The organism is Leucobacter tenebrionis (assembly GCF_019884725.1).
Taxonomy (GTDB): domain Bacteria; phylum Actinomycetota; class Actinomycetes; order Actinomycetales; family Microbacteriaceae; genus Leucobacter; species Leucobacter tenebrionis.
Genome location: NZ_CP082322.1, coordinates 3,086,132 through 3,315,748, shown reverse-complemented (window position 1 = coordinate 3,315,748; position 229,617 = coordinate 3,086,132). Strand labels below are relative to the sequence as shown.

Below are 229,617 nucleotides of genomic sequence, written 5' to 3'. Positions count from 1 at the left end.
CGCGAAGACGAGCGGGGGCTGGGAGGCGAGGTCCTCTGACGCCGTCTGCACGGCCGCGGGATCGGGCCAGGTGGGCTGCTGCTTCGCCTCGAGCGCGCGATACGCGTCGAGCTCCGCGAACGCGCGGGCAGCAGTATCGGTGTTCTGGCTCGTCATCTTCAGTCCCTTGTCAATAATTGGGTATGCTGGCGCAGCAGCGACCTCGCTGCAACCACCCCAGCTTACTAGCGACGAGCGGCGCTTCGCGCCCCTCAGCGGTTGCGTACGCTGGAGGCGTACACGTCGACGTACTGCTGGCCGCTGAGTCGCTGGATCTCGAGCATGATCTCGTCGGTGACGCTGCGCAGCACGAAGCGGTCGGCGCTCATGCCCGAGAAGCGGCTGAAGTCGAGGGGCTTGCCGATCACGGTGCCGATGCGGCGGATCTTCGGGAACTTGGCACCGATCGGCATCGCCTTCTCGGTGTCGATCATCACCGCGGGCACCACGAGCGCGCCCGATTCGAGCACGAGTCTAGCCACGCCCGTGCGGCCGCGGTACAGCCTCGCATCGGGGCTGCGCGTGCCCTCCGGGTAGATGCCGAGCACGTTGCCGCGATCCAGCACCGCGAGCCCCGTGTTGAGCGAGGCCTCGGATGCCTTGCCGCCCGAGCGGTCGATGGGGAGCTGCCCCACGCCCAGCATGAAGTTCTTCACCAGCCAGCCTTTGAGCCCCTTCCCCGTGAAGTAGTCGCTCTTCGCGAGGAAGTACACCCGCCGGTCGATCATGAGCGGCATGAAGAAGGAATCGATCACCGAGAGGTGGTTTCCCACAATAATTACGGGCCCGGAGGCCGGAATATTCTCGGCACCCTCCACCCACGGACGGTACAGAGTTTTCAGGAACGGCCCGATGATCAGGTGTTTAAAGATCCAATACAGCACTACCCGCAGCTTTCTCTCGACTTCGAACACAATAGCCGAGCCGGAGCCGCGCGTGGGTATGCATATAGGGTGAAATGCAAGCAGGTGCGGAACGACCGCACCGCAGAGACCGATGCATGAGTATCAAGGGAGCTGCCGTGAATCAGTCCGAGACGCCGATCCTCATCCCGCCGGTTCCGGATGACAACATCACCGATCTGCTCGAACAGCGCGTAGATGCGACGCCCGACCGCGCGATCTTCGCCGTGCCGCAGGGAGAGGGCTGGCGAGACATCACCGCTCGCGAGTTCCGAGCCGAGGTCGTCGCCCTCGCGAAGGGCTTCGTAGCCGCGGGCATCGAACCCGGCGACCGCATCGCCTTCATGTGCAAGACCAGCTACGAGTGGTCGCTCGTCGATTTCGCGATCCACTACTCCGGCGCGATCATGGTGCCGATCTACGAGACCTCGTCTCCGCTGCAGATCCACTGGATCCTCGAGGATTCGGGGGCTCGCGCGATGATGACCGCCACCACCGATCTCGCCGAGCGGTTCGAGGAGATCGCGAGCGAGACGCCGGGTGTGGATCTGCACTGGCGCTTCGACGAGGGCGCGCTCGAGGCGCTCCGGAAGAGCGGGCTCTCGGTCGAGGACGCCGAGATCGAGCGTCGCCGCAACCTCGCCGTCGGCGCGGACATCGCGACCCTGATCTACACCTCCGGCTCGACCGGTCGCCCCAAGGGCTGCGTTCTCACCCACTCGAACTTCGTGGACCTCTCGCGCAACTCGGCGGCCGCGCTCTCCGAGGTCGTGCAGCAGCCCGGCTCCTCGACGCTGCTCTTCGTCACCCTCGCGCACGTCTTCGCCCGGTTCATCTCGGTGCTCGCCGTGCACGCGGGCGTCAGGGTGGGCCACCAGGCGGACACCACCCAGCTGCTGCCGGCGCTCGGCTCGTTCAAGCCCTCCTTCCTCCTCGCCGTTCCGCGCGTCTTCGAGAAGGTCTACAACTCAGCCGAGCAGAAGACCGAGGCGGAGGGCAAGGGCAAGATCTTCCGGGCCGCGGCCAAGGTCGCGGTCGAGCACTCCGAAGCCCTCGACGCGGGCAAGGTCCCCTTCGTGCTGGGACTCAAGTTCAAGCTGTTCGACAAGCTCGTCTACGCCAAGCTGCGCGAACGGCTCGGCGGTCGCGTCAGTTATGCGATCTCGGGCTCGGCGCCGCTCAGCCACTACCTCGGCCACTTCTACCGCAGCCTCGGGGTCAAGATCCTCGAGGGCTACGGCCTGACCGAGACCACGGCCCCGGTCACCGTCAATCTGCCCGACAAGTTCAAGATCGGCACGGTCGGCCCGGCGCTTCCCGGGCACACGGTGCGCATCGCCGACGACGGCGAGATCGAGGTCAAGGGCATCGACGTCTTCAAGGAGTACTGGAACAACCCCGAGGCGACCCGGGCCGCGTTCACAGACGACGGCTTCTTCCGCACGGGCGACCTCGGTTCGCTCGACGCCGACGGCTACCTCTCGATCACCGGGCGCAAGAAGGAGATCATCGTCACCGCGGGCGGCAAGAACGTGGCGCCCGCGGCGCTCGAGGATCCGATCCGCTCGAACACCATCATCGGCCAGGTCGTGGTCGTCGGCGATCAGAAGCCGTTCATATCCGCGCTCGTCACCCTCGATCCCGAGATGCTTCCGGCCTGGCTGAACAACAACGGCGAGGACCCGAACATGACGCTGGAGGAGGCGGCCAGGCACCCCAAGGTGCTCGCCGAGGTGCAGAGCGCCATCGATCAGGGCAACCAGCACGTCTCGCGAGCCGAGTCGATCCGCAAGTTCGTGATCCTGCCCACGGAGTTCGTCGAGGCGAACGGGCACCTGACCCCGAAGATGAGCATCAAGCGCGACAACATCCTGCGCGACTTCGCGAGCGAGATCGCAAAGCTCTACGGTGACAACCCGCAGACCGAGGCGGTCAGCCTCGGCAAGTAGCATCCGCCCTAGAACCAGGCGGACTGTCGGATCTGACGCATCGCCTCGCCGCGCGCCTCGCGATCGAGACGGTTGATGTAGAGCTTGCCGTCGAGGTGGTCGCACTCGTGCTGCAGGGCCTGCGCGAGCAGTCCCTCCCCCGAGACGACGAGTTCGCGCCCGTCGAGGTCCATGCCCCGCACGGTCGCCCTCGGGTACCGCATGACCTCGAACCAGAGATCGGGAACCGAGAGGCACCCCTCGCCCGTCGGCACCGGGTCACCGTCGAGTTCGACGATCTCGGGGTTGAGCACGTAGCTGATCCTGCCGTCGATATTCAAGCTGAACGCGCGCTGCGTGTGACCGATCTGAGTGGCGGCGAGGCCCGCGCGCCCGTCCATGTCGACGGTCTCGCAGAGATCCGCGACGAGCTGCCTCACCCCGCTGTCGATCTCGGTGATGGGATCGCACACGGTGCGCAGCACGGGGTCGCCGAACAGTCGGATCTCTCGAATCGCCATAGTGATCCAGCTTAGCGGAATCGCCTTCGTCGGCCTGGAGCACGCCCACCGCTCGACAGGCGCGCGGGGCGGGCTCCAGGCCGACGATCGGTCGCCGCGCTAGCCGATCACGACGATGAGGTCGCCGGCTTCGAGGCCTCGGGTGCCGTTGAAGACGATGCGCTCGACGGTTCCCGCGACGGGAGCCGTGATGGCCGCCTCCATCTTCATCGCCTCGATGGTGGCGACGGGCTGCCCGACCTCGATGGTGTCGCCCGGCGCGACCTTGACGGTGACGGTGCCCGAGAACGGCGCGGCGACGTGACCGGGCACGGTGCGGTCGGCCTTCTCCGTCACGGGGGCGTCGACGGCCACGCTCTCGTCCTTGACGAACACCTGGCGCAGCTGCCCGTTCACACGCACCATGACGGTGCGGACGCCCTTGTCGTCCGCCTCACCGATCGCTTCGAGCCCGACGTAGAGACGCACCCCTCGAGCGAGGTCGATCGCGCGCTCCTCCCCGGCCTCGAGACCGTAGAGGTACTCGGGCGTATCGAGCACCGACAGGTCGCCGAACTGCTCGCGCGCGGCCTCGTACTGGCGCGTGGGCGCCGGGAACAGCAGCCGGTTGAGCGCCGACCGGCGCTCGTCGCTCGTGCCCGAGAGCAGCGCCTGATCCTCGTCGGTGATCGGCGCCGCCCCGATATCGACGCGGCGACCGGCGAGCACCTTGGAGCGGAACGGCTCGGGCCAGCCGCCGGGGATCTCCCCCAGCTCGCCGGCGAGGAAGCCCACCACGGAGTCGGGCACATCATAGTTGCCCGGGTTCTCCTCGAAGTCGCGGGGATCGGCGTCGACGGCGGCCAGATGCAGCGCCAGGTCGCCGACCACCTTGGAGGACGGGGTCACCTTCGGGATACGACCGAGGATGCGGTCGGCGGCCGCGTACATGTCCTCGATCTTCTCGAAGTTCTCGGCGAGCCCCAGGGCGATCGCCTGCTGGCGCAGGTTCGAGAGCTGCCCGCCGGGGATCTCGTGGGTGTACACGCGCCCGGTGGGCGAGGGCAGGCCCGACTCGAACGGCTTGTAGAGGCTGCGCACCGCGTCCCAGTAGGGCTCGAGCTCGAATACCGCCGCCGGGTCGAGGCCCGTGTCGCGCTCCGTGTTCGCGAGGGCTGCGACGAGGGCCGAGAGCGACGGCTGGCTCGTGGTGCCCGACATGGGCGCCGAAGCGGCGTCGACCGCGTCGACCCCCGCCTCGGAGGCCGCGAGCAGCGTGGCGAGCTGACCGCCCGGGGTGTCGTGCGTGTGCAGGTGCACGGGCAGGTCGAAGCGCTCGCGCAGCGCGGCGACGAGCTTCGCCGCCGCCGCGGGCCGCAGCAGGCCGGCCATGTCCTTGATGGCGAGCACGTGGGCGCCCGCGTCCACGATCTCGTCCGCCAGTCGCAGGTAGTAGTCGAGGGTGTACTTGTTCTCGGCGGGATCCAGCAGGTTGCCGGTGTAGGCCATCGCGACCTCGGCGACTGCGGTTCCGGTCTCGCGCACGGCGTCGATCGCCACGCGCATCTGGTTCACGTCGTTGAGGGCGTCGAAGATGCGGAACACGTCGACCCCGGTCTCGGCCGCCTCGCGCACGAACGCCTGGGCGACCTGCGCCGGGTAGGGGGTGTATCCCACGGTGTTCTGACCGCGGAGCAGCATCTGGATCGGCACGTTCGGCAGCGCTTCGCGCAGGGCCGCGAGCCGCTCCCACGGGTCTTCGCCCAGGAAGCGAAGCGCCACGTCGTAGGTGGCGCCGCCCCAGGCCTCAACCGACCACAGCTGCGGGGTGAGCCGCGCCACGTACGGCGCGATCCGCGCGAGGTCCTTGGTGCGCACGCGGGTCGCCAGCAGCGACTGATGGGCGTCGCGGAAGGTGGTCTCCGTGACCGCCAGCGCGGTCTGCTCGCGCAGACTCTTCGCGTATCCCTCGGGGCCGAGCTCGAGCAGCCGCTGCCGGTACCCGGCCGGCGCCGGAGCGGAGAGGTCTGCCGCGGGCAGCTTCGACGCGGGATCGAATGCGCCGGGGCGCGGTCCGTTCGGCTGGTTGACGGTCACGTTGGCGACGTGCTGCAGCAGGCGGGTCGCGCGGTCCTTGGGCTTGTTCATGTCGAGCAGCTCGGGGCGCTCCTCGATGAACGAGGTCGCGATATCGCCGGCCTGGAAAGCGGGGTCGGCGAGCACCGCCTGCAGGAACGGAATGTTCGTGGCGACGCCGCGGATCCGGAACTCCGCGAGCGCCCGGCGAGCGCGCACCACCGCGTCCTCGAAGCTGCGCCCGCGGCAGGTGAGCTTGGCGAGCATGGAGTCGAAGTGGGGGCTGATCTGAGCGCCCGCGTTGATGGTGCCGCCGTCGAGGCGCACGCCGCCGCCGCCCGGGGAACGGTACGCGGTGATGCGGCCGAGGTCGGGCCGGAAGCCGTTGGCCGGATCCTCCGTGGTGATGCGGCACTGCAGCGCCGCACCGCGCAGCTGGATGTCGTCCTGGAGCAGCTCGAGCTCGGCGAGGGTCTCCCCCGCCGCGATCCGCATCTGGGCGCGCACGAGATCGACGTCGGTCACCTCCTCGGTGACGGTGTGCTCGACCTGGATGCGCGGGTTCATCTCGATGAACACGTGCTTGCCTGCCCGCTCGCCCTCGGTGTCGAGCAGGAACTCGACCGTGCCCGCGTTCTCGTAGCCGATCGACTTCGCGAACGCGATCGCGTCGCGCGTCAGCTCGTCGCGGATCGCGGGATCCAGGTTCGGAGCCGGGGCGATCTCGACGACCTTCTGGTGGCGGCGCTGCACCGAGCAGTCGCGCTCGTACAGGTGGACCGTCTCGCCGTTCTTATCTGCCAGCACCTGCACCTCGATGTGGCGCGGGCGCAGCACGGCCTGCTCGATGAACATGGTCGGGTCGCCGAATGCGCTCTCGGCCTCCCGCATCGCCGACTCGAGCGCGTCGCGGAGATCCTCCTCGCGCTCCACGCGCCGCATGCCGCGCCCGCCGCCGCCCGCGACGGCCTTCGCGAACACCGGGAACCCGATCTCGCGAGCGCCCGCGATCAGCGCCTCGATGTCCGTGGACGGGGGCGTCGACTGCAGCACGGGCACGCCCGCGGCGATGGCGTGCTCCTTCGCCGCGACCTTGTTGCCCGCCATCTCCAGCGCCTGCCTGCCGGGTCCGATGAACCGGATCCCCGCCGCCTCGGCCGCGGCCGCCAGCCCGGGGTTCTCCGACAGGAATCCGTAACCCGGGTAGATCGCGTCGGCGCCCGACTCCTGCGCCACCCGCACGATCTCCTCGATATCGAGGTACGCGCGCACCGGATGCCCGACCTCGCCGATCAGATACGCTTCATCGGCCTTCAAACGGTGCAGCGAATTGCGATCCTCGTACGGAAACACTGCAACCGTGGAAGCGCCGAGCTCGTGAGCGGCGCGGAACGCGCGGATCGCGATCTCACCACGATTGGCAACCAGAACCTTTTTGAACATGCAGAAAATACCCCTCTGTATCAGTACGTTCGCCGGCTGCCCAGACCGATGGATCGTTCGATATCAAGATACACGCTCGCGCCCGCTCTGCCCTACTCGCGTGCTCGCGTCGCCCCGACGACTCCGACTCGAGGGTGAAAAACGGCCCGATCTTCTGTTCGCCTCACGCATACTCTGGTCGATCACAGAAGGGGATCGACTAAACTTGCCACGTGCATGTATTGAGTGTGAGTTCCCTCAAGGGTGGCGTCGGCAAGACCACCGTGACGCTCGGCCTCGCCTCGGCCGCTTTCTCCCGGGGCCTGCGCACGCTCGTCGTCGACTTCGACCCCCAGTCCGATGTGTCGACGGGCCTCGCGGTGAACCCCGACGGGTACGCGACCGTGGCCGATGTGCTCGAGAGCCCCAAGGAGAAGACGGTGCGCTCGGCCATCGCCCACAGCGGCTGGAACGAGTACCACGAGGGCGGGTCGATCGACCTGCTCGTGGGCAGCCCGTCGGCCATCAACTTCGACGGCCCCCACCCGTCGACGCGCGACATCTGGAAGCTGGAGGAGGCCCTCGCGGTCGTCGAGTCCGAGTACGATCTCGTGCTCATCGACTGCGCCCCCTCGCTGAACGCCCTCACGCGCACCGCGTGGGCCGCGAGCGATCGGGTGCTCGTCGTCGCCGAGCCCAGCCTCTTCGCCGTCGCCGCAACCGACCGCGCGCTGCGCGCGATCGAGGAGATCCGCCGCGGGGTGAGCCCCCGCCTGCAGCCCCTCGGCATCCTGATCAACCGCACGCAGCCGCAGTCGATGGAGCACCAGTTCCGCATCCGCGAGCTGCGCGAGATGTTCGGCCCCCTCGTGCTCAATCCCCAGCTGCCCGAGCGTCCCTCGCTGCAGCAGGCCCAGGGCGCGGCGAAGCCCGTGCACATGTGGCCGGGCGAGGCCTCGCAGGAGATGGCCGGCAACTTCGACCTGGTGCTGGATCGGGTGCTCCGCTCTGCCGGCATGGACGCGGCGCGCGAGACGAGGTCGAAGCCCGGGCGCACCGCGACCGTCGTCGAGGATTGAGTTCGCACGGCGCCCCGATGCCCTCGCACGAATGAAAGAGCCCGGCTCACGAGCCGGGCTCTTTCGTTCCTTACGCGCGAGAGGCGCGGGCCCTAGGAGATCTTCTTGCGAACCTGGCGGCGCGCTGCGAGTTCGTCGACGCTCTCAGCCTGCTCGCGGTGCTCGTCCATGTCGACGAGCGAGGTCTCGACCTCGCGCAGCACCTTGCCGACCGCGATGCCGAAGACGCCCTGCCCGCGGCTGACGAGGTCGATGACCTCGTCGTTCGAGGTGCACAGGTACACGCTGGCTCCGTCGCTCATGAGCGTGGTGCGCGACAGGTCGTGCACGCCCGCCTCGTGGAGTTGCGCGACAGCGGTGCGGATCTGCTGCAGGGAGATGCCCGTGTCGAGCAGTCGTTTCACGAGCTTGAGCACGAGGATGTCGCGGAAGCCGTAGAGGCGCTGCGATCCGGACCCCTTCGCCCCGCGCACCGTGGGCTCGACGAGGCCCGTGCGCGCCCAGTAGTCGAGCTGACGATAGGTGATGCCCGCAGCGCGGGCCGCCGTAGCGCCTTTGAACCCGCCCTCCTGATTGGGCTTCGGCAGCCCATCGTCGAAGAGGAGTTCGGGGTCGATCGTGAGGGGTTCCGCACCGCTGATGGGTGCCGAGGCCGCTCCCTCGGGCGCGGCCTCCGACGACGGAGAAGCCGTCTCGCCAGACGGCTGCTGAGTGTTCTCCATCGTCTTCCTTTCTTCACGGATCGAACGGCGCGGGCACCGAACTCCCATAACGGTACCCAGATGGCAGGCGGCGTGCAACGACCGCCGAAGGTCAATTTGGGAGTGTCGACCTCTACTAGAACTTGAAGGTTGAAATCACGCCGATCTCGGGCCGCTCAGGCGCTGCCGAAACGCCGGCGCAACACGCCGGAGCGCACCGTGTCGAGGTACCCGGCCAGCTCCAGCGAGTCCTCGGTGCCGAGCGGAGTGCCGCTCTTCACGCCGCGCGTCGACACCGCGCGCGCGATCAGCTCCGCCTCGCGCTCGGCGGACACCCGCAGCGACCGCAGATGGCGCGGGGTGATCCCCCGCTCCGCGAGCTTCAGCAGCGCGGACAGCTGCGCGACCGCGTCGTGGGGGAACACCTCGGCCGCCGGCAGCAGGCCCGCCGCGATCGCCTCGCCCAGGAACCGGGCGCTCGCACCCGTGGCACGACGCAGCTCCTCGCTGCTGAGCACGCGCTGGGGGGCCAGGATCATCGAGGCGCTCCGCGGGGACGCGCCCGGAATGATCGGGTCCCGGCCGGCGTCGATCTCGTCGAGCACCTCGGCGATCACCTTCAGCGGCAGGTAGTGATCGCGCTGCAGAGTGAGGATCAGACGCAGCCGCTCGATGTGCTGCTGGGAGAACTTGCGATAGCCCGATTTCGTGCGCTCGGGCGTTACGAGCCCCTGCTCCTCGAGGAAGCGCAGCTTCGAGGGCGTGAGATCGGAGAAATCGTCCTGCAGGCGGGCGAGCACCTGCCCGATGCTGAGAAGGCTGCCCGCCTGCGATGGGACCGACGCGGCGGCCGCCATATCAGGCGCCCTCGCCCAAATCGAAGCGCGAGGCGAAGAACGTGAAGCGGAACTTGCCGACCTGCACCTCTGCGCCGTCCTCGAGCGGCACCTCGCCGTCGATGCGCACGCCGTCGCAGAAGGTTCCGTTCAGCGAGCCCAGGTCCACGACCGAGAAGCGAGTCCCGTTGCGGTGGAACTCCGCGTGCCGACGAGACACCGTCACATCGTCGAGGAAGATATCGACCGCCGGGTGACGTCCGGCGACCGTGACGTCCTGGTCGAGCAGGAAGCGGGCGCCGAGATCCGGCCCGCGACGCACGACGAGCAGGGCCGCGCCCGACGGCAGCGCCTCGACGGCCTCGCGCTCGTCGATCGTGAGGTCGGTCGCCCGAGCGCGGATCATCGCCCCCAGATCCTCGCGGAACTGCTGGGTGGCGCGCGCCTCGGTGTGGTCGGCGCGACGGGCATGATTCTCAGTAGTCATGTCTCACCCATTTCTTGTTCTCGTAACGACGCCTGGTCGTTCGACCTGCTCCTACTACGCTATCGCAGCCCCGGGCGCCCGCGCACCCCGGCCGCCCCTATTCACTCGTGGGACTCAAGAAACTCATACACCTCGTTGTTGTCGACGCCCGGGAAGGTGCCCACGGGCAGTGCGGCGAGCAGGCTCGTGGGCGTCGCGGCCTCAGGCCACGCGGCGGCCTCCCACTTCCTGGTGAGCTCGCTGGAGGCGCGCCTGCAGCACCGCTCATCGGGGCAGAACGACTGCGAACGATGCTGGGTCTCACGCCCGCGGAACCACTTCACGTCCTCGAAGCGCACCCCCACGCTCACCGAGTACCAGCCCTCCTTCGCCTTCTCCACGCGGGAGGTGCACCAGTAGGTGCCGCCCGAAGCCATGTCGGTGTACTGGTACCAGGGGTTGAACCGGTCGGGCTGCCCGAAGATCGTGCGAGCGGTCCAGTTGCGGCAGACCGTCGCCCCCTCGAGGTTGCCGAGCGCGTCGGAGGGGAACCGCACCCCGTCATTCTCGTACGCCTTGATGAGGGTGCCCGACTCGTGCGCCTTCATGAAGTGCACCTGCAGGCCGAGCCGCTCAGTCGCCAGATTCGTGAAGCGGTGCGCCGCCATCTCGTACGAGACGCCGAACGCGTCGCGCAGATCCTCCATCGAGATCTGCCGCTGCCGCTTCGCCTCCGCCAGCAGCTCGACCGTCGCCTCCTCGGGCAGCAGCACCGCGCCCGCGAGATAGTTCGCCTCGACCCGCTGGCGCAGGAAGTCGCCGTAGCTGCGGGGCTCCTCATGCCCGCACACGACGCTCGCGAGGGCGCGCAGGATCGGGGCCCGAGCATCGCGCGAGGGAAGATTGTTGCTCAGATAGATGCGTCCGTTGCGACGATCGATCACGGATCTCGTCGAGTGCGGCATGTCCGAGACGTAGTGGAGACTGAAGCCGAGCTTCTCAGCGACGATGGAGATGGTCTGCTGCGACACGGGCCCTCCCCCGTACCCGACGCTGTCGAGCAGTTGCCTCGCCGCGCGCTCGAGGTCGGGGAAGTAGTTGCCGGCGACGCGCATCTGTGCGCGCAGCTCGGTGTTCGCCCGCCTGGCCTCCTCGGGAGTCGCGGCTCGCTCGCGGTTGAGCCGCTCCACCTCCTGGTGAAGACCGAGGATCGCTTTCAGCGTCTCGTCGCTCGTCGCCTTGGAGACGCGGATCGGCTGCAGCCCGAGCGACTGGAAGACCGCGCCGCGCTGAGCTCGCTCGACCGCGATCTCCAGCGCGGCTCGCTCGCTCGGCGCCTCGTCCACGAGGAGCTCGTCGACCGTCGAGCCGAGTTCGGCGGCGAGCGCGCGCAGCAGCGGCAGGCGGGGCTCCCGCTTGCCGTTCTCGATCGCCGAGAGCTGCGAGGGCGCCCGGTCGACCGCGGAGGCGAGCTGCTCGAGGGTAAGACCGAGTTGCATGCGGCGCTCGCGGATGCGGCGACCCAGCGTGAGGGCGTCGCCGCCCTCGTCGGATTCGGGCACGGCGGGATCGCGGGGCGTCCCCGCGCTGCGGAGCGAGGCAACACTGTCGAGAAGCGTCATGGCTCCATGGTGCCAGACGGATATTTTTCCGACAAGCAGAAAAATCCGGGATCTTCACACCCTGATTCACCGATCCGCCTCCCGATCCGCCCCTCAAGATGGAACTACGCCGCAAATCTCAGGCACCCGACGAACAGTGAAGGATCCGATCATGACCGCTACGCAGACGGCCCCTCAGCAGCAGTCCACCGCACCCTCCGCAGCCGGCCCGCGCATCGAGGTCACCGGCCGGCCGTTCGATCGCAGTGACGAGATCCTCACTCCCGAGGCACTGCAGTTCGTCACCGATCTGCATCACCGCTTCGCCAGCACCCGTCATGAGCGCCTCGCGGACCGCCAGCGCCGCCGCTACGAGATCGGCAACGGCCGCGATCCGAAGTTCCGCGAGGACACCCGAGCGATTCGCGAGGACCCGAGCTGGAGCGTCGCGGGGGCCGGCCCGGGACTGGAGGATCGCCGCGTCGAGATCACCGGTCCCACCGACCCGAAGATGACGATCAACGCCATGAACTCGGGAGCCCGCGTGTGGCTCGCCGATCAGGAGGACGCCACGAGCCCCACCTGGAGGAACGTCATCGGCGGGCAGCTGTCGCTCTACGACGCCATCCGAGGGCAGCTCGAGTTCACGAGCCCCGAGGGCAAGGAGTACCGCGTCACCGCCGAGCGCACCCCCACCATCGTGATGCGCCCGCGCGGCTGGCACCTCGTCGAGAAGCACATGCGCTTCGTGGATGCGCAGGGCCAGTCGGGGGCGGCCTCGGGCAGCCTCGTCGACTTCGGCCTCTACGCCTTCCACAACGCCCGTGAGCTCGTCGCCCGGGGGCGCGGCCCCTACTTCTACATCGCGAAGCTCGAATCGAGCGAGGAGGCGAAGCTCTGGGACGACATCTTCGCCTACACCGAGCAGGCGCTCGGGCTCGATCACGGTACGATCCGCGCGACCGTGCTCATCGAGACGCTGCCCGCGGCCTTCGAGATGGAGGAGATCCTGTACGTGATGCGGGATCACATCGCCGGCCTCAACGCCGGGCGGTGGGACTACATCTTCTCGATCATCAAGAACTACCGCGGCCGCGGCGCCCGCTTCGTGCTGCCGGACCGCAGCGAGGTCACCATGACCGTCCCGTTCATGCGCGCCTACACCGAGCTGCTCGTGAAGACCTGCCACAAGCGCGGCGCCCACGCGATCGGAGGCATGAGCGCGTTCATCCCAAACCGCCGCGATCCCGAGGTCACCCGTCGCGCCGAGGAGAAGGTGCGCGCCGACAAGCACCGCGAGGCGACCGACGGCTTCGACGGCACCTGGGTCGCCCACCCCGACCTGATCCCGGTCGCGCAGGCCGAGTTCGACGCGGTGCTCGGCGACCGCCCCAACCAGGTCGACCGCCAGCGGGACGACGTGGAGGTGACCGCGGCGCAGCTGCTCGACGTGCACATCGGCCGGGACATCACCGACGCGGGCGTGCGCGACAACGTCTCGATCGGCATCCGCTACATCGAGGCGTGGCTGCGCGGTCTCGGGGCCGTCGCGATCGACAACCTCATGGAGGACGCGGCCACCGCCGAGATCAGCCGCTCGCAGATCTGGCAGTGGATCCACCAGGACCAGTCGACGGCTGAGGGCACCCGCATCACCAAGGAGTGGGTGGCCGAGCTCGTGCGCGAGGCCGTCGCGGGCTTCGACCGCTTCGAGGGCGATCGCTACGACGACGCCGCGGGACTCTTCGCCGATGTGGCACTGGGCGACGACTTCCCCACGTTCCTCACCGTTCCGGCCTACAGCCGCTTCCTCGTCGACGCCTGATCGACCGGATGCGAGGAGGCCCCGGGCTATCGGCCCGGGGTCTCCTCGCGTTTCGCCGCCTGCTCGATGGCCGGGCCGAGTTCATCGATCACGAGCGTTTCGTCGTCGAGCTGACCGGTGCGATAGGCGGCGCGACCGACCATGTGCGCCGCCACCGGCGCCGTGAGCGACTGGAACACGAAGACCGGGATCAGCGCCAGCAGCGTGGCGACGGAGCGCTGGTCGAGGGCGATAGCCGCGATGATGAGCAGCAGGCCGAAGATCTGCGGCTTGGTCGCGGCGTGCAGCCGGCTGAGCGCGTCCGGGAACCGCAGCAGGCCGATGCCGGCCGCGACCGTGAGCGCCGCTGAGAGCAGCACGCACACCACGGCTGCGATGTCCATGACGCGCCCGAGCAGTTCGAGATCAGACATGGCCCGCCCCCTTCGACGACCTCGGGCCGTCCGACGACTCGGCCCTGCGCTTCACGTACCGCGCCACGACGATGGTCGCGAAGGTCGCCGTCGCCGCGATCACGGTCATGAGCGGAATCGTATCGGTGTGACCCCGCACCACCATGTCGGTGCCGACCGCCAGCATGAGGGTGGTCAGCAGCACGTCGGAGGCCACCATGCGGTCGAGGATCGTGGGGCCCCGGACGATGCGGATGATCGCCGCGAGTGCGGTGAAGGTGAGGCCGGCGCCCGCCGCGAGGATGAGGATGGACATCGTGGCACTCATCGGATCGCCTCCATCTCTTCCCGGGACCCGAGCGTCAGCACGAGCAACCGCTCGATACGACGGGCCTCGCGGCGCATCGCCGCGATCTCCTTCTGGGTGGGCGTGTTGAGCACGTGCAGGTAGAGCACAGAGCGGAAGCGATCGACCTCTGCCACCAGCGAGCCGGGGATCAGCGACGTCGTCAGCCCCACCATGGTGAGGATGAAGTCGGACCTCGTGCGCAGGCGAACCGCGATGATCGAGCACGGCGGCGGCGGACCCGGCCGCACCGCGAGCCAGGCCACCTGCCAGGACGCGAGCGCCAGATGCCACAGGAAGTACCCGAGGTATCGCAGGGCGTACCAGAGGTTGAAACGGCCGGCGAGCTCGACCGGCGGCAGGTAGAAGACGCGCATCACGACGATGGCGACCACCACGCCGCTCACCGCCGAGAGCAGCGAGACCTCCTGCCAGAGCATCATCCACAGCAGCACGAGCCCGAGCAGCAGGGGCAGCTCGTGGAGCCGCACGCCCCACTCGGCGCGGCGCGCGGCCCGGGGCGTCGAGAATCCGGTCTCGCTCATCGTCCCTCCCCGTCGGGTCGCGTGTCACCGCTCCCGCCGCCGAGCGCTCCGGGAGTGTCTCCGAGCACGAGCTCGACCATCTCTCCGGGCAGCGCCATGTCGCGCCCCGCCCGATCCGCGTAGGCGTACAGCGGGCCGGCGAAAACCGTGAGCGCGATGCTCACGGCGACCATGCCGCCGGTCGCGGCGAACATGAGTCGCGGGATGTCCTTCCGCTCCTGATTCGGCGTCGCGCCCGGCGCGTCCTGCAGGCGCTCGAGCAGCGCCTCCTCGCGCTCGAGCAGCAGCACGGCCTCGGTCGTCGGCGCCTTCATGCTTCGGGCCTCGGCCTCGGCGCGCTTCTTGGGGCGCCAGAAGGCGAGCACCCACGCGCGCGCCAGCGCGTAGAGCGTGAGGAGCGAGACGAGCGCGCCGATCCCCATCAGCCAGTAGGCCTCCGGCGTGCCGAGGTCTGCGGCGACGGTGAAGAGGCCGAGCTTGCCGATGAATCCCGAGAAGGGCGGGATGCCGCCCAGGTTGAGCATGGGGATGAAGAACAGCACCGCGATCACCGGCGCGGCGCGCAGCATGCCGCCGAGCCCCGCGAGCGAGGTCGTGCCGCCCTGCCGCTCGATCAGCCCGACGGCGAGGAACAGGGTCGTCTGCACGATGATGTGGTGCGCGATGTAGTAGATCGTCGCGGCGAAGCCGGCGGCGTTCGCCATGCCGATACCGAAGATCATGTAGCCGATGTGGCTGATGAGCGTGAACGAGAGCGTTCGTTTGATGTCGAGCTGCGACATCGCGCCCAGGATTCCCACGAGCAGCGTGAGCCCCGCCACCACCATCAGCACGGTGTCGACGCTCGATTGCGGGAAGAGCAGGGTCTGGCTCCGGATGATGGCGTACACACCCACCTTGGTGAGCAGGCCGGCGAACACCGCGGTGACAGGCGCGGGAGCCGTCGGATACGAGTCGGGCAGCCAGAAGGAGAGCGGGAAGACCGCCGCCTTGATCCCGAACGCGATGAGCAGTGCGAGATTGAGCAGCAACTGCATCTCGCTCGGCAGCTCGGCGATGCGCACCGTGAGCTGCGCCATGTTGACGGTGCCGGTGGCCCCGTAGATCAGTGCGATCGCGGCGAGGAACAGCACCGACGACACGAGCGACACGATCACGTAGGTGACACCGGCGCGAATGCGCTGCTGCGTGCCGCCGAGCGTGATGAGCACGTAGCTCGCGACCAGCAGGATCTCGAATCCCACGTACAGGTTGAAGAGGTCGCCCGCGATGAACGCGTTGAACACGCCGGCGCCGAGCACGAGGTAGGTCGGATAGTAGATCGAGACCGGCGTATCCTCGTCGCCGTCGGCGAGGCCCTGCCCGATCGAGAACACGAACACCCCGAGCAGCACGACCGCCGACACCACGAGCATCAGCGCCGAGACCCGGTCGACGACCAGCGCGATGCCGAAGGGAGCGGCCCAGCCGCCCACCTCCATGATGAGAGCGCCGTGCGCGTCCACGAGCCACATGAGCGTGCCGCTCAGCACGAGCACGGCTGTCAGCGCGAGCAGCGTGATGCCCTGCTGCAGCTTGCGGTGGCCGGGGACTGCGAGGGCGAAGGCCGCACTGGCGAGCGGCACGAGCACCACGAGGGGGACGAGCACGGTCATCGTCGGTCCTCCCTCTGCGGGTTCGATGCGGGATCGGGCGCGGGCGCCGACGCGGTGCCGGTCGCGGGCGCCCGATCGGCGCTCGACGAGCCGTCGTCCTCGTCGCCGTCATCGCCCTGCCCGCCGTCATCCGAGAACTCGGGCGTCTCGGCGAGATCCTCGTCCGTGACCTCCTCGGTGGTGAGCGCCTCGGTGGTCGCGAGCTCGATATCCGCCTCGTCGTCCTGCACGCGGTCGTCCATGTCATGGGCCAGACGCCACGAGCGGTAGATGAGCGCGAGCAGGAAGGCGCTCACACCGAACGTGATGACGATCGCGGTGAGGATGAAGGCCTGGGGCAGCGGATCGCTCATCTCTTCCGCCGGCCCGTCGCCGATAGGCGCGGTGCCGAAGGATCCGGACATCAGGAAGATGAGCAGGTTGGTGGCATTGCCCACCAGCAGGAACCCGAGCAGCAGGCGCGTGAGCGTGCGGTCGAGCATGAGGTACACGCCGCAGGCGTAGAGCACGACCATCACGGCGACCAGTACGAGCGGCATGGTCATCGCGAGCTCACCTCCTCTTCCTCGAACGCTGCCGAATCGGCCTCCTCGTGCTCGTCGATCTCGGCTCCGAGACTGCGGAGCACATCGAGGATCAGCCCGAACACCACCAGGTAGACGCCGATGTCGAAGAGCGTCGAGGTCACGAGCGGCACGGTGCCGAACGGCCCCAGATCGAGATCGATCCAGGCCGAGGCGAGGGCGGACTGGCCGAAGAACATCGGCAGCAGCGCCATCGAGACCGCGAGCGCGAGGCCCGTTCCGAGGATCCGCCCAGCGTCGAGCGGCACCGTCGCACCGAGTTCGTAGCGACCGCCCGCGAGATACCGGGCGACCAGCGCGAGGCCCGCGACGAGGCCGCCGGCGAACCCGCCGCCAGGGGCGTTGTGCCCCGCCAGCAGCAGATAGATCGAGAGGATGATGAGGCCGTGGAAAACCAGCCTGACTACGACCTCGAGCAGGATCGAGCGATGGGCCGGGTCGAGGTGGCGGCCCGCGAGCAGCCAGGCGATCCGGCGCGCCGGATGGTCGGGATCGGCCACGTGCATGAGGTGCGCCTGCGCCTGCGAGCGGGCGGCGCGGCGCGTGAGCTTGGGGCGCAGATCGGCGCGCGTGCGGAGGAAGACGAGCGAGGCGACTCCGGTCGCTGCCGCGAGGATCACCGACAGCTCCCCCATCGTGTCCCATCCGCGGATGTCGACGAGCATCACGTTCACGGAGTTGTAGCCGTGCCCACCGGCAGCCGCGAGCCCGGGGATCTGCAGGGAGATGGGATCGTCGATCCGGGATCCGAGCGCCACGATCGCGAGCGCGCCGAACACGAGACCGACCGAGAGGCCGATGGCCACGCGGACCCACCGCACCATGCGGCTGGGCGCCGAACCCATGCGCTGCGAAAGACGGCGGATCACCAATACGAATGCGATGAGCGTGACGGTCTCGACGAGCGCCTGCGTCAGCGCCAGGTCCGGTGCGCCGTGCATCGCGAAGATCGCGGCCATGCCGTAGCCGGTGACACCGACGAGCACCACGGACTGGAAACGGGTACGGGCGCGCAATGAGAAGATCGCGGCCGCGATCATGATGATCGCGATCGGCAGCTGCACGGGCGAGCTCGCGAACTCGAGTTCGGTCGGCCACTGCCCCGTGGCGAGCAGCGTGCCGCCGAGGGCGCCGACCAGCACGATGAGGATCACCGAGAGGTAGAAGGGAAGCGATCCTCGCTGCGTGATCGCGGTCAGGCGCACGGCGAGGGTGTCGAGCCAGTGCGTCACGACCCAGTAGGCGTGCGAGGCGGAGAACCGCTCGGGCAGCGCCGGGATCACGGTCGTGGTGCGAGAGAGCAGCACCGCGAGTCCGGCACCGAGCAGCAGCACCGCGGCGGATACCGCCAGCGGCAACGTGAAACCGTGCCACAGGGCGAGATGCTCGGGATGCTCGGATCCGTGCGGTACGGCGGCTTGCAGCAGCGGGTCGATCTGAGACGCGAGCAGCCCGCCGACGAGCGTCAGAAGCGCGAAAGCGCCGGGGGCGACGAAGAGGATCCGCGCAGGCCGGTGCACGATGGAGCACTCGCTGGTGTTCGCCTTGTCGGCGAAGGCGCCCCAGAGGAAGCGCCCCATGTAGGCGACGGTGAGCACGCTGCCCACGGCCATGACGGCGAACGCGACATAGGCCAGGGGCTCGGTCTCGCCGATGCGCAGCAGTTCGGTGAGCGCCGACTCCTTCGCCACGAATCCGATGAACGGCGGCGCGCCGGCCATCGACGCCGCTGCGGCAACCGTGAGCACTGTGAGCAGGGGCATCCGTCGTCCGAGCCCGCAGAGCTTGCGAAGATCGCGGGTACCCGTCGAGTGATCGATGATCCCCACGGCCAGGAACAGCGGCGCCTTCGAGAGAGCGTGGGCGAAGAGCAGGGCGAAGCCCGCGTAGGCGGCGCGGGGATCGCCGACGCCGAAGACCATGACGAGCATGCCGAGCTGACTGACCGTGCCGTGGGCCACGATCAGCTTGATGTCGAACTGCTTGAGAGCGCGGATGCCGCCGTTCAGCATCGTGATCGCGCCGAGGATCACGAGCGTCTCCCGGTATCCGGGCACCTCGCTGAAACCGGGCCCGATTCGGGCGATGAGGTAGATACCGGCTTTCACCATCGCCGCCGCATGCAGGTAGGCGCTCACCGGAGTGGGGGCCGCCATGGCGCCCGGAAGCCAGAAGTGGAAGGGGAAGATGGCCGACTTCGAGAGTGCCCCGACGAGCAGCAGATAGACCGCGACGGTCGCGACCGGGCCGCTGGGCGGATCGGCGACGATCTCGGACAGCAGGGAGGTCCCCGCCTGCTGAGCCAGCAGCACGAAGCCCACGAGCATCGCGAGGCCGCCGAGAGTCGTGACCATGAGCGCCTGCAGCGATGCGGCGTTGGCGGTGCGCAGCCTGGTGGCATGCCCGATCAGCAGGAAGGAGAACACCGTGGTGCCTTCCCAGAAGATGAAGAGCAGGTAGATGTCGTCGGCGAGCACGAGGCCCAGCATCGAGGTGGCGAAGCCCATGAATACGGCGGCGAACCTCGCGAGGCCCTGCTCGCCGTCCTCGAAGTAGTTCGCGCAGTAGAGCAGCACCAGGGCGCCGGCGCCGGTGACGAGGAGCGCGAAGAGCACTGAAACCGAGTCGAGGCGCAGGGTGACACTCAGGTCGAGCTGCGGCACCCACTGGATCGTCTCCACCAGCGGTTGGCCGGCGAACACCGGCTGCGCCATAGACAGGAGAACCGCGAATACGGCGGCGACGAGCACGGCGAGCGCGATGAAGGAGCGCCGTCCGAAACGCCGGACCACGGGATGGGCGAGGATTGCACTGAGAGCGAGGATGAGCAGTATGCTCGTCATCGCTCCCATAGGCGGCCTGCTTCCGTTGTGTCCGGTCGTCCTTCGACTTCAATCCTATCGGAAACCGGGCTACCGACCTGGGCGCCGTTCGAGCGCGGATACGAGGAAAGCCCTGATGCGCGCGCCGGCGGTGGCGGGGGCATCAGGGCTTTCCTGAATGGGTGTCCGGCGGTGTCCTACTCTCCCACGAGGTCCCCCTCGCAGTACCATTGGCGCTGTCAGTCTTAGCTTCCGGGTTCGGAATGTGTCCGGGCGTTTCCCTGACGCTATGGCCGCCGTAACTCTGTCAACATGTCGACACACCCCGAGTGTGTGGGGGTGTGGGCCGTCTGTTGGGAACCACAAAGTGGACGCGAATCATCGTTACATTTGCATGCTCACCCCCCTGGGGGGTGGGGTGTTTTCAAGTTGTTGGTGTATTAGTACCAGTCAGCTCCATGAGTTGCCTCACTTCCACATCTGGCCTATCAACCCAGTCATCTCCTGGGCACCTTCAGAACCGAAGTTCTCGGAGATCTCATCTTAAGGCCGGCTTCCCGCTTAGATGCTTTCAGCGGTTATCCATCCCGAACGTAGCCAACCAGCCATGCCCTTGGCAGAACAACTGGCACACCAGAGGTCCGTCCAACCCGGTCCTCTCGTACTAGGGTCAGATCCTTTCAAATCTCCAACGCGCGCAGAGGATAGGGACCGAACTGTCTCACGACGTTCTAAACCCAGCTCGCGTACCGCTTTAATGGGCGAACAGCCCAACCCTTGGGACCAACTCCAGCCCCAGGATGCGACGAGCCGACATCGAGGTGCCAAACCATGCCGTCGATATGGACTCTTGGGCAAGATCAGCCTGTTATCCCCGAGGTACCTTTTATCCGTTGAGCGACAGCGCTTCCACAAGCCACTGCCGGATCACTAGTCCCGACTGTCGTCGTCCCTGCTCGACCTGTCAGTCTCACAGTCAAGCTCCCTTGTGCACTTACACTCGCCACCTGATTGCCAACCAGGTTGAGGGAACCTTTGGGCGCCTCCGTTACTTTTTGGGAGGCAACCGCCCCAGTTAAACTACCCACCAGGCACTGTCCCAGAACCCGATCAGGGTCCGTAGTTAGATATCCAATATGACCAGAGTGGTATTTCAACAACGACTCCACGATAACTAGCGTCACCGCTTCATAGTCTCCCACCTATCCTACACAAGCCACACCGAACACCAATACCAAGCTGTAGTAAAGGTCACGGGGTCTTTCCGTCCTTCTGCGCGTAACGAGCATCTTTACTCGTACTGCAATTTCGCCGAGTTCACGGTGGAGACAGCTGGGAAGTCGTTACGCCATTCGTGCAGGTCGGAACTTACCCGACAAGGAATTTCGCTACCTTAGGATGGTTATAGTTACCACCGCCGTTTACTGGGGCTTAAATTCAAAGCTTCGACCCCGAAAGGTCTAACCTCTCCTCTTAACCTTCCAGCACCGGGCAGGCGTCAGTCCGTATACATCCACTTGCGTGTTGGCACGGACCTGTGTTTTTAGTAAACAGTCGCTTCCCACTGGTCTCTGCGGCCACCACACCCTTTCGGAGCAAGTCCTAATAAGCGGGTGGCCCCCCTTCTCCCGAAGTTACGGGGGCATTTTGCCGAGTTCCTTCACCATGATTTTCTCGATCTCCTGAGTATTCTCTACCTGACCACCTGAGTCGGTTTGGGGTACGGGCAACAGCAAACCTCACGTCGATGCTTTTCTCGGCAGCATAGGATCACCAGCTTCCCCATACGGGTCCGCATCACATCTCACCCACAGAACCCATCTCTTAAACAGGTTCGGGCTACATGTTTACACCGGGACAACCATCGCCCGGCACTGGCTACCTTCCTGCGTCACACCTCACGCTCACCACCCCAGCATCGGGTTCACAGCCGCCACCAGCACATCACCCGAAGGATCCATGCCGGTCTTGGTTTGTTTAGCACTACTGGTTAGGTCTTTGACGGTTTACCGCCGGTACGGGAATATCAACCCGTTGTCCATCGACTACGCCTGTCGGCCTCGCCTTAGGTCCCGACTTACCCAGGGCAGATTAGCTTGACCCTGGAACCCTTGGTCTTCCGGAGGACGGGTTTCTCACCCGTCTTTCGCTACTCATGCCTGCATTCTCACTCGTGTAGGCTCCACGACTGGATCACTCCGCCGCTTCACTGCCCACACGACGCTCTCCTACCCAACCGGACAACTGAACCACGAAGGCTTGTCTCAGTCCGATTGCCGCAACTTCGGTGGTGTGCTTGAGCCCCGTTACATTGTCGGCGCGGAATCACTTGACCAGTGAGCTATTACGCACTCTTTCAAGGGTGGCTGCTTCTAAGCCAACCTCCTGGTTGTCACAGCAACTCCACATCCTTTTCCACTTAGCACACGCTTAGGGACCTTAGTTGGCGATCTGGGTTGTTTCCCTCTCGACTATGAAGCTTATCCCCCACAGTCTCACTGCTGCGCTCTCACTTACCGGCATTCGGAGTTTAGCTGACGTCAGTAACCTTGTAGGGCCCATCGGCCATCCAGTAGCTCTACCTCCGGCAAGAAACACGCAACGCTGCACCTAAATGCATTTCGGAGAGAACCAGCTATCACGAAGTTTGATTGGCCTTTCACCCCTATCCACAGCTCATCCCCTCAGTTTTCAACCTAAGTGGGTTCGGCCCTCCACGCGCTCTTACACACGCTTCAGCCTGGCCATGGATAGATCACTTCGCTTCGGGTCTAGGACACGCGACTGAACCGCCCTATTCAGACTCGCTTTCGCTACGGCTTCCCCACACGGGTTAACCTCGCCACGTATCGCTAACTCGCAGGCTCATTCTTCAAAAGGCACGCCATCACAGAAACAAAGCCTGCTCTGACGGTTTGTAAGCAAACGGTTTCAGGTACTCTTTCACTCCCCTCCCGGGGTACTTTTCACCTTTCCCTCACGGTACTAGTCCGCTATCGGTCATCTGGGAGTATTTAGGCTTATCAGGTGGTCCTGACAGATTCACACGGGATTTCTCGGGCCCCGTGCTACTTGGGATACACACCACGCGGCGTACGCATTTCGGGTACGGGACTCTCACCCACTCCGGTCGCTCGTTCCAAAGCGTTCCCCTATACGTCCGCACTCACGTTTGAGACTCAGCAGCGTCTCACGGCATGTCCCGCAACCCCGGTGATGCAACCCCTGCCAGGTATCACACACCACCGGTTTAGCCTGATCCGGGTTCGCTCGCCACTACTACCGGAATCACTATTGTTTTCTCTTCCTGTGGGTACTGAGATGTTTCACTTCCCCACGTTCCCTCACCCCGCCCTATATATTCAGGCGGGAGTCACCAGGTACGCACGCGCCCTGGCGGGGTTTCCCCATTCGGAAATCCTCGAATCACAGCCCGTTTATCGGCTCCCCGAGGCTTATCGCAGATTACTACGTCCTTCTTCGGCTCCAGATGCCAAGGCATCCACCGTTTGCTCTTGATCACTTGAAATCACATAAGCATTAAATTCGAACACACACCCCACCACCCCGCAAAAGAGCGGCTTGGTCGGGTGCGCGACCAATGAAATTAAAGTAAATACACCACCATCAACCCCGCACTCACCGGCACCCCTTTCTCACCCGAAAGCAAAAAAGACGCACCCGCGAACCGCGGAAAAATTTGACGCTGGCGTAGATGCTCGCGTCCACTGTGTAGTTCTCAACGTACGGCCGATCCCACCATCACCGGCAACACGTCCGATGACCGCGGGTCAGAAAACCAAGTCCACCCACACCCCACAAAGAAGGTGTGTGCCGGCTGGGCTTCCAGGACCCAATAGCATGCACTCAAAGACACCCCGAACCACTCACCCATCCTTTCCAACACCACGCCCCGCAAAGGGCACAGTGCGTACTCGCACAGACGAACAGTCACGGCATGCCGTGTTGTTTTATGTTCCACCCTTGAGCAGCATGCGTCACGCGTTTGGTGACGTTCATGCTTTCTCTGCACACCCCGGAGGGTGTGAGTGCTCTTAGAAAGGAGGTGATCCAGCCGCACCTTCCGGTACGGCTACCTTGTTACGACTTAGTCCTAATCACCAGTCCCACCTTCGACAGCTCCCTCCCACAAGGGGTTAGGCCACCGGCTTCGGGTGTTACCGACTTTCATGACTTGACGGGCGGTGTGTACAAGGCCCGGGAACGTATTCACCGCAGCGTTGCTGATCTGCGATTACTAGCGACTCCGACTTCATGGGGTCGAGTTGCAGACCCCAATCCGAACTGAGACCGGCTTTTTGGGATTCGCTCCGCCTTACGACATCGCAGCCCTTTGTACCGGCCATTGTAGCATGCGTGAAGCCCAAGACATAAGGGGCATGATGATTTGACGTCATCCCCACCTTCCTCCGTGTTGACCACGGCAGTATCCCATGAGTTCCCACCATCACGTGCTGGCAACATAGGACGAGGGTTGCGCTCGTTGCCGGACTTAACCGAACATCTCACGACACGAGCTGACGACAACCATGCACCACCTGTACACCAGTGTCCAAAGAGTTGACCATTTCTGGCCCGTTCTGGTGTATGTCAAGCCTTGGTAAGGTTCTTCGCGTTGCATCGAATTAATCCGCATGCTCCGCCGCTTGTGCGGGCCCCCGTCAATTCCTTTGAGTTTTAGCCTTGCGGCCGTACTCCCCAGGCGGGGAACTTAATGCGTTAGCTACGACACAGAACCCGTGGAACAGGCCCTACATCTAGTTCCCAACGTTTACGGCATGGACTACCAGGGTATCTAATCCTGTTCGCTCCCCATGCTTTCGCTCCTCAGCGTCAGTTACGGCCCAGAGATCTGCCTTCGCCATCGGTGTTCCTCCTGATATCTGCGCATTCCACCGCTACACCAGGAATTCCAATCTCCCCTACCGCACTCTAGCCTGCCCGTACCCACCGCAGACCCGAAGTTGAGCCTCGGGCTTTCACGGCAGACGCGACAAGCCGCCTACGAGCTCTTTACGCCCAATAATTCCGGACAACGCTTGCACCCTACGTATTACCGCGGCTGCTGGCACGTAGTTAGCCGGTGCTTTTTCTCCAGGTACCGTCACCCAAAGGCTTCTTCCCTGACAAAAGAGGTTTACAACCCGAAGGCCGTCATCCCTCACGCGGCGTTGCTGCATCAGGCTTGCGCCCATTGTGCAATATTCCCCACTGCTGCCTCCCGTAGGAGTCTGGGCCGTGTCTCAGTCCCAGTGTGGCCGGTCACCCTCTCAGGCCGGCTACCCGTCGTCGCCATGGTGAGCCATTACCCCACCATCCAGCTGATAGGCCGCGAGTCCATCCCCAACCGATAAATCTTTCCCGCACCAGGCCATGCGACCAGTGCGCGTATCCAGTATTAGACACCGTTTCCAGCGCTTATCCCAGAGTCAGGGGCAGGTTACTCACGTGTTACTCACCCGTTCGCCACTCATCCACCCCCTGCAAGCAGGGAGCTTCAGCGTTCGACTTGCATGTGTTAAGCACGCCGCCAGCGTTCGTCCTGAGCCAGGATCAAACTCTCCGTAAAAAACAAATGCGAACACGACAACGGAATAAGCCGCCGCGCTCACGAGTCTGACCTGACAAAAAAGACCAAACATCAACTGACATTCAATCCATTGTCCAAAAAACATCACCAACACCAACCACAACAGTCAATGCCGGCAACAAAATAATTGGCATAAAACAATCAAGTGCACACTATTGAGTTCTCAAAGACCAGACACCACCCGTACCAACCCAACGGCCTTCCGAACAGCAACCTGTCCAACTTACCACCCGAACCTGCTCCACGCAAATCCGACTCGTTCAGACGAACGAGCATCAGAATCCCATCCTCATCGGGATGAGACCTCAGTGGTGAGATCGAGAGTCTCACTTTACACTCCCGAGCAGACTTCATCAAGTCCCTCGCGGGGTGATCCTCGTGAGATCCGATTCGCAACCGATCCGGGCCGCTTCCGCGTCCCGCTCCGTCGCGCTGACAAGGGAATACATTACGCCCAACCCCCACCCACCACAACAACCACACACACCCCGGGCGTGTCCCCGCACCAAACCGCCAAACCCACCCCCAAACAAACACCACCCCACACCAGCACTCAACAGCGCTGCAACACTCAAAACCCACCCCCTCCACACCTCCGGTCGCGTTCCCCGGGCGCGCCGCCCCGCCGCAAGACGCGGGCTTCAGGCGAGAGGACGCTCTCCCCTGCTTAGATGGAGGTCGTGACTGAGCAGACCTCGCCCCCCGTCCCTCCCTCCCCCGCCGATTTCGGCTTCACCGTGGAGCGCCGTCTCGAGCATGGCGGGGTACAGGGCAGCGACGGCCGCCCGCTCGGCCGAGCGGGCACGATCCGCACGCCCCACGGCGACATCCAGACCCCGGCGTTCATTCCCGTCGGAACGAAAGCCACGGTGAAAGCGGTGCTTCCCGAGACCGTGAAGCAGTTCGGCGGCCAGGCGGTACTCGCGAACGCGTACCACCTGTTCCTGCAGCCCGGGAGCGACATCGTGGACGAGGCGGGCGGCTTCGGCAAGTTCATGAACTGGCACGGCCCAACCTTCACCGACTCCGGCGGGTTCCAGGTGATGTCGCTCGGGGTCGGCTTCAAGAAAGTCATCTCGATGACCGAGGGAATGCACCAGAGCGACGACGTGATCGCGAAGAACAAGGAGCGGCTCGCGCACGTCGACGAGGACGGCGTGACCTTCAAGTCCTTCCTCAACGGCGACCGCCACCGCTTCACGCCCGAGGTGTCCATGCGGATCCAGCACCAGCTCGGCGCCGACATCATCTTCGCCTTCGACGAGTGCACGACGCTGCTCAACACTCGCGCGTATCAGGAGGATTCCGTGGATCGCACCGCTCGGTGGGCCGTGCGGTGCCTCGACGAGCACGCCCGCCAGACCGCCGAGCGGTCGCACCGCCCCTATCAGGCGCTGTTCGGCGTGGTGCAGGGCGCCCAGTACGAGGACCTCCGTCGCAAGGCGGCCCGGGGCCTCGCCGAGATGCGGGGCGCCGAAGCGCACGAGCAGGAGTTCGACGGGTTCGGAATCGGCGGCGCCCTCGAGAAGGCCGAGCTCGGCACCATCTGCGGCTGGGTGAGCGAGGAGCTCCCCGAGCACAAGCCGCGCCACCTGCTCGGGATCTCGGAGCCCGACGACCTCTTCGCCGGCATCGCGGCGGGGGCCGACACGTTCGACTGCGTCGCCCCATCGCGCCAGGCGCGCGGCGGCACGATGTACTCGAGCAGCGGACGGATCAACGCCAAGGCGGCCACGCAGCGGCGGCGCTTCGAACCGCTCGACCCCGAGTGCGACTGCTACACCTGCGAGAACTACACCGCGGCCTACCTCCACCATCTCTTCAAGTCGAAGGAGATGCTCGGCTCGACGCTCGCGACCATCCACAACGAACGATTCATCGTGCGTCTGGTCGAGCGGATCCGCCAGTCGATCATCGACGGCACCTTCGTCGAGCTGCGCGAGGAGATCCTGGGCCGCCAGTACGGCCTCGAATTCGCACGCGAGGCGGCATCCCGCTACGCCGGCTGACCCGAGCACGGCGGCGAGGCCGGCATACGCGAAACGCCCCGGGGAGCAGCGGCGGGACGTCGCAGGTCGAACGGAGACTAGGCTGAGCGCTCCTCGGCCGCCCGGACCGCTCGGATCACGCGCGTCGTCACCGGCAGCAGCACGACCTCGGCGAGCACCTTCACCACGTAGCCGAGCACGACGTACATCACGAAGTCGAGACCCGTGATGACCCCGGCGAACGCGATGGTGCAGAACAGCAGCGTGTCGATCAACTGCCCGGCGACGGTCGAGGCGATCAGGCGCGTCCGCAGGAATCGGCCCGAGGTGCGACGGCGCATGCGATCCAGCACCCACGCGTTCAGCAGCTGGCCGCCCAGGAACGCGACCAGGCTCGCCGCCACGATGCGCGGCACGAAACCGAGCACCGCCGAGAAGGCCTCCTGGTTCTCCCAGCCGTCGGCCGGGGGCGACACCTGCACCGCGAGAATGGTCAGCGAGGCCACAAGCGCGAGGGCGAACGCGGTGAAGATCGCTCGACGCGACGCCTTCAGCCCGTAGACCTCGGCGAGCACGTCACCCAGGATGTATGCGAGCGGGAAGAGGAACACCCCGCCGTCGAAGACGAGGGGAAGCGAGAACTCTCCGAGGGGGATCGCCCCGAACGCGATCGGCTTCACCGCGACCACGTTCGAGATCAGCAGGATGCCGACGAACACCGCCGAGATCGTCGCGTAGCGCCCTCCCGCCGCGGCCGCGCGGGCCCCGGGTGTCAGGTACTTCACCGGATCGTCGGATCCCTGTGCGGCGTTCATCTGCTGCGTCTCACTCATCGATCAGTCCCACCCCGAGCATGCCTCGGATCATGTCCATGTTCAATTTGGCCGCGACCCTCGCCCCGTTGCCCGCGGCGATGATCAGCTGCTGGGGACCCGGCGGCACGATGTCGCCGACGGCGTAGACGCCGCGCACGGAGGTCTCCCCCCGTTCGTCGACCGTCACCAGGCCCCAGTCGTCGCGATCGAGCTGCAGGTCGCCCATGAACTCCACGGGAGCGTGCCAGCGCGGGCGCACGAAACCGCCCACGCGAGGGATCACCTCGCCGTCGGCCATTCGTACGCCCGTCATCTCGGCTCGCTCGCCCACCACGTCGTCGATGGCCCTGCGCTCGACGCGAATGCCGATGGAGGCGAGCTGGGCCTCCTGCTCGGGGCGCACCGTGTCGGCGCCGTTCGTGAAGACGATGAGGTCGGAGCTGAAGCGGCTGATGAGCAGGGCGCGCGCGAACACGTCGCTCGTCTCGCCGATCAGCACGAGCGGCTTGTCGGTCTTCTCGAAGCCGTCGCACTCGACGCAGCTGTGCAGAGCGGTGCCGTAGTAGGCGCGGATCATGGGCAGCGCCGGCAGTTCTTCCGTGAGGCCCGCCGCGAGGAGCACCCTGCGCGCGATGTAATCGACGTCGGCGGCGCCGCGGATCCCGGTGCCCCGCACCCGGAAGCCGATGCCGTCGGGGAATCCGACGGCGATCGCCTCATCGGCCGAGAGCGGGATCACCTCGCGTGTCATCGCCTGCGAGAACACCGCGGTGGGGTAGGCCTCGAACTCCTCGCGGCCGAGGCGGCGCAGTTCGAGCGGAGACGCCCCGTCCCGAGTCAGGAACCCGTGCGACTGCAGCGTCGCGGAGTGCCGCGGTCGGTTCGAATCGAGGATCGCGATGCGCCGGTTCGCGCGCACCAGCTGCAGCCCGGCCGAGAGCCCGGCGGGGCCGCCGCCGACGATCGCGACGCCGACGCGCGGCGGCTGGTCGCCGTCGATCGGGGGCAACGGCTCCCGGTGATCCGCGGCTGACACGGCTACTCCCGGCCCGAGAGCTGCGCTGCGAGCCGACGCAGACGAGCGAGCGACTCGTCGCGGCCCAGCAGCTCGAACGATTCGAAGAGCGGCGGCGAGACGCGCCGCCCCGATGCAGCGACGCGCAGCGGCCCGAAGGCGAGGCGCGGCTTGAGCCCGAGGCCGTCGATGAGGGCCGCCTGCAGCGCTCCCTGGATGCGCTCGGTCTGCCAGTCCTCGGCCGGAACGGCCTCGAGCGCCTCGATGCTCGCCGAGAGCACCTGCGGCGCGTCGTCCTTCAGCGACTTCAGCGCGTCCTCCTCGTAGACGAGGGAGTCGGTCGACGTGAAGAGGAATCCCATGAGCCCGACGACGTCCGAGAGCACGGTGATCCGGCTCTGCACGAGGGGCACGGCCCGACGCACGATATCGAGCTGCTGCTCGTTCGGCTCCACCGGGAGCGCTCCGCCCGCGATGAGATAGGGCAGGATCCGCGACTCGAAGTCGTCCTCCGAGAGCAGGCGGATGTGGTCCGCATTGATCGCGTCGGCCTTCTTCTGGTCGAAGCGGGCCGGGTTCGGGTTGACGTCCGCCACGTCGAACGCCGCGACCATCTCGTCACGCGAGAACACATCGCGATCCGGCGCCAGCGACCACCCGAGCAGCGACAGGTAGTTGAGCAGCCCCTCGGGGATGAAGCCCCGCGAGCGGTGGTTGAGCAGATTCGACTCGGGATCGCGCTTCGAGAGCTTCTTGTTGCCCTCGCCCATCACGTAGGGCAGGTGGCCGAACTGCGGGATCGCCTGCTCGATGCCGAGCTCGACGAGCGCGCTGTGCAGCGCGATCTGGCGGGGCGTCGAAGACAGCAGGTCCTCGCCGCGCAGCACATGGGTGATGCCCATGAGCGCATCGTCGACCGGGTTCACGAGCGTGTAGAGCGGGGCTCCGTTGGGGCGCACGACGACGAAGTCGATGGTCGAGCCTGCCGGGAACGAGATGTCGCCGCGCACGAGGTCGGTGAACGAGAGATCGGTGTCGGGCACGCGGAAGCGCAGCGCGGGCTGACGCCCCTCGGCGCGGAAGGCCTCGCGCTGCTCGTCGGTGAGATCACGATCGTGGTTGTCGTAGCCGAGCTGCTTCGGGCGGCCCGCCGCCTCGTTGCGGGCGTCGATCTCATCGGCGGTGGAGTAGCTCTCGTAGAGGTAGCCGGCCTCGATGAGGCGCGCGATCACGTCCTGATAGATCTCACCGCGCTGCGACTGCCGGTAGGGGCCGTGGGGACCGCCGACGTCGATGCCCTCGTCCCAGTCGAGGCCGAGCCACCGCAGGGAATCGAGGATCTGCCCGTAGCTCTCCTCGCTGTCGCGTGCGGCATCGGTGTCCTCGATGCGGAAGACGAAGGTGCCGCCCGTGTGCCGGGCGTAGGCCCAGTTGAAGAGGGCGGTGCGCACCATGCCCACGTGCGGGGTACCCGTCGGGGACGGGCAGAAGCGCACGCGAACGTCGCTGCCGGTGGCGGTGGAGAACTGGGGAACGGTGCTCGTAGACATCGTGCTCCATTCTAATGCCAGGCCGCTCGGCTCGGGCCGCTCAGCGCCTCCCCCACAGCGTCGCCAGAGCACCCAGCACCAGGAACACCGCGCTGACGAGTGCGAGGAACGCGAAGTCGCCCAGCGCGAAGACGACGCCCGCCAGCACCCCGGCCACGGCGCCCGAGGCGCTCATGATGGTGTCGGATCTCCCCTGCCACTTCGGCCGCACGGTCGAGGGCGTCAGCTCGGTGAGCAGCGCGGCTCCCGCTACCGTCACGGCGCTCCACCCGAGGCCAAGTGTCGTGAGCGCGATCTGGACGAGGATCTGGGAGGGGCCCGCGATGTACGAGAGCACGACGGCGCAGGCGAGCAGCGCCCACCCGAGCCAGAGCACCCGCGGACGCCCGAACCTGCTCGCGAGAGTGCCGAACACCGGCGACAGCGCGTACATGCCCGCGATGTGCATGCTGATCGTGATGCCGACGAGCGCTGCGGTCCCCTCGTGGTGCATGATGTGCAGCGGTGTCATCGCCATCAGCGCGACCATGATCGCCTGCGCCATCGCGATCCCGACGATCACGAGCCACCTCGCCCGCGGGCTCCCCGCGCCGGTCGCGGCGCCGCGGTCCGTTCCAGCGGCGACGGCATCGCCCGCCTCCGCGGACTCGCCCGAACTCGACGCGGTGATCACCGGGGTGCTCGCGGTCTCCGGTGGCAGCAGCCGCGCCGCGAGCAAAGGGTCGGGTCGCAGCCCGAACCAGTTGACGAGCGCCGCGAGCACCTGGGCCGCCAGTGCGAAGAGGAAGACGCCGGCGAGTGGCAGGATGCCGAGCGCCCGCCCGACGGCCTCGCCGGGGGTGATCAGGTTCGGGCCGATGACCGCGCCGATCGTGATCGACCAGACCACGAACGAGAGATCGCGCGCGCGATCGTTCGGCAGCGCGAGGTCGGTCGCCGCGAACCGCGCCAGCAGCGACACCGCGCTGCTCACACCGACCAGCGCGACCCCCGCCGCGAACAGGGGCCAGGCGTGCACCGCTCCGGCGATGATCGCGATCAGCGCGCCGAGCGCTGCGATGCCGCTGCCCGTGACGAGCGCGGCACGGCGGCCGCGCCTCGCGGCGATGCGGGCGAGGGGGATCCCGGCGACGGCCGCCCCGGCGTTGAACAGGGCAGATGAGAGCCCCGAGATGGCCTCGTTGCCGCTGAGCTCGGCGAGCACCAGCGCACCGACCGACAGCGAGGCGCCCGTTCCGAAGCCCGAGAGCACGGTGCCTGCGGACAGCACGAGGACCGTGCGCCGCTGTACCAGGGAGCGCCGGTCCGGATCCAGCACCGCGTCCACCGACTCCCGTCCCCGCGCCGCGCGCTCCTCGGCTCGCGCGCCAGGCCCGGCCGTGCCGCTCACGCGACCGGCTCCAGCCCCCAGCACGATCCGTCGACGCCCGCGAGCAGCCGCTTGGCGAGACGCACCTGCGGGCTCTCGTTCGCCGTCGCCATCGAGACGAGCCCGATCGTGCGGTAGCGAGGCGGATCGAGCGGAAGGGCGACGGCGTCGTCGGGCAACGTGCGCGCCGCGGCGAGCGCGAGTCCCGGTACGAGCGCGACCGCGCCGCCCGCGGCCGCCATCGCGAGCATCGCGGGAACGTTGTCGGTCTCCTGGATGATGTCGGGCTCGAATCCGGCCTCCCCCGCCGCGCTGAGCAGGTGGCCCCGGCACTTCTCGCAGCCGGCGATCCAGTGGTCGGCCGAGAACTCGCCGAGCTTCACCGCGGCCTCGCCGCTCGCCCGGTCATCCGAGACGACGAGCCGCACCTCCTCGCGCCACAGCGGCAGAAAGGCGCTGCCCGCGGGCAGTTCGGCCGCCCCTTCGTAGTCGAAGATGAGCGCGCAGTCGACCTCGCCGTCGCGCAGCATCGCGGTCGCCGCCGGAGGCTCGGCTTCGCGGTACTGCAGCGCCACGTCGGGGGCGTCCACGGCGAGCCCGCGCATGAGCGCCGGCACGAGGGTCGCGCTCGCACTCGGGAAGCCCACCATGCGCAGCGTGCCCGCGCGCTCGCCGCGCAGGTCGTCGATCGCCGCGAGCGCCGCATCGATCTCGGCGACGACCGTGCGTCCGTGGTCGGCGAGGATCCGACCGGCGGGCGTCAGCCGGATCCCGCGTCCGCTGCGTTCGATCAGCGGCACGGCGAGCCGTGTCTCGACGCGCTTGATGCGCTGACTCACCGCGGGCTGGCTCAGCCCCAGGCTCACGGCGGCGGCGGTCAGGGAGCCAGTGGTCGCGAGGGCATGCAGAATGCGCAGCTCGGTGGAGTCGATCGAGCCGAGCGGATCGGCGGTTCGCTGGGTGCTCATGGCCTCGATTGTACGCCGGACATAACCGGAAGCGAAGCAAAATATAAGAATGATTCTGTTTCATTATGCATGGGGGTCTCCTAACCTGGCCTCATGAACACCGCCTCCGCAGCGCAGTCCCCGGCCGACTCCCGATCCGCCGCGCAGCCGGCACCCCTGCCCATCGCCGAGCTCGGCTTCTCAGCCCCGCCCGGCTACCTCTCGGCGTGCACGGCGGGCCTGCCGACGGCGGCAACCGCCGCGGCGATGCGCGGATTCATCGACGACTGGGCGGCCGGCCGCGCGGACGCCCGCGCGCTCGGCGGGCAGGCGGAGCGGTGCCGCGAGCACTACGCCCGTCTCGCCGGCGTCGCCGTCGACCGGGTCGCGCTCGGCTCGCAGGCCTCGCAGCTCGTCTCCGTGGTCGCGAGCTCGGTGCCCGACGGCGCCGAGGTGCTGTGCGCCGCCGGCGACTTCGCATCCCTGGCACATCCGCTCGAGCAGCTCGCCCATCGCGGCGTGCGCGTGCGATATGCGCCCGTCTCGCGACTCGCCGAGGAGCTGCGCACGGACACCGCACTCGTGGCCTTCTCGCTCGTGCAGTCGGCGACGGGCGAGGTCGCGGATGCCGAGGCGATCAGAGCCGCGGCGGAACAGGTCGGGGCGCGCACCCTCGTCGACCTCACCCAGTCGCTCGGCTGGCTGCCCGTGGGGGCGGATCCGTTCGACTTCACGGTCTGCCATGCCTACAAGTGGCTGTGCGCCCCGCGAGGCACCGCCTTCCTCACCGTGCGAGCCGGGCTCGACGAGCAGCTGGTGCCGCTGGCCGCCGGCTGGTACTCGGCCGACGACGTCTGGAGTTCGTGCTACACCGATCACATGCCGCTCGCGGCCGGAGCGGGGCGCTTCGACGTCTCCCCGGCGTGGCCGGCGCTCGGCGGCACCGAGGCCGCGCTCGGAGCCCTGGCGGCGCTCGATCCGCGCGCCGTGCACGCGCACGACCTCGAGCTCGCGAACGCGGCGCGCGAGGTGCTGGATCTGCCCGCGGGCGATTCGGCCATCGTGACCTGGGCCGACCCCGACGGCACCGCACTCGCAGCGCTGACCGCCGGCGGCATCACGGCTTCGGGTCGAGCCGGGAATGCGCGCATCGCGTTCCATCTCTGGAACACCGCCGACGACGTGGAACTGCTCGCGCGGGCGCTGGGCCGCTGATCTAGCCGGCCTCGGCGAACGCCGCGGCCTCTGCCTTGTCCTGCTCCGTCGCGACGAGCTGCCCGCAGGCGCCGTCGATCTCCTTGCCGCGGGTGTCGCGCAGGGTGGTCGGGATCCCCGCCGCGTTGAGACGGTCGACGAACTCGCGGGTGACCTCGCGCGTCGACGAGGTCCAGATGGAACCCGGCGTGGGGTTGAGCGGGATCGGGTTGACGTGCACCCAGCCCCTGCCCCGGGCGTTGAGCTTGTCGGCCAGCAGGTCGGCGCGCCAGGCGTGGTCGTTCATGTCCTTGATGAGCGCGTACTCGATCGACACGCGGCGGCCCGTCGTCTCGTAGTAGTGGTAGGCCGCGTCGAGCACCTCCTCGACCTTCCAACGGCTGTTCACCGGGATCAGATCGTCGCGCAGCTCGTCGTCCGGCGCGTGCAGCGAGAGCGCGAAGGTGATGGGGATGTCCTCGTCGGCCAGCTTGCGGATCGCCGGCGCCAGGCCGACCGTCGACACCGTGATGCCGCGCGCCGACATGCCGAGGCCCTCGGGCGACGGCGCGATCATGCGGTGCACCGCGTTCATCACGCGCTTGTAGTTGGCGAGCGGCTCGCCCATGCCCATGAACACGATGTTGTTGACCCGCTCGGGCTCGGCCCCGTTGCCCGCCTCGCGCATGCGACCCAGGCCGCCCTCGGCGATGACGCGGTTGGCCTGCACCACCTGATCGAGGATCTCGGCGGTCGACATGTTGCGCGTGAGCCCGGCCTGGCCCGTCGCGCAGAAGGGGCAGTTCATGCCGCAGCCGCACTGGCTCGACACGCAGAGCGTGATGCGGCCCGGGTAGCGCATGAGCACCGACTCGACGAGCGCGCCGTCGAAGAGGCGCCACAGGAACTTGATCGTCGCGCCGTCGTCGGTGACCAGACGCTTCACCTCGGTGAGCAGCGGCGGGAAGAAGGCCTCGGCGAGCTCCGCGCGGCGGTCCTTCGGCAGATCCGTCATCTGCTCGGGATCGGTGGTGCGGTGCTCGAAGTAGTGCTTCGAGAGCTGCTTCGCCCTGAACTTCGGCAGCCCCATCTCCACGACCTTCGCCTCGCGCTCCGCGAGCGTCATGTCGGCGAGGTGGGTGGCGGGCTGCTTGACGCGGGGCGACGCGAACTGCAGCGTCGGCCGGCCGTCGGGGCTGGTGAGCTGCTTCCAGCCCTCGGTCTTCGGCCTGACCTGCGGGCGCGCCCCGTCGCCGCGCGAGCGGGTCTTGATCAGCTTGCCCTCGGCGGGTGACGCGTCGTGGTTGAGTTTATTGGGATCCATCGCCCCCATTGTCTCATCCGCGTCTGGGTGAGGGATCCCGGAGGCGATCTCGGGCTCCGAGAGCCGGGCGACCCGCGCCGAGCCGCGGGCTCAGAACTCCTCGTAGACGGCGGGATCCTGGTCCTTGAGGCGGCCGTCCGGGCGCCCGAGGGCCGAGATCGCGTCGACCTCGTCGGCCGAGAGCACGACATCTGCCGCGGCGAGGTTCTCGCGCTGGCGCTCGGGGTCGGCGGACTTTGGCAGCGGCACCACACCGCGGGCGACGTGCCAGGCGAGGATGGCCTGGATCGGCGTGATCCCGTGCGCCCGCGCGATCTCGGCGATCACCGGCTGCTCGGCGAGGTCGTTGCCGCGGCCCACCGGGCTCCAGGCCTCCGTGATGATGCCGCGCTCGCGGTGGTACTCGACGGCGTCGAGCTGCGGGAAGTAGGGGTGCAGCTCGATCTGGTTCACGACCGGCAGCACCCCCGTCTCGCGCTCGAGCCGATCGAGGTGCTCGGGCAGGAAGTTGGAGACCCCGATCTGGCGCACGAGCCCGCGCTCGCGCGCTTCGATGAGGGCGCGCCACGCTCCGACGTACAGGTCGGTGAGCGGGTTGGGCCAGTGGATCAGGTAGAGATCGATCGCGTCGAGGCCCGAGCGATAGACGCTCTCCTCGATCGTGCACAGGGCGGCGTCGTACTCGTGGTGGCGGCCCGGAAGCTTGCTGGTGAAGACGATCGAGCCCCGATCCGCCCCGGAATCCCGCAGCCCCCGACCCACGGCTCCCTCGTTCTCGTAGCGGAACGCCGAGTCGAGCAGGCGATAGCCGCTCCGCACCGCCTCCGTCACGGCGGCGGCGCCCGACTTCCCGTTCAAACGGTAGGTGCCGAAGCCGATTGCGGGGAGGGTGAATCCGTTGTGGGCGCGCTGCTCGGTCATGCCTCCACCCTATTACCGGGACGGGCGCCCGCGGGAGGAGGGTGCGGCACACAACCCTGCCTCCCGCGCGCGCTCAGATCAGGCGGGAGCGGATGAGGAAGCGCTGCCCCTCGGGCGCCTCGAGCGAGAAGCCCGAGCCGCGGCCGGGTACCGCATCGACCGTGAGGTGGGTGTGGCTCCAGACAGCGAACTGCTCGCGCGACATCCAGAACTCGATCTCGCGCCGGTCCTCGCCGGGATGGATCGGCGGCAGCTCCAGGGTGCCGAGCAGCACATCCTGGCCGCCGGTCTTGAACTCGCCCCGCTGGTAGCACATGGGCGCGCTGCCGTCGCAGCACCCGCCCGACTGATGGAACATGAGCGGTCCGTGCATCTCCCACAGCAGGTCGATGAGCTCGATCGCCTTCGGGGTGAAGGCGAGGCGGCTCGCGGTCTCGCCCTCGACCTCCGGGCGCGCATCCACGCATCCGGGGATCTCGGACGAGGGCGAGGCGGGTGCCGAGGGATCCGCCCCCGGCGCCCCGCAGGCCTCCGGCTCAGAAGAAGCCATCTGCCGTCTCCTTGTAGCTGACCAGCATGTTCTTGGTCTGCTGGTAGTGGTCGAGCATCATGAGGTGGTTCTCGCGCCCGATGCCGCTCGATTTGTAGCCGCCGAACGCCGCGTGCGCCGGATAGCTGTGATAGTTGTTCACCCACACGCGGCCCGCCTGGATATCGCGGCCCGCGCGATACGCCGTGTTGCCGTTGCGACTCCACACGCCCGCGCCGAGACCGTAGAGCGTGTCGTTGGCGATGCGGATCGCGTCGTCGTAGTCGGTGAACGTCGTCGCCGAGACCACCGGCCCGAAGATCTCCTCCTGGAAGATGCGCATCGAGTTGTCGCCCCGGAAGATGGTCGGCTGGATGTAGTATCCGTCCGCGAACTCGCCGCCGACCTGCTCGACTCCACCGCCGGTGAGCAGCTGCGCTCCCTCCTGCCTGCCGATGTCGAGGTACGACTTGATCTTCTCGAACTGGTCGTTCGACGCCTGCGCGCCCAACATCGTGTCGGTGTCGAGGGGGTTGCCGCGCGTGATGCGCTCGGTGCGCTCCACGACGGCGTCGAGGAAGTCGCCCGCGATCGACTCCTGGATCAGCGCACGGGACGGACAGGTGCAGACCTCGCCCTGGTTGAGGGCGAACATCGTGAAGCCCTCCCGCGTCTTGTCCCAGTAGGCGTCGTCCTGCGCCATCACGTCCTCGAAGAACAGGTTCGGACTCTTGCCGCCGAGCTCCAGCGTCACCGGGATGATGTTCTCCGAGGCGTACTGCATGATGAGGCGGCCGGTCGTCGTCTCGCCCGTGAACGCGATCTTGCGGATGCGCGGGCTCGAGGCGAGCGGCTTGCCGGCCTCGGCGCCGAAGCCGTTGACGATGTTCACGACGCCCGGGGGCAGCAGGTCGCCGATGAGCTCGAACAGCACGAGGATCGACGCCGGGGTCTGCTCGGCGGGTTTGATGACGACGCAGTTGCCCGCTGCGAGCGCGGGCGCCAGCTTCCAGGTCGCCATGAGGATCGGGAAGTTCCACGGGATGATCTGACCGACCACGCCCAGGGGCTCGTGGAAGTGGTAGGCGACGAGATCCTCGCTGATCTGCGAGATGCCGCCCTCCTGCGCGCGGATCGCGCCCGCGAAGTACCGGAAGTGATCGATCGCGAGCGGGAGGTCGGCATTCAGCGTCTCGCGGACCGCCTTGCCGTTGTCCCAGGTCTCGGCGACGGCGAGCATCTCGAGGTTGGCCTCGATCCTGTCCGCGATCTTGTTGAGGATCACCGCCCGCTCGGCAGGGCTCGTCCTGTTCCAGGTCGGCGCTGCGGCGTGGGCCGCATCGAGCGCGAGCTCGATGTCCTCCGCAGTGCTGCGCGGGATCTCGCAGAAGGTCTTGCCCGTCGCCGGCGACGGGTTCTCGAAGTAGCGGTCCTGCTTCGGCGGCACCCACTCGCCGCCGATGTAGTTCTCGTATCGGCTCTTGAAGTGCACCAGCGAGTCGGGCTGGCCCGGGGAGGCGTACACGGTCATGATGGGTCTCCTCTGACGTCGTTGTCTGGATTCCGGGAGTCGAGGGACTCCCGGTGCTCGGAGACTACGCCCGGCACCGTTGCACGAACGTTGCATCGCGCGGCCGCCGAGCAGAGGGTGTCCAAGGATCTCCTGACCCGGGCTCCTGACCCGGCCCCTCCCCTCACCCGCCGTCGTCGAGCGCCTCGAGCCTTGCGACCACACGTGCGCGCTTCGGCGACAGCGGCGGCAGCACCTGCAGCAGGGTCTCCCACACCTCGGCGTCGTCGCCCGCCCAGTGCTGCGCGTACTCGAAGAGCGGATCCGCCCCCGCCGACTGCAGCATCGCCTCGCGGAGCGTGGCATCGACCTCGCTCCGCAGCCTCTCAGCCACCGGCGCGGTCGAGGCGGGAAGCACCGGCCCCTCGTAGGCGGCGAGCGCGAGACGGTGCGCCCCGCGCTCCAGCGCTTCGAGCATCTCGATCCCGTCGATGCGGATCCTCTGAGCCATGCGGTACGGGCGCGAGGAGAGACCGAGATCGATCCCAGCCTGCTCGCACCACTTGCGCAGACGGACCAGCTCCGCTCGCAGGGTCTGCTCGGAACCGGCGGTGCCGTAGACCTCCTCCGCCAGTGCCGCGGCCGTGAGCCCCTGCGGTGCCGCGGCGAGCGCGAGCAGGATCTCGGCGTGCCTGCCGGTGAGCGGGAGCGACGCGTCGCCGTGCTCGAGGATCGCGGGATCGCGGCCCAGCACGACGAGACGCGTCGTGGAAGACGAGCGGGGCGCAGGTCGGGCTCCGGCGCTCCGCCGTTCTTCGATGAGGTCCCTGAGCGACTCGAGTTTCAGTTCGGCCTCGACGGCTCCGAGCGTCGCCTCGACGAGGGGCAGGATGTGCCGCGAGGCGGCGCTGTCGCCTCCCGTCACGTCGATCACGCCGATGATCGCCCCGGTCTCGGGGTTGTGCACGGGCGCCGCGGTGCAGCTCCACTGGTGCACGGCCCGGTTGTAGTGCTCGGCGCCGAGCACCTGGATCGCGTGGTCGAGCGCGAGCGCACTCCCGGGGGCGCTCGTGCCGACGGACCCCTCCGACCAGTCCATGCCCGCCCGGAAGCCCATGTCCTCCGCCCGAGACCGGAGGCGGAAGTCTCCGTCGACCCAGAGCAGCCGGCCTGCGGCGTCCCCGACGGCGACGATGAAACCGGCGTCCTCGGCCGCGTCGAGCAGCAGGCGCTCGATGACCGGCAGCACGCGGCCGATCGGATGCACGCGGCGAAGCTCGGCGAGCTGATCCTCGCTCAGCGCCGGCCTGTCGGGCGGGCGATCGGGGTCGATGGTGCGACGCTGCGAACGCAACCACGACTCCAGCACCACCGGCCGCAGCGCGACCTGCTCGGCGAATCGCTCACGCGCTTCCCGATCGGCGGCGATCGCGGCGGAGCCCACGAACTGCTCGTGGGCGCGCTCGAGCTGTCGCCGGCGCTCGCTCGCCGATTCGCCGCGGCGCAGTGCCTGCCATCCGCTCGCCACCTCTGCCTCCTCTTCGCGGCTCGGTGCCCCGAGTGTACCCGAGGATGATCAGGGGTCGTCGCGAACCGGGGCTTCGCCGCTTTCCGCCCGCTGGGTACCGTTATCGAGATGACGCTCGGAGCCCAGAACCCGCCGAAGAGGGGCCGCACGCGTCATCTCGACGAAGACATGGAGTCGGCCGACGAGGCCTCGCGATAGAGCTCGAGCAGCGCATCGATGCCGCCGCGCTGCCAGGCCCGCCGCTGCAGCGCGGCCCCTCCCCCGTCGGCGAGCCGGCGCTCGAGGAAGCGCTGCACACGCTCGAGGTCGCCGGCGGCCTCGAGCGATTCGGCGACGTGGGAGAGGAGATCGGCGACCACCTCGGCGGCCGCCCGCGGAGCCCCGCTCTCGGGATCCACCAGTTCGGACCCGAGTCCGTTCCGCGCCGCGACCCAGTGCGCGCCCCGCAGCGCGTCGCGCTGATACTCGGGAACCGGGGCACCGGTCTCCCGCTCCTGTAGCGCGCGGTGCGCGAGCGCGCGGAAGATGAGGGCGAACGATACCGCGTCGCCGCTCTCGAGCTGGGCGTCGGCGGTGCGCAGCTCGATCGTGGGGAACTTCTCGGAGAGCCGGATCGACCAGTTCACGAGCGCCGTGTCGAGCAGCGCGCCCGCCCTCACGAGCTGCTGCACCACCTCGTCGTATCCTGCCGCATCGGCGAAGCTCGGCGGGTAGCCCGAGCTCGGCCACTGCTGCAGTTGCAGATACCGCCAGCTCGCATAGCCCGAGTCGCCCCCGAGCCAGATCGGCGAGTTGCTCGTCAGCGCGACGAGCACGGGCGACCACCGGGCGATGCGCGCGAAGACCTCGACGCCCGCGTCCCGCGAGGGGACCTCCACGTGCACGTGGGTGCCCGTCGAGTAATAGCGGTGCACCATGCCCCGCATCGTGCGATCGATCTCCCGGTACCGCTCGTTCTCCGTGACCCGGCCGGGAGCGTCGCCGCCCACCGGCGGCAGGCCGGTGCCCGCGAGCACGAGACCCCGATCCGTCGCGGCGCGCGAGGCAGCGGTGCGGAACTCCGCGAGCGAGTCGAACGCCTCCGCTGCGCGAGTGCACGGCGGCGTGGCGGTCTCAAGCTGGCTGTGGAAGTACTCGTGCTCGGCGCGCAGCCCGGGCAGCGCCGCGATCATGCCGTCGGCGCCGTCGCGAGGCAGGCCGGTCGTCGCGTCGAGCAGCAGATACTCTTCCTCGACGCCGAAGCGGGGCGGAGCGGGGGTGTCGGCTGCCATCTCAGCACCGTCCGTTCGATCTGGCTCTCGCAGCGCGGCAGGATCGCCGTCGCCCGTCGCGTCATGCTACACCGGCGCGAGCTCGTCACACCACGGTGTTACGCAGGATTCCGATCCCGTCGATCTCGACCTCGACCGTGTCTCCTGCTTCGAGGCGCCCGACTCCCGCGGGCGTGCCCGTGAGGATCACGTCCCCGGGCAGCAGCGTGAACGCCTGCGAGGCGTGCGCGACGATGCGCGCGAGCGAGAAGATGAGCTGCGACGTCCGCCCGTCCTGGCGCACCTCGCCGTTCACGCGGGTCACGACGCGGGCGTCGCCGAGGTCGGGGTCGGTCTCGATGACCGGCCCGAGCGGGCAGAAGGTGTCGAAGCCCTTGCCGCGGGTCCACTGCCCGTCCTTGATCTGCAGGTCGCGCGCGGTCACATCGTTCGCGCAGGTGAACCCGAAGACGTACTTCAGCGCGTCCTCCTCGGGAACATCCTTGGCGATGGCGCCGATCACCATCGCCAGCTCGCCCTCGTGCTCGACGCGATCCGAGATCGCGGGCCGCACGATGCGATCCCCCGGGCCGATCACCGAGGTGTTGGGCTTCAGGAACAGCAGCGGTTCCTCCGGCGCGTCGCCGCCGGTCTCGGATCGCATCTCCTCGATGTGCTCGGAGTAGTTCTTGCCGACGCAGACGACCTTCGAGCGCGGGATCACGGGCGCCAGCAGGCGTACGGCGTCGAGGCGCAGTCGGCGCCCGGTGGTGTCGAAACCGGAGACGAGCGGATCCGACGACAGCTCGACGATCTCGACGCCGCTGCCGTCTTCGGCCTCATCGAGAACCCCGTAGGAGATCTCGCCCTCTGCTTCGAAACGTACGACCTTCATGTGCCCCTCTTCGTCTTGGTGTCTGCTGGGATACGGGCGGACCGCCGTGGGCTCCGCCCGTCCCGCGACGTCAGCCGCCCGTCCGCTACTCCCCGGCGGTGACGATCCGATCCACCCAGCCGAAGCGATCCTCGACCGTGCCGAACTGGATACCGGTGAGCTCCTCGCGCAGCGACATGGTGATCTCGCCGGGCGCCCGATCGCCGAAGTCGACGAGCACGCCCTGCTCGCTCTTCAATTCGCGGATCGGCGTGATCACCGCGGCCGTGCCGCAGGCGAAGGCCTCCGTGATGGAGCCGTCGGCGGCGCCCTCGCGCCACTCGCTCACGGTCACCTGGCGCTCCTCGACGGTGAGTCCGCGGTCTTCGGCGAGCCGGATGAGGCTCTTGCGGGTGATGCCGTCGAGGATGTTGCCGTTGAGGGCGGGCGTGATGAGCTTGCCGTCGCGGTGCACGAGGAACAGATTCATGCCGCCGAGCTCGTCGATCGTGTCCTCCGTCGCCGAGTCGGTGAAGAGCACCTGGGCGCAGTCGTGCTGCGCCGCGATGCGCGTCGGCAGCAGCGACGAGGCGTAGTTGCCGCCGCACTTCGCCGCACCGGTGCCGCCGCGGCCGGCGCGCGCGAGGTCACCGGAGAGCCAGATCGACACCGGCTTCACGCCGCCCGTGAAGTAGGGGCCCGCCGGGCTGGCGATCACGAGGAAGCGGGCGCGCTCGGCGGCTCGCACCCCGAGGAAGCTCTCGTCGGCGATCATGAACGGACGCAGATAGAGGCTCTGGTCGGCGCCGCTCGGCACCCAGTCCGCGTCGGCCCGCACGAGCTCGTGGATCGACTGCACGAACAGCTCGACCGGCAGCTCGGGCAGCGCGAGCCTGGCCGCGCTCTCATTGAGGCGCTGGGCATTGGCCTCGGGGCGGAAGGTGACGATGTCCCCGTTCGGGTGGCGATACGCCTTGAGCCCCTCGAAGATCTCCTGGCCGTAGTGCAGCACCGACGACGCGGGGTCCATGGGAATCGGGCCGTAGGGCAGCACCTCGGCGTCGTGCCAGCCGCGCTCGCGGTCCCAGACGATCGAGACCATGTGGTCGGTGAAGCGCTTGCCGAAACCGGGGTCGGCGAGGACGGCCTCGCGCTCGGCGTCGGGGAGGCGGTTTGCCGGGGTGCGGGTGAAGGTGAGCTCGGTCATGGAGTTGCTTTCTGTCGCCAGGGGCGGCCGTGAGGGGTGTTCGTGTTGGGCCGTGCGGCGGTCTAGCGCGCCGGAAGCCGCTCGATGATCGCGCTGCCCACCTCTGCGGTGGTGCGCGCCGCGGCCGCGCCGGTGGCGGGGTCGATGCGGGATGCGAGATCGGCGCGCACGGCGTCGCGTACGCGGTCGCCGTCGGCCGCGAGGCCAAGGTGGTCGAGCATGAGAGCCGCGGAGAGGATCGCCGCGGTCGGATCCGCCTTCTGCTGCCCCGCGATGTCGGGCGCAGAACCGTGAACGGGTTCGAACATGCTCGGGAACGTGCCGTCGGGATTGATGTTGCCGCTGGCTGCGAGCCCGATGCCGCCGCCGATGGCGCCGGCCAGGTCTGTGAGGATGTCACCGAACAGGTTATCAGTGACGATGACGTCGAAGCGCGCCGGATCCTGCACCATGAAGATCGTCGCGGCGTCGACGTGCATGTAGTCGACGGCGATATCGGGGTACTCGGACGAGACGGCCTGCACGATGCGCTGCCAGGTGGCGCCGGCGTGCACGAGCACGTTCGTCTTGTGCACCCAGGTGAGCTTCTTGCGAGGCCGCTTGCTCGCCACCTCGAAGGCGTACCGCACGACGCGCTCGATGCCGAAGGCGGTGTTCACGGAGACCTCGGTGGCCACCTCGTGAGGGGTGTCGGCGCGCAGACGGCCGCCGTTGCCCGCGTAGGGGCCCTCGGTGCCCTCGCGCACCACGACGAAGTCGACGTCGCCCGGGTTCCTCAGCGTCGACTCGACCCCGGGGAACAGGGTGCAGGGCCGCACGTTGGCGTAGTGGTCGAAATCGAAGCGCAGCTTGAGCAGCAGGCCGCGCTCGATGTTGGCGTTCTTCAGGCGTGGATCCCCCGGAACCCCGCCAACCGCGCCGAAGAGGATCGCGTCGTGCTGCGCGATCTCGGCCTGCTCGGCCTCGGGCAGCGTCTCGCCCGTCGCCAGATAGCGCTCCGCGCCGAGCTTGAACTCCGTGCGGTCGAGCACCGCGTCGCCGCCGGCGAGCACGGCATCGAGCACACGATTGGCCTGCTCGATCACCTCGGGTCCGATACCGTCGCCGGGAAGGACGGCGAGCTTGATGGTGCGGGTCACTGAACGCTCCTCTTCGTGCCTGACAGAACGTGTCCAGCTTACTCGCGCCCGCGGACGTTTCGAGTCGCCCGACCCGAGGGCGGCTCGCACCCTCGACGCCGTCGCGCGGGCATCGCGCCGCCATCGCGCAGACCACCGAGAAACGACGAAAGCCCCACCCGAAGGTGAGGCTTTCGCTTCCGGTGACCCCAGCGGGATTCGAACCCGCGTTACCGCCGTGAGAGGGCGGCGTACTAGGCCGCTATACGATGGGGCCGGACGCTGTTGCAGCTCTTCCGGGGCTTCCCCCGCTGCGCTGGCAACTCATATATATTGGCACACCTTCGCGAGCTGGGGCAAATCCATCCGTGCACCCCGGGTGTGTCCCGCATGATTCCGCGGTTCTTCACCGCGCCTGTCCGCGCTCACGACCTGCTGTGCCGCATCGCCTTCTCGGCCGCGCGCCGCTTCAGACGCCTATCGACGACGAACGCCATGAAGATCCACCCGCCGAGCGCCGTGATCACCCACACGATGATGGGCGCCAGCACCCAGGTCTCGACGCCGCGGATCGTGATGCCGCCCTGGAAGAGCGTGGCGATCCACAGCGCCAGCAGCGTCGCCACGAGCCCCACCCCTCCGGCGAGCGGCGCCGCGTATCGCTGGGCGATGTTGAGCACGAACGGCCCCAGCACGGCGTGCGCGATCGTGAACACCCCGAGCGCCACCAGGAATCCCGCGATGCGCATCTCGAAGCCCGGGAGCGCGAAGTGGCATACGGTTATGGCGATCGCGGCCAGCACCAGTTGCGAGACGATCTGGAACAGCAGACGCATCATGGGCTCCTTCGCTCGGCGGGGCTCCGTACGGTGCCCCTGACCTCAGCGTATCGCAGCGGTGACGCGGTCAGACCTCTTCGCCCGGCTTGCGCCGGAACGCCTTCGCCGGCAGATCCGGCCCGTCCCACACCTGGATGATGCCCCAGACGACGGCCGCGATCGGTACCGCGAGCACGGCCCCGAGCACGCCGCTCAGCACGGTGCCGATGGTCAGGGCGAGCAGGATGACGAGCGAGTGCAGCTTCAGCGCGCGGCCCATCAACACGGGCTGCAGGAAGTTGCCCTCGAGCTGGTTCACCAGCACCACGACGCCCACGACGAGCACGGCACTGAGGGGTCCGTTGGCGACGAGAGCGACGAGAGCGGCGAGGATGCCGGCCAGCGTCGCGCCGACGATCGGGATGAATGCGAGCACGAAGACGAGCACGGCGAGCGGCAGTGCGAGGGGCACCTGCAGGATCAGCAGGCCGATCCCGATGCCTACCGCGTCGACGGCGGCGACCGACGCCGTGCCGCGCACGTAATGCCCGAGGGTCTGCACCGTCTTCTCGCCCGCGCGCTCCGCGCGAGCCAGCGCCTCGCCCTCGAAGGGGCGCAGCAGGAAGCGCCAGATCTGCGGCCCGTCCTTCAGGAAGAAGAAGAGCACGACCACCATCAGGATGAGGCCCGTGACGAAGTTCGTGACGATCCCGACCCCCGCGAGCGCCCCCGAGCCGAACTGCGAGCTCGTGAGGAACCCGGTGAGGAAGTCCGTGACGTTCTGCTGCCACTCCACCAGTTGATCGTGATCGGGGGCGAACGGGAGCGTGCGCACCCAGTCCATCACCTGATCGAAACCGGTCTGCGCCTGCGCCGACAGCTCGTCCCACTGATCGCGCACGGCCCACACGATGAGCCAGCCCACCCCGGTGAGCAGCAGCACGATCGTGAGCAACACGAGCACGGTCGCGAGCGCCGAGGGCACCCGATGGCCTCGCAGCCAGCCCATGACGGGCGCGAAGGTGCTCGCGAAGATGAGGGCGAGCAGGATCGGGATCACGACGGTGCTCAACGTGCTCATGCCGAACACGGCGCCCGCGGTGAGCACCAGCACGATGATGATCTGCAGCGAGCGCGTGGCGAGCAGCCCGAAGCCGTCGCCCCAGGCGCCGCCCGCCCGCATCAGGTGCCGCGTCTGCGCGATCGGCCCCTCGGGCGCGCCCGCGCCGCGCTCGAGCCTCGAGACGCGCTGTTCCAGCTCTCGCCGAGCTCGTCCACCGAACATGTCAGCCTCCCCCTGTCGTACTGCGTGCTGCGTTCTCGGTCGCCTACCGCTTGACGGCGCGCTCAGCGACGAACGCGCGCAATTCCGCCTCGTCGTCGGCCATCTCGGTGACGTGCTGCGGCAGCTCGAGCAGGTCGCCGAGGTGCTCGGGCATGCCGATCCGCTCCCCCGTGGCCTCGAGCACGATCTCCGGGAACTTCGCGGGCTTCGCCGTCTCGAGCACGAGCATCGGCACGCCGGCCTCGACGTGCTCGCGCGCCACCTTCACGCCGTCGGCCGTGTGCGGATCGATCAGCACGCCGCTCGCCTCGAACACCGATTTGATGGTGGCCACGCGATCCGCGTGGGTGCTCGTGCCGCTCTGGAAGCCGAACTCCGACTCGAAGCGCGCCTGCTCGGCGGTGAGGTCGATCCTGCCCGTCTCGGCCAGCTCCCGCCACGCCGCGGCGAGCCGCTCCGGGTCGCGCCCGAGCACCTCGAACACGAAGCGCTCGAGATTCGACGCCTTCGAGATGTCCATCGAGGGGCTCGAGGTCGCGTGGGTGTCGGCGGCGCCGCGAGGGGCGTACACGCCTGTCCTGAAGAACTCGTCGAGCACGTTGTTCTCGTTGGCCGCGAGCACGAGACGGCGGATCGGCACGCCCATCGTCTTCGCGAGGTAGCCCGAGAAGATGTTGCCGAAGTTGCCCGAGGGCACCGTGACCGAGATCTCGAATGCGGCGCGATCTTCGGCCGCGACGCCGTCGCTCGCGCGCAGCCACGCCCAGAAGTAGTAGACGGCCTGCGCGCTGACGCGGCCCAGGTTGACCGAGTTCACGGCGCCGAGGTCGTGGGCGCGCTTGAACTCGAGATCCTCGAACAGCGCCTTCATGAGGTTCTGGCAGTCGTCGAAGACACCCTCGACGGCGATGTTGTGGATGTTCTCGTCGGTGAGGGAGTACATCTGCGCGCGCTGGAAGTCGCTCATGCGGCCCTGCGGGGAGAGCATGAACACCGCGATGCCGTCCTTGCCGCGCAGGGCGTACTCGGCGGCCGAGCCGGTGTCGCCCGAGGTCGCCCCCACGATGTTGAGCGCGCGATCCGTCTTCGCGAGCACGTACTCGAGCGACTGCCCGAGGAACTGCATCGCCATGTCCTTGAACGCGAGCGTGGGCCCCTCCGAGAGCCCGACGAGCGAGATGCCGGGCTCGAGCTCGGTCACGGGGACGACCTCGGGGGCGACGAAGTTCTCGGCGCTGTAGGCGTCGCGGCACATGCGCGCGAGGTCGTCGCGCGGGAAGTCGGCGGCGAAGATGCCGAGCACCTCGGTGGCGAGCTCGGGATAGCTGAGGGATCGCCACGACTCGATCTGCTCGGCGCTCAGCCGCGGCACCGTCTCCGGCACGACCAGCCCCCCGTCTGTAGCGAGGCCCTCGAGCAGGATCTCACTGTAGGGTGCCGGCGCCATGCCGCCGCGGGTCGAGATGTACTTCACCGGTGCTCCTCGTTTCGTGATCGCGCCGTCGGGCTGTGCGCGCCGACTCCCCCATCCTATTCGGCGGACGGCTCGGGGAGGGGGATCCGGATCCCGATCCGCCTCGATGCACCGCGCCCTACCAGGAGACCGGCAGCGCCTTGCCCTCCTCGTAGCCCGCCGCCGACTGCAGCCCGACCCGGGCGCGCACGTGGAACTCGCGCAGCGAGTCGGCTCCGGCGTAGGTGAACGACGAGCGCACGCCCGACGTGATCATGTCGACGAGGTCCTCGACGCCGGGGCGCTGCGGGTCCAGGTAGATCTTCGACGACGAGATGCCCTCGGCGAAGAGCTCCTTGCGCGCCCGCTCGTAGGCGTCGAGCCCGCCGAATCGGCCCTGCACCGCCTTCGTCGAGGCCATGCCCCACGACTCCTTGTACTGGCGCCCGTCGGCGTCGGTGCGCAGCTCGCCCGGGGACTCGGCGGTGCCCGCGAACCAGGATCCGATCATCACCGACGCGGCGCCGGCGGCCAGCGCGAGGGCGACGTCGCGCGGGTAGCGCACCCCGCCGTCGGCCCAGACGTGCGCGCCGAGTTCGCGGGCCGCCTGAGCGGTCTCGAGCACGGCCGAGAACTGGGGGCGCCCCACGGCCGTCATCATGCGGGTGGTGCACATGGCGCCGGGCCCCACACCGACCTTGAGGATCGTGGCGCCCGCGCTCACGAGGTCGTTCACGCCATCGGCCGTGACGATGTTGCCCGCGACGATCGGCAGTCCGAGACCGAGGTCGGCGACCGTGCGGATCGCGCGGATCATCCCCTCCTGGTGCCCGTGGGCGGTGTCGATGACGAGCACGTCGGCCCCGGCCGCGGCGAGGGCGCGCGCCTTCGCCGCGACGTCTCCGTTGATGCCGACCGCGACCGCGACGGCGAGCCGGCCCTCGCGGTCGAGGGCCGGGCGGTAGATGGATCGACGCAGGGCGGATCGGGGCGAGAGCGTTCCGACGAGGACTCCCCCGCTCACGACGCAGACCGTCTCGGCGGGGTGCGGGTCGGCGGCATGCGGGTCAGCTCCGTCGGGATCGGCTCCGTGCGCGGCGGCGGCGCGCGACTCGCTCGCAGCGGTCACCGCATCGAAGGCTGAGCGCGGATCCGCCAGCTCGTCGGCGTCGAGGATCGCAGGCTCCCCGATGACGAGATCCCCGAGCAGCGCGTCGCCCGGCACCGAGGTCAGCCTGGCCGCGGAGAGCGCTCCGCGGATGCCCGAGGCCCGCACCGATTCGTCAGCATCGCGGTCGGCGACGACGACGGCCTGCTCCGCGGCGCGGGGGATCAGGCGCAGCGCTTCGTCCGCTGTGGCGTGCGGCGGCATCACGATCGGAGTGTCGAAGACGACCGGCTGTCGCTTGACCCAGCGGATCGCCCGCTCGGTTTCGGCGAGCGCGAGATCCTGGGGCAGCACCGCGAGCCCGCCGCGCCTCGCGAGCACCGCGGCGAGCCGCGGGCCGGTGACCGAGTTCATATTCGCGGCCACGAGCGGCAGCGTCGCCGGCGTGCCGTCGGTGGGAGTGAGATCCACTCCGAGTCGGCTGCCGACGCCGGAGTGCCGCGGCACGAGGAACACGTCCGAGTAGGTGAGGTCGACCGTGGGCATCGCGCCGATAAACTCCATGATCCCCACGCTACCCCCTCGGCCAGGGTCGCGTCCGCCATCCGTCAAGACACAGATGTCACATGCAGCGCATAGGATGGTCGGCGTGGGGGTCAGGAACGGCTCGCGCATGATCGATGCCGATGTGTTCACGAGCGGCCGTCTCGCAGCGGCGAGACACGTTCTTGAGAACGCGAAGATTTTGAAGGAGCAGAACCGGCTATGTCTGACACGAACGATCCCGGAAAGCCGACGCCGCCCGAGTCCCCGGTGCCGCCGGTTCCCCCGACGCCTCCGGCCCCGCCGACTCAGCCCGAGCCGCCCCGCTTCGACGAGGCCGATGCGCAGCCGACCACCGCGGCCCCGCAGGTCGACGGCGACCAGCAGCCCACCACCGCGCTCCCCCAGGCCGGCGGCGACCAGCAGCCGACGAGCGTGCTCCCCGGCTTCGACGGATCGCCCTACGACGGCGGTCAGCAGAACACGTTCCAGCAGAACGCCGACCAGCAGCCGACCACCGCGCTGCCGCAGTCGCAAGCACCCCAGTTCAACGCCGCGCCGCCGGCGCCGCCCGTGCCTCCCGTGCCGCCGCAGCAGGCGCCGGGCCAGGGCTACCCCGCGTACTCTGCAGCGCCGCGCGAGCCGAAGGGCCTCGCGATCACGGCCATGATCCTCGGCATCGTCGCCGTCGTCGGCGCGCTGATCTTCGGCTGGATCCCCTTCGTCGGCGGCATCATCACGATCCTCGTCGGCGCCGCGGCGGTCGTGCTGGGCATCATCGCGCTGCGGAAGAAGCAGTCGAAGGGCATGTCGCTCACCGGCCTCATCACCGGCGGTATCGGGGTGCTCATCGGCATCGGGATCGTCATCACCTGGGCCGCCGTCTTCTCGAGCGTCGGCTCCGAGCTCGACAGCTACAGCGATTCGCTCGATGAGCTGCAGTCGGAGATCGAGTCCCCGTCCACCGACTCGAGCGACACCGACTCGCTGACCGAGGATCTGGAGGCGAGCGCCGAGCCCACCACACCCGGCACGGAAGAGGCTCCCGCCGACACCACCGGCGACCGCTCCCCCGAGTTCTGCGCCGCCCTCGACCGGGTCGCCACGGTCGGCGGTGACATGACGAGCACCGATATCTCCCCCGAGATCATCGACGCCTACCGCCAGCTCGCCGAGGCCGACAGCCCCAACCAGGCTATCTACGAGAAGTTCTACCAGCTCGCCAACGATCCCGCGAGCGCCGTGAACGAGGACCTGAACGGACTCATGGAGGAGTACGTCGACGCGGCCATGGAAGATGCCATGGCCTGCATGTAACGACGAGCACTCCGGGCGGAAGCGCCCCACGACGGAATCCCGCGCGAGCCTTCTCGTGCGGGATTCCGTCGTTTCGGGCGCGGGTGCACTAACGTTTTCTCCAGGCGCACACATGACAGATTTGGGGGAAGCGCACATGTTCAAGGGTTTCAAGGAGTTCCTGCTGCGCGGGAACGTGATCGACCTCGCCGTCGCCGTGGTGATCGGGGCCGCGTTCAACACGGTCGTCGAGCGAGTCGTCGATTCCCTCATCAACCCCGTGATCGGCGTGGTGTTCAAGGCGGACTCGCTCGACACCGCCATGCAGGTCGCGCTTCCCGGCGGCGGCACGATCGCCTTCGGCGCCCTGCTCGGCGCGCTCATCAACTTCGTGATCGTCGCCGCCGTGGTCTACTTCGTATTCGTGGTACCCATGAACAAGTGGCGCAAGCCCGAACCCGAGGAGGAGCCGGAGACCTCGGCCGAGGCCGAGCTGCTCTCCGAGATCCGCGACCTGCTGCGCGCGGAGGCGGCGGCGAGCGGTCGGATCCCCGATATGAACCGTACCGAGCACCCGAACCAGGCGCCGCCGCACCGGCACTGAGCCCTGTTTCTCGGAACTGAGCTCTTCTGTCGAGCCTGAGCCGTGTATCGCCGATGATCGGCTCAGGCTCGACAGGACAGCTCGGGTTCGGCGGAATACCCCGGGGTCAGCGGCCCCGACTCGCGAGGAGCCCGCGTCCCTCTACCCCTCGCGCGCGTCGAGGCGCGCGAGGAACAGTGCCTCGGTCAGCAGCGATTTGCGGAACGACTCGATGTGCAGCGACTCGTTCGGGCTGTGGGCGCGGCCGTCGGGATCCTCGACGCCCGTGACCAGGATCTGAGCCGCCGGGAACTCCTCGATGAGCTCGGCGATGAACGGGATCGACCCGCCCACGCCCATGTCGACCGGCTCCCGCTCCCACGCGTCGGCCATGGCGCCGCGCACCTCGGCCACGGCCCAGCCGCTCGTGTCGACGAGGAACGCCTGGCCGAGGTCGCCGCTCTCGAACTCGATCCTCGCCCCGTACGGCGCATTCGCGCGCAGGTGGTTCTGGATCGCCTCGAACGCCGCTTCGGGATCCTGCCCGGGCGCGATACGGGCGCTGATGCGCACGCGCACGCTCGGGATCAGGGTATTCGAGGCGTTGGCGACATCGGGGGCGTCGATGCCGGTGATGGTGATCGCGGGCTGCGCCCAGACGCGGCTCAGGATCTCGCCGCGGCCGATCGGGCTCACGCCGTCGAGCAGGCCCGACTCCTCGCGAAGCCGCGCCTCGTCGTACTCGGGGGTGTCGATATCGGCGCTGGTGAGCCCCTCGACCGCGACGGATCCGTCCTCGTTCCAGAGGGTGTCGAGCAGACGCACGGTCGCGAGCATCGCATCCGGCACCGCGCCGCCGTGCATACCGGAGTGGAGCGCGTGGTCGAGCGTCTGCACCCGCATGTTGAAGGCGACCGCACCGCGCAGCGCGACCGTGAGCGCCGGGGTCTCGGTATCCCAGTTGCTCGAGTCGGCGACGATGATCGCGTCGGCCGCGAGCAGATCCCGGTTCTCGCGCAGGAAGTTGCCGAACGACTGCGACGCCCACTCCTCCTCGCCCTCGATGAAGAGCGCGATGCCGAGTTCGAGCTCGCGCCCCTCGGCCTCGGCGGCCGCGGCGAGCGCGCGGATCGCGCCGATGTGGGCCATCACCCCGGCCTTGTCGTCGGCCGCGCCGCGCCCGTAGAGGCGGCCGTTGCGCTCGGTCGGCTCGAAGGGCGGAGTGCTCCAGTCCTCGTCCCGACCGGGCGGCTGCACGTCGTGGTGGGCGTAGAGCAGCACCGTGGGTCGGCCGTTGCGGGGTTCCCGCCGCGCCACGACGGCCGGCTGGCCGAGCTCGGGATCGGCGCCGTCCGTGCCCTCGCCGCCGGCGACCGGCGCGCGGCGGATGTCGACCACGTCGAAGAGCCCGGTCTCCCGCAGCAGCCCGGCGATAGCCTCGGCGCTCGCGGCGACGTGCGTCGGATCGAACGCCGGCCACGACACCGACGGGATGCGCACGAGCCGCTGCAGATCCTCCATCGTGCTCGCGAACTGCTCCTCGACCGCCGCTCGCAGCGCCGCCTCGTCAGCCGCGCCGTCTGCCGCATGTCCGTGCCGCGCCGTCGCCTGTTCCGTCATGTCTGCCTCCACTTCGGTGTGCGGGGCCGATCGGGCCCCGCTTCGCCTGCCCGGGCGCCGGATGCGGCCCCGAACTCCGGATCCAGCCTATCGGCGACCCGGTTCGCGAACGCGGAGTCCCGAATTGCTGCCTCGAACCGGGAAGAACCAGCAATTCGGGACTCCGCGTTCGGGGAGGGGGGGACTCAGAAGAGGGTGGGCAGGGGATCCACGGCTGCCGCATCGCGCTCGCGGGCTGCGGGATCCGCCGATCCCGCAGCCCCGACCGGTTCAACGGCGAGCGCGAGCCGCTCCGACCCCGCCACGGCATCCTCGATGAGCCGGGCATCGCCCGGGCGCTCGGGATCGAGCCACTCGTCGTGCAGCTCACGGGCCAGGAGCAGCGGCATGCGCGGGTGGGTTCCCGCCGCCGCGCCCACGGCGTCGCGCGTGACGAGCGAATAGCTCATGAGCACGCCGCCCGGCTGCGGCACCGGAGTCACGATGGCGGCGATCCCGAACAGCTCATCGCCCGGCAGTCCGAACGGCACGCCGCGCTCCACGTACCAGTGCGCGGGCACGATCGCGCGCCGCTGGAACGGAGCGCGCCACTTGCGCAGCAGCGTGTCGTCGCGGGAGTTGAAGGCGCTGTAGGGCGCCGGCTCCGCGCCGTCGTGCAGCCACCACCAGCCGAGCTCGACCGCCCGCTCCCCGTACCCGCGATGGATGATCGGATTGAGGTTGCGCGCCAGTCGCCCCGTGATGCGGGCTCGGCCGCGATGCTCCCGCGCCCAGGCCTCGAGCAGCCGACGGCTGTCGGGCTCGTGCATCGGCGGCAGATCGAAGGTGAGCCCGAGGCCGCGGGGGCCGCCGCCGAATCCGTAGCTCGAGCACATGCCTCAACTGTAGCGGCGAGGCGCCCGACGAGAACGGCGGGCCCCGAGCCCCCTCAGCGCTCCTGGGCGGACTCGTCCATCACGAGCACGAGCTTGCCAGCCGTGCGGTTGGTCTCGCCGGCCTCGTGCGCCCGCGCGGCCTCGGCGAGCGGGAAGGTGCCGGCGATCGTTGCCCGCAGCGCACCGGACTCCGCGAGGTCGGCGATCGCCTGCATCCCACCGTGATCGGCCTCGACGAGGATCAGCTTCGCTCGCACGCCGAGGCGCTCGGCCTCCTCCCACAGGCCCGGCGCCGGAGCGGGCAGGGTCGAGATGAGCAGCCCGCCGGGTCGCAGCGTACGGAGCGAGCGCAGCTGGTAGTCGCCGCCGATCGTGTCGAGCGCGACGTCGACGTCGCGCACGGCCTCGGCGAAATCGACCTCGCGGTAGTCGATCGCCTCGTCGACGCCCAGCTTTCGGAGGAAGCCGTGCTTCGCCGCGCTCGCGGTGCCGATCACGTACGCCCCGCGGGCCTTCGCGATCTGGACGGCGAGGTGCCCCACACCGCCGGCCGCGGCGTGGATCAGCACCCGGTCGTCGGGGCCGAGCGCGGCGGTGTCGACGAGCGCCTGCCAGGCCGTGAGGGAGGCCAGCGGCAGAGCGCCGGCCTGCACGTGGTCGATCGACTCGGGCTTGCGCACGAAGGCGCGGGTGGGGCCGACCACGTACTCGGCGTGCGACCCGACGCCGTGCGGGTACGGCAGCATCCCGAACACCTCGTCGCCGGGTTCGAATAGCGTCGACCCGAGGCCCACGGCCTCCACGACTCCCGAGACGTCCCAGCCGAGCACGGACGGCTCCCGCACGAAGCCCGGGCCCGAGCGGTGCTTCCAGTCCGTCGGATTCACCCCGGCCGCGCGCACCCGCACGAGGATCTGGCCGACGCGCGGCTTCGGTCTGGGGAGGCGCACCTCGTGCAGCTCCTCGGGCCCGCCGAAGCGGTCCTGGCCGATGGCGAGCATGTCGGGCCGCTCGGCGACCGGTTCTCCGCGGGTATCACTCATAGCTCCCCACTCTGCCACCGTCAGGACTCGCGGGCAATGGGCGCGGGTTCGGGATCGAGTGCGGAGAGCAACGCGGGTGGGAACGCGTGCATCCGGCCCATCCCCGGCGCCGCTCCCCAGCCGGGGCTGCGAGGGGCGTCGAGATACGGATTTCGCACGCGGGATCGCGATCCCGCGTGCGAAACTCCTATCTCGACGGGGCTTCGGATCCTGCGCCCCGGCGTAGCATGAGGGCATGACGCTGCAGATCGAGACCCTGCTCGAACCCCAGGGCCCCGCCACCGCGATCGAACTCACCCAATCTCAGGTCGAGCAGCTCGGCGGTGGCAAGCGCGCCACCGTGCTCGTGACCATCGGCGGCCGCACCTCCCGCCTGCGCCTCGCGTCCATGGGCGGGAAGTACCTCATCGGCCTGTCGAAGGCCGCGCGCGCCGAGCTGGGCGTCGAGATCGGCGAAGTCGTCACGGCCGCGATCGCGCTCGACACGGCAGCGCGCACGGTCGAGGTGCCCGACGACCTCGCCGCCGCCCTCGACGCCGAGCCCGGGCTGCGGGCGGCGTTCGACGCGCTCGCACCCTCCCGGCGAAAGGAGCACGCGCGGTCCGTCGCCGACGCGAAGCGCCCTGAGACCCGGGAGCGCCGCATCGCAGGCGTGATCGAGCAACTGCGCGCCGCGGGCTCCTCATCTCTGCCTGGCCGCGGCTAGCAGAGGTTCAGCGCGCCGGGTCGGATCCCTGCGCCGGGTCAGGCTCGCCGACCGGGCCGGATTCGCTCTCGGCGGACAGATCCTGGTCCCGCCCCGGAACCTCCCCCTGATCTTGACCCGGATCCGGGTCCGGATCCTGCCCCGCTTTCTCCCGCTCCTCGCGCTCGGCCTCGCGCGCGGCGCGCAGCTCCCGCGTGGCCGCGTGCAGCGCATCCTCGGCCCGCTGCCGACGCCGCTGGGCGAGCGTGCTGGCGCCGAACTTCGCGCGCACCCGGTCACGGGCCTCCTCGGTACCGGTGATGATGTAGCTGCTGGCGATGAGGATCACCTGCGCCGAGAGGTTGAACCAGAGCAGCAGCGCGATGAGCGCCGCGAACGTGCCGAGCAGCGGATTCGCCGTGGCTCCGCGCACGAAGAGCCCCGACAGCTCCTGCAGCACGGTGAGCCCGAGGCCGCCGATCACGCCGCCGACCCAGAGGGCGCGGGCGGGGGCGCGCACCCCCGACAGCAGTCGGAACACCGCCACGATCGCGACCGTGTCGATCACGAAGACGACCAGCACGCCGAAGATGCGGGTGAGCACGTCGGCGGCGGTGCCGCCGTCGGAGATGCCGAGCCAGGAGACCACCGCGCCGATCCCGACCGATGCCACCACACTCAGCACGGCAGCGACGACGAGCAGCCCGCCGAAGACGATCCCGACCAGCAGGTTGCGCAGCAGCACCCATAGGAAGAACCCGTCGTCGTGCAGTTGGTCGCCGAGCACGCGCAGCGCGGTTCGCAGGCTCGCGATCGCGCTGATCGCGGCGCCGACGAGGCCGAGCAGCGAGATGATGCCGGCGATGGTGAACCCTGCCTGCGCCTTGATATCCGTCGGGTCCACGATGTCGGTGAGCCCGGGCAGGAAACTCTCGAGCGCGTCCGCGAGCGCGTTCATCGCGTCGGGATTGCCGCCCAGCCAGAGCGCGGCGAGCGAGAAGCCGAGCAGCACGGCCGCGAACACGCTGAACAGCGCGCGATAGGTGATGCTGTCGGCGAGCATCGCGCCGCGGTGCTCGGAGTAGAGCAGGTACGCGCGCACGAGACGCAATCGCAGCGCCCACGCGATGACGCGCTGCATCAGGCCCGCGATGCCGCTCTTGCCGGTGCCCGTCTTGCCGTGTTCCTCCGCCTGCTTCGTCATGGTTTCAGCCTAGCCAGCGCCGAGGGGCGGGCCAGGGCCTTCCGCCTGCGCGCCCGGATGCGCTATAGGCGCGGGCGGAAGGCCGGCACGGCGCTACTCGTCGTCGCCCGCTCCGGGGCCGCCCGTCTCCGGTTCGTCGTCGAGGGGCACCTCCCGCTGGTGCTCGGCCCAGTCGGCCTCGTTGACGGGCTCACTCGCGGTCGCGAGGGGTTCGGGATCGGGCGCGTCGTCACCCGGGTCGGCCGGGGCGAGCTGGTCGAGCAGATCGGCCTCGGGAGTTTCGGCACTCGTCTCGAGGGGTTCGGGGTTCATCGGTGTTCCTCCTCGCATCTCGTCGGCGGTTCTGGTGGTGCGAGCGGCCGCCCGGGGGTGCCGATGCGGCCGCCCGACGCTATTCAGCGGCTCCGTGAGACAGCTGCTCGTCGGTGACGCGGGCCCCCGACTGCTGCGGACGGATCCAGTGCGTCAGATCATAACCCTGCTCGCGCGCCTCGGCCAGGAACTCGCGCTCCGCCTCAGCATCGATGTGCGGCTCCCGCGCGAGCAGCCAGAGGTGCTTGCGATCCGGAGTGCCCACGAGCGCGTGCCGGTAGCCCTCGTCGATGTGCAGCACCCAGTAGTCCGCGCGAGTGAACGGGATCCAGCGCAGCCCCTCCGGCAGGAAGCTGACGCGCAGTCGGCCCGCGTGATCCTCGTCCGGTTCGGCCTGACCGAGGGCCTGCGTCGGCTCCCCCTCGGCGTCGATGCACCGGTTGTCCACCTGCACCGTGCCGTCGTCTCGCAGCGAGTACTCGGCGGTGACGTCGCGCGCACCGTCGTCCTCGAATCTCAGCGGCAGTCGCCCGATCTCGTACCAGAGTCCGAGATAACGCTGCAGATCCAGGTCCTCCACCGACCGTACCTGGCGATCCTGATCGCTCACGGGCACTCCCTTCGTCGAGTCGTCGCCTCCAGTCTGGCGAGCGCCGCCCCCGTACGACAGGGCCTTGACAACGAAGCGCGCGGCCTCGGTCGCGGCGTGCACTCCACGGGCCCGCACCCCGGCCGCACCCCGCGCCCCGGGCCCCGGCCCCGCCCGCACCCCGCGCCCCGGGCCCCGGCCCCGCCCGCACCCCGCGCCCCGGCCCTACCCGCACCTCACACCCCGGGTACCACCCGCACCCCGGCCCTACCCGCACCGATCGACCTTCATGCACACCGATCCGCGGCAGAACGTGTGCGTGAGCGCCGATCTGTGCTGCAGGAACCGCGCCCCGTAGGATCGAGCCATGAACGGCATGGGGGATCCGGGCGAGTGCATCGGCGTCGTCGGCGCGGCGACGAACAACCTCCGAGACGTGAGCCTCGCGGTTCCGAAGAAGGCGCTGACCGTGTTCACCGGCGTCTCCGGCTCGGGCAAGTCATCGCTCGTGCTCGACACCATCGCGGCCGAGGCGCAGCGCCTCGTCAACGACTCCTACCCGAGTTTCGTGCGCAATCGGCTGCCGCAGCTCGCCGCGCCCGAGGTGCAGTCGATGAGCGGGCTCACCTTCACCGCGCTGATCGACCAGCGCAGGTTCACCGGCAACGCGCGATCCACCGTCGCGACGGCCTCCGACGTGGCACCCCTGCTGCGCCTCGTGTTCTCGCGGATCGGCGAGCCGAACGCGGGCTACTCGCCCGCCTACTCGTTCAACGACCCGAGCGGCATGTGCCCGGCCTGCGAGGGTCTCGGCACCGTGGTCGACATCGACGTCGAGGCGCTCATCGATCCGGAGAAGAACATCGACGAGGGCCCGGTGCGGTTCAGCCAGTTCCGACCGGGGGTGTACCGATGGAAGCGCTTCGCCTACTGCGGCCTCTTCGACCGCAAGAAGCCGCTGAAGGACTACACGGAGGAGGAGATGGACCTCTTCCTCTACGCCGATCAGGTGAAGCTGCCGGATCCGGATCCCCGCTTCCCGAAGACCGCCCGCTTCGACGGCGTCGTCACGCGCATGCGCGACGTGTACGTGAAGAACCGCCCGTCGAAGATCTCGAAGCCGGTGCGGGAGGAGCTGGATCGCCTCACCGAGCAGCGGGTGTGCCCCGAATGCGGCGGGGCGCGGGTGAACGCTGCCGCCCGGGCGAGCCTCATCGAGGGGCGGTCGATCGTGGACTGGACCGCGATGTCGGTCTCGGAGCTGCGGCGGCTGCTCGACGGCTTCGAGGACGCGCGGGTGGAGCCCGCGGTCGCGGGAATCAGGCGCTCGCTCGACGCGCTGCTCTCGGTCGGCCTCGGCTACCTGTCGCTCGACCGGGAATCGTCGACGCTATCGGGCGGAGAGGCGCAGCGGGTGAAGATCGTGCGCCACCTCGGCAGCGCGCTCACCGACGTCACGTACGTGTTCGACGAGCCCTCGACCGGGTTGCACCCGGCCGACGTGCAGCGGCTCAACCAGTTGCTCATCAGGCTGCGCGACGCCGGCAACACCGTACTGGTCGTCGAGCACCATCCGCAGGTGATCCGAGTGGCGGATCACGTGGTCGACATGGGACCGGGCGCGGGGTCGCACGGCGGTCTCGTGCAGTTCGAGGGCACCCCCGCGCAGTTGCGCGAGAGCGGCACGCTGACGGGGCGGCTGCTCGCGCGGCCTCTGCGGCTGACGCACGCGCCGCGCGCGGCCCGGGGCGAGGTGCTGGTGTCCGGCGCGAGCACCCACAACCTGACCGGGTTCGACGTCTCCGTGCCGCTCGGGGTGCTCACGGCCGTGACCGGCGTGGCGGGATCGGGGAAGAGCTCGTTCGCGACCGAGGAACTGCCCCGGCAGCATCCGGAGTTCACGGTGGTCGGTCAGGATCCGCTGCGCGGCGGCGTCCGCTCGACACCGCTGAGCGTGCTGGGCGTAGCCGACGAGGTGCGCGCCGCGTTCTCGGAGGCGTCGGGGCTCGAGCCGGCGTGGTTCAGCTTCAACTCGAAAGGGGCGTGCCCCGGCTGCCGGGGCAAGGGGTACATCACCACGGAGCTGGCGTTCCTCGACGACGTGGCGACCCCTTGTGAGGTCTGCGGCGGCGAGCGTTTCAACGAGCGGGCGCTCTCGGTGCGGATCGATGGCCGCACGGTCGCCGACGTGCTGCGGATGACCGCCGAGGGAGTCGCGCAGCTCTTCGCCGAGCGCGACGGGATCGCCGCGAAGATGCGCTGGCTCGACCGGGTGGGTCTCGGCTACATCTCCGTGGGGCAGTCGCTCGACACGCTCTCGGGAGGCGAGAAGCAGCGACTGCTGCTCGCGAAGCACCTGAGCGGCGTGACGGATCTCTCCTCGGAGCGGATCGTGCTCGACGAGCCGACCACGGGCCTCCACCCGAGCGATGTGGACCGGATCAACGCGCTGTTCGCCGAGCTGGTCGAGGGAGGAGCGACGCTCGTGGTCGTCGAGCACAACCTGCGCGTCGTGGCCGAGGCGGATCACGTGGTCGACATCGGGCCGGGAGCCGGCGCCGACGGCGGACGGCTGGTCTTCACGGGGCCGCCGGCCGCCCTCGCGGAGAACCCCGACTCGCTCACGGGAGCTGCGCTGCGGATCGCCTCCGGCGCGGCTCGCTGAGGGCGGGCCCTGCCGCAACCTCCCTGGCCTCTTCAGTCTCCGCAGCCTTCCTCGGGCCTCCCCCGGCCTCCTCAGCCTCCTCGGCCTCCCCGGCGTGCCTTCCCGCACCGATCGGCGTTCAAGCACACCGATCCACCGCAGTCGAGGTGCTTGAGCGTAGATCTGTGCTGCAGGAGGTGCCCCCGTCGGCCCAGCGACGCGCTGCACTCGCTCAACCGCTCCGGCCGTCTCGCGGGCCTCGATCGACGGCATCGATCACGGCGACGAGTTCGTCGCGGAGCGCCATGAGGCGCTCGATCGGCACGCCGAGGCGCTCGACCACCGCAGGGGGCACCGAGAGCGCCCGCTCGCGAAGGGCGCTGCCCGCCTCCGTTGGCACGAGCGAGAAGGTTCGCTCGTCACCGTCCACGGGCAGACGCTCGATGAGCCCTGACTGCTCCAGTCGTTTGATGATCGGCGAGAGCGTCGCCGGGTCGAGCCGCAGCATCTCGGCGAGCTCTCTGAAGCGGAGGGGGGCGTCCCCCCAGAGCGCCAGCATCACGAGGTACTGGGGGTGAGTGAGGCCGAGCGGTTCGAGGATCGGACGGTAGACGCCGATGACGCTGCGGCTGGCGACCGCGAGCGCGAAGCACACCTGTCGATCGAGTTCGAGCAGGTCTTCCGGCTGAGCATCCACTCCCACATGGTATCTCGTTCGCCCACGAATGAACGTGCTAGCATTTCGTTTGTGGGCGAACGAAAACGCGAGAAGCGGCACCTCTGGCACAAGACCCCCTACGACGGCGTGCCCGGCGTCTATGCAGCGATTCAGCGCTTCCTCTACCAGTTCGAGGGGCCCGCACAACTGGGCGACCGTGACGAGCCGCCGTACGTGATGCCTGCAGACCCGAAATGCCCGATCTGCGGCGAGTCGATGAAGGAGCATCGCATCGACCGCGGAGGCCCGGGCAAGCCGACCCACATGAAGTGCCCGTCCCCGACGCCCGGCGGCGCCGCAGCCTAGTATCGGCTCCCCTTGCCCGCCCCGATTCCCCGCGGCTCGGGCTCTCTTCGCGAAGAATGTCGGAGGTACGGCGTACGCTCGCCCCAGACACTTCGAACCGGAAGGAGACGGGATGAGGATCCGAGAGGAAGTGGTGCTCGACAGCAGCACCTCGGTCACCGCGCAAGAACTCGTGATCGACGCGATCCGCGAGCTCGAGCAGCAGCGCGAGCGCGGCGAGATCGAGCACGCCGCCTATTTCATGAAGAAGCGCTCGCTCGTCAAGATGCTGTGAACCGTGCGGGCTCGCTCACGCTCGGGCAGCGGCCGGAGTCTTAGCCCGAGCCGGAGCGCCACCCGAGCCCGCGCCCGAGCCAGAGCCGGCACCGGCACCCGCGCCCGGGCCGGCGCCGGAGTCGGAGCGCGCGCCGACACCCGAAGGTGCATCCGATTCCGAGCGTGCGCCGGCACCCTAGCCAGCGCTAGCGCCCGTGCTCGGTCCCGAACCTGCACCGGCGCCCGAGCCCGCGCCAGAGCGCGCACCGGCGCCCGAGCCAGAGCGCGCACCGGCGCCCGAACCTGAGCCCGCGTCGGCGCCCGCGCCGGCCCCGGCGCCGCCGAGCGGCACGAGCAACCAGAGCGCGCAGCTCAGCAGCAGCGCCGCAACGAGGGCGACCACGCCGGCCGTGCGGCTCACCGTGAAGTCGAAGATCAGGCTCGTCACACCGGCGATGAGCAGTGCGACCACCGCGAGGTTGGCCATGAGCAGGCGATTGCCGACGCGCACGATACGCATCTTCTGCCTCTTGCCGAAGAATCGTCGGTGCACCACGACCAGCGAGAGCCCGAACAGCGTCGAGGTTCCCGCGAGTGCGACGAGTACCAGGTACAGCACCAGCTGGTACTCATCGAGCTCGGTGAAGCGGCGTTGAAAGGCGACGGCGAGCAGAAAACCGCCGAGGATCTGCGTGCAGGTCTGCGTGACGCGCACCTCCTGCAGGATCTCGTTCCAGTTGCGATCGGCGCGCTCGTTCGCGCTCTCGCCCCTGCCGTCGTCAGCAGCCTTCGCCCGCCGTTCGTCCACGGATCAGCTCTCCGACTCCTCGATGTCCTCGTGCCCTCGACGCGCCGGCGACGACGACACGTCCTCTCCCAGCTCGTCGAGCGCGGCACGGGGATCCGGCTCCGTGGTCTCGACGGCCTGCTCGTCCTCGGGCTCGACGGCGGGCTCGGCCTCATCGCGGTGCTCCGTGACGACCAGCTCGTCGTCCTCGTCCTTCTCCTCGTTCTGCTCCCAGATCTGCACCACGTCGTCCTCCTCCGTTACCGAACGGCAAGCTCGGCGATCGCCGGGCCGGGTCGCGGCTCGGCCGCCCGTGAGCTCGGATCCGAGCCGCGACGCTTCCACCCTAGAAGCGCGAGCGCCGCGCGTCATCGGGGTTGACCCGCGCGTACGGGTCGAGGTAGATGGAGCCCTCGCCGGGGCGAGCGGAGACGGAACGTCACTCGAGCGCCGCGATGGCGAGATCGGCGCGGTCGGTGACGATGCCGTCCACGCCGCGATGCACGAGCGAGACCATGCGATTCGGATCGTTGACGGTCCACACGTGCACCTCGACACCCGCGCGATGCGCCGCGTCGATGAGACGGCGGCTGAGCACCCGGATCGGCCCCTGCCGCTCGGGGATCTGCAGCGCGTCGACTCCCGCGAGCGCACGGGCCTGGAGCCGCGCGGAACGGGCCGCGAGAGCGGCGAGCAAGCGGATGATGCCGCGCTGCCCCACCGACGTGGCCGGGCGGCCTCCCGCGATTGCGGCCGAGCGCAGCGCGCGAATACGGGTAGCGTCGGAGAAACTGGTCACGAGCGTGCGGTGCGCGTGCGGCGCGACGATGCGTCCCGCAGGATCGGCCGCCCTCGCGACCTTCACGTCGATGTTGAAGCGCGAGCGCGGAAACTCCTCGAGGGCGCCGGCCAGCGTCAGCAGTCCTCCGCGCTCGGCCATGATCGCCGACAGCTCCCTCAGCGGCAGGTCGGCGATCCGGCGCGGCTCGCCGATCACGCGCGAAAGATCCGCGTCGTGGAAGAGCACGACCTCGCCGTCCGCGGTCATCCGGCAGTCGGATTCGAGATAGCGCACCCCGGCAGCGAGCGCGGCGGCGAACGCCGTCCGGGTGTTCTCGGCCACCCCCTCCGCGGCGAGTTCCGGGGGAACGAAGCCGCGGTGCGCCAGCACGCGGGGAGGGCCGGTCCGTTCCCCCGCGCTCCCTTCCCCGAAGTAGGGGTGCTGTTCACCGGGCACGGACGACCCGGTTCTCGAGGGACGACCAGCCGATCCGGAACATGCCCTCAGTATGCCAGCGCTAGCCCAAACCCCAGGGTTTGTCGACCCCTGAACTTGCCGGAGCCCCGGGTGTTAGCTTCGGCCGTAGAGCACGGCGAAGGCTTCGCCGTGCCCAGGACTGCGAGAGGAGCCGACGATGGATGCGAACGAACATCCGCAGCACGAATCCGATCCTGACCCCCGGCTCGATCCCGACGACAAGGAGCGGCAGCGCGAGGAGCGCCCCGATCCCCCGCATCCGGCTTCCCGCTTCGACGCGGGCACCGGGCAGGGAACGGTGACGGGGCCTTCCCACGCCGAGCAGTTCCAGGATCGTCCCATCCTCGACGGGTCGACCCAGTCCCCCGAAGCCGAGGCATCCGTGCCGAATCCCTATCGCGGGCAGAGCGACCCCGCCACGGTGCGCCGCCAGCCCGCGCTGAACAGCACGAAGACGGATCGATGGCTGATCTCATCGACCGTGGCGGCCGTGGTGGTCACGGTCGTGCTGCTGCTGCTCGCCCGTTTCGATCCCGTCTGGAGCGGAGTCGGGATCGTCGCGGCCGTCGCCGGCTTGGTCGCGATGCTCGTGGTGCGGCTGAGCGGGGCGCGCCGCACGGCCAGCCTGCGCCTGATGGCGGCGCTGATGGTGTTCACCTGGGTCGTACCGCTCGCCGTGATCATCTCGATCATGGTCGGGAGGTCGGACCGCATCTGGGGGTGATGCCCGGGGCGCGGGATCGGCCGAGCGCGGTGCCCCGCGTCAGTGATTGCGGAGCTTGTCGATGAGTTCGGATTTGCGCAGCTTCGAGTAGCCGGTGAGGCCCAGTTCCTTCGCGCGCTCCTTCAGCTCGTCGACGGTGCGATCCTCGTAGTCCTCCGCGTTGCCGCCACGGCGCCCGACCTTCGAGCGGCCCTCCTTGGCCGCGGCGTTCGAGATGCGCGCGGCCTTCTCCTCGGAGTTCCCCTCCTTGCGCAGGCGGTCGTAGAGCTCGGGATCCTTCAGCTGCGGTGTCTTCGACTTCGGCACGGTGCTCACATCCTTTCCGTTCGCGTCGAACACTACGCGGGCGACGCGCCTCCCCGCACTCCCTCGACAGCGGTCGACCCAGCAGGTATCCTCTCCGGTCCCCCTTGGCACAACCGAGACCCCCTCCGCAAGGGCCTGTTCCCCGCGATGAGCGCGGCCCTACGATCACGATATGAAAACGATGTTCTGGTTGTGGATGGGGTTGGTGCTGGTCGGTCTGATCGCGATGTTCGCGATCGTGGTGACGGGGCGCTGACATGAGGATCAAGGATCACGCCCTCTCGCTCGTCTTCGCGGCGGCATTCATACTCGTGCTCGTGGCTCAGTCCTTCGCGGGGCTCTCCGTCTACAACGAGGAGCAGGCCACGCACAGCGGCACGCCGAGCGGCTGGCTCGACTTCGTCACCTCCTCGGATTTCGCGGTCGACGTGGCCGAGAACTGGCAGTCGGAGTTCCTGCAGTTCCTGCTGTTCATCATGGCCACGGTGTGGCTGGTGCAGCGGGGGTCGCCGGAGTCGAAGAAATCGGGAGACGAGGGGCTGGGCAGCGACGAGGATCAGCTCGTGGGGGCCTACGCGAGGCCCGACTCCCCCAAATGGGCCCGGGTCGGCGGCTGGCGCAGGAAGCTCTACAGCAACTCGCTCGCGCTCACGATGGGGGCGATCTTCGTCGCGTCATGGGCGCTGCAGGGCGCCGCGGGCGCCGTGGTCTACAGCTCCGAGCAGGAGCAGCACGGGCTGCCGCCGGTCTCGTTCGGCGAATACCTGCTGAGCGCGGATTTCTGGAATCGCACGCTCCAGAACTGGCAGTCCGAGCTGCTCGCGGTGGGGTGCATGGTGGCGTTCTCGATCTTCCTGCGGCAGCGCGGCTCCTCCGAGTCGAAACCGGTGGGCGTGCCGCACCGGCTGTCCGCCATCGAGTCGGAGTAGCGGGGGCGTCACGTCGCCGGGCGATCGAGATCGCGCACCGCCGGCCCCTCAAGCAGCTCGCCCTCCGCCGTGAACCGGGATCCGTGCAGGGGGCAGTCCCAGGAGCGCTCCGCCGTATTCCAGCTGAGGATGCCGCCGAGGTGGGTGCAGACGCCGGACACCCGGCAGAGCCGCCCGTCGACCCGTGCGACGCCGACGGGAGAGGGGCCGTCGCGCACTATGACGCCCTCTCCCTCGTCGGGCAGCATCACCTCGTCGATCGTCTCCTTCTGCGCCGAGGCCCAACCCGAGACGAGTCGCCCCGCCACCCCGGCGTTCACCCCGAGCGCGTCGCGCACCTCGGGCAGCCGCGTGGCGTGCCGGCGCAGTTCCAGGGCCCACTCGAGGTGGCCGCCGAGCACGTCGGCCGCGATCGTGAGCGCCGCGGCGACGGCGTTGGTCATGCCCCACTTGTTGTAACCGGTGGCCGTATAGATGCGCCCACCCCCGCGGGGCAACGGCCCTGCGAACGGCACCCGTGAGTGCGTGCGGTAGTCCTGCGCGGCCCACCAGCAGGCCCGGTCAGGCAAACCGAAGTTCTGCTCGGTCCACGCGTCGATGTCGCGCAGCGCCTCTCCCGTATCCTTTGCGCGCCCCGTCACGTGCGCCCCACCGCCGACCACCAGCAGTTCTTCCCCGTCCCGGCCGACCGCGGTGCGCAGCGATCGATCCGGCGCGCCCGCTGAGACGTACATGCCGCGCGGCAGAGCAGAGGCAGCCGGTGCCGCCCCGCGGTACGCGGCGACGAAGGATCGCGAGGGCTCGAGCTTCGCGAAGAAGAGGCCCCGATCCAGCACCGGTACCCCGCTCGCGAGGACGCAGATCCCGGTCGGGATCTCGCCGAGGGAGGACCGCACCCGGAGCCCGGATTCCTCCTGCTCGACGTCGACCACGCGGCAGCGCTCGACGAGACGACCCCCGCGCTCCCGCAGCTCTCGAGCGAGCGCCGCCAGCACCGTCATCGGCTGCAACTGAGCCTGATCCTCGAGCATCAGGGCCCCGGCGGTGTCGAAGGGCAGACCGGTGTCGCTGGTTTCCACGGCAGGCACCCCGGCGAGCGCTGCGGCGTCGAGTTCGCGCTCGAGCGTTCTGCGCTGCTCCGCATCGACGGCGTAGGTGTAGGCCGGCCGCCGCTCGGCCTCTACGCCCCAGGCCTCGAGCTGCCGCAGCATCCACGCCTGGCCCTCTCGGTTCGCCTCGGCATAGGCCTGGAGGGCCGCATCGCCGGCGTGCGCACGCAGCTCCGAGAAGACGGTCCCCTGGAGCAGGCTGAGCTTGCCTGTCGTGTTGCCGGTCGTGACCGAACCGACGCGCCTCGCTTCGAGCACGGTCACCCGCTGCCCGGCGCGGGCCAGCAGCACCGCCGTGGTGAGCCCTGTCAGCCCTGCGCCCACGACCACCGCATCGCACGCCTCCTCCGAGAACTCGTCGGAGTCGATGCTCGGCCCGGTGAGGCGCCAGAGCGAGGTCGTCTGCCACTGATGCGTCATGCAGCCGACTGTAGGCGCACGCCGCGGCGGTGACGACCCCGTTGACAAGCCCGTGTCGAGCCGCAAGCCGGTGGAGCGGGTGAGTCCCCTTCGGCGGGCTCAGGGGCGGAACCGACCCCGGCTCAGGGGCGAACCTGGCCCGGACTCAGGGAGCGGGATCGGGATCCTCGAGACGGTCCGCGTAGTCGGGGACCGGATCGGCCGGCACCACCACCACGTCCTGCACCTTCCAGTCGAGTCCGGCCACCCCCTCGCTCAGCTCGGCCAACCGTTCCATGCTCACCTCTCTTGCGACGGGCCGCACGAAGACCTCGACGTGGAACACCTGCCCCTGGTCGCGCAGCCTGATGCCCGACTCGGCGATCCAGTTCTGCCTGCGCAGGTAGGCGAGGATCACATCGCCCAGCGGGTGCGACCGCTCTCCGTCGTAACTGCGCGCGCGGCGATCCATCAGGTCCTGCACCGCCGCGGAGCAGTTGCTCAGCCCGTCGCGCACGATCCCCACGGCGATGAAGATCGCTGCGACGCCGTCGAGCCACCACAGCCCCGCTCCGATCCCGAGCACCCCGACGATGGACGCGACGTTGGTCTGCCAGTCGGCCTTCGCCATGTCTGCGTCCGCGTAGAGCAGCTTGCTGTGGAGCACCGGGGCGAGGCGCGCCTTCGCCGGCCCGTACAGCCAGACCGGCCCGATCACGATAACGACCATGACGGCCACCATGACCCACCCCTGCCAGACGGTGCGCCCCAGTATCTCCACGTCGCCGATCTCGGTGCGCTCCCCGGAGAAGATGCCTGAGAGGAGTCCGCTGCCGGCATCGATCGCGAGATGCAGTCCCACACCCAGCAGGGCGGCCCCGGCGAGCAGGTGGCCGACCCCCATCGCCCGGTGCCAGCCGTACGGGTGCTCGCGATCGGGCCGGCGGCGCACGAACGGGAGCGCGACCAGGAACGAGATCTGCGGCAGCAGCGACAGCATGTCCTCGAACCACGCCGTCTTCATCGCCTGCGAGTCGCCCATCACGAAGGCCACGATCGTGATGGTGCAGATCGTGTAGCAGATCGTGAAGACCTGCCAACGCACTGCGCTCCGCAGGGCCTGGCGCTGCTCGCGCGGCAGGTTCTCGCGCTTGTCCTGCCGGTACCCGGCTCTCTTCATACGCGGGTGCTTCGCAGCTGCGCGACATCGGGTCCGGCTGCCGCGCCCGTCACCGGCTCGCCGTCGTCGCTCGGGTTTCCGGGGATGGCGGGTTCCGCGCCGAGCGGGGGTTCCGCCGTCAGACCGAGCAGTTCGGCGAGCGGAAGCAGGGGAAGCAGTTGCAGAGTGTCGTTTCTCACTGACCAGTACCTCCTGTGCGAATGAAAGGCCTCGTCGTTCTCGCTCGCGCTTCGGAAAGACGACCTGGATCACATCGTGGCCCCTGGGCCGCCGAGCAACCCAGGCCTTGACAGATCGAGCAGCACGTCATATACGCGCTCTAGCCCATCGCCCCTGGAAGCGCAAGCCCTCGTGAGCCTTCCCGCACCGCGGTTACGGTCGGGAATCGCAGGGTAGTACCGGCCCTGGATAAGAGAGGAGCGCAGTCATGAGCACGAACGATCCGACGACGTCGCGACCTGGCGAACCCGGAACGACGCGGGGCGACACTCGCGAACTGCGCACGGGCACAGTGCAGACGGGGGCTCCCGCCGACGTGTCCCCGGTCGCGGCCGCACCCGGGGCGGAGGGGTAGGGGCATGCGGACAGCGCTGGTCGACTACGCCGTCTCCTCGGGTTCGAGCGTCGCGGCACGCAGGGCGGCCCCGCCGCTGGAGCCGAGGCCGGGCCCCGAGCCGTCCCCCGACGCAGATCGCGGAGGCGCGCCTGAGCCGAAGCGGAATCCGGACCCCCGGGTCCGGGAGCGGATCGCGCGCGACACTCGCGCCGCGGATGCCCTCGCAGAGGCCGCGGAGCTCTCCGGCGAGCGCAGACACGCTCTGAAGCAGCGGGTGATCGTGGAGTACCTGGGCCTCGCCGACGCGATCGCCCGGCGTTTTCAGGGGTCCGGCGTCGAGCAGAACGAACTGCGCCAGGTCGCCTACCTCGGGCTCACGAAGGCGATCCAGCGGTTCGACGCCGACAGCGGCAGCGGGATCGCGGCCTTCGCCGTGCCGACCGTCTCGGGCGAGATCAAGCGCTACCTGCGCGATGCGACGTGGGCCGTGCGCCCTCCGCGCGCGCTCCAAGAGCTATCGCTCGAACTGCGCGCACGCGTGCCCGCACTCACGCAACGCCTGGGGCGGGAACCGACCGTGGACGAACTCGCGGCGGAGGTGCGCCGCACGCCGGCGCGGGTCGCCGAGGCGCTCCGCTGCATGGGTGGGCGCCAAGCGCTCTCGCTCGACGCCCCCGTCGGCTCGGTCGACGGCGACGACGACCCCTCCGGAGTGTCGCTCGGAGACGCGCTGCCCGCGTACGCCGACGACATGGAGGAGCGGGTCGACCTCTCGGTCACGCTCAGGTCGGCGCTGCGCGCGATTCCGCTCAACGAGCGCCGCGCCGTGCACCTGCGCTACTTCGGCGATATGACGCAGGTCGAGATCGCGGCAGAGATCGGAGTGAGCCAGATGCAGGTCTCCCGGCTCCTCCGACGCGGGCTCGCTTCACTGCGGCGGGAGCTCTCCGCGTGCGGAGTGCAGGAGTGAGCGGGCCGCGGCGACGACCTCATCGGCGGTGACCGCGAGGAGCGCGGGATCGGGCTCCTCCGCGAACGCTTCGCCGCGACGCAGAGCCGCGTCGGTGAGCACGAGGTGGGGTCCGCCCGCGGGCGGACCCCACTCCTCGGGAGGCGCCGGCCCGAAGAGCACGACCGAGGGCGTGCCGTAGGCGGAGGCGAGGTGGGCGGCGCCCGTGTCGACCGTGACGAGCACACTCGCCCGGGCGATGACCGCGGCGAACTCCGCGAGATCCGCCCTCCCCGCGAGCACATCCTCCTCCGGCACTCCCCCCGCCTTCGCCACCGCTCGTGCGCGCTCCCGATCCTGCGCGCCGCCCGTGACCACCACGCGCAGCCCGTCTTCCGCGAGCGCCCTCGCCACCCGCGCGAACCGCTCCGCCGGCCACTGCCGCGAACCGTAGAAGGCCCCGACGTGCACGACCGCGGCCCCGTCCACGAGCGGGGACGCCTCGGGAACGGCGATGGAGAGGTCGTCGGAGTCTGCGGGGAGGCCGTAGGCGGCCACGAGCCGCGTCCAGCGCTCCCGCTCGTGCAGACCGTCGATCCACGGCACGCCGTCGAGGCGCTCCGCGGTGCTGTGCGCCATCGTGAGCCGCGCCCCCAGCTCATCGACACGGCCCCGGCTCTCGGAACCGCTCCCGTGCAGGTTGACGGCGACATCGATGTCGCCCGGGGCGAAAGGCAGCGGCTCGTCGAGCCCTGGTGTCGGTAACAGCTCGTCGACGGCGTCGACCAGTCGCACGATCGGCGCGAGCCAGCCCGGCGAGGCGAGCACGATGCGGTGCTCGGGGAAGCCGCGGCGCAAACCCTTCAGCGCCGGCACCGCGACGAGCAGATCGCCGAGCTTGAGGGCGCGCAGCGCGAGCAGCTTCGGGGGGTCGTCTGCAGAGTGTCGCATAGGCATCCCATTACCACAGGGCACGCCTTCTAAACAAGGCCGAGGAGGTCGTGTTTACTGCTTCTCCTCCGGGGAACCGGAAGGGTATGAGCAGCAGCGACGCCCCCATCTCCGCGGTCCTCTTCGACCGCGACGGCACCCTGATCGAGGACGTGCCGTACAACGGCGACCCCGATCGGGTGCACTCGCTGCCCACCGTCGCCGACACGCTCGACGGGCTCCGCGAACTCGGGATCGCGGTGGGCGTCATCAGCAACCAGTCCGGGATCGGGCGCGGCCTCCTCACCTCCGAGCAGGTGCGCGAGGTCGACCGGCGGGTGAATGCGCTGCTCGGCCCCTTCGACGTCTGGCGCATCTGCCCGCATTCACCCGACGACGGCTGCGGATGCCGCAAACCCCTGCCCGGCATGATCCTCTCGGCCGCCGAGCAGCTGGGCCTCGAGCCGGCGCGGATCCTGATGATCGGCGATATCGGGGCCGACGTGGAGGCCGCCCGGGCCGCCGGCGCGCACGCCGTGCTCGTGCCGCGGCCGGAGACGCTGCCGGAGGAGGTCGCTGCCGCGCCCCTCGTCGCGCGCACCGTGCGGGAGGCGGTGGGTTGGTTCATTCCCGCGCTCGCGGAGGCGCGCCCATGAGGCCCCGGGTGCTGGTGGCGAGGCTCGACAGCCTCGGCGACGTGCTGCTCGCCGGGCCGGCGGTGCGCGCGGTGGCCGAGCGGGCCGATGTGGTGATGCTGTGCGGGCCGAGGGGCGAACCGGCCGCCAGACTGCTCCCGGGCGTCTCGGAGGTCGTGGTGTGGGATGCGCCCTGGATCTCGGATCCCGCCCCGGCGGTCGACGAGGATCACCTCGGAGCGCTCGTCTCGCGGGTGCGCGCCGCACGGGTCTCGGAGGCCGTGATCCTCACCTCCTTCCACCAGTCGCCGCTGCCTCTCGCAATGCTGCTGCGCGTCGCGGGCGTCTCGCGGATCTCCGGCGCCTCGGTGGACTACCCGGGATCCCTGCTCGACGTGCGACTGCGGCCCGGAGAGGATCTCCCGGAGGACATCCCCGAGCCCGAACGGGCGCTCGCCATCGCAGAGGCCGCGGGCTTCCCCCGCTCTGACGACGGTCGTCTGCGGGTCGGGCCCCTGCCGGATGTCTCCGAGCTCACCGGCCGCGATCCCTACGTCGTGCTGCACCCCGGCGCCGCGGTGCCCGCGAGGCAGTGGCCGGTCGAGGGATTCGCGCGCGCGGCGCGCCTGCTGGCGTCGCGGGGTCGCCGGATCCTGCTCACGGGAGGCCCTGGCGAGCGTGCGCTCACCGGGCTCATCGCCCGCGAGGAGCCGACGGCCGTCGATCTCGCGGGCGGCTGCACGCTGCCACAGCTCGCGGGTGTACTCGCGGGCGCGAGCGCGGTGGTGGTCGGCAACACCGGGCCCGCTCACCTGGCCGCCGCGGTCGGCACGCCGGTCGTGAGCCTCTTCTCCCCCGTCGTCCCCGCCGTGCGCTGGCGCCCGTACGGCGTGCCGCACCGCCTGCTCGGCGATCAGAACGCACCCTGCCGCGGCACGCGAGCGCGCGTCTGCCCGGTACCGGGCCACCCGTGCCTCGCAGGCGTCTCCGCCGAGAGCGTGGTGGCGGCCGTGCTCGAGCTCGAGGCGGGGCGCCGCGACGAAGAAGCCACCGACACGAGAGGAGCACGCCGATGAAGATTCTGGTCTGGCACGTCCACGGAGGGTGGATGGACGGTTTTCTGCGCGGCAGCCACGAGTACCTGATCCCGGCAGCACCCGGGGATTCTCTGCCCGAGCTGCCTCCGGGAGCGCGTCCGATCGACCCGGCGGATCTGCGCGAGCAGCCGGTCGACCTCGTGGTGCTGCAGCGCACCGAGGAGCTGGAGCTCGCCGAGCGCCTGCTCGGCCGCCGCCCGGGACGCGACGTGCCCGCCGTCTTCGTCGAGCACAACACGCCCAAGCGCCTTCCCGTGACCGAGCGTCACCCCCTCGCCGAGCAGCGCGAGATCCCGATCGTGCACGTGACGCACTTCAACCGGCTCGCGTGGGACTGCGGCGAGGCCCCGGTACGCGTCATCGAGCACGGCGTGCCCGATCCCGGTCCGCTCTACACGGGCGACCTCGCCTCGCTCGGCGTCGTCATCAACGAGCCCGTGCGGCGGTGGCGGGTCACCGGCACCGACCTGCTCCCGGGCTTCGCGGAGGCGGCGACGCTCGACTGCTTCGGCATCGACGTCGATCTGCTGCCGGCCGCGCTCGGCCTCGGGCCGGACCGGCTGCGGCCGATCGGGGATCTGCCGACCGCGCAGATGCACGCCGAACTCGCGCGGAGGCGCGCCTACGTGCACCCGCTGCGCTGGACCTCGCTCGGTCTGTCGCTGCTCGAGGCCATGCACCTGGGTATGCCGGTGCTCGCGCTCGCGACGACGGAGGCGCCGCGAGCGGTGCCCGCCGACGCCGGAGCCGTCTCCGCCGACCCCGCCAAACTCGTCGCGACCGCGAGGCGCCTGGTGGAGGATCCCGATGAGGCGCGCCGCCGCGGCCGCGCGGCCCGCGAGTACGCGCTCGCCCACTACGGCCTCGAGCGCTTCCTGCGCGACTGGGACGCGATGATCACCGATCATCTCGAGGCGCACACAGCTCGTCGCTCCCGCGCATCCGCGGGGGCGGCGGACCGATCGACCGGCGCCGCGAACCGCGCGGAGCACGGAATGGAAGGAGCACTCCGATGAGAATCTCCATGGTCTCGGAACACGCCAGCCCGCTCGCTCCCCCCGGCAGCGTCGACTCCGGCGGGCAGAACGTGCACGTCGCGGCGCTGTCGCGCGCCCTCGCCGCGCGCGGCCACACCGTGACGGTGTACACGCGACGCGACGACGCCGCACTCCCCACCCGCGTCGCGCTCTGCCCGGGCGTCGACGTCGTGCACCTCACCGCCGGGCCCGCGCACCGCGTGCCGAAGGACGAGCTGCTCCCGTACATGGGGGTGCTCGCCGAGGAGCTCGCCGCGTCATGGCGCTACGATCCGCCGGACGTGGTGCACAGCCACTTCTGGATGTCGGGCATCGCGGCGCTCGAGGGCGCTCGGCTGCTGCCCGAGCACCAGCGCCCGGCCGTCGCGCACACCTTCCACGCGCTCGGCTCGGTCAAGCGGCGCCACCAGGGCGCCTCGGACACGAGTCCCGCCGAGCGGGCCGATCTCGAACCGCGGGTGGGCCAGCAGGCCGACGCCGTCATCGCGACGTGCGACGACGAGGTCGACGAGCTGCGCGCCCTGGGCGTGCCGTCGCACCGCATCGAGGTCGCCCCGTGCGGGGTCGATCCCGTGGAGTTCGACACCCGCGGGCCGGTCGAGCCGCGCGGCGCGAGTCATCGGCTGCTGACGGTCGGGCGGATCGTGCCCCGGAAGGGGATGGATCTCGCCGTGCGCGCGATCCCGCTGCTGCGCGAGCTGGGCTTCGACGACGTCGAACTCGAGATCATCGGGTCGGGCGACGCGGTCGGCGGGCGAGACGCGGAACTCGAGCGGCTCGCCGCGCTGGCGGAGGAGCTGGGCGTGGCGGATCGGATCCATCTGCGGGGACAGGTGGCCCGGGATCGGATGCCGGCCCTGCTGCGCTCGGCCGACGCGGTGATCTGCGCGCCCTGGTACGAACCGTTCGGCATCGTGCCGCTCGAGAGCATGGCGTGCGGCACCCCCGTCATCGCGGCGGCGGTCGGAGGGCTGCGCGACAGCGTGGTCGACGGGATCACCGGCCTGCACGTGCCCCCGCGCGATCCCGCCGCGATCGCCGAGGCCGCGGCGCGCCTGCTCGGCGACGAACCGTTCCGCCGGGCGCTCGGCGCAGCCGGGAGGGGCCGCATCGAGGCCGGCTACACGTGGGCGAGCGTCGCCCAGCAGACGGAACACATCTATCAGCGGCTGCTCACCCGCGAGCGTCAGCAGCCCGGACAACTCCTGGAGATGGCGCAATGACGATCACGACGACTGCTCAACCCCGGAAGAACCGCCGACACGACCCGGCGAGCGGCGAGCGGGTCACCGCTCATCTCGAGGGCCTCCGCGCCGCGCTCGCCTGCGCGATGCGTCACGCCTCGCACCTCGAGGAGTGGGGGGACCATCTCGCGACTCGCCTGCGCTCAGGGGCGCGGCTACTGGTCGCCGGCAACGGCGGATCGGCGGCCGAGGCCCAGCACCTCGCCGCCGAGCTCGTCGGCAGGTACCGCGGGGACCGCGAGGCCTACTCCGCGATCGCGCTGAACGCCGAGACGTCGAGCCTCACCGCGATCGGCAACGATTACGGCTTCGCCGAGGTCTTCGCCCGCCAGGTGCGCGCTCACGCCCGCGCGGGCGACGTGGTGCTGCTCATCTCGACGAGCGGAGCGAGCCGCAACCTCATCGAGGCCGCTCGCGCGGCCCGCGCGCTCGGGGCGACCACCTGGGCGCTCACGGGCGAGGGCCCCAACCCGCTGACGACGGTGTGCGACGACGCGATCTGCATCGACGGTGCCTCGCCGCACGTGCAGGAGAGTCAGCTGGCCGCGATCCACGCCATCTGCGAGGTGTTCGACGAGCGCGTCGCCGATTCCGCGAGGAGCGGGTCATGAGGATCACGGTGGTCGGAGACGTGCTGCTCGACGAGGACGTCGAAGGGCGGATCGAGCGGCTCTGCCCCGACGCGCCCGTGCCCGTCGTCGAGGTCTCGGGCCGCCGGTTCCGCGCGGGCGGGGCGGGGCTCGTCGCCGCGATGCTGCGGGGCGACGGTCACGAGGTCAGCCTGGTCACGGCGCTCGGCGACGACGAGGCTGCCGAACGGATCCGCGAGCGTCTGCCCGGCGTCGCGGTGATCGCCTGCGACTCCGGCGCCCCCACTCCCGTGAAGCGCCGGGTGCGCACCTCCGACCAGGCGGTGTGCCGCATCGACGAGGGCTGCGACCCTCCCCCGGTCCCTCGCGTGACCGACCGGCTGCTCTCGGCGGTGGCCGATTCCGAGGCGATCATCGTCTCGGATTACGGCCGACGTCTCACCGAGCACCCGGAGCTGCGCGAGGTGCTGCAGCGGCGCGGCGGCGAGGTGCCGCTCGTGTGGGATCCGCATCCGCGAGGGGCCGACCCCGTGCCCGCGGCGCAGCTCGTCACCCCGAATCTGCCCGAGGCGACGGCCGCAGCGGGGACCGCGCGAGGCCCGGAGCACGCCGCGGAGGCGGCCGCGCGGTTGCACGAGCGATACGGCTGCGCCGCCGTGCTGGTGACCCTCGGCGAGCTCGGCGCGCTGCTGCACGAGCGGGGCGCCGGGCCGCTCGAGATCCCGTCCGAGCCCGTCGCCGCCGCCGACACCTGCGGCGCGGGCGACCGCTTCATCGCGGCCGCGGCGGTGGCGCTCGCGCGGGGGGCGGATCGGCGCACTGCCGCACACGAGGCCGTCTCCGCCGCCCGCGACTACCTCGCGGCGGGCGGCGTCGCCTCGCTGCCGGAGTTCTCGGCGCCATCCGAGGCCGAGGCTCCCCTCGACGCCTTCGCGCTCGCGCGGGCGGTGCACGAGCGCGGCGGCACCGTGGTCGCCTCGGGAGGGTGCTTCGATCTGCTGCACGCCGGTCACGTGCGCACACTGGCCGCCGCCCGTGAGATGGGCGACTGCCTGATCGTGTGCGTGAACTCCGACGACTCGGTGCGGCGCCTGAAGGGGCCGGAGCGCCCGCTCATCCGCGAGCAGGACCGCGTGGAGATGCTGCGCGCCCTGAGCTGCGTGGACGCCGTGCTCGTCTTCGACGAGGACGGGCCCGAGCAGGCGCTCGACCGGCTGCGACCCGATATCTGGGTGAAGGGCGGGGACTACACCGTCGACGCCCTTCCCGAGGCCAGGCTGCTGCAGAGCTGGGGCGGCGCCGCGGTGACGGTGCCCTACCACCTCGGCAGATCCACCACCCGCCTCGCCGCCGCGCTCGCGCGCGTGAGCTGAGCCCGCACGATCAGATCGACTCGATGATTGGAGATTCCATGCACACCTCACTCTTCCCCCGCCACATCGGCCGCGTGATCGTCACCGGCGGTGCCTCCGGGCTGGGGGCCGCGGTAGCCGAGGCCGTCGCCGACGCCGGGGGCGAACCCGGGGTGATCGACCTCGACGTCGACGGGGTGGATGACCGCTTCGCCGCACGCGCGGCGGATGTCTCCGATCGGCCCGCGCTCGAGCGCGCAGTCGCCGAGCTCGCGGAGCAGCTCGGCGGCATCGACGCGATCGTCACCGCCGCGGGGATCGACCGCTGCGGCAAGCTCGAGGATGTCGCCGCCGACGAGTGGGAGCGCGTGATCAACGTCAACCTGCTCGGAACGGTCGCCGCGGTGCGCGCCGCGCTCCCCTATATCGCTCGTTCGCACGGACGCGTGGTCACCGTCGCCTCGTCGCTCGCGCTGCGAGCGCTGCCCGACGCCACCGCCTACTGCGCCTCGAAGTTCGGCGTGCTGGGCTTCTCCCGCGCGCTCGCGGCCGAGACGAAGGGACGCCTCGGCGTCACCACGCTGGTTCCGGCCGGCATGCGCACGAGCTTCTTCGACGACCGCCCCGAGCAGTACCGGCCGGCGCCGGATGCGCAGCTGAACGAGCCCTCCGACGTGGCTCGCGCCGTCATCTTCGCGCTGCAGCAGCCGCCCCACTGCGAGGTGCGCGAGCTCATGATCTGCCCGGAGGAGGAGCCGTCGTGGCCGTGAGCCGCGCGGTCTCACCGCGCGGGATGAGTGCGCGCCGCGGGACCGCTGCGGATGGCGGGATCGCTGCCGGCCTCGGGATCGCTGTGCGCCCCCGCGAGCAGCTCGCGCACGTCGGCGAGCACGGCCTCGACCGGCACGTCGTCGACGAAGGAGACGTCGTGCTCGCAGCGCTCCACGGCCACCCGCTCGGGCGTGCAGTCGATGCCGCAGACCGGGCACCGGGCGGTCCACGAGATCCGGGTGCGGTGCCGCTGCCGCGGGAACGGGCCCGCGTTGAGCATGTTGCCGCACCAGAAGATCGAGGCGGTGCGGGTGCCGACGGCTTGAGCGAGGTGGCGCGGTCCGCTATCGTTGCCGACCATCACATCGGCCGCGCTCAGCAGCCCCACCAGCTCGGGCATCGGCAGGCGCCCCGAGGCGTCCTCGACCAGCCCGGTCGCGGCCGCGTCGAAGCCCAGGGCGTCGACGATGCGCCCGCACAGCCGCCGTTCGTCATCGGCGCTGCCGATCAGCACGACTCTCACCCCCTCGCGAGCGAGCTCCGTGGCGAGCTCCGCGAAGTGCGAGACCGGCCAGCGCCTGCGGGGATCCGTCGCTCCCGGATGCATCGCGACCATCGGCCTCCGATCCTCGCCCCTGAAGCTCTCACCGAGCTCGCGCTCGATCTCCGTGACGCCCACGCGCGGCTCCAGCTCCACGGGAGCGGCCCCCACGAGCCCTGCGACCTCGAGCCACCGCATCACCTCGTGCTGCGAGTAGACGTAGTCGATGCTGCGGTCGAGCTGGGCGGCATCAGGCGTGCGCGTGCCGATCGTGCAGCGGGCGCCGAGTTCGAGCAGGAACGCGTTCGAGAAGCGGCCGCCCCCGTGCATCTGCGCGGCGAGGTCGTAGCCGACGAGCCGCTGCTGCTCGAGGAAGGTCGCGATGCCGGGCCCGTCGCCGCGCTCGCCCGGGTCGGCGCCCACCCCCGGCACGACCGGCAACGGCACGACCCGGTGCGGGGAGCCCTCGCGGCGCTGCAGCAGGTCCGCAGCGAGCCGGGTACCGAGCAGGGTCACCTCGGCATCGGGGTAGGCGGCGGAGAGCGCGCGGATCGCGGGGAGCGTGAACAGCAGGTCGCCCAGGCCGCCCGCGCGCAGCACCGCGATGCGACGCACCCCCTCCAGGCGGGCGCCCAGCGGGGCGACCGCGAGCGCGTCCGGCTCCGTCGTCGCGCCGCGGTCGTCTTCTCGTCGTCTCCAGCGCATCGTGTCGCTCCTCTCCAACGTCTCGGCGCCGGGCGCCGCAAGATCCTCTCCTCTTCTCATGCCCGCGAGTCGAGGACCGCAAACGTGAAAGTCCGGAGCCCGAAGGGAGGCCACGACCATGAGTCCTGAAGAGTGCATCGAGCGGGTGCGCACTGCCCGTCCGCGCGTGACCGTGATCGGCGACTACCTGCTCGACGGGTGGTGGAACGGCAGCGCCGAGCGCGTCGCCAGGGAGGCCCCGGCACCGGTGGTGCACCTCATCGACCGCACCGAGGCGCCCGGCGGTTCCGCGAACACCGCCCTCAACCTCGCGGCCCTCGGCGCGCGGGCGAGGGCCGTCGGGGTCGTCGGCGCCGACGACGCGGCCGCGGAGCTGCGCGCGCAGCTCTCGGCTGCTGGCGTCGACGTGTCCGACCTCGCAGGCGTCGCGGGTGCGAGCACCACGACCAAGGTGCGCGTGACGGTCGACGACCACGTGCTGCTGCGCCTCGATCAGGATCGCGACGAGGCGTGGCCGCTCAAAGTCAGGGAGGAGTTCTGCGAGCGCGCGGAACGGGCGGTGAAGAACAGCGACGCCCTGCTCGTCTGCGACTACGGGTCGACGCTGCTCGACGACTTCGTGGTGGAGCGGCTCGCTCGCATGCCCCGCCCCGCGCTCATCGTGGTCGACGCGCACCGGCCCGGGCGCTGGCGCGATCTGCGCCCCGACATCGTCACCCCCAACGCAGCCGAGGCGGAGACGCTGCCGGGCGTCTCGCTCGGCTCGGGCGACGAGCGGGCGCAGCGCGCGATCGCCGCCACCGAGACCCTGCTCGAAGCCACCGGCGCCGCGACGGTCGCCGTCACGCTCGACCGCACCGGCACGGTGCTGCTCCGACGCGACGGCGATCCCGTGCGCACCTATGCCGAGCCCGCCCCCGAGCGGCACGCCTCCGGCGCCGGCGATGTCTTCGCCGCGGCCATCACGACCGCCCGCGCCGCCGGGGTCTCGCTGGAGGACGCCGCGACGTTCGCGCAGGGGGCTGCGAGCGTGGCCGTGCAGCGCGCGGGTACCTGCGTCTGCTCCATCGAAGAGCTCGGCGAGTGGTTCTCGCGCGAGGCGGAAGCGGTACGGCGATGAACCCCGGCACTCGTCGAGGCGCCGCGCGGTGGGCTGATCCGGCCCCCGCTCCGCAGCCGCGCATCGACGTGCTCATCCCGACCGCCGGCCGCACGGCGGAGCTCGCGGTGACCCTCGCCGGGCTCGCCGCGCAGCAGGATCCGCCCTTCGCCGTGATCATCAGCGACCAGTCCGAGGAGGGGGTCGACCGCGCACCCGCGGTGTGCGCCATGATGCGCGTGCTGGAGGCCGAGGGCAGGCCCGTCGAGCTTCGCCGGCACCTGCCGCGGCGGGGCATGGCCGAGCAGCGGCAGTTCCTGCTCGACTGCGCCTCGGCCGACCGCGTGCTCTTCCTCGACGACGACGTCTGGCTCGAACCGGGTGCGCTCGGGCGCCTCGACGCCGCGATGAGCGAGGCCGAGTGCGGACTCGTCGGGTACGCCGTGCAGGGCCTCTCGCACCTCGGCGACGTGAGACCCGAGGAGACGGAGCGGTTCGAACCCTGGCCGCACGGGCAGGTCGCCCCCGAGCGCGTCCGGCCGTGGCTCGATGCCTTCGAACGGTGGCCGCTGCACAACGCCGCCAACCCCGCGCATCTGGCGCGGCAGCAGCGGCTGCGCGACGACGACCGGCTGCTCTATCGGATCGCCTGGATCGGCGCGTGCGTGCTGTTCGACCGGCGAGCGCTCGTCGAGGCGGGCGGCTTCGAGTTCTGGCGGCGGCTGCCGCCCCAGCATGCGGGCGAGGATCGGGTCGCGCAGTGGCGCGTCATGGAGCGGGCCGGCGGTGCCGGCGTGCTGCCGAGCGGCGCCGTGCATCTCGAGGCCCCGACCACCGTGACCGACCGCCGCGTCGAGGTGAGCGACATCGTCTTCCCCCGGCCCGACGCCGATCCCGGTCCGCCCCCGCCCGACGACGATCCCGATCCCTCCCCACCCGATCCCGATCCGTCCCCACCGGATCCCGATCCCGAACCATCCCCGAGAAGAAAGGAGGCGCTCATGCCCGAGCAGCCCAATCCCGTTCAGATCCAGAAGCACCTGGGAGGAGTCGACTATCCGGCCTCCAAGCAGGATCTGCTGCGGGTCGCGAAAGACGCCGGGGCCGATCAAGCGGTCTGCGACGCGCTCGACGGACTGCCGGATCGCGAGTACGACTCGCCGACCGCGGTCAGCGAGCAGCTCGGCGACTCGTAGAGGTCGTGCTCATCTCGGCGAGCAGGGCGAGCGTGCCCTGCTCGCCGGGGTCGAGAAAGCGGCGGGATCGCCGTCCGGCGAGCGAGCGCTGCACGCGCGCGAGCACCTCGGGCCGGTCGGCGGCCTCCATGACCCGCGGATCGACGTACGAGGAGCGGGTGACGGCCGGGGTGTTGCCGAGTCTTGCCGCCGCCTCGCGGACGGCCGCCCGCAGCGCATCCGTGCGCGCCCTCGCCGACGCCAGCTGCTCCTCCGAGAGGTCGAGCAGCGCCGAGGCCACGACCACGGTGCCGCCCCAGGTGCGGAAGTCCTTGGCCGTGAACTCCTCGCCCATGTGCCGCTTCACGTAGGCGTTGACGTGGCGGCTGCGCAGCCGCTGCACCACTCCGTCCTCATCGAAGAAGCGGAACACCTCGGGTCCGGGCAGCTCCTCGAGCTGTGCGATCAGGCGGGCGACGCGCGTATCCCTGATGCGCCCGCGCTGCCGCTTGCCGCTCTTGCCGACGAAGTCGAAACCGACCGAGGTGGTCGTGGCATCGAGATGCTGCGCCCGCAGGGTGGTCACCCCGTAGCTGCGATGCTGCTCGGCATAGCGCGCGCTCCCGACGCGGAAGAGCTGCCGATCGATGAGTCGCACCGCGCAGGCGGTCACGCGGTCGCGGTTCAGACGGCGCCTGCGCAGGTCGCGGTCGACGGCTGCGCGCAGCGCGGGCAGCGCTGCGCCGAAGCGCTCGAGCCTCGCGAACTTGCGCCGATCCTGTCTGCGTCTGAAGGCGGGGTGGTAGATCGTCTGCGTGCGCCCGGCGGCGTCGATGCCGCGCGCCTGCACCTTGGCCCTCGGGGAACGCGCGATCTCGACATCGGCCCACGCCGGCGGCACGGCGAGCGCGTCCAGGCGCTCGATCTCGGAGCGCTTCGTGATCCTGCGCCCGTTCAGACGGTAGATGAAACCGTCGCCCGCCGGTTCCCGGGAGATGGGGAGCCGCCGCGCCGCGCCGGCGCTCCGGCTGCGCTTCACCTCGCTGCGAGCGGCCATCCCTCCCCCGATCCTCATCTCCCCCTTCACTCAACTGTGCCCGCTCGGATCGATTTGAAAACCGACCGGAGCGGGCACAGCGCGGGGAGACTCTTTACAGGTGCTTCTGGAAGAAGGGCACAGCAGCCTCGACGGCCTTGCCCGCGCCGTTCGGCCGGTCGTAGATGTCGTAGTGCGAGGCGCCCTCGATCACGAGCAGCTGCTTGTCGGCAGAGGCCGCGCGCTCGTAGATCTCGTGGCCGTCGCGGTAGGCGCCGAACGCGCCCTGCTTATCCCCGACGATCACGAGCAGGGGCTGGTCGAGGAGCTCGTCGGCCAGGTGGAAGGCGTCCCACGCCATCACGGAAGCCCCGTGAGCGACCTCGAAGGTGGCGGTGCCGTTCGGGTGCTGCGCGCGCGGCGTGCAGTAGTAGTCGTACGCCTCGATCACGTCGATGTCGCCGATCTGCTGCGCCGCCTCTGCGGAGGGCGCGAGCGCGGCATTCATCGAGCTCTCGGCCTCGCCGCGGATCTCGGCGCTGCGCTGGGCGGCGATCGCCCGCAGCGCCTCGATCGTCCCGCCGGCAGCAGCGGAGTTCTCCCGCGACATGCGCCCGTAGTTCACGCCGGTCGCCGAGACCACGGCCTTGAAGCGCTTCTCAGTCTTGGCGGCGGCCCAGGCGTAACCTCCGCCGCCGCAGACGCCGAGCACGCCGATGCGGTCGGCGTCGACGTAGGGCAGCGTCACGAGGTAGTCGACCACCCGGCTGAAATCCTCAACTCGCTGAGCCGGGTCCTCGAGCCTGCGGGGCTCGCCGCCGCTCTCGCCCTGGAAGCTCGCGTCGAAGGCGATGGCCACGTAACCGGCCTCTGCGAGCGCCGTCGCGTAGATATTGCCCGCGGTCTGCTCCTTGCAGCTGCCGATCGGATGAGCCGCGACGACCGCGGGGTAGCTCGCGTTCTCGTCGAATCCGGCCGGAAGGTAGATGTCGGCCGCCATGTCCCAGTACATGTCGGGGTTGCGGAAGGTCACGCTCTGAATGTTCGAATCAGCCATCGGTTTCTCCTCGTGCGGATCGTGTGGATCATGGTGCCCGGGGATCCGGGCATGTTCTCCATCATTCCGAGGAACGACATCCTCCACCAGGACGGATTTGTTCCTAGGAAGGATCATTCCCACCCAGAGGAGGGACCGTCGCGGCGCTCAGCCGCGCGCGTCCTCCAGCAGCCTGGCGAGGCGCTCACGCGTCTCGGAACCCGGCTCGCACGAGTTCACGATGAGCTGCTGCTCGGGAGCGCTGGCATACCTGAAGATGTCCCAGTCGAGGGTGAGCTCGCCCACCCTCGGGTGCCGCAGCAGCTTGGTACCGAAATCCTGCCTCGCCACGTTGCGAGCCGCCCACCAGCGGCCGAAATCGCGATCAGATATCGTCAACTCTCCGACCAGCGCCGACAGCGCCGGATCCTCGGGGCTCGCCGCGGCCTCGCGCCGCAGGATCGCCACGCAGGATCGCGCCACCGAGGGCCAGTCGGCGAAGAGCTCGCGCATAGCGGGGTCGGTGAAGATCAATCTCACGTAGTTGAGCTGCTTCTTCGACATCTCGCCGAAGGGCGCGTAGACCTGTTCGGCGAGGGGATTCCAGGCCAGGATCTCGGTGCGCGGCCCGAGCACGATCGCGGGCGTCTCCGTGAGCTGCTCGAGCAGCCTCTGCAGTTGAGGCCGCACGCGGAACCGGTCGGCCCGCGGCGACCGCGACGCCTCGGCTCCCGGGTCGACGGAGGCGGCCTGCTCCGCGTGCGCCGCGTGCTCGATCAGGCTCGAGGCGTAGTCCGCCTGATCCTCGTCGAGTCTCAGCACTCGCACGAGGGACGCCATCACCGGCGGTGAAGGCGCCAGCCGCCCCTGCTCGATGCGGGCGTAGTAGTCGCTGCTGATGCTCGCGAGGTCCGCGACCTCTTCGCGGCGCAGGCCGCTCACGCGCCGTCGCGAGCCGACCGCCGAGATGCCGAGATCCTCGGGATCGAGCGCGCCTCGACGCACGCGCAGAAACTCCCCGAGTTCGCGGAGCTGGGGAGCACGGGTGCCAGAGGATCGGGGCATGCCATCAGGCTAACAGTCTTATCCCAGGAACACGATGGAACGCGTCACCCTCCGTGCCCGATCCGGCCGGGCTTTCAATCCTGGCCCGCGCTCGACGTGGGCATGCGGTCACGATCGTAGGTGATCGAGGTGTAGCCGTGAGGCACCGCGTCCCCGTGCTCGTCCAGGTTGACGAACACGATCCGTTCGATACTGAGGATGGTCTTGCGGGTGATCATGTTGCGCACCTGGGCGCGCATCGTGATCGACGTGCGCCCGAAATGCGTGGCGACCAGTCCCATCTCGATGAGGTCTCCCTGGCGAGCCGACGACTCGAAGTCGATCTCCGAGATGAACTTGGTGACGACACGATGGTTGCCGAGCTGAATGATCGCGTAGATCGCGGCTTCCTCATCGATCCATCGCAGCAGGCTGCCGCCGAAGAGCGTGCCGTTGGCGTTGAGGTCCTCGGGCCGCACCCACTTGCGGGTGTAGAAATTGATGTTCTCGGTCGCGCGCGTGTTCTGCATGGCCGCGATCCTACGGCCGGCCTGTTACGGTTCTGAGGCGAACGTGTGACCGAGGGCGTTCACGCCCCGGCGAGTTCGCGCAGGCGCGTGAGCAGCTCCTCGCTCGTGTGCGTCTCCTGGTCGAGATTGTCGGAGAGCAGCTTCGCGGCTTCTGCGGCCCCCTCGGCCTCCGTCGCGGTGATGAGCGACTGGTAGACCGAGATCTCGTAGTGCTCGTTGCCGAGCGCGCACGAGAGGGTCACCTGGTCGAGCAGCGCGCGGTCGGAGCGCTCGATGAGGCCGTGCGCCTGGCGCGAGATCCCCTTCGTCGCGGGCGAACCCGCGGTGGACTCGGGAAACTCGAGCAGCCCGAAGACCTTGCGCAGATTCTCGATCTGCTCGCGCGTCTCGTCAGAGTGGTGGCGGAAGAGCTTCTGAATATCCTTTGACGGCGCCGCCTCGGCCAGATCTCCCAGGGCCGCAAGCGAATCCTGCTCCATGGTCATGGCGGTGCGCAGCTGGAAGCGCAGCAGGTCAGTCGGGGTTTCGAGGCTTCGCTGTGACATGGGCTTCTCCTTCGAGTGGTTTCTGACGATTCTCCAGAGCTTCCGGGCGGCCCGTGATGACGCCGACCGGTCTCTCGGTGATTGTAGGAACGGCCGAGGCTCCCGGCACAGGGGCTTGCGCGAGCGTGCACCGAGCCGCTATCGCGAGGGCCGCTCTCGGAGATCCGAAGTGTCAACCCCTCCCGCCGGAGCCGCGCATCGGCTTGTATGGGACCATGCCAACGAAGCTCCTCTCCCTCGGCACCGCCGTGCCCGCCGCCAGGCTCGATCAATCTCGGGCCCGCGACTTCTTCGCGGCCCAGCCCGAGGTGAATCGCCTCACTGCCCGCCTCATCGGGGCCGCCTTCGACCAGTCCGCCATCGAGCACCGCTACTCGGTGATCGGCCAGATCGGGTCGGGAGGCACGCTGTTCTCGGAGGACGGAGAGCTGCTGCAGGCGCCGAGCACGGGTGCGCGCAACGCCGTCTACCGCCGGGAGGCCCCGCCGCTCACGGAGGCGGCCGCCCAAGACGCGCTCGAGCGATCCGGGTTCGATGCCTCCGAGGTCACCCACGTCGTCACCGCGTCGTGCACGGGCTTCTTCGCGCCCGGCCCCGACTACCTGTTGGTCAGGCATCTCGGACTCCCGAACACCGCCGAGCGCACGCACATCGGCTTCATGGGGTGCGCAGCCGCGTTCCCCGCGCTGCGAACCGCGAAGGCGATCGCGGATTCGCGGCCCGGCGCCGTGGTGCTCGTCGTCTGCACCGAGCTCTGCTCGCTGCACATCAGGTCGTCGAGCGACCCCGAGCAGATCGTCGCATCGGCGGTGTTCGGCGACGGTGCGGGCGCGGCGATCGTCTCGTCAGCCGATCCGAAACCGGGTCGCCCATGGTTCGAGATGGGCGACTTCTCGACCGCGATCACGTCGGAGGGCGAGCAGGACATGGACTGGACCATCGGCGACAGCGGCTTCGAGATGCGGCTCACGGCCGAGGTGCCGCGCATCATCGGCCGCGAGATCGCGGGCGTCGTCGAGAGCATGCTCGACGGGGCGGACCCGCTCCGCGAGGTCGACGCCTGGGCCGTGCACCCGGGCGGGCGCAGCGTGCTCGATCGCGTGCAGGGCGGGGTCGACCTGCCCGACGAGGCGATGGAGCACTCGCGCGCGGTGCTGCGCGACTTCGGCAATATGTCGAGCGCGACGATCCTGTTCATCCTGCGACGCATCCTCGCGGATCCCGCGCTCGCGGACGGGGCTCGCGTCGCCGGTCTCTGCTTCGGGCCGGGGCTCACCGTCGAGACCGCGCGGCTCACACTGCGCACGGGCGGCGGGCGCGAGCCGGAGCGCGCATGAACCTGGCCTCCCGCGACGAACGGCTCACCGAGCTGATGGACGACCCCGCCTGCGATCCCGCGAAGCTGCGCCGCACGCTGCAGCGGTTCTGGATCGTGAACCGCGCCGTCTCCCGCTGGGGGCGCGTGTACCGCTCGCACGTGCGGCCCGCGCTCGCGGCCGCACCCGGCCCTGCCCGAATCCTGGACATCGGATGCGGCGGCGGTGACGTGCTGCGCAGACTGCTGCGACTCGCGCGTCGCGACGGCTTCGCGGTCGAGGGGGTGGGCATCGATCCGGATCCGCGAGCCCTCGAGGTGGCTCAGGCCGGCGCGAGCGGAAGCAGCATCGGCTACCGGCAGGCGAGCAGCGGCGAACTGGTGGCCGCGGGCGAGCGCTTCGACGTGGTCGTCTCCAATCACCTGCTGCACCACCTCGGGGGCGACGATTTCGACAGCGTCATCGCCGACTCGGCGGCGCTCGCCACGCGGCTGTGCGTGCACTCCGATATCGCGAGGGATCCGCGCGCTTACGCGGCCTTCTCGGTGGGCGCCGCGCCGCTCGCCCCGGGCACCCTCCTGCGCGTCGACGGCCTGCGCAGCATCCGGCGCAGCTACACCCGCGCCGAGCTGGCAGCGCGACTCCCCGCGGGTTGGACCGCCGAGCAGCCGACCGCGTTCCGACTGCTCGCGGTGCATCGCGGATCTTCGCCGGAGGCGCGTCGGTGAGCCCCGAGGCGCACGACGCGGTGGTGATCGGCGCCGGGCCCGCCGGGCTGTGCGCCGCCGCCGAGCTGCACCGGCTCGGCGTCGACACGGTGGTGCTCGAGCGGCGCCGCGATCCGGAACCCGGCACCCGCGCCATCGGCGTGCACCCGCCCGCACTCGCCGCACTCGAGGCCTCGGGCGCGACCGAGCGCATGCTCGCGGAGGCCGCCCGCATCCCGCGCGGCATCGCCCGCTCCCGGAGCGGACGGGTGCTGGGCGAGGTGAGCTTCGATCGTCGCGGCACGCGCTTCCCGTTCGTCGCGGCCGTGCCGCAGGCGACGACGGAGACCGCGCTCGCGTTCGGAGTCCCGGCGCCGGTGCGGGGAGCTGAGGTGCGCCGGATCACCCGGCGCTCTGACGGCGTCAGCCTGCTGGTGAGGCTCGCCGGCGAAAGCGCCCCGGGCGGCGGGGCTCACGACGGTACCCCGGCCGATCTCGCGGTCGATCTCGAGGTGCGCGCCCGCGCAGTGATCGTGGCGGTGGGAGCCTCGGGCCGGGAGGCGCTGCTGCCGCTCTCGCGATCCCGCGGCCGCACCTATGCCGACCGCTACCTCATGACCGACCTGGCGCACGCCCCGGGGCAACCGCAGGATCTCGCGATCATCACGCTCGACCCGGAGGGCGTCGTGGAATCGTTCCCCCTGCCGAACGGAGGGCGCCGGCTCGTCGCCTGGGACAGCCTCGGCGGCGGGCCGGGATCGGGCGCGGCCCGCCGACTCGACCGTGCAAAGCCTGTCGAGCTTGCCGAGCCCGTCGAGCTTGCCGAGCCCGTCGAACTTGCCGCGCCTATCGACGTTGCCGAGCCCGTCGCCCCTGCCGAGCGCCTGCGCCGAGCGGTCGCCGGGCGCACCGGAGAGACCGAGCTCGCGTCGCTCGTGGAGTCCGCGACCGTGTTCGGCATCAGACGGCTCCTGCTGCCCCGCATGCGCAGCGGCGCGCTCTTCGTGATCGGCGACGCGGCGCACGAGGTGAGCCCCATCGGAGGCCAGGGCATGAACCTCGGGCTGCTCGACGCCGCGACGCTCGCGCCCGCGCTCGCCGCGTGGTTGCGGGAGGGATCGGATTCCGCGGAAGCCGAGCGCCGCCTCGAGCGGTGGGAGCGCAACAGGCTCGCCTCGGCGCGCACCGCCGCGCGACTCGCCTCGCTCAACACGGGCATCGGCCGGTCCCGATCCCCGAGCGCGCACCGTACGCTCGTCGCGACAGTCGGGGCCGTCGTCCGCGGCCCCGTCGCACGGCTCGCCGCCCGCGCGTACGCGATGGGCTTCGACCGCGCCGCCTCGCGCTGAACCCTCGCACCCGTTCCCCGAGCCACCGCCCCATCCCTGCGCCCGTCCTTGAGCTCGTACTCGCTCTCGAGCCTCAACCCGTTCCCCGAGGAGCGCAGCGGCGCAGACGATCCATCGCATATCGCGGATGTATCGAAATTCGCGAACACGACCGCAACACAGCGTCGGCTTGGGTGGGAACATGTCAGAGATCACCCTCCCCCGAACCCGCACGCTGCCCGTGCCGGCCGCGGCGAGCGCGATGCCGCGGCGCCCGCGTCGAGCAGCCGTAGCCCGCCCGACTCCCGCGCAGCGCGCACTCCTCGGCGTGCTGCTCGCGGTGTACATCATGCTGCTCGTCTGGGTCGTGGTGTGGAAGCTCGAGGCCCCCTACTCGGAAGCGGCTGGCACCCGACTGCTCAAACTCGTGCCCTTCGTCTCGACCGCGGAGTACGGATCCAGTGCCCCGCGCGAGGTGCTGGCGAACCTGCTGCTCTTCACGCCACTCGGCGTCTACCTCGGACTGCTCACGCCCCGCGGAGCCTGGTCGAGGGTCGCAGTCGCGGGCGCCGCGACAAGCACCGCTCTCGAAGCAGCGCAGTACGCGCTCGCGGTCGGCAGCGCCGACACCACCGACGTGATCGTCAACACGGCCGGAGGTCTCGCGGGACTCGCGCTGCTCGCCCTCGCGCGGCGCGCGTTGGGAAGCCGCTCGTCCGCGGTGATCACGCGGTGGGCCCTCGCCTGCACGCTCGTCGCGACCGTCGCCTGCGCGGCGTTCGCGACGTCTCCCCTCCGCTGAGGCATCGAGACCGTCTCCCGCCGTCGACACTGCCTCTGGCGCTCACGGTGAGGGGCGGTCTCGACGGCAGGAGCCCGGATCGATCCGAAGGAAGAGCTGGAGTGCGGAGTTCCCTTCAGCAGGCTCAGGGCGCGGTCACCTCCGCGCGGCGGGGAGCCGCACCGCGACGCGCAGGCCACCCTCCGGTCGGGCCGCCAGCGCGAGCTCGCCGTCGTGCGCGCGCACGATGCTCTTGACGATGGCGAGGCCCAGCCCGACGCCCGCGTGATCGCTGCGGATCCGCTCGCTGCCGCGTCTGAAGGGCTCGGTGAGCGTCGCGACCAGCTGCGGGCTGAGCCGCTCCCCCGTGTTCTCGACGGTCAGCGTCGCGCACCCGGGCCCCGCATCGGTGACGAGGCGCACGAGGCCGCCCTCGGCGAGATTGTGCACGACGGCGTTGTGCAGCAGGTTGACGGTCGTCTGCAGCAGCAGCGCGTACGAGCCCTCGGTGAGGGCCGCCTCCCCGCTCACCTCGATCTCGACGCCGTGCTTCTCGGCGAGCGGCAGCAGCGTCTCGGCGGCCTCCTCGGCGATGAGCGAGAGGTCGACGGTCTCGCGCGCGAACGAGCGGCGGTCGGCGCGGCTGAGCAGCAGCAGCGCCTCGGTGAGGTCGATCGCGCGCGAGTTCACGACGCGCAGGCGCTCGAGCAGTTCGCGGTGGTCGTGATCGGGATCTCTGCGCGCCACATCGATCATCGTCTGCGTGACCGCCAGCGGTGTGCGCAGCTCGTGCGAGGCGTTCGCCGCGAAGCGCTGTTGCTCGGCCACGTGCGCCTCGAGCTGCGCGAGCATCGCGTCGAAACTGTCGGCGAGCTCCCTGAACTCGTCGCGCGGCCCGTCCATGTCGATGCGGTACGAGAGCGAGCCCTCGGCGGCCCGGCGGGTCGCCTCGGAGATGCGGCGCAGCGGCACGAGCATGCGCCCCGCGAGCCACCAGCCGCCCACGAGCCCGAACACCAGCAGGAAGGCGAGCGCCCAGCCCGCCGCCGGCACGAAGGCGCGGATCAGATCGCCGCGTCCCGGAAAAAAGTAGCCTCCCGGACCGTAGGTCGCGTTCGGGGGCACGTAGCGCAGCAGGAACATCCACACGACCGCGAGCAGCAGCGTTCCCGCGAGCATGAGGAACCCCGCGTAGCTGAGAGCGAGTTTGAGCCGCGCACTGAGGCCGGGCCGCCTATGCGCCGGCATCGATCCGGTACCCCACGCCGGGCACTGTCGCGATGAGCCACGGCTCCCCGAGGCGCTTCCGCAGCGCCGAGACCGTGATGCGCACGGCGTTGGTGAACGGATCCGCGTTCTCGTCCCAGGCCTTCTCGAGCAGTTCCTCGGAGCTGATCACCCCGCCGTCCGCCGCCACGAGCACCTCGAGCACCGCGAACTGCTTGCGGGTGAGCGCGACGTAGCGGCCGTCGCGGTAGACCTCGCGGCGGAACGGATCGAGTCTCAGCCCCGCGATCTCGCGCACGGGCGGGCGGTTGTGGGCGCGGCGGCGGTCGAGGGCGCGCAGGCGCATCACGAGTTCCTGCAGCTCGAAGGGCTTGGTGAGGTAGTCGTCGGCGCCGAGCTCGAAGCCGGAGGCCTTGTCGTCGAGGCGATCGGCGGCGGTGAGCATGAGGATCGGCATTCCGCTGCCCGAGGCGACGATGCTCCGGGCGATCTCGTCGCCGGAGGGGCCGGGGATGTCGCGGTCGAGCACGGCGATGTCGTAGGCGTTGACGCTCAGCAGCTCGAGTGCCGTGTCTCCGTCGCCGGCGATGTCGGCCGCGATCGCCTCGAGCCGGAGCCCGTCGCGCACGGCTTCCGCGAGATAGGGCTCGTCCTCCACCACCAGCACACGCATGGTCTCCATGCTACGAGGCGCGGCATATCGCGGGCATATCGAAAACCGCGTACGCCCTCGCAACACCCGCCCGGGTTGACTGGCGGGCATGCAACGCACCGACTCAGCACCCCGGGGCCACCGAGCGATCCAGGTCGCCGTGCTCGGCCTCATCCTCGCCACCGCGACCACGATCGGCGTCATCGTCTCCCAGGTCGGGGCTGCGTCTGCGCCCGCGGACGCCGCGTCGACGCAGCCGCAGGAGCGGATCGGGGTCCGCGATCCCGACCCCTCCGGCGGCGACTCGGCCCCGGCCGCCACTCCCGAGCAGGCGCCCGGCCTCGCGGAGGCCGAGGGGCGCACCGGCGGTTCTGACGGACGACTCCCCGATGGGATCACCGTGTTCGACGACGGCTACGACGGCATCACGAACCTGCGACCCGAGCTGCTGCAGGCGCTGCGGGCCGCGGCCGCCGATGCTCGGAGCCAGGGCATCGAGTTCATCGTCAACAGCGGCTGGCGATCGGCCGAGCTGCAGGAGCAGATGCTGCGCGACGCCGTCTCGCAGTACGGCTCGCTCGAGGAGGCCTCGCGCTGGGTCGCGAGCCCGCAGACCTCGGCTCACGTCTCCGGCGATGCCGTAGACATCGACGGCGCGGACGCTCCGGCCTGGCTCTCCGCCTACGGCGCGAGCTATGGGCTCTGCCAGACCTACGCGAACGAGCCGTGGCACTATGAGCTGGTTCCCGACGCGACGAGCAGCGGCTGCCCGATCATGTACGCCGACCCGACCGAGGATCCCCGCCTGCAGCAGTAGCCCGGCACGCAGGGCAGGCACCTAAGCCCCGGCCTGCTCCTTCTTCGCGTAGGCCTCGGCCTCCTCCTCGGAAATGACGACGAGGCCGCGCGGCGTATGCGAGAGCGAGGTCAGCGCCCTGAGCCACGTCGGGTTGAGCTGCGGAGGGCGGCTACCCGAGAACCTGAACGCGATCGCGATGTGCGGGGACAGCCACACCGACACGCGGCCGCTGCCCGACTCGGCGCTCTTCGACCAGCTCAAGAAGAAGCACTCCTGCTTGCGCAGCTTCTGACCGATGACCGTCTTGAGGTGGGCGAGCACCCGATCCTCGAACTCATAGGTGTTACCCCCGTGCACCAGATACCCCATGCGCCCATCGTGGCAGCCTCGGCGCCCGCTCACGGAAGGCGCGGCATGAAACGCGCAGCGCTGACAGATCGCGCACAAACTGTTCGTGTTCTGTCGAAGGCCGCCACTCGCGCTAGGCTTCATGGCGCACGCACCGGCGTGCCCGACCCTGAAGGCCGAGACGTGTCAGATTCCCCGCAGATTCAGCGCGCCCCCGAGACCCTGCAGTTCCGCTCGACGGAAGCGGCCGAGGTAGCCGAGATCTGGCGGCGATTCGCGCCCTCGTCCGAGCTGCTGCAGGTCGACGAGACCCGCTGCGAGCTCGACTGGTTCTCGGTGTCGACGCCCGGCTTCTCCGTGATCGAGTACGATCTGGCGGCCGACGTGCGCTCGATGATCGAGCCGGAGGATCAGCTCTTCACCTGCCGCGTCACCACGAGCAGCGGCGGATCCGTGAGCGCGAGGCGCGCGCTGCGCTCCGATCTGCCGTGGGCGTCGGCCGGTGAGACCGTGCGGGCGCACTGGGAGGACCGCGCGAACGTGCGCGCGCTCGTGTTCGACCGGGCGCGCGTCGAACGCCTCGCGCGGCAGATCTCGGGCGACGACACGCTGCGCGTGCGGGTGAAGGATCCGCAGGCCGTCGACGCGGCGGCAGCACTGCAGTGGGATCGCGCGTTCGAATACCTCGCCTCATCGCTCATGCTCGCCGGGCACGCGGGGCACGCCTCGCCCCTCTTGATCGCGAGCCTCGAGCAGCATGCGCTGTGGACGGCGCTCGCGACGTTCTCGACGACCTTCTCGGATACGATGCGGCGGTCGCACCAGACCGTCGCGGCGCCGAAGACCGTGCGCCTCGCGCTCTCGTACATCGACGCGAACGCCCACCTCCCCATCACGGTCGACGACGTCGCGGTCGCGGCGCGCATCTCGACGCGCGGCCTGCAGTACGCCTTCAAGCGCGCACTCGGGATGACGCCGCGCGAGTGCCTGCGGCGAGCGCGCCTCGCCGGCGCCCGCACCGATCTCGTCACCGCAACGCCCGGTGACACACTCGCCGCGATCGCGCAGCGCTGGGGGTTCTCGAACGTGTCGCGCTTCACGGTCGCGTACCGCGCCGAGTTCGATGAGCACCCGGCGGAGGTGCTGCGGCGACGCACGCGCTGATCCGCGCGCAGACCTTACGGCAAGCGGCCTGTGATTTCCAGGCCCTTGTCGCCGCCTTCCGACGCCGGAAGCATTGAGCGCGAGACATCACCCACCGCGGCGAAGGGAGCAGGCATGCGAGCCCTCACCTGGCAAGGCAAGCGCAAGGTCAGCGTCGAGACCGTGCCCGATCCCGCGCTGCGCGAGCCCGATGACGTGATCATCGAGGTCACCTCCACCGCGATCTGCGGCTCCGACTTGCACCTCTACGAGGTGCTGGGGCCGTTCATGAACGCGGGCGACATCATCGGGCACGAACCCATGGGCCGGGTGATCGAGGCCGGCCCCGATGCGGGCCTCACCGTCGGGGATCGCGTCGTGGTGCCCTTCACCATCTCGTGCGGATCGTGCTGGATGTGCGGGCGCGGCCTCACTACGCAGTGCGAGCGCACGCAGGTGCGGGAGTACGGCTCGGGTGCGGCGCTCTACGGGTATTCCCGCCTCTACGGATCCGTGCCGGGAGGCCAGGCCGAGTACCTGCGCGTGCCCTTCGCGGGGTTCAACCCGATCCGCGTCGGCCCCGACCTGCCCGATCACCGCTACCTCTTCCTGAGCGACATCCTGCCGACGGCGTGGCAGGGCGTGCAGTACGCGGGCATCGGACCGGGAGACACGCTCACCGTGTACGGCCTCGGGCCGGTCGGTCAGTTCGCCGCTCGCATCGGCGTGCACCTCGGAGCGCAGGTCACCGCGATCGATCCCGTGCCCGAGCGCCGCGCGCTCGCGGAGCGCTACGGCGTGCAGACCTTCGACCTCACCGACGACGTGAACGAGCGGATCCGGGATCTCACGGCGGGCCGCGGCCCCGACGCCGTGATCGACGCGGTGGGGATGGAAGCGCACGGATCCCCCGCCGCGAAGCTCGCGCAGCAGACCGTGGGGCTGCTGCCCGATCCGGTCGGCCGCAAGCTCATGGAGACCGGAGGCGTTGACCGCGTGGCGGCGCTGCACGGCGCCATCGATCTCGTGCGCCGCGGCGGCACGGTCTCGCTGAGCGGCGTCTACGGCGGGCAGGCGAGCCCGATGCCCATGCTCACGCTGTTCGACAAGCAGATCCAGCTGCGCATGGGGCAGTGCAACGTGAAGGCGTGGGTCGAGGATCTGCTGCCCCTCGTCGAGGATCCCGACGATCCCCTCGGCACCGAAGACCTCGTCACGCACCGGCTGCCGCTCGACGACGCGCCCGACGCCTACGAGATGTTCCAGAAGAAGACCGACGGCTGCATCAAGGTCGTGCTGGATCCTCGGCTCTGACGCCGTCGCGCGATCCCGACCGCGCACCGAACGAACACCGTCCCCGCCCGAATCCACCAGACCACCCATCCGCACCGACCGAAGGAGGCCCCGTGTCCGAGCACTCGAACACCGACCAGCTGACGTTCCAGAACCCGGTGACCCGGTTCCCCAGTATCTCCCCGCCCGAGCAGCACCAGCCCGAGCCCGGTCTCGACCAGAAGCTGATCCCGCAGACCGATCGCGGGCAGCACAGCTACCGCGGCACCGGACGGCTCATGGGCCGCAAGGCCCTCATCACGGGGGCCGACTCGGGGATCGGCGCGGCGGTCGCGATCGCCTTCGCCCGCGAGGGCGCGGACGTCGCGCTCTCCTACCTGCCCTCCGAGGATCCCGACGCGGAGGAGATCAAGGAGATCATCGAGCAGAGCGGGCAGCGCGCGATCCTGCTGCCGGGCGACATCTCCGACCGCGAGTTCTGCGAGCAGCTCGTCGAGCAGGCGGTCGAGCAGCTCGGCGGCCTCGACGCGCTCGTCAACAACGCGGGTCGGCAGATCGCCGTCGAGGACATCGCCGATCTGAGCGACGAGCAGTGGACGAACACCTACGAGACCAACATCCACGCGATGTACCGCATCGCGCGGGCCGCCGTGAAGCACATGCCAGCGGGGTCGACCATCGTCAACACCACCTCGATCCAGGCCTACAAGCCCTCGACGCACCTGCTCGACTACGCCTCGACCAAGGCCGCGATCAACAACTTCTCGAAGGGCCTCGCGCAGGCGCTCGCCCCGAAGGGCATCCGCGTGAACGCCGTGGCGCCGGGCCCGATCTGGACTCCCCTGCAGGTCTCCGACGGGCAGCCCAAGGAGGCCCTGCCCGAGTTCGGCAAGGATACGCCGCTCGGCCGCGCCGGTCAGCCGACCGAGCTCGCGCCCGCCTACGTGTTCCTCACCTCGCCCGAGTCGAGCTACGTGATCGGCGAGACCCTCAACGTCAACGGCGGCACCCCGTCGCCGTGATGCCCCGATCCGACCCCGACTCCCAGGGAGGCCCCACATGCGCGTAGCCGTCGTCGGCGCGACCGGTAACACCGGCACCGCCGCGCTGAAAGCCCTCGCCGGCGCTCCCGAGGTGACCTCGGTGCTCGGCATCGCCAGGCGCATGCCCGATACCGAGCTCGCCCCCTACTCCGGCTGCGAGTGGGCCTCGATCGACATCGCGGCCGCCACCTCCGCGGAGGAGGCCGAGCGCGAGCTCGAGGAGGCCTTCGCGGGTGCCGACGCGGTGATCCACCTGGCGTGGCTCATCCAGCCCAATTCCCAGCGCGATCTGCTGCGCCGCGTCAACGTCGACGGCACCGAGCGCGTCGCGCGCGCGGCCGCCGCGGCCGGGGTGCGGCAGCTCGTGGTCGCGTCGTCGGTCGGGGCCTACTCGCCGGATCCGGATCGCGACCCCGCACTCGAGCGACGTGACGAGAGCTGGCCGGTGAAGGGGGTGCGCACCTCGCATTACAGCGTCGACAAGGCCGCGCAGGAGCGCGTGCTCGACGAGTTCGCCGCCGCGCACCCCGAGGTGACCGTCACCCGGCTGCGGCCCGCGCTCGTCTTCCAGGCCGATGCGGCCTCTGAGATTCAGCGCTACTTCCTGGGCGGGTGGATGCCCACTCAGCTGCTCGACAGCGCCAAACCGCCGGCCCTCCCGCTGCCGCGCGGGCTGCGAGGGGTGCAGGCCGTGCACGCCGACGACCTGGCGCGGGCCTACGTCGCGGCGGTCGTGCAGGGCGTCGGGGGCGCGTTCAACATCTGCGCCGACGACATGCTCGGCCCGCAGGATCTCGCCGACATCCTCGACCACGGTCGCTACGTCGAGTTGCCGCCGCGGCTCGTGCGGGCCTTCCTGTTCGGGGGCCACAAGACCGGGCTCATCGCGGCCGACGAGGGATGGATCGACATGGCGATGGCCGTGCCCGTCATGGACAACACCCGCGCCAAGGCCGAGCTCGACTGGCAGCCGCACCACACCGCGGCCGAGGCGCTGCGCGGCCTGCTGCAGGGCATGGCCGAGGGCCGGGGCGCAGGCTCGATCCCGCTGCGGCCGCGCGACCCCGAGGATACGAGGCTCCCCGCGAGCAGAGAACGGGTCGCGAGCGGGGCGCACGCGGATGCGGCGGCGGATCCCGATCCCACAGCCGGCTCTGATCCCGATCCCACGCCAGCTCCCACTTCCACGCCCTCTCCCACCCCCGCGCCCGCTCGCGCGATCCCGGATCGCATCTCCGAGGACCTGCTCGGTCTCTACCTCTCCGACCACCTCACCGGCGCGACCGCGGGCGCCGAGCGCATCGAGCGGATGGCGGCCTCGGCGATCGATACCCCGGTCTTCGCCCGGCTCTCGGAGGTCGCCGAGGAGATCCGCCTCGAGCGCGCCTTCCTGCAGCAGCTCATCGACGACCTCGGCCTGCGCCGCCGCGGCTACCGGCAGGCCGTCGCCTGGGCCGGCGAGCACCTCGGCAGGCTCAAGGGCAACGGCAGGCTGACCACCCGCTCGCCCCTCACGCTCGTGCTCGAAGCCGAGCTGATGCGCAGCGCGGTGATCGGCAAGCTGGGCGTCTGGCAGACGCTGCGCGAGCTCGCGGGCGAGCTGGAGCTCGACCCGCAGCTCTTCGCCGATCTGGCCGAGCAGGCGCTCGCGCAGGCCGACCTCTTCGGCGAGGTGCACGAGTACGCCCGCGAACGCGCATTCCACGAGGATCGCCAGACCTTCGGATCCGAACACACGAAAGCAGGTACCACGATGAACACGAACGATCCCGATCTCACCACTGATCCCGAGGCGCGCACCGGCGCCGGAGCGGAGGCAGGCGCCGATCCCACCGCATCAGCCCCGCGCGACCCGGAAGCGGGCTCCGGGTCGGAGCCCGGCCCCGACACCGAACGACCCGACGACGTGGCCGAGAAGCCCGGCACCTCGAACGTGTCGCCCGACCACGAGGACGAGCTCGTCGACGAGTGGGGCGAGGAGTCGTTCCCGGGCAGCGACCCGCCCGCGCACTACTAGACACCGGATGCGTCGGCCCCGCTCTCGTAGCGGGGCCGACGCATCTGCGCTATAGCGGATCGGCGACTCCCGGGCAAGGCCTGGGCACCGTGGAGCAGAGCGGCCACTCTGGAGATACGAACGAACGGACATGACTTTGACGATCTCCACTATCTCCCCGACCGAGCTCTCCTCCCCCGCCCACCTCGTCTCGCGCGGCCCGCTCAGCGCCGCCGTGCTGCTGCGCCTCAGCGGTTCGAGCGGCCTCGACGGCACCGATTCCGGTGACGGAACGGGCGGCACCGGTTCCGCGAGCCTTGTCGCCGCCGCGCGGGAGGCGCTCGAGCGCGCGTCCGAGATCAGGACCGACGACGACGTGCAGCTCGCGCTCTTCTTCCTCTACGCCTCCTCGTACGGCTCGATCGGGCGGTTCTCCCCCGACCTCGAGTGGGACACCGAGCTCATCGAGGCCCGCCGCGTGCTCGAGGCGGCATTCGAGCGGGAGCTGCGCGAACGCATCCCGGTGCCCGAGCTGCCCGAGCCCCGCGCCGACGCCGTCGCGAAGACGCTCTTCGAGCTGACCGGCGCAGACACGGGCCCCAGCCTGGCGAAGTACTTCGCGAAGCGCGCCACGCTCGCGCAGTCGAGGGAGTTCCTGATCCAGCGCTCCATCTACACGCTGCGCGAGGCCGACCCGCACTCCTGGGCCATCCCCCGCCTGCGCGGGCGCCCGAAGGCCGCGCTCGTCGAGATCCAGTCCGACGAGTACGGCGGCGGACGGCCCGAGCGCGTGCACGCCGAGATCTTCGCCACCAGCATGCGCGCCGCGGGGCTCGATGATACCTACGCCGCCTACCTCGACCGGGTGCCGGCGATCACGCTCGCGTCGCAGAACATGATGTCGATGTTCGGCCTCAACCGCCGGCTCATCGGCGCGATCGTGGGGCACCTCGCCGCCTTCGAGATGACCTCGTCGATCCCGAACAAGCTGTACGGAGACGGCTTCAGGCGCCTCGGCTTCGGCGACGAGGTCACCGACTACTTCGACGAGCACGTCGAGGCCGACGCGGTGCATGAGCAGATCGCCGGGCGCGACCTCGCGGGTGCGCTCGCCGAGGACCGGCCCGAGCTGCTGCCCGACATCATGTTCGGTGCGGCCGCGTGCCTCGTCGTCGACGGTGAGGTCGCGGGGCACATGCTCGACAGCTGGTCGCGAGACGAGTCCTCGCTGCTGCCGGTGGGCGCACGATGAGCGAGGAAGATCGCGCCCGGATCACGGCCTGCCCCGACGGCCCGTTGCTCGTGCGGGGCGAGTTCGAGCTGCTCGACACGGAGGGCGAGCCTATCCCGCGCAAGCGGCGCACGGTCGCGCTCTGCCGCTGCGGCCTGTCGAGCATCAAGCCGTTCTGCGACGGCACGCACAAGCCCGCGGGCTTCCGGACGGACGACTGATGGCGGGGCGGGAACAGGCCGAGTACGTGCTGCCGCTCCGCTGGAGCGACGATGCCGGACTCGACGAGCTGACCGCGTACCTGCGCGAACTCAGCGACTGGATCGACGTCACCGTTGTCGACGGCTCGGATCCAGCGCTCTTCGCGGCGCACGCACGGGAGTGGGCGACCTCGGCGCCGCTCGTGCGGCACCTGCCCGTCGCTGTGGCGAGGGGGAAGAACGGCAAGGTGCGCGGGGTGCTCACGGGGCTCGAGGCCGCGAGGCACGAGGCCGTGATCCTCGCCGACGACGACGTGCGCTACGACCGCGAGTCGCTGGCTTCGGTCGTCGCGGCGCTGCAGCGCGCCGACCTCGTGAGGCCGCAGAACTTCTTCGATCCTCGCCCCTGGCACGCTCGGTGGGACACCGGGCGCACGCTGCTGAATCGCGCCGTGGAATCCGACTACCCCGGCACCTACGGCGTGCGCAGAGCCCTGCTGCGCGCGGCCGGCGGGTATGACCCCGACGTGCTCTTCGAGAATCTGGAGATGGAGCGCACGGTGCGCGCCGCGGGCGGCACGATTCAGGATCGCCCCGACATCTACGTGGCACGTCGCCCGCCGTCGACGCGCCATTTCCTCTCCCAGCGCGTGCGCCAGGCCTACGACAGCTGGGCGCAGCCCGGGCGGCTCGTAGGCGAGGCCGCGATCCTGCCGCTCGGGATCTGGGCGGCGCGGCGGCCCCTGCGCCTGGCGGCGCTGACGGGGCTCGTACTGCTGCTGGCCGAGCGCGGTCGCCGTCGGGCCGGTGGGTCCGCCGTCTTCCCACCTTCGAGCACCCTGTGGGCGGTGCCGTGGGTGTGCGAGCGCGGGGTGGCCGCCTGGGCGGCGATCCTGCTGCGCCTGCGGGGCGGCGTGATCTACGGCGACGGCCGCCTGATGCGCGCGGCGAACTCGACCCGCACGATCGCCCGGAGAATGCAACCCCCTGCGGATCCCTCGCCCGCTCCCTAGCGTGGAAACGGACGACACGAAAGGAAGGCGACACGATGACCGAGGTCACCGCGCATCACGGACTGTTCAAGGACACGAAACTGCACGTGGACGACGCCGGAGGGAGCGGACGCCCCGTCGTACTGATCCACGGCTGGCCGCTCTCGGGCGACTCCTTCGCTCTGCAGATCCCCGCGCTCACCGAGGCCGGGTACCGCGCGATCACCTACGACCGCCGCGGGTTCGGCCGCAGCGACAAGCCGCTGACCGGCTACACCTACGACGCCCTGACCGAGGATCTGCGGACGCTGCTGGTGGAGCTCGACCTGCACGACGTCACCCTCGTCGGCTTCTCCATGGGCGGCGGCGAGGTCGCCCGCTACTTCGCGAGGTACGGAACCGACCGGATCCGCAGCGCCGTCTTCGCATCCGCGGTGCCGCCGTACCTGCTCAAGACCGGCGACAACCCCGACGGCCCGCTCGAGAAGGCGCAGGCGGCGAAGATGACCGCCGAGCTCACCGCGAACGAGGATCGGTTCTACGACCAGTTCATCACCGAGTTCTTCTCGGTCGACGGGGTGCTGCAGGTCGGCGACGAGCAGCGCCTGCGCGCATTCGAGATCGCCAAGCAGTCGAGCAAGGCGGCGGCGCTCGCGTGCATGGCGGCGTTCGCGACCACTGATTTCCGAGACGATCTGGCGAGCGTCACCGTGCCCACGCTCGTGCTGCACGGCGACGGGGACGCGACGGTTCCCTTCGAAGGCTCCGGGGCGCGCACGCACGCGGCGATCCCGAGCAGCGAACTCGTCGTGCTCCGGGGCGCCCCGCACGGCGCCAACGTGAGCCACGCCGCCGAATGGAACCAGGCGCTGCTCGACTTCCTGGAGCGGTGAGCGCCTTCCCTTGCGCCTCATAGCCGCTTTGTCCAGGGGGTGGTTCTGCGGGGGGAGCGCTGCGTAGCGTGGGGACATGGATGACCTGATCGAACTCGTATCCCCTGAACAACTGCCCGCGGAGACGGAGAGCGCAACGCGCTTTCTGCTCGAGAGCACCGTCGTCGAGGTGGAGCCCGAGGGCGCGCATTCGTGGTGGTTCCCGGAGCTGGGCGTGAGCCTCGTGCAGCGGGACCTGAGGGCCGACGGCGCGTTCGTCGTCAGCGGCCACGGAGACGCGGGATCTTTCGCCGAAGCGCTCGCCGTGCTGCGGGAGATCGCGCAGGACCCGCCCGGGATGGAGGGCGCGTCTGGGGGCGGGACGGGGGCTTCCTCCGGGCCCGGCTCGTCAGCAGGATCGGCCTCTGGACCGGAGCCCGGATCGGCTGCAGGCTCGTCAGCGGGCCAGGGGCATGCCTCCGGGCCCGGTTCGTCCGCGGGCCAGGACGAAGGGAGCACCTCATGACTCGGTACGTGTGCGCGAAGTGCGGCGCTGAGGCGATGACCATCTCCCCCGACGGCAACACGCTGCCGGGCGACGACGAGACCGTCGTGGATCACGTGACGCACTGCTCGAACCGGGAATGCGAGAAGTCCGACCCGAGCCGCGCGACCGCCGCGGACTTCATGCCGGCCGAGGAGTGGGCGAGCAAGGCGTAGTGGCGCGCTCCTTCGAGCGAGATGCCCCTCCTCGAGCCTCTCCTCAATCGAGATGACTCATGCCGCCCCATCCTGTGCCAGCAAGGGGCAACAGGAGTCATTTCGGCTGCGCAGGACGCAACGTTCTCCTTCGATTTCGTTGCCGGGGCGCACTAGACCCGTTTCCCACGGGCAGGCTCGCAGAGCCGCGGACTACCCTGAAGAGATGGCGATCCTCATCGACCCGCCCGCGTGGCCGGCGCACGGCACCCTCTGGAGCCACCTCATCTCCGATTCCGGATACGACGAGCTCCACGCCTTCGCGCGGCGGCTCGGGGTGCCCCGACGCGGCTTCGACCTCGATCACTACGACGTCGCCGCGTCGCTGTACGAGCGGGCGATCGCGCTCGGTGCTCGCCCCGTGAGCGGCAAGGACGTGGTGCACGCGCTGCTCGGTTCGGGGCTGCGGGTGCGGCAGGCGGAGCGCCCGGTCGTCACGCCGGTGCGTCGGCGTCAGTTTCTGATCGCGGAGTGGGCGGGCCTCGGCGCGCTGATCAGTGCGGACTCATCGCGGGTCTCTGCAGAAGATTGGCTGCGACTCGGCGAGAACCTCGTTACCCGCTGGAACGAGCCGCACCGCAGCTACCACGACGAGCGTCACCTCGAGGACGTGCTGCTCGCGCTCGACCACCTTGCCGTGCGCGGCGAGCGGGTCTCCCCCGTGACGTTGCTCGCGGCTTGGTTCCACGACGCGGTCTACACGGGTGCGACCGGCGCTGAGGCGGGTGGCGACGAGTTCGCCTCGGCTCACCTCGCGACGGGCTCGCTCGCGGCGCTCGGGCTCGATCCGGCGCTGGTGAGACAGGTGGGTGAGTTCATCGTTGCGACGACGCCGGCGCGGGAGGTTCGGGATCCGGCGCCGCCGCTCGCCCACCTGCTCGATGCGGACCTCTCGATCTTCGCCGCCTCGCCGCACCGCTACCAGCAATACACGGAGGCCGTGCGACTCGAGTACGCGCACGTGCCGGAGCCCGACTTCGCGTCAGGGCGATCCCGCATTCTCAGTGCCTACCTTGACCAGCCCGCGATCTACCGCACGGGCACGGCGCAGCAGCTCTGGGAGCAGCGGGCCCGGGAGAATGTCGGCGCCGAGATCGAGCGGTTGCGGGGTGCCGCGGCCGAGTAGGTCGCCGGGCAAGCGACGGCGCAGGCCGCCGATTCCGCAACCTAACCGGGCTCAGCTCTCGATGCGCCACCCTGTGGCGGCGTGTTGCTGCGCGTGGAACTCGGCGAAGCGCCCGCCCGCTCTGAGCAGCTCTTCGTAGGAGCCCTGCTCGACCACGCGACCGTCGTCGATGAACACGATGCAGTCGGCGGCGCGGATGCTGCTTAGTCGGTGTGCCACGATCACGCGCGTGCGCGGGATCGGATCGCCGCTGAGCGCCGCAGCCACGGCGGCTTCGTTCTCAGTGTCGAGCGCGCTCGTCGCCTCGTCGACGAGCAACACGGGAGCGGGTTTCAGCAACGCGCGTGCGATCGAAACGCGCTGGCGCTCACCGCCCGAGAGGGCAGAGCCCGCCTCGCCCACCCGGCTGTCCCAACTGTCGGGCAGGCGGTCCACGATTCCGTCGACGCGCGCGAGTGCGGCGGCGATCGCGACGCGCTCTTCATCGGCGCCCGGGTCGCCGACCAGCAGGTTCTCGCGCACGCTCGTGTCGAAGAGGTAGGGCTGCTGGAAGACAAAGGTCGAGAGCGCGCGCCGCGCGTCCGCGTCGAGCTGCGCGGCATCGATCCCGGCGATCTCGACGGTCCCGGAGTCGGGCTGGTGCAGGCCGGCGATGAGGGTGAGGATCGTGCTCTTGCCTGATCCGGACGGTCCCACGATCGCGGTAGTACTACCGGGTTCGAATACTAGATTGAGGCCGTCGAGCACCGGTGCTGCCCCCTCCCCGTAGGAGAACTGCACCCCGCGCAGCTCGATGCGCGGGGGCGCGATCCCGCCCGCCGCCACGGTGGTCGTCCCCGCCGGCACGGTCGGGGCGTCGAGCACCGTGCGCACCCGGCGCAGCATAGCGAGGCTGCCCTCCATGCCCGCGGCGATGCCCGCGAGCGCCGTGAACGGCTCGAGGTACCGGGCGATGACCGCGATCAGGGCGACGGCCTCGGGGGCGCCGATCGTGCCGCGCACCGACAGCCAGACCGTGACGCCCGCCAGCAGCATCAACGCGAGCTGGCTCGCAAGGCTGAAGACGAGCTGCCCGGGCACCTGCATCGCGAGCAGCCGCATGGTGGCTCCGTGTTGTGCGTCGAGCGCGGCCCCCACGTGGCTGCGCTCGGGCCCGACGCGACGCGCCGAGCGCAGCGCCTGTTGGGTGCGCGCGAACTCGAGCACGCGCTCGGTGAGGGCGGTGTTCGCCTCGTCGGCGGCGCGGTCCGCGGCGCGGCTCAGGCGGCCCGCCAGCCAGAAGGCGCCGAGCAGCACGGGCACGCCGGCGAGCGCCGCGAGCCCGAGAAGCAGCGAGATCGGCATGAGCGCGATGGCGATCGCGACGGGCAGCAGGATCGCGGCGAGCATCGGGGTCGCCAGGTACACGAAGAGGCCCACGAGCTCGGGGCCGATCGCCGCGATCGACTGACGCGCGGTCGCGGTGTTCTCGCCGTCGAACCAGGTAAGCCGAATGCGGTTCACCTGCTCTGCAAGGTCACGCTGGCCGCGCTGCAGCACCTCGAAGCCGAGTCCGAATGCGATGCGGGCGACCAGCCAGTCGACCGCCCATCCGCCGACAACCGCGGCGACGAGCCAGCCGGTCCAGGGCCACGCCTCGGCCGGCTGCGAGCTGAACAGCGCCGCGACGAGTGGCACGAGCAGCACCGCGCTGAGCGCGCGTAGCACGACGCTCAACAGGGTGAGCGCGAGGTGGGTCGCGATGCGGCCACTGCTGCGCGGGGGCAACAGCGCGAGAACGGCGCGGATCATCGGGCGGCCTCCTGCTCGGTCGTGATGGTGAAGGTAGGCTCCGGATCAGCACCGCCGCGCGCCGCTGCGTTCTGCCCGGCTTCCCAGAGCTGCCGATATCGTCCGTCATACCCCAGCAGTTCGGAGTGAGCTCCAACCTCGACGACGCGCCCGTGATCGAGCACCACAATGCGGTCGACGTCGGCAATGGTGTGCAGCCGGTGCGCGATCACGAGCACCGTGCGGTCTCGAGTGAGGCGGCCGAGGGCCTGCTGCACGAGGAACTCCGATTCGGGATCGGCGAAGGCGGTCGCCTCATCGAGCACGAGCACCGGGGTGTCTGCGAGGATCGCTCGGGCGATCGTGAGCCGCTGGCGCTCACCACCCGAAAGGGCGGCGTCGGGACCGAGCCGCGTCTCGTAGCCCTGTGGCATGCGCAAGATGCGATCGTGGATGTTGGCTGCGCGAGCAGCCGTCTCCACCCGCTCGTCGCTCGCGTCGGGCACCGCGAGCGCGATGTTCTCGCGCACCGTGCCCTGCACAAGCTGCGTCTCCTGGAAGACGAATCCGACGCGGGAGTAAAGAGCGTCGGCGTCGAGCTGACGGATGTCGGTGCCATCGATCCGAATCGCCCCCTCCTCCACGTCGTGGAAGCGGGCGAGCAGCGCGGCGAGCGTGGACTTGCCCGATCCCGACGGCCCGACGAGAGCCGTCACCGTGCCGGGCTCCAGCGTCAGGGAAACGCCCTCGAGCACCGGCGCGCCGGGCCGATACGCGAAGCCCACGCCTTCAAAGCGCACCTCGCCGCGCGGCCGCGCCGATCCGGAGCCTCCGTCGCCCGCGCCCGGGGCCGCGAGTTCCTGTTCTTCCAGCACGTTCTGCACTCGCCGAGCCGCGAGCAGCCCGTCGCGCAAGCCGGACAGACCGTAACCGATCCCGAGCAGGCGCGACCCGAACGTCGTGCCGAGCAGCAGGAACGGCAGCAGGTCGAGAGGATCCATCGAGCCGCTCGTCACCCAGAGCGTGCCGAACACGCAAATGAGCAGCAGGAACGTCGACGGGCGCGTGGCGAGATCCATGAACGTCTTGAGCCCGGTGAAGGGACGCTGCCAGCCGTCGAGGAACTCGATGTACTCGCCCAGCCGCGCGCGGAACGTCGATGCCGCCGCACCCCCGAAGACCCGCACCACCGGCTGCCCCTCCAGGTAGGCGCCCGCCTCGGTCTGCATGCGTTCGGCCCACTTCAACGCCTTCGGCGTCGTGTCGTACGAGCGCAGGATCATCAGGTACATCGTGAACGCGTACACCACCACCGGCACGAACATGAGCAGCGCCATGCGCCAATCGACCACGAACAGGTACACCAGCACCGCGACGGGTGCGACCACCGCCGCTATCGCATCGCCGACCGCGTGCGTCACAAGGTAGTGCAGCGCGAGCGTGTCGTCCTGCACCACCTGCTTCACCTGCGCCGAGCCGCGGGCGCTGAACCAACCGAGCGGCAGTCGCGAAAGCTTCGCGAGTAGACGGCCGCGCAACCCGCGCTCGAAGCGGGCGTCGACGGCGTGCAGCCAGAGCACGAGCGCCGCCCCGAGCAACGCGCCCAGACCGACCAGCACCACCGTCCAGATGCCGATCGCCCAGAGCTCCTGCGGTGTCGAGCTGCCCGACAGCAGCCGTCGCGAGAGCTCCACCAGCAGGAAGAACGGCGCCAGCTCGATCAGCGTGACAATCGCTTGCAGCACACCCGTCACGACGAAGATCGGCTTCATCGGAGCGAGCAGGCGAGAGCCGGCCGACGCGCGCCACTTGCCGCGCATGGATTGCCCCGTCATCCCGCGCGCAGCCGCAGAATCCTTCTCGGCGCGCGTCTCCCCCGTCAGACCGTGCGACGGCACTTCCTCCCCCATCCTTCTTGCCGTCGCAGGACCCTCCTCGGCGCGCGTCTCTCCCGTCATCCTGTGCGACGAAGGAGTCGCCGAATCCACCTCGGTGCTGCCGCCACCTTCTCCGCGCTGCTTGCCCATCGCCTTGCCCTCGACCCAGTAGGCCTGCGAGTGGATCTCGCTGCGGGGAAAACCGAAGTCGTCGCGCAGACGCGAGCGCAACTGCTTGAGCGAGGCGCTCTCGGGAGTGGCCCAGACGTACCAGTTCGACCAGTCGCGCGCCTCGATCGCCTGCGCGAGCGAGTGGGGGCCTGTGCGCCGCGTCCAATGCGTGCGCAGCCGGGGATGGCTCGGGATCGGGATCAGCCGGTCGTCGGGGTGATGCTCTTCGAGGTAGAGCTCGATTGGCACGTCGTGCGGCAGCGCGGAGATGACGCCGGCGAGGCCCGGGATCGCGGCGGCGTCGCCGACGAGCAGGTAGCCGGCGGGGCGCTCCTCGGGAAGCTCGAACTTGGAGGATCCGAGGGTGTTCACCTGCAGGGTGTCGCCGGGCTCGCAGTTCTGCGCCCAGGCTGAGGCGGGGCCGGCGGGCTCGTGCAGCACGAAGTCGAGCGAGAAGCGGCCGGTCTCGGCGTCGCCGGAGCTGATGGTGTAGCCGCGCTGGTGCTCGGTCTCTTTGCCCTCGTGGTCGGGGAACCATCCGCGCAACCAAGCGGTGGGCGCGAGCTCGGCGTCTTCGAAGAGGGTGTCGGAGTGCAGGTGCACGCGGATGAAGTTCGGCGTGATCTCCTCCTTCGAGAGGACGGTCACGGTATGGTCACGTGCCTGCGTGGCGCGCATCATCACGCCCTGGATACCGCGTTTCGCCATCGGGCGCCCCTTGCACTCTGGATCGTCGGGTTGGTTCCCCGACCACCCAAACTACCATTCATCAGATGAAGTGGGCGAGTGCGGGTTTCTCATATCGGCCCGACGGCTACCGGCGCAGAAAGGACGTCTTCCGTCGCTAGGACAAGACCGGAATGACTCCTCGCAAATGTTCGCGAAGAGCCTCGTCACACACGTACACGAAAGTGCCGCGGATACCGCGAGTGAGTAGCACCGCGTAGATGTTCTTCACGTAGCGCTCAATGTCCGCGTCGGTGTAAATGCGCTTACGTTGGCGGTTATTCTCGCGCCCCTTCTTATCGAAGTAGTGGGAACGATCGAAGCGAATCTCGCCGCTTTCGGTGTCAAAACGGAGATCCCGCCCGATGATGACTCCCGCATAGTTAAGGTCATACCCCTGCACGGTGTGAATCGATCCGACTTCGTCGAGGGCATGCTTGGAGTTAATCCAGTCTGTATCGGCGGAGTTCCAACGCCAACGATGGCCTTCAATCTCGATATCGTAGGGTCGCTCCGCAAGCGGGATCTTTTTCATGCCCTTCTTCTTCGGGTCGGACTTCCATTTCCAGGCGTACCCTGCGGCTAGCCTCGCGAGCCCAAACTCGTGATCCCGTTCGCGGATCATCGTTTCCATCTCGCTGATCTCGTCGAACATCCCGAATTCATAGTCACCCAGGTCCGGTAGTTGTGCCGCGCCTCCGTTCAACAGCTTCCGCACGAACCCGACGTAATCCGCCTCCGCCTTTACCCGCATCTGCGTCAGCAACGGGAAGAAGTGGTGGCTGGCCTTAGCCTCGCCGACCACTTCACCAATAACCTCCGGCGGCAGGTCTGCGGGACGGACACTCTGCTCTGCGTCCATGAGGAGGATGCTGTGCTTGCTCTGCGCACGAATCCAGTCCAGCTGCGTGAATTCGACGGAGTCAGAGCCCAAAAGGCGCAAATTAATGTCTCTGAACGCAGCATTGAGCGAACCGGAGGATTGATTAGCACGCTGATTCAAACGGTGCGCCTCGTCAACGATGAGTACGTCGTACGGCACTACTGACTTGCCTACGTCGAAGGCTGTAAGCACCATCGACGCGTCGAGTCCGGGAGCACGTTCGAACACCTTCGCAATAGAAGCGCGGAGCGACTGCTGAGGAACGACCATACCTATTCGAAGTCCCTGGAGCGCCTCTGGATATCCCTTGGCGAAGAAGTCCGAGATAGGGCTTCCTTGTTCTGCGTCCTCAACGCCTCGTGATGCTTCAATATCCCGAAGGGTTTTCATCAACGAGATTCCGACGACGGTCTTTCCCGTACCGGGGTTCCCCGAAACCACCAGGGTGGATGATTTGTCCTCCTCGAGGTCGTCGAAGAGGACTTTAAGAATTTCAAGTATTGCTCGCTCCTGGTCTGGCACAAGCGACTTGAACGGCGAAAGCTTGAAGAAGTCACTGTTCTCAATGTCTTCGAGGGACTGTTGGAACAGGCCCCGGTCGCGAAGCTCGTTGAATATCTGACGAAATCGAGGTTGAAAAGAAGCCCGTCCGGGGTACGCCTCGTTACGGTGCCCGTCATTGGCATTAATGACGGTGTATCGGCCGTCAGAGTAGAACCACTGAATCAGTAACGATTCCAGGTCATAACAGGCAGATCTATGGAACGTATCGTCGAGAAGGATACGCGCCACCTCGAGGTGCTGCTTCTTGGGATCCCGTCGATGCTGCAGCATTCGCAGCAACGCGTTCCCGGTCTCACCGATGTAGATATCACGGTGGTTGTTGATCGCGTAGACCGCAGGCCAATTACTCAGACGCCCAGTCGGATCAGGGTAATCACGGATGCTCTCTGCCTCGAAGGGAACCTCTTCGACTTCAAAGCCGGTCATACTTGGTGCTCCGTCCCCGAGCGAGCTCCGGGGGATACTTCTTCCGAGTAATCTCGAGCTTCTCAAGAATGAGAGACTCGGGATCCGCGCCCAGTCGATCCGCGAGCTCGTAGCAGTAAGTCAGTACGTCGGCGAGTTCCAAACGCACTCGCTCGGTATCGAACTCTGAGGACCACTGGAACTCCTCAAGAAGCTCACCCGCTTCGACAGCAATCGACTTCGCCAGGTTTTCTGGAGAGTGGAACTGAGCCCAGTCGCGCTCTGCGATGAACGCGCGTAACGCTGCCAGAACGGTTTCACTGGTCATGAAACCCAGCTTAGCGAGCGTCCCCGCGCGTCGCCCCTCCCCTAATGGAGATACGGCTGGACTCGAACCAAGAACAACTGAGCCCACCTTCCCGTTCTCATCCGCCCCGCACTCCCTCGTACAGCCCGATCGTGGTGCGCTCCCGGCAATCTCGACAACGGTCAACTTCGGTGCCCCGAAGCCGGCCACCGATCGACCGAACGCCGCTCAGCGCATCCCGTGGTTCCTTCACTACACTGCGACCACGCATCATCGAGAAGGGAACGCTCATGACCGAGAACAGCGGCAACACCGGCAACAGCGACTGGTACGAAGAATTCAAGGTCAAGGGCGACGAGCTCATGGCCAAGGTGCGCGAGATCATCGAGGAGGGCAACGCTCGCAGGCTCTACATCAAACGGGAGAACGGCGAGACGATCTTCGAGATCCCGCTGACCGCGGGCGTCGCCGTCACCGCCGCGAGCGCCGTGCTCGCCCCGATCCTCGTCGCGGTCGGCGCAGTCGCCGCGCTCGCCACCAGCGTCACGATCGGTGTAGAGCGGCCGAAAGCAGACGAGGAGAAGGATGACGAGAGCGCCGCGAAGCCGGACGGGAGGGAATAGCCGAGCAGAGCCCCACCCCTTACCCCGCCTCGTACACCCCGCTCACGGTCGCACTCACGGTGATCTCGGCGACGGTCACCTCGGGCGCCCCGGAGCCGGCCGCCGCCCGCGCGAACGCCGCGGGCGCTCCCCCGCCCACGGGCGCATCCGAGATGCTTACAACGCTCTCGATGCGCTGACCCAGCGCCTCCGCGTAGTCGTTCGCGACCTCGCGAGCGGATTCGACCGCGGCCTTGCGCATGCGGCGCTCGTAGACGCGGCGGGTGTTCTCAGTGAGAGACCAGTCGACGTCGGTGGTCACCCCGGCCTCGGCGAGCTCGGTGACGAGCGCGCTCACGAGCGGCAGGTTCGACAGCTTCACACGCACGCGACTCGAGGTGCGGTGCTCAAAGACGACCTGCTTCGGCTTCCCCTCGGCGTAGCTCTTGTAACTCCAGGTGGTGATGGGATCGGCGGAGTGCCAGGTCGCGTCGCCGCTCGCCCGCAGCTGCTCGGCCCGCTGCACGAGCCAGTTGTGCAGGCGGGTCGCCGCGTCGATGCTGCCGGAGCGGTCGCGCGAGGTCACGGAGACGAGCGCGGTGATCGTGGCGCGTTCGGCGAGCACGTGTGTCTCGGCCGTGCCCGTGGCGTGGATCGTCGTCATGGCATCACGCTAGCAGGGCGCCGACAGCAGGGCCCGATTCCACGCGCGAGCAGAACACGCAGCTGACGCAGACCCCGCCCCGGGACCGCGGTCGTCAAAGACACCCTCACCCTAGGACATGTAATTCGCGCGGAAGGCAATCACTGCTACGCTCGTTTCTTCGCACGCCCCCGCGAACCGCCGCTCCGGGTTCCCTTGCCGTGCCCCTTCTTCTTCGCTGCGCGCGACTTCTGCACGCTCTGCTTGAGCGCCGCCATGAGGTCGATCACCTCGGCATCGCCGGAATCCCCAGAGCCGCCGCCGGAGCCGCCAGAATCCGCATCAGAACCGAACGTCTCCTCCGTATCGAGCGCCTCCCCGGCGCGCCGCTTCGCCTCAATGAGCGACCGCAGCTCCTCCTGATACTCGTCCTTGAACGCTGCCGGGTCGAAATCCCCCGAGAAGCTCTTCACGAGCGACGCCGACAGCTGCAGCTCCTTCGCCGAGATCCGCACCCGCTTCTCCAACGCAGAAAACGACGCGTCCCGAATCTCGTCGGGCCACAGCAGCGTCTGCAAGAGCAGCACGTCCCCGCGCACGCGCAGCGCCGCGAGCCGCGTCTTCTGCCGCAGCGCGAACTCGACGATCGCGGTGCGGTCGGTCTTCTCGAGCGTGCGCCGCAGCAGCACGTACGCCTTCGTCGTCTTGCCGGTGGGCTCGAGGTAGTAGCTGCGCTCGAACAGCATCGGGTCGATCTGATCCGAAGGCACGAACTCCACCACCGAGATCTCGCGATCCCGCTCCTGCGGAATCGACGCGATCTCCTCCTTCGTGAGCACGATCGTGTCGTCCTCGTCGGCGTAGGCCTTGTCGATGTGCGCGTACTCGACCACCTCGCCGCAGATCTCGCAGCGCCGCTGATACCGGATCCGCCCGCCGTCCTTGTCGTGCACCTGGTGCAGCTCGACGTCGTGGTCCTCGGTGGCACTGTAGAGCTTGACGGGCACGTTGACGAGCCCGAAGGTGATCGCTCCGCTCCAGATCGCTCTCATACGTACAGTACAACTCGCGAGACTGTCAAAGGTCTACTGCTTGCGCGATCCGCCGACGATCATGTAAGCATGGCCCGCACAGCACACAGGGATCGCAAGCAGCAGACGGTCGAGGTGGGCGGTCACCGGATCCGCGTCTCGAACCTCGACAAGGTGCTCTACCCCTCTACCGGAACCACCAAGGGAGACGTGATCGGCTACTACGGCGCGATCGCGCCGACGATGCTGCCGCACTGCCGCGACCGGCCGGCGACGCGCAAGCGCTGGCCCGACGGCGTGGGCGACGACGGTCGCGGCGAGGTGTTCTTCCAGAAGGACATCGGCGATTCCGCCCCCGATTGGGTGCGCACGGGCCGCATCCAGCACAAGGATCACGTCAATCACTACCCGCTCGTGAACGACGAGGCGACGCTCGTCTGGCTCGCGCAGCTCGCCGCGCTCGAGATCCATGTGCCGCAGTGGCGCTTCGATGCGGAGGGCGAGGCCCGGAATCCGGATCGCCTCGTGTTCGACCTCGACCCGGGTGACGGTGTGACGCTGCGCGAGTGCGCGCGGGTCGCGTTCCTGGTGCGCGACATCCTGCGCGGCATGGGCCTCCCCTCGATCCCGGTGACGAGCGGCAGCAAGGGCATCCACCTCTACGCCGCGCTCGACGGCACCCAGACCTCCGACCAGGCGTCGGCCGTGGCGCGCGAACTGGCCCGCTCGCTCGAGGCCGACCACCCCGACGACATCACGAGCTCGATGAAGCGAGCGCTGCGCCCGGGCCGCGTGTTCATCGACTGGAGCCAGAACAATGCGGCGAAGACCACCGTCACACCGTACTCGCTGAGGGGCAGGATCGCGCCCACCGTCGCCGCCCCGCGCACCTGGCGGGAGCTCGCGTCGCCCCACCTGCGGCAGCTCGAGTTCCACGAGGTGCTCGAACGGGTCGCGAGGCGGGGCGATCCGCTTGCGGAGCTGGCGGAGTTATCGGACGCGCACGCGGTGTCGGATCGCCTGGCCGTGTACCGGGCGAAGCGCGACGCGGCGCGCACCCCGGAACCAGTGCCCGCGGCGAGCGGCGCGAAGGGCTCGAAGGGCTCGGGCGGCGCGAAAGTCTCGAAGGACTCGAAGGGTTCGACCGGCAGGGCCGACACCGACGATCCCGATTCGGAGGGCTCCCGACGGGCCGAGCCCGTCTTCGTGATCCAGCGCCACGAGGCGCGCCGGCTGCACTTCGACTTCCGCCTCGAGCACGACGGTGTGCTCGTCAGTTGGGCGCTGCCGAAGGGTGTGCCGACCGACCCGAAGGTGAACCACCTCGCGGTGCCCACGGAGGACCACCCGATGTCGTACCGGCACTTCGAGGGGGTCATCCCGAAGGGCGAGTACGGGGCAGGCAACGTCGAGATCTGGGACTCCGGCACCTACGAGCTCGAGAAGTGGCGTGACGACGAGGTGATCGTGCGGCTCACCGGTCGTCCGGGCGGCGGCCTCGGCGGGCCGCGGCGCTACGCGCTGTTCCGCGCGGGCGAGGCCGGCGGGAAGCCGCGGTGGATGATCCACCTCATGAGCGACGAGCCCGCGGCACAGGGCCGGGGCAAGAAGCGGAATCCGGATCCCGCACCGGACCCCGATCCCCCGTCCGCGATCCCGCCCCGGGCCCCCGCCATGCGTCCCATGCTTTCCGAGCGCGGCGCCCCCGCCGAGTTCGACCGCCTCGACGAGCGCGAGTGGGCGTTCGAGATGAAGTGGGACGGCATCCGCGCGCTCGCCTTCGTCGACGGCGAGCGCTGCACACTGCGCAGCCGCTCCGACGGAGACCTCACCGCGTCGTACCCCGAGTTCGCGGAGCTGCCCGCGGTGGTGAACGGTGAGGAGGCGGTGCTCGACGGCGAGATCATCGCGCTCGGACCCGACGGCGCGCCGAGCTTCGGCCGGCTGCAGCGCCGCTTCGGGCTGACGAATCGCGCCGACGTGGCGCGGGCGCGCCGGGAAGCCCCGGCCTCCTACCTCGTGTTCGACGTGCTGAGCATCAATGGCCGGGACTGCCGCGCGCTCCCCTACCGGCAGCGCCGCGAGCTGATCGAGGCGCTCGTCGAGGAGGACGCCGACGTGCCGGTCGCCCTGCCCGACGTCTTCGCCGGGGAGGCGCGCGATGCGGCGGAGACGAGCCGTGGCCTGCACCTCGAGGGTGTCATGGCGAAGCGCTGGACGAGCCCCTACCGCTCGGGGGTGCGCTCAGGGGACTGGCTCAAGTTCCCGCTCATCAACACCGAGGAGGCCGTGGTGATCGGCTGGCGCGAGAGCACCGCCGACGCCCGCGGTCTCGCGTCGCTGCTGCTCGCGGACTGGCGGGACGGCGCCTGGCGATACGCGGGCCGGGTGGGCACCGGGTTCTCGGCGAGGGATCGGCGCGCGATCCGCGACCGCCTCGCGCCGCTCGAGTGCGACGAACCCGCAGCCGAGGTGCCCCGCGAGGTGCGACGCGACGCTCACTGGGTGCGGCCGGAGCTCGTGGCCGAGGTCGAGTCGAAGGCGCGCACCGCGACCGGCAGCTTCCGTCAGGCCGTGTGGCGGGGATGGCGGCCCGACAAGCGCCCCGAGGATCTCGCCGCGGGCTCCGGCGAATGACGCATAGGGTGGAGAGCGGGGGCTGCTCATGAAACTCGCACGGCAGGCGGGATGGTGGATCGCGGACTACCTCTACGCGGGGTGGTGGCAGGCGCGCGCGTTCTTCTCGCGGGCGGATCCGCGGGCGTTCGCCGAACCCGGCGCCGGGAGCGGGCGCGCTCCGATCCTCGTCATCCCCGGCGTCTACGAGCCCTGGCGATTCATGCTGCCGCTGATCCGCGATCTGCACGGCCGCGGCCATCCGGTGCACGTGGTGGATCCGCTGCGCAGCAACCGCATGCCCGTGCCCGAGGGAGCGCGCCTCGTCGACGAGTACCTCGAGGCCCACGACCTCAGCGGGGTGATGATCGTCGCGCATAGCAAGGGCGGCCTGATCGGCAAGCAGGTCATGTCGTTCGGGGCGTCGGCCCGGCGCGTCAGCCGCATGGTCGCGATCTCGACCCCGTTCGGCGGATCCCGCTACGCGCGCTTCCTGCTCGGAGCCACGCTGCGATCCTTCTCCCCCGACAATACGACGCTCGCGCGGCTCGCCGGCTCGCTCGAGGTGAACACGCGCATCGTCTCGGTCTATCCCCGCTTCGACCCGCACATTCCCGAGGGCAGCGAGCTCGCCGGCGCGCGCAACGTGCGCGTCGAGACGGGCGGGCACTTCCGCATCCTCGCCCACCCGCGCGCGATCGCCGAGGTGCGACGGGCGGCGGATTGGCGAAGTGCAAGGTCTCCGTGAAGCGCGGCGTGCCCACCCCTGGGGCCAGATCAGCTGGAGCACCAAGCAGGCGATCCAGGTACTCACGGGCAACGCAGCCGACAAGGTCACCAAGAACGCTTGGGAATGACCCTCGGGTTCCGAGTATTGTTCTGAACGGGAAGGAACGATGATGAACCCTCTAATTCCGACTACCTTTGACGGCGTCATGATCGTTGCTTGCATGTTCGCAGCCGGGCTCGCGCTGATCGCAATGGTGTCGCTGTTCCGGACGTCGCTGAGGCCACTCCAGTTTCTCTTGTGGCTTCTGCTGATCATCCTCGTGCCGTTTGCTGGCGCTATCGCATGGTTCCTTCTGCGGCGAACCGAGCCGCGCTCCGAGGCGGCGTAGCGGAGGAAGTCCACGAGAACGCGGCAAAGCAGTTCCCCGCCGGGGATATCTTGCTGCATCTGCCCAAGGTGTCACGCAGATGACGTGAACTACCCCAGATTCAGGAGAGATCCCGGATCTGGGGTAGTTGCGTCTGTCCGCTGAGAGCGCCGCTGCCGGCCCTCCGTCAACGCTTTGCGCCTGTCTGTGGCCGGATCCGAGACTCAAATCTCGGTCATTCGAAACCCACGGACGGGCGCGCCGACCTCACTCGGCCGCTGCGAGGTGCGTGCCGAAGAACTCCGCGGCCTTCGCAGCCACCGGATCGACGTACTCGGGCACGTCGTAGAGCGCCATGTGAGTGGCGCCGTCGACGAGCATGAACTCCTTGCCCGCGACGCGGGCGCGGCCGTGCAGCTCGGTCGACATCCACAGCGATCCCGCGTTCGAGCCGGCGACGACGAGCAGCGGCTGCTGCAGCAGATCCTCGACCAGGTGGAACGCGTCGAAGGTGAAGATGCGCGACACGCTGCGCGTCAGCGGGAACTTGTTGCCGGCGTTCGCGTGGCAGGCGCGCGGCGTGAGGTAGTACTCGTTCGCCTCGACCATGTCTGCGGGCGTGTTCTCGTCGGGTTCGACCGGCACGTACGGAATGTACGCGATGTCGGCGCCCTGCGCCTCGGCGGTGCGCTGCTGCGCGACGGCCTGCAGCGTCGGCACGCCGGCCGAATCGGGGTTCTGGCCGTACCAGTCGCGGCGGAACGAGGCGCCGATGTTGACCGCGCTCACGGTCGTCAGGGCCTTGATGCGGTAATCGGTCATCGCGGCGTTGACGGCGTACCCGCCGCCCGCGCAGACGCCGAGAGCGCCGATCCGCTCGGCGTCGACGAAGTCGAGCGTCTGCAGGTAGTCGACGGCCGCGCGCACGTCCTCGACGCGGGCGTAGGGATCCTCGAGGTGGCGGGGCTCACCGCCCGACTCGCCCTGGTGCGAGGCGTCGAACGCGAGGGTCACGTAGCCCCGCGCGGCGAGCTTCTCGGCGTACAGACCCGCGGTCTGCTCCTTGACCCCGCCGCCTGGGTGCACGGTGACGATGGCCGGGTAGCGCTTCGAGGCGTCGAAGCCTTCGGGCTTGAACAGGTTGCCAGCCATGTCGATGGGGCCGTTGGGGAACGTGATGGATTCCATGATCACTCCTCGTGGGTGTCGATCGTCGGCCCGTGCTGGCCGAACGGTTTCCACGTTAGGGAGCTTCGAGCGAGGCAGGCAGTCGGCGGTTATCGGGGGGACTGCCGGTACTCCCCTTGCGCCTGCGTCTCCCTCTGCTCGGCCGTGACCCAGCTCGCGAGCAGGGCGAGCCGCTCCGCGGACGGGGATCCGGGCTCGGGCAGATAGCTGAGCAGGGTGAGTTCGTCGCGGCCCGGGATCTGCATGGACTCGTACCCCAGGGTCAGTTCCCCTGCCGTCGGGTGCGCGATCGCCTTCACGCCGCGGTGATGCGCCCGCACATTGTGCTTGGCCCAGCGCTGGGCGAAGTGCTCGGAGCGGGTCGACAGTTCGCCCACGAGGTCCGAGAGGGAGCGGTCGTACGGATTCTTGCCGGCGTGCACGCGGAGCATCGCCGCGGCATCGTCGGCGATCGACTCCCACGCCGTGAAGAACTCGGGCGCTCGGGCGTCGAAGAACACGAAGCGGGCCATGTTCGGCGCCTCAGCCTCGAGCACCGGCGCGAAGACGGCGGCGCCGAGCGCGTTGGTGGCGAGAATGTCGAGTCGGGAGTTCTGCACCATCGCCGGCACGCCGGTCATCGCATCGATCAGCAGCCGCACTCCCTGCGGAAGCTGCGCCGCACGAGCACGTGGGCGCTGGCTCGCCCGATCCCGCGCCGCGTGCGCGAGGTCGAATAAGTGCGAGGTCTCGACGTCATCGAGCAGCAGCGCCCGGGCGATCGCTCCGAGCACGTCGTCGGAGACCCCCGCCAGCCTGCCCCGTTCGATCTGCACGTAGTACTCGACACTCACGCCGGCGAGCATCGCCACCTCCTCGCGACGCAGCCCGGCGACCCGCCTGCGACCCGCGGAGGGCAGCCCGACCTGCTCCGGCGTCACATTCGCACGACGCGTCATGAGGAAGTCCCGGATCGCAGCTGCCACATCCATGCTCTTAGGGTATGCGCCCCTCGCCGCCCTTGGCAGGGGCCGCGAGTACCCCCATCGGATAGGTGACCTCGCCGCCTGCCCCGACGACCGCGCCGGCGCTCAGCTCGGCGGGTTTCACCTGGCCGGGGCCGAGGATGTGCTGCACCTCGTCGCCGGCGGCGAGCAGGTGGTCCGCGATGATCCTGCGGTGGCATCGCCACCACACGGCCTCCGAGCACATCACGGCGGTGCGCCGCTGCGATCCGACGCTCCTCAGCTCAGCCAGCGCGTCGCGGAACCCCTCGGACAGCGCGTGGTCGGCGTAGTTGTGGAAGCTGCGGTTCTCCCACCACGCGTTCACCTCGAACGGCACCTCCCGGTTCACCGGACGGCGGCCGGTCAGCGCCTCGATCCGCGAGAACCCGATCCCGCGCTCGGCGAGTGCGGCTTCGAGGACGGGGGCGTCGAACCAGGGGTAGCGCCGGGAGCCGGGCAGCTTGCGCACGTCGACCACCGCCTCGACCGAGCTCTGCTCGAGCAGGCCGATGAACTCGTCGAGCTCGCGGTTCGAGTGCCCGACGGTGAAGAGCGGCGGATCCGCCTCCGGGCTCAGGGACACGCGATCCCCGACCGAGAATTCATGGGCCATGAGAATCCCCTTCCGCCTCCCACCTCACCCTAGCGAGGTACGCCGCGGGCCGCGCCGGCTCCCCTCGATAGACTCGAATCCATGAGTCTCACCGACCCCCTGGAGTCCGAACGCCGCAAGACCGCCGACTTCAAGGGGTCGGCCTCCGCTCGCACCGCGACGTTGGCCTACGGACTCTGCGGATTTCTCGCGATTGCGATTCTGGGGTTCGGGATCGGCGGCCTCTTCGATCAGATGCGCATCATGGCGCTCAACAGCGTGTTCAGCGACTGGGAGTCGGGGGTGCCGGTCGCGGTGCGAGCGCTCGCCATCCCGTTCGGCATCATCGCGAGCATGCTGTGCTTCGGCCAGTACTCGAAGTGGAATCACCGCTACACGGGCCGCTCGACCTACTTCGCGTTCGTCGGGCCCCTCACGCTGGTACTGCTCGGGCTCGCGCTGGGAACCTGGATCGCGACGACCATGTGGACCGTTCCCGACGCCGTCGGCACCGCGGTCGACCCCGTCTTCCACGAGAACGAGCAGTGGGGCATCGGCGCGTGGATCCTCTATTCCGCGCAGTGGTGGCTGCCAGGGGGCTTGGCTCTGCTCGGGATCGCGAGCCTGATCATGCGCTTTGTCTCGGGCAGGCACCGCGCCCGCAACTCCGATCTCGCGGCGGAGCTGCTGCGCAGCGGCTCGCTCGTCGAAGCCGAGGTGGTGAAGTCGCCGCCGGTCTCGGTGGAGGCGTCGAGGGCGGCCACCGCAGTGACCCTGAAGTTCGAGGACTCGGCGGGGAACAGCCGCTGGGTGAAATGCCTCCTGCTGCTTCCGCCGCGCGAGGTGCCGGGCGTCGGCGAGCGTCGTCCGCTCCTGTTCGACCCCGCCCATCCCGGCAATACGAAGCGCATCTTCGTATCCCCGACGGGCGGCCTCGACGCGGACGACTTCCTGCCCGTCCAGGCGGCCTGAGCAGATCGCTGCAGCGCACAGGCGGCCCCGCAACACTGCGTCATCTCGCGCAACAGAGTGTTACAGAGGGTGACCCGGGCCCCGATCGCGGATAGCTTTCTCGGCAACGCGCCGCGAATGCGGCGATCCTCGAATCCGAAGGAGCCCCCCGTGTCCGCAGCAACCGCAGCATCAGCCGCGCCCGCCGAATCAGCCGCGCCCGCCGCATCGCCCCGGCAGGTCCGGTTCAACGCCTTCGACATGAACTGCGTGGCCCACCAGAGCTCGGGGCTGTGGCGCCACCCCGACGACCAGGCGTGGCGCTACAAGGACATCGAGTACTGGACGAACCTCGCGCGCATCGCCGAGCGCGGCCTGTTCGACAGCATCTTCATCGCCGACGTGCTCGGCACCTACGACGTGTACGGCGGCAACGACATCGCGGCGATCCGCAACGGCGCGCAGGTGCCCGTGAACGATCCGGTGCAGCTGGCCGCGGTGATGGCGGCGGTCACCGAGCATGTCGGATTCGGGATCACGGCGGGCACCGCGTTCGAGCACCCGGTGCCGTTCGCACGCCGCCTCTCGACCCTCGACCACCTCACCAAGGGACGGGTGGGCTGGAACGTGGTGACCGGCTACCTGCCCTCGGCCGCGCGCAACCTGGGTCAGGACGACCAGCTCGAGCACGACCAGCGCTACGACCACGCCGACGAGTACCTCGAGGTGATCTACAAGCTGCTCGAGGGCTCCTGGGAAGACGACGCGGTGGTGCGGGATCGCGAGCGCGGCGTCTTCACCGAGCCCGACAAGGTGCACCACATCGGTCACCACGGCACGCACTTCAAGGTGCCCGGGATCCACCTCTCCGAGCCGTCCCCGCAGCGCACCCCGCTCGTCTTCCAGGCGGGTGCGTCACCCAGGGGCATCCGCTTCGCCGCGCAGAACGCCGAGGCGATCTTCATCGCCTCGCCCACGAAGGCGGTCGCGAAGCAGAGCGTCGATGCGATCCGCGCCGCGCTCGTCGAGGCCGGCCGCTCCCCCGACGCCGCCAAGATCTACCTGCTGCTCACGATCATCACCGACGAGACCGACGAGCTCGCCGAGGCGAAGCACCGCGAGTACCTGTCGTACGTCAACGCCGAGGGCGCTCTCACCTTCCTGTCGGGGTGGATGGGCGTCGACCTCTCGCAGCACGAGCTCGACGAGCCGCTCGGCAACGTGCGCAGCAACGCGATCCAGTCGACGGTCGCCGCGTTCCAGGCCGACAACCCCGAGGGTCGGGCGTGGACCGTGCGCGACATGGTCGAGTGGAACGGGATCGCGGGCCTCGGCGCCACGGTCGTGGGTTCGGGATCGACCGTGGCCGACCAGCTGCAGCAGATCGTCGCGGAGACCGGCGTCGACGGCTTCAACCTCGCCTACGCCATCACCCCCGGCACGTTCGAGGACGTGGTCGAGCACGTCGTGCCCGAGCTGCAGCGCCGCGGCGCGTACCCCACCGAGTACGCGCCCGGAACGCTGCGTCAGAAGCTCTTCGGCGCCGGCGACCGGCTGCCCGACGATCACCGCGGATCGCGCTACCGCGTCGGCGGGCCGCTCTCGACGATCGACGACTACGCGGGCACGGGCCGGCCACGCGGCTGAGGAGCGTCGGGCTCGAGAGCCGTGAACTCGGGCGCCTCGCCGCGACGGAACACCCCGATGGCTCCCACGGGCACCTCCGCCCAGGTGCGGCTGCTCCAGTGCAGTTCGAGGGGCTCGGAGACGACCAGCTGCGCGTCCGCCGGCAGCCGATCCTCCGTTCCGTCGACGGTGCGCAGTATCGTGGCGCCCGCCGAGTGGAACAGCGTCGGCGCCGCAGCGCCCGGCGCGTCAGGGCTCACCCACCGCAGCACGACGAGCCGCGAACCGTCCGAGGCGCAGATCGTCGCACGGAACGGCTCGGCCACCCCGTTCTTGCGCCGGGCGCGCTCCACCCGCCCGACCATGCGGCTCAGGGCCGCGACCGGATCCTCGCGCAGCCCGTAGCTCAGCGCGAGATAGAAGCACACCTCGGAGTCGGAGTTGCCGAGGATCGACGGGTAGAGCTCCGCGTCGACCGCGAAGGTCAGCTCGCGCTTCAGCGACGAGAAGCCGTGGATCTCGCCGTTGTGCTGGAACATCCACCCGTCGTGCACGAACGGGTGGCAGTTCTGCTCGGCGATCGTGCCGCCGGGCGCGGCCCGCACGTGCGCGAGGAAGCAGCCCGATTCGATCTGGGCCGCGAGGTGCCGCAGATTCCGGCTGCCCCAGGCCGGGTCGATCTGCCGGTACTGCCCCAGGGTGCCCGCCCGGCCGCGCCAGGCGATCCCGAACCCGTCGCCGTTCGTCGGGAAGGCGCTCCCCCGGAACTGCGACGCCCTCGGATCGCCGGGCAGGTACAGATCGCGCGCGAGCAGGCTCTGGTCGATGAGCGAGTGGTCGGGCCGCACGAGCACGTCCTCGAGCGGGATCGCCGACCCCAGATACGCGAGCCAACGGCACATGAGCTCCCCCTTCGCGAGACCGCTCCGGTACGTTCCGAGGCTACTCGGAAAGCGGGAGCGCGGACAGGGGCGGAGGCCTCAGGCTCTCAGCCTCGACCTCCCAACGCGTCAGCGTTTCAGCGCGTCAGCGCCTCAGCGTTTCCCATCGACCGCCGCGGGTACCGCGGTGTCGTCTCCCGATAGCCAGCGCAGCCAGGTCGCTCCGGGGTCGCCCTCGAGGATCAGCGCCCGCACCAGCAGGGTGAGCGGGATCGAGAGGATCGCGCCGAGCGGCCCGATGATGAAGGTCCAGAACAGCACCGAGAAGAAGCTGAGCGTCAGCGACAGGTTGACCGCGTCGCTCACGAACTTCGGCTGCACGAGCACCTGCAGCACGACGTTGACGACCGAGTAGATCACGACCACGCCGATCATCATGGGCCAGCCGCTCACCACGAGCGCGAGGATCATCGGCGGTACGAGGCCGAGCACGAAGCCGATGTTGGGCACGAAGTTGGTGACGAACGCGAGGATCGCCCACACGATCGGTGCGGGGATGCCGAGCCACCACAGGGCGAGACCGTCGATGACCGCGACGATGAGGCCGAACACCGCGTTCACCACGTAGTAGCGGCGCACGCTGCTGTTGAACGCGGCGACGCGGCGGATGCCGGATCGCGCGGAGGATCCGAACTCCCGCGCAGCACGGCCGAAACGACTCGCGTCGGCCGACATGAAGATCGCGTAGGCGAAGATGAAGAACAGGGCGGTCAGCACGGCCAGGGTGCCCGATCCGAACTGCGAGATCAGCCGCACGATGTTCGATGGCGTGAATATCGAGGTGACGGTCTGCACGATCTGGGTCTCGAGGCCGAGTTCCGTGAGCAGGGCGTGCACGTTCTCCACCGTCTGGCGCAGTTCGTCGTAGTAGTCGACGACGAGGTTCGCGAACTCGACACCGGCGTAGGCGAGCATCAGGGCGAGCACGATGAGCACGGCCCAGGAGAGCAGGATCACCGCCGTCGTCGCGAGCCAACCCGGCAGCCCGAGGCGCTCGAGCGGCCGACGCACCGGGTTGCAGATGATGACGATGACGGCCGCCACGGCCAGCGGACCGATGAGCTCGCGGCCGAGCGACATGCCCACGAGCACGATCACCGCGGCCGCGAGTCCGAGCAGCACCTTCAGGGAGGGGGCGAGGCCCCGCGACCCCGCAGCTTGTCCGTTCGTCATCTCCCGATTGTATGCGGCTGCGCGCCGTGCTCAGGTGAGGTCGACCCGGCTCGGCATGCACACCGTGCGGGCCGGAAGCGCAGTTCAGCGCATACGGTGGTTGCTTCCGTACACTGCGACCACGCAATCATCGAGAAGGGAACGCTCATGACCGAGAACAGCGGCAACACCGGCAACAGCGACTGGTACGAAGAATTCAAGGTCAAGGGCGACGAGCTCATGGCCAAGGTGCGCGAGATCATCGAGGAGGGCAACGCTCGCAGGCTCTACATCAAACGGGAGAACGGCGAGACGATCTTCGAGATCCCGCTGACCGCGGGCGTCGCCGTCACCGCCGCGAGCGCCGTGCTCGCCCCGATCCTCGTCGCGGTCGGCGCAGTCGCCGCGCTCGCCACCAGCGTCACGATCGGTGTGGAGCGGCCGAAAGCAGAGGAGGAGGACGAGAGTGGGTCGAAGCCCGACGTGTTGGAGGATACGGAGTAGCCGGAGGTATCGGGCGGTGCGGCGACAATGCTTCGAGTAGAGCGTTACTGGCTAGCGGAAGACGAATGGTGACCGGCTGGTCAGCATCCGACCTCGTGTGAAGATTCCAGCGCGCCGCAGTGCGGACGCATCTATCACAACACCATCTGGCGTCGAGTCTCCAGGTACTCCTCGAAGTACTTCTCGAAGGCTCGCTCATCGATCACGGGGATGCCGTAATCGCGTGCTTTCACCGCCTTGCCGCTGAGCGAATCAGGATCGGCGGCGACTACCACGCGAGTCGACCTGGAGATGCCTCCCGTGACCAGCCCAGCCGCGACGATCTCACCAATCCACGCCTCTCGCGGCTTCACGAGGGCGCCGGTGAACACCACTCGGTCTCCGGTCTGGAGGAGAGCCTCCCGAGGCGCGGTACGAACGTCTCGATTGGCATCCAGCGCCGCCATCACATCGGCGGCGGTCAGACCTAAGCAGACGGCCGACTTGCAGAGCGCGAGCAGCTCGTCATCAGCAAGCGTCCCGTCCGACCAGGCTTCCGCCGCGAGCCGTTCAAGGTGTTCACGATGCAACTCGAGCACGCGAACACCGGACAGCCCAGAAACCCGCGCGATCTCGACCAGTTCACGCCCCTCGGTCGTCGAAACATGGAAGTCGAGAAGCGAGTTATTGAGTGCTACGAGATACGCGGCCTCATCCGTCGAGGCACCGGGGATCCAGGCATCGGTAAGCACATCCTCCATCCACGAACCCGGATGCGCGCTGTTCTCCGCCCGCCTCGTGACGGTCCGAGTCTCCGACGCTCGTCGTCGAGGAGCCGGCCACCCGAACGAATGAGCCACGGAGAAGTCATGCTCCCATTCCGGCAGTGTCCCTCCGAGCTTCAACAGCTGGAGCAGAAGCTGCCCGGTCGCCTCAGCATCCGCGAGCGCCGTGTGCGCGTTATCGAGCGGGATCCCGAGCGCCTCGCAGCAGTGATCCAGTTTTGCCGCGCCCAGCAGCCGACCTGACCACTTCATCGAGCACAGCGCCCGCGGGCGCTCATCGACCCGGTAGCCCGCCCGCAGAAGCTCTCGATGCAGAAAGCGCATATCGAAGCTCGCATTGTGCGCGACAACCGCACGCCCCGAAACAAGCCCGAGCAGGTGGTCGCTGATCTCCGAGAACTCAGGAGCATCAAGAACATCACCTGCTGTGATGCCGTGCACATGACTCGCGCCGACATCTCGCTTCGGGTTCACCAACGTCGTCCAGGTTCCCTCTCGGCGACACTCCTCATCGAGCAGTACCACTCCGACTTCCACGACTCGATCAGTGCGCTCGGGCATGAAACCCGTGGTTTCGAAGTCGATCACCGCGAATCCTGACATCTTCCACGCTTCCTTCGTCGAAGGCACTCCCAGCGCCGCCTCACCCGCTCTGTAGAAAATTCTGAGTGCGGAGATCCAATTCGACCAAAAGAATAACCTATGCGCGATCTGTCGAACATCTCGACCAGATCCACTCGACCGTCAGGTCTTGTCTGTGAATGTCCGTCGTATTGACTACACTCACTCCCCAGAGGCGCAAATTTGGAGCGCCTATTGAGATAGGCGAGGAACTCGGATGGTGGACACCCGCGTACTGATCGGGCAGGGACTCGACGCCGTTGCTGAGGCCCTGCAGCCGATCGTCGCTCAGCGTTTCTCTCAGCTTCTGCCCGGCGTCTCCGATTGGACGCGAGTGCTGCGGGAGAAGGACGAGCAGAATGGGCGACGGTTCGAAAGCTACAACCCCGCCGACCTGCTCCTGTTGCTCCGCGCGATCACCGAACGCTTCGGATCCATCGGATACCCGTTCCAGGACCTCATCGCCCGCCAGACCTCCAACTGCGCGAGCGAGCTTCGCACGGTCCGGAACCGCTGGGCGCACAATGAGACTTTCTCAGCGGCGGAGGCCTACCGTGCGTTGGACACCGCCGCACTCCTGCTGTCCGGGATCAACGCCGCGACCCAAGGCGCAAAACTCGCCGCTTTGAAGCTCGAAGCGCTCACCGCGATGCAGCCTTTCGTCGAAAGACCCGCGGAGACTCCGAAGACGGTTCCCGCGAGCATGCAGCCATCGACCGCGAGGCATGCGGAACCTGCGGCACCTCTGTCCACGGCAGCCGACCCGGAGGGTTCCGATGCTCCCCGGGGTGCCTCCGCGTCGTCCGTCGCCGGCTTCGACGTATCCGCCGTTGATGTGCTGAGCTATGCGCTGGCGCACTGCAGCGTCGCCATCGTGAACGAGATCACCATCAACTACCGCGGAGCAGAACTCCGCGGTGCTTCAGTCGAAGTCGAAGCGCTCAGTCCGATGGGCGCTCTCGGGGATCCGAAGGTTCTGCTCGTCGACCTCGACGGGGAGAACAACCTCTCCCTGAAGGCCGTCGCCTTCACCTTGGACTCATCCCGAATGCTGGCGTTGGACACCCAGCACGAGGGAAGTCTCCGTCTCACGCTGCGCGGGCCCGACGACCAGGTGATCACGGAGCACCAGCACGCGGTGCGCATCCTTGCCTCGAACCAGTGGATCGGTAGACCGCTCCAGCTCGGTCTCGAGCTCATCGCCGCCTTCGTACAGCCAAACGCGTCCGAGATCGAGAAGCTTGCCGGCGAAGCCTCCGAGCTGCTCGGCAAAGCCACGGGGAATTCGGCACTCGACGGATACCAGTCGGGAAGCCCCGAACGCATCGACGCTGCGGCGAAGGCCGTTTACGACGCGATGCAGGCGCGAAGTATCCGGTATGCGGAACCGCCGGCCAGCTGGGGACTCAACGGCCAGAAGGTGCGTACACCCGAGGAAGTCCTCTGCGGACGACTCGGAACCTGTCTCGACACCACCGTCACCTTCGCCGCCGTTCTCGAGGAGATGGGGATCAACAGCACGCTGTGGTTCGTCCCCGGACATGTGTTCCTGGGTTACTGGAGGTACGAGAGCTCGCTCGACACGCCGGCCGAGGTCGATGCCTCGGAGGCGATCAACTATGTCGGCCTCGGCAGTCTTCGCCTGATCGAGACCACATCCGTTCCGCTCGGAGAGAGCTTCGAGACCGCTGCACGACGACCCATGCTCGAGCATTTGTCCAAGGGGGCGAGTCATTTCGATGGCGTCACCGATATTCAGCAAGCCAGGCTGTCCGGTATCCATCCGCTCCCGAGCCGTTCCTTCAATGACTCCGGAGAGTTGGTCGTCAGAGAGTATCGCATCGCTGCGAGCTCCCCTGCTCTCGAATATCTACCGGAGGTCTCGTCGAGCGACGGGAACACCCAACGTCGGCTTCCGACCCGCGTGGTGCAGTGGAAGAACGCGCTCCTCGATCTCAGCCTCCGCAACCGTTTGATCAATTACTCGGGCCGGGCAGGGCACGCTCTCGAGGTACCGCAGCCGAAGCTCGGGGACTTCGAGGATCTCATCAACTCGGGAGCAGCGGTTACCCTCGTGCCCTCGGACCGGATTCCCGAGATCGACCGTTCACGCGGCATCCGATCCGGACGGGAGCTGCCGGAAACGGCCCTGGCCGTCATGCTCGACGAGCGCAAGCAGGTCTTCATCGATCTGCGCGAGGAGGCGTACTCGAGCCGACTGAGGGCCCTGGCCTACAAGGCACGAACGATCGTCGAGGAGACCGGCGCGAACAATCTCTATCTGGCGCTCGGCATGCTGCGGTGGGACTTGGCAGGTCGAGAGCTGCGTTCTCCTCTGATCCTCGTTCCGGTCATGTTAACGAGTTCCGCTCGCGGCCAGGGCTACCGCATCAGCCTCGACGATGCAGGGGAATCCACTCCGAACTACTGCCTGCTCGAGAAGCTGCGTGTCTCGCTCGGTCTCGAGATCCCGGGGCTTGCAAATCCTGCGCATGACGAGTCCGGAATCGACCTGGCCGCAGCACTGGCGGCGACTCGCCGCGCCCTCGCCGATGCGAAGCTTCCTTTTACCGTTGAAGACTCGGTTGAACTGGCGATCCTGCAATTCGCCAAGTTTCGGCTCTGGAAAGACGTCGACGAGAACTGGGACGCGTTCACCTCCAACCCGCTCGTCGATCATCTTGTGCATTCTCCGACGGAGACATTCAGTGACCCCGCGGCCACCCCGGCGAACCCCGATCTCGATGCCGTCATCACCGAGCTCCCCGTGTCGGCCGACTCCTCACAGGCTGACGCCGTGGTCGAAGCAGCTGCCGGACGCACCTTCGTGCTTGAGGGACCCCCCGGCACGGGCAAGTCCCAGACGATCACCAATCTGCTGGCGCATTCCATCGCTCAGGGCAAGCGCGTGCTCTTCGTCGCCGAGAAACGCGCTGCGCTCGATGTGGTGAAACAGCGTCTCGAGGCCGTCGGACTCGGTCAGCTCAGTTTGGACCTGCACGATAAGGGTGCACGCCCCACCGCTGTGCGAGCACAGATATCCGCCGCGCTGGAGGCGGCCTTCATCGTCGACGAGGCTCGTCTATCTACCAACCGCGAGACGAACCAGTCGAGCGCCTCCTCGTTGCGCCGATACGCCGAGCGGTTGCACAAACCCAACGCGTTCGGATTGTCGCTCTACAGCGCGCGAGATCGCCTCCTCGCTTCCGAAGACGACACACCATCGCTTCCCGTCCCCGTGGCATTCATCCGGCGCGCCGATAAAACGGTGGCGGAACGAATCCGGGCCTCGCTGCGCAGTCTGCCCGAGACCGCTGATCTCGCGAAACCCGCCCCTGTGCACCCCTGGGGATTCATCGACTTCTCCGCAACCACGCGGTCTGCCGAAGACATCTACGCCGCCGCGCGTGAATTCGATCGGACGTTGGGAGATCTGATCAACGCTGGTGTCGACCAGGCGACCCTGCACCTAATCGAAGCTCCGGAGCAGATCGAGGCCTGGGCAAACCTCTGTCGCGCGCCTCGGTTCTCCCTCGAAGCGATCGATGCTGTCCGCCCGAGAATCGATTCAGGAGATTTCGCCGAGCTTCGTCGACGATTCGCACAGATCGCCGAGTCTCTGCCAGCATGGAGCGCATCCGTGGGCGTCGAGTGCTTGAGCAGCAACGTGCAGGAGATACACGCTCACGCGATGGCAGCCGATGGTTCCGGGATATTCGGCAGGAAGAAGCGCCAGCGCGCAGTGCTGCGAGAGTTCGGCGAGGCCCTTCGCGTTGACCCACGCAGCGTGCACCCGAAGGCGGTCTCGCAGCTCACTTTCGAGATCGCCCAGACCGCATACGCCATCGACGATCTCGTCCGACTTGCGATGAGCCTGCCATTCCCGCTCGTGCACGCAGACTGGAACCCCCACCTCGACCCTGGAGCGCAGCCGGCGCTCGCAACCCTCGACTGGCTGAAGTGGCTCATTCCCATACTGACGCGGAACGGCCCCTTCTCCGAGCCGTTGCGCGTCGAGCTCCGGAACTCCTATGCAGGGTCATCGGTCGACCTGAATCTGGCGGAGGCCCTGAGCAACTACGCCGCTGCGTGGCGTCGTCTGGATGCATTGGCGGGAGCGAACGACCGGGACGGAGCCCTGGCAGCGTGGAGTGCCGGTCGTGGACTCGTCAACACCTGGGCCGCAACCCGCGGACAGCGCCGCCTCGATGCGGACGCGCCGATCTCCTTGCAGCGATGGCTCGACTTCCTCCAGCAGCTCGAGCCGATCCGGCAGGAAGGCCTGAGTGAGGCCCACGAGATCCTGAAAACGGGCATGATGTCTGCCGACGATGCCGCACTTGCCTTCGACCGCGGACTCGCTGCATCAACCATCGAAGAACGAGAGGAGGCCGAAGGGCTCACCGCCTTCGACGCTGCGTCGCACAACCGATCCATTACGAGGTTCACGCGGAGCAGCAGCGCGATTCGTGAGGAGCTTCCGCGTTGGATCCCGCAACAGATCGTCGCTCAGCGTCGGGTGGATCCCCGCTACAACGGCGGGGCCATGGGCGAGCTCAAACGCCAACTCGGACGTAAACGCGGAGGCATGAGCATTCGTGCCCTCTTCGAACACTTCGAATCGATCATCCTCCAGATCTCTCCGTGCGTGCTGATGAGCCCCGAGTCCGTCGCACGTTTCTTCCCAGCCAAGTCGGACATGTTCGACATCGTGGTCTTCGATGAGGCCTCGCAGATTCGAGTCGCAGACTCCGTGGGCGCGATGGGGCGTGGACGCTCGGTCGTCGTCGTCGGTGACAGCCGTCAGATGCCCCCGACGAACTTCGCCGAGCCCCAGATTCACGAGGGAGACTCACAAGTCGAGGATGGTGAAACCGTCGTCGACGAGGAGTCGATCCTCACCGAGTGCGTCCAGGCGCGCGTGCCTCAGAAATGGTTGTCATGGCACTACCGCAGTCAGGACGAAACGCTCATCTCGTTCAGCAACCACACCTACTACGACAGTCGTCTGTCCTCCTTCCCGGCTCCGCCGAGCCCGTCTCACTCCGCGAGCCACGGCATCTCCCTGGTCCGTGTCGACGGCCATTTCAATAGGAGCGGAAAGGGCAAGCTGCTGCGGACGAACCAGATCGAGGCACAGGCAATCGTCGATGAGGTCGCCCGTCGGTTCGCTCGGAACCCTGCGGAGAGCCCTTCTCTCGGCATCATCACGTTCAACGCGCAGCAACGGGTACTCATCGAGACCATGTTGCGAGATCATCACGATGAGCGCCTCGCCGCTGCACTTGACGAACGGGATGGTCTGTTCGTCAAGAATCTCGAGAATGTGCAGGGCGATGAACGCGATACGATCCTGTTCTCCGTGGCCTTCAGCAAGAACGACCGCGGGGTGGTGCCGTTGAACTTCGGTCCGCTGACTCGAGCGGGCGGGGAGCGGCGACTCAACGTCGCCATCACCCGCGCGCGTCGTCAGGTCGTGCTGTATTCGAGCTTCGATCCCGGAGATCTACGCACGGAGAATACCCTCTCTGTGGGCATCAAACATCTGAAGGCGTATATGGAACTCGCGGACGCAGGCATACGCGGTTCGAGCCTCGACGCCTCGGTGCAGCCGCTCACCGATCGTCATCGAGATGAGATCGCCGCGGAACTGCGACTACGAGGCTTCGCCGTACAAACCGACCTCGGCCTCTCGGATTTCCGCATCGACATCAGCGTCGCAACGGCCGAGGAGCCCGAACGGCAGCTCCTCGCTGTCCTGCTCGACGGCGAGTCCTGGCGCTCGCGACGCACCGTCGCAGATCGCGACGGCCTGCCGGTGGAAGTGCTTGAGAATCTTATGCGCTGGCCCGCCGTGGAGCGCGTGTGGCTGCCGGAATGGCTGCAGGATCGCGAGACGACGCTGGATCGATTGGCCGCGGCCGTGAGTCGAACCTTAGAACGTCAAGTGTCCTCTGACCCCTTCCCGTTGGGTGAAGAAGCAGGACAAGCTCCGGCAACGGACCAGGGGCACCCCGAGATCTCCCGAGAGACGACTTTACGGTCTTCGCTGCGCCATGGAGCGGATCTGGATCCGGCTCCAAGCCCGACCAGTGCCCCGGATCGACGGTCCGCGATCATGGAGTTGCCGTCTACTAGAATACAGCACGAGCGGTTGACGCCTTTTGTGCCGTGGACCGGCACCGCCGGAGGAGGAGTCGATGTTCTCGACGCGCTGCCTCGTATGGATGCTGCCAGACAGGTTCGGGAGGTCATCCGCTCGGCCGTCGCCGCAGAAGGGCCCGTCCACGCCCAGCGGTTGGCCAAGCTCGTCGGGGAGAGTTTTGGGCTTTCACGCGTTGCGAGCGGTCGCGTCTCCAGCATTCTCGCGTGCGTTCCGAGCGACCTGCCCCGCAGCGAGAACGCCGAGTTCATCTGGCCCGCCGAAATCGATCCGAAGACATATACAACAGCCCGTCATACCGGCGGCGAACTACGACGCGAGATCGATTCGGTACCGCTGGAAGAGATAGCGAATGCGATGGCGATCGTCTCGGAGCTTTCGGGAGGAATGGAGACGGAGGCCATCCAGCGTGAGGCTCTTGCTCTCTTCGGGGGCAAGAGAATCACTAGCGGAATCGCGAGACGGCTCGAAGCCGCACTGGCGCTAGGGGAAGACTCCGGACGTCTGCGGCGCGTTGGTACCGTCTGGCGCACCGCTGACTGACCCCTCACTCCGCCTCGTACACCCCGCTCACGGTCGCACTCACGGTGATCTCGGCGACGGTCACCTCGGACGCCCCGGCGGCTGCGGCGGATCGCGCGAACGCCGCCATCGGGGTGCCGCCGACGGGCGCGTCGGAGATGCTGACGACGCTCTCGATGCGCTGGCCGAGCGCCCCGGCGTAGTCGTTCGCGACCTCGCGAGCGGATTCGACGGCGGCCTTGCGCATGCGGCGCTCGTAGACGCGGCGGGTGTTCTCGGTCAGGGACCAGTCGACGTCGGTGGTCACCCCGGCCTCGGCGAGCTCGGTGACGAGCGCGCTCACGAGCGACAGGTTCGACAGCTTCACACGCACACGGCTCGAGGTGCGGTGCTCAAAGACGACCTGCTTCGGCTTCCCCTCGGCGTAGCTCTTGTAACTCCAGGTGGTGATGGGATCGGCGGAGTGCCAGGTCGCGTCGCCGCTCGCCCGCAGCTGCTCGGCCCGCTGCACGAGCCAGTTGTGCAGGCGGGTCGCCGCGTCGATACTGCCGGAGCGGTCGCGTGACGTCACGGAGATGAGCGCGGTGATCGTGGCGCGTTCGGCGAGCACGTGCGTCTCGGCCGTGCCCGTGGCGTGGATCGTCGTCATGGCATCACGCTAGCAGGGGGCGAGGCCCGCGCATCCGTCGGCACGGCCTCCGCCCTCGGCGATTGCCGGATCGGGATCCGGATCGGGATCAGGGCACCTCGAGGGGCCACACCTCGACGACGCCCTGTGCGACGGCGCACGGCGTCCCCGAGACCATCTCGATCGCCTCCTCCAGGCTGCTCGCCTCGATGATCGCGAATCCCGCGATGGGCAGCTCGGACCGCAGGAACGCGCCGCCGGTCGTGCGAACCCCGGTGCCGTCGTGATTGCGCACCTGCACAGGCTCCCCGGCGACGCCCATGACGACGCTTCAACTGCGCAGCACCGCATCGTGCTCGTGGGCGCGGTTGCGGACCTCGGGATCGGTGCCGTCGTATCCGGCCTGATCCCCGTACCCGATCGTGATGAATGTGGCCATGATCCTCTCGCTTCCTCCCCTGTCTTCCCCATTGTCACCGGGCAGCTGCGTGAGGGCTAGGGGCGGGCAGGATCCGGATCGCCGCCGACCGTGACGATCAGCGTGATCAGGCCCTACGTGATCGCGGCCCTCGGTCGCCCCTGCCCGCTGCCACTTCCCACGGTTCACCGGGCGATAAGGCTTGTCTTGCCTTGCTTGCGGATCGCACCGATCCGGGTCACAGTAGACAGCATCGGAACGAAACAGTCCGACAGGATGAACGAAGGGGCGAGCATCATCATGGTTCAGACCAAGAAGCAGTCAGTCGTCGTGGCGAAGCAGGATATCGACCGAGCCGCGGGAGTCGAGCACTACCTCGCGCCCGTGGTACACGACCTCGTCGCTCTGGCGGTCGACGGCAAGCAGGCGCACTGGCACGTGCGCGGCGCGAACTTCATCGGCGTGCACGAGTTCCTGGACGAGGTCGTCGAGCATGCGCAGGACGGCGCCGACGAGGTCGCGGAGCGCATCGTCGCCCTCGGCCTGCCCGTCGACGCCCGCATCGGCACCGTCGCGAAGAAGGCCAGCCTGCCCGAGGCGAAGCAGGGATTCCAGCAGTCGGACGACACGATCCGCGACGTCGTGTCGCAGCTCGACGCAGCACTCGTCACGATCTACGCCGCGATCTCGGGGCTCGAAGACATCGACCCTACAAGCCAGGACATCGTGATCGCGCTGGCGCAGCAGCTCGACAAGGATCGCTGGTTCCTCGCCTCGCACCTGACGGTCTGAGCCGGGTCGACGTGCGCGGGTCCGGATCGGGACGATTTTCCGACCCGGATCCGCCGCGCGAGTGCTACGCCCGCTGCTCGCGGTACTCGACCGCGGCGGTCCAGATCTCGGCGAGTTCGGACCGGATGCGGCCCCACTGCTCGGTAGCCTCGTGGCTGTCACGGGCGCCGGTCCACAGGTGCACGTAGCGGCCGCTCAGCGGGTCGCCGCGCACCCACTCGTCGAGCCAGGCGTCGACGGCGTTCATGAGCAACTCCCCCGTCAGAGCCGCGCGCGACTCCTGCACGAGCCAGGTGATCCCGACCCCGGGAGGCGCGGCAAAAGGCTGGATCTGCTCCGCCGTCTTGACCTCGATGAACACGCGCCCGTAGCTCTTGCGCGGAAGGTCCGCGCACCAGTCGCTCAGGGATTCGATGTCGCTCGCGTCACCCGCCGCGAGCACGCACTCGAGGTAGCTCGGGCAGATGAAGATGAAGTCCGACGTGCTGTTCTCGTCGGCGTGGTCAGTGGCGCTCACACCGTTCATTGTACGTAATTTCACGCTTCGTCTGACGAATTCTCAGATTCTGCCGAGCAATCGTACCCGGTGTACGCGAAAACCCCGGCTCAAGCCGGGGTTTTCTGTGGCTGGGATACCAGGACTCGAACCTAGAATGACGGTACCAGAAACCGTAGTGTTGCCAATTACACCATATCCCAAGGCGGAAATCTGAGCTCCGAGGAGATCAGCACCGAGAGATAACTTTACCCGATCGGGCTGAGGAAGTCCAAATCAGGTGAGTACCTCACGCCGCCCGGGCGCGCTCTCCTGCGCGTGCCGCCCCGGCGAGTCTCAGACATAGTCGTCAGGAGTGATCTGCCGCAGCCCGGTGCTGTGCAGCACGAACTGGGCGCGCAGCCGCGGCCCGTGCTCGCCCGCCTCATGCGCGAGCGCGCGGGCCCAGGCGCGGTCATCGGCCGTGAACTTCTCCGGCCCTCGACGCTCCCAGATCAGCACGATCGCACTGCCGCCGACCGCCTCGCAGATCACGCCCGCACGCTCGACGAACACTCGGGGGAACGGGACAAGGCCGAGGTCGTCGGTGCCCACCAACTCATCGGGAGCATCGGGATAACCGTCCATCGGTATCAGGGGGCCGGTGGGCCGCTGCTGCTCGTCGAGCATGAAGATCCAGACCTGGCGATGATTCGCGGTTTGCAGCAGAAGCTCGATCACCTCCTGCAGGTCTGCGTCGGTCGCCAGCACGCGGTCGCGGTCAAGGCGGGGGTCTTCGGGGTCGAATTCGTCGTAAGTCATGCACCCAGCTTGGACGCTGGCCGACCACCCCAGGGCGCAGATCCGCCAATCTGTGGAGAAGTCATCCGGCAGACCATGATCCGCCGATTGTGAGCGAACTTCTGACCCGGGCTCCCAACCGGCTACGCCCCTTCGCAGCGGCAGGTCACGTTGTGCGCCCCAACCCCGCCCCAAGTAGGAGATCCCGTTTCAGGCGGGTGCAGTACCGGGAGAAGCGCCCGCACAGGGGCGGATCTCCTACCTGGGAGAGGCTGAGCAGCAGCGAAAGGCAGCCGACCGGAGGCTGAGCAGCAGCGAAAGTCAGCCGACCGGGGGTGAACAGTAGCGAAACTCAGCCGCCGGCGTGCCGCCCCTGCGCGATGTACTCGTCCGTGGCCCGCCGCGGCACGACAACCACCGGCACCGGCGCGTTGCGCACGATCTTCACGGCGTGCGAGCCGAGCGAGATGCGCGCCAGCGGGCCGAGGCTGCTCGATCCGACCACGAGCACCTCGGCGTCGAGCCAGGGGATCGACCGCAGCGCGGAGCCCCAGCTGTCGCCCGAGCCGACGACCACCTCGACCGATGCCGGCTGCCGCTCGAACCGCTCGATGCTGTCGAGGATCGCCCCCGCGTCTTCGCGGATCCTGGCTTCCCAGTCGGCGATGATCTCGTCTTCCACGTCGTTGCCGACCCTGGCGGTGAGGAATGCGCGCGGCCTGGTGTGGAAGGACGCGATGCGGATCCCCTCCCCCGCCTCGGCGGCGATCGCGGCCGCCCCCAGCACCAGCTCCGCCGAGGTCTCCGAACCGCTGTAGGCGGCCGTCACCCGCTCGAGCGTGGCTCCCGGCGCGGCAGAGAAGCCGTGGGGAGCGATGGCCACGGGAAGATGCGCGCTCTGCAGCAGCCCGGTCACGACCGAGCCGACCACCACCTCGCCATCGGCGCCGTCGTCTTTCGCACCCACGACCAGGCGCTCCGCCCCGATCTGCTCGCAGGCCTCGAGCAGGCCCCGGCGCGCGCTCGACGCGTCATGCACGCGGTAGCTCGCATCGATATCGTCGGGCACGAGCTCTCGTGCCTCGTCGAGCGCGGCCTCCGCCTGCTCGCGCACGAAGCGCTGGTACTCTCCGTCGACGCCGCTGAGCGGGCGCTGCGGCGGCCAACCGGCGGCGTTCACGGAAACGACCGCGAGGGGCAGATCCGATGAGCGCGCGAGCAGCACCGCGAGGCTCACCGCCGCGTGCGAGCAGTGCCCGGGAGCGACGCCGACGACGACACTCATCGTCGGCTCCCGGTGCCGCCGTCGGAGGACGAGGATCCCGAGCCGCCCGCGGAACCCGGCTCACCCGCGCTCACCACGGGGTCGCCCTCGGTCACGTCGGGGATCCGGAGCGTGCCGGTCTCGAGGTGCTCGGCCGCGCGCTCGGCGTCGCCCTCGCGGTAGCGACCCGGGCCGACCAGACGGATCAGACCGGTCTTCAGCTGCTCGCCGAGCACCGAGTTCTTGCGGCCGGTGAACCACCACCACACGAGCACGACCAGGGTCCACCCGAGGAAGACGAAGATGGTGATGGGGCGGAGATCCTTGATGATCCAGAGGCAGCCGATGATCGACAGGATCGGGATCACGGGGTACAGCGGTACGCGGAACTTGCGCTCGAGATCGGGTTCGCGCTTGCGCAGCACCATCACCGCGATCGATACGACCGTGAACGCGGCGAGCGTACCGATCGAGGTCATCTCGGCGAGGAAGTTGATGGGCAGCACACCCGCGAGGATCGCGACGATCACCGACACGATGATGGTGTTCGCGATCGGGGTCATCGTGCGCGGGTTGACCTTCTGGAAGATCTTGGGCGCCATGCCGTCGCGCGACATCGCGAACAGGATGCGCGTCTGGCCGTAGAGCACCACGAGCGTCACGCTGAAGATCGAGATCACCGCGCCCGCTGCGACGAGGGTGCCGGGCCAGCTCGCCCCGATGATGTTCTCGAGGATCTGCGAGAGCCCCGCCGACTGCCCCTCGAACTCGGAGGTGGGCTGCGCACCCAGCGCCGCCACCGCGACCAGCACGTACATTGTGGTCACCACGACGAGGGCCGCGACAAGCGCGATCGGCAGGTTGCGGCGAGGGTTCTTCGCCTCGTCGCCCGCGGTCGCGACGGCGTCGAGGCCGACGAACGAGAAGAAGATGAGCCCCGCGCCGGTCATCACGCCGCTGAAGCCGAAGGGTGCGAAGTCGGCGAAGTTGTTCGCGTTCCAACCGGTGATGCCGACGGCCACGAAGAACAGCAGCACGGCGATCTTGATGAGCACCATGATGGTGTTCGCTACGACCGAGTGGGACGTGCCGCGGACCAGCAGGAAGGCGCACATCGCGATCAGGATCACGGCCGGCAGGTTGATGACGCCGCCCTCTTCGGGGGCCGCCGACAGCGCCTGCGGCAGCTGGAAGCCGAACAGGTTGCCCATCAGCTGGTTCACGTACTGCGACCAGCCGACCGCCACCGCGGCTGTCGAGACGCCGTACTCCAGCAGCAGACAGGCCGCGACGCCCATCGCCGGCAGCTCGCCCAGGGTGCTGTAGGCGTAGGAGTAGGAGGATCCCGACACCGGCACGCTGCTCGCGAGCTCGGCGTAGCACAGCGCCGAGAGGCCCGCGACCGTGGCCGCGATGATGAACGACCAGATCACCGCGGGACCCGCGATCGGCACCGCCTCGGAGAGGATGAAGAAGATACCGGTGCCGATCGTGCCGCCGACGCCGATGAGCGTCAGCTGGAAGAGGCCGATGCTGCGCTTCAGCTTGCTGCCGCCCTCACCGCCGTCGCGCGGCACAGGCTTCACACGGAAGAGCTGCTGTCGCAGCGTTTGCGGTGTGGACATGATTCTCCAGACGTCTTCGTCGTATCAGGGGGCGGTCGGGCCGGGCGGCCCGGTTATCGGGTTTGAGTCTAAGCCGTGCGTGTGACGCGGAAGGTGCGCACCGCAGCATCTACGGCGCCGCGCACGTAACCGGTGGGCGAGGCTGCGACGGCCTGCAGGAAGGCGACCGTCTCCGCGGTGATCTCTTCGCCCGGGATGAGATTCGGGATCCCGGGCGGGTACGCCGCGAGGGTGTCGGCCGAGACGCGGCCGATCGCCTCCTCGGCAGGCACGACCTCCGTCTGCGCGAAGAAGCCGTCGCGGGGCGCCATGCGGAGCTTGCCGGGCGCGGGCAGGGCGGGGAAGGATCCCGCGGCCGCGTGCGCTTCGCGCTCGATCGCGGCGGCGTCGGACTCCACAGCCTTGACCATCGCGCGGTGCACGAGGTCGTAGTCAGGCGTCTTGCCCGCGCCGATCACGGCCACGAGCGAGGTGGCGGTCGACATCTCGAAGTAGATGCCGTCGACGTCGATGAGCCGCTGACGCAGCCAGTGCCCGCTCACTCCGCTCGCGGAGACGTCGATGGGCACGCGCAGCAGGTCGGTGGCGACGATGTCGTCGAAGCGTCCGAAATCGTCGCTGACCACCGCGAAGCGCGGGTCGTCGCGCAGCATCTGGCGGAACCGCTTGGCTCCCTCGATGGAGCGGCCGATCTGCTCCTCACCGGTCATCAGCGCGTGACGCGCGACGTCGAGCGAGGCGCGCAGGATCGCGCTCGTCGAGGTTGAGGCCGTCATCGTGAATGCGCGCTCGATGAGCGGCTCCAGGCGGTCGGCGAAGGGCCCGTGGCCGAGATGCAGCATGGCCGACTGCGTGAGGGATCCGGCGAGCTTGTGCGTGCTCGAGACCACGAGATCGGCGCCGAGCCGAGCGGGCGATTCGGGCAGTTCGGGGTGGAAGCCGAAGTGCGGCCCCCACGCGCCGTCCACGATGAGCGGTGCGCCGTGCGCGTGGGCGACCTCGCTGAGACCGCGCACATCGGCGACCGAGCCGAAGTAGCTGGGAGAGATGACGTAGACGGCGGAGGCCGGCCGTCCCTCGCGCTCGGCGAGGGTGAGCGCCTCGTCGAGGGCCGCCGGGGAGACGCCGTGCGCCATGCCGTGGGTCTCATCGACCGACGGGAAGACGAAGCTCGGGATCAGGCCGGCCGCGAGCACGCCGTCGCTGAAGCTGGAGTGCGCGCTGCGCTGGGAGACGATGTGCTCGCCGAGGCCGCGAGCCGCGAGGGCGGCGGTGCGATTCGCCTGCGAGGCGCCGTTCGTGAGGAACCAGGTGCGGCGAGCGCCCCAGGCCTCCGCCGCGAGCTCGAGCGCGCGGTCGAACGGCGAGTTCTCTCCGAGATCGAGACCGTCGATGAGCATGGGGACGTCGAGCTGCAGCGCGCGCTCCCCCAGGAGCTCGGCGAGGGGGCCGCTGATCCCCCGGTCCGTGCCGCCGTGACCCGGCACCATCAGCTGCACCGGTCCTCGTGCGACATATCGCTCGAGGGCATCCGCGTAGGGGGTCTCGGCGTGGCGACGCAGCTTGGCGTCGGCGCCGCGCGGACCGACGGAGGCCGTCGCAGTCGGGAGGCTCTCCAGTGCTACGGGGTCGGTCGAGGCGAAGTCATGGAGCATTCCTCCATGTTCGGCGGCGGCGACCCGAAGCGGAATCCCCGTCTTGACTCGGAAGCCACATACTTCATATGTGACTCGCTTGCGCAATTTACCATGATTCCAGATATGGGGTAGGGTGACTCGATGATCGATCTGCGTCAGCTCCAGGCACTCCGGGCCGTGCACGCCGAGGGCTCGGTGACGGGAGCGGCCCGTCGCCTCGCATGGAGTCAGCCCACGGTCGACTACCACCTCAAGAACCTCGACCGCCTGGTCGGCTCCCCCGTGATCCAGCGCTCGGCGCGCGGTAGCTCCCTCACCCCCGTGGGAGTGCTGCTGCTCGACCGCGGCGAGGAGATCCTGAGTCTCACCGATCGCGCGCTGCGCGACGCTCGCGACCTCACCCACATGGGTCGGGTGCGGCTCCGCTTCGGCACCTTCCCCACCGCCGCCGCGCGCCTGCTCCCGTCGATCGTGTCGCAGGTCGACGAACTCGGCATCGAGGTCGACGCCGTGCTGGCCGAGGTCGCGCCGCTCATCGACCAGGTGCACCACGGCACGCTCGACGCTGTGCTCGTGTACTCGGTGCCCGGCTACGACCTGCCGTTCCGCAACCACCTCGCCGTCACCGAGGTGCATCGCGACCCGCTCATGCTCGCCCTCCCGGCAGGGCACCCGCTGGCCGTGCCCGGCCCGATCGACGTGCCGACCCTGCTGTCGCTCCACGACGAACGCTGGCTGTTCGGAGCGACGGGCGAGGATCCGATGGACACCATCGTCATCGACGCCTTCCGCGAGGCCGGCCACTCGCTCGACGTGTCGATACGCTCCGACGACTTCCAGGTGCTGCTCGGCATGGTCGCGGCCCGCATGATCGTGGGCATGGTGCCGAAGCTCGCCGTCGGATCCTCGCACAGCGGCGTCCAGCTGCACCCCGGGGTCGTGCTGCGGCCCGTCGCCCACCCCGACTTCGCACGGTCGCTCCTGCTCGCGGCCCCCGGCGAGGGGGCGAGACGGCAGCCCTCGACGGCCGTGCGGCAGCTCGCGGTGGCGATCCGCGATTCCCTCGCCGCGCTCGACTGAGCAAGGGCGCACCCCGAGAACCGACCGGGCCTCCCGCAGCACCGCTTCTGCGGTGGTGGTCGGGAGGCCGTGCCGATCGCAGGTTCTAGTTCGCGGAGCCCTCGGCCGCCTCGCGGAAGCCCTCGCGGTACTCGGGGGAATCCTCGGGCTCGCTGTCTCCGAAGATCGCCTTGATCCAGTGCCCATCGGTGGGATTCGGGAAGAGGATGAACTTGCGGCCGAACTCCTCGGCGTCCTCCTCCGCGAGACCGCGGCGCTCCTCGACATCCTCGACGTAGTACTTGCGAGCGAAGTCGTTGAGGTTGTCGCCCAGGTAGACCACTACCTCGTACCGGTCGGCGATCTCGGCCTGCGCGGCCTCCTTGTCCGATGAGTCGCGCTGGATGGTCACGTGCTCGTCATCGGCGAACGGCAGGCCGGCATGCTCGAGGTTCGCGATCCCGAGCTCCTGCGTGCGCTCGCCCTGGTCGCGCTGCGACACGTAGAACACCTCGACACCCTTCGACTTCGCATACTCCAAGAACTCCACCGAGCCGGGAGTCGCCGTCGGCCCGTTCGCCTCCACCCACGCATCCCACATCGGATCGTCGAACGCCTGCTTCCCCTCGGAGATCAGCTGCTCCCAGTAGCTGTCGGAGCTCAGCACCGTGTCGTCGATATCGGAGACGATCGCGAGGGGCTTGTCGGAGGGCTGAGCGAGCGCCGCGTCGAGGCGATCCTTCGCCGCGTTGAACCCCTGTCGGTACAGCATGTCGCGCTCGGCCGCGGTCACCCGCCAAGCGGTGGCCACCGTGTAGATATTGAGCTCCTCGCTCTCGGAAGCCGAGGTCTGCTTCGAGGAATCCGAGGCCGCGGGCTGTGCGCACCCGGCGAGCAGCGCACCGGCGGCGACGAGCGAGAGTGAAGCGAGGATCGCAGTGCGGGCGCGGTGGGGCTGCGGCATGGAATGACTCCTTTGTTCGATATCCAGAACCTCCATTGTGACGCCGCCGCGGCTCCGCGGAGTATCGCCGATCGTCTGGCACCGCCCAGCCCGAGTATGTGGAGGTGTCGCGGAAGCCTACGCCCCGATGTCGCGCGGTCCGAACGCGAGCGGCAGCATTTCATCGATCGTTCGCACTCCGGCTGTGGTCTCGATCAGCATGCCGGGCGCCGCGTGCTCGACGAGCAGCTGCCGGCAGCGCCCGCAGGGCATGATCGTGGACCCCTCGCCGTCCACGCACACGAACGCCACGAGCCTTCCGCCCCCGCCCATGTGCAGCGCCGACACGAGCGAGCACTCGGCGCACAGCGTCAGCCCGTACGACGCGTTCTCGATGTTGCATCCCGAGACGATCCTGCCGTCGTCGACGAGCGCAGCGGCCCCGACCCGGAACCGCGAGTAGGGAACGTATGCGTGATCCAGCGCCGCGATCGCAGCCGCCCGCAGCGCCTCCCAGTCGATCTCGGATCCCGCTGCCCCGGCGCTCGCGGTCGCCTCGACGCTCACGCCGATCCCGAACCCGCGACCGATCCCGAACCCGCGACCAGCCCCGATCCCGCGTGCTCCAGCACCGGTTCAGCGCCGCGGCCGTCGAGCGCATCGATGTAGCGCAGCACGATGCCCTCGCGCAGCGCCCAGGGCGAGATCGTGAGCGTGTCGACTCCGAACACCTTCATCGCGGTGCGCAGCACGACCGCCCCCGCCATGATCTGGTAGCCGCGCTCGGGCGTGATCCCCGGCAGGTACTCGCGGACCGACCCAGGCATGTCGCGCAGCGTCGGCTCCCACTCGCGCAATCCCACGTAGTGCAGCTGCGCCAGGTCGCCGGTCACCGGGTCGGACGGCCCGCCGACGAGCCGGGCCAGCGACCGGATCGTCTTCGACGTGCCCACGACGCGCTTGGGCCTGGGGCGGTCCGCGAAGAACTCGTCACGAGCCCGCGTGAACTCGGCCCGCGCGTGCGCTCGCAGGCGCGACACCGCCTCGCGCGTGGGCGGGTCCTCGGGCAGGTAGTTGATGGTGGATCGACCCGCCCCGAGCGGCAGCGACACCTGCACGTCGGGGTACTCGTCGGCGCCCTGCGCGATCTCGAACGACCCTCCGCCGATGTCGAAGAGCAGGATCTCGCCGGCCGACCATCCGAGCCAGCGGCGCACGGCGAGCATCGTGATCCTCGCCTCGTCCTCCCCCGACAGCACCCGCAGGGTGACCCCGGTCTCGCGGGTGATGCGCGCGAGCACCTCCTCGCCGTTCGCGGCCTCGCGGATCGCGCTGGTCGCGGTGGCGATCATGTCGTCGACGCCGATCTCGCGCACGGTATCGGCGGCCTCTCGGATCGCGTCGATGATGCGGCGCACACCCTCCTCCACGATCGCGCCGTCGGAGTCGAGATACCGCATCAGCCGCAGCACCGAGCGCTGCGAGTGGTACGGCACGGGGCTCGCGCCCGGGTGGGCGTCGACCACGAGCAGGTGGACGGTATTTGATCCGACGTCGATCACTCCGAGGCGCATGGGGAGATTCTACGGCCTGCGCGGGGCGCTCGTGTGCCGGAGAGCGCGCCGGGTCGCTGGAGCTCACGGGGCCACCGGGCGGGCCCAGCTCCTATGCTGGTTCCATGACGCAGGAGACTCGGGATCACGACGCGCTCACGGTGTTCGGCATCGACGCGGGGTCCGACGCCCCGCCCTTCCGACAGCTGCACGACGCCGCGATGCGGGCGGTCTCCGAGGGGCGACTGGCCCCGGGGCAGAAGCTCCCGACCATCCGCGCCCTCGCAGCTCACCTGGGTCTCGCCGTCAACACGGTCGCGGCGGCGTACCGAGCTCTGGAGGAGTCGGGTGTCGTCGAGGGGCGCGGCCGAGCGGGCACCTTCGTGTCGCTCGGCTCGGATCCGGTCGATGCTGCCGCCCGGCGCATCGCACTCGACGCTGCCGAGCGCCTGCGTGGGCTCGGGTTGGATCGCGCCCGGATCCGCGCGCTGCTCGACGAGGCCGTCGGGGCCTCGGGAGCGCAGCCGGGTCAGTAGCCCGCGGGAGGCGCGGTGCGGTCGGGATCGGCCTCGCCGTCCCACGCCTCGAGGATCGCGGCGGTGCCCGACACTCCGAACCTGGTGGCGCCGGCCGCCCACAGCTCGCGAACGGCGGCCGCCGTGCGGATCCCGCCCGATGCCTTCACGCCGAGTCTCCCGCCGACCGTCTCGGTCATCAGGCGCACGGCGTGCAGGCTCGCCCCGCCCGCCGGATCGAAGCCGGTCGAGGTCTTCACGAAGTCGGCGCCCGCGGCCTCGGCCGCGCGGCACGCCCCCACGATCTCGGCATCGGTGAGCGCGGCCGACTCGATGATGACCTTCAGCACGAGCTCGGGGCAGGCTGCCCGGACGGCGTGGATCTCGCCCTCCACCGCGGCCCACTCCCCCGTCGCGGCGGCCTCCCGCACGAGCCCGCGGTTCAGCACCATGTCGATCTCGTCCGCGCCGTCGGCGACCGCCTGCGCCGCCTCGGCGGCCTTGACCTCCGAGCGATGCGCACCCGAGGGGAAGCCGACGACGGTGACCGCTTCGAGGCTCCCGCGATCCGCCGCATCGAGCGGCAGCAGTGACGGGCTGATGCACACCCGCCGCACGCCCAGGTCGCGGGCAGCCCCGAGAAACTCCACGAGTTCCTCGCGGGTCGTGCCGGGAGCCAGCAGGGTGTGATCTGCGACGGACAGGAACTGCTGTTTCGAAAGGCTCATGGGTTCCAGGCTAGTCGTCGGGAGTCGGCTCGATCGCCTCCCGTCGAGTCTTCGCCCACCCCGTGACGCCGAACATCTGGCGCAGCAGCGAACGGTACACGACCGGGTAGATGAGCCACGAGTAGAAGATGTAGAGGTGCGCGACCAGCACGCCGACGATGAACGGCCAGATCCCTCTGCGGCGTCTCGCGAGCAGCACACCGGCGACCCCGGGCACCGCGGAGAAGAGGTAGGCGAGCACCAGTATGAAGACCGTGAGCGGCGGCCGGGCGATACCGGTCGTCAGGAAGACGACGCTCAGCACGACCGAGAGCCCGACCCACGCCTGCACCGCGGGCATCATGAGATACCAGAACTGATCCCATCGGGCCGCGACCCCCACATGGCGATTGCGGATCGTGGGGCCGACCAGATCGAATACCTGCCAACCGCCCTGAGCCCATCTCGTGCGCTGTCGGTAGAGCGCGCGCAGCGAGTTCAGCCCCTGCTGCGAAATGGTGACGTCTGACGCCTGCGCGCCCTTCCAGCCCGCGTGGATCAATCTGAGACCGATGTCCTGATCCTCGGTGAGCCGCCCGGCGCGCCAGGGGCCGGCATGCCCCGCCGAGTCTTCGACCGCGATCTCGTCGAGCGCGGCGAGACGATTGAACTGGCCGTTGCCGCCCATGTTCGCCGTGCCCCACCCGGTGCGGCCGAGCTGGAACACCGTGCCGAACACCCCGAACTCGAGGTCCTGGGCGAGCGTGAGGAAGGTTTCGCGATTGTAGATCCGCACCTGCGACTGCACCCCGCCCACCTCGGGATCGTCGAAGTGCCGCGCCGCTCTCCCGGCCTGGGGGTCGAGTCGCCCGTCCGCATCCACGATCGCCACGATGACGCGCCGCGGATCCCAGCCCCGGTAGGGGCCTTCGCCGAGCACCACCCGGTGGAGATAGCGCCACGCGTCGTTCAACGCCTCCGACTTGCCCTGGCGCGCGTGCGGAGCGACCCGGGTGAGAACGGTCAGCTCGGGCAGGGCCATCTCGGAGAGGATCTCGCCGGTCCGATCGTCGGACCCGTCATCGATGACCAGAATCCGCTTGTTCGTCACCTCGACCTCCGCGAGCCGGAGCACCGAGTCGGCGATCGTGATCTCCTCGTTGAGCGCGGGGACCATGAACACCCACAGGTACTCGCTCTCCGTCTCTCCCCCCCTCCGGCCGCGCCGCCCGCCGGCGGCTCCCAGGCGCAGCTGCCTTCCGGCGCGCACCGCGAGGATCGCCAGCGAGGCCGTGGAGCTGAGCACGATGACCAGCGCGAAGAGGAAGATCGGTACCGCCCAGATCGGCAGCCCGTCGTACATGTGGAGCAGGAAGTACCAGGTGCGCTCGACCTCTCGCTCGAACGGGGTCTGCTCTGCGACGAGCTCAAACATGGGTCTCCGCGATATCGAGACCGAACCGGCGACGCACCGCGTTCCGCAGGCCCCCGCCGTTCAGCTCCTCGGGCACAGGTCCGTCGCGCAAGATGTTCTCGAGAGCCTGCACGATGCGCTCGGAGGCCCGACCGTCGCCATACGGGTTGAGCTTCGCGGCGCGACGCGCGTGCTCGTCGTCGTCATCGAGAAGCTTGACCGCCTCCTGCACGATCCGCGTCGGATCGGTGCCCACGAGCACGAGCGTGCCCGCGTGCACGCCCTCCTCCCGCTCCGTGGTCTCGCGCGCGACGAGCACGGGTGTGCCCAGCGCCGGGGCCTCCTCCTGCACTCCGCCCGAGTCCGTGATGATGATCCGGGCCGCACCCATGAGCCGGGCGAAGTCGGCGTAGTCCCGCGGCTCGACGAGGAGGGCGTTCGGCATTCCTTCGAGCGCCTCGATGAACGACCGACGCGCGACCGGGTTCGGATGCATCGGCACCACGAAGCGCGTCTCGGGGTACCGCTCGGCGAGTTCGCGCACGGCTGCGGCGATGTTCTCGAGACCCTCGCCCCAGTTCTCGCGACGATGGGCCGTGACGAGCACGATTCGAGGGCGAGGATCGGTCTCGAGCTCCTCGAGCCCCGGGCCGAAGCCACCCTCTTGCGTCGCGACCCACTGCAGCATGTCGATGGAGGTGTTACCGGTGACGAGGATTCGGTCGTAGTCGACTCCCTCGCGCACGAGATTCATCTTGTTCGTGGTGGTCGGTGCGAGGTGGAGCGCGGCGATGCGCGAGATGAGCTGTCTGTTGCCCTCCTCCGGGAACGGTGAGAGCAGGTCCGACGTGCGCAGACCCGCCTCCACGTGCACGACCGGGATACGCAGGTTGAATGAGGCGATCGCGGCGGCAGCTGCGGAACTCGTGTCGCCGTGCACGAGGCAGGCGACCGCGCCGCCGACCTCGCGGCGCCCGTCGGCCCGATACTCCTCGGGAACGGATTCACTCGACCAGACCCGGTCGATGCCGACGATAATGCGTGCGACCATCTCGTTCAGCGACGGTTTCACGCCGTCGACGGGCTGAGAGGCGTGCAGGCTGGCGTCCACGCGGAGCCCCGCCTTGCGGATGAGATCGTCGACGAGGTCGGTGTGCTGCCCCGTGGCGATCACCACGGGCCGAAACGTGCCGGAGTCCTGAAGGGCGCGTACGACCGGGATCATCTTGATCGCCTCGGGTCGAGTACCGATGACTACGAGCACTCGCGTGCGCTCTGCGTATGGAATCATGTGCCCCCCGGCTTCGTCGTACCTGCGTAGAACGATCGTACTCAGCTCTCAGCGTCGGGATAGATGCTGCGGGTCTCGCCTCGGCGGTTGCGGCCTCCCCGACGACGGCCGAGATGGATCACGGGCAGCAGCTTCGACACCCCGAGCACCACGTAGATGAGGGTGTTGACCGCCACGAGCGTGGCGAACGCGCCGAACCAGTCGGTGTGCAGGATCTCTTCCGGAAAGAGCAGCCCCGTATCGAACATCACTGCACCCCCTGCCGCGTCGCGGCGGTGTCGCCGCGCTCGAACTGCTGAGTGGCGCCGCCTGCACCCGGTTCACCGGTCGGGGACTCTGCGGCCGTGTGCTGAACGTGCTTCCAGGTGGGTCGCCGCCCCGCCGAGATCTCGATCACGCCCTTCAAGAAGGCGAGGTTGAGGAAGCAGTCGTAGACCAGCTCGGGAATGACGAGCGCCGCGAGCACCCGCGCCCGCCACCCGCCGCGCCAAGCGGTGACGGTACGCTCGACCGCGAACAGCAGGCCGACGCCCAGCCAGAACGGGAACCACACCCAGGTATCCATGGCGGTGAGCATCAAGAACATCAGGGCGAAGTAGGCGAAGAGCGCGAACACCCCGTAGCCGATCGCGACCTGCTGGCTCCAGTACCTGAAGGTCTGGGGAGTCACGCCGTACGCTCCCAGGTTCTCCAGTGCCCCGCGCTGCCAGCGCAGGCGCTGCGCCCAGAGCATCCGCCAGGTCGGCATCAGCTCGGTGGTCACCGCGCACTGCTGCGGAGACACCATCAGCCCTCCGAGCGACTTGATCGCGATCGTCAGCTCGTTGTCCTCGGTCAGAGCGAAGGTGTCGTAGACATCGCCTCTGATGCCGGGAAGGGACGAGCCGCGCGCTTCCGCGACCGCACGCAGCGCAGTCGCCCGGAAGGCCGTGCCCGTACCCGTGAGCACGAAGACCCGCCCGTCGCGGCGCGAGATCTCCCGCTGGTACCGGAAGTACTCATTGCGCTGGAACTGTCCCAGAATGCCGTGCCCCTCCTCCCCCTGGAAGAGGCCGCCGACCGCCATGAGCGCGCGATCCCAGGTGAAGCGCTCGACGGCGGTCGCGATGAACCCCTCGCTCAGCTGGGTGTCGGCGTCCATGACGAGCACGGCATCGTTGTCGCCCATGCCCGGAAGCAGGTCCGAGAGCGCCTGGTTGAGCGCCCCGCCCTTCTTGTGGGTGTTGCCGACGGTTTCGAAGACCTCAGCGCCGAAGCGCCGGGCGACCTCGGCGGTGCGGTCGGTGCAGTTGTCGGCGATCACGAGCACGCGCTGCGGGGCGACGGTCTGGTCGCGCAGCGAGGCGAGCGTGTCGGGCAGGGACGCCTCTTCGTTGTGGGCCGGGATCAGCACGGTGACGGTGACCTCGCCCGTGAAGACGCCCCTCGTCTGCGCCATGATGCGCTTCGGGGCCAGCGTGCGATCGGCGACCTCGAGCGGGGTGCGGCGGTATCGGTTCGCGACGATGCGCTCGGTCGCCACGACGATGACCACGAAGAGGAGCGCGGCGCCGAGCGATATCGCGACGATCGTGAGGTCCGGCACCTCGGCGTTGTAGAGCACCGTCCACACCCCCGCGAGGGTGATCTGCACCGGTTGCCACGCGGCCTCCGCGTTCGTCGCGGTGACTCCCCAGACCAGCAGGCCGACCGCTATGAGCACGATGAAGATGATGAACACGCCGACCAAGCGTTGAAATACCCGATGCAAGTCGTGCCTTCCCTGTACTGCACCGGAACGCCCGGTCACAGATGCATATTAGACCACCGCGCCACCGCGATCCGCACCCCATCCCTCTCGGTTCACCAAGCCTCGGGAAGCAGCGCCCCGCCGGACTCGGGCCCGTGCGCCGCCCGCTTCAGGAACCGGTGTGCGGCCCGACGCGCTGCACCCGCACCACGGGCTCGCCCTCGGCTTCGGACGCGGCCAGATCGATGACACCCTCAATCCCCCAGTCGCGGTCTCCCGCGGGGTCGAGCAGCACCTGCCGGAAGCGCCAGACGCCCTCGGCCACGGTCTCGGGGTCGCGGTCGATCTCGAGAAGCCCCGCGGCGCGGGCGTCGGCGTCGACGCGGATCTCGTCGTACTCGGTGTAGTAGCCGTCGAGCGCGTCGCGCCACGCCTGCTCGCCGAAGGCTGTGCCCGGCGCGCCCCCGCCGTCGAGCTCGGCGAGCTCCTCGTAGCGCTCGAACGCCGCCGCCTGCACCCGACGGAACAGCGCATTGCGCACCATCACCGTGAAGGCCCGCTCGTTGCGCAGCACGGAGCGGGTCGGTGGAGCGACGACGACCTCGCTGTCCGCTGCATGCGCGAGCTCGGACGCGTGCGCTGCTGCCGCTTCCGGGTTCGACAGTTCCTCCCACTCGTCGATAAGGCTCGAGTCGATCTGGCGCACCAGCTCGCCGAGCCAGTCGATGAGCTCTTCGAGCTCGGGCGTCTTCGCCTGCTCGGGAATGGTGCGCTCGAGCGCGCGATAGGCGTCGCTGAGGTAGCGCAGCACCCCGCCTTCCGCGCGGCCCAGTTGATAGAAGGAGACCAGGTCGCGGAACCCGAACGCGCGCTCCACCATGTCGCGCACCACCGCCTTGGGGCGCAGCTCGTAGTCGCGCGCCCACGGCACCTCTTTCGTGTACTCGTGGAACGCCTCGTCGAGCAGCTCCTTGAGCGGCTGCGGATGCGTGACCTGCTCGAGCAGTTCCATGCGCTCGTCGTACTCGATGCCCTCGGCCTTCATCGCGGCGACGGCCTCTCCGCGGGCCCTGTGCTCCTGGGCTCGCAGAATGGCTCGGGGATCCTCGAGGGTGGCCTCGATGATCGAGATCACGTCGAGGGCGTAGCCATCCGATTCGGGATCGAGCAGCTCGATCGCAGCGAGGGCGAAGGGCGACAGCGGCTGGTTCAGGGCGAAGTTCGCCTGCAGTTCGACCGTGAGCCGCAGCAGCTTCTGCGTACGTCCGCTCTCGTCGATGTGCTCGTGCACCTCGACGATGCCCCCGTTGCGCAGCGTGCGGAAGATCTCGATGGCCGTGCGAGCGTGCGCGTATTGACGCGCCTTCGGCTCGTGGCTGTCGAAGATGAGCATCTGCATTGTATTGAGGGCTTCGCCCTCCCACTCCTCGCCGCGGCCGATCACGCCGAGCACCATCGAGTGAGTGACGCGCATGCGGCTGACGAGCGGTTCCGGTTGCGACGAGACCAGCTTCTCGAGCGTCTGCTCGCTCCAGGCGACGAAGCCCTGCGGCGCCGCCTTCTTCTTGGCGGGCTTCACCTTCTTCCCGCCGCTCGCCTTCGCGGCAGCCTTGGCCACCGCCTTCGCGTTCTCGATCTCGTGCTCGGGCGCGAGCGCGATCACGTCCCCCTCGGTATCGAAGCCCGCCCGGCCGGCGCGCCCCGCGATCTGGTGGAATTCGCGTGCACTGAGGCGGCGCATCTTCTCGCCGTCGAACTTGGTGAGCGCGGTGATCACGACCGTCCGGATGGGAACGTTGATGCCGACGCCGAGCGTGTCCGTGCCGCAGATCACCCGGAGCAGGCCCCGCTGCGCGAGCTGCTCCACGAGGCGCCGGTAACGCGGCAGCATCCCGGCGTGGTGCACGCCGATCCCCGCCCTCACGAGGCGCGAGAGCGTGGAGCCGAAGCCCGTGGAGAAGCGGAAGTCCCCGATGGCCTCTGCGATCTCATCGCGACCGGCGCGATCGACGATGCGAATGCTGGCGAGTGCTTGCGCCTGCTCGACCGCATGGGACTGGTTGAAGTGCACCAGGTAGGCCGGGGTCTGCCGGTTCTCGACGAGGCTCTCCACGACTTCGTGGGCGGGAGCGACCTCGTAGCTGAAGCTCAGCGGGACCGGGCGCTCCACTCCGGTCACGAGGGCGGTGTCTCGCCCGGTCGCGTCGCTCAGATCGGCCGCCAGCTCGGTGACGTCGCCGAGGGTGGCCGACATGAGCAGGAACTGGGCATCGTTCATCAGCAGAAGCGGCACCTGCCAGGCCCAGCCCCGATCGGGATCGGCGTAATAGTGGAACTCGTCCATGATCACCTGGGTGATCCCGCCGGCCTCCGGGTTGTCGACGTCTTTGTCGCGGATCGCGAGATTGGCGAGGATCTCCGCGGTGCAGCAGAGGATGGGCGCATCGGGGTTGATAGAGGTGTCTCCGGTGACCATCCCGACGTTGGATGCTCCGAAGACGTCGATCAGGTCGAAGAACTTCTCGCTCACGAGCGCCTTGATGGGCGCCGTGTACACGGTTCGGCGCCGCTCGGATAGGGCGATGAAGTGCGCACCGATGGCGACGAGCGACTTACCGGTGCCCGTGGGCGTCGCGAGGATCACGTTGCTGCCCAGCGCGATGCCGAGCACCGCCTCCTCCTGCGCCGGGTACAGCCGCAGCCCGCGGTCTTCCCAGGCCCACTCCTCGAAGGCGGCGAACGCCTCGTCCGCCTCCGCGAACGCGGAGGACTCGAGCAACGATCCCAGATTCATACGTGTGCGCTCTTCTCAGTCGTTCGGGTTCAGGGCGGTCGCGCTGTCGAGGGCGGCGAACTTGGCCTGCATCGTCGGGTTGCCCCGCGTCAGTTTCTTGATCGAGACCCCCTGGGCCTTGTCGTTCGCAAGGCGCAGATTGTTCTCCGACTTCAGCAGTTGCTCCTTCACCTTCTGCATCTCGGTGATCGAGGTATCGATGCGCTTGATCGCCTCCTGGAACTGCTTCGAGGCGAGCTCGTAGTTGCGGCCGAAGGCCCCCTTGAAGGCGTCGAGCTCGTTCTCGAAGTTCGTGATGTCGATGTTCTGGGCCTTCACGAGCTCGAGCTCGTTCTTGTAGCGCAGGGCGTTCATCGCCGCATTGCGCAGGAGCGTGATCAGCTGGATGAAGAACTGCGGTCGGATCACGTACATCTTGGGGTACCTGTGGGAGACGTCGACGATGCCGGTGTTGTACAGGTCGCTCTCCGGTTCGAGCAGCGATACGAGGACCGCGTACTCGCAGCCCTTCTCCCGCCGATCCTTGTCGAGCTCTCTCAGGAAATCCTCGTTCTTGTGCTTCGTGGCGGTCGTGTCGGATTCGTTCTTCATCTCGAACATGATCGACACGATCTCGGTGCCGCGCTCGCCGGCCTCGTTCGTATCGAAATCGCGGAAGATGTAATCGCCCTTGCTGCCGGTGCGGGCGTCGTTGTCCTTCTCGAAGTGCGCGCGGGGAAAGGCGGTCGCGCGGATCTGATTGAACGTCGTCTCGCAGTGCTGTTCGAGCGTCTCGCCCACCATCTTGGTCGAGAGCTTCGCCTTCAGGTCGCGCAGGCGCTCGATCGCCTCGTCGCGATCCCGCAGCTGCACCTCGTAGCGATCCTTCAGCGACTTCTCGGCGAGCTGCTTCTCGAGCTCCGCCCGCTCCAACCCGTTCTTGAACTCGTCGCGCTCCTTCTCGACCCTGCCGACGGCCTCTGCGATCGCGAGCTTCCGCGCGGTCTCCTCCGCCTCCAGCCGCGACCGGAGCTCCTGTATCTCGGAGTCCTTCGCAGCTGCCGTCTGCTTCAGCTCTGCGGCGAGGGTCGCCGCCGCCAGCTCTTCTGCCGCCTCTCGCTCCCGCTTCACCCGATCCAGTTCGTTCGCGAGCGCATCCCGCTCCTTCTCGACCGAACCGAGCGCTTCAGAGACCGCGAGCTTCCGCGCGGTCTCCTCGGCTTCGAGCCGGGAACGGAGCTCCTGAAGCTCGGCGTCCTTCGCAGCCGCGGCACGCTGCAGCTCCCCGGCCGCACGCACCGCGGCCAGTTCGAGTGCCTTCTCCTTCTCCTGCTCGGCCAGCTCCAGGCGCTCGCTCAGCTGCTGCTCGAACTCATGGTCGCGCACCTGCTTGATGATGTCGGCGTAGCCGGCCTCATCGGCGGTGAATGCCCTGCCGCAGTGCGGGCACTTGATCTCATGCATCCGGAGCCTCCCTCTGCATCTCGGCTGTGAACTCCTCAACCCTCCCACAGACCACCGACATTCTTGATCTCGGCACTCCCGCCGGCGGCCGCAGGCCAGAGGTCTCCCGTGCCGGTTGCGCCCGATACACTGCGACGCATGGCCGATCCGATCCTCTTCCGCCCATTCCGACTCCGCAACCTCGAGGTGCGCAACCGCCTCTGGGCGTCCCCCATGTGCCAGTACTCCGCAGAGCACGAGGACGGCGCACCCGGCGACTGGCATCTGCAGCACGTCGGGGCCCTCGCCCGCGGTGGGGCCGGACTCGTGGTGATGGAGGCGACGGCCGTCACACCCGAGGGCCGCATCTCGTCACGCGACCTCGGTCTGTGGAACGAGGACCAGACGGCCGCCTTCGCCAGGGTCACCGCAATCGCGCACTCGCACGGAGCACGCATCGCGGTGCAGCTCGCGCACGCCGGCCGCAAGGCCTCGACCTATCCCTGGTTGCCCGGCCGGCCCGAGGGCAGCGTGCCCGTCTCCGAGGGAGGCTGGCAGACGGTCGCACCCTCCGAGGTCCCGTTCGGGGACTTCGCCGCCCCGCATGCCCTGAGCACCGACGAAGTCGCCGGTCTCGTCGAGGCCTTCGCCGCCGCAGCCGACCGCGCGGTTGCCGCCGGCTTCGACGCCGTCGAGGTGCATGCGGCACACGGCTACCTGCTGCACGAGTTCCTCTCCCCCCTCTCGAATCTGCGCGACGACGACTACGGCGGCGACGCTGAGCGGCGCGCTCGGCTGCTCCGGGAGGTGGTGCGGGCGATTCGGGCGCGGCACGCCGATCTGCCGATCCTCGTGCGGATCTCGGCGACCGAGTGGATCGAGGGCGGCTTCGGTCTCGATGAGGCCGAGCAGCTCGTCGCCCGTCTCGCGGAAGACGGCGTCGACCTGATCGACGTCTCATCCGGCGGCAATGTCCCCGCCGCACGGATCCCGGTCGGTCCCGCTTACCAGACCCCGCTCACCGCGCATCTGCGCGGGGCGACTCCGGCCGGATCCCTCGCTTTCGGCGCCGTCGGCCTCATCACCGACGCGGCTCAGGCGGAGTCGCTCCTGGTCACGGGGCAGGCCGATGCGATCTTCGTGGGGCGCCCGCTGCTCGCGGATCCGCACCTGCCGCTGAGATGGGCCCACGAGCTGCGCGCACCCGCGGCCGCATCGCTCGTGCCGCCGCAGTACCACCGCGCGCGATTCTGACACGCGCGATGCGCCCGCAGCGGGCTCGCCCCGGTGATCGATGTCGGAGGCTCGGTTTACACTGACCGCATGACCGACATCATCACCGCGGAACAGCTGCTGCATCTGCGCATGCGCGCGCTCGGGCTCGGGCCGACGCCTGCCGGTATCGCGACCGGGTCCGAGGCTGCGGGGTCGGCGCGGATCGAAGCGGTCGCCGAGCACATGCTCGCGGTACAGGGGCAGGACTGGCGATCCTCTCAGTTCGCACTCGGGCTGCGCGCCCCCGGTACCGACGCCGCCGACGTGCAGGCGGCGTTCAACGAGGGCCGCGTCGTGCGATCCTGGCCGATGCGCGGCACGATCCACGTCGTCCCGGCCTCGGACATCGGCTGGATGCAGCGGGCGACGGGGCACCGCGTGCTTGCCGGGGCGCCGAAGCGCCGGGAGTTCCTCGGCATGAGCGATGCGGTGCTCGAGCAATTGGTCGACGTCTCGCTGCAGGCGCTCACGGGGCTGGCGGCCGAGGGGCGGGGCCTCGATCGCGACGCGCTCTCCGCGATCTGGACGGAGGCGGGAATCGACTGGAAGAGCAACTGGCGCTATCACATCATCTGGTGGCTCTGCCAGAACGGCCTGGCCACGTTCGGCCCCGTGCACGGCGGGGAACCGCTGCTGGTCCGGGCCGATGAGTGGATCCGGGATCCGCGAGCGCTCGAGGGCGACGAGGCGCTCGCGGAACTCGCCGCGCGGTACGCGGCGGCGCGCGGCCCGGTGCGGGAGCGGGATCTGGCGTGGTGGACGGGGCTGACCGCGCGAGAGGCCCGCCGAGCGATTCAGATGGCCTCCGAGAGCGGCAGGATCGCGCTGCTGCGACTCGACGGGGCGTCGGGGGCCGCGGCCTCGCTCTGGGCGGATCCCGCGGCGCTCGACGAGCTTCCCCGCTCCTCCCACGGATCCGCTGCCGAGTGGTTGCTGCTGCCGTCCTTCGACGAGCACCTGCTCGGGTACACCGACCGCGAGGCGCAGCTCGACCCCGGTCACTTCGAGCGCATCGTGCCGGGCCGCAACGGCATGTTCCTCGCCACGGTCGTCGCCGATGGCCGCGTGGTCGGCACCTGGAAGCGCAGCACCCGGAAGAACGGCGGCCTCGAACTCACGCCGTTGCCCGGTATGGGCATCGACCTCGACGCACTCGTGCCTGCAGCAGAGCGTTGGGCCCGCTTCCACGGCCGGGAGACGCCCGCGCTCACCCTCCTGCCTCCCTCGGAGAAGGCATCATGAGCCGCGCACCTCGCGGTCCATCGACGCGAAGGTCCGTCGACGCCGAGACCCATCGACGCCGAGCGTCGGGCCACCCCTCGAACGTGAGAACCTAGGACCATGGAATTCGGGCTTCTCTCGGTCGTCGCGGTCATCCTCCTCGTCGGGGCGTCGATCCTGGGCAGCCGGATCCGAGTCGCGGCACCGCTGCTGCTGGTGCTGATCGGGATCGGCATCGGCTACCTCCCCTTCGTGCCCCTCATCGATGTCGACCCCGAGATCATCCTGGTCGTGGTGCTGCCCCCACTGCTCTATTCCGCGGCGGTCAACGTTCCCATCGTCGATTTCCGCCGCAACTTCCGGCCCGTGATCGGGCTCTCGGTGCTGCTCGTGATCATCTCGGCCATCGCCGTCGGGTTCGTCGTGCACTGGTTCGTCCCGGATATTCCGCTCGCGGCCGCGATCGCACTGGGCGCGGTCATCAGCCCGACCGACGCGGTGGCGGCGACCTCCATCGGCAAGCGGCTCGGCATGCCCGAGCGCGTGGTCTCGATCCTCGAGGGCGAGAGTCTCGTCAACGACGCGACGTCGCTCGTGCTGTTGAAGACGGCGACCGCGGCGGTCGCCGGCAGCTTCGTGCTGTCCTCAGCGACGGGTTCGTTCGTGCTCTCGGTCACGGTCGCGCTCGCGGTGGGTCTGCTCATCGGCGTGGTCACCGTGTGGATCCGTTCGAAGCTCAACAGCCCCGTGCACGACACGATCATCTCGTTCATCGTGCCGTTCGTCGCTTTCATCCCCGCCGAGGAGTTGCACGCATCGGGAGTACTGGCCGTCGTCGTGACGGGGCTCTACACCGGCCACCACGCCTCTCAGAGGTTCAGCGCGTCCGCCCGCACCAACGAGCGTCTCAACTGGCGCACAGTGCAGTTCCTGCTCGAGAACGGCGTGTTCCTCATCATGGGGCTGCAACTGCACTCGCTCGTCGCGCAGGTCGGCGAGAGCGAGCTGCGCCTCGAGCACATCGGTCTGCTCTCGATCGGGCTGGTGGTGCTGCTCATCCTGTGCCGTTCGGCATTCATGGTGCCGCTCATCGCGAGCATGCGCCGCGTCGCCGCCCGGTACGAGCGGCGCAACGCGGGCTACGCCCATCTCAACGAACGGGTGCAGAACTCCGGCATCGCGGAGAAGGCCGAGGGCCGCTTCAGCGAGCGTCTCCGCAGACTCGATATCCGCGCCAGGCGATCCGCAGCCGATCTCGAGCACGAGCGCGAGCAGCAGCTCGGGTGGCGCGACGGCGTCGTGCTGTCGTGGAGCGGCATGCGCGGCGTCGTCACCCTCGCGGCGGCGCAGTCGATCCCCGTCACCGTCCCGTACCGCCCTCAGATCGTGCTCGCGGCCTTCGCGGTCGCCGTGATCACCCTGCTGCTGCACGGTCTGACCCTGCCCGTCTTCATCCGCAAGCTGTGGCCCGACGGTGCTGGCACCGGACGGGAGAAGGCCGAGCTCATCTCACTCAGCCGCGAACTGTACGAGGCCGCCGATGAAGCGATCGACGAGGCCGTGGAGGAGGACGAGAGGACGCTCGAGAAAGAGCCCGGCGCCACGGACGACCCGAAGCATCGAGAGCAGTCGGAGTTTGCGGTGAAGCGCGCGCGGGCGAGCGCACGCAGTGCGCTGCTCCCTCTCGCAGCGGCGGCAGCACCGACGGTACCGGTACAGGCGCACGGGAGAGAGCACCCCACTCAGACGTACCAGCGCCTGGTGCGTCTGGCACTCGAAGCGCAGCGCGAGGCGCTGCTCGAGGAGCGCGCGATCGGCCGCTACAGTTCTCAGGCCATTCGCGCCGCGGAACTCGCCCTCGACGCGTACGAGACCAGGCTGACGCCGCCGTCCGGCAGATGACCGGGAGATGACCGGCAGCCGCCGAGCATCCCACGTCCGCAGAGAGCGCCGCAGCGCTATCGCGCGTCGGGCGCCTGCACCGGATTCTGGTGGTGACTGAAGACAATGCTCGTGCGGGTCGACGACACAGCGGGGTGCGCCGAGAGATGCTCCATCACGAAGTCGCGCACGTGATCCGAATCGCGCACGGCGAGATGGATGATGAAGTCTTCGACACCGCCGAGGAAGAAGAGCTGCATCACCTCCGGGAGCGATCTCAGCTCGTCGCTCAGCTCCGAGATCCGCTGCCTGGCGCCCGAGCGAACCGTCACGCTCACCAGCACCTGCAGCCCGAGCCCCATGGCTCGAGGGTCGACGGAGGCGGTGAACCCCTTGATGATCCCGCGAGACACGAGACTGCGCACGCGTGCGATGCACGTCGACGCGGCGACCCCCACCCGCTCCGCCAATTCGGCGTTCGTGACGCGGCCATTGACCTGCAGTTCCTCGACGATCTTGCGGTCCACCTGATCCAGGCCCGCATCAAGGCGCAGATTCTTCGAATCCTCAGCCATCACCCCTCCGCATTTGCTTCATGATCCTCCATTTTAGCGACTATTTCCGCAGAGAATTCATGTTTCTTTTGCGGAAAACGAATATGTTGCAGAATCGAGGCATCCCATGTCGTGATCTGCCAATTGACGATCAGCAGACGGACGGACCCTTATCGCATTCCGAACATTCTGGAGCAGACCATGCGCGTCGGTATCCCTACCGAAATCAAGAACAATGAGAACCGCGTCGCCATCACGCAGGCGGGCGTCTTCGAGCTGGCTCGTCGCGGCCACGAGGTGCTGGTGCAGGCCGGTGCCGGCCTCGGCTCGGCCATCACCGACGAGGAGTACATCGCCGCCGGCGCCAAGATCGTCGAGGGCGCCGACGACGTGTGGGCGCAGTCCGACATGATCCTCAAGGTCAAGGAGCCCATCGCCTCCGAGTACGACAAGCTGCGCAAGGGCCAGGTGCTCTTCACCTACCTGCACCTCGCAGCCGAGAAGGCTCTCACCGAGGCCGTGCTCGAGTCGGGCACCACCGCCATCGCATACGAGACCGTGCAGCTGCCGAACCGCGGTCTGCCGCTCCTCGCCCCCATGTCGGAGGTCGCGGGGCGTCTCTCGGTGCAGGTCGGCGCCTACTCGCTCATGAAGGCCAACGGCGGTCGCGGCATCCTCCTCGGCGGCGTGACCGCCACCCGCCGCGGCAAGGTCGTCGTGATCGGCGGCGGCGCCGCGGGTGAGCAGGCCGCGCGCATCGCCTACGGCATGGGCGCTGAGGTGACCGTGATCGACATCGCGATCCCCCGCCTCAAGCAGCTCGAGGACGAGTTCAACGGTCGCATCCAGACCCGCACCTCGAACGCGCACAACATCACTGAGGCGCTCAAGGAGGCCGACCTCGTCATCGGCTCCGTGCTGATCCCGGGCGAGAAGGCTCCGAAGCTCGTCACCGACGAGATGGTCGCGCAGATGAAGCAGGGCTCGGTGCTCGTCGACATCGCCATCGACCAGGGCGGCTGCTTCGAGAACTCGCGCCCCACCACGCACGATGACCCCACCTTCCCGGTGCACAACTCGATCTACTACTGCGTCGCCAACATGCCCGGCGCGGTGCCCGAGACCTCGACGGCTGCCCTCACCAACGCGACGCTCCCCTACGTGGTCGCGCTCGCCGACAAGGGCTGGGTGAAGGCGCTGAACGACGACGCCTCGCTCGCCAAGGGCCTCAACGCGCACGAGGGCGTCATCACCAACCACGGTGTCGCCCAGGCGTTCCCGGATCTCGCCTCGGCTTCGCTCGAGGAGACCCTCGCAGCACAGGCGTAAGCCTCCAGTCGCTGCTCAGCGGGCCCCGGTTCTTCGGAACCGGGGCCCGCTGCCGTGTGCGCGGGGCGCGGGACGCGCGGCGTCGCCGACCCCGCACCGCCATCCGTTTCGGGGTCACTTTCGGCCGTGTCGCCGATTCGGGGTCGTTTTCGTGCGTGTCGCGTCGCGCGACACGCACGAAAACGACCCCGATCGCCCAGGGGCGCGGGCGGTGAGGGCAGTGAAGGGCGGTGACGGCTGGCGGCGACGGCGGCGCGTGCGGCGAGGGCTGGCGGCGAGGGCGGTGAAACGCAGCGCGGAGGCGGCGGGGCGTACGCGCAGCGGGCGGGCGTAGGCTGGTGCATATGGATTTGAAGTTCACCTTCAACGGTGGTTCGCAGGCGTCCGAACACTCGCACGATTCTCACGCGGGGGCCTCCGGAGGTATCCCGCTTCCCTTCTCGACCGTGCCCTCCGCGTCGAGCAGTGTGCTCGAGCTGCAGGTTCGACTCGCAGACGAGTCAGTGATCGCAGAGGCGCTCTCCGGGGACGGGGTGAACTACTCGAGCGCTCAGGTGGAACGCGAGTCGGGCAGCGGTGAAGAACCGATCGCGCTGGGCAAGGCCGTGCGATCCGCGCTGGCCCGCGCGGTCGCCGGCCTGGAAGGGCCGCTCTCGGAGGCGGTCACGGCGCTGGTGCTGGATCTCCGCGGCGCGGAGGCCGAGGTGCTGCGTTCGCTCGGGGTCGCCGTCGACGAGACGGCGGATCCGCGGGCCGTGGTCGACGAGGCGTTGCAGCGCAGGATCGGCGTGGCCGCCGGGACTCCGATCCGTTTCGGCGACGCGCACGAGGCGTCCCAGGCCTGACGGCTGCGCCTGACTCAGCTTTGGAAGCGGATGATGCGTTCGAGCGCCTCCGAGACCGCCGCCTCGCCTGCAGCATAGGACAGTCGCACCGCGCGGTCGCCCGCGATCGGATCGAAATCGACACCGGGCACCACCGCGACGTCGGCTTCTTCGAGCAGCGCCCGGGCGTAGGCCACTGAGCCGCCGAAGCGCTCGAGCTGGGGGCCGAGCTCGGAGTAGTAGTAGAACGCGCCGTCGGACGGCGCGGCCACACCCCACTCGAGCTGAGGTTCGGCCTCGAGGATGAGTGCTCTTGCTCGCGCGAAGCCGGCCACCACCGCGTCGCGCTGGGCATAACTCTCTTCGGTGAAGGCCGAGAGCGCGAGTTCCTGTGCGGGTGCGGGCGGCGAGAGCGCGAAGTTCGACGCGAGCGCTTCGAAGGGGGCGACGAGGTCGGGCGGCAGCAGCGCCCATCCGAGGCGCCACCCGGTCATGCCCCAGTACTTCGAGAACGAGTTGATCACGACCGCCTCGGCGTCGAGCTCGCGCACGGTCACACCTCGTGCATCGGACGCGACACCACCATTGCGGGACTCCGCCCCGGCGTCCGGGAAGGTGATTCCGTGATAGATCTCGTCGCTGATGAGCCGTGCCCCGTTCATGCGGCTCCACTCCACGAGCGCCGCGAGTTCGGCGCGCGCGAGCATCGTGCCTGTGGGGTTGGCCGGGGAAGCGAGGACGAGTCCGGCGAGCGGACCGTGCTCTCGGACCGCGGCATCGAGCAGCTGCGGCGTGGGCTGATATCGAGTTTCGGGGCCGGCCTGGATCTCGACCACCTGCACGCCGAGCGCGGTCAGAATGTTCCGATAGGCCGGATAGCCAGGGCTCGCGAGCGCGACGCGGTCGCCGGGATCGAAGGCCGCGAGGAACACGAGTTGGAACGCTCCGGATGATCCCGTCGTCACCGCTACCGTGCCGGGATCCACGTCGACGCCGTACCAGCCGCGGTAGTGCCCGGCGATCGCTTCCCGCAGAGGTGAGGTGCCGAGCGGACCGGTATAGCCCGCGGGCTTCAGCGTGCCCGGAGCGGGACGCGCCCCCGGCTCTCCCGCGCAGAGGGAGACGACGTCGCGCCCCGCCGCGCGGCGATGGGCGATCTCGTCGGTGATCCGCATGACCTCGAAGGCCGGGATCCTGGATCGTCTCGACGGCCCGAGCACCGACGCTGCCGCCGGTTGACGCGCGGGGTCTTCCGTCTGCCGAAGCGTGGCCTCCGACTGCGGACGCACCGTCTCCGACGGCAGCGGCTCGAGACGTCGCGAGGGCGGAGTCTTGAAGGGGCCTCCTGGTTTCACCATGCCTCCCAAACTAGCGCGGACGGTCGTTCTGCGGCGCCGACTCGCGCGCTTCGGCGGTGCGCGCCCGCTCGATCAGGCGCAGGTACCCGGAGAGAGCCGCGAGCCCCTCGGCCGTGGTGGGAAGCCCGTCGCCGAGCCGGTCGGAGGACACGAGATGCGCCGCCCACTGCGCCCGACTGATCGCGACGTTGAGCCTGTTGCGCATCAGCAGGAACTCGAGGCCGCGCGGTACATCGTCGGAGCTGGAGGCCGCGAGGGTGACGATTGCGATCACGGCCTCCTGCCCCTGGAATTTGTCGACGGTGCCGACACGCACGCGCGCGAACCCGGCCGCGGCCAGCGCCTCACCGACCACCTCGACCTGGGCGTTGTACGCTGCGACGACGATGAGGTCGCGCTCTTCGAGCGGACGACGGGCAGCACCGCCCGCAGCACTCGGGTTTTCTCGCTCGGAAAGGTACCCCCGGAGCACTTCACGGACGATCCGCACCACCTCGGCCGCCTCCTCCACCGAGCTCGTCGCATTGCCGTGGTGCGCGACCGGATGCCAGACCAGCCCCGGAGGGCCGGCCCCGATCGCCTCGCGCCCCGCCGCGGTCGAGTGGGCGCGGAGCCGGCCCTCGTAGGCCAGCTCGGAGACGACGTCGGCGAGCTCGGGACGCATGCGGCGGGTTTCGGCGAGGAAGTACCCGAGTTCGTCGGGCACCGTCTCGTAGTCGCCGAGCAGCCAGCCGAGTGCCGAGGTGTCGACCGGTTCGGGGTGACTGCCCTGGGAGACCTGGGGCAACTGCTGCGGGTCTCCCAGAAGCAGCAGGCGCTCAGCCGCCACCGAGGCGGCGATCGTGGGGGCGAGCGAAAACTGCCCGGCCTCGTCGATCACGAGCAGATCGAGCGAGCCCCGATCGAACCTGGCGGGATTGCTGAAATCCCAAGCGGTGCCCCCGATCACGCACCCCCGGCCGGCGTGACTGTGGTCGGAGACGAAGCGCGCGTGTCCGTTGCGGGGCAACACCGTATAGGCAGGCGCCGGGGCATCCTCGGCGAGAGCTCCTCCCTGCGGCACCTTGCCGACCTGCGAGGCTGGCATTCCCGCTGCGACGGCCCCCTCGAGCACGTTCTCGACCACGCGGTGCGATTGCGCGACGACTCCGATGCGCCAGCCGTGCTGCTCGACGAGGTTGCGGATCACGCGGGCAGCGAGGTAGGTCTTGCCGGTGCCGGGCGGACCCTGCACGGCGAGATAGCTGCGGTCAAGACGCAGCAGGCTGTTCACGACCGCGCCAATCAGATCGGTCTCCTTCCCGTCGTTCTGCGCCGAACCCGGCTGCGCGAGGGCGCCGTCGCCCCTGAGCCTCGGCGGTACCCGACGGATGAGATCGACCACGGGATCTGCGGGAAACCGCCCGCGGTCGAGCTCTGCTGCGAGGCTCGCACCCCACTCCTCGATCGCCCCCTTCTGGGCACCGGCCGGCGGGGGCGGCCCGGGCACGAGCGCGAGAGGCAGGTCGGAGTACGGCTGTGCGTCGCCCAGAGACTCATCGATGACGGCTCCGTCATCGAGACGCTCGATGATCCTCACCCGTCGCGCGCCCCGAGCCCCGGGCGCCGCGCCGCGCTGCGGGAAGGGCGCCGGGTGCTCGTATAGGACGTATGCCTCGCCGCCCTCCCGCAGCGAGCTGCCCGGCGCCAGCTCACCGCGCAGTCGCAGTCGGCGACGCGAGACCCGCGCGCGCTGGGGCAGGTGCCAGGGCTCGTCCACCGCGCTGTTCGCACGGTCGACCACCAGAACGTCTCGCGTGTCGGCCCACTCCTCGAGCGGATCGACGAGTCGTGCGAAATGCGCCCACCAGAACGACTTCTGCTCGCGCTGGTGATAGTCGATGGCGCTCGCCGCCAGGGCGGCTGCGGCGCGGTCGCGCGGCCCCGCCGCCTCGGCGTGGACTGCGAGTGCGAGGGCCACCGGGCTCAGCTCGATCTCGGGCCCCGCGTCCTCTCCCCCATCGCTCCGCGCAGACGGGGTGACGCCCTGTGCCGCGCCGAGCTCGAGCAGCCAGTCGCGGAGGCGGAGCGTGGAGACGCAGTCGTAGCGGTTGTAATCCGCGATCGCGTCGAGGCGCCGCTGCCCCTCGTGCCGCTCGGTCTCGTCGTCGGAGGCGAGCTGCGCGCTCGCCTCCGCGTACTCGGTGACCGACTGCGCGCCGCTCGTCACGCCGGTCTCGTCACGCAGCTCCGCGCCCATGTAGAGCGGTTCGAGCTTCTTGATCGAATAGGAGCGGGAGCCGACCCTCAGTGCGCGACGCACGATCGGGTAGAGGTCGACGAGCACGTGATCGCGCAGCAGCTGGTCGACTCTCGCCTCGCCGACGCCGTGCCTGGCCGCGATGCTGAGCAGGTGGGAGCGCTCGTAGGGGGCGTAGTGGTACACGTGCATGTCGGGATAGCGGGACCGACGTTCGGCCACGAGATCGAGGAACTCCAGCAGCGCCCGTTTCTCGGCTGCGAGATCGTGCGCCCAGATCGGAGTGAAGCGCTGATCGACGTCGACCATGCCGAAGAGGTAGTCGATCCCCCAGCTCGAGTTCTCGCCCTGCCCGGGCTGCCGATACATGGGGTCGCCCTCGAAGTCGAAGAAGAGATCGCCCGGGCTCGGCTCCGGGAGCGCGGCGAGCGCGCCCGCATCGATGATGCGCAGCGCCGGCGGCTCCCCGGGGCGCGTCTCGAGCTGCACAGCGGCCTGGGCGCTCAGCCGTTCGAGCGCCTGCGGAGCGAGACCGTCGAGCGACGCCTTCCCGGAGGGCGCATCGGCGGCGAGCGCAGCGACGGCCTCGATCGTGTCGTACCCTTCCGCGACGAGCGCATCTCGCTGGCTCCGCCGAATGCCCGAGATCAGGAGCGGATCACGGCTGCGCATGATCTCGGGTTCGCACACTTCGCAGCGCCCGCACGCCGCGATCCCGTCGGCGCCCCAGGGAATCGCAGCGGCGCTCTCGCGGCTCCCGTCGGGTCCGGTCTCGCCGACGCGGCTTCGCAGCAACCGGTGCAGCCGCTCGCGGCGCGCGCGGAACACCGGCGCGATATCGGCGATACGGTGCCGCGAGCGCACGCCGTCGCCCAGGATCAGCACGGCTTCGTCGGCGACCGGGACACCCAGTCGTTCGATCTGCTCGGCGTAGGCCGCGAGCTGCATGAGCGCGGTGACCTTCGCCCGGCGCGCGAGTTTCGTGTCTTGCACCTCGTACGCACCGTCGGGCTCGAGCCGGAGGAAGTCGGCGAACCCGACGAAACCGATGTCGAGCTCAGCCCCCGACCCGGGGCCTTCGCCGCCGCGCTCCCGAGTAGCGTTCTCGATCCGCGGTTCGAAGAATGTCGCCTGGAACACGACGTCGGCCCGACCGCGCAGCGCCGCTACCGTCTGCTCGGCCACGGCCAGCAGCGCGACCTCGCTCATCGAGTCGGGCCGAGGGATCTCGACCACACCGCCCGCCGCGCCGACCGCGCCCTTCCCCAGGCGAGCGCGGTACGCCTCGAGCGTCCGCTCCTCGTGCGCGTCCCCCAGCCGAGCCGCCCGCGCGAGCATCGGGTCGTCGTCGGGCGGCACCTCGACGTTCCGCCCGAGCTTGGCATCGACCCGCCGCAGAAAGGCGAACTCGCACATGCTCGCGGCGGTCAGGTCGCTCGCGCTCGTCACGATGCGCTGCCCGAGGCCGTCGGCCCGATCCTGCATGAACATGGTGTGCCCCTTTCGCTGCCCTCGACGCTACCGGCCCCCACCGACATTCACGGGGTCCAACACTCGGCGGCGCGATGGGCCACGAGTAGACTCGGGGCGTGGACGCGACGAAGCAGCAGGAAGAAGACTCCCTCCTCGACGACGTCGACCGGGACATCATCGATGAGCTCCGAGTCGACGGCCGACTCTCGTTCTCCGAGATCGGGCGCCGCATCGGGTTCTCCGAGCCGACGGTGAGGCAGCGCTACAATCGTCTCGTCTCGCTCGGCATCATCTACGTCGTCGGCATGTACGACGAGACGAAGATCGGCGGGATCGCCGCTCACATCGGAATCCGCGTCACCGAGGTGCCGGTTGCGCGCGTCGCCGAGCAGATCGCAGACCATCCCAAAGTGAAGTACGTGGCGTGCGCGCTCGGCTACTACGACATCATCCTCGATGTGGTGGCGCAGGACGCGCAGGAGCTCGGAAGGATCGTGCTGCAGGATCTCCGACGGATCCGCGGCATCTCCGACCTCGAGACGCTCACGGTGCTCGAGGTGATGCGGGACACCTATCTGTGGCAGGGCTTCCGCGATCCTCTGCCGACCAATCGCGCCGGCAGACTCCTCACCCGTCCGGGTCGCTGATGCTCTGCCCCGCAGTGCCCCGCAGCCCCTCCCACGTGTAGTCCTTCGCGAGGGAGGTGACGATGATGGGCTGGATCGAGGCCACGCCAGGATGCCGCCGGATCTCATCGAGCAGGTCGATGAGACGGGGCTGATCCCGACAGGTCGCCTCGAGATAGAGGTCGTGCGATCCGGCGACGAGGGCGACGTGGTTGATCTGGCTGATGCCGAGCAGCCCGTTCGCAACCGCTCGCGGAGTCAGGTTGCGCACCCTGAGCAGGAGGCGCACGACCTGGTGCCCGAGCAGCAACGCGTTGCACAGCGCGACGATCTGCAGCACATCGTCCTCGCGCAGCTTCGAGAGCCGGGAGCGCACCGTCGACTGGGAGACTCCGAGCTCCTCCGCCAACGAGGCGAAGCTGCGTCGCCCGTCACGCGCGAGCATCTCGATGAGTCGTCGATCCAGGTCGTCCAGCATGCCAGCCCCCTCTCCCACCGGCGCTTCCCCGCCGCACACCAGGGTATCGGGTCGCGCGGAGCGGCCACGGGGCCGGAACGGGCCGCCACTCGACCGGGCTCGCGGCGGGCCCCATGACCGCGATGGTCAGCGGCGCTCCAACTCGCGCACGGCGCGCACGAGCTCTGCGTTGTCGCGCGGTGCCGAGCCGTCGGGCATCGTCACCCCGTCCTCGAATCCGATCCGAGTCTCGCAGCCGTCCTCGATGGCGGCCTCCACGACCGGCCAGACCGTCTCGTCGTAACCGTGATACAGAATCGGTGCGGTGACCCCCGCTTCGCGCAGCACCGCAGCGATCTCACGGCACTGCCCCACCGCGATTCCGGCGTCCTCGACCTCGGGCTCGATGAGCACCCGCACATTGCGGTACAGCGTGGGAGAAGCGAGCAGGGCCGGGACGTCCTCCATCGACCAGACGGCGGATTCCAGGATCATGCCTCGCTCGAGCACCAGCTCGGCCGCCTCGGCCGCGCCCTCCTCCGAGAACGCCACCGATGCGAAGTCCGGCAGGGCGTCGGCCGGCCAGGCGGCGACATGGGCCATGCGCTCCTCGTGCGATGAGACCGTCCATAGGCCGGTCGTGGTGCCGATGACGATCGACGGATCCGCGGCGCGCATAGCGCGGACCCATGCCCCGACCGCTTCGGGGCGGATGGTCTGCTCGCCGTCGTCCGTCAGCACGTGCGCGTGCACGACGTCGGCGCCCGCGGCAACGGCTGCGAGGCTCGCTTCCACGATCTGCTCGGTGGTGCGCGGCACAGCGGGGTGCTCCTCGGCGGATCGTCCACCGTTGATAGCGGCTTTCAGCAGCATGTCTGGTCCTTTCGAGAGGTATTCGGGCATGACGAAGCAGCGGCCTGCCGGCCGATCCTCGTCGAGGGTGATGCGAGGGTCTCCGCGAGCGCGGCGGCCCCTTTACTGCGGGGTGTCGCTCGAGAGCAGCGCCTCGACCGTCGCGCTCGCGCCGGTGAGTGCGCCCAGCGGCCTTCCGGCCCGGAGGTCGCCGACGAGCTCGGGTTCCTCTGCGTCATCGTCGAGTGCGATGTCGACGATGCGTTCGAGCACGTCGATCGGCACCGCCAGCACGCCGTTGGCGTCGGCGAGCACCGCGTCTCCGGGGCGCACGACGGCCCCTCCGCAGGTCACCGGCACGTTGACACCGCCCGCGTCGATCCCGTGCAGCTTGGTCGTGAGCATGCTGGTGCCCCGCGCGTGCACGGTCAGGCCGAGACCCTCGATCTCGTCGACATCGGTGACGACCCCGTCGACGACGGCCCCCGCAGCGCCGCGCACCGCGAGCTGGGCCGCCACCACTTCCCCGAGCGGGGCATGCCGACGATCGCCGCCGGTGTCGAGAACGAGCACCTGGCCGCGTTCGATCATGCCGGCCGCGTGATGCAGCGCCGTGGAATCGGTAGCGGTGGTGCGAACGGTGAAGGCGGTGCCGATCACTCGGCCGCCTGCCGCGACGACGCGTCGGATCTCGGGATCGACGAAGCCTTCCTCGAGGTAGTGGCCGAGGGTGGGAAAGCTCAAGCGCTCGAGCTTGGCCCGCAGTTCATCGGAGAGGCCTTTCGGGGTGCTCCCTGTGTGGAAGAACATCGGTGTTCCTTTCGGAGTCGGAGATTCGGAGACGGTTGAGGGCGCTGCGGGACGCCGGGCTACCGGATGCTGTATTCGAGTTCGATGCGGCGGTTGTCGAGCGCCGGGAGCATCCGTCGCGCGAGGCGCGTGCGCTCCTCGTCGATATCGGCGATGACGACGCCCTCCCCGTGGGCGTCAGCGCCGGCGACGACCACTCCGAGAGGATCGATCACGCGGCTGAGCCCGACCGAGTCGGCGCCGACCGTCCCTGACGCGAGGAACCAGCTCACGTTCTCGATGGCACGGGCCTTGGTGAGCACCTCCCAGTGCTCCTCCTTGCCCTTGCCCGAGACCCACGCGGCCGACAGCGAGATGACGTCGACCCCGCGATCCGCCATGCTGCGGAAGAGCTCCGGGAAGCGTATGTCATAGCAGTTCGCGATGCCGACCCGCAGCCCTTCGACCTCGATGATCGGAGGCAGTTCGGATCCTCGTGTGACGTAGGCCGACTCCCGGTAGGCGAACGCATCGTAGGTGTGCATTTTGCGGTAGCGGGCGATCTCCCCACCCGTGTGGTCGAAGGCGAGGATCGTGTTGTACGGCGTCCCCGCATCATTCGGCTCGTAGCCGGCCGCGATGATCGCTACACGGTGCTGCCGGGCGAGCTCGGCCAGCAGATGCTCGAAGCGAGGCCACACATCACGCACGATCTCCGCCATCCGGGGTTTGATCTCGTCGTCGGCGAGCAGTGCGGCCTCTTCGGGGAATACCACGAGGCCGGCGCCGCGCGAGGCCGCCTCCGCGGTGTAACGACGGATGGTGGCGAAATTGACGTCGGCGTCGATGCCGGGTGTCGTTTGAACAACGGCGACTCTCATCAGGACCTCTCTCAGTGGGGCTTGCAGTGCGGGTCGAGCCTCGGGCCGCGGAATCCGATGAGGGATCCGCGACCCGATCTCGAGGTGGAACAGAACGGAGGGGAGCAGCAGATCAGCTGAGCGGCAGGATCAGCGGATCACGATGCGCGCATCTTCGGGGCGCCAGCCGATGCGGAGCTCCTCGCCGACGGCGAGGCCGGGCAGATCCCGCTCCTTCACGAGGCTCGAGAGCGACACCTTGATCGGATGCCCCCCGACGGCGAGATGCACGTGCCACTCCTCCCCCAGAAAGGTGAGCGTCTCCACCGTGCCGGTGATCCCCTCGCCCGCTGCGTCCTCACCGCGACGAACCTCGATGCGTTCGGGCCGCAGCAGCAGGGTCCCCGCCTGCTCGCGATGCACGTCCTCCGCCAGCACGGCCGGGAGAATGCCGATGCCCTCGGCCGCGGCACCCACCTGCTGGCCCGCGGAGCCGGCAGGTACCGTCACATCGAGCAGGTTGCAGCTGCCGATGAAACCCGCCACGAAGCGCGTCTCGGGCCGGTTGTAAATGTCCTCCGGCCCCGCGACCTGCTGCACGACGCCCTCGGACATGACGGCGATACGGTCCGACATGGTGAGCGCCTCCTCCTGATCGTGCGTCACATAGATGAACGTGATGCCGACCTCGCGCTGCATCCGCTTGAGCTCGTACTGCATCTCCTTCCGGAGTTGCTGGTCGAGCGCGCCGAGCGGCTCGTCGAGCAGCACCACCTTGGGTCCGGAGACCACGGCCCGAGCGAGCGCGACCCGCTGCCGTTGACCGCCCGAGAGCTGATCCGGCTTCCGATCCCCGAGGTGGGCGAGCCTGACGAGCTCGAGCGCCTCCTTCGCCCGCCGATCGGCCTCCGCCTTGGGCACACGACGCACTCGCAGTTCGAACACCACGTTGTCGAACACGGTCAGATGGGGGAACAGCGCGTAGCTCTGGAAGAGCATGTTGAGGTCGCGGTTGCGCGTCGGCGCGTCCGTGACGTCGACGCCGCCGAGCCGCACCCGGCCTCCGGTCGGTGTCTCGAAACCGGTGATCATGCGCATGAGCGTCGTCTTACCGCAGCCGGAGGGGCCGAGGATCGAGAAGAACTCGTTCTCACGGATCTCGAGATCGAGCGGGTGCACCGCGAGGTGCCCGCCGAAGCTCTTCGAGAGGCCCTCGATCTCGACGGCCGGCGCGGTAGTTGTCGTGTTGTGCGTATTCATGATCCCAATCGCTGTTCGCTCGAAGCTGCCGTTGCGCCTGAAGGTCAGGAGGCCTTCACCCGGGTCCAGCCGTCCTGGTAGAACTTCATCGCGGCACCGGGGTCGACGATGAAGTCGGCGTTGGCCACCTGCTCCTCCGAGGCGTAGACGGCCGCGTTCGCGAGGAGGCCCTGGTCCGTCACGTGCTCCTGGGCGGCCTGGTTCGCACTCGCGAGACCGCCGTCGTTCGTCGCCATCGCAGCGATCTCGGGGCGCAGCAGGAAGTTGATGAACTCGTACGCGGCCTCCTGGTTCGGAGCGCCCTTCGCGATCGCGAGGCCGTCGACCCAGAGGCTGCCGCCCTCCTCGGGGATCACGTAGTGCACGTTCTCGTTGTCCTCGACGATCTTCGCCGTGCTGGTGCCGCCCCAGGCCTCGGAGATGCAGACGTCGCCGTTCGCGACGAGCTCGCCGTAGTTGGTGGAGTTGTACCCCGCGAGCATCTTCTTCTGCTCGATGAGCGATTCCGTGGCCTTGGCGATCTCCTGCTCGTCCGTGCTATCGGCGTCGAAACCGTTGACCTGCAGACCGGCGATGTAGGCGGCGAGCATGTTATCGAGCATGTTCACCTTGCCGTCCCACTTGGGATCGAAGAGCGACTTCCAGCTCGTGATCTCCTCGCCGCCGGTGCACTCCGAGTTGTACAGCAGTCCGGTGGTGCCCCATACCCACGGCACCGAGTACTCGAGACCGGGGTCGTAGGTGGGATCGGCGAACGTCGACGCGATGTTGTCGATGCCCTCGATCTTCTCCTTGTCGAGCGGTTCGATCAGTTCCTGGCCCACGAGCTGCTGCACGGCGTACTGGCTCGGCTCGATGATGTCGTAGCCCGAGTTGCCCGCCGCGAGCTTCGAGATCATGGTTTCGTTGCTGTCAAAGCTGTCGACGTTGACCTTGATGCCGGTCTCCTCCGTGAAGGCGTCGAACACGCTCTGCGGAATCTCGTCTGCCCAGGCGTAGACGTTGAGTTCGGTGGAGCCGCCCTCCGAGCCGCCGCTGCAACCGGTGAGCGCCAGCGCGGCGACGATGCCGGCGGCTGCGAGAGTCTTCTTCTTCATGTCGGTGTTCCTTTCGATGGAGCGAGGTGGAGCGAGTTCCGGGGTGTTACGAGCGCGAGTCGACGAGGATGCGACGCATCTGGGTCACACCGACGGCGAGCACGATCACGAGGGTGAGCAGGATCAGCAGGGCGCCGAGCGCGTTGATGCTCGGGGTGAGGCCCGTCTTCAGGCTCGAGTAGATCCGCAGCGGCAGGGTGGTGGATCCGACTCCGCTGAGGAAGGTCGACATCACGATGTTGCTGAACGACGTCGTGAAGCTCAGCAGCCAAGCCGCGACGACCGCGGGCCTCAGCAGCGGGAAGTAGACGCGGGTGAAGGTCTGCCAGGGGGTGCACCCGAGGTCCGTCGCGGCCTCGGGCAGGCTCGGGTCGAGCATGGCGGCGGAGCTCATGAGCACGAGCGTCGCAAGGGGCAGCGAGACGATGAGGTGGCCGAGCACGAGCGTCAGAATGCCGAGCGGGATCTTCGTCGCGCTGAACACGCTCAGCAGTGCCACGCCGAGCACGATCTCGGGCACGACGAGGGGCAGCGCGATGAGCGCGAGCAGGCCGCCCTTGCCGCGGCCACGGTAGCGCGCCATGCCGAGGGCGAACATGATCCCGACGACGGTCGCCACGGTCGCCGCCAGAACGGCCACGACCGCGCTGGTGCGGAGCGTCTGCATGAGCGCTCCGTCCTGGAACAGGTCGACGTACCACTGCAGGGTGAGCCCCTCGAAGCGGGTGTTCGTGCCCGCGGCGTTGAACGAGTAGACGATCACGGCGGCGATGGGCAGGTAGAGGAAGACGAAGACGGCGCGGGCGATGCCGTTCACGATTCGGTCCACGGGCTACGCCCCTTTCTTGTTCGACGTGCGCTTCATCAGGAGCCCGATCAGGCCCATCGAGAGCACCATGAGCACCAGCAGCACCATCGATACGGCCGCGCCCATCGGCTGATTGCGGAACTCGGTGTAGAGCGTGACGATCAGGTTGCCGACGAGCGGATCCTTCCCCCCGCCGAGCAGCACCGGGATCACGAAGACGCCCATCGTCGGGATGAAGGTGAGCAGAGCGGCGCCGAGGATCCCCGGGCGGCTGAGCGGCAGGATCACCCGCCGGTGCACACCCCACCAGGTGCAGCCGAGGTCCGTCGCGGCCTCCTTGAGCGAGGGGTCGATCGATCGCATGGACGCGTAGATCGGGAAGATCGCGGTCGGCAAGAAGGCGTACAGCAGACCGAGGACGACCGCGACGTTGCTCGGGATCATCGAGAACCCGGTGATCCCGAATATCCCGAGCAGTCCGGCTATGGGGCCTCCGGATCCGAGGATCGTGATCCACGCGAAGGTGCGAACGAGGAAGTCCGTCCAGAAGGGGATGATGATGAGCAGCAGGAGCAGGCCCTGTCTGCCCTCGGGCCGCGAGACGATGTAGTACGAGGTCAGGTAGCCGACCACGATGCACACGACGGTGTTCAGCAGACCGAGGCCGAGCGAGAACAGCAGCGTCTTCGAGTAGACGGGATCGAGCAGTTTGGCGTAGTGCTCGATCGTGAAGCCGCCCGTGATCCCTCCGTAGTCGTCGGCGACCGCGAAACTGTTCCGTGCCACGATGAACAGCGGAAGGATCCCGAGCAGCACCACCGATGCCACTCCCGGGATGAGCAGCAGCAGCGATCCACGCTTCGGCCGTTCCTTCCGGCCAAGGTGAATCATGCGTGTCGTCGATGTCACGTTGCTCCTTTGCACTCGCCTTCGGTCTGTGTACTCACTCCATCCTGGGCGCGGGGCGAGGGCCGCGCACACAACTGGGGTGCGGAATCCGTGGAAGACGCGGCCAATCTTCACGCAGTCCGCGAGAGCGTGCCGGACCGAGCCCGGCATCGGCGGCGGGAACGACGAAGATTCGGTGCATCCCTCCGCTGCCGCGGCGCGGCCGCCACTGATTCAGTTCCGCGGATCCCCGCACTCAGTATGACGGCAGCAGCGGCAGCAGCGGCGCAGCGGCGCAGCGGCGCAGCGGATACTGCGACTCGCTCCGCTCTCGCAGCAGGACGGAGAACCGCTCGTACCGCAGGACGGAGAACCGCTCGTACCGCAGGACGGAGAACCGCTCGCGCCGCACGACGGGGAACTCCTTCCGCAGTATGTCGAGGAGCGGCTCCTACAACCGCGCGAGCGTCTCGATATCCTCCAGGAAGGTCGTCAGCTGCTCTTCCGACACCGTCGCGCGCGTCACGGCGAGCGCCGCCAGGTAGTCGTCGGTCGAGAGGTCGGTGCGGGATCGGGCCGCGTCTTCCGGCGCGCGCAGCGCCCGCGCGAGCGCCTCCTGCGACGCCCGCCTGGCCGCGTACTCGATATCGGCGGGAGTGAGCCCCGCGCTCTCGGAGACCAGCCTCGCGAAATCGATGCCGGTCGCGACCTGCGGGGGCACGTACCGCCGCCAGATCGCCTCGCGCGCCTCCTCGTCGGGCAGCCCGATCGGCAGCACGTAGTCGAACCGGCCGTGGCGCAGGAACGCGGCGTCGAGACCGCGCACGAAGTTCGTGGCGCACACGAGCAACAGGCCCTCGCGCGCCCGGAAATCGGCGACGATCTTGAGCAGCTCGTTCGTCACACCCTGCGTCGGAGTGGGCGGATCGCTCCGCTGCGACGCGATCTCCTCGACCTCGTCGATGAACACGACCCCGTGCTCGAGCTCGCCGATCTGCTCGAAGATACCGCGTAGCGACGCCGCCATGCTCGTCTTCCCGTCACCCAGACGCGAGGGGAAGACCTCCACGAAGGGCCAGTCGAGCCTCGAGGCGACGGCCTTCGCGAACGTCGTCTTGCCGGTGCCGGGAGGGCCGAACAGCATCACGGCGTGCGGCGGCACGACGCCGTAGCGATCCGCCAGGTCGGGCTGCGCGAGCGGGGCCACGAGGCGCTCCTCGAGCAGCTGCTTCTCGCGGCGCATGCCGGCGACGTTCTCCCACAGATGGCGGGGCAGGATCCTGCCGCCCACGTCCTTCAGCAGATCGAGCTCGCGCCTCTGCACCGGCATCTGCCGCTCGAGATAGCGCAGGCTGTGCCGCACCTGGAACCCGTTCGACGTGAGCAGGTCGAGGCGGCTGCCCTCGGGCATCAGCACCGACAGCGTCGAGAGGCCCAGCGGCGCCATCTTGCGCTCGAGGGCGTCGAGCAGCGCCCCCGAGACATTGCCCGAGCGCGATTCCTCGGCGACCCCGAAGAACACGACCCAGCCCTGCGCGTGTGCGGCCCGCCCCACCGCCGCGGCCACGACCTTCTCGTCGCGCACGGCGACCACCGCGTGATCCTCGCGGCAGGAGGCGGTCACCTCGGCGAGCGAGTACACCGGCTGCTCGGCCGAGGATCGCGCCTCCCACCAGAGCTGCACGACCGCGTCGAGGTCGTCGTCGTGGAAATCCCGGATCGTGATGCGTCCCATGGAGCGATCATGCCAGATCAAGCGGATGGCTGCGTCGAGATACGGATTTCACAGGCCTGATCCCGGTTGGGCGTGCGAGATCCGTATCTCGGGGGCGGTTCGCAGCGGCGTCCGGTAGAGTGGGCTTCACGGGTCGACCGAGTTCGACCCCATCGTCGCTGATTTTCAAGCGTGATCCCCGGCTCGACTCTCGCAGCCCGGCGATCCGCACCGGTGCCACGGCACCGCGACTCTCCGCGGCGAACGGATGCGCGATCCCGCGCACTCGCCGATCCAGCAGCGACGCACGGCCTCCGGCCCGCCGGCATCCGGTGATGCCCGGCCCGGGCGCCCCTGTCGCCCGCTGCACAGAAAGAAAGGTCCACGTGACCGACACCACTGCACCCACGTTCGAATCGCTCGGCGTTCCCGCGCCCATTGCGCACGCGCTCGACAAGAACGGCAAGACCTCCCCGTTCCCGATCCAGCGCGACACGCTGCCCGACACGCTCGCCGGCCGCGACGTGCTCGGCCGCGGCCGCACCGGCTCGGGCAAGACGATCGCCTTCGGCATCCCGCTCGTCGCGAACCTCGCCGCCGATGCGGCCGCGAAGCGCCGACCCAGCCGCCCCCGCGGCATCGTGCTCGCACCGACCCGCGAGCTCGTCACCCAGATCGCCGAGACCGTCAAGATGCTCGCCGACCCGGTCGGCGTCAAGGTGACCACCATCTTCGGCGGCATCCCCCAGCGCCGCCAGGAGGCCGCGCTCGAGGCAGGCGTCGACATCGTCGTGGCGGCTCCGGGCCGCCTCGACGACCTCATGAAGCAGGGCCTCGTGCACCTCGACGGCGTCGAGATCACCGTGCTCGACGAGGCCGATCACATGGCCGACATGGGCTTCCTGCCCGTCGTCACGCGCATCCTCAACAAGACCCCGAAGGTCGGCCAGCGCCTGCTCTTCAGCGCGACCCTCGACAACGGGGTCGACAACATCGTCAAGAAGTACCTGCACGACCCGATCCTGCACTCCGTCGACAGCGCCGAGAGCCCCGTACCCCAGCTCACCCACCACGTCTTCGAGGTGGCGGGCAAGGCGCAGAAGGACGCGCTCATCGAGGCGCTCGCGAGCGGCACCGCGCGGCGCATCTTCTTCACCCGCATGAAGCACCAGGCCAAGAAGCTCGCGAAGCAGCTCACGGCCGCCGGCATCCCCGCGGTCGAGCTGCAGGGCAACCTGTCGCAGAACGCCCGCGACCGCAACCTGGCCGAGTTCGTTTCGGGCGACGCGAAGGTGCTCGTCGCGACCGACGTCGCCGCCCGCGGAGTGCACGTCGACGGCGTCGATCTGGTGGTGCACGTCGATCCGCCCGTCGAGCACAAGGCGTACCTGCACCGCTCCGGCCGCACCGCTCGCGCCGGCAACGAGGGCGACGTCGTCACCCTCGTGCTGCCCGAGCAGCGCGGCGAGATGAAGCAGATCATGCGCGCCGCGAAGATCCGGGTCACCCCCAAGCAGGTGGACCCCATGGCTCGGAACGTCGATCCCGAGGTCCTCTCGCTCATCGGCGAGGTCGCGCCGCGCGTCGACCCGCGCGAGACCGAGCGCAAGCGCGCCGAGGCCCAGGCCGCGCAGCAGCGCGCCGCCGGGCACGCCCCCGCCGGCGAGGGCAAGTCGACGGGCGCCAATGCGAAGCGCAAGCGCTCGCGCGGCGGCCGCGGGCGTAGCGGCGGGCAGGGGTCGGCGTCGGGCGGCCAGGAGCGCTCGGGCCAGCCCCAGTCCCGGAACGGCCAGGGCGGCCAGCGCCAGCGCACCGATCGCGGCGGCGCTCAGCAGGGCGGCTCCCAGCAGGGCGGCGGGCGGGGCCGTTCGACCCAGCAGGGCGGCCGCGGCCAGGGCGGCCAGTCGCAGGGGTCGCAGTCGCAGGGCGGCGACGCCCCGCGCGGGCAGCGCCGCAGCGGGCGCCGCGCTCAGGGCGGGGCGATCTACTCGACCAGCTCCGCGATGTAGCTCGCAGCTCCACCCGGGTCGGGCGGCCAGACGGCACCCCTCGGCCGCCCGGACGGGCCCGCCTGTAATTCGGGGTCGCTTGCGGCGCTTCTCACCACGCAGAAGCGCCGCGAGCGACCCCGATTTCGATTGGAGCGGCGGGATCCCATGAGATCCCACTCCCTCCCGGTCACGGTATCGGCACCGACACGCACTGTTCACCCCTGATTTCGTCGTCGATAGCACTGCATGAAACGGATACCCGCCATATACTGATCTGATGGGTATTTACGGGGCATTGGCGCAACAACCGGGGGTCGTCCGCGTACTGGTTTCGCAGCTGCTCGCCCGGTTCCCGTTCGGAATGCTCTCGATCATTCTGCTGCTGCACATCCAGTTGGCCTTCGGCGACTTCACGTCGGCGGGCATCGTCCTGGCGGCGCAGAGCATCGGGCAGGCCATCTCGGGCCCGCTCAGCGGACGCATCATGGGCCGCTTCGGCATGCGCCCCGTACTGGCGTCGACCTCGCTCATCTGCACGGCGCTGCTGGTGACGATCGCGTTCGTGCACCTGCCGCTCGCGACCGTGGCGGGTATCGCCTTCCTCATCGGCGTGACCACGCCTCCGGTCACCCCGGCCGTGCGCACGCTGTACCCGAAGCTGGTGCCCAGCAAGCAGCTGTCCGCCCTGTTCTCGCTCGACGCGTCGGCACAGGAGATCATCTGGGTGCTCGGCCCGGTCGTGGCGGTGTTCGTCTCCTCGCAGTTCGGGACGACGGCCGGCCTCTGCGTCGCAGCCGGTTTCATGCTGCTCGGCGGCGCCTGGTTCATCATGAGCCCGGCCGTCGGGTCCGTGAAACTGAAGCCCTCGAAGCACCGCTTCGGTGCCGTGCTGCGTTATCCGACCGTGGTCATCTCGACCGTGGTCGGCCTCTTCTTCGTCGCATCCATGTCGGCGGTCGAGGCGGGCGTCGTCGCGGCCTTCGCCGGTGACGGGCACGACGGATCCGGGGGCCACGGCAGCATCGAATCGGGCATCGTGCTCGCGCTCTTCGCCGGCGGGTCGCTCGTCGGCGGCCTGCTCATGGGACACCGCGAGATGCGCCCCTGGTCGCTCGCGCTCCGCATCGGCATCGTGCTGGCCGGCATGCTCGCCGCGATGGTGAGCCTGAACATCTGGTGGCTGAGCATCGTGCTCTTCCTCGGCGGCCTCGGCACGGCGCCCGCGTTCGCGGCGCTGTCGAACATCGTCGCGTCGACCGTGAAGTTCTCCGAGACGGCCGAGGCGTACGGCTGGGTCGGCATGGGCCAGCTGGTGGGCGTCGCGATGGGCTCCGCGCTCGGCGGTGTGGCGATCGACGTGATGAACGCCCGCGGCGCGATCCTGGTGGCGGCGCTGATGCTGCTGACCGCGGCGCTGATCTCGCTCGCCTCGGTCCGCTGGATTCCGGATCTCAAGGGCCGCACCATCGAGCCGCCTCCCGAGACCGGCACGCTCTCGATCCCGCTCAACTAGAAGGTCGCGGCGCGCCGCGGTCTCGGTAACGGTTCGGTCGCACACAGGGAAGGCGCAGCACTCTCGCCGCCCCGCCTCGGCCTCCCCGTCGTAGGGTGTCCACATGAAGCGACGTCTCCCCCTCGCCCTGGCACTCGCCGCCCTGATCATGATCCCACTGAGCGCCTGCTCGGCACTCTCCGGCACGAGCGGCGGATCCGATACGATGCGGGGCGAGCCGTCCGCGCGCTCCGAAGCCGATCCGGGGGTCTCCGGCGGTGAGGCCGGGGACATGGCGGCGCCCTCCGTCGACGACACCCCGGAGAGCCGGGCCGAGCGCTCGGTGATCCGCACCGGCGACCTCGCGCTCGAGGTGGACGACCCGGCCGACGCCGCGGAACGGGTCGCCGAGGTCGCGGAGCAGCAGGGCGGCAGCGTGCAGTCGTCGAACGTGTATCGCGCGAGCGGGGAGGTCGCTGCCGGCGCCGACGTCACCCTGCGGGTGCCCGAGGATCGCATCGACGAGACCTTCGACGCGCTCTCCGAGGTGGGCACGGTGCTGTCGCAGAGCCGCTCCGAGCTCGACGTCACGACCGAGCACGTAGACCTGCGCGCCCGCGTCGCGGCCCTCGAGAGCTCGGTGGAGCGCCTCACCGAGCTGATGGCGGGGGCGGCGACCACGAGCGAGCTGCTCGAGGCCGAGGCCGCGCTGTCGCAGCGCCAGCAGGATCTGGACGGGCTGCGCGCGCAGTTGAAGTCGCTCGAGGGACAGGTCTCCGAGGCCACGATCGACGTCTCTCTCCGGACCAGGTCCGCCCTGCCCGGCGGCGGCCCGTCGAACTTCTGGGAGGGGCTGCTCGCAGGCATCGGCTCGCTCGGCACCGCGGGTGCCGGAGCACTCGTGCTCGCCGGTATCCTGCTCCCCTGGCTGGCCGTCGCCGCCGTGCTCGCGGTCGCGGTGCTGCTCATCGTGCGGGCGGCGCACCGCCGCCGGAGCCGCAAGGCCGATACCGCACCCGCAGCGCCCGCAGCCGCAGCGCCCGCACCGGCCGCGCGGACGGCCTCAGGCCCGGACCAGCGAACGGATCATCCCCCGGCCTCCGCAGCGTCGAGCAGCGAGCCGTAGGCACCCGGGCCGCGACTTCGCCCCGGCGACGGATCGAACGCGATCGGGTGCGGGCATCATGACGAAGGTCACGAGCGGGGCGAGCACCGTCACTCGTCGGGCACGAGCACCGGAGTGTCGCGGTTCAGGCTCTCGCCGCGGAAGAACGGCTTCGCGTTCGGTCGCAGCCACCAGATGCCCATGAGCACGAAGCCCAGCAGGATCGCGCCGATCCCGATCACGAACGCGCCGCCGACCCCAAGCAGCACCGTCTCGCTGTAGTCGGTGCTCCACATGTCGATCGCCGACTGCACGAAGGCGTAGGTGAGCATCAGCCCGCCGAGACCGGGCAGGATCCCGCGCATCCAGAGGTTGCGTGCGCTGTCGCGTAGTGTGCCGCGGAAGTACCAGACGCACGCGAACGAGGTGATCGCGTAGTAGAGGGCGACCGCGAGGCCCATCGAGGTGAGCGAGTCGGCGAGCATGTCCTCGGAGAGGATCGACATGCCGACGTAGTAGATGATCGCGGCGGCGCCCATGAGCGTGGTCGAGAACCACGGCGTCTTGAACTTGGGGTGCAGCTCGGCGAACTTCGCGGGCAGCGCCCGATAGACCGCCATCGAGAGCGTGCCGCGGGCGGTGGGCAGGATCGTCGTCTGCGTCGACGATGCCGCCGAGAGCATCACGCCGAGGATCAGGAACCAGCCCCACGGGCCGAAGAGGGCACCGCCCAGCACCGAGAACACGTCGTCGAGGCTCTCCGGGTTGGTGAGGCCGTAGCCGGTGTCGCCGAAGCCCGCGAACATCATCACCGCAACCGAGATGCCGACGTAGAGCACGATGAGCACCACGATGCTCGAGAGCGCGGCGCGGCCAGGGGTCTTCCGGGGGTTCTTCGTCTCCTCGTTGAGCGCCAGACAGGTGTCCCAGCCCCAGTAGATGAAGAGCGCGAGCAGCACCGCCTCGATAAACCCCGAACAGGAGGTGAGCTCGGCCGGGTTGAACCACTGCCAGTCGAAGGCGATGGATCCCGGGTTGCTGCCGTCGAGCGCGTGCCACAGGGCGAGCACTCCGAAGAGCACCATCGCAACGATCTGGATGGTCATGAGCACCATCTGCAGTCGCTCGCCCATCTGCACGCCGATCGTGCTCACGAACGTCATGATCGCCATGAACACGACCGAGGTCGCGACCACGATCACCCGGTTGTCGGCGAACTCCTGGTTGCCGAGCAGCAGCCAGAAGTACTTGCCGGTGATCTCGCCCACGTTCGCCAGGACCATGATCGCCGAGACCGCGACCGCCCAGCCGCCGATCCAACCGACCACGGGGCCGAAGCCCTTCGTGCCCCACACGAAGGTCGTGCCGCAGTCGGGCATCTCGCGGTTGAGCTCCTGATAGGCGAAGGCCGCGAAGATCATCGGAACGCAGGCGATGATGAAGACGAGCGGAGCCTGGGCGCCGACGGCGAGGATCACGTACCCGAGCGTCGCCGCGAGCGAGTAGAGCGGCGCGGTCGACGCCAGCCCGATGACGGTCGATCCGACCACGCCGAGCGCGCCCTCGTTGAGCCCCTTTCCGACGTGTATGTGCCCGGTGTCGGTGGCGTTGTCCAGTGTGTGTTTCTCCATGCGCTCACTCTGCTTCATCGGATCCCGTCGTGGAATGATCGGGCTGGATCCGGCGGCCCCGTTGCGAACATCAGTCTATTACGCTGATTCCGCAGCTTTCAGACCCATGCACTATCGAGATCGATACCTCAACTTCGATTGAGCAACGCGAAAACGTCGGTGCCCGCGCTAGTGCTGGGCACCGAGGTGTGCCAGACTTGGCAGTGTCCGACACCCGACGAACGTCACTAAGGAGTGAGTCATCTATGGGCACCTTCGCCGTAATCAATCCGGCCACGGGCGAGACCGTCGCCGAGTACCCCGACGCGACGGCCGAAGAGATCGAGGCCGGCCTGGCTTCGGCTCAGAAGGCCTACAAGGAATGGGCTCGGAAGACCACGGTCGCCGAGCGAGCCGCGCTGGCGAAGCGCGCTGCCGAGCTCTTCGAGGAGCGTAAGGACGAGCTGGGCGCGATCATCAATCGCGAGATGGGCAAGCCGCTCGACCAGTCCGTCGGCGAGGCGGAGTTCTCCGGCGCCATCACCGCGGCATTCGCCGACAACGCCGAGAAGTGGCTGGCCGATGAGGAGCTCGAGGTCGAGGACGGCCTGAAGACCTTCCTCCGCTTCCAGGGCACCGGCGTGATCCTCGGCATCATGCCGTGGAACTACCCGTACTACCAGGTCGCCCGCTTCGCGGTGCCGAACCTGATCCTCGGCAACACCATCATCCTGAAGCACGCCGCGCAGTGCCCCGAGTCCGCTCTCGCGCTCGAGAAGCTCTTCCGCGACGCGGGCTTCCCCGAGGGCGCCTACGTGAACGTGTTCGCGACGCACGAGCAGATCGAGGGCATCATCGCCGACGACCGCATCCAGGGCGTCTCGCTGACCGGCTCGGAGCGCGCGGGCGCGATCGTCGCCGAGCAGGCCGGCCGCGCACTGAAGAAGTGCGTGCTCGAGCTGGGCGGCTCGGACGTGTTCCTGGTGCTCGACACCGACGATCTCGACCACGCGGTCGAGCACGCCGTGGGCGGTCGCATGGAGAACACCGGTCAGGCCTGCAACGGCTCCAAGCGCATCGTGGTCATGGACAAGTACTTCGACGAGTTCAAGGAGAAGTTCGTCGCGGCGATCGGCGGGCAGAGCTACGGCGACGACTTCGGCCCGCTGTCGTCGGCTCAGGCCACCAAGACCCTCACCACGCAGGTGCAGGGTGCGATCGACCAGGGTGCCGAGGTGCTCGTGGGAGACAACAACCCCGAGGGCAACCTCTACAAGCCGACCGTGCTGTCGGGCATCACGCCCTCGATGGACGTCTACAGCCAGGAGCTCTTCGGCCCGGTCGCGCAGCTCTACAAGGTGTCGAGCGACGAGGAGGCGATCGAGCTCGCCAACTCCTCGCCCTACGGCCTCGGTTCCGTCGTGATCTGCGACGATCTCGAGCGCGCGGAGCAGGTCGGCAACCAGCTCGACGTGGGCATGGTGTTCATCGGCGCCGCCGGCCTCGAGGGCGCTGACGTGCCCTTCGGCGGCGTGAAGAAGTCGGGCTACGGACGCGAGCTCGGCAAGGTCGGCATGCTCGAGTTCGCCAACAAGAAGCTCTTCCGCTTCGCGGCGAAGTAGGCTCGCGGCGACATCAGCTTCGCACAGACGGCGGCCCCGGGGATCTCACGGTCCCCGGGGCCGCTCGCGTTTGGGGAGATCCCCGAGCCTGCCGAAGGAACCGCCGTCCGAACTTCGGAGCTCGCCCGTTATTCGGATGGAATCGCGGGAAACCGTCCGAAGGAGGGGCGAGATCCGAAGTTGGGGGCGCGGCGGCGCCTCACCCGTGCGCGGCGATGCGAAAAGCCGCGGGCGGCAGCGCGTCGCCCATCGTCGCGTCGGCCAGCACCCGGCCGATGGCTGGCACGAACTTGAAGCCCTGGCCCGAGAAGCCCGCGCCCACGGTGAGCGCGCCGCTGCGGTCGAGCACGAAGCGCTCGCTCTCGGTCGACGTGTAGGTGCAGCTGATCTCCTGGGCGGAATCGGGATCGAGGCCGGGAAACCACTCCGACACGTGCTCGCGCAGTCGGCTGCGCGCCTCGTCGGTGGCGCGGAAGGGGCGTGCGTCGGGGTCGATCCGCTCCCCCGTCGCATGAAAACCGACCTTCACCCCCTCGCCCGGCGTGAGCATGCCGTAGACGTTGCCGCGGTTGCCCTGCGGGCCGGACGCGTGGAGGAAGTGGTTGAAGGACGGCCAGTCGGCGCCCTCGAAGCCGGGCTTGATCGCGAAGTGCGCAGGGTGCTCCTCGGTGACGGTGAGCCGCGGCAGCTCCACGAGGTCTCCCAGCAGAGACTCGGTCCAGGCCCCGGCCGCGACGACCGCGCCATCGGCCGAGAACTCGATCCGCTCGCCGTCGGCGGCCTCGGCGTGCACCACCACGCCCGGGGATCCGGGCTCGATCCCGAGCACCCGATGGCCGTAGAGCAGTTCGGCGCCCGCGCTCCGCGCGAGCGCATCGAGCGTCTCGAGGGTGGCGGCCGCGTCGATGCGCCCGGCCTCCCGGTTCACGAGCGCGTCCGTGTCGAAGCGCAGGCCGGGCCACCGCTCGCGGGCCGTCGCGGCGCTCACCATCTCGGCGGCTGCTCCGCGTGCGCGCAGCGCCTCGTACGCGCTCAGCACCTTGCGCTCGTCACCGTGGGTCACCAGGCCCCGCAGCGCCAGCAGTTCGCGCCCGGACCGCCGCTCGAGCTCGCGGTAGAGCCGCAGCGAGTCGTCGTAGAGGTCGAGATAGTGCGCCTCGGCGTAGGCGTTGTTCATGTTGCGCGTGGCTCCATGGGACGCACCGCGGGTATGCCCGGGCTCGAATCGCTCGAGCATCACGACCCGCACGCCGCGCTGCGCGAGCTGCCACGCGGTCGCCAAGCCCATCGCACCGCCGCCGACGACGATGCGCTCGAACGGCCGATCCTTCTCGGTCATGCAGCTCCGTTCAGTGCCCGCGTGCGATCCACTCGTCGAGGTGCGGCTTCTCGGCCCCGATCGTGGTGCTGTCGCCGTGGCCGGTGTACACCGCGGTCTCCTCGGGGAGCGTGAGCAGCTCGCGGCGGATCGAATCGATGATCGTCGGGAAGTCGCTGTACGAACGACCGGTCGCACCCGGTCCGCCCTGGAACAGTGTGTCGCCGGTGAAGACGGCGCCGAGCGTCGGCGAGACGAAGCAGGTGGAGCCGGGCGAGTGGCCCGGCGTGTAACGAGCGTACAGCCGCTCCCCGGCCACCTTGAACGTGTCGCCGTTCAGGATCTCGCGGTCGGGTGCGTCGTCGTAGACCGCGTCCCAGAGCATCCGGTCCGCGGGGTTCAGACACAGCGGCGCACCCAGCAGATCCGCCGCCTCCCGCGCAGCACGGATGTGGTCGTCGTGCCCGTGGGTGAGCAGGATCACGTGCACCCGGCGATCCCCCACCGCGGCGGCGACCGCGGCGGCATCGTGCGCCGGATCGATCACGATCGCCTCGGCGTCGTCGCCCACGATCCACACGTTGTTGTCGACATCCCAGGTGCCGCCGTCGAGCGAGAAGGTGCCGCTCGTGACCAGGCGCTCGATCCGGGCGCCCGCAGCCCCGGTCGCGACGGTCTCGACCCTGCTCACAGCACGACCACCGAGCGCAGCACGTTGCCTGCGGCCATCTTGCCGAACGCCTCCTCGACGTCGCCGAGCCCGATGCGCTCCGTGACGAAGCCCTCGAGGTCGAGGCGCCCCAGCTTGTACTGGTCGATGAGCATCTGGAAGTCGCGGCTCGGCAGGCAGTCGCCGTACCACGACGACTTCAGCGATCCGCCCCGCCCGAACACGTCGAGCAGCGGCAGTTCGAGGGTCATCTCGGGCGTCGGCACCCCCACGAGCACCACGCGGCCCGCGAGATCGCGGGCGTAGAACGCCTGACGGTACGTCTCGGGGCGGCCTACCGCGTCGATCACCACGTCGGCTCCGAACCCGCCCGTGAGGTTCTGGATCGCCTCGACCGGGTCGGTCGTCCGCGAGTTCACGGTGTGCGTCGCACCGAAGCGCTTCGCCTGCTCGAGCTTCGCGTCGTCGATGTCGACCGCGACGATCGTCGTCGCCCCCGCGAGCTGCGCGCCGGCGATCGCCGCAGTGCCGACGCCGCCGCAGCCGATCACCGCGACCGACTCGCCGCGCTTGATCTCACCGGTGTTGATGGCCGCGCCGATCCCGGCCATGATGCCGCAGCCCAGCAATCCGACCGCCGCCGCGTCGGACTCCTCGTCGATCTTCGTGCACTGGCCGGCGGCCACGAGCGTCTTCTCGGCGAACGAGCCGATCCCGAGCGCCGCCGACAGCTCCGTGCCGTCCTCGAGCGTCATCTTCTGCGCCGCGTTGTGCGTCGCGAAGCAGTACTGCGGCTGCCCCTTCGCGCACGCGCGGCACTGTCCGCACACGGCCCGCCAGTTCAGGATCACCCGATCCCCCACCGCGACCTCGGTCACGCCCTCGCCGACCACCGCGACCCGCGCCGTCGACTCGTGCCCGAGCAGGTACGGGAACTCGTCGCCGATACCGCCCTGCTGGTAGTGGTAGTCGGTGTGGCACACGCCGCAGGTGAGCACGTCGACCACGACCTCGCCCGGCCCCGGCTCGGGGACGATGATCGTCTCGATCGTCGCAGGAGCGTTCTTCTCGCGCACCACGACGCCTTGAACCCGGTAGACCATGTGCATTCCCTTCGTGGACTTCGATGTACTCCCTTCGAGCCTATCCGTCTACTGCTCGAGCAGCAGCGACTCGAAGTACGTGCCGAGCTGCTCGGGGGCGTCGAGGGGCAGGATCGCCGAGACGTACTGGTCGGGGCGCACCACGACCACGGCGCCGTCGCGGTCGACCTCGCGCTGGTCGAAGATGTCATCGCCGGGCTTCGCGGCGTAGATCTTCTCGTAGTCGACCAGCTGGAACGGACCCGAGAGCGGACGGAAGAGCTCGTCGAGCGCCATGATGTCGACGTCGTGGTGCTCCTGCTGCATGATCGCCTTCACGTCGAAGATCGCGTCGATGTCGGCGCCCTCGGGCGTGAACCGCTTGATGGGCGACTCGTCGGCGGTGCGCAGCCACTCGGCCCAGCGCGCGAGCCGCTCGCCCGAGGCGTCGGCGAACGCGTAGACGCGGAACCGCCCGTCCGAGCGGTGGTGGTGGCCGATGTGGATGTCGACGGCGTCGGCGACGCGAGTGGTCATGACCGACTTGAATCGCTTGCCGATCGGGAAGCCGGCGGCGAGCGCCTGGTGCTCCTTGCCCCCCGTCAGCATCGACTGCTCGTACTCGGTCATGAAGCCGGCGGGGAACTCGGCAGTCTGCACGTAGAAGTCGCGCAGCTGCGACGGCGAGTCGAACTCCTCGGGCTTCTTCGCCATCAGCGTCGACCACTCGAGGTCGAAGTCGATGAGGTTCTTCGCGGCGACCTGCCGCTCGTCGGAGTAGGTCTTCAGCAGCGAGTCGGGGCTGCGGCCCTCGAGCACGTAGCCGAGCTTCCAGCCGAGGTTCCAGCCGTCCTGCATCGAGACGTTCATGCCCTGGCCCGCCTTGGCGCTGTGCGTGTGGCAGGCGTCGCCCATCAGGAACACGCGCCCCTTGCCGTCGGGCGAGGTCGCGGCGTCGTCGAAGCGGTCGGTGAGGCGGTGAGCGACCTCGTAGACGCTGTGCCAGGGCACGTCGCGCACCTCGAGGGTGTAGGGGTGCAGGATCGCGTTCGCCTGCGCGATGACGTCTTCGAGCGGGGTGTTGCGCACCTTGCCGCCGTCGTTCTCGTCGGTCTCGCCGAGATCGACGTAGATGCGGCAGAGGTGGTTGCCCTCGCGCGGGATGTGCAGGATCGAGCCGGCCTCGGAGTTGATGATGCACTTCTTGCGGATGTCGGGGAAGTCGGTGCGCGGCAGCACGTCCATGACCCCCCAGGCGTGCAGCGAGGCGCTGCCCTGCAGGGATCCGCCGATGGAGCGGCGCACGTTCGACCGCGCGCCGTCGGCGCCGATCACGTACTTCGCGCGCACGGTGAACTCTTCGCCGGTCGAGATCTTGGAGTCGACGGTGTTGATGCCGGCCCCGCTGTAGCCGGAGACCCGGCGCAGCGTCACCTCGACGGGGTACTCGCCCTCGCCGACCTCGAGCCCGACGAACTCGTAGCCGTAGTCGACGTCTCCGCGAGCGGGGGCGCGGCGGGCGTACTCGGCGAAGTAGTCGATGACGCGGGCCTGGTTGACGATGAGGTGGGGGAACTCGCTGATGCCCTGCGGATCGTCGGGGGTGAAGCCCGTGCGCACGATGTTCTCGGGGTTCTCGGGATCGGGGTTCCAGAAGGCCGTCTCGGTGATGCGGTAGGCCTCCTTGATGATCTCCTCGGCGAATCCGAAGGCCTGGAAGGTCTCGACGCTGCGCGCCTGGATGCCGTCGGCCTGTCCGAGGACGAGACGGCCGTCGCGGCGCTCGATCGTGCGGGTGACGACATTGGGGAACTGGGCGAGCTGCGCCGCCGCCGTGATGCCGGCGGGGCCGGATCCCACGATCAGCACGTCGATCTCGGCCGGGAGCTCCTCGGGTCGGTCGAGGCCGACCCCTGCTGCCGGCTGGACACGGGGATCGGTCGAGACGTATCCGTGGTGGTGGAACTGCACTGTTTCTCCTCACTGAGCGGGCCATGCTCACGATGTTCGATATTTGAACATCAAGTTTGAATATCGCACAGTAAGAATAAACCGCGGCGCGCGATCGCACAACACCGCGCGCAAACAATTCCTACGGAAGAATATGCCCCATGGAAAATTCGCCCGCGAAGGGACCTGCGGCTGCGGGCTCGCAGACCCTTTCCCGAGGACTTCAGGCGCTCGAGCTGCTGGCCGAGGCCGAGACGCCCCTCACGATCAACGAGCTCGCCGAGGGCCTGGGGATCCACCGCTCCAACGCGTACCGCATCCTCCGCACCCTCGAACAGCGCCGCTTCGTCGCCCGAGACGACGCGGGCCGCATCCGCCTCGGCCCGAAGCTCACCGTGCTCTCGCACGGCGTGGCCCCCGCGCTCCACACCGCTGCGATGCCCGTGGTGACCGAGCTCGCCTACGAACTCGGCATGACCGCGTTCCTCACCTTGCTCGACGCCGACGAGGTCGTGACCCTCGTGACGGTCGAACCCTCCAACGTCGCCGCGACGATCTCCCGCAACCCCGGCGTGCGCCACCCCGTGCATCTCGGCGCCCCGGGGCACGCGATCGAGTCGTCGCTCACGGCAGCCGAGCGCGAGGCCCGCCTCGGCTCCCCCGTCTTCAGCGAGGCCGCGGAACGGGCGAAGCGAGACGGCTACGCCGCGAGCAACGACGAGGTGATCGACGGCGTCACCGGTCTCGCCGTGCCGCTCCGCCTGGTGGGCGAGCCCCCGGCCGCGGTCGCGATCGTGCACTTCCGCATGCCCGAACCGCTCGACGCCGCGGTCGCGGCGCTGCAGAACGCGGCCGCACGGATCGCGCAGAGCTACCGCTGAGCCGTTTTCCGCAAGGAGGTGCTCGGTCTCGGCGCGTCGCACTGCTCGCCTCCGAGCCTCACTGCTGCACCGAAGCTCACTCGTCGACCCGCAGAAGACTCGTCGCCTCCTCGAACGCATGCACGATCGCATCGATGTCACGCTCGGTGTTCGTGGGGCTCACGACGACGTAGCCTCCGAGGTTGCCGACGAGTACACCCCGGTTGAGCAGCGAGATGAACAGGTAGTCTCGCAGGCCGGGAACAGGATCGGGAGCCCGAGCGTCTTCGCCGTCTCGCACGGGCTCCTCCCGGAACGAGAGACCGATGATCGCCCCGAGGGTGCTCACCCGCCAGGGCAGTTCCAGGCGCGCCAGCACCTGCGATAAACGCACCGAGAGCTCCTGAGCGAGCTGGTTCATGCGGTCGTAGACATCAGGGGTCATGACCTCGGTGAGGTATCGGCGGGCCGCCCGAAGCGTGAGCGGTCCGGCCGTGACCGTCGCACCGTACCCCGACAGCGACCAGGGGCCTCCCGGGAAAGCTTCGAGCACCCGCGCTGCGGCGTCCGCGTGCGACTGCCGCATGCCGACCGCACCGATCGGAAGCCCGGCCGCGAGTGATTTGCCGAGGGTGATGAAGTCGGGATCCAGACCGAACTCGTACCCGGCGCCTCGGTACCCCGCCGCCCCCGACTGGGTCTCGTCGACGATGAGCAGAGTGCCGTGCTCGCGGGTGAGCGAGCCGAGCGCGGCGACGAACTCGGGATCCGGCAGAGCGACGCCGCCGCCGTTCGTCAGCGCGGGTTCCATGATGACCGCTGCGACCTGCCGGTCCGCGAGCGCTCGCGCGAGTCCTTCCGGGTCGTTGAAACGCAGCACTCGCACCGAGTCACCGGCGCCCGGAGCGCTGCCGGGAGCCGTGGCGTGCAGTTCCTCGAGCGAGCCGTGGTAGGCGCCGCCGAAAGCGATGATGAACGGGCGATCCGTGATCGCGCGGGCAAGACGGATCGCGGCCCGATTCGCCTCGGTCGCCGACAGGGCGAGCTCCCAGACCGGCAGCGCGTAGCGCTCCGCGAGCAGCGCTCCGACCGGGCCGGCGTCCTCCGTCGTCCAGCCGGTCACGACGCCCGGGCCCGGCACCTGCTCGGTCATGATCTCCCGCAGCAGCGATCCATGATGCCCGCCCATCGCGGCTGTGCCGGAGAGACCGAAGTCATGATACGCGTTCCCGTCGACATCGACGAGATGCGCGCCGTCGGCCTGCACTACCGCGATGGGGAACGGCACGGCGTACGCGCGGATCCAGTGGAACGGCACGCCGCCGAGCAGATGCCGCGCTTCCCGGTGGACCCGCTCACTGCCCGGGTGGTTGCGTCGGAAGAGCTCGCGCTCCCGCTCGAGCAATTCGACGACCCGCCCGGCAGCGGGTTGTCCCGTCCCCGTCCGGCTGGTCATCGGGAGGCCCCGGCATTCCCGACGCCGACCGAGCGCAGCGCCGCGGTCGCGTCGCGGTCCAGAACCCCGTCGTCGGTGACGGCCACTCCGTACACCTCGGCGGCCCGCTCGCGCGAGACCAGCGCATCGAGCACGTCGCGCAGCACCGCCTCGGGGTCGCGGTCGAACGGTGCACCGTAGCCGCCGCCCCCGCAGGCGCGGGAGATGATCGTCTCCCCGGGTTTGAGCAGCACGTCGCCGTCTGCCGGGAGTTCCAGCTCCACTCCGTCGGCTCCGCGCAGCCCGGCGGAGGATCGTCCTCCGTCGCCGCCGCCGCGCACACCCTTCGCCGGGTTGAGGTAGCCGCCCGCACTGTAGATGACACGCAGTTCGCCGCCGACGGGCGTGTACTCGACGAGGTTGCCGGGCGCGCCTCGGTACTCGCCGGCGCCTTCGCTGTCGGTGAGCACTCGCTGCGTCTCGATCCGGAACGGAAAACGCATCTCGGCCATCTCGACCCCCTCGCGTCGCACGACGCCCGCGGCTCCGACGTGGCCGAGGCAGAGGAAGCCGTCCTGGTTCGGCGCGGCACCGCCCCCCGAGGAGGCGAAGAACACCTGGTTGATGAACGGGTCGCCCGTCCTCGGGTCTACCCCCGAGATCACGGCGTCGGCCGGAGGCATGACGTACCCGGCCTCGGCCATGCCGATGCCGTCCCCGAGAGCCGCGAGCCCCGCTTGCACGGCGTTCGCGAGCCGCTCCGCGACCCCGGTCGTCGCGAGCGAGCACGAGACGGGATGCCGCGGGACTCCGACGACGCAGTTCTCGCGCAGCAGCACTTCCACGCGCCGGAAGCTGCCGGCGTTGATCGGCACATCGGAGGAGACCGAGTTGAACACTCCGATCATCGCCGCGGTGCGGGAGGTGGCCTCGGTGAGGTTGAGACCCGATGGCACGCAGTCGGGGTTGTCGCGCAGGTCGATGCTCACTCGAGCGGCCACGGGATCGACGTGCACGGTCGCCGAGATCGGAATGCCCTCGGGGGCGGCGGGTGTCGGGTCGAAGACGCTCGTCTGCGTCACGGAGCCCGCCGGCAGGTCCCGGAGGGACGCCACCATCCGGCGTTCAGAATAATCGAACCACTCCGTCACGTAGGCTTCGAGCGCGTCCCACCCGAGCTCCTCGCCGAGCGCCAGCAGCTGCTGCTCCCCCACCCGGGCGGAGCCGAGGAGCGCGAGGTAGTCGCCCCACCACTGCTCGGGCACGCGCAGGCGCATGCGGCACATGCGCACGATGTCATCGATGTGCTCGTAGTCGCGCTGCACCTGCACGCCCGGGAAGATCAGCGCCCCCTCGTTGTACACGTCGAGGGCGCTGGAGACGTAGGTCGTCGGAACGCTGTTGCCGCAGTCGGCCTGATGCGCCTTCGCGAACACCGTGAAGCGGTGCACTCCGTCGCGGTCGACGACGGGCACCAGCATCGTGTAGTCCGCTGCGTGCGAATTGCCGTGATACGGGCTGTTATGCAGGAAGGCATCACCGGCGGCGAAGTCGTCATGGAACTCGCGCAGCGATTTCGCCATGAGGTCGGGGCCGCTCATCACGTGGATCGGCAGGCTCTCGACCGAGGTGAGGAGTTCATCGTTCCCCGTCACGATGCCGCATGAGAAATCGTTCGCGGTGTTGATGACGCCGGATCGGCCGGTGCGATAGAGCGTGTTCACCATACGACGCACGATCGCGTCGAAACGGCTCGTCAGCACCGCGAGCGCGATCCCGCGCGCTTCGCCCCCGAGCCGGGTGTTGTCGTGGGTACTCATGCGTTGATCCCCTCCAGATTGATCCGCAGGCTGCCGTCCTCGGTGCGCCAGGCACTCGCTCCCGCATCGACGACCACCGTGTTCATGTCGAGTTCGATCAGGGCCGGCCCCTCGATCCGCTCCCCCGGTCTCATCGCGGCCAGTGAGCGCACGGGCGCATCGACGCGGCCCGTGCGTCGGAAGTAGGCGCTCCGAGACGGTAGCGCCTCACCGTCGACGGGCTGCAGCATGCGCACCAGCCTCTGATCGTGGATGCGGGCGCTGGCGCGCAGCTTCCAGGTGATGATCTCGATCGGCGAGCGCTCGTCCTGCACGGCGAAGGTACGCAGATGCAGCGCGTGGAAACCATCGACGATCCGCTCCAGGTCCTCGGCGGTGAGCCGAGGTTCGTCGCCCGAGACCGTGATCGGCAGTTCCAGATCCCAGATCTGATTCGGGTACCGGGCTTCGATGATGTACTCGAGGCGCTCGCCGATACGATCCGCGCCCGGCCCGTCGAGGAACCCCTGGGCCTGGGCCCGCAGCTCTCGCAGCACCTCCGTCGCGCGTTCGAGGTCGAGCGAAGCCGAGGACCCCGGCCACGGCACCTCGAATTCGTCGCTGAGATCGCTGCCGAGGGCGCCGAACGCGCTCATCACGCTCGCCGCGTTCGGCAGCAGGACCTCGGAGACCCCGAGCCTCGACGCGATCGAGACCGCGTTGAGCCCGCCGGCACCACCCCCTGCGACGAGCACGGCGTCTCCGGTGTCGATGCCCTGGCTGAGCGTGATCTCCTCGACTCCCTCGACCATGCGCTCGGTCGCGAGGCGGTGGATCGCCTCGGCGGCGACATCGACGGACACTCCCAGCGGTTCGGCGATCTTCTCCCGGATCGCCTCGGCTGCGCGGGGAACATCGAGTTCCATCGCTCCCCCGAGGAAGGTCTCGGGATCGAGATAGCCGAGCACGAGGCAGGCGTCCGAGAGCGTCGGCTCCGTGCCACCCGCCCCGTAGGCGACGGGACCCGGCTGCGCGCCGGCGCTGTGCGGCCCCACTCTGAGCACCCCGCCGGAGTCGACCCAGGCGATCGATCCGCCCCCGGCCCCGACGCTTCGGATATCGACCGAGTTGAAGCCGGTGAGATCGCTGATGTATTTGCGGCCCAGCCACGTCTCCCGAGTGGTCGGAACGCGTCCGTCGACGATGACGCTCACATCGTAGGTCGTGCCGCCGGTGTCCGTGACGATGAGGCAGCGGTCGGAGAGGTCCTCGAGCGCCGCGAAGAAGGCTCCGGCGTTGGGAGCCATCGACGGCCCGGATTTGATGCTGAGGATCGGGGACTTCGCGATCACGTGCGCATCCTGGAACCCGCCCGCCGAGGTGACCACGAGCAGCCGACCGGCGAAGCCGCGCTCTCCGAGCGCGTCCCGGAGCGCGTCCAAGTAACGCGTCATGAGCGGTTTCAGAGAGGCGTCTATGACGGTCGAAGCCGCTCGCCTGTACTCGCGCAGCGTGGGATTCAACCGACTCGAGAGCGTGATCGGGATATCTCCGAGTTCCTCGACGAGGATCTCCTCGACGCGACGCTCATGTGCGTCGTTGATCGGAGACCAGAGCAGGCAGATGCCGACCGCTTCGACCCGGTCTTCGCGCAGCTGGGACGCGATTCGGCGCACGGCCGTCTCGTCGAGCGGAGTCACGATCTCGCCGCTCGCGCCGATGCGCTCGGGCACCTCGAACGTGAGACTGCGGGGAATGAACGCCCGACGCCCCGGCTGCGAGTAATCGAAGAGGTCGGTGCGGCCGCCCTCGCCGTAGAGCAGGATATCCGGATGGCCGGCCGTGGTGAGATACGCCGTTCGAGCGAGCGCGTCTCCCGTCGTCACCGCGTTGAGGGCGCGCGTGGTGCCGTGTATGAGCATCTCGGTGCGCTCGAGCAGTTCGGTGAGCTCGAGCCCGAGTCCCTGCGCGGCCCGCATGAGCGAGGCGAGGATCCCCACGGTGGGATCGTCGGGCGTCGTGCGGGCCTTGAACGGTCGCAACTGCCCGGACCCGTCGTCGAGCACGAGATCGGTGAAGGTGCCGCCGGTATCGATGGCGATGCGATAGCTGCGTGTCACGCTGCATCAGCCCCTTTCAGAGCAGTCGAGGAGGTGGGACACAGCGGTCTCGTACGCGGTGAGCAGCCGGACGACGTCTTCGTCCGTGGTCTGCGGCGCGGCGAGAATGCCGTTGGTGAAGGGCCCGAGCAGGATCCCCTGCTCGACGAGCGAGAGATGGAGGTAGTCGGAGATGACCGGATCGACGGTCGGTCGGTACTGCGCTGCCGAGACCGGCATCCTCTCCGAGAAGACCACCCAGACACGGAGCCCCGCGCGGCTGACCGACCAGGGCGCACCGAGCCGCGAGAAGATCTCCCGCATGCCCAGCTCGATCTTCGAGGCGGCTGCGATCGAGCGAGCGTACGCTTCCTCGGTCGACGCGGTCTGCAGCACCGCGTGCACGGCTGCGACGGCGAGAGCATTCCCCGCGAGGGTACCTCCGAACCCGGCGTGGTTGGCGTGCGCCCCTCCCGAGAGCACGTACGCCTGCATCCCCGCTGCGACATTCTCCGTCATGCCCCAGAGACCGACCGGGACGCCGCCCCCGAAGCTCTTGCCGAGCGTGAGGACATCGGGTTCGAGGCCCCATTCGCCGGTCATGCCCCGGAGGCCCGCCACGATCGTCTGGGTCTCGTCGAGGATGAGCAGCGTGCCGTGCTCCCGCGTGAGTCGACGCAGTTCGTCGTGGAATCCCGGTTCGGGAAGCATGAGCGCGCCGTTGCTCAGCGCGGGCTCGGTGAGCACCGCGGCGATGTCATCGCGCGCGAGCTCAGCACGCAGCGCCTCGACGTCGTTGAAGGGGATGATCACCGTCGTGCGTTCGAAGTCGGTGCCGAGGTCGTGCACCCCGGGCAGCGGTCTGGTCTCTCCGCGGGCGTCGAGCACCACGTGCAGCTCGTCGATCGCCCCATGGTATTTGCCGTCGAAGACGAGCACGCGGCTGCGTCCCGTCATGGCGCGGGCGATACGGATCGCGGCACGGTTCGCGTCGGTGGCCGATAGCGCGAACTGCCACTTGGGCAGGCCGAACCGGCGGCTGAGCTCCGCCGCTACCTCACCGGCCTCCTCCGTGGGGAGCATCGCCTGCGCTCCGGAGCGCAAGCGATGCGCGACGCGCTCGGCGACCTGGGGCAGACCGTGACCGAACAGGGCGGCGCTGTCGCCCAGGCAGAAGTCGAGATACTCGTTGCCGTCGATATCGACCACCCTGTTGCCGTCGGCGGACCGCAGGTAGATCGGGAAGGGCACGGGCCACTGCGAGAACCAGTGCATGGCAGTGCCATAGGGCAGATGCTCCCGCTGCTCGATCGAGGCCCGCTGCGAAGCCGGTCTCCTCTCGATGAACCGCTCGCGCAGCGCATCGGTGCGTTCCTCGGCCCGCTGCCGAGCCTCCGCGGTGTTCCAGGTGTGCACGGGTCACTCCGTTCCGGCTGCGCGGTCGATGCCGCTGTCGAGCGTGGGCGTGTACGCGACGAGATCTTTGACGTACTGGCTTTTCGGATGCCGAAGCACACCGCCGGTCCGGCCCGATTCTTCGATCCGCCCCGATTTCAGTACGAGCACGCGGTCGGCGATATCCGACACGAGCGCGATGTTGTGGGTCACGAAGAGGTAGGAGAGGCCGGTCTGGTCGCGCAGCCCCATGAGGAGCTCCATGATCCGCTGCTGCACGACGACGTCCAGCGCGGAGGTGATCTCGTCGCAGATGATGAGCTGCGGGTCGGTGACGAGCGCACGCGCGATGGCGACGCGCTGGCGTTCGCCGCCCGAGAGCGTCGCGGGCAGCAGATCCCCCTTCGCCGGATCCAGCTCCACCATCCGCAGCGCGTCGAGCGCTGCGCTCCGATGCTGTGCGGCCCGGTCCCGGTGCACCGTCTTCCGCGCGAACACGATGCTGTCGAGCACGGACGCGCGCGGGTTGAGTGCGGAGTGGGGGCTCTGGAAGATGTATTGCAGTTGCCGTCGCTCGTCGCGGCTGCGGCGCGCGGCCTTCCGGGCAAGCTGCTTGCCGCGCCAGCGGGCCTCTCCCTCGTGTTCGTGGTGCAGGCCGATGAGACTGCGAGAGAGAGTCGTCTTGCCCGATCCCGATTCTCCGACCACCGCGACGCACTCGCCGGCCGAGACCTCGAGATCGACGCCCCGGAGCACCGGGTGCCTCCGATACGAGGCGTTGAGTCCCTTCACCTCGAGCAGCGGTTCCGACCGCGGCTCGGCGGCGAGCGCGTCGGCGTCTCCGACGTCGATACGCATGCTCGGGACCGAGGCGAGCAGTTGACGCGTGTAGGGGTGCTGCGGGTCGGCGAGCACCGATGAGGCGGCCCCCTGCTCGACAATCGCCCCATCGCGCATCACCGCCAGGTCATCCGCGAGGTCGGGGAGCACGGCCAGATCATGGGTCACGTACAGGCCGGCGATCGAATACCGAGAGCAGAGCGAGCGTACGAGCTCGAGAATGCGGTGCTGCGTGATGACGTCGAGCCCCGTCGTCGGCTCGTCCCACACCACCACTCGCGGGCGCGGCGCGATCGCGATCGCGATGCCGACCCGCTGCAACTGGCCGCCCGAGAGCTGGTGCGGGAAGCGGTTCTGGAACTCCGCGTCGGCGGGAAGCCCGACCGCGTCGAGGGCCTCGGCGACACGGGCGCGCCTTCCAGCCGCATCCAGTTCAGGCGCCCCCGCCTCGACGCACTCGAGCAGTTGCGCCCCGATCCGCAGTGCCGGGTTGAACGCGGCACGGGGATCCTGAGGCACATAGCTCGCACCCGCGCCCCGCAGCGCGAGCAATCCGGCCTGGTCGAGGGACCTGACATCCCGGCCGGCGACAGATACGCGACCCTGGGTGATCTCGGCGCCCGGTCGCACATACCCGAGCACGGCCATCGAGACCGTGGTCTTGCCCGATCCCGACTCGCCGACGAGACCCAGGATGCGGCCCGGCTCGATCGCCAGACTCACCGAGTCCACGATCACCCGCCCGCCGGTCACCTCGACGGCGAGGCCGTCGATCTCAACCGCGTACTCGCTCGTCGTCTCCGCCGGAGCAGCCGTGGCACTCATGCACCCTCCTTCATCGCGACCCGCCTCGAGAATGCCTCGGCGAGCAGATTCGTACCGAGCGCATACACCGCGATGAGCGCCACCGGGGCGAGCACGGCCACGGGCTGGATGGTGAGGCCGGTACGGTTCTCATTCACCATCAGGCCCCAATCCGCGGCGGGAGGAGCGATCCCCTGACCGATCATGCTCAGGCTCGCCATCGCGACGATCGACCACACGATTCGGATCCCGAACTCGACCATGATCGTCGACATGATGTTCGGCGCGATCTGCACGGACAGGATCCGCACCCAGGAGGCCCCGAGCGCCTGGGCCTGCTCGACGAACTCTCGACCCGCCACCTCGACGGTCGCGCCGCGCACCACGCGCGCGACCTGGGGTATGTGCGAGATGCCGATGAGCAGCGTGAGCAGCCAGAGGGACCGCCCCAGGCCGGAGACGAAGAGCAGCACGAAGACGATCGTCGGCAGGGAGAGCACGACGTCGGAGAGGCGCATCAGCACCTCGTCGAACACGCCGCGGCGGAATCCGGCGATCATGCCCACGATCGCACCGAAGACGACACCGATCGCCGCGGCCGACAGCGAGGTCCAGACGACACTCGCACCTCCGTGCAGCAGCCGGCTCAGCACGTCCTGCCCCATGAAATCGGTGCCCAGGAGCGAGCCTCCGCCAGGAGGGGCGAACGGGGCGCCGGCGGACTCGTCGATCCCGTACGGAGCGACGAACGGCCCGAAGAGCGCGATCGCGAGCACGCACGCCACGAGGACCGTCCCGGTGAGCGCGAGCGGATCGCGGAGGTAGGCCCGGCGACGGCGCGCAGGGGCGAGTTGCACGAATTCGGTGCGCGGCGCGGTCATTGTGCGGTCCTCAGCTTCGGAGTGAATAGAACGGTGAGCACGTCTGCGAGCAGGTTGAACACGATGTACCCCGCGGCCAGGATCACGACGACGAACTGGACGACGGGCAGATCCCGCTGCAGCACGGCATCATTGAGTGCCATTCCGACACCCGGATACTGAAACAGGTACTCCACCACGATCGTGCCGCCGAGCAGGAACGCGATCGTGAGGGCGGCCGCCTGAATCGCGGGCGCCACGCCGTTGCGGATCGCATGGTTCCAGACCACCCGCGATTCGCGGATGCCCCGCAAGCGGGCCATCTGGATGTACTCGGTGTCGAGCACATCGATCATCGACGCGCGCATCTGCCGCCCCGTGTACGGGAGCACGACGATCACCAGAGTGAGCACCGGGAGCACGAGCACGATCGGATCGGCGAGCGGGTTGCCCGAGCCGCTGATCGAGACCGCAGGGAACAGGTGGAAGAGTCCCGTGGAGAAGAGCACGATGAGCAGGATGCCGATGACGAACTCGGGGAGCCCCGCGATCACGATCGAGGCCGTGTTCACCACCCAGTCCGAGAAGCTCCGGGGTCGCAGCGCGGCCGAGACGCCGAGCACCATCGCCAGGGGGATGCCGATCACCGCGACGAAGCCCACGAGCACAAGGGTGTTGGCGAGACGCGGCAGCACGTATTCGAGCACCGGCACACCCGACACGAGGGATACACCCGGATCTCCGGTGAGCAGCCCGCCGAGCCAATCGAAGAACTGCACGACCAGGGGCCTGTCGAGCCCCATCGATTCCCGCAGAGCCGCCACGGCGTCATCCGTGGCCAGACGCCCGAGCACCACGCGGGCGACATCGCCGGGCAGGATCGAGGTTGCGAAGAACACCACGACGGCGACCAGCAGCAGCGTGCCGAGCCCCGCCAGCAGCCGGAACAGGATCCAGCGGTACCTCCTCAGCGGCGCCGAGGAACCGCCGGTGGGAGCAGCCTCGGTCACGCCGACACGCTCACCCGGTTGAGTCCGCGCCAGGCGCTCATGCCGTTGAGATCCTCGGTCGCCCAGCCGCTCGTCTTATCGGAGACGCCCATGAGGGTGTTGCGGAACACCGGGATGATGTTTCCGCCGTCCTCGAAGAGGATCTTCTGCATGGCCTGCAGATGCGGTTCGCGCTCCTCGGCCGTCATCGCAGCGGAGGCTTTCTCGAACAGCGCGTCGTATTCCGGGTTCGAATAGTGCGTGCCGTTGTTCATCGAGCTCGCGGTATCCGTCTGCGCGGCCATCGTGATCTGGCTCAGGGCTCCGTAACTGTCGACGCCGAAGTCCCAGTCCATGTAGCTGCCGAAGTAGGTGGCCTCGTCCTTCTCCTCGAAGGCGATGTCGAGGCCGATCTCCTTCGCGTTCGCGACGATGATCTGAGCGGCCTCGGCGAATCCGGGCCAGGTCGCCAGCACCGCCTTGGTACCCTGAGCGCCCGCCTCCTCGATGAGCTTCTGCGCTCCCGCGATGTCGCGCTTCCGCACGAGCGACTCGTCGTAGGCGGCATCGAAGCGCCCGTAGAGGTCGGAGCCGATGATCCCCTGCCCGCCGTAGGCGACCTGCAGGATGCGTTCGCGGTCGAGGCACATGCGCAGCGCTTCACGCACCCGCCGATCCTGGAACGGTCCCTGGTCGGTGCGCACCCGGAAGAGCTGGAACTGGCCCGATTCGAGGCTGACGATGCCGGTGCCCTGGCCGTTCTTGATCCGTTCGACCTGGTTGCCCGGCAGTCCGGTGATGGCGTCCACCTGCCCGGATACTAGCGCGTTCACGCGCGCGTCATTGTCGATGAGCACCTGCAGCACGAGTTCATCCGCCTTGGCGACCTCGCCGTGATAATTCTCGAAACGCTTCCACACCGACTGCTTGCCCGGTTCGTGCGAGACGAATTCCCAGGGACCGGTGGATACCGGCTTCTCGACATCGAAATCGGTGGGCACGATGCCTTGGATGCTGCCGTCGCCGAGCGCCAGGTCGAGCCAGCCGTGCGGCTTCGACATGGTGAACCGGACCGTGCGCTCATCCATCTTCGTCATCTCAGCGATGGGGGCGAGCAAGCCCGCGGCGAGCGCCCCCGTCGCCGGATCGAGAATGCGGTTGTAACTGAAGATGACGTCCTCTGCGGTGACGGTCTTGCCGTGATGGAACTCGATCCCCTCGCGGATACGGAGAGTCCATTCGGTGCCGTCGGCGTTCGGCGTGATCTCCTCGGCGAGCACGTTCTCGAGCTGGAACTTGCCGTTGAGCTGGGTGACATTCTCATACATCGAGACCGCCACGAAGTTGTGCAGCTCGTCGTTGGCGGTGTGAGGGTCGAAGACGGTCGCGATGGTGCCCCCGTTGATCCCGAGCCGCAGTCGGCCGCCGCTCCCTCCGGCCGGAGCTCCGCCGCCCGATGCGGCCGTATCCGTCGCGCAACCGGCGAGCCCGGAAGCCGTCGCGACCGCGCCCGCGGCACCGGCGAACATCAGCAGGTTCCTGCGGGTGAGCTGGACGCGCGAGAATGCGCTCCCGTTCCGATTCGTTGACGCGTTCATGGGGGCTCCTCCTCGAGTCATGAGATCCGACGTCGAGTGAAACCGCATCGGACTGTGTACGAAGCTATCGGCGCGCATCGAGCCGTACTTGTCGATACACGAACAACACCGTGCATTTGGCGAAGCGCTCCGAACGCCATGCTCGGAGCCGCCGAGCCGCGGAACGCCGTCGGTATCCTGGACGGGTCATGAGCACTGCACGGGAGCCGCAACGCAGCGGGGAGCGGTACGGAGCCGAGGTCGAAATCGATATCGACCTCTCCGACTCCGAGCCCGGGCGACGCCCCGAGCAGTGGGGCGACGCCCTCGGGCGGGTGCTCGACCCTCTCGACGTCGAGTTCACGGCGGAACCTCACGCGCTGGGGCGGATGCAGGCGATGGCGCTGGACGCCTGCACCCTCGTCTCCATCCAATCGAACGCCCATCGCGCCAGACGCACGCCGCAGCAGGTGCGCACGATGCGCGATCCCGCGCACCTCATGATCACCTACCAGCTCAGCGGTCTCGCCGTGATCCGCCAGGGCGGGCACACACTGCTGATCCGGCCGGGAGAGTTCGCGGTGACCGAGCTCGCACGACCGTTCGAGGTGATCGTCAACGGTCATCACGAGCGGATGGCCACCGTCATCCCCGGCTCCGCGGTCTCGGCGGTGGTCAGCGATTTCGACGCGCTCTCAGCCTCGACGATCGGCAGCTCCGACGGCCCGGCACGCGTGCTCAGCAGTGTGCTCGAAGGGTTCTTCTTCAACCGCGCACTGCTCGGTCCATTCGACCGGATGTCGGCCGGCGGATTCGTGCGCGATCTCATCGCCGCGATGCTGCGGCTGCACGCTCCGCTCTCGCTCCAGGAGGAAGAACGCCCGCTCACCGATGTGCTCGCATTCATCGAGCACAACCTCCGCGATCCCGATCTCACCCCGGCGGTGGTCGCGGCGAGCCACTTCATGTCGGTGCGATCGCTGCAGCTCCTCTTCAAGCCGCACAACTGGACTCCGAGCGGGTGGATCAGGCACCGACGCATGCATCACGCCCTCCACGAGCTCGCGGCGCCGAGCAACGGCTCCACCGTCTCGGACATCGCCTCGCGGTGGGGGTTCGCAGACCTGGCCCACTTCAGCCGCGTGTGCAAGCAGGCGACGGGTGTCTCGCCTCGCGAATATCGGCGCAGCACCCGCGAGGGAGAGCGGGCCCCGCAGGCCGGCCGGCTGACGACCACGGAGGACTTCTTCAGTACAGCGCGCAGAGCTACCGCTGAGCCGCCGGATTATCGCTAGAATAACCCTGTCCAGTCCGGTCGAGCTCTTCGGCCCGACCGGCCAAGGCGCTCGAAAAAGGGGCGCTGCTGTCGCACCGGCACCGCCGTCGACGCGACGAGACATACACGGCTCCAATATTCCCTTTCGAATCGCTCAAGGATCTGTGATGTCCACTCCGACTCCCTCGCTCACCCATGCCCTCGCGACCGCGCTCGCCAAGCACGCCGACCACAGCTTCGGCCTGATGGGCAACGGCAACGCCCACCTCATCGAGCACCTGGCCCAGGTCGGCGTGCCCTACACCGCCGTGCGCCACGAGGCGGGCACGGTTGCCGCGGCCGATGCCTATACCCGCGTGAGCGGCAGGCTCGCGATCGCCACCACCACCTACGGCGCGGGCTTCACCAACACCCTCACCGCGCTCGCCGAGGCGGCGCAGGCCCGCACCCCCATGCTCGTCGTCGTCGGAGACGCCCCGAGCGCGGGCCCGCGCCCCTGGGACGTCGACCAGGAGATGCTCGCCGCTGCGCTCGGCGTGCGCACGCACATGCTCTCGGTCACCAACATCGAGCGGACCGTGGATCGCGCGGTCGCCTACGCGCACCGCGTGCGCCGGCCCGTCGTGCTCGGCATCCCATACGACCTCGTGTCGGCTCCCGCCGTCGCTTCACAGGCGGGCCGCGAGGGAGCGGGATCCGGATCCGGATCCGCTGGCATCGACCTGAACGATCCGGCGGTGCTGGCCTCGCTCAGCGCCTCCGTCGCCGACATCGCGGCTCCCTCACCCGCCGCGGTGACGCCCCAGCCGGAACGCCTCGGCGGCCCCGCAGGCCACCAGCTCGAGGCCGCGGTGCGCGCGCTGATCGAGGCCGAGCGGCCGGTCGTTCTCGCCGGGCGCGGCGCGCACCTCTCGGGCGCCTCGGCGGAGCTCGGCGCGATCGCCGACACCCTCGGCGCACTCACCTCGACCACCGCACTCGCGCGCAGCATCTTCCCCGATCCGCGCTTCGACCTCGGCGTGACTGGCGGCTTCGGGCAGCAGGCCGCGATGGAGACCATCGAGCTCGCCGATGTCGTGCTCGTGGTCGGCGCGAGCCTGAACCAGTTCACGATGCGCTTCGGCGACCTCTTCGGGCCAGGCACGACCGTGATCCGCATCGACGACGAGCAGGTCTCCCCGCCGAAGACCAACCGCCCGATCACCCATCTGCTGCTGCAGGGCGACGCCCGCGCGACGCTCGCCACGCTGCGCGGCGCGCTGCTCGATGCCGGCCGGGTGCCGAGCGGGTGGCGCGAGAGCGTGCCCGGCCTCGAGCCCGGCGGCGCTCTCCGCGCTCGCGACAACGGGCTGCTCGCCCATCCCGAGGGTATCTGCGCCGACGGCCGGCTCGACCCGCGCGCGGTGGCCGCCCGCCTCGACGAACTGCTGCCCGCAGATCGGCACGTCACCACGGACGGCGGCCACTTCATCGGCTGGGCCAACACCCGCTGGCACGTGGCATCCCCTGAGCGCATGATCATGGTCGGCACCGCGTACCAGACCATCGGCCTCGGCTTCCCCACGGTCGCGGGCGTCGCGGCGGCTGCTCCCGGCACCACGACCGTGCTGAGCACCGGCGACGGCGGCGGCCTCATGGCGCTCGCGGATCTCGAGACCGCGATCCGCACCTCCCCGAGCAGCGTGATCGTGGTGTGGAACGACGGAGCCTACGGAGCCGAGGTGCACCTGTACGGCGAGATGGGGCTCGGGCAGGGCCCGATGCTGATCCCCGACGTCGATTTCGCGGGCGTCGCGAGCGCCCTCGGTGCGCAGGGAGTGCGGGTGGAGCGCCTCGACGACCTCGAGGCGCTGGCCGCGTGGACGGCGGCCGGAGCGCAGGGCACGATCCTGCTTGACTGCCGCGTCTCCCGCAGCGTGGTGGCCGAGTACCAGCGCGAGATCCAGCGCGTCAACGGCCTCGACGTCCCCGCGGAGTAGGGCGCAGGGCTGGGCGGGCCGGGCCGCGGAGGCGGCCCTTCCGCACCACTGCAGTCCTCCGCACCGTCGTAGACCTCTCGCACCGTTGTAGACCTCACGCACCGTGCGGCGGCACTGCAGCGGTGCGTGAGGTCTGCAATGGCCGCTGCTGTCACGGCAACGCATCCAGGAACCCTGCCACGTCGGCGCCGAATACCCGGGTGGCACGGCCCGGAACCTCGACGCCGAGCGATCGCAGGTGAGCCGCGAATCGAGCGCCGGTCACGACGTGTCTCGCGGCCCACCGCACGCCCCGCATCATGATGGCACCGCTTACGGCGTCCTGCCGCAGCTTCTCGGCGAAGAACACGTCGTCCGCGCTTCTGCCGTTCAGCAGTTCGACGTCGACGTACTTGATCTTTCCGTCACACTCGCCGAAAAGGTTCTGGCGCTTGAGCCAGAAGTCGAGGTGATACCGACGGCCGTCGGCTCCGAACACCTCGTGCTGCAGCTCCACCTCGATTCCGCACTGCAGGAATCGCAGGCGGCTTCCGCTCTCGAGCGGCGAATCCGCCCTGGGATCGGCGAGCAGCGCGAGCGCTCTGACCGCTCGTGCGCCCGGTCGCCCCGCGTAGGCACGCGCACGTCCGAGCATGCGCTCGCGCCAGGCCGCCCAGCGCTCGCGATCCACCAGCCTCCCGCGGCTCACCTCTCGACGCAGTGCCTCATCGATGCATGCGAGCGCGATCGGGAAGGGTTCGGAGCGTGCGATGTCGAAGAGCGTCCGCTCGATCGAAGTACATGCGAAGCCGTCGACTCGAACGACGTCGGCGGCGGACAAGCTCTCCCTGTGGCGCACGCGTGACGGCTCGGGGACCCGTCTGGCGCCAGACTCCCCGGTCGTGTGCACGACCCGGGTCTCCGAGAGCCAGCGCTCATCCTCGGGTCCCGGTTCGTCTGCCAGCCAGCGAGACCAGACGGGCAACCGATGCAGCGTCGCGGCCGAGCGGTGCGAGAACACGATCCGGGATGGGGCCACCCGCTGCGCCGCAACTACGGCGGTGAGGTGACGGGCGTCAGGCTTCACGGCGTCCCACGCACTGGCCGGCACGAACCATCCGGTGCGCAGCCTCGTCAGGCTCCCGCTTCGCACTGCCGCCGCGATCGCTCGTCCGGTCATCCCGGCACGATGAAGATCGCGCGTGCTCACGACGCTCTGCCGCGCCAGGGCGAGCGAGTCGGCGAATTCGACTCGGCGTTTCTGGTCGAGGTCCATGCGACGAGCCTCGCCGATGTCTGCGGGCAGTGAGCCGCCTCCGTGATGATCTGTGGACAACTCAGCGCGCTCACCCCCGAAGCCGCGCCTGTGGGCGAACCTCTGACGGTCTGACAGCCGTAGACCTGCTGCACCGTTGTAGACCTCTCCTACGGGATGAGAGGTCTACAACTGTGCAGGAGGTCTACAACGGCGCGGTTTCGTCAGAGGAGACAGGCAGCCGGAGCCCGGCGGGCCAGCAGGCCGGCGGCCGTCGGGACGACGGCATCCGGAGCCCGGCCGGAGGGCAGGCCGGCGGCCGTCGGGCCATCGGCCATCGGGACAACGGCCAGCGGCCAGCGGCCAGCGGACCGGCCCGCGTCAGGTGAGGCGGTACACGGTGTGGCGTACGCGATCGGCCTCGCGCACGCCGTCGGCGACGAAGAGCGCGTCCTGCAGTTCGGCGAGTGCGGGATCGGCGGTCTCGAAGCGGATCATCGCCCGGAAGTACACCCCCGAGACCCCTGCGCGCCGGATGCCGGTCGCGTGAACCCCGATCAGCGCGCCCTCCGGACTGCGCGCGTCGTAGCGGGCGTCTATCTCGAGAGCGGTCGTGCCGTCCGGCTGCGACGATGCCGCGCGCACGAGCTGACGGTCTCCCCCGCCAGGCAGGATCTCGGCCCGCAGCGCCCGCACCGCATCGCCGATCTCGGCATCCGCGATCCCGCGCAGCTCGCCCCCGACGATCGGGGTGAAACGGCGCTCACCGTCGCGCGTGAGGCCGAAACCGCGCGGCTCGCCCAACTCGACCACGATCTCGCAGACGGGGGCGAGCTCCGGCGCCGTCATGCCGCGCCCTGCCCGACGCGGGCGTTGAACGACGAGCGCGCGTTCAGCTGGTCGGGGTGGAAGCCCGCCGCGATCTTGTACTCCGCGGCGATCGTCTCGAGCTCCTCGCGCGGGATCACGGCCTCGATATCGGTGAAACCCTCCGGGGCGCGGTCCCGGGCGAGCTGCATGACCTTCTCGGGCCCGCCGCCGCGGGCCAGTTCGAGCATCCGAGCCGTCGCGGGGCGGCGCGCCCCCTCGTAGGCGGCGAGCGCCGCGTCGACCGAGGTCGCCGTCGCCAGCTCGTACGCCAACGTGCGAGCGTCGAGGGTAGCCTGCGAGCCGCCGTTCGAACCGTTCGGGTACATGGCGTGGGCGGCGTCGCCGAGCAGCACGACGCGTCCGAACGTCCACTGCGGGATCGCATCGCGGTCGACCATCGGGTACTCGAGCAGTTCCTCGGCGCCCGCGATCACTGCGGGGATATCGAGCCAGTCGTAGCTCCACCCCTCGAATATCTCGGCGATGGGGCCGCGCTCGACCTGCCGGTTCCAGTCGGCGGTGGGAGATCCCTCCCCGCGGCGCTCGGCGATGAAGTTGAGGCGCTGCCGCCCGTCCTCGAGCGGACCGCTCAGCGGGTAGGCCACGAACCGCTGCTCGCCGTCGCCGACCATGACCATGGTGCGCCCGTCGAGCAAGGGCTCGATCAGGGCGGTGCCCCGCCACAGCGTGAGACCGCTCCACACCGGTTCCCCCTCGGCCGGGTAGAACAGCTTGCGCGCAGCCGAGTGGATGCCGTCGGCTGCGATCACGAGGTCGCCGGTCAGTTCGGTACGGCTGCCATCGGGCAGCTCGAACACCGCGGTCGCCCCCGCGGCAGCGGGATCCCCGCCCAGGCCCTCCGCACCGTCCCGCAGGTCCACGAGCCGGTGCCCGAGCCGGATCACGTCCCCGAGACGCTCCTCGACGAGATCGCGCAGTTCGAGCTGCAGCCGACCACGGTGCACGGAGAGCTGCGGCCACTCATAGCCCGCGTCGCGCCCGCGCGGCTCGCTCCAGATCGGTTGCCCCTGACGGTTGAAGTAGCTGAGCGTGCCCGGTTCCACGCCGAGCGCCGCGATACGGTCGGCCACGCCGAGCTCGGTCAGCTCGCGCACCGCGTGCGGCAGGAGGTTCACCCCCACGCCCAGCCCGCGGATCTCGGGGGTGCGCTCCGCCACGGTGATATCCGTGAACCCCGCCGCCTCCAGGCTGAGCGCGGTGATGAGGCCGCCGATACCGGCCCCGACGATGATGATCTTCATGAGATGTGCTTCCTTACACGATTGCGGATGGAGAGAGGGGCCGGTCTCCTTTCCGGAGACCGGAGTAGGGATCAGGGATCAGGGATCAGAGATCAGAGATCTCTGATCCGGAGCCGGGCTCAGCGCTTTTCGACGGGTTCGGGGAGCGCACGAGTGTCGGGTGACCCGGCGGGCACCCGCTCGTGCACGACCTCGCCGGCCACGACGGTGACGGCCGTTGCCAGCCTGAACAGCTGATCCTCCGGCAGCTCGAACGGGTCCTCGGTCGCCACGACGAGGTCGGCGCGCTCCCCGACGCTCACACGCCCGGCGGCCCCGAGCACGAGCGACGCTGACCCGCTCGTGTACGCGGCGAGCGCCTCGACGAGCGTGAGCGCCTGTGAGGGGTCGAGCGGCGGCAGCCCTGCCGCCGGTCCGAAGGGGTGCGCGCGGTTGACCGCCACGTGGATCGCCTGCCAGGGATCGGCGAGCGACACTGGCCAGTCCGAGCCCATGGCGAGGTCGGCTCCGCTCTCGACGAGCTCGCGGAACGGGTACGACCGCGCCGAGCGCTCCTCCCCGACGACCGCGATCATCGATGGATCGGTGGTGGCCCACAGCCCCTGGATGTTGGCAGTCACCCCCAGGGCTCCGAAGCGCCGGGTGTCGTCGGGGGCGATCATCGAGAGGTGGGCGAGGTGGTGACGCGGTCCGGGCCCGTTGGCACGGCGCGCCGCCTCGATCGCGTCGAGGGCGACGCGCGTGCCCCGGTCGCCCATGACGTGCAGGTGGAGGGCGAAGCCTCGCGCATCGAGTCGGATCGCGAGTTCGCACATGGTCTCGGCGTCGATGTGCAGCTCGCCGGTGTGCGGGTGCGAGCAGTAGGGGTCGAGCAGAGCGGCGGTCTCCCCCTGCGGCACGCCGTCGACCATGGCCTTGCAGGTCGACGACGGCAGCCCCGCCGCCTCGTTCTCGGCGCGACGGCGCTCGAAGTGCTCGACCAGCGCCGGCACCTCGGCGAGCGTCGTACCGGCCGGGATCCACAGGGCGCCCGAGACGCGGCTGCGCAGCGACCCGTCGGAGATCGCTGCCAGGTAGGCGGGGGTGCAGTCGGCTTTTCCGTTGAACTCCCCGAGGATCGCCTCGTGCCAGCCGGTGACCCCGAGCGACCACAGGTAGCGCTGCGCCTCCAGCAGCCCGGCCGTCATCTCCTCGACTGTGGCGGCCGGGATGTACGGCGCGAGCAGCTCGACGCCGCCCTCGTTGAGGTAGCCCGTGGGCTCGCCGTGCTGGTCGTGGTAGACGTGCCCGTTGGCCGGCTGCGGGGTGTCGCGGTCGATGCCGGCGATCTCGAGGGCCCGGCTGTTGACCCAGAGCGTGTGGTGGCCGGCGTCGCTGAGGGCGATGGGACGGTCGGGGGCGATCTCGTCGAGCATCTGGCGGGTCGGGTGCTCGAACAGCTCGTGCGACCAGCCTCCGCCGGTCAACCAGGCATCGGGGTCGCCTGCGGCGTCGAGGGCCGCCGCCGCCCGCGCGATGAGCTCGACGGTGCCGTCGACCGAGTCCGCGGAGGTGAGGTCGAGGCTCAGGCGCTCGACTCCGGCGAACGCCGCGTGCGCGTGGGCGTCCACGAAGCCGGGCAGGATCGCTCCGGCGCGGGCATCGATGACACGCGTGCGGGGGCCGCGGTGAGCGAGCACCGCGGTGTCTGTCCCGACCTCGACGATGCGGCCGTTCTGCACCGCCACCGCCGTGCTCGCCGTGCGCACCCGGCCGTCGAACACTCGGCCGTTCACGATGCAGAGGTCTGCGAATTCTGACATGGTCACTCTTTCTCTCTGAGGTATCTACGCGAGCCGGAATACACGGATCACCACGCGCCCGGGCTCGGGGCGCGCGTACCCGACGAACTGCGACTCGGCCAGCCACTGCAGGGCGGGATGCTCGGTCTGGAAGGTGAAGGCGGTGCGGTAGTAGAGATCGCGCTCGTCCACGGCCTCTCCGGCGAGCATGCGCTCGAAGCTCTCGGGGTCTGTTCGCCAGTAGCCGCGGTTCACGACGTCGATCGCGGCGCGGGCGGGCTCGCCGTTCCGGTGCTCGTCCCCGCGCACCTCGGCTTCGATCACGTAGCGGGCATCGAGGCGCACGGTGAGACCGCGTCCGTGCCACCAGTCCCCGCCGCCCGGCAGGATCCGTCCGCGCAAGCGCGGACCCTCGAAGGCCCCACCCGTGATCGGCGCGAAATGCAGTCCCTCGCCCTCGGTCGAGCCTCCCATCGGCAGCGCATCGGCGACGTCGACGCGCAACTCGAAGCAGTACTCGAGCGCGGGTTCGATGAGTGCTGTCTCTGCAGCGTCGATCATGCGAGGTCCTCCATGTCGGGAACGGTCTGGGTGCCGGTGACGACGGGGATCGCCGAGGTGCGGCCCGGCCTCCGTCGCCGGGGCTTCCACCCCTCCCGCGGAATCGAATCGAGCAGCAGCCGCGTGTACTCTGCGCGGGGAGCGTCGAGAATCTCGTCGGCGGTGCCGTACTCCTCGACCGCACCCCGTCGCATCACGGCGACACTGTCGCAGAGGCGCCGGATCACGGTGAGGTCGTGGGTGATCATGAGCAGCGCCACGCCCGTATCGCGCCGGATCGCGTCGAGCAGCGAGAGGATCTCGACCTGCGTGGTCACGTCGAGCGCCGAGACCGCCTCGTCGAGCACGAGGATGCGTGGATCGGCGGCGAGCGCCCGTGCGATGGCGACGCGCTGGCGCTGCCCGCCTGACAGGGCGCGCGGACGCGCGTCGAGCAGGGCCTCGTCGAGACGCACCTGCCCCATCAGCTCGGCGATGCGCGCCTCGACGGCGGCGCGGGAGTCGCGCGGCCGGTGCACGCGGATCGCTTCGGCGAGGCACTGCCGCACGGTCTGCCTTCGATCGAGCGATTGGTAGGGATCCTGGAACACCATCTGTACGGTCTTGGCGCGCGCTCGACGTGCGGCGGTGCCGCGGGCGGGCGCGCTCCAGTCCTCGCCCGCCACGGTGACGGTGCCGGCGTCGGCGCGTTCCAGGCCGCAGATGATGCGGGCGGTGGTCGACTTGCCGGATCCCGACTCCCCCACGATGCCGAGGGACCCGCCGGAGGCGAGTTCGAACGTCACGTCGTCGACCGCGACGAAGGTCTCGCGTCCGCCGCCCGTCGCACTGCGCACCCGGAAGGTCTTGCGCAGACCGTCGACCGACAGGATCGGAGCGGGGCAGCGGTGCTCGGTCGGTTCGGTCCCGTCCTGGGCCGCGGGCTCCTCGTCGAGCGCCGCGGCCATGAGCACGCGCGTGTACTCCTCCTGCGCGTCGCGGCGCATGGTGGCCGACCGCAGCGTCTCGATCGTGCGTCCCCGCCGCATCACGGCGACGCGATCGGTGACCGCCCCGGCGAGCGCGAGGTCGTGCGTGATGAACAGCATCGACAGCTCGCGGTGCTTGCGAAGCTCCCCGATCACGGCCATCACCTCCTCCTGCGTGGTCACGTCGAGGGCCGTCGTGATCTCGTCGGCGAGTAGGATCTCGGGATCCATGGCGAGCGTCGCCGCGATCATCGTGCGCTGCAGCAGACCTCCCGACAGCTCCGCCGGGAACTGTCGCATTCGGCGGGCGGGATCGGGGATTCCGACCTCGTCGAGCAGTTCGACGGCCCGCGCACGGGCAGCATCCGGTTTCGCTCCGCCGACGCTGATCAGCGCCTCCGTCATGAAGTCGCCGATCGAGCGCAGCGGGTTGAGATGTGCGCGCGGCGTCTGGAAGACCATGCCGATGCGCCGCGCCCGCAGTTCGCGCAGCTCGCGCGTGCTCAGTTCGGCGACGTCGTGGCCGAGGATGCGGATCGATCCGCCCGTCTCGAACTGGGCGGGCAGCAGGCCCGCGACTGCGCGCACCGAGAGCGTCTTGCCCGACCCGGACTCCCCGACGAGGCCTACGGCCTCGCCCGCGCCGACCCTCAGCGTGCAGTCGTGAACGAGCGTGCGGCCCGGCATCGAGATCGACAGCCCGTCGAGTTCGAGCACGGGGGTGCCGGTGGTGTTCTCAGTGACGGTCATCGTTCCTTCTCCTCTGCCCAGGTGGTGACGCGGGCTCCGATGATGCTCACCGACAGCACGGTCAGCACCACGAAGATCGCGGGGAACAGCGACTGCTCGGGAGCGCCCGCGAGGATGCCGGCCTGGCCGCCCGCGATCATCGCACCCCAGTCGGCCGCGGGAGGCTGTTCCCCGAGGCCGAGGAACGAGATCGCCGCCAGGTCGAGCATCGCGTAGCCGAAGCCCACCGCCATCTGCGCGGCGACCACCGGCACGAGCGCGGGTACGAGATGCTTGAAGCAGATCGCGAAGCTCGACACGCCCTGTACGCGCAGTGCGGCGACGTACGGCTTGCCGAGCTCGCGAGAGGCCGCCGTCTGGGTGAGGCGGGCGACCACCGGGATGTATGCGATCGAGAGGGCGATCACGGGGGCGACGAGCCCCTTGCCGAACATCGCGACCGCCAGCACGGCGAGCACGAGGCCGGGGATCGCGAAGATCACGTCGACGATGCGCGCGATCGTGCCGCGCAGCACCCCGCCGAACCAGGCTCCGGTCACTGCGAGAGCCGCCCCCGCGATCGTCGAGAGGATCACGACGAAGATCGGCGCGACGACACTCGTTCGGGCGCCCACGAGCACGCGGGACAGGATGTCCCGGCCGACGTCGTCGGTGCCGAACGGGTGCGAGATCGACGCGATGCCGTTCACGTCGCCGACGTAGAGCTCGGTATGGTCGTAGGGCGCGATCCACGGCCCGACCACCGCGGCGATCGCGATGACGCCGAACACGGCGAGGGCCGAGACGAACATCCAGTCTTTCCGGGCCGCGCGGATCGCGGCCTTCGGCGCCCGGCCTGCTGCCAGCTGTGCGACGCTCATGCCTGCCTCCCTGCGGTGATGGTGTCGGGGTCGATGAGGGCGCCGAGCAGGTCGGCGACGGCGTTCAGCACCACGAAGATGGCGACGAGCAGCAGGGACACGAGTTGCACGACCGGCAGGTCCTTGCGGGCGGCCGCCTCCGTGAGCAGGGAGCCGATGCCGCCGAGGCCGAACGCCTGCTCGGCGATGGCAGAGGCCGCGAAGAGACCCGCGATGGTGGTGCCCGAAATCGCGAGGATCTGCGGTGACGCGTTGCGGAACACGTGCACTCGGAAGATGCGGCTGCGCGGGATGCCGCGCACCCGAGCCGTCTCGACGTGCTCGGAGTGCAGCTGAGCGACGAGCGAGCTGCGGGTCACGCGGCTGATGTAGGCGATGAACATGACGGAGAGCGAGACCGCGGGCAGGATCAGGTGCCACAGTCGGTCCCACCCGCCCGTCCCCTCGCCGAAGACGGGGAACCAGCCGAGGCTCTTCGCGAAGATCCAGATCAGCAGGATCGCGACCACGAAGGTGGGCAGCGCCATGCCGAGCGCCGTAGCGACGGCGACGGCGCGGTCCACGGCCGGGCCGCGGGTCGCGGCGAGGATGCCCGAGCCCACGCCGAACACGAGGATGATGACGACGGTGAGGAGCACCAGTTGGAAGGTGACGCCGAAGCGGGGGGCCACGAGGTCGAGCACGTCGGTCTTGTAGACGAAGGAGCGCCCGAAATCACCGGTGAAGACGCCTCCGAGCCACTGCAGATAGCGCGACCAGATCGGGTCGTCGAGGTGGTACTCGGCGCGGATCTGGGTGATGAGCTCGGGGGTCGGCTTGGCCCCGCCCGCGAGAGCCGCGATGGGGTCGCCCGGCGTGAGCAGCAGGGCGGAGAAGATCACGACGCTCGACAGGAAGAGGGTCAGCAGCAGGCCACCGAGCCTTCCCAGCAGAGTGCGTATCAGGAGTCCGTTCACCGTGTGGTTCCTTACGTGTTCAGTCGGTTCGAGCGGGGCTTCCCCGCCCGTCATCCTGCGTGCACGGAATGTGCGAGAGAAACGCTGCTCGTCCGCAGGATGACGTCGGAGGGGTGCTGGCGCGTCCCTCCGACGTCACTTGCCGCCGAGGTGCAGCGCCCAGGGGCTGCTGTAGATGGCGATCGACGTGGTGGCACCGGTCAGCTCGTCGGAGAGATAGGTGAGCTGGTAGGAGCCCGCCAGGGTCACCTGCAACTGATCGGGAGCGAAGATCCGCTGCGCCGCCACGAATTCCTCGGCCGCGGTTTCCGCGTCCGTCGCGGTGCGTGCCGCCTCCATGTGGGCGGTGACCTCGTCGTTCGAGTAGCCGCTCCAGTTGAAGACGCCGCCGCGATCCTCGGGCAGCGTGAACAGCGACGGGTAGCCGATCACGCCGGGGGTCTCGAGGTAGCCCTGCGTGGCGACGAAGTCGATGCCGTCGCGGGCGCCCGGATCGTAGAACATCGCACCGAAGTCGGCGGGCTGCATCTCATCGATCTCGATGTCGAGTCCGATGCTCTTCCCTGCGCTCTGGATGATGGCGGCGGTCTGCTGGAACTCCTTCGCGCCGGCGGGGATCGCCACGACGAGCGGCTGGCTGACGTCCTCGCCGCTCTCCTCGATGAGCTGCTTCGCGCGCTCGAGGTCGACCTCGGGGGCGTCGAGCTCGTCGTAGGCCGCCTGGTAGATGCTGCTCGCCTCGGATTCGCCGAACGTGAAGGGCGGCACGATGGTCTTCTGCGCCTCGCCGAGCCCGTTCAATACGGTGTCGATGTACTTCTCACGGTCGATGGCGAGACTGAGCGCCTGACGGATCGCGGGATTCGCGGCGGGGCCGTCGGCTGTGGCCGGGCCGAAGCTGAACGATGCCGTCGAGGGGCCGAGGATCAGGCTGCCGGATCCCTCACCCTCGAACGCGCCGCGCGAGCCCGGCGGCACGTTGTAGGCTCCGTCGATCTCGCCCTGGGTGAGCGCCGTCGAGAGGGTCGACCCGTCGGTCACGAAGACGTACTTCAGGGTCTCGACGAGCGGCGCACCGCCCCAGTAGTGCTCGTTCGCGGTGGTGACGATCTCGCTGCCGGGCGTCCACCCTCCCTGCGCGAGCTGGTAGGGGCCGGTGCACATGAGCCCGCCCTCCGCGGTGCCGAGCGCGGGGCCGGCCTGCTCGCCGTAGGCCTTGCTCATCACCGCACCGGCGCCGCCCGCGATGGCGTCTCGGAAGGCGGAGTCGGGTGCGTCGAAGCGCACCGTCACCTCGAGGTCGCCGGTCTTTTCGATGCTCGAGACGAGCACGAACGCGGCGAACCACTGCGAGGCGGGATCCTGGCCGCGCTGCAGGCTGTAGACCACGTCGTCGGCTGTGAGCGGGGTGCCGTCCCAGAACAAGACGTCGTCGCGCAGTTCGATGACGAAGGTCACGGGGTCGATCCACTCGGCGCTCTCGGCGACGCCGGGAGCGATCGAGAAGTCGGGCTGCAGCTGCAGCAGGTTCTCGCAGAGGTTGGGGATGATCACCGTCGCCGACGTGCCCGGGTCGAGCGTCGCCGGCTCGCCCTCGACGACCGACCACACGACCTCGTCGACCGGGGTCTCGGCCGCGGGCAGCGCCGTGACGAGCTGTTCCCGATCGACCGCCTCCCGACTCTCGGTAGCAACGCTCTCGCGCGGCGCGCAGGCGGTGACGGCGAAGAGCCCCGCCGCTCCGAGCGCCAGTGCCGCGACCAGTCCGCTTCGTTTCATGGTTCCGTCCTTTCGGAATCGCCTCGGGGTGGATCGACGATGATCCATCCGAGGCACATCATAATATAACGCTGTTGTACATCAATGTTGCATTTTTGTGAGGCCGGTCGCTAGGCTCGCGCTATGCCCAAGGACATCGACCGTGAAGCACGACTCCAGGCCATCGCCGAGGCCACGATCCGCGTCGCCCGCGCTTCAGGCGCCAACGCCGTCACCATCCGTGCGGTCGCCCGCGAGCTCGGCGGGTCCACCACGCTCGTCACGAACTACCTCCCCTCGCGCACCGCGCTGATCCTCAACGTGCTCGACCGCGCCAGCGCTCGATGGCGCTCCGAATACGAGAACGTCGTCGACGACCTCTCCCCCGCCGAGCGCTTCGAGGCCCTGGTCTCGTGGGAGCCCGAACCCGACGATGCCGAACCCGTGCTGCGGGCCCTGATCCTCGAGATCGTCGCGAACGCCGAAACGGAGCCCGCGCTGCGCGACGTGCTGCGCCGGGAATCGGCGGGGTACCGGGCGGCGCTGCGCGAAACCGCTCGCGAGGCCGGCTACGCCGATCCCGACCTCGCGAGCGAGCTCGGCTACCTGCTGCTGCGCGGCTCCTACTTCGCGAATGCCGAGGACCCCGCGTACTGGAACGCGGCGCGCACGCGCGAGGTCGCACTGTCTGCGCTGCGCGCGCTGCCCTCCGTCCCGCGCGCGCGAGATGCTTAGAAGCAGACGCGAAGCGTTCTCTGCATCTCCCGATGGCGCCCACGGCACCACCGCGTTGCGGGATCCTGCGACGCGTACACTCGCGCAGGATGACGAGGATAGCCCGATCCGCCGCATCATCGCACCGCGAAGACCCGGACGCAGACCTGCGCTTCCCCCGTCTCGCTCTCACCGTCTCGCGCGAGGCCGATGAACTGATGCTCGGCGAGCCAGCGATGCGCGGGAGCATCGGTCTGGAAGACCGGGGCGGTGCGGAAGTAGAGTCCGGGCTCGTCCTCGGGGACCGCCTCACCACGCTCCATGCGGGCGATCACATCGTCACTCGCGCGGAAGTAGCCGCGGTTGAGCACGTCGATGACGGAGCCGTCGTCAGCGCGGATCAGGTAGCGCGCCTCGAGCTGGGAGGTCCCCGAGCGCTCCACGGCCCAATCTCCGCCTCCCGCGAGCACCTCCCCGTTCAGCCGCGGCCCGGCCACGCTCCCGCCCGAGATCGGCGTGAAGGTGAGCACCTCGTCGACGCCGCGACCCACACGCACATCGGGCTCGATCGTGGCACGGATCTCGAAGACGTACTCGAGGCAGGGATCAGGCAGGGATGAGTCGGGATCTGCACGACTCACCACCGCAGCGCACTCAGGGGTCGATCCGGGTTTCTGCGAGGTCATACGAGTGCTCCTTCCAGCACGGGTATATCGATGGCGAGGGCGTGAACTCCCCCGACCACGACGGTCTGCGTGTTCGGCATCATCCGTTCGCCGTCCGTCCAGGGGTCCGCCCCGGTACCGGGTTGCGGCAGGAACTCGGGGTAGTCGCTGCTCGACAGATGCACCCGCAGCCGGTGCCCGGCGCGCAGCCGGTAGCCGACCTGCCCGAGATCGATCTCGAGGGTCTCCGGCCGCGTCGCGTCGCGCAGCTGCATCTGACCTCGGGCGATCCTGAGCGCGGTCCCGTCGGGAGCCACGTCGAGCAGACGCACGAAGCAGTCGGCGACCGGGCCCGTCGAGCGGAACCGTACCCGCGCGATGACCGGACCGGCCAGGTCGACGTCGCCCTCCTGCACCGGGGCTTCGAACACGAGCACGTCATGCCGGGCGCCGAGAGGAGCCTCGTCCGGCAGGTGCAGCAGGTATGAGAACGCGTCGGGCACGCTCGACGGCACCGGGTTCGCCGGGTCATGCTCCCAGTGAAGCTCGGACTCGAGCTCCGGCCGCTCGCTCACGAGGCGTCTGCTCGTCGTCGCGAAACGCGTCTCGATGCGAATGCCCGCAGGCGGCCACTCGGGGGCGGTGCGCATTTCATCGGTGCCGGCGAGATTCCAGGTCACCCGGGGCATATCAGCCGGCCGACCCTTGCCGCGCACGAATATGTCGAAGAACTCCAGTGCGGGGTCGAGATAGGCGGGGAGCATGGCGCGGATCTGATCCTCGCTGCGGTCCTCGACCCGATCCTCGGGGGGCTCCAGCAGCGTGTGATTCTCGTGATCGATCGACTCGATGCGCAGGTAGCGGTGCGCGTCCCAGTGCGGGTGCCGCGCGATCTCGGCCTCGTCGGCCCACGACAGCGGGGCGCAGTTGTCCCACCAGCCGATCGTGTGCAGCACCGGCACGGAGCGCCCGGTGAACGGGCTCCCGTGGGGGAAGCGCGGCAGGATCACCGGGTGCGGCACCCACTGGTCGTAGGAGACCGATCGCCGGCCGCGCTCGGCCATGAACGCCTCGGCCTGCGCCGCGAAGTCGCGCCGGTCCCAGTCCGGCTCCCACAGATACGTGTCGCCGCCGAAGAAGTGGGTGAGCGGGTAGAGGTTCGTGATCCCCATCTCCACCGCGCGAGTGCGGCCTGCGTGCCTCCGGTGCACCGGCTCGCCCAGCCGGGTGCCGGTGAGACGCGGCGCGATCGCCTTGAGGGCCGTGTGGCCGCTCGCTGCGGCGGCCCACTGCGTGTAGCCATAGTAGCTGTCGCCCCACATCGCCACCCGGCCGTTCGACCAGGGCTGCTGCACGATCCAGTCGAGGGTATCGGCGCCGTCGCGCACCTCGTTGACGAACAGCAGGGCCTCGCCCTCCGAGCGGAACTTACCGCGCACGTCCTGCGCCACGACGCGGTAGCCGTGCGCCATGAAGTACTCGGCGATCAGCGGGATGAAGGTGTACTCGCCGCTCTTGTCGTAGGGCAGGCGGATCAGGATCGTATAGCCCGGAGTCTCATCGCGCCGGTCCCCCTCACCCGCGGGCAGGTAGACATCGGTCGCGAGGCGCACCCCGTCACGGGTTCGCACGCGTTCCTCGCGTGCGAGCGGGCTGACCGGCGCCGGGGCCAGGTGCAGGTACTGCGTCGTCATGTCGCTCCTTCGGGACGTGGGCGGAACGGTTCGGGCCGTCCGCGTGAGAACCAAGCTAGGGTCACTTCAATAAATAGTCAAGTCGGACTAGACAATTTTTCTCGGCGACGCGATCGCGCTAGTCTTCGAGAGGGTGCCGCTCGCCCTGGAGCACCGCACCGACCCCGGAAAGGAGGGCCCATGGCACGCCCCTCGGTCGCCGACGAGCGCCGCGAGCAGATCATCGAGGCGACTCTGCAGACCATTTCCGAGCAGGGGATCAGCAAGACGACGCTCGACCGCATCGCCGACGCCGCCGGCATGTCACGCGGTCACGTGCGGCACTTCGTCGGCAATCGCGATCGCCTGCTGCTCGACGCGGCGCGCGCCTTCTACGCCGACGAGCGCGGCGAGCCGGCGATCCTGCCCGTCGCCATCGACGACCTCGGCAGCGCCCTCGACTTCCTCTTCGGCCCCGAGTTCGCGGCCTCGGGCGCGGAGAACGCGATCGTGCTCGCGTTCGTCGAGCTCGCGAGATCCACCCCCGAGATCGCGGAGGTGCTCGCCGCGGCCTACACCTCGACACGCGAGAGACTCTCCGCCTACCTCGCCGAAGCCAAGCCCGACGCCCCCGCCGCGACACGCGAGGCGGCCGCCCAGGGAGTGCTCTCAGCCGCGCTCGGCAACGTATTCATCGGAGACTTCGACCGGGACGACGGCCGCACCGCCCGCGCGCGCGCCGCCGTCGACGCCCTGCTCGAGGCCCTGTGACCGCACCCTCCTGAACGACGCGAACGACCCGAACAGCCCAAACAGCCCAAACAGCCCAAACAGCCCGAACAGCCCGAACGATTTGGGGTCAGTTTCTGCCGTGTCGTCCGGCGCGACACGGCAGAAACTGACCCCAAATCGATGACACGGCAGAAAGCGACCCGGGAACACCGGCAGGTCCCCGGGAAGTTGCGGCTAGAGCGCGCAGCGCGGCAGCGCATGGCCCGCGAAGGAGCAGCCGCCGCACCGCGCGGCGGGTCTACAACGGTGCAGGAGGTCTGCAACGGCGCGCGGAATGGGATCCGCCGAGCCGGCAGGACTGCGCCGGCGAACCGAGAACCAGACCCGCTCGCGAATGCAGACCGCAGCTACCGCGCGGCGAGCCCGTCGATGAGTCGGGCGAACGCGGCGAAGGCGCGATCCGCGTCCCGCTCACCCGCGGCCACTCCGATCGCCGCCTCCCGCATGGCCCCGACCAGCAGCGCCGCCACGGTGTCGGCGTCGACCTCGGCGTCGACCTCCCCCGCGGTCTGCGCCGCCTCGAGCGCTTCGCGGATCATCACGATGCTCGATCCCGAACCGATGCCGCGCTCCGCCCCGTCGACGATGAGCGTCGGCCCCGACACGTTGTAGAAGTGGCCGATGCGTGCATCGCCCGCGAGGTCGAACATGGCCCGGGCGTGGGCGACGATCCGGCCCCGCCAGTCCCCCGCGGCCGACACCGCCTCTCGCGTGCGCTCGACGAGCCCCCGCCCGAGTCGCGCGTACGCGGCGCGCAGCAGTTCGTCGCGGCCGCCGGGGAAATAGGCGTAGACGGTGCCGCGCGAGATGCCCGATTCCGCCGACACCCGGTCGATGGTCGTGTCGGCGAGGCCGCTCTGGCCGATCACCGCGAGCACGGCGTCGACCAGTTCCTCGCGCGTGCGCTGCTGGCGGCGCTCGCGCAGCGTGGTCTGGGGTGCGGTCGTTGCGGTCACCCCATCAGTGTAGAAGCTGCGCGCGCCACTTGTGTACTCCGAGTTTGGTTTCTATACTCGGCGTATAGATTTCCGCACGGGCTCTCCGCTGCGGCATCCGCCGGAAGGAACCGAATGATCGCCGTCGATCTCCCCATCGCCACCCAGCTCGCACGCGAGGCCCTCGCGGAGTACGGCATGGATCCCGCCACCGACCTCACTCTGCTCAAGCAGCGCGAGAACTTCGTCTTCTCGCTCAGCGACGGGGGCACCGACTACGTGCTGCGGGTGCACCGCCAGGGCTACCACACCGACGACGAGCTCGGCTGCGAACTCGACTTCGTGCGCGCCCTCCACGGCGAGGGCGTCGCCGTGCCCAACTTCGTCACGGCCCGCGACGGCCGCGGTTTCTGCGTCGTCGGCCGCGACCACGCTGCGGGCCCCCACCAGGTCGACCTGCAGCACCTCATCCCGAACCACGGCAACTTCGGCGATGAGCGCACCGCGGTCGACGGCAGCGCCGACCTCGACGCCGCCGACTTCGCCGAGCTCGGCCGACTGGCCGCCGAGGTGCACCGCGCCACCGAGCAGTCCGGCTACACGATGGCCGTGCCGCGCGACGACTGGGATCTCGAGGGGCTCGTCGGCGCCGAGCCCGCCTGGGGCGACCCGCTGCGCATCGATGAGCTGCGGGGCGAGGATCGCGAAGCCGTGGTCGCGGCGATCGAGCGCATCCGCGAGGTGCTCGGCGCCTACGGCACCCCCGCGCACCGCTTCGGCCCGATCCACGCCGATCTCACGCCCGAGAACGTGCTGCGCACCCGCGACGGCCTCGTGCTGATCGACTTCGACGACTTCGCCGCCGGCTGGCACCTCTTCGATCTCGCGACCGCGCTCTACTTCTTCACGCCGCACCCCCGCTACACCGAGTACCGCGACGCGCTCTTCGCCGGGTACGAGGCCGTGCGTCCGCTCGACGAGGCCGACCACGACGTGTTCCCCGCGATCCTGCTCGCCCGCGGGCTCACCTACCTCGGATGGGCGGCCGACCGCCGCGGCGAACCCACCGCCGAGTGGCACGCCACGACGGTGCTGCCCAACATCGTCCGCCTCTCCCGCGAGCTCATCGCGTAGCCCATGCCCCGCCGAGTTCCTGCGACTCCCCCGTCGCCCAGGATGACGCAAACACAGACCCAGGAGAACCCCATGACTTCCAACGCCGAACTCATCGAGCGCCGCAACCGCACCATCGGCCCCTACTCGCCCCTCTTCTACAACGAGCCGCTGCAGTTCGTGTCGGCGAAGGGCGTCTGGTTCACCGAGGCGTCGGGCGACCGCTACCTCGACGGCTACAACAACGTGCCCCACGTGGGCCACTGCAACGACCGCGTCGTGTCCGCGCTCGCCGAGCAGGCCGCGACGCTCAACGTGCACACCCGCTACCTCAACGAGCGCGTGGTCGACTACTCGGAGCGCCTGCTCACGACATTCGACCAGGGCCTCGATCGGATCTTCTTCGGCAATTCGGGATCCGAGGCCAATGAACTCGCGATCCGCATCTCGCGCCAGCTCACCGGCAACACGGGCATGATCGTGTCCGACTACAGCTACCACGGCACGACCATCACGCTCGCCGGTCTCACGACGGGGCTCAAGACCGCGACGCCGCTGGACCCGAACGTGCGAGCGCTGCGGATCCCGGATCTCGATCGCGACCCGCGCCCCGAGGCCGAGGTGCTCGCTGAGACCCTCGCATCGCTCGACGCCTCGATCGCGTCGCTGCAGGAGGCCGGCTACGGCGTGGCCGCGTGCCTCTTCGACCCGCTGTTCTCGACGGAGGGCATGCCCCGCCTGCCCGAAGGCCTGATCGAGGGCATCGCCTCGCGCATCAAGGCGGCCGGCGGCATGGTCATCGCCGACGAGGTGCAGAGCGGCTTCGGCCGCACGGGAACGCACATGTGGGGGCACCAGTACGCCGGGCTCGACGCCGATCTCGTGACCATGGGCAAGCCGATGGGCAACGGACACCCGATGTCGGCGGTCGTCACGAGCGAGGCCGTGCTCGACGCCTTCGGCTCGACCAACGAGTTCTTCAACACCTTCGCGGGCAACCCGGTCTCGGCCGCGGTCGGCGAGGCCGTGCTCATCGAGATGGAGCAGGAGCAGCTGATGGCGCGGGCGAAGACCCTCGGCGAGGAGGCCGCAGCGCGTTTCCGCGGCTTCGCGGAGCAGTACGACTTCGTGCGCTCGGCGAAGGGCGTCGGCATGTTCCTCGGGCTCGACTTCGCGATCGACGGTGAGCCCGCGCCCCAGCTCGCCAAGCAGGTCGTCGAGGCGATGAAGGCGCGCAAGGTGCTCATCTCCCGGATCGGCCGCGACGAGAGCGTGCTCAAGGTGCGCCCCCCGCTCGCGTTCGGCGAGGCCGAGCTGCCCATCCTGCTGGATGCGCTCGAAGAGTCCCTCTCCGAGGTTTAGCGGGTATCCTCTCCGCAAGGTGTTGCATCGACGACGTTGCATCATGAGAAAGGTGAACGACATGCCTACTGCAGAACAGCAGCACGTGTCTCGCGCAGATTCCCGACCGACTCAGGTCGAAAGTCTCGGCGTGTTCCGCCGTATCGTCTCGCGCTCGTTCGTGCCGCTCGAGGTCAGCGCCGAACGCACCGACCCGTTCGCCGCGCGGCTCTGCTCGGCCGACGCCGACGACGTGGTCTTCACCGAGATCGCGGCGAAGCCGCACCTCGTCGAGCGCACCCCCGAGACGATCGCGAACGGCGGCAGCGGGTACTACAAGGTGAGTCTACTGCTCTCGGGCAGCAGCATCCTGGTGCAGGACGGCAGGGAGCTCGTGATGCGACCGGGCGACCTCTCGGTGTACGACACCTCGCGCCCCTACTCCCTGCTGTTCGGCGAGGATTTCCGCAACCTCATCATGATGTTCCCGAAGGATCGGCTCGAACTGCCGAGCGCCTTCACGGATCAGCTGACCGCGGTCTCGCTCAGCCAGGAGCATCGCGGGATCGCGCCGGTCATCACGGCGTTCCTCTCGCAGTTCCCGGCGCAGCTCGCGCATCTCTCGGATCCGATCCGCGCGAAGCTCGCGCACACGAGCCTCGACCTCATGGGAACGCTGTTCTCGAGCATCCTCGACGCCGAACCGGGCCAGCGCGACCCGCACCAGGTCCTGCTGCAGAAGATCTACAGCTACATCGACCTGCACCTGTCGTCGCCCGATCTCTCCCCCGGCAGCATCGCCGCCGCGCACTACATCTCGACCCGCCACCTGCACTCGCTGTTCAGGCAGGCCGAGACCACGGTCTCGACGTGGATCCGCGAGCGCCGTCTCGAGCGCTGCCGCGCCGACCTACTCGATCCCGTGCTCAGCGATCGGACGGTCTCGGCCATCGCCGCCCGCTGGGGCTTCACCGACGCTGCCCACTTCAGCCGCGTGTTCAAGTCGGCGTACGGGGTCTCGCCGAGCGACCTGCGCCGCGCCTGAGGCGCGGTCCTCACCCGTCGCCCTGCGCCCAGGCGCAGGGCGACGAACGTGCGCAGAAAGACGGGTGCGCACACCCGATCGCAACCTACTCGTAACACTCGTTGACCGGTAGCGCACGACCGTTGTCGGAGGCGGTGATCGCCGCCCTCGGCGGACGCCCGTCTGTCTACAGTGGTAACACTTCCGGGTTCCGCGGCGCTTGCAGCCCGGTCCGCACTTCATCAAAGGAGACGAAGCAGATGACAGAAGCAGAGATCGCAGAGTTCACGGAAGAGCGTCGCGGCGTCGACGAGTGGGCCACCTACGACGAGTTCGCGGCGGGCATCGACACGTATCGTCTGCCGAACGTGTCGCTCGAGGGCCGCGAGCTCTCGCTCACCCTCGATGACGGTAGTTCGCTCTCGCTCGCCTTCGGCTCGGACACCGCGAGGTGGAGCGCGAGCGGCACCATCGCCGAGGCCGACGCGACCGATCCCTACGACGCCGTGCAGGTTCGGAAGGACGTGTTCTTCCTGAACCTGCCCCTGGAATCGCGGGATCGCGAGGCCGTCACCGTGGTCTGGTCCGAGCGCACCGGCCGAGCCATCGTCACCCACTCGCACATCGACGCCGAGCGCGTCGAGGGCGAGCCCCAGGTGAAGCAGGATTTCCACGCCGCCACGATCGACGGCGCCGATGCGATCGGTGATGAGCCGGGCGAATCGCGCGACCTCATCGGCATGCGCAACCTCTACCGCTACAGCCCCGAGCACCTCTACGAGCACGTCTACATGTCGACGGAGCGCTACGCCTGGCAGAACCTGCAGGGCGTGCAGCGCGGCCACGGCGACATGGACCTGTCGACCGTATGGAAGCTGGACGACGGTCTCTACCTCTTCTGCTTCCGGGAGTTCCGCATCTCGGTCGCGAGTGTGTGGTTGCACGACCTGGGCTACAACCTCATGACCACGGGCATCTTCCTGGGCATCAACGGCGACGGCGAATCGGAGCACTCCCGAGCGGGCGGCCACATCTACCCGCTCGGCACCGTCAAGTACCCCGACGCGCAGCCGGTCTGATCGCACTTTCTTCTTGCAGCACCCCTTCATCCATCCGAGAGGACACACCATGAAATCACGCATCCTGGGCGCTGCCGCGCTGACCGCGGCAGCAGCACTCGTGCTGAGCGGCTGCGCGGGCAGCGAGGGCGGTGACGGCGGGCCGATCAAGCTCGGCTCCGTCAACACCATCAGCGGTCCCGCCACCTTCCCCGAGGCGTCCGAGGCTGCGGCCGCCGTCTTCGACAAGGTCAACGCCGAGGGCGGCATCAACGGCCGCCAGATCGAGTACAAGGTCACCGACGACAAGGCCGACCCGGCCACCGCCACGGCCTCTGCGCGAGAGCTGGTCGGCAGCGACGAGGTCGTCGCGCTCGTCGGCGGCGCCTCGCTGCTCGACTGCGAGATCAACGCGAAGTACTACGAGCAGGAGGACGTGCGCTCGATCCAGGGCATCGGCGTCGACCCCGGCTGCTTCAACTCGCCGAACATCGGCGCGGCGAACATCGGCCCGTTCAACGACACCACGCTCACGATGCTCTACGGCTCCGAAGAGCTCGGCCTCGAGAACCTCTGCGTGCTGACCAGCGTCATCGGCTCCACCGGCCCCGCCTACCAGGCCGGCGTCGACCGCTGGAGCGAGATCACCGGCAAGGAGCCCCTGTACGTCGACGACACCGTGCCCTACGGCGGCGCCGACTACACCCCCTACGTCGTGAAGGCGAGGGAGGCCGGCTGCGACGGCATCGTCACCAACAACGTCGAGCCAGACGCGATCGGCATGATCAAGGCCGCGAACCAGCAGGGCTGGGACGACGTCACCTTCCTGATGCTCACCTCGGTGTACAGCGAGAGCTTCGCCAAGGCGATCGACAACAGCGCGGCCGGCGTCTACGTGCCCGCGGAGTTCTACCCCTTCACCGAGGACAGCGAGGTCAACGCCGACTGGAAGTCGCTGATGGAGGAGAACGACATCACGCTCACCTCGTTCAGCCAGGGCGGCTACCTTGCCGCGACCTTCATGGTCGAGGTGCTCGAGGGCATCGACGGCGACATCACCCGCGAGAGCGTCAACGAGGCGCTCAAGAACATGGATCCGATCGAGACCCCCATGCTCGCCTACCCCTACCAGTTCGACAAGATGGCTGCCCAGGACTACGAGCCGGGCGGCTGGCCCGTCACCCTGCAGTCGGGCACCAACACCTGGGAGAAGGCCGCTGAGGACTGGCTGATGATCCCCGCCAAGTAAGACCTCTCCGGTCTTCTACCCGGTGCGGCGGAGGGACCCCCTCCGCCACACCGGGTACCTCCGTTTCAGATATCGAAGGATTCCCATGCTTCTCAGTTCCCACCACTCACCGGGGAGGCGATCGTGAACGGCGGAGCCCTGCTGCAGGGCGCGCTCTCGGGCCTCGCCGCCGGTGGCGTGTACGCGGTGTTCGCGGTCACGCTCACGCTCATGTCGCGCCTCGTGCGCGTCGTCAATTTCGCCCAGGCGGCGACCGGTATGTTCGCCGCGTTCGTCGCGGTGTGGTTCGCCAGCAAGTTGGGCATGCCCGTCTGGCTCGCCACCATCGCCGGCATCCTGGTCGGCGCGCTGCTCTCGGCTCTCATCGGCTGGATCGCCGCCACCTGGCTGTCCGAGGCCGACCTGTCCACGCGATCCGCGATGACGGTGGGCCCCTTCCTGCTGCTGATGTCGCTCTCCTACATCCTCTTCGGCAACAAGCCGCAGCCCTTCGCTCCGATCTTCAACGGGCCGGCATTCAGCATCGCCGGGGTCGTGGTGAGCTGGGTCACGGTCATCACCGTGACGCTCGCGATCCTCGTCGCCGTCGCCGCAGCACTGGTGCTGCGCAAGACGACCATCGGCACGAAGCTCCGCGCACTCTCCGACCGCCCCACCACGGCGGAGCTCATCGGCATCTCGTCGAAGCCCCTGGCCATCGGGGTGTGGGCGGTGACCGGCGCGATCAGCGCCGTCACGATCCTCATCATCGCTCCGACCCAGTCGAACGACGCGGTGACGCTCTCGATGCTCATCATCCCCGCCGCCGCGGCCGCCCTGCTCGGCGGGTTCAAGCGGCTCGACCTCGCGGTCGTGGGCGGCCTGCTGCTCGGACTGATCAACGGCATGGTCGCCCAGGTCAACGAGCTCGCGCTGGTGCGCAACTTCGTGCCGCTCATCTTCATCGTCATCCTGCTGCTGTGGTCGCAGCGAAAGGAGGTGTGGGATGCTGCTCGCTAATCGGCGCCTGCGCACTGTCCTGCCCATCGCCATCGCGGTCATCGGCCTCGGCATCGGCTGGGCCCTGAGCGTCGGGCTCTCCGGCTACGTCGTCTACCTCGCCATCAGCATGGTCACCGCGACGATCTCGCTGCTCGGTCTCGGCATCGTCACGGGTTCGGCCGGCATCATCGCGCTCTGCCAGCTCACGTTCAGCGCCATCGGAGCGTGGGTCGTCACCTTCCTCAATCAGAACGAGGCTCCCGGCGGGTTCATCGTGTGGCTGCTCGCCGGAGCGGTCGTCGCCGCGGTCGCCGGCATCCTGCTCGGCCTGCCCGCGCTGCGTCTGCGCGGCGTCAACCTGGCGGTCGTCACCCTCGGCGCCGCAGCGGCGGTGGACGTGCTGCTCGTGCAGACCCAGTTCCCCGGTCAGAAGGAGGGCCTCTCGGTCGAGCGGCCCGGGCTCTTCTCGAGCGATCGCGAGTACTTCTTCTTCTCGATCATCGTGCTGGTCGTCTGCACCTACCTCGTGTTCCTCGTGCAGCGCAGCCGGGTCGGCAGCAGCTGGAAGGCCGTCGCCTTCTCCGAGCGCGGCACGGCCGCGGTCGGCCAGAGCGTGCGCATGGCGAAGCTGTCGGCGTTCGCCGTCAGCGCGGCTCTCGGCGGTGTCTCGGGCGGCCTGCTCGCCGGTCAGGTCGGGATCCCCTACGCCTCGAGCTTCACGCCCATCATGTCGCTCGCGCTCTACATCCTCGCGGTGATGAGCGGCGCCTACCTCATCGATATGGCCATCTTCGGCGGTGTGCTCTGGGTGCTCGTGCCCGAGCTGCTGAAGCGCTGGGGCGTGCCCCAGGACTGGGGCTTCGTCATCTTCGGTCTGCTCGGCATCCAGGCGATCACGGGCGGCTCGAATCTGGGCGAGGTGATCCGCGGTGGGTTCCGCAAGCGGGCGAAGAAACGGCAGGCCGCGCAGGCCGAGGCCGTCGCGAGCGATGTCGGCACGACCGCGCTCGACGTCTTCGCCGTACCCGAGGCGACCGAACCGATCCCGGAGAACGCCGCCCCGGTGCTCGAGGTGCGCAGCCTCGGCGTGCAGTTCGGCAGCCTCAAGGCCAACGACGACGTGTCCCTGCAGGTGAAGCCGCGCTCCATCATGGGTCTCATCGGGCCGAACGGCGCCGGCAAGTCGACCTTCGTCGATGCGGTCAGCGGCTTCCTGCCCCAGCACACGGGCACGGTGCTGCTCGACGGCGAGGACATCACGCGGCTCTCGCCGGTGGCCCGCGCCCGCAAGGGTCTGCGCCGCACGTTCCAGCAGGATCGCGTGCCGCCCCAGCTGTCGGTCGAGGCCTACGTGCGGTTCGTCGCGCGCAAGAGCCTCGATCACGACGAGCTGGCCGACGCCCTCGCGTTCCTCGGCTGCCCTCCCCCGGAGGAGCAGCTGGCGAACGTCGACGTGGGCACGCGCCGTCTCATCGAGGTGGCGGCCGCAGTGCTGTCGGGCCCGCGCGTGCTGATCCTCGACGAGCCGGCGGCCGGTCTCTCGCACGAGGAGCACCTGCAGTTCGGCCACCGGCTCACCCGGATCCCGTCGCGCTTCGACACGGCGATCGTGGTCATCGAGCACGATCTCGACCTCGTGCGCTCCGTGTGCACCGAACTCACCGTGCTCGACTTCGGAAAGGTGCTCGCCCAGGGCCCGACCCGCGAGGTGCTCGACGACCCGGCCGTGATCGCGGCCTACATGGGAGATGCGGAGATGACGCAATGAACGAACTGCAACTGAGCGGTGTGACCGTTCGCCGCGGGGCCGGACCGGTCGTCTCCGATGTCGACCTCACCGTGCGGGAGGGCAGGATCCTCGCGCTCGTCGGCCCGAACGGCGCAGGCAAGACGAGCCTGCTCGAGTCGGTGTCGGGTGTGATCGGCCACGCGGCGGGCGACATCACCGTCGACGGCGAGTCGATCGCGAAGTGGAACCGCGTGCAGCGCTCGCGGGCCGGCATCGCGCACATCGAGCAGGGGCGCGCGATCTTCCCGTCGCTCACGGTGCGCGAGAACCTGCTGCTGACCGCGAAGAACGATGCCGGCGTGCAGGAGGTGCTGCAGTCGTTCCCCGAGCTCGAGAAGCGCATCGACTCGCAGGCCGTGCTGCTGTCGGGCGGCGAGCAGCAGATGGTGGTGCTCGCCCGCGCGTTCGCGTCGAAGCCGCGCTTCCTGCTGATCGACGAGATGTCGCTCGGACTCGCGCCCGTCGTGTTCATGCGCCTGCTGCCCCTCATACAGCAGATCGCGGCGTCTGGCGTGGGCGTGCTGCTCGTCGAGCAGTTCACGCACCTCGCGCTCGGCATCGCCGATGAGGCGATGGTCGTCGCGAGCGGCCGGGTGAGCCACCCGCAGGGGTCGGCGAAGGCGCTCGAGGAGGATCCCGAGCTGCTGCGCCAGGCATACCTGGGCGGGTAGCCCGCGCATTCACGCCGAAAGGCGGGTTTCGCATCTCTGGCCGCGGTCGGAGATGCGAAACCCGCCTTTCGCGCTTATTCGTGATGACGGGGGGCGCCGGGAGGCCCGCTACGCCCGCCACTCCCGCTCGTAGACCGTCTCGCCGCCGAAGAGGGTGAGGTCGACGCGCAGCTCGGTGAGTCGCTCGGGCTCGACGGACCTCGGATCGCGGTCGAGCACCACGAGGTCGGCGACCTTGCCGGGCTCGAGCGATCCGCGCCACTGCTCCGCGAAGCTCTGCTTCGCCGCGTTCGTCGTGTACGCCCGCAGCGCGGTCTCGAGGTCGACGCACTGCTCGGGGCCCGAGACCCTGCCCGTGGCCTTCGAACGACGGGTCATCATACCGGCGACGCCCGCGAGCCAGTCGGGCGCCGTCACCGGCGCATCCGAGCTGGCGCAGAAGGTCGCGCCCGATTCCGCCGCGGATCGGGTGGGCCACTGGCGCGCAGAGAGCTCCTCGCCCACCACGGCGTCCATGAGGTCGGTGATCTGCGCCTTGATGCCGGGGTTCATGTTGACGCCGTAGCCGCGCTCGCCGAGCTGCGCGAGGCGCTCGTCGGAGATGAAGTCCCCGTGGATCACGTAGTGCCTGGCGTCGTCGCGGGGGTGCTCGTCGTTCGCGGCGACGAAGGCGGCGACGGTGATGTCGATGCCGTGATCGCCCGTCACGTGCACGCCGGCCTGCAGTCCCATACGATGCACCGTTGCGATCGCGCGGCGCAGCTCGGCCTCCTGCAGCGGCTCCGAGGCGCCGTGCACGCAGAGCGCGCCGTGGCCCTGCGACGGCCCGTAGGGTTCGTACATGTAGGCGGTCTCATTCGGCGGCACCCCGTCGGCGAACAGCTTGACCCCGATCACGTTCACGAGTCGCGGGTCGACGTCGCCGAGCCCCGCCTGCTGCTCGCGCACGCGCGGCTCGAGGCGATCCGCCGTCTCCCCCATCGCGAGCGGCAGCAGCAGCACCGAGACCCGCGCGGTCAGTTCCCCGCTCGCGACCAGCTCCTCGTAGGCGCGGATGGCGTCGCCGCCGAGCGCGCCGCCGAGTACGCCCTCGCCTCCCGGGCCGAGCCCGGGTTCCGTGTAGGCCGTGATCCCGCGAGCGTTGAGCCGGCGCACGGCGTCGGCGATGGCCCGCTTGCGGGTCTCGTAATCGGGGCGAGGGATGATCGACTGCACGAGATCCTGCGCTCCCTCACGCAGGATGCCGGTGGCCTCGCCGCTCTCATCGCGGTCGATCACCCCGCCCGCGGGCGCGACGGTGTCGCGATCGATGCCGGCGAGGCGCAGCGCGGCGCTGTTGACGAGCACCATGTGGCCGGAGAAATCGGTGAGGCAGACGGGATGCTCCGGCGAGACGCCGTCG

General features: G+C 69.0%; 199 protein-coding genes, 2 tRNA genes and 3 rRNA genes (2 of these 204 only partly in view). 75 read left to right on the top strand and 129 right to left on the bottom strand.

Annotation, left to right across the window (positions count from 1 at the left end):
- A protein-coding gene (locus KVY00_RS15195) for a class II 3-deoxy-7-phosphoheptulonate synthase (RefSeq protein WP_223043695.1) crosses the window boundary here: on the bottom strand, window positions 1–156 show its 5' end (the start). It extends 1,206 nt beyond the left edge of the window; the window shows 156 of its 1,362 coding nt (coding positions 1–156); its start codon is at window positions 154–156; its stop codon lies beyond the left edge, outside the window.
- A gap of 95 nt (window positions 157–251) precedes the next feature.
- Entirely contained in the window at window positions 252–923 is a 672-nt protein-coding gene (locus tag KVY00_RS15190; protein ID WP_223043694.1) for a lysophospholipid acyltransferase family protein, read from the bottom strand.
- 116 nt (window positions 924–1,039) lie between these two features.
- Between KVY00_RS15190 and KVY00_RS15185 the strand changes: the two genes are divergently transcribed.
- A complete protein-coding gene (locus KVY00_RS15185) occupies window positions 1,040–2,890 on the top strand; it encodes an AMP-dependent synthetase/ligase (RefSeq protein WP_255572677.1) in 1,851 nt (616 codons plus the stop codon).
- Window positions 2,891–2,898: 8 nt separating this feature from the next.
- On the opposite strand, the gene def is transcribed toward KVY00_RS15185, so the two are convergent.
- A complete protein-coding gene (gene def, locus KVY00_RS15180; protein WP_223043693.1) occupies window positions 2,899–3,390 on the bottom strand; it encodes a peptide deformylase in 492 nt (163 codons plus the stop codon).
- 99 nt (window positions 3,391–3,489) lie between these two features.
- Entirely contained in the window at window positions 3,490–6,888 is a 3,399-nt protein-coding gene (locus tag KVY00_RS15175) for a pyruvate carboxylase (protein WP_223043692.1), read from the bottom strand.
- A 212-nt stretch (window positions 6,889–7,100) separates the two neighbouring features.
- Here KVY00_RS15175 and KVY00_RS15170 point away from each other — a divergent pair, with 212 nt between their 5' ends.
- Window positions 7,101–7,946: a ParA family protein gene (locus KVY00_RS15170; protein ID WP_223043691.1), complete on the top strand. Its 846-nt coding sequence runs from the start codon at window positions 7,101–7,103 to the stop codon at window positions 7,944–7,946.
- A 92-nt stretch (window positions 7,947–8,038) separates the two neighbouring features.
- Here the strand turns inward: KVY00_RS15170 and KVY00_RS15165 are convergent, their stop codons facing one another.
- From KVY00_RS15165 to KVY00_RS15150, 4 genes are all read right to left on the bottom strand, one after another.
- Entirely contained in the window at window positions 8,039–8,668 is a 630-nt protein-coding gene (locus KVY00_RS15165) for a MerR family transcriptional regulator (protein ID WP_255572676.1), read from the bottom strand.
- A gap of 155 nt (window positions 8,669–8,823) precedes the next feature.
- A complete protein-coding gene (gene ftsR, locus KVY00_RS15160) occupies window positions 8,824–9,504 on the bottom strand; it encodes a transcriptional regulator FtsR (RefSeq protein WP_223043690.1) in 681 nt (226 codons plus the stop codon).
- Between the two features lies 1 nt (window position 9,505).
- Window positions 9,506–9,970: an FHA domain-containing protein gene (locus tag KVY00_RS15155; RefSeq protein WP_223043689.1), complete on the bottom strand. Its 465-nt coding sequence runs from the start codon at window positions 9,968–9,970 to the stop codon at window positions 9,506–9,508.
- Between the two features lie 101 nt (window positions 9,971–10,071).
- The gene (locus KVY00_RS15150; protein WP_223043688.1) at window positions 10,072–11,571 is read right to left on the bottom strand and encodes an XRE family transcriptional regulator; all 1,500 of its coding nucleotides are present in this window, start codon (window positions 11,569–11,571) and stop codon (window positions 10,072–10,074) included.
- A 151-nt stretch (window positions 11,572–11,722) separates the two neighbouring features.
- Between KVY00_RS15150 and aceB the strand changes: the two genes are divergently transcribed.
- A complete protein-coding gene (aceB, locus tag KVY00_RS15145) occupies window positions 11,723–13,375 on the top strand; it encodes a malate synthase A (protein WP_223043687.1) in 1,653 nt (550 codons plus the stop codon).
- A 26-nt stretch (window positions 13,376–13,401) separates the two neighbouring features.
- Here the strand turns inward: aceB and mnhG are convergent, their stop codons facing one another.
- The 9 genes from mnhG to KVY00_RS15100 all read right to left on the bottom strand — a co-directional run bounded on the left by mnhG (window position 13,402) and on the right by KVY00_RS15100 (window position 25,309).
- Window positions 13,402–13,788 carry a monovalent cation/H(+) antiporter subunit G gene (gene mnhG / locus KVY00_RS15140; RefSeq protein WP_223043686.1) on the bottom strand — a complete coding sequence of 129 codons (387 nt, stop codon included), beginning with the start codon at window positions 13,786–13,788 and terminating at the stop codon, window positions 13,402–13,404.
- Window positions 13,781–14,095 carry a monovalent cation/H+ antiporter complex subunit F gene (locus tag KVY00_RS15135; RefSeq protein WP_223043685.1) on the bottom strand — a complete coding sequence of 105 codons (315 nt, stop codon included), beginning with the start codon at window positions 14,093–14,095 and terminating at the stop codon, window positions 13,781–13,783. Before KVY00_RS15135 ends, mnhG begins: the two co-directional genes overlap by 8 nt.
- Window positions 14,092–14,658, bottom strand: coding sequence for a Na+/H+ antiporter subunit E (locus KVY00_RS15130; RefSeq protein WP_223043684.1), 567 nt, complete (start codon window positions 14,656–14,658; stop codon window positions 14,092–14,094). Before KVY00_RS15130 ends, KVY00_RS15135 begins: the two co-directional genes overlap by 4 nt.
- Window positions 14,655–16,313, bottom strand: coding sequence for a Na+/H+ antiporter subunit D (locus KVY00_RS15125; RefSeq protein WP_223043683.1), 1,659 nt, complete (start codon window positions 16,311–16,313; stop codon window positions 14,655–14,657). Before KVY00_RS15125 ends, KVY00_RS15130 begins: the two co-directional genes overlap by 4 nt.
- Entirely contained in the window at window positions 16,310–16,858 is a 549-nt protein-coding gene (locus KVY00_RS15120) for a Na(+)/H(+) antiporter subunit C (RefSeq protein ID WP_223043682.1), read from the bottom strand. The genes KVY00_RS15125 and KVY00_RS15120 overlap by 4 nt, the downstream gene beginning before the upstream one ends.
- A complete protein-coding gene (locus tag KVY00_RS15115) occupies window positions 16,855–19,749 on the bottom strand; it encodes a Na+/H+ antiporter subunit A (protein ID WP_223043681.1) in 2,895 nt (964 codons plus the stop codon). The genes KVY00_RS15120 and KVY00_RS15115 overlap by 4 nt, the downstream gene beginning before the upstream one ends.
- Window positions 19,750–19,903: 154 nt before the next feature.
- Window positions 19,904–20,020: ribosomal RNA gene (gene rrf / locus KVY00_RS15110) — 5S ribosomal RNA — on the bottom strand.
- A gap of 119 nt (window positions 20,021–20,139) precedes the next feature.
- Window positions 20,140–23,248, bottom strand: a 23S ribosomal RNA gene (locus KVY00_RS15105).
- A gap of 530 nt (window positions 23,249–23,778) precedes the next feature.
- A 16S ribosomal RNA gene (locus KVY00_RS15100) occupies window positions 23,779–25,309 on the bottom strand.
- The 16S, 23S and 5S rRNA genes sit together here, the layout of an rRNA operon.
- A 692-nt stretch (window positions 25,310–26,001) precedes the next feature.
- On the opposite strand from KVY00_RS15100, the gene tgt reads away from it, so the two are divergent.
- Window positions 26,002–27,339 (top strand): tRNA guanosine(34) transglycosylase Tgt, encoded by a 1,338-nt coding sequence (tgt, locus tag KVY00_RS15095; RefSeq protein ID WP_223043680.1) that lies wholly within the window; start codon window positions 26,002–26,004, stop codon window positions 27,337–27,339.
- A gap of 77 nt (window positions 27,340–27,416) precedes the next feature.
- On the opposite strand, the gene KVY00_RS15090 is transcribed toward tgt, so the two are convergent.
- The 5 genes from KVY00_RS15090 to KVY00_RS15070 are packed head-to-tail and all read right to left on the bottom strand — an operon-like array spanning window position 27,417 to window position 33,035.
- Window positions 27,417–28,151 (bottom strand): queuosine precursor transporter, encoded by a 735-nt coding sequence (locus KVY00_RS15090; RefSeq protein WP_223043679.1) that lies wholly within the window; start codon window positions 28,149–28,151, stop codon window positions 27,417–27,419.
- Window positions 28,144–29,169, bottom strand: a complete 1,026-nt coding sequence (locus KVY00_RS15085; RefSeq protein WP_394358253.1) for an NAD(P)/FAD-dependent oxidoreductase — start codon at window positions 29,167–29,169, stop codon at window positions 28,144–28,146. Before KVY00_RS15085 ends, KVY00_RS15090 begins: the two co-directional genes overlap by 8 nt.
- Window positions 29,170–29,171: 2 nt before the next feature.
- On the bottom strand, window positions 29,172–30,698 hold the full coding sequence (gltX, locus tag KVY00_RS15080) for a glutamate--tRNA ligase (protein WP_223043678.1): 1,527 nt from the start codon (window positions 30,696–30,698) through the stop codon (window positions 29,172–29,174).
- 40 nt (window positions 30,699–30,738) lie between these two features.
- Window positions 30,739–32,088, bottom strand: coding sequence for an MFS transporter (locus KVY00_RS15075; protein ID WP_255572675.1), 1,350 nt, complete (start codon window positions 32,086–32,088; stop codon window positions 30,739–30,741).
- The gene (locus KVY00_RS15070) at window positions 32,085–33,035 is read right to left on the bottom strand and encodes a LysR family transcriptional regulator (protein WP_223043677.1); all 951 of its coding nucleotides are present in this window, start codon (window positions 33,033–33,035) and stop codon (window positions 32,085–32,087) included. Before KVY00_RS15070 ends, KVY00_RS15075 begins: the two co-directional genes overlap by 4 nt.
- A 93-nt stretch (window positions 33,036–33,128) precedes the next feature.
- Between KVY00_RS15070 and KVY00_RS15065 the strand changes: the two genes are divergently transcribed.
- Window positions 33,129–34,229 (top strand): aminotransferase class V-fold PLP-dependent enzyme, encoded by a 1,101-nt coding sequence (locus tag KVY00_RS15065; protein WP_223043676.1) that lies wholly within the window; start codon window positions 33,129–33,131, stop codon window positions 34,227–34,229.
- A gap of 1 nt (window position 34,230) precedes the next feature.
- On the opposite strand, the gene rlmN is transcribed toward KVY00_RS15065, so the two are convergent.
- From rlmN to guaB1, 14 genes are all read right to left on the bottom strand, one after another.
- Window positions 34,231–35,532, bottom strand: a complete 1,302-nt coding sequence (rlmN, locus tag KVY00_RS15060) for a 23S rRNA (adenine(2503)-C(2))-methyltransferase RlmN (protein WP_223043675.1) — start codon at window positions 35,530–35,532, stop codon at window positions 34,231–34,233.
- A gap of 90 nt (window positions 35,533–35,622) precedes the next feature.
- Entirely contained in the window at window positions 35,623–36,453 is an 831-nt protein-coding gene (locus KVY00_RS15055; RefSeq protein WP_223043674.1) for an aldo/keto reductase, read from the bottom strand.
- A gap of 73 nt (window positions 36,454–36,526) precedes the next feature.
- On the bottom strand, window positions 36,527–37,003 hold the full coding sequence (locus KVY00_RS15050; protein ID WP_223043673.1) for a DUF779 domain-containing protein: 477 nt from the start codon (window positions 37,001–37,003) through the stop codon (window positions 36,527–36,529).
- The gene (gene exaC / locus KVY00_RS15045; RefSeq protein WP_223043672.1) at window positions 36,990–38,513 is read right to left on the bottom strand and encodes an acetaldehyde dehydrogenase ExaC; all 1,524 of its coding nucleotides are present in this window, start codon (window positions 38,511–38,513) and stop codon (window positions 36,990–36,992) included. Before exaC ends, KVY00_RS15050 begins: the two co-directional genes overlap by 14 nt.
- A 163-nt stretch (window positions 38,514–38,676) precedes the next feature.
- Complete coding sequence (locus tag KVY00_RS15040; RefSeq protein WP_223043671.1) at window positions 38,677–40,020, bottom strand: sigma-54-dependent transcriptional regulator family protein; 1,344 nt, start codon at window positions 40,018–40,020, stop codon at window positions 38,677–38,679.
- Window positions 40,021–40,172: 152 nt separating this feature from the next.
- Window positions 40,173–41,291 (bottom strand): carboxylate-amine ligase, encoded by a 1,119-nt coding sequence (locus KVY00_RS15035; RefSeq protein ID WP_223043670.1) that lies wholly within the window; start codon window positions 41,289–41,291, stop codon window positions 40,173–40,175.
- A gap of 85 nt (window positions 41,292–41,376) precedes the next feature.
- The gene (locus KVY00_RS15030; RefSeq protein ID WP_223043669.1) at window positions 41,377–42,165 is read right to left on the bottom strand and encodes a fumarylacetoacetate hydrolase family protein; all 789 of its coding nucleotides are present in this window, start codon (window positions 42,163–42,165) and stop codon (window positions 41,377–41,379) included.
- Window positions 42,166–42,250: 85 nt separating this feature from the next.
- Complete coding sequence (locus KVY00_RS15025) at window positions 42,251–43,351, bottom strand: branched-chain amino acid aminotransferase (protein WP_223043668.1); 1,101 nt, start codon at window positions 43,349–43,351, stop codon at window positions 42,251–42,253.
- Window positions 43,352–43,413: 62 nt separating this feature from the next.
- A complete protein-coding gene (locus KVY00_RS15020) occupies window positions 43,414–44,490 on the bottom strand; it encodes a 3-isopropylmalate dehydrogenase (protein ID WP_223043667.1) in 1,077 nt (358 codons plus the stop codon).
- A gap of 183 nt (window positions 44,491–44,673) precedes the next feature.
- Window positions 44,674–44,746: transfer RNA gene (locus KVY00_RS15015), tRNA-Glu, on the bottom strand.
- Window positions 44,747–44,894: 148 nt separating this feature from the next.
- Window positions 44,895–45,308, bottom strand: a complete 414-nt coding sequence (locus KVY00_RS15010) for a phage holin family protein (RefSeq protein ID WP_255572674.1) — start codon at window positions 45,306–45,308, stop codon at window positions 44,895–44,897.
- Window positions 45,309–45,375: 67 nt separating this feature from the next.
- Window positions 45,376–46,572, bottom strand: coding sequence for an AI-2E family transporter (locus tag KVY00_RS15005; protein WP_223043666.1), 1,197 nt, complete (start codon window positions 46,570–46,572; stop codon window positions 45,376–45,378).
- 43 nt (window positions 46,573–46,615) lie between these two features.
- Window positions 46,616–48,046: a threonine synthase gene (gene thrC, locus KVY00_RS15000; RefSeq protein WP_223043665.1), complete on the bottom strand. Its 1,431-nt coding sequence runs from the start codon at window positions 48,044–48,046 to the stop codon at window positions 46,616–46,618.
- A gap of 118 nt (window positions 48,047–48,164) precedes the next feature.
- On the bottom strand, window positions 48,165–49,697 hold the full coding sequence (gene guaB1, locus KVY00_RS14995; protein WP_223043664.1) for a GMP reductase: 1,533 nt from the start codon (window positions 49,695–49,697) through the stop codon (window positions 48,165–48,167).
- 201 nt (window positions 49,698–49,898) lie between these two features.
- Here guaB1 and KVY00_RS14990 point away from each other — a divergent pair, with 201 nt between their 5' ends.
- Both KVY00_RS14990 and mscL read left to right on the top strand, forming a co-directional pair.
- Window positions 49,899–50,993: a DUF4190 domain-containing protein gene (locus KVY00_RS14990; protein ID WP_223043663.1), complete on the top strand. Its 1,095-nt coding sequence runs from the start codon at window positions 49,899–49,901 to the stop codon at window positions 50,991–50,993.
- A gap of 136 nt (window positions 50,994–51,129) precedes the next feature.
- Entirely contained in the window at window positions 51,130–51,576 is a 447-nt protein-coding gene (mscL, locus tag KVY00_RS14985) for a large conductance mechanosensitive channel protein MscL (RefSeq protein WP_223045348.1), read from the top strand.
- Window positions 51,577–51,717: 141 nt separating this feature from the next.
- Here the strand turns inward: mscL and KVY00_RS14980 are convergent, their stop codons facing one another.
- From KVY00_RS14980 to KVY00_RS14970, 3 genes are all read right to left on the bottom strand, one after another.
- Window positions 51,718–53,175, bottom strand: coding sequence for a dipeptidase (locus KVY00_RS14980; protein WP_223043662.1), 1,458 nt, complete (start codon window positions 53,173–53,175; stop codon window positions 51,718–51,720).
- Window positions 53,176–53,360: 185 nt separating this feature from the next.
- Window positions 53,361–54,050, bottom strand: coding sequence for an SOS response-associated peptidase family protein (locus KVY00_RS14975; protein ID WP_223043661.1), 690 nt, complete (start codon window positions 54,048–54,050; stop codon window positions 53,361–53,363).
- A 53-nt stretch (window positions 54,051–54,103) separates the two neighbouring features.
- Entirely contained in the window at window positions 54,104–55,093 is a 990-nt protein-coding gene (locus KVY00_RS14970) for an NADP-dependent oxidoreductase (RefSeq protein WP_223043660.1), read from the bottom strand.
- A 235-nt stretch (window positions 55,094–55,328) separates the two neighbouring features.
- Between KVY00_RS14970 and KVY00_RS14965 the strand changes: the two genes are divergently transcribed.
- Complete coding sequence (locus KVY00_RS14965) at window positions 55,329–55,799, top strand: YdeI/OmpD-associated family protein (protein WP_223043659.1); 471 nt, start codon at window positions 55,329–55,331, stop codon at window positions 55,797–55,799.
- 7 nt (window positions 55,800–55,806) lie between these two features.
- Here the strand turns inward: KVY00_RS14965 and KVY00_RS14960 are convergent, their stop codons facing one another.
- The 3 genes from KVY00_RS14960 to KVY00_RS14950 form a co-directional block, all read right to left on the bottom strand.
- Window positions 55,807–56,982 carry a YihY/virulence factor BrkB family protein gene (locus KVY00_RS14960; protein WP_223043658.1) on the bottom strand — a complete coding sequence of 392 codons (1,176 nt, stop codon included), beginning with the start codon at window positions 56,980–56,982 and terminating at the stop codon, window positions 55,807–55,809.
- A 93-nt stretch (window positions 56,983–57,075) separates the two neighbouring features.
- The gene (locus KVY00_RS14955; protein ID WP_223043657.1) at window positions 57,076–57,294 is read right to left on the bottom strand and encodes a hypothetical protein; all 219 of its coding nucleotides are present in this window, start codon (window positions 57,292–57,294) and stop codon (window positions 57,076–57,078) included.
- 79 nt (window positions 57,295–57,373) lie between these two features.
- Window positions 57,374–57,904, bottom strand: coding sequence for a lipocalin family protein (locus KVY00_RS14950; protein ID WP_223043656.1), 531 nt, complete (start codon window positions 57,902–57,904; stop codon window positions 57,374–57,376).
- A gap of 346 nt (window positions 57,905–58,250) precedes the next feature.
- On the opposite strand from KVY00_RS14950, the gene KVY00_RS14945 reads away from it, so the two are divergent.
- Window positions 58,251–60,548: an excinuclease ABC subunit UvrA gene (locus tag KVY00_RS14945; protein WP_223043655.1), complete on the top strand. Its 2,298-nt coding sequence runs from the start codon at window positions 58,251–58,253 to the stop codon at window positions 60,546–60,548.
- A gap of 211 nt (window positions 60,549–60,759) precedes the next feature.
- Here KVY00_RS14945 and KVY00_RS14940 read toward each other — a convergent pair whose 3' ends face one another.
- Complete coding sequence (locus KVY00_RS14940) at window positions 60,760–61,224, bottom strand: MarR family winged helix-turn-helix transcriptional regulator (protein WP_223043654.1); 465 nt, start codon at window positions 61,222–61,224, stop codon at window positions 60,760–60,762.
- Between the two features lie 51 nt (window positions 61,225–61,275).
- On the opposite strand from KVY00_RS14940, the gene KVY00_RS14935 reads away from it, so the two are divergent.
- Both KVY00_RS14935 and KVY00_RS14930 read left to right on the top strand, forming a co-directional pair.
- The gene (locus tag KVY00_RS14935; protein ID WP_223043653.1) at window positions 61,276–61,551 is read left to right on the top strand and encodes a hypothetical protein; all 276 of its coding nucleotides are present in this window, start codon (window positions 61,276–61,278) and stop codon (window positions 61,549–61,551) included.
- Window positions 61,552–61,663: 112 nt separating this feature from the next.
- On the top strand, window positions 61,664–61,825 hold the full coding sequence (locus KVY00_RS14930; RefSeq protein WP_223043652.1) for a hypothetical protein: 162 nt from the start codon (window positions 61,664–61,666) through the stop codon (window positions 61,823–61,825).
- A gap of 177 nt (window positions 61,826–62,002) precedes the next feature.
- On the opposite strand, the gene KVY00_RS14925 is transcribed toward KVY00_RS14930, so the two are convergent.
- From KVY00_RS14925 to KVY00_RS14915, 3 genes are all read right to left on the bottom strand, one after another.
- Window positions 62,003–62,614, bottom strand: a complete 612-nt coding sequence (locus tag KVY00_RS14925) for a DUF6328 family protein (protein WP_223043651.1) — start codon at window positions 62,612–62,614, stop codon at window positions 62,003–62,005.
- Between the two features lie 3 nt (window positions 62,615–62,617).
- Window positions 62,618–62,839: a hypothetical protein gene (locus KVY00_RS14920; RefSeq protein ID WP_223043650.1), complete on the bottom strand. Its 222-nt coding sequence runs from the start codon at window positions 62,837–62,839 to the stop codon at window positions 62,618–62,620.
- A 193-nt stretch (window positions 62,840–63,032) separates the two neighbouring features.
- Entirely contained in the window at window positions 63,033–63,830 is a 798-nt protein-coding gene (locus KVY00_RS14915) for a glycerophosphodiester phosphodiesterase family protein (protein WP_223043649.1), read from the bottom strand.
- Window positions 63,831–64,008: 178 nt separating this feature from the next.
- On the opposite strand from KVY00_RS14915, the gene KVY00_RS14910 reads away from it, so the two are divergent.
- Window positions 64,009–64,575: a hypothetical protein gene (locus KVY00_RS14910; protein ID WP_223043648.1), complete on the top strand. Its 567-nt coding sequence runs from the start codon at window positions 64,009–64,011 to the stop codon at window positions 64,573–64,575.
- Between the two features lie 39 nt (window positions 64,576–64,614).
- On the opposite strand, the gene KVY00_RS14905 is transcribed toward KVY00_RS14910, so the two are convergent.
- Window positions 64,615–64,881 (bottom strand): DUF7218 family protein, encoded by a 267-nt coding sequence (locus KVY00_RS14905; RefSeq protein ID WP_223043647.1) that lies wholly within the window; start codon window positions 64,879–64,881, stop codon window positions 64,615–64,617.
- A gap of 257 nt (window positions 64,882–65,138) precedes the next feature.
- Here KVY00_RS14905 and KVY00_RS14900 point away from each other — a divergent pair, with 257 nt between their 5' ends.
- Window positions 65,139–65,810 carry a DUF6766 family protein gene (locus KVY00_RS14900; protein WP_223043646.1) on the top strand — a complete coding sequence of 224 codons (672 nt, stop codon included), beginning with the start codon at window positions 65,139–65,141 and terminating at the stop codon, window positions 65,808–65,810.
- 8 nt (window positions 65,811–65,818) lie between these two features.
- On the opposite strand, the gene KVY00_RS14895 is transcribed toward KVY00_RS14900, so the two are convergent.
- The 3 genes from KVY00_RS14895 to KVY00_RS14885 all read right to left on the bottom strand — a co-directional run bounded on the left by KVY00_RS14895 (window position 65,819) and on the right by KVY00_RS14885 (window position 68,677).
- Window positions 65,819–67,339 carry an FAD-dependent oxidoreductase gene (locus KVY00_RS14895; protein ID WP_223043645.1) on the bottom strand — a complete coding sequence of 507 codons (1,521 nt, stop codon included), beginning with the start codon at window positions 67,337–67,339 and terminating at the stop codon, window positions 65,819–65,821.
- A gap of 145 nt (window positions 67,340–67,484) precedes the next feature.
- Complete coding sequence (locus KVY00_RS14890) at window positions 67,485–68,498, bottom strand: cation transporter (protein WP_223043644.1); 1,014 nt, start codon at window positions 68,496–68,498, stop codon at window positions 67,485–67,487.
- On the bottom strand, window positions 68,495–68,677 hold the full coding sequence (locus KVY00_RS14885; RefSeq protein WP_223043643.1) for a hypothetical protein: 183 nt from the start codon (window positions 68,675–68,677) through the stop codon (window positions 68,495–68,497). The genes KVY00_RS14890 and KVY00_RS14885 overlap by 4 nt, the downstream gene beginning before the upstream one ends.
- Before the next feature lie 248 nt (window positions 68,678–68,925).
- Here KVY00_RS14885 and KVY00_RS14880 point away from each other — a divergent pair, with 248 nt between their 5' ends.
- Entirely contained in the window at window positions 68,926–69,072 is a 147-nt protein-coding gene (locus KVY00_RS14880) for a hypothetical protein (RefSeq protein WP_223043642.1), read from the top strand.
- Window positions 69,073–69,076: 4 nt separating this feature from the next.
- A complete protein-coding gene (locus tag KVY00_RS14875) occupies window positions 69,077–70,024 on the top strand; it encodes a sigma-70 family RNA polymerase sigma factor (protein ID WP_223043641.1) in 948 nt (315 codons plus the stop codon).
- Here the strand turns inward: KVY00_RS14875 and KVY00_RS14870 are convergent.
- Window positions 69,983–70,954 (bottom strand): glycosyltransferase family 9 protein, encoded by a 972-nt coding sequence (locus KVY00_RS14870; protein WP_255572672.1) that lies wholly within the window; start codon window positions 70,952–70,954, stop codon window positions 69,983–69,985. The genes KVY00_RS14875 and KVY00_RS14870 overlap by 42 nt on opposite strands.
- Before the next feature lie 86 nt (window positions 70,955–71,040).
- On the opposite strand from KVY00_RS14870, the gene KVY00_RS14865 reads away from it, so the two are divergent.
- The 7 genes from KVY00_RS14865 to KVY00_RS14835 are packed head-to-tail and all read left to right on the top strand — an operon-like array spanning window position 71,041 to window position 77,658.
- Window positions 71,041–71,589 carry a D-glycero-alpha-D-manno-heptose-1,7-bisphosphate 7-phosphatase gene (locus KVY00_RS14865; protein WP_223043639.1) on the top strand — a complete coding sequence of 183 codons (549 nt, stop codon included), beginning with the start codon at window positions 71,041–71,043 and terminating at the stop codon, window positions 71,587–71,589.
- Window positions 71,586–72,644 (top strand): glycosyltransferase family 9 protein, encoded by a 1,059-nt coding sequence (locus tag KVY00_RS14860; protein ID WP_223043638.1) that lies wholly within the window; start codon window positions 71,586–71,588, stop codon window positions 72,642–72,644. The genes KVY00_RS14865 and KVY00_RS14860 overlap by 4 nt, the downstream gene beginning before the upstream one ends.
- The gene (locus KVY00_RS14855; protein ID WP_223043637.1) at window positions 72,641–73,681 is read left to right on the top strand and encodes a glycosyltransferase; all 1,041 of its coding nucleotides are present in this window, start codon (window positions 72,641–72,643) and stop codon (window positions 73,679–73,681) included. Before KVY00_RS14860 ends, KVY00_RS14855 begins: the two co-directional genes overlap by 4 nt.
- Complete coding sequence (locus tag KVY00_RS14850) at window positions 73,678–74,925, top strand: glycosyltransferase (protein WP_223043636.1); 1,248 nt, start codon at window positions 73,678–73,680, stop codon at window positions 74,923–74,925. Before KVY00_RS14855 ends, KVY00_RS14850 begins: the two co-directional genes overlap by 4 nt.
- Window positions 74,922–75,557: a D-sedoheptulose-7-phosphate isomerase gene (locus KVY00_RS14845; RefSeq protein ID WP_223043635.1), complete on the top strand. Its 636-nt coding sequence runs from the start codon at window positions 74,922–74,924 to the stop codon at window positions 75,555–75,557. The genes KVY00_RS14850 and KVY00_RS14845 overlap by 4 nt, the downstream gene beginning before the upstream one ends.
- The gene (locus KVY00_RS14840; protein ID WP_223043634.1) at window positions 75,554–76,909 is read left to right on the top strand and encodes a PfkB family carbohydrate kinase; all 1,356 of its coding nucleotides are present in this window, start codon (window positions 75,554–75,556) and stop codon (window positions 76,907–76,909) included. Before KVY00_RS14845 ends, KVY00_RS14840 begins: the two co-directional genes overlap by 4 nt.
- Window positions 76,910–76,947: 38 nt before the next feature.
- Window positions 76,948–77,658 carry an SDR family oxidoreductase gene (locus tag KVY00_RS14835; RefSeq protein WP_223043633.1) on the top strand — a complete coding sequence of 237 codons (711 nt, stop codon included), beginning with the start codon at window positions 76,948–76,950 and terminating at the stop codon, window positions 77,656–77,658.
- Window positions 77,659–77,669: 11 nt separating this feature from the next.
- On the opposite strand, the gene KVY00_RS14830 is transcribed toward KVY00_RS14835, so the two are convergent.
- Complete coding sequence (locus KVY00_RS14830; RefSeq protein ID WP_255572671.1) at window positions 77,670–78,965, bottom strand: glycosyltransferase family 9 protein; 1,296 nt, start codon at window positions 78,963–78,965, stop codon at window positions 77,670–77,672.
- A 58-nt stretch (window positions 78,966–79,023) separates the two neighbouring features.
- Between KVY00_RS14830 and KVY00_RS14825 the strand changes: the two genes are divergently transcribed.
- Together KVY00_RS14825 and KVY00_RS14820 are read left to right on the top strand one after the other, a co-directional pair.
- On the top strand, window positions 79,024–80,025 hold the full coding sequence (locus tag KVY00_RS14825; RefSeq protein WP_223043632.1) for a bifunctional heptose 7-phosphate kinase/heptose 1-phosphate adenyltransferase: 1,002 nt from the start codon (window positions 79,024–79,026) through the stop codon (window positions 80,023–80,025).
- On the top strand, window positions 80,022–81,200 hold the full coding sequence (locus KVY00_RS14820) for a DUF2795 domain-containing protein (protein WP_255572670.1): 1,179 nt from the start codon (window positions 80,022–80,024) through the stop codon (window positions 81,198–81,200). The genes KVY00_RS14825 and KVY00_RS14820 overlap by 4 nt, the downstream gene beginning before the upstream one ends.
- Here the strand turns inward: KVY00_RS14820 and KVY00_RS14810 are convergent.
- The 5 genes from KVY00_RS14810 to KVY00_RS14790 form a co-directional block, all read right to left on the bottom strand.
- Complete coding sequence (locus KVY00_RS14810; protein ID WP_223043631.1) at window positions 81,175–82,236, bottom strand: DNA topoisomerase IB; 1,062 nt, start codon at window positions 82,234–82,236, stop codon at window positions 81,175–81,177. The two genes, KVY00_RS14820 and KVY00_RS14810, sit on opposite strands and share 26 nt — an antisense overlap.
- A 94-nt stretch (window positions 82,237–82,330) precedes the next feature.
- A complete protein-coding gene (locus tag KVY00_RS14805; protein WP_223043630.1) occupies window positions 82,331–83,272 on the bottom strand; it encodes an alpha/beta hydrolase in 942 nt (313 codons plus the stop codon).
- Window positions 83,273–83,419: 147 nt separating this feature from the next.
- Complete coding sequence (locus KVY00_RS14800; protein WP_223043629.1) at window positions 83,420–84,316, bottom strand: helix-turn-helix domain-containing protein; 897 nt, start codon at window positions 84,314–84,316, stop codon at window positions 83,420–83,422.
- 74 nt (window positions 84,317–84,390) lie between these two features.
- Complete coding sequence (locus tag KVY00_RS14795) at window positions 84,391–84,825, bottom strand: acyl-CoA thioesterase (RefSeq protein ID WP_223043628.1); 435 nt, start codon at window positions 84,823–84,825, stop codon at window positions 84,391–84,393.
- Window positions 84,826–84,884: 59 nt separating this feature from the next.
- Entirely contained in the window at window positions 84,885–85,370 is a 486-nt protein-coding gene (locus tag KVY00_RS14790) for a YciE/YciF ferroxidase family protein (RefSeq protein WP_223043627.1), read from the bottom strand.
- A gap of 215 nt (window positions 85,371–85,585) precedes the next feature.
- Between KVY00_RS14790 and KVY00_RS14785 the strand changes: the two genes are divergently transcribed.
- The 4 genes from KVY00_RS14785 (at window position 85,586) to KVY00_RS14770 (ending at window position 89,523) form a co-directional block, all read left to right on the top strand.
- A complete protein-coding gene (locus KVY00_RS14785; protein ID WP_223043626.1) occupies window positions 85,586–86,707 on the top strand; it encodes a type III polyketide synthase in 1,122 nt (373 codons plus the stop codon).
- On the top strand, window positions 86,704–87,414 hold the full coding sequence (locus KVY00_RS14780) for a methyltransferase domain-containing protein (protein ID WP_223043625.1): 711 nt from the start codon (window positions 86,704–86,706) through the stop codon (window positions 87,412–87,414). The genes KVY00_RS14785 and KVY00_RS14780 overlap by 4 nt, the downstream gene beginning before the upstream one ends.
- The gene (locus KVY00_RS14775; RefSeq protein WP_223043624.1) at window positions 87,411–88,742 is read left to right on the top strand and encodes an FAD-dependent oxidoreductase; all 1,332 of its coding nucleotides are present in this window, start codon (window positions 87,411–87,413) and stop codon (window positions 88,740–88,742) included. Before KVY00_RS14780 ends, KVY00_RS14775 begins: the two co-directional genes overlap by 4 nt.
- Before the next feature lie 181 nt (window positions 88,743–88,923).
- Window positions 88,924–89,523 (top strand): VanZ family protein, encoded by a 600-nt coding sequence (locus KVY00_RS14770; protein ID WP_223043623.1) that lies wholly within the window; start codon window positions 88,924–88,926, stop codon window positions 89,521–89,523.
- A 135-nt stretch (window positions 89,524–89,658) separates the two neighbouring features.
- Here KVY00_RS14770 and KVY00_RS14765 read toward each other — a convergent pair whose 3' ends face one another.
- Window positions 89,659–90,750 carry a sensor histidine kinase gene (locus KVY00_RS14765; RefSeq protein ID WP_223043622.1) on the bottom strand — a complete coding sequence of 364 codons (1,092 nt, stop codon included), beginning with the start codon at window positions 90,748–90,750 and terminating at the stop codon, window positions 89,659–89,661.
- On the bottom strand, window positions 90,737–91,402 hold the full coding sequence (locus KVY00_RS14760; protein WP_223045345.1) for a response regulator transcription factor: 666 nt from the start codon (window positions 91,400–91,402) through the stop codon (window positions 90,737–90,739). The genes KVY00_RS14765 and KVY00_RS14760 overlap by 14 nt, the downstream gene beginning before the upstream one ends.
- Window positions 91,403–91,490: 88 nt before the next feature.
- Between KVY00_RS14760 and KVY00_RS14755 the strand changes: the two genes are divergently transcribed.
- Complete coding sequence (locus tag KVY00_RS14755) at window positions 91,491–92,198, top strand: M15 family metallopeptidase (protein ID WP_223043621.1); 708 nt, start codon at window positions 91,491–91,493, stop codon at window positions 92,196–92,198.
- A gap of 21 nt (window positions 92,199–92,219) precedes the next feature.
- On the opposite strand, the gene KVY00_RS14750 is transcribed toward KVY00_RS14755, so the two are convergent.
- Complete coding sequence (locus tag KVY00_RS14750) at window positions 92,220–92,549, bottom strand: DUF7882 family protein (protein WP_223043620.1); 330 nt, start codon at window positions 92,547–92,549, stop codon at window positions 92,220–92,222.
- A gap of 162 nt (window positions 92,550–92,711) precedes the next feature.
- Between KVY00_RS14750 and KVY00_RS14745 the strand changes: the two genes are divergently transcribed.
- From KVY00_RS14745 to KVY00_RS14695, 11 genes are all read left to right on the top strand, one after another.
- Entirely contained in the window at window positions 92,712–93,692 is a 981-nt protein-coding gene (locus KVY00_RS14745; protein ID WP_255572669.1) for an AraC family transcriptional regulator, read from the top strand.
- Between the two features lie 114 nt (window positions 93,693–93,806).
- A complete protein-coding gene (locus KVY00_RS14740; RefSeq protein WP_223043618.1) occupies window positions 93,807–94,985 on the top strand; it encodes a zinc-dependent alcohol dehydrogenase in 1,179 nt (392 codons plus the stop codon).
- A gap of 92 nt (window positions 94,986–95,077) precedes the next feature.
- A complete protein-coding gene (locus KVY00_RS14735; protein ID WP_223043617.1) occupies window positions 95,078–95,986 on the top strand; it encodes an SDR family oxidoreductase in 909 nt (302 codons plus the stop codon).
- Between the two features lie 37 nt (window positions 95,987–96,023).
- Entirely contained in the window at window positions 96,024–98,024 is a 2,001-nt protein-coding gene (locus KVY00_RS14730; RefSeq protein ID WP_223043616.1) for an NAD-dependent epimerase/dehydratase family protein, read from the top strand.
- Between the two features lie 130 nt (window positions 98,025–98,154).
- Complete coding sequence (locus KVY00_RS14725; protein ID WP_223043615.1) at window positions 98,155–99,255, top strand: iron-containing redox enzyme family protein; 1,101 nt, start codon at window positions 98,155–98,157, stop codon at window positions 99,253–99,255.
- On the top strand, window positions 99,252–99,455 hold the full coding sequence (locus tag KVY00_RS14720) for a CDGSH iron-sulfur domain-containing protein (RefSeq protein WP_223043614.1): 204 nt from the start codon (window positions 99,252–99,254) through the stop codon (window positions 99,453–99,455). The genes KVY00_RS14725 and KVY00_RS14720 overlap by 4 nt, the downstream gene beginning before the upstream one ends.
- Window positions 99,455–100,447: a glycosyltransferase gene (locus KVY00_RS14715; protein WP_223043613.1), complete on the top strand. Its 993-nt coding sequence runs from the start codon at window positions 99,455–99,457 to the stop codon at window positions 100,445–100,447. Before KVY00_RS14720 ends, KVY00_RS14715 begins: the two co-directional genes overlap by 1 nt.
- A gap of 35 nt (window positions 100,448–100,482) precedes the next feature.
- Window positions 100,483–101,319 carry an alpha/beta fold hydrolase gene (locus KVY00_RS14710; protein WP_223043612.1) on the top strand — a complete coding sequence of 279 codons (837 nt, stop codon included), beginning with the start codon at window positions 100,483–100,485 and terminating at the stop codon, window positions 101,317–101,319.
- Window positions 101,320–101,395: 76 nt separating this feature from the next.
- A complete protein-coding gene (locus KVY00_RS14705) occupies window positions 101,396–101,824 on the top strand; it encodes a hypothetical protein (RefSeq protein WP_223043611.1) in 429 nt (142 codons plus the stop codon).
- Window positions 101,821–102,018, top strand: a complete 198-nt coding sequence (locus KVY00_RS14700) for a hypothetical protein (protein WP_223043610.1) — start codon at window positions 101,821–101,823, stop codon at window positions 102,016–102,018. Before KVY00_RS14705 ends, KVY00_RS14700 begins: the two co-directional genes overlap by 4 nt.
- A 205-nt stretch (window positions 102,019–102,223) precedes the next feature.
- A complete protein-coding gene (locus tag KVY00_RS14695; RefSeq protein ID WP_223043609.1) occupies window positions 102,224–103,183 on the top strand; it encodes a DUF4031 domain-containing protein in 960 nt (319 codons plus the stop codon).
- Between the two features lie 51 nt (window positions 103,184–103,234).
- Here the strand turns inward: KVY00_RS14695 and KVY00_RS14690 are convergent, their stop codons facing one another.
- The 4 genes from KVY00_RS14690 to KVY00_RS14675 all read right to left on the bottom strand — a co-directional run bounded on the left by KVY00_RS14690 (window position 103,235) and on the right by KVY00_RS14675 (window position 109,907).
- The gene (locus KVY00_RS14690; RefSeq protein WP_223043608.1) at window positions 103,235–104,974 is read right to left on the bottom strand and encodes an ABC transporter ATP-binding protein; all 1,740 of its coding nucleotides are present in this window, start codon (window positions 104,972–104,974) and stop codon (window positions 103,235–103,237) included.
- Complete coding sequence (locus KVY00_RS14685; RefSeq protein ID WP_255572668.1) at window positions 104,971–107,709, bottom strand: ABC transporter ATP-binding protein/permease; 2,739 nt, start codon at window positions 107,707–107,709, stop codon at window positions 104,971–104,973. The genes KVY00_RS14690 and KVY00_RS14685 overlap by 4 nt, the downstream gene beginning before the upstream one ends.
- Before the next feature lie 136 nt (window positions 107,710–107,845).
- Window positions 107,846–109,600: a DNA/RNA helicase domain-containing protein gene (locus KVY00_RS14680; protein WP_223043607.1), complete on the bottom strand. Its 1,755-nt coding sequence runs from the start codon at window positions 109,598–109,600 to the stop codon at window positions 107,846–107,848.
- A complete protein-coding gene (locus KVY00_RS14675; protein ID WP_223043606.1) occupies window positions 109,587–109,907 on the bottom strand; it encodes a nucleotide pyrophosphohydrolase in 321 nt (106 codons plus the stop codon). The genes KVY00_RS14680 and KVY00_RS14675 overlap by 14 nt, the downstream gene beginning before the upstream one ends.
- 269 nt (window positions 109,908–110,176) lie before the next feature.
- Here KVY00_RS14675 and KVY00_RS14670 point away from each other — a divergent pair, with 269 nt between their 5' ends.
- Entirely contained in the window at window positions 110,177–110,509 is a 333-nt protein-coding gene (locus tag KVY00_RS14670; RefSeq protein ID WP_223043605.1) for a DUF4342 domain-containing protein, read from the top strand.
- A 19-nt stretch (window positions 110,510–110,528) separates the two neighbouring features.
- Here KVY00_RS14670 and KVY00_RS14665 read toward each other — a convergent pair whose 3' ends face one another.
- Window positions 110,529–111,152 (bottom strand): SIMPL domain-containing protein, encoded by a 624-nt coding sequence (locus tag KVY00_RS14665; protein ID WP_223043604.1) that lies wholly within the window; start codon window positions 111,150–111,152, stop codon window positions 110,529–110,531.
- 146 nt (window positions 111,153–111,298) lie between these two features.
- Complete coding sequence (gene ku / locus KVY00_RS14660; RefSeq protein WP_223043603.1) at window positions 111,299–112,183, bottom strand: non-homologous end joining protein Ku; 885 nt, start codon at window positions 112,181–112,183, stop codon at window positions 111,299–111,301.
- A gap of 69 nt (window positions 112,184–112,252) precedes the next feature.
- Here ku and KVY00_RS14655 point away from each other — a divergent pair, with 69 nt between their 5' ends.
- Genes KVY00_RS14655 through KVY00_RS14645 form a run of 4 tightly spaced genes read left to right on the top strand, consistent with a single transcriptional unit; the run spans window position 112,253 to window position 115,896 of the window.
- Window positions 112,253–114,799 carry an ATP-dependent DNA ligase gene (locus KVY00_RS14655; protein WP_223043602.1) on the top strand — a complete coding sequence of 849 codons (2,547 nt, stop codon included), beginning with the start codon at window positions 112,253–112,255 and terminating at the stop codon, window positions 114,797–114,799.
- A 28-nt stretch (window positions 114,800–114,827) separates the two neighbouring features.
- On the top strand, window positions 114,828–115,526 hold the full coding sequence (locus KVY00_RS14650; RefSeq protein WP_223043601.1) for an esterase/lipase family protein: 699 nt from the start codon (window positions 114,828–114,830) through the stop codon (window positions 115,524–115,526).
- Window positions 115,510–115,635 (top strand): hypothetical protein, encoded by a 126-nt coding sequence (locus tag KVY00_RS15610; RefSeq protein ID WP_255572667.1) that lies wholly within the window; start codon window positions 115,510–115,512, stop codon window positions 115,633–115,635. The genes KVY00_RS14650 and KVY00_RS15610 overlap by 17 nt, the downstream gene beginning before the upstream one ends.
- 42 nt (window positions 115,636–115,677) lie before the next feature.
- On the top strand, window positions 115,678–115,896 hold the full coding sequence (locus tag KVY00_RS14645; RefSeq protein ID WP_223043600.1) for a PLDc N-terminal domain-containing protein: 219 nt from the start codon (window positions 115,678–115,680) through the stop codon (window positions 115,894–115,896).
- A gap of 246 nt (window positions 115,897–116,142) precedes the next feature.
- On the opposite strand, the gene KVY00_RS14640 is transcribed toward KVY00_RS14645, so the two are convergent.
- From KVY00_RS14640 to KVY00_RS14630, 3 genes are all read right to left on the bottom strand, one after another.
- Window positions 116,143–117,063: an alpha/beta hydrolase gene (locus KVY00_RS14640; RefSeq protein ID WP_223043599.1), complete on the bottom strand. Its 921-nt coding sequence runs from the start codon at window positions 117,061–117,063 to the stop codon at window positions 116,143–116,145.
- An 89-nt stretch (window positions 117,064–117,152) separates the two neighbouring features.
- Window positions 117,153–118,034 (bottom strand): helix-turn-helix domain-containing protein, encoded by an 882-nt coding sequence (locus tag KVY00_RS14635; protein ID WP_223043598.1) that lies wholly within the window; start codon window positions 118,032–118,034, stop codon window positions 117,153–117,155.
- Window positions 118,035–118,038: 4 nt separating this feature from the next.
- The gene (locus KVY00_RS14630) at window positions 118,039–118,662 is read right to left on the bottom strand and encodes a DUF488 domain-containing protein (protein WP_223043597.1); all 624 of its coding nucleotides are present in this window, start codon (window positions 118,660–118,662) and stop codon (window positions 118,039–118,041) included.
- An 81-nt stretch (window positions 118,663–118,743) separates the two neighbouring features.
- On the opposite strand from KVY00_RS14630, the gene KVY00_RS14625 reads away from it, so the two are divergent.
- On the top strand, window positions 118,744–119,613 hold the full coding sequence (locus KVY00_RS14625) for a hypothetical protein (protein WP_223043596.1): 870 nt from the start codon (window positions 118,744–118,746) through the stop codon (window positions 119,611–119,613).
- A 117-nt stretch (window positions 119,614–119,730) separates the two neighbouring features.
- The gene (locus tag KVY00_RS14620; protein WP_223043595.1) at window positions 119,731–121,239 is read left to right on the top strand and encodes an LLM class flavin-dependent oxidoreductase; all 1,509 of its coding nucleotides are present in this window, start codon (window positions 119,731–119,733) and stop codon (window positions 121,237–121,239) included.
- Here the strand turns inward: KVY00_RS14620 and KVY00_RS14615 are convergent.
- Complete coding sequence (locus KVY00_RS14615; protein WP_223043594.1) at window positions 121,209–122,120, bottom strand: class II glutamine amidotransferase; 912 nt, start codon at window positions 122,118–122,120, stop codon at window positions 121,209–121,211. The genes KVY00_RS14620 and KVY00_RS14615 overlap by 31 nt on opposite strands.
- A gap of 132 nt (window positions 122,121–122,252) precedes the next feature.
- Entirely contained in the window at window positions 122,253–123,332 is a 1,080-nt protein-coding gene (locus KVY00_RS14610) for an AI-2E family transporter (RefSeq protein WP_223043593.1), read from the bottom strand.
- 147 nt (window positions 123,333–123,479) lie between these two features.
- On the opposite strand from KVY00_RS14610, the gene KVY00_RS14605 reads away from it, so the two are divergent.
- Window positions 123,480–123,815 carry a DUF4342 domain-containing protein gene (locus KVY00_RS14605; RefSeq protein WP_223043592.1) on the top strand — a complete coding sequence of 112 codons (336 nt, stop codon included), beginning with the start codon at window positions 123,480–123,482 and terminating at the stop codon, window positions 123,813–123,815.
- 134 nt (window positions 123,816–123,949) lie between these two features.
- Here KVY00_RS14605 and KVY00_RS14600 read toward each other — a convergent pair whose 3' ends face one another.
- Entirely contained in the window at window positions 123,950–125,182 is a 1,233-nt protein-coding gene (locus KVY00_RS14600) for an exonuclease domain-containing protein (RefSeq protein WP_223043591.1), read from the bottom strand.
- Window positions 125,183–125,417: 235 nt separating this feature from the next.
- Here KVY00_RS14600 and KVY00_RS14595 point away from each other — a divergent pair, with 235 nt between their 5' ends.
- Window positions 125,418–131,906, top strand: coding sequence for a DUF3320 domain-containing protein (locus KVY00_RS14595; RefSeq protein WP_223043590.1), 6,489 nt, complete (start codon window positions 125,418–125,420; stop codon window positions 131,904–131,906).
- A gap of 4 nt (window positions 131,907–131,910) precedes the next feature.
- Here the strand turns inward: KVY00_RS14595 and KVY00_RS14590 are convergent, their stop codons facing one another.
- On the bottom strand, window positions 131,911–132,534 hold the full coding sequence (locus KVY00_RS14590) for an SIMPL domain-containing protein (protein WP_223043589.1): 624 nt from the start codon (window positions 132,532–132,534) through the stop codon (window positions 131,911–131,913).
- An 88-nt stretch (window positions 132,535–132,622) separates the two neighbouring features.
- A complete protein-coding gene (locus KVY00_RS14585; RefSeq protein WP_223043588.1) occupies window positions 132,623–132,808 on the bottom strand; it encodes a YciI family protein in 186 nt (61 codons plus the stop codon).
- Between the two features lie 423 nt (window positions 132,809–133,231).
- On the opposite strand from KVY00_RS14585, the gene KVY00_RS14580 reads away from it, so the two are divergent.
- On the top strand, window positions 133,232–133,723 hold the full coding sequence (locus tag KVY00_RS14580; RefSeq protein ID WP_223045343.1) for a Dps family protein: 492 nt from the start codon (window positions 133,232–133,234) through the stop codon (window positions 133,721–133,723).
- A gap of 64 nt (window positions 133,724–133,787) precedes the next feature.
- On the opposite strand, the gene KVY00_RS14575 is transcribed toward KVY00_RS14580, so the two are convergent.
- From KVY00_RS14575 to KVY00_RS14550, 6 genes are all read right to left on the bottom strand, one after another.
- A complete protein-coding gene (locus tag KVY00_RS14575) occupies window positions 133,788–134,249 on the bottom strand; it encodes an SIP domain-containing protein (RefSeq protein WP_255572665.1) in 462 nt (153 codons plus the stop codon).
- Between the two features lie 98 nt (window positions 134,250–134,347).
- Window positions 134,348–134,422 (bottom strand) — tRNA-Gln (locus tag KVY00_RS14570).
- Between the two features lie 133 nt (window positions 134,423–134,555).
- On the bottom strand, window positions 134,556–135,020 hold the full coding sequence (locus KVY00_RS14565) for a hypothetical protein (RefSeq protein ID WP_223043586.1): 465 nt from the start codon (window positions 135,018–135,020) through the stop codon (window positions 134,556–134,558).
- A 331-nt stretch (window positions 135,021–135,351) separates the two neighbouring features.
- Window positions 135,352–136,284 carry a universal stress protein gene (locus KVY00_RS14560; protein ID WP_223043585.1) on the bottom strand — a complete coding sequence of 311 codons (933 nt, stop codon included), beginning with the start codon at window positions 136,282–136,284 and terminating at the stop codon, window positions 135,352–135,354.
- Window positions 136,281–137,888 carry an amino acid permease gene (locus KVY00_RS14555; RefSeq protein ID WP_223043584.1) on the bottom strand — a complete coding sequence of 536 codons (1,608 nt, stop codon included), beginning with the start codon at window positions 137,886–137,888 and terminating at the stop codon, window positions 136,281–136,283. Before KVY00_RS14555 ends, KVY00_RS14560 begins: the two co-directional genes overlap by 4 nt.
- A gap of 68 nt (window positions 137,889–137,956) precedes the next feature.
- Window positions 137,957–139,543 (bottom strand): aminotransferase class I/II-fold pyridoxal phosphate-dependent enzyme, encoded by a 1,587-nt coding sequence (locus KVY00_RS14550; protein WP_223043583.1) that lies wholly within the window; start codon window positions 139,541–139,543, stop codon window positions 137,957–137,959.
- Window positions 139,544–139,666: 123 nt separating this feature from the next.
- Between KVY00_RS14550 and KVY00_RS14545 the strand changes: the two genes are divergently transcribed.
- Complete coding sequence (locus KVY00_RS14545) at window positions 139,667–140,605, top strand: LysR family transcriptional regulator (RefSeq protein ID WP_223043582.1); 939 nt, start codon at window positions 139,667–139,669, stop codon at window positions 140,603–140,605.
- A gap of 85 nt (window positions 140,606–140,690) precedes the next feature.
- Here KVY00_RS14545 and KVY00_RS14540 read toward each other — a convergent pair whose 3' ends face one another.
- The 3 genes from KVY00_RS14540 to KVY00_RS14530 all read right to left on the bottom strand — a co-directional run bounded on the left by KVY00_RS14540 (window position 140,691) and on the right by KVY00_RS14530 (window position 143,101).
- Window positions 140,691–141,548 (bottom strand): 5'-nucleotidase, lipoprotein e(P4) family, encoded by an 858-nt coding sequence (locus KVY00_RS14540; protein WP_223043581.1) that lies wholly within the window; start codon window positions 141,546–141,548, stop codon window positions 140,691–140,693.
- Window positions 141,549–141,665: 117 nt separating this feature from the next.
- A complete protein-coding gene (locus KVY00_RS14535) occupies window positions 141,666–142,094 on the bottom strand; it encodes a cytidine deaminase (protein WP_223043580.1) in 429 nt (142 codons plus the stop codon).
- On the bottom strand, window positions 142,091–143,101 hold the full coding sequence (locus KVY00_RS14530) for a Ppx/GppA phosphatase family protein (RefSeq protein WP_223043579.1): 1,011 nt from the start codon (window positions 143,099–143,101) through the stop codon (window positions 142,091–142,093). The genes KVY00_RS14535 and KVY00_RS14530 overlap by 4 nt, the downstream gene beginning before the upstream one ends.
- 104 nt (window positions 143,102–143,205) lie before the next feature.
- On the opposite strand from KVY00_RS14530, the gene KVY00_RS14525 reads away from it, so the two are divergent.
- A complete protein-coding gene (locus KVY00_RS14525) occupies window positions 143,206–143,616 on the top strand; it encodes a GntR family transcriptional regulator (RefSeq protein WP_255572664.1) in 411 nt (136 codons plus the stop codon).
- Here the strand turns inward: KVY00_RS14525 and deoC are convergent.
- The 7 genes from deoC to KVY00_RS14490 form a co-directional block, all read right to left on the bottom strand.
- Entirely contained in the window at window positions 143,610–144,323 is a 714-nt protein-coding gene (gene deoC, locus KVY00_RS14520; RefSeq protein ID WP_223043578.1) for a deoxyribose-phosphate aldolase, read from the bottom strand. The two genes, KVY00_RS14525 and deoC, sit on opposite strands and share 7 nt — an antisense overlap.
- Before the next feature lie 10 nt (window positions 144,324–144,333).
- Complete coding sequence (locus KVY00_RS14515; RefSeq protein WP_223043577.1) at window positions 144,334–145,737, bottom strand: glycosyltransferase family 2 protein; 1,404 nt, start codon at window positions 145,735–145,737, stop codon at window positions 144,334–144,336.
- A complete protein-coding gene (gene wecB / locus KVY00_RS14510) occupies window positions 145,730–147,007 on the bottom strand; it encodes a non-hydrolyzing UDP-N-acetylglucosamine 2-epimerase (protein ID WP_223043576.1) in 1,278 nt (425 codons plus the stop codon). Before wecB ends, KVY00_RS14515 begins: the two co-directional genes overlap by 8 nt.
- A 41-nt stretch (window positions 147,008–147,048) precedes the next feature.
- Window positions 147,049–147,258, bottom strand: coding sequence for a hypothetical protein (locus KVY00_RS14505; RefSeq protein ID WP_394358252.1), 210 nt, complete (start codon window positions 147,256–147,258; stop codon window positions 147,049–147,051).
- Window positions 147,255–148,727 carry a glycosyltransferase family 2 protein gene (locus KVY00_RS14500; RefSeq protein WP_223043575.1) on the bottom strand — a complete coding sequence of 491 codons (1,473 nt, stop codon included), beginning with the start codon at window positions 148,725–148,727 and terminating at the stop codon, window positions 147,255–147,257. Before KVY00_RS14500 ends, KVY00_RS14505 begins: the two co-directional genes overlap by 4 nt.
- Window positions 148,728–148,905: 178 nt before the next feature.
- On the bottom strand, window positions 148,906–151,530 hold the full coding sequence (locus tag KVY00_RS14495; RefSeq protein ID WP_223043574.1) for a DEAD/DEAH box helicase: 2,625 nt from the start codon (window positions 151,528–151,530) through the stop codon (window positions 148,906–148,908).
- A gap of 15 nt (window positions 151,531–151,545) precedes the next feature.
- On the bottom strand, window positions 151,546–152,973 hold the full coding sequence (locus tag KVY00_RS14490; protein WP_223043573.1) for a DUF2130 domain-containing protein: 1,428 nt from the start codon (window positions 152,971–152,973) through the stop codon (window positions 151,546–151,548).
- Between the two features lie 138 nt (window positions 152,974–153,111).
- Between KVY00_RS14490 and KVY00_RS14485 the strand changes: the two genes are divergently transcribed.
- The 3 genes from KVY00_RS14485 to KVY00_RS14475 all read left to right on the top strand — a co-directional run bounded on the left by KVY00_RS14485 (window position 153,112) and on the right by KVY00_RS14475 (window position 157,350).
- Window positions 153,112–154,206: an NADH:flavin oxidoreductase/NADH oxidase gene (locus KVY00_RS14485; RefSeq protein WP_223043572.1), complete on the top strand. Its 1,095-nt coding sequence runs from the start codon at window positions 153,112–153,114 to the stop codon at window positions 154,204–154,206.
- A 69-nt stretch (window positions 154,207–154,275) separates the two neighbouring features.
- Window positions 154,276–155,469 carry a winged helix DNA-binding domain-containing protein gene (locus KVY00_RS14480; protein ID WP_223043571.1) on the top strand — a complete coding sequence of 398 codons (1,194 nt, stop codon included), beginning with the start codon at window positions 154,276–154,278 and terminating at the stop codon, window positions 155,467–155,469.
- A 99-nt stretch (window positions 155,470–155,568) separates the two neighbouring features.
- Window positions 155,569–157,350, top strand: a complete 1,782-nt coding sequence (locus KVY00_RS14475) for a cation:proton antiporter (RefSeq protein ID WP_223043570.1) — start codon at window positions 155,569–155,571, stop codon at window positions 157,348–157,350.
- Between the two features lie 56 nt (window positions 157,351–157,406).
- On the opposite strand, the gene KVY00_RS14470 is transcribed toward KVY00_RS14475, so the two are convergent.
- Window positions 157,407–157,904, bottom strand: coding sequence for an Lrp/AsnC family transcriptional regulator (locus KVY00_RS14470; protein WP_223043569.1), 498 nt, complete (start codon window positions 157,902–157,904; stop codon window positions 157,407–157,409).
- Between the two features lie 180 nt (window positions 157,905–158,084).
- On the opposite strand from KVY00_RS14470, the gene ald reads away from it, so the two are divergent.
- Window positions 158,085–159,212 (top strand): alanine dehydrogenase, encoded by a 1,128-nt coding sequence (ald, locus tag KVY00_RS14465; protein WP_223043568.1) that lies wholly within the window; start codon window positions 158,085–158,087, stop codon window positions 159,210–159,212.
- Between the two features lie 344 nt (window positions 159,213–159,556).
- On the top strand, window positions 159,557–160,057 hold the full coding sequence (locus tag KVY00_RS14460; protein ID WP_223043567.1) for a hypothetical protein: 501 nt from the start codon (window positions 159,557–159,559) through the stop codon (window positions 160,055–160,057).
- 14 nt (window positions 160,058–160,071) lie between these two features.
- Here the strand turns inward: KVY00_RS14460 and KVY00_RS14455 are convergent, their stop codons facing one another.
- The gene (locus KVY00_RS14455) at window positions 160,072–161,211 is read right to left on the bottom strand and encodes a pyridoxal phosphate-dependent aminotransferase (protein WP_394358290.1); all 1,140 of its coding nucleotides are present in this window, start codon (window positions 161,209–161,211) and stop codon (window positions 160,072–160,074) included.
- Window positions 161,212–161,404: 193 nt separating this feature from the next.
- A complete protein-coding gene (locus KVY00_RS14450) occupies window positions 161,405–165,124 on the bottom strand; it encodes a TM0106 family RecB-like putative nuclease (protein ID WP_223043565.1) in 3,720 nt (1,239 codons plus the stop codon).
- A 98-nt stretch (window positions 165,125–165,222) separates the two neighbouring features.
- On the opposite strand from KVY00_RS14450, the gene KVY00_RS14445 reads away from it, so the two are divergent.
- Window positions 165,223–165,753, top strand: coding sequence for an Lrp/AsnC family transcriptional regulator (locus KVY00_RS14445; RefSeq protein ID WP_223043564.1), 531 nt, complete (start codon window positions 165,223–165,225; stop codon window positions 165,751–165,753).
- Here KVY00_RS14445 and KVY00_RS14440 read toward each other — a convergent pair.
- The 10 genes from KVY00_RS14440 to KVY00_RS14395 form a co-directional block, all read right to left on the bottom strand.
- Complete coding sequence (locus tag KVY00_RS14440) at window positions 165,734–166,210, bottom strand: Lrp/AsnC family transcriptional regulator (protein ID WP_223043563.1); 477 nt, start codon at window positions 166,208–166,210, stop codon at window positions 165,734–165,736. The two genes, KVY00_RS14445 and KVY00_RS14440, sit on opposite strands and share 20 nt — an antisense overlap.
- Before the next feature lie 126 nt (window positions 166,211–166,336).
- Window positions 166,337–167,062, bottom strand: coding sequence for a 3-keto-5-aminohexanoate cleavage protein (locus KVY00_RS14435; protein WP_223043562.1), 726 nt, complete (start codon window positions 167,060–167,062; stop codon window positions 166,337–166,339).
- Window positions 167,063–167,164: 102 nt separating this feature from the next.
- Window positions 167,165–167,851 (bottom strand): RraA family protein, encoded by a 687-nt coding sequence (locus KVY00_RS14430; RefSeq protein WP_223043561.1) that lies wholly within the window; start codon window positions 167,849–167,851, stop codon window positions 167,165–167,167.
- A 59-nt stretch (window positions 167,852–167,910) separates the two neighbouring features.
- Window positions 167,911–168,711, bottom strand: coding sequence for a carbon-nitrogen hydrolase family protein (locus KVY00_RS14425; RefSeq protein ID WP_223043560.1), 801 nt, complete (start codon window positions 168,709–168,711; stop codon window positions 167,911–167,913).
- A 129-nt stretch (window positions 168,712–168,840) separates the two neighbouring features.
- Window positions 168,841–169,950: an ABC transporter ATP-binding protein gene (locus KVY00_RS14420; RefSeq protein WP_223043559.1), complete on the bottom strand. Its 1,110-nt coding sequence runs from the start codon at window positions 169,948–169,950 to the stop codon at window positions 168,841–168,843.
- Between the two features lie 44 nt (window positions 169,951–169,994).
- Window positions 169,995–171,047, bottom strand: a complete 1,053-nt coding sequence (locus KVY00_RS14415; RefSeq protein WP_223043558.1) for an ABC transporter substrate-binding protein — start codon at window positions 171,045–171,047, stop codon at window positions 169,995–169,997.
- A gap of 46 nt (window positions 171,048–171,093) precedes the next feature.
- Window positions 171,094–171,876, bottom strand: coding sequence for an ABC transporter permease (locus KVY00_RS14410; protein WP_223043557.1), 783 nt, complete (start codon window positions 171,874–171,876; stop codon window positions 171,094–171,096).
- A gap of 3 nt (window positions 171,877–171,879) precedes the next feature.
- Complete coding sequence (locus KVY00_RS14405) at window positions 171,880–172,764, bottom strand: ABC transporter permease (protein WP_255572663.1); 885 nt, start codon at window positions 172,762–172,764, stop codon at window positions 171,880–171,882.
- Between the two features lie 235 nt (window positions 172,765–172,999).
- The gene (locus KVY00_RS14400) at window positions 173,000–173,155 is read right to left on the bottom strand and encodes a hypothetical protein (RefSeq protein WP_223043556.1); all 156 of its coding nucleotides are present in this window, start codon (window positions 173,153–173,155) and stop codon (window positions 173,000–173,002) included.
- A 39-nt stretch (window positions 173,156–173,194) separates the two neighbouring features.
- Entirely contained in the window at window positions 173,195–174,478 is a 1,284-nt protein-coding gene (locus KVY00_RS14395; RefSeq protein WP_223043555.1) for an ATP-binding protein, read from the bottom strand.
- A gap of 365 nt (window positions 174,479–174,843) precedes the next feature.
- Between KVY00_RS14395 and KVY00_RS14390 the strand changes: the two genes are divergently transcribed.
- The 3 genes from KVY00_RS14390 (at window position 174,844) to KVY00_RS14380 (ending at window position 179,066) form a co-directional block, all read left to right on the top strand.
- Window positions 174,844–176,466 carry a DEAD/DEAH box helicase gene (locus KVY00_RS14390; protein WP_255572662.1) on the top strand — a complete coding sequence of 541 codons (1,623 nt, stop codon included), beginning with the start codon at window positions 174,844–174,846 and terminating at the stop codon, window positions 176,464–176,466.
- 259 nt (window positions 176,467–176,725) lie between these two features.
- Window positions 176,726–177,961 carry an MFS transporter gene (locus KVY00_RS14385; protein WP_223043553.1) on the top strand — a complete coding sequence of 412 codons (1,236 nt, stop codon included), beginning with the start codon at window positions 176,726–176,728 and terminating at the stop codon, window positions 177,959–177,961.
- A 103-nt stretch (window positions 177,962–178,064) separates the two neighbouring features.
- Complete coding sequence (locus KVY00_RS14380; protein WP_223043552.1) at window positions 178,065–179,066, top strand: DUF4349 domain-containing protein; 1,002 nt, start codon at window positions 178,065–178,067, stop codon at window positions 179,064–179,066.
- A gap of 89 nt (window positions 179,067–179,155) precedes the next feature.
- Here KVY00_RS14380 and KVY00_RS14375 read toward each other — a convergent pair whose 3' ends face one another.
- Entirely contained in the window at window positions 179,156–180,676 is a 1,521-nt protein-coding gene (locus tag KVY00_RS14375) for an APC family permease (RefSeq protein WP_223043551.1), read from the bottom strand.
- A gap of 245 nt (window positions 180,677–180,921) precedes the next feature.
- Between KVY00_RS14375 and KVY00_RS14370 the strand changes: the two genes are divergently transcribed.
- Entirely contained in the window at window positions 180,922–182,277 is a 1,356-nt protein-coding gene (locus KVY00_RS14370; protein WP_223043550.1) for an NAD-dependent succinate-semialdehyde dehydrogenase, read from the top strand.
- 199 nt (window positions 182,278–182,476) lie between these two features.
- Here the strand turns inward: KVY00_RS14370 and KVY00_RS14365 are convergent, their stop codons facing one another.
- Genes KVY00_RS14365 through KVY00_RS14350 form a run of 4 tightly spaced genes read right to left on the bottom strand, consistent with a single transcriptional unit; the run spans window position 182,477 to window position 187,318 of the window.
- A complete protein-coding gene (locus KVY00_RS14365) occupies window positions 182,477–183,616 on the bottom strand; it encodes an FAD-dependent oxidoreductase (RefSeq protein WP_223043549.1) in 1,140 nt (379 codons plus the stop codon).
- 10 nt (window positions 183,617–183,626) lie between these two features.
- Complete coding sequence (locus KVY00_RS14360) at window positions 183,627–184,286, bottom strand: MBL fold metallo-hydrolase (RefSeq protein WP_223043548.1); 660 nt, start codon at window positions 184,284–184,286, stop codon at window positions 183,627–183,629.
- Window positions 184,283–185,368, bottom strand: coding sequence for an S-(hydroxymethyl)mycothiol dehydrogenase (locus KVY00_RS14355; protein ID WP_223043547.1), 1,086 nt, complete (start codon window positions 185,366–185,368; stop codon window positions 184,283–184,285). Before KVY00_RS14355 ends, KVY00_RS14360 begins: the two co-directional genes overlap by 4 nt.
- A 48-nt stretch (window positions 185,369–185,416) precedes the next feature.
- Window positions 185,417–187,318, bottom strand: coding sequence for an FAD-dependent monooxygenase (locus KVY00_RS14350; RefSeq protein ID WP_223043546.1), 1,902 nt, complete (start codon window positions 187,316–187,318; stop codon window positions 185,417–185,419).
- Window positions 187,319–187,458: 140 nt separating this feature from the next.
- Here KVY00_RS14350 and KVY00_RS14345 point away from each other — a divergent pair, with 140 nt between their 5' ends.
- Window positions 187,459–188,178 carry an IclR family transcriptional regulator gene (locus KVY00_RS14345; RefSeq protein ID WP_223043545.1) on the top strand — a complete coding sequence of 240 codons (720 nt, stop codon included), beginning with the start codon at window positions 187,459–187,461 and terminating at the stop codon, window positions 188,176–188,178.
- 76 nt (window positions 188,179–188,254) lie between these two features.
- Here KVY00_RS14345 and KVY00_RS14340 read toward each other — a convergent pair whose 3' ends face one another.
- Genes KVY00_RS14340 through KVY00_RS14305 form a run of 8 tightly spaced genes read right to left on the bottom strand, consistent with a single transcriptional unit; the run spans window position 188,255 to window position 199,976 of the window.
- On the bottom strand, window positions 188,255–189,613 hold the full coding sequence (locus KVY00_RS14340) for an aminotransferase class III-fold pyridoxal phosphate-dependent enzyme (protein WP_223043544.1): 1,359 nt from the start codon (window positions 189,611–189,613) through the stop codon (window positions 188,255–188,257).
- Window positions 189,610–191,412, bottom strand: coding sequence for a hydantoinase B/oxoprolinase family protein (locus KVY00_RS14335; RefSeq protein ID WP_223043543.1), 1,803 nt, complete (start codon window positions 191,410–191,412; stop codon window positions 189,610–189,612). The genes KVY00_RS14340 and KVY00_RS14335 overlap by 4 nt, the downstream gene beginning before the upstream one ends.
- A complete protein-coding gene (locus KVY00_RS14330) occupies window positions 191,409–193,511 on the bottom strand; it encodes a hydantoinase/oxoprolinase family protein (protein ID WP_223043542.1) in 2,103 nt (700 codons plus the stop codon). The genes KVY00_RS14335 and KVY00_RS14330 overlap by 4 nt, the downstream gene beginning before the upstream one ends.
- A 6-nt stretch (window positions 193,512–193,517) precedes the next feature.
- Window positions 193,518–194,906: a transaminase gene (locus KVY00_RS14325; RefSeq protein WP_223043541.1), complete on the bottom strand. Its 1,389-nt coding sequence runs from the start codon at window positions 194,904–194,906 to the stop codon at window positions 193,518–193,520.
- 3 nt (window positions 194,907–194,909) lie between these two features.
- Complete coding sequence (locus KVY00_RS14320; RefSeq protein ID WP_223043540.1) at window positions 194,910–196,550, bottom strand: ABC transporter ATP-binding protein; 1,641 nt, start codon at window positions 196,548–196,550, stop codon at window positions 194,910–194,912.
- Window positions 196,547–197,410 (bottom strand): ABC transporter permease, encoded by an 864-nt coding sequence (locus KVY00_RS14315; RefSeq protein WP_223043539.1) that lies wholly within the window; start codon window positions 197,408–197,410, stop codon window positions 196,547–196,549. Before KVY00_RS14315 ends, KVY00_RS14320 begins: the two co-directional genes overlap by 4 nt.
- Window positions 197,407–198,399: an ABC transporter permease gene (locus tag KVY00_RS14310; RefSeq protein WP_223043538.1), complete on the bottom strand. Its 993-nt coding sequence runs from the start codon at window positions 198,397–198,399 to the stop codon at window positions 197,407–197,409. Before KVY00_RS14310 ends, KVY00_RS14315 begins: the two co-directional genes overlap by 4 nt.
- The gene (locus KVY00_RS14305; RefSeq protein WP_223043537.1) at window positions 198,396–199,976 is read right to left on the bottom strand and encodes an ABC transporter substrate-binding protein; all 1,581 of its coding nucleotides are present in this window, start codon (window positions 199,974–199,976) and stop codon (window positions 198,396–198,398) included. Before KVY00_RS14305 ends, KVY00_RS14310 begins: the two co-directional genes overlap by 4 nt.
- 188 nt (window positions 199,977–200,164) lie before the next feature.
- Here KVY00_RS14305 and KVY00_RS14300 point away from each other — a divergent pair, with 188 nt between their 5' ends.
- On the top strand, window positions 200,165–201,250 hold the full coding sequence (locus KVY00_RS14300; protein WP_223043536.1) for a helix-turn-helix domain-containing protein: 1,086 nt from the start codon (window positions 200,165–200,167) through the stop codon (window positions 201,248–201,250).
- Window positions 201,251–201,398: 148 nt separating this feature from the next.
- Window positions 201,399–203,210, top strand: coding sequence for a thiamine pyrophosphate-binding protein (locus KVY00_RS14295; RefSeq protein WP_223043535.1), 1,812 nt, complete (start codon window positions 201,399–201,401; stop codon window positions 203,208–203,210).
- Window positions 203,211–203,361: 151 nt separating this feature from the next.
- Here KVY00_RS14295 and KVY00_RS14290 read toward each other — a convergent pair whose 3' ends face one another.
- The 9 genes from KVY00_RS14290 to KVY00_RS14250 all read right to left on the bottom strand — a co-directional run bounded on the left by KVY00_RS14290 (window position 203,362) and on the right by KVY00_RS14250 (window position 214,231).
- A complete protein-coding gene (locus tag KVY00_RS14290; protein WP_223043534.1) occupies window positions 203,362–204,465 on the bottom strand; it encodes a type IV toxin-antitoxin system AbiEi family antitoxin domain-containing protein in 1,104 nt (367 codons plus the stop codon).
- Window positions 204,466–204,825: 360 nt separating this feature from the next.
- Window positions 204,826–205,293 (bottom strand): DUF3237 domain-containing protein, encoded by a 468-nt coding sequence (locus KVY00_RS14285; protein ID WP_223043533.1) that lies wholly within the window; start codon window positions 205,291–205,293, stop codon window positions 204,826–204,828.
- A complete protein-coding gene (locus KVY00_RS14280; protein ID WP_223043532.1) occupies window positions 205,290–206,576 on the bottom strand; it encodes a flavin-dependent oxidoreductase in 1,287 nt (428 codons plus the stop codon). The genes KVY00_RS14285 and KVY00_RS14280 overlap by 4 nt, the downstream gene beginning before the upstream one ends.
- Before the next feature lie 119 nt (window positions 206,577–206,695).
- A complete protein-coding gene (locus tag KVY00_RS14275) occupies window positions 206,696–208,378 on the bottom strand; it encodes an amidohydrolase (protein WP_223043531.1) in 1,683 nt (560 codons plus the stop codon).
- Between the two features lie 24 nt (window positions 208,379–208,402).
- On the bottom strand, window positions 208,403–208,918 hold the full coding sequence (locus tag KVY00_RS14270) for a DUF3237 domain-containing protein (RefSeq protein WP_223043530.1): 516 nt from the start codon (window positions 208,916–208,918) through the stop codon (window positions 208,403–208,405).
- Window positions 208,915–210,636 (bottom strand): ABC transporter ATP-binding protein, encoded by a 1,722-nt coding sequence (locus KVY00_RS14265; RefSeq protein ID WP_223043529.1) that lies wholly within the window; start codon window positions 210,634–210,636, stop codon window positions 208,915–208,917. The genes KVY00_RS14270 and KVY00_RS14265 overlap by 4 nt, the downstream gene beginning before the upstream one ends.
- Complete coding sequence (locus KVY00_RS14260; protein WP_223043528.1) at window positions 210,633–211,496, bottom strand: ABC transporter permease; 864 nt, start codon at window positions 211,494–211,496, stop codon at window positions 210,633–210,635. Before KVY00_RS14260 ends, KVY00_RS14265 begins: the two co-directional genes overlap by 4 nt.
- Entirely contained in the window at window positions 211,493–212,452 is a 960-nt protein-coding gene (locus KVY00_RS14255; protein ID WP_223043527.1) for an ABC transporter permease, read from the bottom strand. Before KVY00_RS14255 ends, KVY00_RS14260 begins: the two co-directional genes overlap by 4 nt.
- A gap of 135 nt (window positions 212,453–212,587) precedes the next feature.
- Window positions 212,588–214,231 carry an ABC transporter substrate-binding protein gene (locus KVY00_RS14250; RefSeq protein ID WP_223043526.1) on the bottom strand — a complete coding sequence of 548 codons (1,644 nt, stop codon included), beginning with the start codon at window positions 214,229–214,231 and terminating at the stop codon, window positions 212,588–212,590.
- Between the two features lie 123 nt (window positions 214,232–214,354).
- On the opposite strand from KVY00_RS14250, the gene KVY00_RS14245 reads away from it, so the two are divergent.
- Window positions 214,355–214,945, top strand: a complete 591-nt coding sequence (locus tag KVY00_RS14245) for a TetR/AcrR family transcriptional regulator (RefSeq protein ID WP_223043525.1) — start codon at window positions 214,355–214,357, stop codon at window positions 214,943–214,945.
- A 116-nt stretch (window positions 214,946–215,061) separates the two neighbouring features.
- On the opposite strand, the gene KVY00_RS14240 is transcribed toward KVY00_RS14245, so the two are convergent.
- A complete protein-coding gene (locus tag KVY00_RS14240) occupies window positions 215,062–215,610 on the bottom strand; it encodes a DUF3237 domain-containing protein (RefSeq protein ID WP_223043524.1) in 549 nt (182 codons plus the stop codon).
- Window positions 215,607–217,283 (bottom strand): CocE/NonD family hydrolase, encoded by a 1,677-nt coding sequence (locus KVY00_RS14235; protein ID WP_223043523.1) that lies wholly within the window; start codon window positions 217,281–217,283, stop codon window positions 215,607–215,609. Before KVY00_RS14235 ends, KVY00_RS14240 begins: the two co-directional genes overlap by 4 nt.
- 180 nt (window positions 217,284–217,463) lie before the next feature.
- Between KVY00_RS14235 and KVY00_RS14230 the strand changes: the two genes are divergently transcribed.
- The gene (locus tag KVY00_RS14230; protein ID WP_223043522.1) at window positions 217,464–218,033 is read left to right on the top strand and encodes a TetR/AcrR family transcriptional regulator; all 570 of its coding nucleotides are present in this window, start codon (window positions 217,464–217,466) and stop codon (window positions 218,031–218,033) included.
- Window positions 218,034–218,401: 368 nt separating this feature from the next.
- On the opposite strand, the gene KVY00_RS14225 is transcribed toward KVY00_RS14230, so the two are convergent.
- Window positions 218,402–219,010, bottom strand: a complete 609-nt coding sequence (locus tag KVY00_RS14225; protein ID WP_223043521.1) for a TetR/AcrR family transcriptional regulator — start codon at window positions 219,008–219,010, stop codon at window positions 218,402–218,404.
- Window positions 219,011–219,124: 114 nt separating this feature from the next.
- On the opposite strand from KVY00_RS14225, the gene KVY00_RS14220 reads away from it, so the two are divergent.
- The 8 genes from KVY00_RS14220 (at window position 219,125) to KVY00_RS14185 (ending at window position 228,215) form a co-directional block, all read left to right on the top strand.
- Window positions 219,125–220,123: a phosphotransferase enzyme family protein gene (locus KVY00_RS14220; RefSeq protein ID WP_223043520.1), complete on the top strand. Its 999-nt coding sequence runs from the start codon at window positions 219,125–219,127 to the stop codon at window positions 220,121–220,123.
- Between the two features lie 72 nt (window positions 220,124–220,195).
- On the top strand, window positions 220,196–221,464 hold the full coding sequence (locus KVY00_RS14215; protein WP_223043519.1) for an aspartate aminotransferase family protein: 1,269 nt from the start codon (window positions 220,196–220,198) through the stop codon (window positions 221,462–221,464).
- Between the two features lie 61 nt (window positions 221,465–221,525).
- Complete coding sequence (locus KVY00_RS14210; RefSeq protein ID WP_223043518.1) at window positions 221,526–222,488, top strand: AraC-like ligand-binding domain-containing protein; 963 nt, start codon at window positions 221,526–221,528, stop codon at window positions 222,486–222,488.
- Between the two features lie 239 nt (window positions 222,489–222,727).
- Window positions 222,728–223,546, top strand: a complete 819-nt coding sequence (locus KVY00_RS14205) for a MoaF C-terminal domain-containing protein (protein WP_223043517.1) — start codon at window positions 222,728–222,730, stop codon at window positions 223,544–223,546.
- Between the two features lie 49 nt (window positions 223,547–223,595).
- On the top strand, window positions 223,596–224,774 hold the full coding sequence (locus KVY00_RS14200; RefSeq protein WP_223043516.1) for an ABC transporter substrate-binding protein: 1,179 nt from the start codon (window positions 223,596–223,598) through the stop codon (window positions 224,772–224,774).
- 123 nt (window positions 224,775–224,897) lie between these two features.
- A complete protein-coding gene (locus KVY00_RS14195) occupies window positions 224,898–225,773 on the top strand; it encodes a branched-chain amino acid ABC transporter permease (RefSeq protein ID WP_223043515.1) in 876 nt (291 codons plus the stop codon).
- Window positions 225,760–227,523: a branched-chain amino acid ABC transporter ATP-binding protein/permease gene (locus KVY00_RS14190; RefSeq protein ID WP_223043514.1), complete on the top strand. Its 1,764-nt coding sequence runs from the start codon at window positions 225,760–225,762 to the stop codon at window positions 227,521–227,523. Before KVY00_RS14195 ends, KVY00_RS14190 begins: the two co-directional genes overlap by 14 nt.
- Window positions 227,520–228,215, top strand: a complete 696-nt coding sequence (locus KVY00_RS14185) for an ABC transporter ATP-binding protein (RefSeq protein WP_223043513.1) — start codon at window positions 227,520–227,522, stop codon at window positions 228,213–228,215. The genes KVY00_RS14190 and KVY00_RS14185 overlap by 4 nt, the downstream gene beginning before the upstream one ends.
- Before the next feature lie 108 nt (window positions 228,216–228,323).
- Here KVY00_RS14185 and KVY00_RS14180 read toward each other — a convergent pair whose 3' ends face one another.
- A protein-coding gene (locus tag KVY00_RS14180; protein WP_223043512.1) for an amidohydrolase crosses the window boundary here: on the bottom strand, window positions 228,324–229,617 show its 3' portion. The gene runs 416 nt beyond the window's last position; 1,294 of the gene's 1,710 nt are visible here — the last part of the coding sequence; its start codon lies off the right edge, out of view — the gene reads right to left on this strand; it ends in the stop codon at window positions 228,324–228,326.

Coding starts and splice junctions, on each gene's coding strand:
- KVY00_RS15185 (WP_255572677.1), top strand. CDS start 1,040: ATGAGTATCAAGGGAGCTGCCGTGAATCAGTCCGAGACGCCGATCCTC.
- def (WP_223043693.1), bottom strand. CDS start 3,390: ATGGCGATTCGAGAGATCCGACTGTTCGGCGACCCCGTGCTGCGCACC.
- KVY00_RS15175 (WP_223043692.1), bottom strand. CDS start 6,888: ATGTTCAAAAAGGTTCTGGTTGCCAATCGTGGTGAGATCGCGATCCGC.
- KVY00_RS15165 (WP_255572676.1), bottom strand. CDS start 8,668: ATGGAGAACACTCAGCAGCCGTCTGGCGAGACGGCTTCTCCGTCGTCG.
- ftsR (WP_223043690.1), bottom strand. CDS start 9,504: ATGGCGGCCGCCGCGTCGGTCCCATCGCAGGCGGGCAGCCTTCTCAGC.
- KVY00_RS15155 (WP_223043689.1), bottom strand. CDS start 9,970: ATGACTACTGAGAATCATGCCCGTCGCGCCGACCACACCGAGGCGCGC.
- KVY00_RS15150 (WP_223043688.1), bottom strand. CDS start 11,571: ATGACGCTTCTCGACAGTGTTGCCTCGCTCCGCAGCGCGGGGACGCCC.
- aceB (WP_223043687.1), top strand. CDS start 11,723: ATGACCGCTACGCAGACGGCCCCTCAGCAGCAGTCCACCGCACCCTCC.
- mnhG (WP_223043686.1), bottom strand. CDS start 13,788: ATGTCTGATCTCGAACTGCTCGGGCGCGTCATGGACATCGCAGCCGTG.
- KVY00_RS15135 (WP_223043685.1), bottom strand. CDS start 14,095: ATGAGTGCCACGATGTCCATCCTCATCCTCGCGGCGGGCGCCGGCCTC.
- KVY00_RS15130 (WP_223043684.1), bottom strand. CDS start 14,658: ATGAGCGAGACCGGATTCTCGACGCCCCGGGCCGCGCGCCGCGCCGAG.
- KVY00_RS15125 (WP_223043683.1), bottom strand. CDS start 16,313: ATGACCGTGCTCGTCCCCCTCGTGGTGCTCGTGCCGCTCGCCAGTGCG.
- KVY00_RS15120 (WP_223043682.1), bottom strand. CDS start 16,858: ATGACCATGCCGCTCGTACTGGTCGCCGTGATGGTCGTGCTCTACGCC.
- KVY00_RS15115 (WP_223043681.1), bottom strand. CDS start 19,749: ATGGGAGCGATGACGAGCATACTGCTCATCCTCGCTCTCAGTGCAATC.
- tgt (WP_223043680.1), top strand. CDS start 26,002: ATGGAGGTCGTGACTGAGCAGACCTCGCCCCCCGTCCCTCCCTCCCCC.
- KVY00_RS15090 (WP_223043679.1), bottom strand. CDS start 28,151: ATGAGTGAGACGCAGCAGATGAACGCCGCACAGGGATCCGACGATCCG.
- gltX (WP_223043678.1), bottom strand. CDS start 30,698: ATGTCTACGAGCACCGTTCCCCAGTTCTCCACCGCCACCGGCAGCGAC.
- KVY00_RS15070 (WP_223043677.1), bottom strand. CDS start 33,035: ATGAGCACCCAGCGAACCGCCGATCCGCTCGGCTCGATCGACTCCACC.
- KVY00_RS15065 (WP_223043676.1), top strand. CDS start 33,129: ATGAACACCGCCTCCGCAGCGCAGTCCCCGGCCGACTCCCGATCCGCC.
- rlmN (WP_223043675.1), bottom strand. CDS start 35,532: ATGGATCCCAATAAACTCAACCACGACGCGTCACCCGCCGAGGGCAAG.
- KVY00_RS15055 (WP_223043674.1), bottom strand. CDS start 36,453: ATGACCGAGCAGCGCGCCCACAACGGATTCACCCTCCCCGCAATCGGC.
- KVY00_RS15050 (WP_223043673.1), bottom strand. CDS start 37,003: ATGGCTTCTTCTGAGCCGGAGGCCTGCGGGGCGCCGGGGGCGGATCCC.
- exaC (WP_223043672.1), bottom strand. CDS start 38,513: ATGACCGTGTACGCCTCCCCGGGCCAGCCCGACTCGCTGGTGCACTTC.
- KVY00_RS15035 (WP_223043670.1), bottom strand. CDS start 41,291: ATGGCAGCCGACACCCCCGCTCCGCCCCGCTTCGGCGTCGAGGAAGAG.
- KVY00_RS15030 (WP_223043669.1), bottom strand. CDS start 42,165: ATGAAGGTCGTACGTTTCGAAGCAGAGGGCGAGATCTCCTACGGGGTT.
- KVY00_RS15025 (WP_223043668.1), bottom strand. CDS start 43,351: ATGACCGAGCTCACCTTCACCCGCACCCCGGCAAACCGCCTCCCCGAC.
- KVY00_RS15010 (WP_255572674.1), bottom strand. CDS start 45,308: ATGATGCGTCTGCTGTTCCAGATCGTCTCGCAACTGGTGCTGGCCGCG.
- KVY00_RS15005 (WP_223043666.1), bottom strand. CDS start 46,572: ATGTTCGGTGGACGAGCTCGGCGAGAGCTGGAACAGCGCGTCTCGAGG.
- guaB1 (WP_223043664.1), bottom strand. CDS start 49,697: ATGGAGTTTATCGGCGCGATGCCCACGGTCGACCTCACCTACTCGGAC.
- KVY00_RS14990 (WP_223043663.1), top strand. CDS start 49,899: ATGTCTGACACGAACGATCCCGGAAAGCCGACGCCGCCCGAGTCCCCG.
- mscL (WP_223045348.1), top strand. CDS start 51,130: ATGTTCAAGGGTTTCAAGGAGTTCCTGCTGCGCGGGAACGTGATCGAC.
- KVY00_RS14980 (WP_223043662.1), bottom strand. CDS start 53,175: ATGACGGAACAGGCGACGGCGCGGCACGGACATGCGGCAGACGGCGCG.
- KVY00_RS14975 (WP_223043661.1), bottom strand. CDS start 54,050: ATGTGCTCGAGCTACGGATTCGGCGGCGGCCCCCGCGGCCTCGGGCTC.
- KVY00_RS14970 (WP_223043660.1), bottom strand. CDS start 55,093: ATGAGTGATACCCGCGGAGAACCGGTCGCCGAGCGGCCCGACATGCTC.
- KVY00_RS14965 (WP_223043659.1), top strand. CDS start 55,329: ATGACGCTGCAGATCGAGACCCTGCTCGAACCCCAGGGCCCCGCCACC.
- KVY00_RS14960 (WP_223043658.1), bottom strand. CDS start 56,982: ATGACGAAGCAGGCGGAGGAACACGGCAAGACGGGCACCGGCAAGAGC.
- KVY00_RS14955 (WP_223043657.1), bottom strand. CDS start 57,294: ATGAACCCCGAACCCCTCGAGACGAGTGCCGAAACTCCCGAGGCCGAT.
- KVY00_RS14945 (WP_223043655.1), top strand. CDS start 58,251: ATGAACGGCATGGGGGATCCGGGCGAGTGCATCGGCGTCGTCGGCGCG.
- KVY00_RS14930 (WP_223043652.1), top strand. CDS start 61,664: ATGAGGATCCGAGAGGAAGTGGTGCTCGACAGCAGCACCTCGGTCACC.
- KVY00_RS14910 (WP_223043648.1), top strand. CDS start 64,009: ATGGATGCGAACGAACATCCGCAGCACGAATCCGATCCTGACCCCCGG.
- KVY00_RS14900 (WP_223043646.1), top strand. CDS start 65,139: ATGAGGATCAAGGATCACGCCCTCTCGCTCGTCTTCGCGGCGGCATTC.
- KVY00_RS14895 (WP_223043645.1), bottom strand. CDS start 67,339: ATGACGCATCAGTGGCAGACGACCTCGCTCTGGCGCCTCACCGGGCCG.
- KVY00_RS14890 (WP_223043644.1), bottom strand. CDS start 68,498: ATGAAGAGAGCCGGGTACCGGCAGGACAAGCGCGAGAACCTGCCGCGC.
- KVY00_RS14880 (WP_223043642.1), top strand. CDS start 68,926: ATGAGCACGAACGATCCGACGACGTCGCGACCTGGCGAACCCGGAACG.
- KVY00_RS14875 (WP_223043641.1), top strand. CDS start 69,077: ATGCGGACAGCGCTGGTCGACTACGCCGTCTCCTCGGGTTCGAGCGTC.
- KVY00_RS14870 (WP_255572672.1), bottom strand. CDS start 70,954: ATGCGACACTCTGCAGACGACCCCCCGAAGCTGCTCGCGCTGCGCGCC.
- KVY00_RS14865 (WP_223043639.1), top strand. CDS start 71,041: ATGAGCAGCAGCGACGCCCCCATCTCCGCGGTCCTCTTCGACCGCGAC.
- KVY00_RS14860 (WP_223043638.1), top strand. CDS start 71,586: ATGAGGCCCCGGGTGCTGGTGGCGAGGCTCGACAGCCTCGGCGACGTG.
- KVY00_RS14855 (WP_223043637.1), top strand. CDS start 72,641: ATGAAGATTCTGGTCTGGCACGTCCACGGAGGGTGGATGGACGGTTTT.
- KVY00_RS14850 (WP_223043636.1), top strand. CDS start 73,678: ATGAGAATCTCCATGGTCTCGGAACACGCCAGCCCGCTCGCTCCCCCC.
- KVY00_RS14845 (WP_223043635.1), top strand. CDS start 74,922: ATGACGATCACGACGACTGCTCAACCCCGGAAGAACCGCCGACACGAC.
- KVY00_RS14840 (WP_223043634.1), top strand. CDS start 75,554: ATGAGGATCACGGTGGTCGGAGACGTGCTGCTCGACGAGGACGTCGAA.
- KVY00_RS14835 (WP_223043633.1), top strand. CDS start 76,948: ATGCACACCTCACTCTTCCCCCGCCACATCGGCCGCGTGATCGTCACC.
- KVY00_RS14830 (WP_255572671.1), bottom strand. CDS start 78,965: ATGAGAAGAGGAGAGGATCTTGCGGCGCCCGGCGCCGAGACGTTGGAG.
- KVY00_RS14825 (WP_223043632.1), top strand. CDS start 79,024: ATGAGTCCTGAAGAGTGCATCGAGCGGGTGCGCACTGCCCGTCCGCGC.
- KVY00_RS14820 (WP_255572670.1), top strand. CDS start 80,022: ATGAACCCCGGCACTCGTCGAGGCGCCGCGCGGTGGGCTGATCCGGCC.
- KVY00_RS14810 (WP_223043631.1), bottom strand. CDS start 82,236: ATGGCCGCTCGCAGCGAGGTGAAGCGCAGCCGGAGCGCCGGCGCGGCG.
- KVY00_RS14805 (WP_223043630.1), bottom strand. CDS start 83,272: ATGGCTGATTCGAACATTCAGAGCGTGACCTTCCGCAACCCCGACATG.
- KVY00_RS14800 (WP_223043629.1), bottom strand. CDS start 84,316: ATGCCCCGATCCTCTGGCACCCGTGCTCCCCAGCTCCGCGAACTCGGG.
- KVY00_RS14795 (WP_223043628.1), bottom strand. CDS start 84,825: ATGCAGAACACGCGCGCGACCGAGAACATCAATTTCTACACCCGCAAG.
- KVY00_RS14790 (WP_223043627.1), bottom strand. CDS start 85,370: ATGTCACAGCGAAGCCTCGAAACCCCGACTGACCTGCTGCGCTTCCAG.
- KVY00_RS14785 (WP_223043626.1), top strand. CDS start 85,586: ATGCCAACGAAGCTCCTCTCCCTCGGCACCGCCGTGCCCGCCGCCAGG.
- KVY00_RS14780 (WP_223043625.1), top strand. CDS start 86,704: ATGAACCTGGCCTCCCGCGACGAACGGCTCACCGAGCTGATGGACGAC.
- KVY00_RS14770 (WP_223043623.1), top strand. CDS start 88,924: ATGTCAGAGATCACCCTCCCCCGAACCCGCACGCTGCCCGTGCCGGCC.
- KVY00_RS14765 (WP_223043622.1), bottom strand. CDS start 90,750: ATGCCGGCGCATAGGCGGCCCGGCCTCAGTGCGCGGCTCAAACTCGCT.
- KVY00_RS14760 (WP_223045345.1), bottom strand. CDS start 91,402: ATGCGTGTGCTGGTGGTGGAGGACGAGCCCTATCTCGCGGAAGCCGTG.
- KVY00_RS14755 (WP_223043621.1), top strand. CDS start 91,491: ATGCAACGCACCGACTCAGCACCCCGGGGCCACCGAGCGATCCAGGTC.
- KVY00_RS14750 (WP_223043620.1), bottom strand. CDS start 92,549: ATGGGGTATCTGGTGCACGGGGGTAACACCTATGAGTTCGAGGATCGG.
- KVY00_RS14740 (WP_223043618.1), top strand. CDS start 93,807: ATGCGAGCCCTCACCTGGCAAGGCAAGCGCAAGGTCAGCGTCGAGACC.
- KVY00_RS14730 (WP_223043616.1), top strand. CDS start 96,024: ATGCGCGTAGCCGTCGTCGGCGCGACCGGTAACACCGGCACCGCCGCG.
- KVY00_RS14725 (WP_223043615.1), top strand. CDS start 98,155: ATGACTTTGACGATCTCCACTATCTCCCCGACCGAGCTCTCCTCCCCC.
- KVY00_RS14720 (WP_223043614.1), top strand. CDS start 99,252: ATGAGCGAGGAAGATCGCGCCCGGATCACGGCCTGCCCCGACGGCCCG.
- KVY00_RS14715 (WP_223043613.1), top strand. CDS start 99,455: ATGGCGGGGCGGGAACAGGCCGAGTACGTGCTGCCGCTCCGCTGGAGC.
- KVY00_RS14710 (WP_223043612.1), top strand. CDS start 100,483: ATGACCGAGGTCACCGCGCATCACGGACTGTTCAAGGACACGAAACTG.
- KVY00_RS14705 (WP_223043611.1), top strand. CDS start 101,396: ATGGATGACCTGATCGAACTCGTATCCCCTGAACAACTGCCCGCGGAG.
- KVY00_RS14700 (WP_223043610.1), top strand. CDS start 101,821: ATGACTCGGTACGTGTGCGCGAAGTGCGGCGCTGAGGCGATGACCATC.
- KVY00_RS14695 (WP_223043609.1), top strand. CDS start 102,224: ATGGCGATCCTCATCGACCCGCCCGCGTGGCCGGCGCACGGCACCCTC.
- KVY00_RS14690 (WP_223043608.1), bottom strand. CDS start 104,974: ATGATCCGCGCCGTTCTCGCGCTGTTGCCCCCGCGCAGCAGTGGCCGC.
- KVY00_RS14685 (WP_255572668.1), bottom strand. CDS start 107,709: ATGGCGAAACGCGGTATCCAGGGCGTGATGATGCGCGCCACGCAGGCA.
- KVY00_RS14680 (WP_223043607.1), bottom strand. CDS start 109,600: ATGACCGGCTTTGAAGTCGAAGAGGTTCCCTTCGAGGCAGAGAGCATC.
- KVY00_RS14675 (WP_223043606.1), bottom strand. CDS start 109,907: ATGACCAGTGAAACCGTTCTGGCAGCGTTACGCGCGTTCATCGCAGAG.
- KVY00_RS14670 (WP_223043605.1), top strand. CDS start 110,177: ATGACCGAGAACAGCGGCAACACCGGCAACAGCGACTGGTACGAAGAA.
- KVY00_RS14665 (WP_223043604.1), bottom strand. CDS start 111,152: ATGACGACGATCCACGCCACGGGCACGGCCGAGACACACGTGCTCGCC.
- ku (WP_223043603.1), bottom strand. CDS start 112,183: ATGAGAGCGATCTGGAGCGGAGCGATCACCTTCGGGCTCGTCAACGTG.
- KVY00_RS14655 (WP_223043602.1), top strand. CDS start 112,253: ATGGCCCGCACAGCACACAGGGATCGCAAGCAGCAGACGGTCGAGGTG.
- KVY00_RS14650 (WP_223043601.1), top strand. CDS start 114,828: ATGAAACTCGCACGGCAGGCGGGATGGTGGATCGCGGACTACCTCTAC.
- KVY00_RS14645 (WP_223043600.1), top strand. CDS start 115,678: ATGAACCCTCTAATTCCGACTACCTTTGACGGCGTCATGATCGTTGCT.
- KVY00_RS14640 (WP_223043599.1), bottom strand. CDS start 117,063: ATGGAATCCATCACGTTCCCCAACGGCCCCATCGACATGGCTGGCAAC.
- KVY00_RS14635 (WP_223043598.1), bottom strand. CDS start 118,034: ATGGATGTGGCAGCTGCGATCCGGGACTTCCTCATGACGCGTCGTGCG.
- KVY00_RS14630 (WP_223043597.1), bottom strand. CDS start 118,662: ATGGCCCATGAATTCTCGGTCGGGGATCGCGTGTCCCTGAGCCCGGAG.
- KVY00_RS14625 (WP_223043596.1), top strand. CDS start 118,744: ATGAGTCTCACCGACCCCCTGGAGTCCGAACGCCGCAAGACCGCCGAC.
- KVY00_RS14620 (WP_223043595.1), top strand. CDS start 119,731: ATGCGGCGATCCTCGAATCCGAAGGAGCCCCCCGTGTCCGCAGCAACC.
- KVY00_RS14615 (WP_223043594.1), bottom strand. CDS start 122,120: ATGTGCCGTTGGCTCGCGTATCTGGGGTCGGCGATCCCGCTCGAGGAC.
- KVY00_RS14610 (WP_223043593.1), bottom strand. CDS start 123,332: ATGACGAACGGACAAGCTGCGGGGTCGCGGGGCCTCGCCCCCTCCCTG.
- KVY00_RS14605 (WP_223043592.1), top strand. CDS start 123,480: ATGACCGAGAACAGCGGCAACACCGGCAACAGCGACTGGTACGAAGAA.
- KVY00_RS14600 (WP_223043591.1), bottom strand. CDS start 125,182: ATGTCAGGATTCGCGGTGATCGACTTCGAAACCACGGGTTTCATGCCC.
- KVY00_RS14595 (WP_223043590.1), top strand. CDS start 125,418: ATGGTGGACACCCGCGTACTGATCGGGCAGGGACTCGACGCCGTTGCT.
- KVY00_RS14590 (WP_223043589.1), bottom strand. CDS start 132,534: ATGACGACGATCCACGCCACGGGCACGGCCGAGACGCACGTGCTCGCC.
- KVY00_RS14580 (WP_223045343.1), top strand. CDS start 133,232: ATGGTTCAGACCAAGAAGCAGTCAGTCGTCGTGGCGAAGCAGGATATC.
- KVY00_RS14575 (WP_255572665.1), bottom strand. CDS start 134,249: ATGAACGGTGTGAGCGCCACTGACCACGCCGACGAGAACAGCACGTCG.
- KVY00_RS14565 (WP_223043586.1), bottom strand. CDS start 135,020: ATGACTTACGACGAATTCGACCCCGAAGACCCCCGCCTTGACCGCGAC.
- KVY00_RS14560 (WP_223043585.1), bottom strand. CDS start 136,284: ATGAGTGTCGTCGTCGGCGTCGCTCCCGGGCACTGCTCGCACGCGGCG.
- KVY00_RS14555 (WP_223043584.1), bottom strand. CDS start 137,888: ATGTCCACACCGCAAACGCTGCGACAGCAGCTCTTCCGTGTGAAGCCT.
- KVY00_RS14550 (WP_223043583.1), bottom strand. CDS start 139,543: ATGCTCCATGACTTCGCCTCGACCGACCCCGTAGCACTGGAGAGCCTC.
- KVY00_RS14545 (WP_223043582.1), top strand. CDS start 139,667: ATGATCGATCTGCGTCAGCTCCAGGCACTCCGGGCCGTGCACGCCGAG.
- KVY00_RS14540 (WP_223043581.1), bottom strand. CDS start 141,548: ATGCCGCAGCCCCACCGCGCCCGCACTGCGATCCTCGCTTCACTCTCG.
- KVY00_RS14530 (WP_223043579.1), bottom strand. CDS start 143,101: ATGCGCCTCGGAGTGATCGACGTCGGATCAAATACCGTCCACCTGCTC.
- KVY00_RS14525 (WP_255572664.1), top strand. CDS start 143,206: ATGACGCAGGAGACTCGGGATCACGACGCGCTCACGGTGTTCGGCATC.
- deoC (WP_223043578.1), bottom strand. CDS start 144,323: ATGAGCCTTTCGAAACAGCAGTTCCTGTCCGTCGCAGATCACACCCTG.
- KVY00_RS14515 (WP_223043577.1), bottom strand. CDS start 145,737: ATGTTTGAGCTCGTCGCAGAGCAGACCCCGTTCGAGCGAGAGGTCGAG.
- wecB (WP_223043576.1), bottom strand. CDS start 147,007: ATGATTCCATACGCAGAGCGCACGCGAGTGCTCGTAGTCATCGGTACT.
- KVY00_RS14495 (WP_223043574.1), bottom strand. CDS start 151,530: ATGAATCTGGGATCGTTGCTCGAGTCCTCCGCGTTCGCGGAGGCGGAC.
- KVY00_RS14490 (WP_223043573.1), bottom strand. CDS start 152,973: ATGCATGAGATCAAGTGCCCGCACTGCGGCAGGGCATTCACCGCCGAT.
- KVY00_RS14485 (WP_223043572.1), top strand. CDS start 153,112: ATGGCCGATCCGATCCTCTTCCGCCCATTCCGACTCCGCAACCTCGAG.
- KVY00_RS14480 (WP_223043571.1), top strand. CDS start 154,276: ATGACCGACATCATCACCGCGGAACAGCTGCTGCATCTGCGCATGCGC.
- KVY00_RS14475 (WP_223043570.1), top strand. CDS start 155,569: ATGGAATTCGGGCTTCTCTCGGTCGTCGCGGTCATCCTCCTCGTCGGG.
- KVY00_RS14470 (WP_223043569.1), bottom strand. CDS start 157,904: ATGGCTGAGGATTCGAAGAATCTGCGCCTTGATGCGGGCCTGGATCAG.
- ald (WP_223043568.1), top strand. CDS start 158,085: ATGCGCGTCGGTATCCCTACCGAAATCAAGAACAATGAGAACCGCGTC.
- KVY00_RS14460 (WP_223043567.1), top strand. CDS start 159,557: ATGGATTTGAAGTTCACCTTCAACGGTGGTTCGCAGGCGTCCGAACAC.
- KVY00_RS14455 (WP_394358290.1), bottom strand. CDS start 161,211: ATGCGGATCACCGACGAGATCGCCCATCGCCGCGCGGCGGGGCGCGAC.
- KVY00_RS14450 (WP_223043565.1), bottom strand. CDS start 165,124: ATGTTCATGCAGGATCGGGCCGACGGCCTCGGGCAGCGCATCGTGACG.
- KVY00_RS14440 (WP_223043563.1), bottom strand. CDS start 166,210: ATGCTGGACGACCTGGATCGACGACTCATCGAGATGCTCGCGCGTGAC.
- KVY00_RS14435 (WP_223043562.1), bottom strand. CDS start 167,062: ATGCTGCTGAAAGCCGCTATCAACGGTGGACGATCCGCCGAGGAGCAC.
- KVY00_RS14430 (WP_223043561.1), bottom strand. CDS start 167,851: ATGTTCTTCCACACAGGGAGCACCCCGAAAGGCCTCTCCGATGAACTG.
- KVY00_RS14425 (WP_223043560.1), bottom strand. CDS start 168,711: ATGAGAGTCGCCGTTGTTCAAACGACACCCGGCATCGACGCCGACGTC.
- KVY00_RS14420 (WP_223043559.1), bottom strand. CDS start 169,950: ATGAATACGCACAACACGACAACTACCGCGCCGGCCGTCGAGATCGAG.
- KVY00_RS14415 (WP_223043558.1), bottom strand. CDS start 171,047: ATGAAGAAGAAGACTCTCGCAGCCGCCGGCATCGTCGCCGCGCTGGCG.
- KVY00_RS14395 (WP_223043555.1), bottom strand. CDS start 174,478: ATGGGACGCATCACGATCCGGGATTTCCACGACGACGACCTCGACGCG.
- KVY00_RS14385 (WP_223043553.1), top strand. CDS start 176,726: ATGGGTATTTACGGGGCATTGGCGCAACAACCGGGGGTCGTCCGCGTA.
- KVY00_RS14380 (WP_223043552.1), top strand. CDS start 178,065: ATGAAGCGACGTCTCCCCCTCGCCCTGGCACTCGCCGCCCTGATCATG.
- KVY00_RS14375 (WP_223043551.1), bottom strand. CDS start 180,676: ATGGAGAAACACACACTGGACAACGCCACCGACACCGGGCACATACAC.
- KVY00_RS14370 (WP_223043550.1), top strand. CDS start 180,922: ATGGGCACCTTCGCCGTAATCAATCCGGCCACGGGCGAGACCGTCGCC.
- KVY00_RS14365 (WP_223043549.1), bottom strand. CDS start 183,616: ATGACCGAGAAGGATCGGCCGTTCGAGCGCATCGTCGTCGGCGGCGGT.
- KVY00_RS14355 (WP_223043547.1), bottom strand. CDS start 185,368: ATGGTCTACCGGGTTCAAGGCGTCGTGGTGCGCGAGAAGAACGCTCCT.
- KVY00_RS14345 (WP_223043545.1), top strand. CDS start 187,459: ATGGAAAATTCGCCCGCGAAGGGACCTGCGGCTGCGGGCTCGCAGACC.
- KVY00_RS14340 (WP_223043544.1), bottom strand. CDS start 189,613: ATGACCAGCCGGACGGGGACGGGACAACCCGCTGCCGGGCGGGTCGTC.
- KVY00_RS14335 (WP_223043543.1), bottom strand. CDS start 191,412: ATGAGTACCCACGACAACACCCGGCTCGGGGGCGAAGCGCGCGGGATC.
- KVY00_RS14320 (WP_223043540.1), bottom strand. CDS start 196,550: ATGAGTGCCACGGCTGCTCCGGCGGAGACGACGAGCGAGTACGCGGTT.
- KVY00_RS14315 (WP_223043539.1), bottom strand. CDS start 197,410: ATGACCGCGCCGCGCACCGAATTCGTGCAACTCGCCCCTGCGCGCCGT.
- KVY00_RS14305 (WP_223043537.1), bottom strand. CDS start 199,976: ATGAACGCGTCAACGAATCGGAACGGGAGCGCATTCTCGCGCGTCCAG.
- KVY00_RS14300 (WP_223043536.1), top strand. CDS start 200,165: ATGAGCACTGCACGGGAGCCGCAACGCAGCGGGGAGCGGTACGGAGCC.
- KVY00_RS14295 (WP_223043535.1), top strand. CDS start 201,399: ATGTCCACTCCGACTCCCTCGCTCACCCATGCCCTCGCGACCGCGCTC.
- KVY00_RS14290 (WP_223043534.1), bottom strand. CDS start 204,465: ATGGACCTCGACCAGAAACGCCGAGTCGAATTCGCCGACTCGCTCGCC.
- KVY00_RS14285 (WP_223043533.1), bottom strand. CDS start 205,293: ATGACGGCGCCGGAGCTCGCCCCCGTCTGCGAGATCGTGGTCGAGTTG.
- KVY00_RS14280 (WP_223043532.1), bottom strand. CDS start 206,576: ATGAAGATCATCATCGTCGGGGCCGGTATCGGCGGCCTCATCACCGCG.
- KVY00_RS14275 (WP_223043531.1), bottom strand. CDS start 208,378: ATGTCAGAATTCGCAGACCTCTGCATCGTGAACGGCCGAGTGTTCGAC.
- KVY00_RS14270 (WP_223043530.1), bottom strand. CDS start 208,918: ATGATCGACGCTGCAGAGACAGCACTCATCGAACCCGCGCTCGAGTAC.
- KVY00_RS14265 (WP_223043529.1), bottom strand. CDS start 210,636: ATGACCGTCACTGAGAACACCACCGGCACCCCCGTGCTCGAACTCGAC.
- KVY00_RS14260 (WP_223043528.1), bottom strand. CDS start 211,496: ATGAGCGTCGCACAGCTGGCAGCAGGCCGGGCGCCGAAGGCCGCGATC.
- KVY00_RS14250 (WP_223043526.1), bottom strand. CDS start 214,231: ATGAAACGAAGCGGACTGGTCGCGGCACTGGCGCTCGGAGCGGCGGGG.
- KVY00_RS14245 (WP_223043525.1), top strand. CDS start 214,355: ATGCCCAAGGACATCGACCGTGAAGCACGACTCCAGGCCATCGCCGAG.
- KVY00_RS14240 (WP_223043524.1), bottom strand. CDS start 215,610: ATGACCTCGCAGAAACCCGGATCGACCCCTGAGTGCGCTGCGGTGGTG.
- KVY00_RS14235 (WP_223043523.1), bottom strand. CDS start 217,283: ATGACGACGCAGTACCTGCACCTGGCCCCGGCGCCGGTCAGCCCGCTC.
- KVY00_RS14230 (WP_223043522.1), top strand. CDS start 217,464: ATGGCACGCCCCTCGGTCGCCGACGAGCGCCGCGAGCAGATCATCGAG.
- KVY00_RS14220 (WP_223043520.1), top strand. CDS start 219,125: ATGATCGCCGTCGATCTCCCCATCGCCACCCAGCTCGCACGCGAGGCC.
- KVY00_RS14215 (WP_223043519.1), top strand. CDS start 220,196: ATGACTTCCAACGCCGAACTCATCGAGCGCCGCAACCGCACCATCGGC.
- KVY00_RS14210 (WP_223043518.1), top strand. CDS start 221,526: ATGCCTACTGCAGAACAGCAGCACGTGTCTCGCGCAGATTCCCGACCG.
- KVY00_RS14205 (WP_223043517.1), top strand. CDS start 222,728: ATGACAGAAGCAGAGATCGCAGAGTTCACGGAAGAGCGTCGCGGCGTC.
- KVY00_RS14200 (WP_223043516.1), top strand. CDS start 223,596: ATGAAATCACGCATCCTGGGCGCTGCCGCGCTGACCGCGGCAGCAGCA.
- KVY00_RS14190 (WP_223043514.1), top strand. CDS start 225,760: ATGCTGCTCGCTAATCGGCGCCTGCGCACTGTCCTGCCCATCGCCATC.
- KVY00_RS14185 (WP_223043513.1), top strand. CDS start 227,520: ATGAACGAACTGCAACTGAGCGGTGTGACCGTTCGCCGCGGGGCCGGA.